Origin of the sequence: Mucilaginibacter gynuensis (assembly GCF_039541195.1) — a bacterium.
GTDB classification, from domain to species: Bacteria; Bacteroidota; Bacteroidia; order Sphingobacteriales; family Sphingobacteriaceae; genus Mucilaginibacter; species Mucilaginibacter gynuensis.
The window spans coordinates 56,420-234,631 of record NZ_BAABFT010000008.1; the positions used below are offsets into that span (position 1 = coordinate 56,420).

The 178,212-nt window shown below is 45.0% G+C and carries 159 protein-coding genes and 1 tRNA gene (1 of these 160 running past the window's edge); 85 read left to right on the plus strand and 75 right to left on the minus strand.

The annotated features are described in order from the left end of the window. Positions 1-211: the 5' end (the start) of a TetR/AcrR family transcriptional regulator gene (locus ABD894_RS16020; RefSeq protein ID WP_345212072.1), read on the minus strand. Its footprint begins 422 nt before the window's first position; only the first 211 of its 633 coding nucleotides appear in the window; its start codon is at positions 209-211; the stop codon falls past the left edge of the window. Between the two features lie 47 nt (positions 212-258). On the opposite strand from ABD894_RS16020, the gene ABD894_RS16025 reads away from it, so the two are divergent. Together ABD894_RS16025 and ABD894_RS16030 are read left to right on the plus strand one after the other, a co-directional pair. Next, positions 259-849: a cupin domain-containing protein gene (locus tag ABD894_RS16025; RefSeq protein WP_345212073.1), complete on the plus strand. Its 591-nt coding sequence runs from the start codon at positions 259-261 to the stop codon at positions 847-849. 104 nt (positions 850-953) lie between these two features. After that, a complete protein-coding gene (locus ABD894_RS16030) occupies positions 954-1,826 on the plus strand; it encodes an inositol oxygenase family protein (protein WP_345212074.1) in 873 nt (290 codons plus the stop codon). A 149-nt stretch (positions 1,827-1,975) separates the two neighbouring features. Here the strand turns inward: ABD894_RS16030 and ABD894_RS16035 are convergent, their stop codons facing one another. Together ABD894_RS16035 and ABD894_RS16040 are read right to left on the minus strand one after the other, a co-directional pair. Beyond that, positions 1,976-2,473, minus strand: a complete 498-nt coding sequence (locus tag ABD894_RS16035; RefSeq protein WP_345212075.1) for a hypothetical protein — start codon at positions 2,471-2,473, stop codon at positions 1,976-1,978. A 1,072-nt stretch (positions 2,474-3,545) separates the two neighbouring features. Further along, the gene (locus ABD894_RS16040; RefSeq protein WP_345212076.1) at positions 3,546-3,734 is read right to left on the minus strand and encodes a hypothetical protein; all 189 of its coding nucleotides are present in this window, start codon (positions 3,732-3,734) and stop codon (positions 3,546-3,548) included. Between the two features lie 181 nt (positions 3,735-3,915). On the opposite strand from ABD894_RS16040, the gene ABD894_RS16045 reads away from it, so the two are divergent. The 8 genes from ABD894_RS16045 (at position 3,916) to ABD894_RS16080 (ending at position 12,192) form a co-directional block, all read left to right on the plus strand. Continuing rightward, entirely contained in the window at positions 3,916-4,602 is a 687-nt protein-coding gene (locus tag ABD894_RS16045) for an NUDIX hydrolase (protein WP_345212077.1), read from the plus strand. A 91-nt stretch (positions 4,603-4,693) separates the two neighbouring features. After that, on the plus strand, positions 4,694-5,593 hold the full coding sequence (locus ABD894_RS16050) for an NUDIX domain-containing protein (RefSeq protein WP_345212078.1): 900 nt from the start codon (positions 4,694-4,696) through the stop codon (positions 5,591-5,593). Positions 5,594-5,595: 2 nt separating this feature from the next. Next, complete coding sequence (locus tag ABD894_RS16055) at positions 5,596-7,011, plus strand: nicotinate phosphoribosyltransferase (protein WP_345212079.1); 1,416 nt, start codon at positions 5,596-5,598, stop codon at positions 7,009-7,011. A 2-nt stretch (positions 7,012-7,013) separates the two neighbouring features. Beyond that, complete coding sequence (locus tag ABD894_RS16060) at positions 7,014-7,919, plus strand: ribose-phosphate diphosphokinase (protein ID WP_345212080.1); 906 nt, start codon at positions 7,014-7,016, stop codon at positions 7,917-7,919. A 121-nt stretch (positions 7,920-8,040) separates the two neighbouring features. Continuing rightward, positions 8,041-9,396 (plus strand): Gfo/Idh/MocA family protein, encoded by a 1,356-nt coding sequence (locus ABD894_RS16065; protein ID WP_345212081.1) that lies wholly within the window; start codon positions 8,041-8,043, stop codon positions 9,394-9,396. 3 nt (positions 9,397-9,399) lie between these two features. Then, the gene (locus tag ABD894_RS16070; RefSeq protein ID WP_345212082.1) at positions 9,400-10,440 is read left to right on the plus strand and encodes a DUF6807 domain-containing protein; all 1,041 of its coding nucleotides are present in this window, start codon (positions 9,400-9,402) and stop codon (positions 10,438-10,440) included. A gap of 339 nt (positions 10,441-10,779) precedes the next feature. Next, positions 10,780-11,310 (plus strand): OmpA family protein, encoded by a 531-nt coding sequence (locus tag ABD894_RS16075; protein ID WP_345212083.1) that lies wholly within the window; start codon positions 10,780-10,782, stop codon positions 11,308-11,310. 270 nt (positions 11,311-11,580) lie between these two features. Continuing rightward, positions 11,581-12,192: a class I SAM-dependent methyltransferase gene (locus ABD894_RS16080; protein WP_345212084.1), complete on the plus strand. Its 612-nt coding sequence runs from the start codon at positions 11,581-11,583 to the stop codon at positions 12,190-12,192. A 2-nt stretch (positions 12,193-12,194) separates the two neighbouring features. Here ABD894_RS16080 and ABD894_RS16085 read toward each other — a convergent pair whose 3' ends face one another. The 3 genes from ABD894_RS16085 to ABD894_RS16095 all read right to left on the minus strand — a co-directional run bounded on the left by ABD894_RS16085 (position 12,195) and on the right by ABD894_RS16095 (position 16,855). Continuing rightward, positions 12,195-13,187: a hypothetical protein gene (locus ABD894_RS16085; protein WP_345212085.1), complete on the minus strand. Its 993-nt coding sequence runs from the start codon at positions 13,185-13,187 to the stop codon at positions 12,195-12,197. Between the two features lie 61 nt (positions 13,188-13,248). Then, positions 13,249-14,481: a DUF3999 family protein gene (locus ABD894_RS16090; protein WP_345212086.1), complete on the minus strand. Its 1,233-nt coding sequence runs from the start codon at positions 14,479-14,481 to the stop codon at positions 13,249-13,251. Next, a complete protein-coding gene (locus tag ABD894_RS16095; RefSeq protein ID WP_345212087.1) occupies positions 14,459-16,855 on the minus strand; it encodes a DUF2339 domain-containing protein in 2,397 nt (798 codons plus the stop codon). The genes ABD894_RS16090 and ABD894_RS16095 overlap by 23 nt, the downstream gene beginning before the upstream one ends. A gap of 482 nt (positions 16,856-17,337) precedes the next feature. Here ABD894_RS16095 and ABD894_RS16100 point away from each other — a divergent pair, with 482 nt between their 5' ends. Continuing rightward, positions 17,338-17,628 carry a hypothetical protein gene (locus ABD894_RS16100; RefSeq protein WP_345212088.1) on the plus strand — a complete coding sequence of 97 codons (291 nt, stop codon included), beginning with the start codon at positions 17,338-17,340 and terminating at the stop codon, positions 17,626-17,628. A 65-nt stretch (positions 17,629-17,693) separates the two neighbouring features. After that, positions 17,694-18,521 carry an MBL fold metallo-hydrolase gene (locus ABD894_RS16105; protein WP_345212089.1) on the plus strand — a complete coding sequence of 276 codons (828 nt, stop codon included), beginning with the start codon at positions 17,694-17,696 and terminating at the stop codon, positions 18,519-18,521. Between the two features lies 1 nt (position 18,522). Here the strand turns inward: ABD894_RS16105 and ABD894_RS16110 are convergent, their stop codons facing one another. Beyond that, positions 18,523-19,419 carry a magnesium transporter CorA family protein gene (locus tag ABD894_RS16110; protein WP_345212090.1) on the minus strand — a complete coding sequence of 299 codons (897 nt, stop codon included), beginning with the start codon at positions 19,417-19,419 and terminating at the stop codon, positions 18,523-18,525. A gap of 209 nt (positions 19,420-19,628) precedes the next feature. Here ABD894_RS16110 and ABD894_RS16115 point away from each other — a divergent pair, with 209 nt between their 5' ends. Continuing rightward, entirely contained in the window at positions 19,629-20,486 is an 858-nt protein-coding gene (locus ABD894_RS16115; RefSeq protein ID WP_345212091.1) for a phosphatidylinositol-specific phospholipase C/glycerophosphodiester phosphodiesterase family protein, read from the plus strand. Between the two features lie 37 nt (positions 20,487-20,523). Here ABD894_RS16115 and ABD894_RS16120 read toward each other — a convergent pair whose 3' ends face one another. The 3 genes from ABD894_RS16120 to ABD894_RS16130 are packed head-to-tail and all read right to left on the minus strand — an operon-like array spanning position 20,524 to position 23,891. Then, complete coding sequence (locus tag ABD894_RS16120; protein WP_345212092.1) at positions 20,524-21,717, minus strand: glycosyltransferase family 4 protein; 1,194 nt, start codon at positions 21,715-21,717, stop codon at positions 20,524-20,526. Then, the gene (locus ABD894_RS16125) at positions 21,717-22,712 is read right to left on the minus strand and encodes a lysylphosphatidylglycerol synthase transmembrane domain-containing protein (protein WP_345212093.1); all 996 of its coding nucleotides are present in this window, start codon (positions 22,710-22,712) and stop codon (positions 21,717-21,719) included. The genes ABD894_RS16120 and ABD894_RS16125 overlap by 1 nt, the downstream gene beginning before the upstream one ends. 3 nt (positions 22,713-22,715) lie before the next feature. Then, the gene (locus tag ABD894_RS16130; protein ID WP_345212094.1) at positions 22,716-23,891 is read right to left on the minus strand and encodes a glycosyltransferase family 4 protein; all 1,176 of its coding nucleotides are present in this window, start codon (positions 23,889-23,891) and stop codon (positions 22,716-22,718) included. 206 nt (positions 23,892-24,097) lie between these two features. Here ABD894_RS16130 and ABD894_RS16135 point away from each other — a divergent pair, with 206 nt between their 5' ends. From ABD894_RS16135 to ABD894_RS16150, 4 genes are all read left to right on the plus strand, one after another. Further along, a complete protein-coding gene (locus ABD894_RS16135) occupies positions 24,098-25,549 on the plus strand; it encodes a 3-keto-disaccharide hydrolase (RefSeq protein WP_345212095.1) in 1,452 nt (483 codons plus the stop codon). A gap of 60 nt (positions 25,550-25,609) precedes the next feature. Continuing rightward, a complete protein-coding gene (locus ABD894_RS16140; protein ID WP_345212096.1) occupies positions 25,610-27,694 on the plus strand; it encodes a plastocyanin/azurin family copper-binding protein in 2,085 nt (694 codons plus the stop codon). A gap of 11 nt (positions 27,695-27,705) precedes the next feature. After that, positions 27,706-30,630 (plus strand): PQQ-dependent sugar dehydrogenase, encoded by a 2,925-nt coding sequence (locus tag ABD894_RS16145; RefSeq protein WP_345212097.1) that lies wholly within the window; start codon positions 27,706-27,708, stop codon positions 30,628-30,630. Positions 30,631-30,917: 287 nt separating this feature from the next. Beyond that, entirely contained in the window at positions 30,918-31,631 is a 714-nt protein-coding gene (locus ABD894_RS16150; RefSeq protein WP_345212098.1) for a GntR family transcriptional regulator, read from the plus strand. 210 nt (positions 31,632-31,841) lie between these two features. Here ABD894_RS16150 and ABD894_RS16155 read toward each other — a convergent pair whose 3' ends face one another. The 4 genes from ABD894_RS16155 to ABD894_RS16170 all read right to left on the minus strand — a co-directional run bounded on the left by ABD894_RS16155 (position 31,842) and on the right by ABD894_RS16170 (position 34,649). Beyond that, positions 31,842-32,180, minus strand: a complete 339-nt coding sequence (locus ABD894_RS16155) for a hypothetical protein (RefSeq protein ID WP_345212099.1) — start codon at positions 32,178-32,180, stop codon at positions 31,842-31,844. Beyond that, positions 32,173-32,673 (minus strand): Panacea domain-containing protein, encoded by a 501-nt coding sequence (locus ABD894_RS16160; RefSeq protein ID WP_345212100.1) that lies wholly within the window; start codon positions 32,671-32,673, stop codon positions 32,173-32,175. Before ABD894_RS16160 ends, ABD894_RS16155 begins: the two co-directional genes overlap by 8 nt. A 173-nt stretch (positions 32,674-32,846) precedes the next feature. Continuing rightward, positions 32,847-33,629, minus strand: a complete 783-nt coding sequence (locus ABD894_RS16165) for a L,D-transpeptidase family protein (RefSeq protein ID WP_345212101.1) — start codon at positions 33,627-33,629, stop codon at positions 32,847-32,849. 78 nt (positions 33,630-33,707) lie between these two features. Next, positions 33,708-34,649, minus strand: coding sequence for a 1-phosphofructokinase family hexose kinase (locus ABD894_RS16170; RefSeq protein WP_345212102.1), 942 nt, complete (start codon positions 34,647-34,649; stop codon positions 33,708-33,710). Between the two features lie 148 nt (positions 34,650-34,797). Between ABD894_RS16170 and ABD894_RS16175 the strand changes: the two genes are divergently transcribed. From ABD894_RS16175 to ABD894_RS16185, 3 genes are read left to right on the plus strand one after another with little or no spacing between them, the layout of a single operon-like run. Then, positions 34,798-35,634 (plus strand): sulfite exporter TauE/SafE family protein, encoded by an 837-nt coding sequence (locus tag ABD894_RS16175; protein ID WP_345212103.1) that lies wholly within the window; start codon positions 34,798-34,800, stop codon positions 35,632-35,634. Positions 35,635-35,640: 6 nt separating this feature from the next. Further along, on the plus strand, positions 35,641-36,021 hold the full coding sequence (locus ABD894_RS16180) for a DUF1634 domain-containing protein (protein ID WP_345212104.1): 381 nt from the start codon (positions 35,641-35,643) through the stop codon (positions 36,019-36,021). A 46-nt stretch (positions 36,022-36,067) separates the two neighbouring features. Then, positions 36,068-36,289: a KTSC domain-containing protein gene (locus tag ABD894_RS16185; protein WP_345212105.1), complete on the plus strand. Its 222-nt coding sequence runs from the start codon at positions 36,068-36,070 to the stop codon at positions 36,287-36,289. Here ABD894_RS16185 and ABD894_RS16190 read toward each other — a convergent pair. Then, positions 36,286-38,724: an outer membrane beta-barrel protein gene (locus ABD894_RS16190; RefSeq protein WP_345212106.1), complete on the minus strand. Its 2,439-nt coding sequence runs from the start codon at positions 38,722-38,724 to the stop codon at positions 36,286-36,288. The genes ABD894_RS16185 and ABD894_RS16190 overlap by 4 nt on opposite strands. Before the next feature lie 286 nt (positions 38,725-39,010). On the opposite strand from ABD894_RS16190, the gene ABD894_RS16195 reads away from it, so the two are divergent. Continuing rightward, positions 39,011-40,309, plus strand: a complete 1,299-nt coding sequence (locus tag ABD894_RS16195; RefSeq protein ID WP_345212107.1) for an alpha/beta hydrolase — start codon at positions 39,011-39,013, stop codon at positions 40,307-40,309. Between the two features lie 144 nt (positions 40,310-40,453). Here ABD894_RS16195 and ABD894_RS16200 read toward each other — a convergent pair whose 3' ends face one another. Continuing rightward, positions 40,454-40,924, minus strand: coding sequence for a DinB family protein (locus tag ABD894_RS16200; RefSeq protein ID WP_345212108.1), 471 nt, complete (start codon positions 40,922-40,924; stop codon positions 40,454-40,456). 122 nt (positions 40,925-41,046) lie between these two features. Here ABD894_RS16200 and ABD894_RS16205 point away from each other — a divergent pair, with 122 nt between their 5' ends. From ABD894_RS16205 to ABD894_RS16220, 4 genes are all read left to right on the plus strand, one after another. Then, positions 41,047-42,927 carry a DUF885 domain-containing protein gene (locus tag ABD894_RS16205; RefSeq protein WP_345212109.1) on the plus strand — a complete coding sequence of 627 codons (1,881 nt, stop codon included), beginning with the start codon at positions 41,047-41,049 and terminating at the stop codon, positions 42,925-42,927. A gap of 207 nt (positions 42,928-43,134) precedes the next feature. Next, complete coding sequence (locus tag ABD894_RS16210) at positions 43,135-43,785, plus strand: autotransporter outer membrane beta-barrel domain-containing protein (RefSeq protein WP_345212110.1); 651 nt, start codon at positions 43,135-43,137, stop codon at positions 43,783-43,785. A gap of 65 nt (positions 43,786-43,850) precedes the next feature. Then, positions 43,851-44,486: a TonB-dependent receptor gene (locus ABD894_RS16215; protein ID WP_345212111.1), complete on the plus strand. Its 636-nt coding sequence runs from the start codon at positions 43,851-43,853 to the stop codon at positions 44,484-44,486. Between the two features lie 299 nt (positions 44,487-44,785). Then, positions 44,786-45,520, plus strand: a complete 735-nt coding sequence (locus tag ABD894_RS16220) for an EcsC family protein (protein WP_345212112.1) — start codon at positions 44,786-44,788, stop codon at positions 45,518-45,520. A gap of 61 nt (positions 45,521-45,581) precedes the next feature. Here the strand turns inward: ABD894_RS16220 and ABD894_RS16225 are convergent, their stop codons facing one another. Further along, the gene (locus ABD894_RS16225; RefSeq protein WP_345212113.1) at positions 45,582-46,043 is read right to left on the minus strand and encodes a hypothetical protein; all 462 of its coding nucleotides are present in this window, start codon (positions 46,041-46,043) and stop codon (positions 45,582-45,584) included. A 268-nt stretch (positions 46,044-46,311) separates the two neighbouring features. On the opposite strand from ABD894_RS16225, the gene ABD894_RS16230 reads away from it, so the two are divergent. The 3 genes from ABD894_RS16230 to dapA all read left to right on the plus strand — a co-directional run bounded on the left by ABD894_RS16230 (position 46,312) and on the right by dapA (position 50,861). Continuing rightward, on the plus strand, positions 46,312-47,691 hold the full coding sequence (locus ABD894_RS16230; RefSeq protein WP_345212114.1) for an NHL repeat-containing protein: 1,380 nt from the start codon (positions 46,312-46,314) through the stop codon (positions 47,689-47,691). A gap of 111 nt (positions 47,692-47,802) precedes the next feature. Continuing rightward, positions 47,803-49,818 carry an NAD-dependent DNA ligase LigA gene (gene ligA / locus ABD894_RS16235; protein ID WP_345212115.1) on the plus strand — a complete coding sequence of 672 codons (2,016 nt, stop codon included), beginning with the start codon at positions 47,803-47,805 and terminating at the stop codon, positions 49,816-49,818. Positions 49,819-49,979: 161 nt separating this feature from the next. Next, on the plus strand, positions 49,980-50,861 hold the full coding sequence (gene dapA / locus ABD894_RS16240; protein ID WP_345212116.1) for a 4-hydroxy-tetrahydrodipicolinate synthase: 882 nt from the start codon (positions 49,980-49,982) through the stop codon (positions 50,859-50,861). Between the two features lie 88 nt (positions 50,862-50,949). On the opposite strand, the gene ABD894_RS16245 is transcribed toward dapA, so the two are convergent. The 16 genes from ABD894_RS16245 to mraZ form a co-directional block, all read right to left on the minus strand. Further along, positions 50,950-51,129 carry a histone H1 gene (locus ABD894_RS16245; RefSeq protein WP_345212117.1) on the minus strand — a complete coding sequence of 60 codons (180 nt, stop codon included), beginning with the start codon at positions 51,127-51,129 and terminating at the stop codon, positions 50,950-50,952. 334 nt (positions 51,130-51,463) lie between these two features. Next, entirely contained in the window at positions 51,464-52,702 is a 1,239-nt protein-coding gene (locus tag ABD894_RS16250) for an aminotransferase class I/II-fold pyridoxal phosphate-dependent enzyme (protein WP_345212118.1), read from the minus strand. Between the two features lie 190 nt (positions 52,703-52,892). After that, entirely contained in the window at positions 52,893-54,488 is a 1,596-nt protein-coding gene (ftsZ, locus tag ABD894_RS16255) for a cell division protein FtsZ (protein WP_345212119.1), read from the minus strand. Between the two features lie 126 nt (positions 54,489-54,614). Next, on the minus strand, positions 54,615-55,961 hold the full coding sequence (gene ftsA, locus ABD894_RS16260) for a cell division protein FtsA (RefSeq protein ID WP_345212120.1): 1,347 nt from the start codon (positions 55,959-55,961) through the stop codon (positions 54,615-54,617). A gap of 1 nt (position 55,962) precedes the next feature. Then, positions 55,963-56,817, minus strand: a complete 855-nt coding sequence (locus ABD894_RS16265) for a cell division protein FtsQ/DivIB (protein ID WP_345212121.1) — start codon at positions 56,815-56,817, stop codon at positions 55,963-55,965. Continuing rightward, complete coding sequence (gene murC, locus ABD894_RS16270) at positions 56,810-58,165, minus strand: UDP-N-acetylmuramate--L-alanine ligase (protein ID WP_345212122.1); 1,356 nt, start codon at positions 58,163-58,165, stop codon at positions 56,810-56,812. The genes ABD894_RS16265 and murC overlap by 8 nt, the downstream gene beginning before the upstream one ends. 54 nt (positions 58,166-58,219) lie before the next feature. After that, a complete protein-coding gene (gene murG / locus ABD894_RS16275) occupies positions 58,220-59,356 on the minus strand; it encodes an undecaprenyldiphospho-muramoylpentapeptide beta-N-acetylglucosaminyltransferase (RefSeq protein ID WP_345212123.1) in 1,137 nt (378 codons plus the stop codon). A gap of 61 nt (positions 59,357-59,417) precedes the next feature. Next, complete coding sequence (locus ABD894_RS16280; protein WP_345212124.1) at positions 59,418-60,569, minus strand: FtsW/RodA/SpoVE family cell cycle protein; 1,152 nt, start codon at positions 60,567-60,569, stop codon at positions 59,418-59,420. 254 nt (positions 60,570-60,823) lie between these two features. Then, complete coding sequence (murD, locus tag ABD894_RS16285; RefSeq protein WP_345212125.1) at positions 60,824-62,209, minus strand: UDP-N-acetylmuramoyl-L-alanine--D-glutamate ligase; 1,386 nt, start codon at positions 62,207-62,209, stop codon at positions 60,824-60,826. 346 nt (positions 62,210-62,555) lie between these two features. Further along, the gene (mraY, locus tag ABD894_RS16290; RefSeq protein ID WP_345212126.1) at positions 62,556-63,797 is read right to left on the minus strand and encodes a phospho-N-acetylmuramoyl-pentapeptide-transferase; all 1,242 of its coding nucleotides are present in this window, start codon (positions 63,795-63,797) and stop codon (positions 62,556-62,558) included. A gap of 137 nt (positions 63,798-63,934) precedes the next feature. Next, positions 63,935-64,276, minus strand: a complete 342-nt coding sequence (locus tag ABD894_RS16295; protein WP_345212127.1) for a four helix bundle protein — start codon at positions 64,274-64,276, stop codon at positions 63,935-63,937. Positions 64,277-64,489: 213 nt separating this feature from the next. Next, complete coding sequence (locus ABD894_RS16300; protein WP_345212128.1) at positions 64,490-65,950, minus strand: UDP-N-acetylmuramoyl-L-alanyl-D-glutamate--2,6-diaminopimelate ligase; 1,461 nt, start codon at positions 65,948-65,950, stop codon at positions 64,490-64,492. Beyond that, entirely contained in the window at positions 65,947-68,046 is a 2,100-nt protein-coding gene (locus ABD894_RS16305; protein ID WP_345212129.1) for a penicillin-binding protein, read from the minus strand. Before ABD894_RS16305 ends, ABD894_RS16300 begins: the two co-directional genes overlap by 4 nt. Beyond that, complete coding sequence (locus ABD894_RS16310) at positions 68,043-68,453, minus strand: FtsL-like putative cell division protein (protein ID WP_345212130.1); 411 nt, start codon at positions 68,451-68,453, stop codon at positions 68,043-68,045. Before ABD894_RS16310 ends, ABD894_RS16305 begins: the two co-directional genes overlap by 4 nt. Then, positions 68,450-69,352: a 16S rRNA (cytosine(1402)-N(4))-methyltransferase RsmH gene (gene rsmH, locus ABD894_RS16315; RefSeq protein WP_345212131.1), complete on the minus strand. Its 903-nt coding sequence runs from the start codon at positions 69,350-69,352 to the stop codon at positions 68,450-68,452. The genes ABD894_RS16310 and rsmH overlap by 4 nt, the downstream gene beginning before the upstream one ends. Then, positions 69,345-69,809 (minus strand): division/cell wall cluster transcriptional repressor MraZ, encoded by a 465-nt coding sequence (mraZ, locus tag ABD894_RS16320; protein WP_345212132.1) that lies wholly within the window; start codon positions 69,807-69,809, stop codon positions 69,345-69,347. Before mraZ ends, rsmH begins: the two co-directional genes overlap by 8 nt. A 345-nt stretch (positions 69,810-70,154) precedes the next feature. Between mraZ and ABD894_RS16325 the strand changes: the two genes are divergently transcribed. Then, a complete protein-coding gene (locus ABD894_RS16325; RefSeq protein ID WP_345212133.1) occupies positions 70,155-71,333 on the plus strand; it encodes a DUF4419 domain-containing protein in 1,179 nt (392 codons plus the stop codon). 23 nt (positions 71,334-71,356) lie between these two features. Here ABD894_RS16325 and ABD894_RS16330 read toward each other — a convergent pair whose 3' ends face one another. Then, the gene (locus ABD894_RS16330; protein WP_345212134.1) at positions 71,357-72,118 is read right to left on the minus strand and encodes a response regulator transcription factor; all 762 of its coding nucleotides are present in this window, start codon (positions 72,116-72,118) and stop codon (positions 71,357-71,359) included. A gap of 88 nt (positions 72,119-72,206) precedes the next feature. Between ABD894_RS16330 and ABD894_RS16335 the strand changes: the two genes are divergently transcribed. After that, entirely contained in the window at positions 72,207-72,473 is a 267-nt protein-coding gene (locus ABD894_RS16335; RefSeq protein ID WP_345212135.1) for a hypothetical protein, read from the plus strand. 18 nt (positions 72,474-72,491) lie between these two features. Continuing rightward, positions 72,492-73,211, plus strand: a complete 720-nt coding sequence (locus ABD894_RS16340; RefSeq protein WP_345212136.1) for a DUF3667 domain-containing protein — start codon at positions 72,492-72,494, stop codon at positions 73,209-73,211. Positions 73,212-73,294: 83 nt separating this feature from the next. Here the strand turns inward: ABD894_RS16340 and ABD894_RS16345 are convergent, their stop codons facing one another. The 6 genes from ABD894_RS16345 to ABD894_RS16370 form a co-directional block, all read right to left on the minus strand. Further along, on the minus strand, positions 73,295-73,612 hold the full coding sequence (locus ABD894_RS16345; protein ID WP_345212137.1) for a hypothetical protein: 318 nt from the start codon (positions 73,610-73,612) through the stop codon (positions 73,295-73,297). 249 nt (positions 73,613-73,861) lie between these two features. Further along, entirely contained in the window at positions 73,862-74,281 is a 420-nt protein-coding gene (locus ABD894_RS16350; RefSeq protein ID WP_345212138.1) for a hypothetical protein, read from the minus strand. Between the two features lie 65 nt (positions 74,282-74,346). Then, positions 74,347-75,510 carry a glycoside hydrolase family 172 protein gene (locus ABD894_RS16355; protein ID WP_345212139.1) on the minus strand — a complete coding sequence of 388 codons (1,164 nt, stop codon included), beginning with the start codon at positions 75,508-75,510 and terminating at the stop codon, positions 74,347-74,349. 381 nt (positions 75,511-75,891) lie between these two features. Beyond that, positions 75,892-76,329 (minus strand): hypothetical protein, encoded by a 438-nt coding sequence (locus ABD894_RS16360; protein ID WP_345212140.1) that lies wholly within the window; start codon positions 76,327-76,329, stop codon positions 75,892-75,894. Positions 76,330-76,429: 100 nt separating this feature from the next. Next, complete coding sequence (locus ABD894_RS16365) at positions 76,430-76,690, minus strand: hypothetical protein (RefSeq protein ID WP_345212141.1); 261 nt, start codon at positions 76,688-76,690, stop codon at positions 76,430-76,432. Between the two features lie 107 nt (positions 76,691-76,797). Continuing rightward, positions 76,798-78,663 (minus strand): CocE/NonD family hydrolase, encoded by a 1,866-nt coding sequence (locus tag ABD894_RS16370; RefSeq protein ID WP_345212142.1) that lies wholly within the window; start codon positions 78,661-78,663, stop codon positions 76,798-76,800. A 336-nt stretch (positions 78,664-78,999) separates the two neighbouring features. Between ABD894_RS16370 and ABD894_RS16375 the strand changes: the two genes are divergently transcribed. Then, positions 79,000-80,250 carry a BamA/TamA family outer membrane protein gene (locus ABD894_RS16375; RefSeq protein ID WP_345212143.1) on the plus strand — a complete coding sequence of 417 codons (1,251 nt, stop codon included), beginning with the start codon at positions 79,000-79,002 and terminating at the stop codon, positions 80,248-80,250. A 209-nt stretch (positions 80,251-80,459) separates the two neighbouring features. Here the strand turns inward: ABD894_RS16375 and ABD894_RS16380 are convergent, their stop codons facing one another. The 5 genes from ABD894_RS16380 to ABD894_RS16400 form a co-directional block, all read right to left on the minus strand. Further along, entirely contained in the window at positions 80,460-81,650 is a 1,191-nt protein-coding gene (locus ABD894_RS16380; RefSeq protein ID WP_345212144.1) for a phosphoglycerate kinase, read from the minus strand. 101 nt (positions 81,651-81,751) lie between these two features. After that, entirely contained in the window at positions 81,752-82,186 is a 435-nt protein-coding gene (locus tag ABD894_RS16385) for a GNAT family N-acetyltransferase (protein ID WP_345212145.1), read from the minus strand. Further along, entirely contained in the window at positions 82,187-83,185 is a 999-nt protein-coding gene (gap, locus tag ABD894_RS16390) for a type I glyceraldehyde-3-phosphate dehydrogenase (protein ID WP_345212146.1), read from the minus strand. It lies immediately after the preceding gene. 74 nt (positions 83,186-83,259) lie between these two features. After that, the gene (locus ABD894_RS16395) at positions 83,260-84,366 is read right to left on the minus strand and encodes an MraY family glycosyltransferase (RefSeq protein WP_345212147.1); all 1,107 of its coding nucleotides are present in this window, start codon (positions 84,364-84,366) and stop codon (positions 83,260-83,262) included. Positions 84,367-84,402: 36 nt separating this feature from the next. Next, a complete protein-coding gene (locus ABD894_RS16400) occupies positions 84,403-85,146 on the minus strand; it encodes a glycosyltransferase family 2 protein (protein ID WP_345212148.1) in 744 nt (247 codons plus the stop codon). Positions 85,147-85,363: 217 nt separating this feature from the next. Here ABD894_RS16400 and ABD894_RS16405 point away from each other — a divergent pair, with 217 nt between their 5' ends. From ABD894_RS16405 to ABD894_RS16500, 20 genes are all read left to right on the plus strand, one after another. Then, a complete protein-coding gene (locus tag ABD894_RS16405) occupies positions 85,364-87,784 on the plus strand; it encodes a GumC family protein (RefSeq protein ID WP_345212149.1) in 2,421 nt (806 codons plus the stop codon). Between the two features lie 12 nt (positions 87,785-87,796). Then, a complete protein-coding gene (locus ABD894_RS16410; RefSeq protein ID WP_345212150.1) occupies positions 87,797-88,303 on the plus strand; it encodes a UpxY family transcription antiterminator in 507 nt (168 codons plus the stop codon). A gap of 138 nt (positions 88,304-88,441) precedes the next feature. Further along, the gene (asnB, locus tag ABD894_RS16415) at positions 88,442-90,223 is read left to right on the plus strand and encodes an asparagine synthase (glutamine-hydrolyzing) (protein WP_345212151.1); all 1,782 of its coding nucleotides are present in this window, start codon (positions 88,442-88,444) and stop codon (positions 90,221-90,223) included. After that, the gene (locus tag ABD894_RS16420) at positions 90,216-91,352 is read left to right on the plus strand and encodes a glycosyltransferase family 4 protein (protein ID WP_345212152.1); all 1,137 of its coding nucleotides are present in this window, start codon (positions 90,216-90,218) and stop codon (positions 91,350-91,352) included. Before asnB ends, ABD894_RS16420 begins: the two co-directional genes overlap by 8 nt. Beyond that, positions 91,345-92,199 carry an ABC transporter permease gene (locus tag ABD894_RS16425; RefSeq protein ID WP_345212153.1) on the plus strand — a complete coding sequence of 285 codons (855 nt, stop codon included), beginning with the start codon at positions 91,345-91,347 and terminating at the stop codon, positions 92,197-92,199. Before ABD894_RS16420 ends, ABD894_RS16425 begins: the two co-directional genes overlap by 8 nt. Further along, entirely contained in the window at positions 92,199-93,449 is a 1,251-nt protein-coding gene (locus ABD894_RS16430) for an ABC transporter ATP-binding protein (RefSeq protein WP_345212154.1), read from the plus strand. The genes ABD894_RS16425 and ABD894_RS16430 overlap by 1 nt, the downstream gene beginning before the upstream one ends. Continuing rightward, positions 93,442-94,428, plus strand: coding sequence for a class I SAM-dependent DNA methyltransferase (locus ABD894_RS16435; RefSeq protein ID WP_345212155.1), 987 nt, complete (start codon positions 93,442-93,444; stop codon positions 94,426-94,428). Before ABD894_RS16430 ends, ABD894_RS16435 begins: the two co-directional genes overlap by 8 nt. Beyond that, positions 94,407-95,750, plus strand: coding sequence for a glycosyltransferase family 4 protein (locus ABD894_RS16440; RefSeq protein WP_345212156.1), 1,344 nt, complete (start codon positions 94,407-94,409; stop codon positions 95,748-95,750). Before ABD894_RS16435 ends, ABD894_RS16440 begins: the two co-directional genes overlap by 22 nt. Next, entirely contained in the window at positions 95,747-96,685 is a 939-nt protein-coding gene (locus ABD894_RS16445; protein ID WP_345212157.1) for a glycosyltransferase family 2 protein, read from the plus strand. The genes ABD894_RS16440 and ABD894_RS16445 overlap by 4 nt, the downstream gene beginning before the upstream one ends. After that, positions 96,675-97,661: a glycosyltransferase family 2 protein gene (locus ABD894_RS16450; protein WP_345212158.1), complete on the plus strand. Its 987-nt coding sequence runs from the start codon at positions 96,675-96,677 to the stop codon at positions 97,659-97,661. Before ABD894_RS16445 ends, ABD894_RS16450 begins: the two co-directional genes overlap by 11 nt. After that, complete coding sequence (locus tag ABD894_RS16455) at positions 97,658-98,353, plus strand: hypothetical protein (protein WP_345212159.1); 696 nt, start codon at positions 97,658-97,660, stop codon at positions 98,351-98,353. Before ABD894_RS16450 ends, ABD894_RS16455 begins: the two co-directional genes overlap by 4 nt. Before the next feature lie 6 nt (positions 98,354-98,359). Further along, on the plus strand, positions 98,360-99,334 hold the full coding sequence (locus ABD894_RS16460; protein ID WP_345212160.1) for a hypothetical protein: 975 nt from the start codon (positions 98,360-98,362) through the stop codon (positions 99,332-99,334). Continuing rightward, positions 99,327-100,556, plus strand: a complete 1,230-nt coding sequence (locus tag ABD894_RS16465) for a glycosyltransferase (protein WP_345212161.1) — start codon at positions 99,327-99,329, stop codon at positions 100,554-100,556. Before ABD894_RS16460 ends, ABD894_RS16465 begins: the two co-directional genes overlap by 8 nt. Then, a complete protein-coding gene (locus ABD894_RS16470; RefSeq protein WP_345212162.1) occupies positions 100,546-101,835 on the plus strand; it encodes a glycosyltransferase in 1,290 nt (429 codons plus the stop codon). The genes ABD894_RS16465 and ABD894_RS16470 overlap by 11 nt, the downstream gene beginning before the upstream one ends. Further along, a complete protein-coding gene (locus tag ABD894_RS16475; protein ID WP_345212163.1) occupies positions 101,822-102,712 on the plus strand; it encodes an FkbM family methyltransferase in 891 nt (296 codons plus the stop codon). Before ABD894_RS16470 ends, ABD894_RS16475 begins: the two co-directional genes overlap by 14 nt. Beyond that, positions 102,712-103,884 (plus strand): glycosyltransferase family 4 protein, encoded by a 1,173-nt coding sequence (locus ABD894_RS16480; RefSeq protein ID WP_345212164.1) that lies wholly within the window; start codon positions 102,712-102,714, stop codon positions 103,882-103,884. The genes ABD894_RS16475 and ABD894_RS16480 overlap by 1 nt, the downstream gene beginning before the upstream one ends. Then, on the plus strand, positions 103,877-105,280 hold the full coding sequence (locus tag ABD894_RS16485; protein WP_345212165.1) for an exosortase Y-associated Wzy-like protein: 1,404 nt from the start codon (positions 103,877-103,879) through the stop codon (positions 105,278-105,280). Before ABD894_RS16480 ends, ABD894_RS16485 begins: the two co-directional genes overlap by 8 nt. 19 nt (positions 105,281-105,299) lie before the next feature. Next, positions 105,300-105,920, plus strand: a complete 621-nt coding sequence (locus tag ABD894_RS16490) for a class I SAM-dependent methyltransferase (protein WP_345212166.1) — start codon at positions 105,300-105,302, stop codon at positions 105,918-105,920. After that, positions 105,917-107,341, plus strand: coding sequence for an exosortase Y (gene xrtY, locus ABD894_RS16495; RefSeq protein ID WP_345212167.1), 1,425 nt, complete (start codon positions 105,917-105,919; stop codon positions 107,339-107,341). Before ABD894_RS16490 ends, xrtY begins: the two co-directional genes overlap by 4 nt. Beyond that, positions 107,298-107,879, plus strand: a complete 582-nt coding sequence (locus ABD894_RS16500; protein WP_345212168.1) for a WcaF family extracellular polysaccharide biosynthesis acetyltransferase — start codon at positions 107,298-107,300, stop codon at positions 107,877-107,879. The genes xrtY and ABD894_RS16500 overlap by 44 nt, the downstream gene beginning before the upstream one ends. 615 nt (positions 107,880-108,494) lie before the next feature. On the opposite strand, the gene obgE is transcribed toward ABD894_RS16500, so the two are convergent. The 4 genes from obgE to ABD894_RS16520 form a co-directional block, all read right to left on the minus strand. Continuing rightward, positions 108,495-109,496: a GTPase ObgE gene (obgE, locus tag ABD894_RS16505; protein ID WP_345212169.1), complete on the minus strand. Its 1,002-nt coding sequence runs from the start codon at positions 109,494-109,496 to the stop codon at positions 108,495-108,497. 101 nt (positions 109,497-109,597) lie between these two features. Continuing rightward, on the minus strand, positions 109,598-110,170 hold the full coding sequence (locus tag ABD894_RS16510) for an adenylate kinase (protein WP_345212170.1): 573 nt from the start codon (positions 110,168-110,170) through the stop codon (positions 109,598-109,600). 56 nt (positions 110,171-110,226) lie between these two features. Next, a tRNA-Arg gene (locus ABD894_RS16515) sits at positions 110,227-110,300 on the minus strand. Positions 110,301-110,384: 84 nt separating this feature from the next. Further along, the gene (locus ABD894_RS16520) at positions 110,385-110,846 is read right to left on the minus strand and encodes a redoxin domain-containing protein (RefSeq protein WP_345212171.1); all 462 of its coding nucleotides are present in this window, start codon (positions 110,844-110,846) and stop codon (positions 110,385-110,387) included. Between the two features lie 106 nt (positions 110,847-110,952). On the opposite strand from ABD894_RS16520, the gene ABD894_RS16525 reads away from it, so the two are divergent. The 15 genes from ABD894_RS16525 (at position 110,953) to ABD894_RS16595 (ending at position 129,033) form a co-directional block, all read left to right on the plus strand. Further along, a complete protein-coding gene (locus ABD894_RS16525; protein WP_345212172.1) occupies positions 110,953-111,933 on the plus strand; it encodes an NAD(P)H-quinone oxidoreductase in 981 nt (326 codons plus the stop codon). Between the two features lie 149 nt (positions 111,934-112,082). Next, positions 112,083-113,588, plus strand: coding sequence for a F0F1 ATP synthase subunit beta (gene atpD / locus ABD894_RS16530; RefSeq protein WP_345212173.1), 1,506 nt, complete (start codon positions 112,083-112,085; stop codon positions 113,586-113,588). A 179-nt stretch (positions 113,589-113,767) separates the two neighbouring features. Beyond that, on the plus strand, positions 113,768-114,016 hold the full coding sequence (gene atpC, locus ABD894_RS16535) for an ATP synthase F1 subunit epsilon (RefSeq protein WP_345212174.1): 249 nt from the start codon (positions 113,768-113,770) through the stop codon (positions 114,014-114,016). Between the two features lie 352 nt (positions 114,017-114,368). Next, the gene (gene ilvD, locus ABD894_RS16540) at positions 114,369-116,075 is read left to right on the plus strand and encodes a dihydroxy-acid dehydratase (protein ID WP_345212175.1); all 1,707 of its coding nucleotides are present in this window, start codon (positions 114,369-114,371) and stop codon (positions 116,073-116,075) included. Between the two features lie 154 nt (positions 116,076-116,229). Then, positions 116,230-117,969 (plus strand): biosynthetic-type acetolactate synthase large subunit, encoded by a 1,740-nt coding sequence (gene ilvB, locus ABD894_RS16545; protein WP_345212176.1) that lies wholly within the window; start codon positions 116,230-116,232, stop codon positions 117,967-117,969. A gap of 102 nt (positions 117,970-118,071) precedes the next feature. Further along, a complete protein-coding gene (gene ilvN / locus ABD894_RS16550; protein ID WP_345212177.1) occupies positions 118,072-118,677 on the plus strand; it encodes an acetolactate synthase small subunit in 606 nt (201 codons plus the stop codon). Between the two features lie 204 nt (positions 118,678-118,881). Further along, positions 118,882-119,940: a ketol-acid reductoisomerase gene (gene ilvC, locus ABD894_RS16555; protein WP_345212178.1), complete on the plus strand. Its 1,059-nt coding sequence runs from the start codon at positions 118,882-118,884 to the stop codon at positions 119,938-119,940. Between the two features lie 237 nt (positions 119,941-120,177). Next, positions 120,178-121,596, plus strand: a complete 1,419-nt coding sequence (gene leuC, locus ABD894_RS16560; protein ID WP_345212179.1) for a 3-isopropylmalate dehydratase large subunit — start codon at positions 120,178-120,180, stop codon at positions 121,594-121,596. Positions 121,597-121,642: 46 nt separating this feature from the next. Further along, the gene (locus ABD894_RS16565) at positions 121,643-122,059 is read left to right on the plus strand and encodes a GxxExxY protein (protein ID WP_345212180.1); all 417 of its coding nucleotides are present in this window, start codon (positions 121,643-121,645) and stop codon (positions 122,057-122,059) included. A gap of 56 nt (positions 122,060-122,115) precedes the next feature. Then, on the plus strand, positions 122,116-122,706 hold the full coding sequence (gene leuD / locus ABD894_RS16570; protein WP_345212181.1) for a 3-isopropylmalate dehydratase small subunit: 591 nt from the start codon (positions 122,116-122,118) through the stop codon (positions 122,704-122,706). Positions 122,707-122,787: 81 nt separating this feature from the next. Then, positions 122,788-123,861, plus strand: a complete 1,074-nt coding sequence (leuB, locus tag ABD894_RS16575; RefSeq protein ID WP_345212229.1) for a 3-isopropylmalate dehydrogenase — start codon at positions 122,788-122,790, stop codon at positions 123,859-123,861. 182 nt (positions 123,862-124,043) lie between these two features. Beyond that, a complete protein-coding gene (locus ABD894_RS16580) occupies positions 124,044-124,802 on the plus strand; it encodes a class I SAM-dependent methyltransferase (protein WP_345212182.1) in 759 nt (252 codons plus the stop codon). A 92-nt stretch (positions 124,803-124,894) separates the two neighbouring features. Further along, a complete protein-coding gene (locus ABD894_RS16585) occupies positions 124,895-126,061 on the plus strand; it encodes a 2-isopropylmalate synthase (RefSeq protein WP_345212183.1) in 1,167 nt (388 codons plus the stop codon). Positions 126,062-126,063: 2 nt separating this feature from the next. Further along, positions 126,064-127,314 carry a threonine ammonia-lyase IlvA gene (gene ilvA / locus ABD894_RS16590; protein WP_345212184.1) on the plus strand — a complete coding sequence of 417 codons (1,251 nt, stop codon included), beginning with the start codon at positions 126,064-126,066 and terminating at the stop codon, positions 127,312-127,314. 309 nt (positions 127,315-127,623) lie between these two features. Beyond that, positions 127,624-129,033 (plus strand): ATP-dependent DNA helicase, encoded by a 1,410-nt coding sequence (locus tag ABD894_RS16595; protein WP_345212185.1) that lies wholly within the window; start codon positions 127,624-127,626, stop codon positions 129,031-129,033. 319 nt (positions 129,034-129,352) lie between these two features. On the opposite strand, the gene ABD894_RS16600 is transcribed toward ABD894_RS16595, so the two are convergent. The 12 genes from ABD894_RS16600 to hemC all read right to left on the minus strand — a co-directional run bounded on the left by ABD894_RS16600 (position 129,353) and on the right by hemC (position 141,144). After that, positions 129,353-130,531, minus strand: a complete 1,179-nt coding sequence (locus tag ABD894_RS16600; RefSeq protein WP_345212186.1) for an ABC transporter ATP-binding protein — start codon at positions 130,529-130,531, stop codon at positions 129,353-129,355. A 191-nt stretch (positions 130,532-130,722) separates the two neighbouring features. Then, a complete protein-coding gene (locus tag ABD894_RS16605; protein ID WP_345212187.1) occupies positions 130,723-131,562 on the minus strand; it encodes an outer membrane beta-barrel protein in 840 nt (279 codons plus the stop codon). Between the two features lie 22 nt (positions 131,563-131,584). After that, positions 131,585-132,379, minus strand: coding sequence for a hypothetical protein (locus ABD894_RS16610; RefSeq protein WP_345212188.1), 795 nt, complete (start codon positions 132,377-132,379; stop codon positions 131,585-131,587). Continuing rightward, entirely contained in the window at positions 132,348-132,917 is a 570-nt protein-coding gene (locus tag ABD894_RS16615) for an RNA polymerase sigma factor (protein WP_345212230.1), read from the minus strand. Before ABD894_RS16615 ends, ABD894_RS16610 begins: the two co-directional genes overlap by 32 nt. A gap of 170 nt (positions 132,918-133,087) precedes the next feature. Then, positions 133,088-133,621, minus strand: coding sequence for a CopD family protein (locus ABD894_RS16620; RefSeq protein WP_345212189.1), 534 nt, complete (start codon positions 133,619-133,621; stop codon positions 133,088-133,090). 80 nt (positions 133,622-133,701) lie between these two features. Continuing rightward, positions 133,702-134,727: a uroporphyrinogen decarboxylase gene (gene hemE, locus ABD894_RS16625; RefSeq protein ID WP_345212190.1), complete on the minus strand. Its 1,026-nt coding sequence runs from the start codon at positions 134,725-134,727 to the stop codon at positions 133,702-133,704. Positions 134,728-134,797: 70 nt separating this feature from the next. Then, a complete protein-coding gene (locus tag ABD894_RS16630) occupies positions 134,798-135,319 on the minus strand; it encodes a tetratricopeptide repeat protein (RefSeq protein ID WP_345212191.1) in 522 nt (173 codons plus the stop codon). Continuing rightward, entirely contained in the window at positions 135,319-136,026 is a 708-nt protein-coding gene (locus ABD894_RS16635) for a response regulator transcription factor (RefSeq protein WP_345212192.1), read from the minus strand. Before ABD894_RS16635 ends, ABD894_RS16630 begins: the two co-directional genes overlap by 1 nt. 11 nt (positions 136,027-136,037) lie before the next feature. After that, positions 136,038-136,913 carry a sensor histidine kinase gene (locus ABD894_RS16640; protein ID WP_345212193.1) on the minus strand — a complete coding sequence of 292 codons (876 nt, stop codon included), beginning with the start codon at positions 136,911-136,913 and terminating at the stop codon, positions 136,038-136,040. 90 nt (positions 136,914-137,003) lie between these two features. Next, positions 137,004-138,371: a glutamate-1-semialdehyde 2,1-aminomutase gene (gene hemL, locus ABD894_RS16645; protein WP_345212194.1), complete on the minus strand. Its 1,368-nt coding sequence runs from the start codon at positions 138,369-138,371 to the stop codon at positions 137,004-137,006. Between the two features lie 121 nt (positions 138,372-138,492). Beyond that, positions 138,493-139,464 (minus strand): porphobilinogen synthase, encoded by a 972-nt coding sequence (gene hemB / locus ABD894_RS16650; RefSeq protein WP_345212195.1) that lies wholly within the window; start codon positions 139,462-139,464, stop codon positions 138,493-138,495. A 96-nt stretch (positions 139,465-139,560) separates the two neighbouring features. Next, positions 139,561-141,144: a hydroxymethylbilane synthase gene (gene hemC / locus ABD894_RS16655; protein ID WP_345212196.1), complete on the minus strand. Its 1,584-nt coding sequence runs from the start codon at positions 141,142-141,144 to the stop codon at positions 139,561-139,563. 254 nt (positions 141,145-141,398) lie between these two features. On the opposite strand from hemC, the gene ABD894_RS16660 reads away from it, so the two are divergent. Beyond that, entirely contained in the window at positions 141,399-141,890 is a 492-nt protein-coding gene (locus ABD894_RS16660) for a hypothetical protein (protein ID WP_345212197.1), read from the plus strand. A gap of 7 nt (positions 141,891-141,897) precedes the next feature. Here the strand turns inward: ABD894_RS16660 and ABD894_RS16665 are convergent, their stop codons facing one another. Beyond that, on the minus strand, positions 141,898-142,449 hold the full coding sequence (locus ABD894_RS16665) for a DUF4269 domain-containing protein (protein WP_345212198.1): 552 nt from the start codon (positions 142,447-142,449) through the stop codon (positions 141,898-141,900). Positions 142,450-143,501: 1,052 nt separating this feature from the next. Next, positions 143,502-144,728, minus strand: coding sequence for a glutamyl-tRNA reductase (gene hemA / locus ABD894_RS16670; protein ID WP_345212199.1), 1,227 nt, complete (start codon positions 144,726-144,728; stop codon positions 143,502-143,504). Between the two features lie 165 nt (positions 144,729-144,893). On the opposite strand from hemA, the gene ABD894_RS16675 reads away from it, so the two are divergent. From ABD894_RS16675 to ABD894_RS16690, 4 genes are read left to right on the plus strand one after another with little or no spacing between them, the layout of a single operon-like run. After that, positions 144,894-145,292, plus strand: coding sequence for a DoxX family protein (locus ABD894_RS16675; RefSeq protein ID WP_345212200.1), 399 nt, complete (start codon positions 144,894-144,896; stop codon positions 145,290-145,292). A gap of 46 nt (positions 145,293-145,338) precedes the next feature. Further along, the gene (locus tag ABD894_RS16680) at positions 145,339-146,865 is read left to right on the plus strand and encodes a GNAT family N-acetyltransferase (RefSeq protein WP_345212201.1); all 1,527 of its coding nucleotides are present in this window, start codon (positions 145,339-145,341) and stop codon (positions 146,863-146,865) included. A 21-nt stretch (positions 146,866-146,886) separates the two neighbouring features. Then, positions 146,887-147,714, plus strand: coding sequence for an alpha/beta hydrolase family protein (locus ABD894_RS16685; protein ID WP_345212202.1), 828 nt, complete (start codon positions 146,887-146,889; stop codon positions 147,712-147,714). 44 nt (positions 147,715-147,758) lie between these two features. Further along, positions 147,759-148,760 carry an MBL fold metallo-hydrolase gene (locus ABD894_RS16690; RefSeq protein WP_345212203.1) on the plus strand — a complete coding sequence of 334 codons (1,002 nt, stop codon included), beginning with the start codon at positions 147,759-147,761 and terminating at the stop codon, positions 148,758-148,760. Between the two features lie 751 nt (positions 148,761-149,511). Here the strand turns inward: ABD894_RS16690 and ABD894_RS16695 are convergent. Continuing rightward, complete coding sequence (locus ABD894_RS16695; RefSeq protein ID WP_345212204.1) at positions 149,512-151,248, minus strand: thiamine pyrophosphate-dependent enzyme; 1,737 nt, start codon at positions 151,246-151,248, stop codon at positions 149,512-149,514. A gap of 92 nt (positions 151,249-151,340) precedes the next feature. Here ABD894_RS16695 and ABD894_RS16700 point away from each other — a divergent pair, with 92 nt between their 5' ends. Next, positions 151,341-151,658, plus strand: a complete 318-nt coding sequence (locus ABD894_RS16700) for a hypothetical protein (protein ID WP_345212205.1) — start codon at positions 151,341-151,343, stop codon at positions 151,656-151,658. 58 nt (positions 151,659-151,716) lie between these two features. Then, positions 151,717-152,379, plus strand: a complete 663-nt coding sequence (locus tag ABD894_RS16705) for an energy transducer TonB (RefSeq protein WP_345212206.1) — start codon at positions 151,717-151,719, stop codon at positions 152,377-152,379. Positions 152,380-152,415: 36 nt separating this feature from the next. On the opposite strand, the gene ispG is transcribed toward ABD894_RS16705, so the two are convergent. After that, positions 152,416-154,512, minus strand: a complete 2,097-nt coding sequence (gene ispG, locus ABD894_RS16710) for a (E)-4-hydroxy-3-methylbut-2-enyl-diphosphate synthase (protein ID WP_345212207.1) — start codon at positions 154,510-154,512, stop codon at positions 152,416-152,418. On the opposite strand from ispG, the gene ABD894_RS16715 reads away from it, so the two are divergent. Next, positions 154,483-154,803, plus strand: a complete 321-nt coding sequence (locus ABD894_RS16715) for a hypothetical protein (protein ID WP_345212208.1) — start codon at positions 154,483-154,485, stop codon at positions 154,801-154,803. The genes ispG and ABD894_RS16715 overlap by 30 nt on opposite strands. Positions 154,804-155,040: 237 nt before the next feature. Here the strand turns inward: ABD894_RS16715 and ABD894_RS16720 are convergent, their stop codons facing one another. The 7 genes from ABD894_RS16720 to ABD894_RS16750 form a co-directional block, all read right to left on the minus strand. Further along, positions 155,041-156,411 (minus strand): TldD/PmbA family protein, encoded by a 1,371-nt coding sequence (locus ABD894_RS16720; RefSeq protein ID WP_345212209.1) that lies wholly within the window; start codon positions 156,409-156,411, stop codon positions 155,041-155,043. After that, entirely contained in the window at positions 156,380-158,020 is a 1,641-nt protein-coding gene (locus ABD894_RS16725; protein ID WP_345212210.1) for a TldD/PmbA family protein, read from the minus strand. The genes ABD894_RS16720 and ABD894_RS16725 overlap by 32 nt, the downstream gene beginning before the upstream one ends. A 29-nt stretch (positions 158,021-158,049) precedes the next feature. Beyond that, positions 158,050-159,831 (minus strand): hypothetical protein, encoded by a 1,782-nt coding sequence (locus ABD894_RS16730; RefSeq protein ID WP_345212211.1) that lies wholly within the window; start codon positions 159,829-159,831, stop codon positions 158,050-158,052. A 4-nt stretch (positions 159,832-159,835) separates the two neighbouring features. After that, entirely contained in the window at positions 159,836-161,968 is a 2,133-nt protein-coding gene (locus tag ABD894_RS16735) for a hypothetical protein (RefSeq protein WP_345212212.1), read from the minus strand. Then, the gene (locus ABD894_RS16740; RefSeq protein WP_345212213.1) at positions 161,961-163,469 is read right to left on the minus strand and encodes a BatA domain-containing protein; all 1,509 of its coding nucleotides are present in this window, start codon (positions 163,467-163,469) and stop codon (positions 161,961-161,963) included. Before ABD894_RS16740 ends, ABD894_RS16735 begins: the two co-directional genes overlap by 8 nt. Before the next feature lie 96 nt (positions 163,470-163,565). Next, the gene (locus ABD894_RS16745) at positions 163,566-164,435 is read right to left on the minus strand and encodes a DUF58 domain-containing protein (protein WP_345212214.1); all 870 of its coding nucleotides are present in this window, start codon (positions 164,433-164,435) and stop codon (positions 163,566-163,568) included. Between the two features lie 458 nt (positions 164,436-164,893). Continuing rightward, the gene (locus ABD894_RS16750) at positions 164,894-165,868 is read right to left on the minus strand and encodes an AAA family ATPase (RefSeq protein ID WP_345212215.1); all 975 of its coding nucleotides are present in this window, start codon (positions 165,866-165,868) and stop codon (positions 164,894-164,896) included. Between the two features lie 164 nt (positions 165,869-166,032). Here ABD894_RS16750 and ABD894_RS16755 point away from each other — a divergent pair, with 164 nt between their 5' ends. From ABD894_RS16755 to ABD894_RS16770, 4 genes are all read left to right on the plus strand, one after another. Next, positions 166,033-166,659, plus strand: coding sequence for a DUF4159 domain-containing protein (locus ABD894_RS16755; protein WP_345212216.1), 627 nt, complete (start codon positions 166,033-166,035; stop codon positions 166,657-166,659). Between the two features lie 42 nt (positions 166,660-166,701). After that, complete coding sequence (locus ABD894_RS16760; RefSeq protein ID WP_345212217.1) at positions 166,702-167,325, plus strand: RDD family protein; 624 nt, start codon at positions 166,702-166,704, stop codon at positions 167,323-167,325. Positions 167,326-167,390: 65 nt separating this feature from the next. Continuing rightward, positions 167,391-169,025: a TldD/PmbA family protein gene (locus tag ABD894_RS16765; RefSeq protein WP_345212218.1), complete on the plus strand. Its 1,635-nt coding sequence runs from the start codon at positions 167,391-167,393 to the stop codon at positions 169,023-169,025. A gap of 1 nt (position 169,026) precedes the next feature. Next, positions 169,027-170,364: a TldD/PmbA family protein gene (locus ABD894_RS16770; protein WP_345212219.1), complete on the plus strand. Its 1,338-nt coding sequence runs from the start codon at positions 169,027-169,029 to the stop codon at positions 170,362-170,364. Between the two features lie 312 nt (positions 170,365-170,676). Here the strand turns inward: ABD894_RS16770 and ABD894_RS16775 are convergent, their stop codons facing one another. The 3 genes from ABD894_RS16775 to ABD894_RS16785 are packed head-to-tail and all read right to left on the minus strand — an operon-like array spanning position 170,677 to position 173,015. Next, positions 170,677-171,678: a LiaI-LiaF-like domain-containing protein gene (locus ABD894_RS16775; RefSeq protein ID WP_345212220.1), complete on the minus strand. Its 1,002-nt coding sequence runs from the start codon at positions 171,676-171,678 to the stop codon at positions 170,677-170,679. Positions 171,679-171,680: 2 nt separating this feature from the next. Further along, on the minus strand, positions 171,681-172,289 hold the full coding sequence (locus ABD894_RS16780) for a PspC domain-containing protein (protein WP_345212221.1): 609 nt from the start codon (positions 172,287-172,289) through the stop codon (positions 171,681-171,683). Positions 172,290-172,310: 21 nt separating this feature from the next. Further along, a complete protein-coding gene (locus ABD894_RS16785) occupies positions 172,311-173,015 on the minus strand; it encodes an SDR family oxidoreductase (RefSeq protein WP_345212222.1) in 705 nt (234 codons plus the stop codon). Between the two features lie 190 nt (positions 173,016-173,205). On the opposite strand from ABD894_RS16785, the gene ABD894_RS16790 reads away from it, so the two are divergent. From ABD894_RS16790 to ABD894_RS16815, 6 genes are all read left to right on the plus strand, one after another. Continuing rightward, entirely contained in the window at positions 173,206-173,418 is a 213-nt protein-coding gene (locus tag ABD894_RS16790; RefSeq protein ID WP_345212223.1) for a hypothetical protein, read from the plus strand. Then, positions 173,408-173,839 (plus strand): putative toxin-antitoxin system toxin component, PIN family, encoded by a 432-nt coding sequence (locus ABD894_RS16795; RefSeq protein ID WP_345212224.1) that lies wholly within the window; start codon positions 173,408-173,410, stop codon positions 173,837-173,839. Before ABD894_RS16790 ends, ABD894_RS16795 begins: the two co-directional genes overlap by 11 nt. A 210-nt stretch (positions 173,840-174,049) precedes the next feature. Then, positions 174,050-174,781 (plus strand): MlaE family ABC transporter permease, encoded by a 732-nt coding sequence (locus ABD894_RS16800; RefSeq protein WP_345212225.1) that lies wholly within the window; start codon positions 174,050-174,052, stop codon positions 174,779-174,781. Then, on the plus strand, positions 174,778-175,530 hold the full coding sequence (locus ABD894_RS16805) for an ABC transporter ATP-binding protein (protein ID WP_345212226.1): 753 nt from the start codon (positions 174,778-174,780) through the stop codon (positions 175,528-175,530). The genes ABD894_RS16800 and ABD894_RS16805 overlap by 4 nt, the downstream gene beginning before the upstream one ends. A 223-nt stretch (positions 175,531-175,753) precedes the next feature. Next, a complete protein-coding gene (locus tag ABD894_RS16810; RefSeq protein WP_345212227.1) occupies positions 175,754-176,641 on the plus strand; it encodes a class I SAM-dependent methyltransferase in 888 nt (295 codons plus the stop codon). An 80-nt stretch (positions 176,642-176,721) separates the two neighbouring features. Further along, a complete protein-coding gene (locus ABD894_RS16815) occupies positions 176,722-177,771 on the plus strand; it encodes a hypothetical protein (RefSeq protein WP_345212228.1) in 1,050 nt (349 codons plus the stop codon). The last annotated feature ends 441 nt before the right edge of the window (positions 177,772-178,212 follow it).

Here is a 178,212-nt window from a genome sequence, read left to right on the forward strand (position 1 = left end):
CCAGTATCTCTGTGTTTGTTATGGTTAGCCTGTTGGAGATCTCACGCAGCAGGTCGTTTTTGGTAGGGAAATAATAGGTGATGTTTCCGCCTTTAATCTCCAGTTCTTTGGCCAGTTCGCGCACGCCCACATATTCTACCCCATAGGCATTATACATTTCTAAAGCCTTAGCAATTATTAATTCCCGGGTTGTGATTTTTTTATTTGACATTGTCAAGTTTATTTTCCTATTTTTGACATTGTCAAAAATAGGAAAATATGCAACAAGATAAAAATCGTGTACAATTACCATTAGAGATTGTTAACGGCCCCGATGATATAGTTACCTTTCACCGCTATTATGTTGACGAACAGGGGCGTGAGGCTGTAGCTGTGGAAAATAGAATACCACCTAAAGGTGGTCCGCCAATGCACGTGCATTACAGGCAAGATGAATCATTAACGGTGGTGGCAGGCACCATGGGCATTAAAGAACCCGGGAAACCCGACCGTCACATTACCATTGGCGAAACAGTGACCTGGAAGACAGGTCAACCCCACAAGTTTTGGAACGCGGGGAATGATATATTGCACTGTACAGGCTGGGTTGCACCCGTTGATAGTTTTATATTCCTGCTATCGGAGATACACAAAGCGGTTAACGCGGGCAATGGTAAGCCAAATATGTTTGATATCGCTTTTCTGATGCGCAGATACAAATCGGAGTTTTACATGTTAGAGATTCCGGCGTTTGTACAGGCAACATTTTTCCCGCTCTTGGTGTTCATCGGTAAATTTGTGGGCAGGTACAAAAAGTATACTGATGCGCCTGAACCTGCTACTCATAGTTTAAGTGTAACCGATATTTAATCAACAAATGATAAATCTTTTTTTGCAATTCTATAGGTTATAGTATCTGAAATACTTAGTAACTTTATATAACCTACAATTTACCAATAATAAACTTAATGAGTATGAAGATTTTAAGCAATGAAGATGCGTCGCCTCTTTCGGGATTAGATCAGTGGGAAGATGATGTATTGCAACGCTATCCTGAGCCCGGCGCAGCGGCAAAAAGCAAAGATGAATTCAGAAATTATGATAGCCCTGAGATTGATGGGGTGCGCGAATTTTATCGCCTCAACCATAAATACCAGACGTATGAAAACGTATTGGCTAAAAAAGCCAATTTCTTAAAATTCGATAAAAAGGAAATGCCCTGGTGGCAAGCCATGGAGTTTTTAAACACACTGGTTGACGATTCCGATCCGGATATTTCACTCGATCAGCTCCAACACTTGCTGCAAACCGCTGAAGCAATCCGCGCGGATGGACACCCGGATTGGTTTATTCTTACCGGCTTTATTCACGATTTGGGCAAGGTGCTATGCCTGTTTGGCGAACCGCAATGGAATGTAGTAGGTGATACCTTCCCGGTGGGCTGCAAATTTTCAAACAAAATAGTTTATCCCGAATTTTTTGCTGATAACCCTGATAGTTATGATGAGCGGTACAATACTAAATATGGTGTTTACTCGCAGCATTGCGGATTAGATAATATCCACATGTCGTGGGGGCACGATGAATATTTATACCACATCACTAAAGATCACCTGCCCGAAGAAGCTTTGTATATGATCCGTTACCACTCGTTTTACTCACAGCACCGCGAGCACGAATACGATCATTTGCTCAACGCGCACGATCATGAGATGTTTAAATGGGTAGATAAGTTTAATCCTTACGATCTTTATTCAAAAAGCCCTAAGCCACCAGTGGTAGCCGAGTTAAAACCTTTTTATGAAGATCTGATAGCGAAATACCTGCCAGGAACTGTGAAACTGTAGCGGCATAATTTAATTCAGGGTACTACCGCATCAATTTAATATTAGCCGGTAGTACCCTGACTTTATTAAATATTCTCTTTGTCCGGAAAAACCGGTATTGCTTTCAAAAAATACAGATAAATTGGTCAATAGCTTTTGGCCAAATGACCCTATTTCTCTTCCACATGCCCACCCCAGTTCATCGTAGCTACGGGGTTATCCTTACTTACCTTTAAATTATTATCGCAAACAAATTTTCCGCGGCTGCCGTCAGAGTATTCGAGCATGAGCGTGGGCTTAAAGATCCAGGTATCATCTCCTTCGGGTATTATTTTGAACGTAATTTTCCCGGACACGAATTCTGATTTGGGTATGAACGGCCTCGTTGCTGTGCGCACGTTGAGCTTCACTTCATTTTTTGAGCCATCGTTAGCAAACTCCTTGTCTTCGTTGTACAAGGTTTCTGAGCTGATAAACCCGTAGGTGCCCTGTATCTTGATGTTGATCTTGGTATCATGGTCTTTATTGTCCGATTCTTCGGCACCTGCCGGTGTTACGAAAACCATCTTTGCAGCTTTCAGATAAGTGTAATGCACCTGCGCTTTTCCGGCCAGTGCAAGCAGCGTTAGCGATATTAAAACAGGGAGAAATTTATGATTTGATGTCATTATATAATGCAGTTTTTAGCCGTTTAAAACTATGAAAAAATATCATCACAGTTAATGGTGATATTAACGTTGAATTGTAAAATTCCGTGTATCAACGACCAAAAAGGCTGTTTTATCCATTATTTGGCTGTTTTGTTTAGTAAAATGGCAGTTTTGTTAAGGTGTAATTGAAGTAGCTTCGCACTCCTTTTAGGAATATTTAAAATATCTACTTAATTATTATTTAAAATGGTTGTTACCCCTGCAAACCAAACAGAAACAAAATTAGTGTGCCCGAGATGCCAAAATCATGATGTTACAAGGATCCCAAGATCACGACTGGTAAGGCTGATACGGTCGGCAAATGTTAAACATTATAAGTGTTTCAAATGCTTTAAAACTTTCTACAGTAAACATGCCGTAAACCAGAATCAATAATGAAGTTCATTATCCTGTTTTTAAGCATTGCCATTGTTTATTTAATACTTACCGATCGTCGCGAGTAATCTGCCAAATTTCAGATGGTTGACAATATTAACCTGTTGTTTAAAATGATGGCACGATTGGCGATATTTTAAGTCGGATAATGACATTAAAAATTGCTAATTATCATATTCTCAATAACAAGCCCGTATTTGGCGCTAAAAATAAAATATTCCTAAAAGGAATATTTGGTATAACCGTTTAAACATTTTATCCGTAAAAGTTACATTATTCAACGCTATTTAAACTACACAAATATGGATACCCCTGATCCTAAAAAAGAACTCAAATGCCCAAGCTGCGAAAACAGGTATGTTGATCGTATTGCAAGAGGCGCTATCGTTAAATTACTTTTGCCCGATAACATAAAACGGTACAAGTGCCAGCGGTGCTATACCAAGTTTTATAGCCGGGCAACGCGCGAAAGCTTTGCTTAAATATGGGCATTGTCGTTTTTATAATTGTTATTATAGTAATATACTCATTGTATAATGATGGTAAAGAGGATAAGAACGAGTATTAATATTATTTATCAACATTTATAATAACGCGGCATAACAAAAAAAGCCCAACCATTTAGAACGATCAGGCTTTTCTTCATTATTTGATGTTAATATAATACGGTAAACACTATCGAAATAATACATACGCTGGCCAGCATCAAACAAACGTTAAAGCGTTGGCGCGATCTTAGTATTTCGGTAATTCTTCCGGTATCTATCAGTCTGAGGTATTTCATTCTGTAATACGCGGAAAATAAAAGCAATACGGCAGGTACCAATAGTATCAGTATCTTCATGGTGTAATAACATTAAGTTTTTAATAGGTTAATAATCGAAGTATTAAACCACATAATTCCTAAAAGGTTTAACGGTAACAATAAATACTTTCTAAAAAGTAAGTAACAGTTTTGTTATACAACAAGCGTGTTTGTTTTGCGGGCAATTGACTAATAACAATAGTAATAATAACTTTGTGCCATGCCTGCCATTCAAAATATAAAAGTTGCTGTTGATGCCGTAGTATTTGGTTACACCTCTAAAGAGGGTTTATCGGTACTGCTTATTAAGCGCGACGTAAAACCTTTTAGAGATGAATGGGCACTTCCCGGGGGCTTGGTTGGCGATGATGAATCGTTAGAGGATGCTATACAGCGCGAACTGAAAGAAGAAACAGGTATCGGCATTAATTACCTGGAGCAGTTGTACAGCTTTGGCCAGCCCGGTCGCGATCCGCGAAACAGGGTGATCTCCATTACCTATTATGGCCTGGTAAAGCCCGATGCCTTTGAACTGCAAGCCAATACCGATGCCAATGACGTGGCCTGGTACAACATAAAGAAAGTACCACAACTGGCGTTTGACCATCAGCAAATTATCGTGGTAGCACGTGAACGCCTAAAAAACAAAATACTGTACCAACCGGTTGGCTTTGAACTGCTGGAAGAGAAATTTCCGTTCTCGGAACTGGAAAAACTGTACATGGCTGTTTTAGATAGACCGATTGATCGTCGTAACTTTAAAAAGAAGGTGCTCAAATTCGGCTTTTTAGAAGAAACCACCGAAAAGCAACTGCTTGACGGCGCCGGGCGACCGGGCAATCTTTTCCGCTTTAACGAGCAAAAGTATTTTCAGCTTAAAAAAGAAGGTATCAGCTTCGAGATATAGCTCACCATAAACTTTATTGAAAAAAAGTAAAAAATAATTTGCGTATTAAAAACGCATATTTATATTTGCGTATAATTAACGCAAATATAAAATGAAAACAGGAGTTATCATTGCACGTTTCCAAACACCTTACCTGCACGAAGGGCATACCCGGCTTATTAACCAGGTAAAAGAGAGTCATTCAAAACTGATCATTATTTTGGGCGTAAGCCCGATAATGGGCAGTCGCAAAAATCCGTACGATTATTATACCCGCGAAAAAATGATCAAGAAAGATCATCCCGAAATAATTGTATTGCCGGTAAGCGATCACCCGAGCGATAAAATATGGTCGGATAATTTGGATAGCCTGTTGCGTGGTGTTTTCCCTGCCGAGCAGTTTTGTTTGTATGGCAGTCGCGATAGCTTTATACCTTACTACAGCGGCAAGTGTGAAACTGTTGAACTGCCCGAGCATGGCGACTACAACGCTACCGAGCTTCGCAAGCAGTTTGCTGATAAGGTATTTGATTCGCAAGATTTCAGGGCGGGCATTTTGTACGCTTACTATAACCAATACACCAAAGTTTACCCTACGGTTGATGTAGCTGTTTTTCGTGATAATAAAACTGCGCTGCTGCTTGGCCGCAAAGCTAACAGCAACAAATGGCGCTTTGTTGGCGGCTTTGCCGATCCGGAAGATGCGGGTTACGAAGCTGCCGCGAAACGGGAGCTTGGTGAAGAATGCGGCGATATTGAAACAGGGGAGATGCAATATGAAACATCGGCACGGATAAACGACTGGCGCTACCGCAACGAGGCCGATAAGATAATTACCCTGCTATTCAGCTGCGAGTATACCGGCGGCACACCTGTAGCCCAGGATGATATTGTTGAGCTTCAATGGTTTAAACTTGCCGATTTGCCCCAAATGATAGCCGCCGAACAAACCAATACCGAGCATAACGGCATGCTTAACTTCATTATTAATAAATACCTTAAAACCTTATAATCATGCAACGCGATAACCTGATACTGATGGCTGATGCTTACAAATACGCTCACCACAAATTGTACTACCCGGGCACTACGCAAATTTACAGCTACCTCGAAAGCCGTGGCGGTATGTTTAATGAGACCATATTTTTCGGTCTGCAATATTTTTTAAAAGAGTACCTGCAAGGCCCTGCCTTTACACAAAATGACATTGATGAGGCCGATGGTTTTTTAAAACAGGTTTTTGGCCGCGATGATGTGTTCGACAAGGCAAAGTTTCAATACATTTTAGATAAGTACGATGGCCGCCTGCCTGTTAAAATAAAAGCGGTAGCCGAGGGCACTGCCGTACCCACAAGCAATGTGCTGATGACCATTGAAAACACCGATGCGGAATGCTATTGGCTTACCAATTTTTTAGAGACCCTGCTGATGCAGCTATGGTACCCATCAACCGTGGCTACGTTGAGTAACCAGATCAGGAAGGTGGTAACACAATATTACAACGAAACCGCCACCGAAGGCAGCGATGCAGGTATCGATTTTGTGCTGAACGATTTTGGTTTTCGTGGTGTAAGCAGTATGGAGAGTGCCAAATTAGGCGGCGCGGCACACTTGCTCAACTTTAAGGGGAGCGATAATTTAGCGGGTTCTGTAATGGCCATGCAGTATTACGATGCCGGGCATGTACATGGCATGAGTATACCGGCTACTGAACACAGCATTTGTACCTTGCTGGGTAAAGAAGGGGAGCAGGAAGTTTTCAGGCATGTGCTCAAAACTTTCCCTACAGGAACTATCGCATGCGTGTCTGACAGTTATAATATCTTCCGCGCATGCGAAGAATATTGGGGCGAAGAGCTTAAGGCAGAAATATTGAACCGTAAAGGTACGCTGGTAATTCGCCCGGATAGCGGCGACCCGGTGATGACCTTGCTGGCCATATTTGAGATCCTGTTTAAAAAGTTCGGCTATACCGTAAATGAAAAAGGTTACAAGGTTTTGCCGCCGCAATTGAGGGTAATACAAGGCGACGGCGTAAATTACGAAGCCATTAAAGGTTTATACCAGACCTTAAAAGAAAACCACATAAGCGCCGAAAACCTGGTACTGGGTATGGGCGGCGCATTACTGCAAAAGGTTGACCGCGATACCCAGCGTTTCGCTATAAAATGCAGCAGCGCGGTGTTGAACGGCAACCAGGTAAATGTAGAAAAAGCACCCACAGAAATGGATGCCGAAGGCAATATTACCGGTAGTTTTAAAAAGAGTAAAGGCGGCCGTTTAAAACTTGTAAAAATAAATGGCATCTTTAAAACCGTTAGGCAACAGCAAAATCCTGAACTGCCCGACCAATTGCAAACTGTTTTTGAAAATGGCGAATTATACAATACGCTAACCTTTGGGCAGGTTATTGAAAATACTAAAGCTTAATAATGAAGAAGATACTATTCTATATAAAAGACTACGAATACCTGGCCGAAAAAATGTTATGCAGCGGCCTGTACGAAAAAGGCGACCTGGAAGTAAGCACCTTTACCGATGGTGAACGCTACCAGCGCATATTATCAGACGTTGAACACCGCGATGTGATAATAATTGGCGGTACGGTTAACGATGTCGCTACGCTCGAACTGTTCGACCTTGCTTGTTCTGTGGTGAGTTACGGTGCTAACTCCCTCACGCTGGTAATTCCTTACTTTGGTTACTCAACTATGGAGCGTGCCGTTTTAAAAGGCGAAATTGTTACCGCCAAAACACGCACCAGGCTTCTCTCGGCCATACCTAAATGTAACCGGGGCAATAAAATGTTTTTGTTTGATTTGCATGCCGAGGGGATACAGTACTATTTTGAGCAAGACCTGTACCCGGTTCATGTTTATTGTAAGGATATAGTTATTGAAGCGGCCCGCCAATACGGCGGCGATAATTTTGTGATGGCCAGTACCGATGCCGGTCGTGCTAAGTGGGTGGAATCATTAGCGAACGATTTAGGCGTTAACGCGGCCTTCATCCTAAAAAGAAGATTAAAAGGCGACCATACCGAAGTAAGCGCCATTAATGCCGATGTAGCAGGCAAAACAGTGATCATTTATGATGATATGATCCGCTCGGGAGGCAGCATTGTTAATGCCGCGCAAACCTATAAAAATGCCGGTGCAGGCGATATTTATGTAATTACCACACACGGCCTGTTTGTAAACGACGGTATTAACAAACTGAAAAATTGCGGCTTTATCAAAAAACTGATCTGTACCGATTCGCATGTTAATACCCAATACATTAATGATGATTTTGTAGAGGTACGCAGCATAGCCGGCTTAATTTGTTCGGTAATATGATCCGGGTATTTTCCTTCACAAAATTGATACACAATTAATAAGCCCGGCCTCTTGCATTGCTCGGGGTAATGAGTGATATTCGTTTTAGCAATCTGCTTATCATCATATAAACCTACGTTCAATGGAAAACTCACGCCGTAATTTTATCAGGCAGGCATCCTTAGCGGCCGCCGGTACCTTAATAGCCAAAACCAGCTGGAGCGCCAAAAGCTATAGCCGCATTATAGGGTCTAACGACCGTGTACGTGTGGGCGTTATCGGCTTTTCCGACAGGCATAAAGGCTCGCACATCCCCAGTTTTATGAACCACTACAAAGAACTCAATTTTGAGGTAGTGGGCGTGTCAGACATCTGGAGCAAACGCCGCGAAGAAGGTGCTGCCATTTGGAAAGAGAAAATGCAGAACGACGTGAAGGCCTACCGCAATAACGAAGAACTGTACGATAGCAAAACGGTTGACGCGGTATTCATCAGCACGGCCGATTTTCAGCATGCCCGCCATGCCATTGAGGCCGTAAAAGCAGGCTGCGATGCTTATGTAGAAAAGCCATTTGCCGAAACTATGGAAGATAACCGTGCTGCACTGAAGGCGGTTAAAGAGTCGGGTAAAATTGTGCAGATAGGTTCGCAACGCCGCAGCGGGGCAAACTACCATGCTGCCAATGAGTTTATCAGTTCGGGCAAATTCGGGCCGATAACCATGGTTGAGCTGAAATGGAATGTGAACCAACCCGGTCGCTGGCGCAGGCCTGACCTGCTTGGGCAGCTAAAGGAGGCCGATACCGATTGGAAACGTTTCCTGCTAAACCGCCCCTACGAGGCATTTGATGTACGTAAATATTTAGAATTCCGCCTGTTTTGGCCGTTCTCGTCGGGTTTACCCGGCCAATGGATGAGCCACCAGATTGATACCGTGCACTGGTTTACCGGCCTCAAACATCCGCGAAGCGTAGTAGCCAACGGCGGTATTTATATGTGGAAAGATGGCCGCCGCAACTGGGATACCATTACCGCCGCGTTTGATTATGGTCCGCTGGATGATCTTACAAAAGGCTTCCAGGTAACGTTTAATTCGCGCATGCACAATGGCGACGATAATCCTTCGGAGATCTATTACTCCAACGGCGGCGAGCTCAACCTGGTAACCAACAAAGTATCGCCTACCGGCGGATTAACCAAGAACATGGCCGCAGCTATGCAAATGCAGCCTAACCAGCTGCCCGACATCGCCCTTAAAAGTACCGAAAAGGTAGTGGCATCGGCCAATACAGGCGGTGATATACTTACCTCAAACCACGTGCGCAACTGGATGGAATGTGTACGCAGCCGCAAGCAACCCAATGCCCCGGTTGAGGCGGGTTACTCGCACTCGATAGCCACCATCATGACCAATGCTGCCGTGCATACCGGTACCAAGGCAACCTTCGACGAAAAGAACCAGGAAGTACTGGCAGGTGGTAAAATATTTAAATATTAAGCCATGATGAAAGCTAAAATTTGGTGTTTTGCTATCGCGATAACAATGGGCTATACCGCACAGGCACAGCAAAAAGAGCAGGTTAAAGTGGTTAAATCTGCCACTTCAAATAAGGTAGATGTTACCATAGGCGGGCAACCTTTTACCAGTTTCCTGTACCCGGATACGCTGGAAAAACCGGTGCTGTACCCGCTGCACGCGGCTAACGGTACTATTGTAACCCGTGGTTACCCGCTGGCGCCGCGCCCCGGTGAGCCTACCGATCACCCGCATCATATAGGCTTGTGGTTCAATTTTGAAAACGTGAACGGGCTTGACTTTTGGAACAACTCATTCGCTATTCCGCAGGATAAAAAGGACAAATACGGCTGGATCCGTACCGACCGCATCCTGGAAACAGCCAGCGGCACTACCGGCAAACTTGCGTACCATGCCAACTGGATCAACCAGAAAAAGGAAGTACTGCTGGAAGAAACCACCCGGTTTGAATTCAGCGGCGATAAGCAGCAGCGCGTCATAGACCGTGTTACTACCTTGAAAGCCGTAATCCCCGTTACCTTTACCGATGCAAAAGACGGTCTGCTGGGCTTACGCTTAGCGCAGGAACTGCAAATACCCACCAATGAGGATAAAAAATTCACTGACGATAAAGGCATAGTAACCGAAGTAAAGGCAGGTACTACACATATCGCCAATGGTAATTACCTTACCAGCCTGGGCAAAAGCGGCGATGCCGCCTGGAGCACTCGCGGCGCATGGTGCAAGGTTTACGGCAAAATGGGTGCTGATTCGGTGAGCATCGCCATTATCGATCATCCTAAAAACCCTAACTATCCCACCTTTTGGCATGCACGCGGTTACGGCTTGTTCGCGGCTAACCCGCTGGGCGAAAAGATATTTACCAATAACGCGTCAGCAAAAAACCTTAGCCTTAAACCCGGCGAATCGGTTACCTTTCGCTACCGCATAGTAATAAACAATGGTAAGCAAGACATTAGCCCTGCTAAACTGAATGATATAGCGTCCGCTTTCGCTAAGCGATAATTTCTTTTTGTTTACCTAAAATTTGATTTCCCAGTGTAAAAAACCAAATTTTAGGTAAACATTTTACTCTCTCTTCTCGGTAAAAATATATATTTGTTAAGCTTCGTATTGCGTGGAATGCAATACTTGTCGGCGTTTGCCGGGTAATATGAACTTTGTTCAAAAACCTCCGGTATTCAGGCAGATAGGTTTATTTTTAGCGCGATCAACGGCGTCTGCATAAAAGGAAAACCCGGTGCAGATGTAATATTGTAATGCCTGCTTTTGAGTTGCAAGAGCCGCGCATTTACAATATGAAGCCCAACAGTACGTTTTAACTTAACCAAAAACAATTACAATATGAAACTATTAAGATCATTAACAATTCCGTTCGTCATTATATTTGCTATTGCTGTATTACCGGCTTGTAAAGCAAAAAAAGTAGTTCAAAAGCCAACGCCTCCGCCTCCGGCCAAACCAGCCCCGGCGCCCGCGCAAGCACCAAAAGCAGAGCCACCGGTTGAAAAAGTAACACCTCCGCCGCCACCTGCAAAACCCGATTATAACTTTAGCAACATACAGTTTGAGTTTAACTCAGGCATCCTGAAAACAGCATCGTTCCCTATTTTAGATAAAGCTGCTACCGAGATGAAGAAAGATCCGTCGGTTAAGTTTGTGCTTGATGGCCACTCATCTGCCGAAGGTACACCGGAGCATAACCTGTCTTTATCAATTGAGCGCGCGAACGCGGTAAAAACATACCTGGCTAACACAGGTGTAAACGCGGCCAACTTAAGCATTAAAGGTTATGGCGAAAGCAAACCAATTGCCGACAACAAAACCGAAGAAGGCCGTGTGTTGAACCGCCGTGTAGAGATCAAAAAACAGTAAGAAAACTCACCCCGACTGCGCTACGCTGGTCGACCCTCCCTGCGCAAGCGCAAAGAGGGTGAAATAAACCCAAACGCTTTCTTTGCGCAGCAGAGAAGGTGGTCGAGCGAAGCTAAGACCGGATGAGTAAAATTATGGCGCTTCCTTTAACTAAGAAGGTAAGCCGATAGAACATCAATGAAAAAGCCCGGGTTTAAACTACTTAAACCCGGGCTTTTTCATTGATGATAATTTTGAATAATTATCTATTTTCAAACCCTACAAATCACCATGCAAAACATTCTTCAACAGCAATTCGGCAATATTGATATTTACCTGTTCGATCAATTACTGAAAGGCACCTACAGCAATTGCCGCAAGGTGCTGGATGCAGGCTGCGGTGGCGGGCGTAACCTTGTTTATTTTTTGAATAACGGGTTTGAGGTATATGGTGTCGATCCTAATGTGGATGCGGTGGCAGCGGTGAAGGGCTTGTCGGCAAATTTGGCGCCTGCTAATCCTGTGGATAATTTCAGGGTGGCAACTGCGGAAAGCTTACCTTTCGGGGATAGTTATTTTGATTTGGTGATCAGCAGCGCGGTACTTCATTTCGCCCAAAACGAGGCTCATTTTGATGTCATGTTGCGCGATATGTGGCGGGTACTTAAACCGGGCGGCTATTTCTTTGCAAGGCTGGCCTCTGATATTGGTATTGAAGAATTGGTTCAACCGCTTGGTAACAGCCGCTATTTGTTGCCCGATGGTTCCGAACGATTTTTGGTGAACCAGCAAACACTGTTGAACTATACTCAACAGCTAAACTCCTACCTGCACGAACCCATTAAAACCACCAACGTACAAAATCTGCGCTGCATGACTACCTGGTGCCTGCAAAAGTTATAGTATTATTGCAGCCTATGGGTATATTCAATATGATCCAGCATTTTTTTGCCATCGGGTTCTTCATTAAATACCGAATAAATGATGTACTTTTTATCTTTATCAATCCCTTTTAAGGTATTGCCTATTACTTTTCTGATGTTTACATTTTCGCGCCTTACCCCAACGGTATCTTTCAGGCTTATCGGCGATAAATAGCAAACCGTAGGGAAATCGCCTTCGGGTAACGTAGTGGTATACAGACGCAGCACGCGCGGTTTGGTTGGCACCCCGGCTATAATTAACGGAAGCTCGTATGTTTCGCGGTTTACCTTTACCACTTCGCCGTAAAAATTCAGCATGGCATCATTGTTTAAATATTTCCACTCATCATTAGGTTTACCCGCGGCATTGGCCAGGGTAATGAGCAGGTAGGCATCTACCAGGTAACCTTTATTAAAGCATTTTTTGGCTTCCTCATAAAGTTCGGGGGCAGTTTTACCATTGTACATGTATGGTTCGGCACTAATTTTTATCAGCTTCCAACCGTAATTAACCTTACAGTATACCAAGCTGATCATCTGCCGGCTTGCACCAGTTTTGGGCGCGAAGTAAGCCATGTACATTTCTTCGGTAGAGCCCTCGTAAACAAGGTTATGGCTATTAATGGTTTTGTTTTTGGTAAGTACGGTATCGTTAGTAGTGTATTTGTTTATTACATAATACTCTTCCAGCATTTCGTATTTATTAGTTTTTAGGTAGTAGCCAATATTTTGAAGCTTCTTTAATTTCTCGCCGCTCTCTATCAGTTCGGCAGTCATTAGTTTTTCAGCTTCGTTGGTATTATTGGCCAGCGCCGCTTTCATAAATTGGTTATTCAGGTCGTGAAATGTTTCGCGCATGTCGGCCGGAATTTCAGCATCTTTCCAACTGCCGGGCGTACCCGGCCCGCAGCCTTGAATAATAAGTATTAACACCAGCAGAACCGGTAGTTTAATTAAAGAGGGGATATATTTCATTAATGTTGATAGCGCAATAAGGCCGGTTAATGCTGTAAAAATATCTGTTTTACAGCATTAATTATTCGCCGGCTTTTCTTTTGTTCACTTCCTGTGTCATTTTTATGGTGAGGGTGATCAGCACAATCAGCACCACTGCTATAGCCACCCAAATAATCCACGACGGAAAGCCTGATGGTTTGGCCTCTCCCGCAATTTTATACAGCGGGTTATTGCCGACTGCCTCATGCCTTAGTTGTGGTAACTGCCTGTGCAAGCTATCGGTAAACGCTTGCAGGTCGTAATTAGGGGCCGATGCCTTTGCATCGCCAAATACGAGGTAATAAGGCTGCCCTTTTTCAAAATAACCTATGAGGTTTTCACTTAGCTGATAGGCTTTTACCCCACTGATAAGCAACGGTGGGTTATCCTCATTGTTGATCTCTATATCCAGTTTAGCAGCTTTGGCCGATAGGTACAGATCCTGCCCCCCGGCAGAACTGATCACGGTATCAAGCACCAACTCGCGGTTGCTGCCCGCTAACTGATAAACCGTAACTGCCCGTTTATAAAATTTGGCACCGCCGATGTTCAGATGCAATTTAGCCAGCGGGTACGGCGCCTTAAGTTGCAAGCTGATGTAACTTATTTTAGCGCTATCCTTTTGCGATACAAGCACAGGCGGCAACTCCACATATATTTGTTTGGCAAATTCCTGTTGATAAATACCTGCCTGTAAAATGTTTATCGGGGCTTTGTGCCGGTCGTTGATCAATATCTTAATATATTTATAAGTGCTCGCCGGGAAATTCAGCACCTGTTCATAAGCGCCATTCCGACTAAAACCGGTTTCCTGCAAGGGCACATCCTCTTCAATAGCAAACCAGTTTTTAAGATCGTCGCTACCCAATAAATTCACCGTGCGGCTTACCGCAGTATTACGTAGTTTGAGCCACAATTCGTTAATGCTTAAACGCTCCGGTATTTGTATCACATAAGCTTTAAGCGAATCGTTAGCAGCGGCATTGCTTACCTGCGCGAAAACGATGTAGCTCTTAACATCCTGCTTTGGTAGTTGGCTACCCAATATGTAGGGTACAAACTTGCTATCGGCGTTCATTAGCCTGATGTCGGCTAAATTACCGTTGCTTTTGGCCAATACATCAGGTTGCAGGTCGATGCTATAAAACCCGGCCGAATCTGCCTGCTGTACCTTGGCGCTGTACCTGAAGTTCTGTTGGGCCAATACACCGGTTACCTGCAAAGCCAGCAGGCTAAAAAGTATCGCTGCTTTATTCCTTCTCTTTAACTTCATCTTCAACAATAATTTTTTTAACCTTTTGATACATAAATGAAATAATGAGCAGTAAAATACCGAGGCAAAAGAACGCCGCTATTTTACCCGCAGGTGGTATATTCTGAATATCGAACAGGAACAGTTTCAGCAGCGTGACAGAGAATAAAGTAAGCGATATGATACGTAACGTACGCGCCTTATGGCGCATACCCAGCATCATCAGCGCGAACGATAACAGTCCCCACAGTATTGGCAGCCCTGTTTTAATATATACGGTACGGATGTGCTCAATGGTGTTAGTAGCCGAATAAAACATGAGGTTGCTGGCCAGGCTAACTTCCAAACTCAAGAACAATACGATAAAACCGGCCAATACCCAACCGGCTGCTTTTTGCATGCCCGACGTAAAATACTTTTGGGCTATCTGCGTCAGTTCAAAAAACAGTAAACCGATGAACACTGCCCCTATCCAATGCGCCGCGAAATGGGCCGACGACAATTTATGCTGAAGCAGGATACTGTATTGCAGATCAAAAAAATCGGGAGTAGATAAAGTATAAACCACAATAGCCGCCGCAATCAACCCGGTATTTAAAGCCCACCTGAAATGATATTTTTTTGATACCAGTGCAAACATGTACACAAATACAGGCACATACAACATCAGATACAGCGTATTAAGCGCGGTGCCGGGGTAACGGTTCAAAAACTGGTGATTGATCTCCAGCAATCCGCTTAAAAACAAAAATACCAATGCCGCAAACCTGAATATTTCCGCAGGTAGCTTGATGCCATACAGATCGAGCACTTCGTCTTTTTTAACCAGCCAATAAAGCAAATAAGTACCAATGGCTGCCACCAAAGTAGTGATGAAGCCTTTATTGGCTATGATGGCTATAGTAACATCCGATTGGCCGTAAATAACCCCTAAATCCATGAGCAGGCTAATCACCATGAGGCACCAAACCGTAAAAGCGGTAAGCTTCATGAGCTTAATGGTCGATTTTTGGTATAGCCAGTACAACAGCACCGCCTCGGCAGCCCAAAACAGGGTAATGTTGTGCCCGTGCAGCTGTATTGGCGCGGTGAGCGATATAAACGTAAGCGTGATACCTATTAGCAGGTAAAGTATATTGGTATCAACCTTTTTGTTTTTAAACATGAGGTATGATAGCAGCAGGTTCACTATTGCCAGCAAGGCCGAAAACAAACCACGATAATGCTCGTAATGCATTTCGGTAAGCAGGTACAGCCCAACCGCGAAGTACAGGGCGGTGTTGATGAGCAGGATAGAAAAATCTGACCCGATGAACTTTTTGTTTTCCTTTAAGTTATTGGCGATGTTAATGGCGAAGAACATGAGGTACAAAATGCTGGCATACATTAAGCCGGTACCATAAGACGGCTTGGTAAGCGTAAATACCACGCCCGCAAACACGATAACCGTTAAGCCAAAGGCCGATGCGTTAAGTATTCGCCACGATTTATTATAGGCGATAACCAGCAAACCGGCATTTAATATCACCATATAAATAAATAGCGCGCTATAATTAGCCTGGCCGCTGCTCACCATAAACGGACTGCCCAGGCCACCCACTAAGGCGATCACGCCGAGTTCCTGCCTGTCGTAAAGCAGGGAAAGCACCACCGCGAAAATGGTGATTACAATTAAAATAATGAACGACGCGGTTTGGTTAAACAAGTGAAACTGGTGATAGGCCAGTGTAATGGTAAAGTACAAAACGGCCAAACCGCCACCCACCAATACCGAACTGAAAGCCGCGTATGATTTGCGTAAGCGGTGTGCTACGCCTATCAGGATACCGCCGCATAATACGCCGATACCTACACGCCCTGCCGGGCCAACCCAATTGTTATCAATAGCGTATTTTACAAAGAAACCAATGGCCAGCACCAATATGGCGATACCTATTTTATTGATCAGGTTTTCGCCGATGAATTTCTCCAGATCGGGATGGCGCTCAAAGAACGACAGCTGCGGCTCGGCCGGTTTACGCGGTGGCGGTAATGGCGGCAAGGGGCGCGCCGGGCGATGCGCATCGGAGATTGGCGTGGTGATCACCTGCTTTTGTTGCTCTACAATTTCTGATGGAAAAGGCTGTGGTTTAATATCACTCTCAACAACAGTCGGCGGAACAACCGGTTTTGGAGGTTGAACTTCCGCAGGCTTTGCGGGCGGTTTAACCGCTGTGTCTGCAGCTGGTTTGGGTGCTTCGGCCGTTGGCCCCGGCGTATTTATATTTTGTTTTATGAGGCGTTGCAGCTCCAGGATCTGCGCTTCCAATTGTGCCAGTTTTGAACTGTTGCTGCTTTTATTAGCGACGATCAGGTAGATGATCAGCAGTAAAAACACCACATATATTGCTTCCATTTATGACGGGTTTAGGCAATAAATATAAAGTTATTTGTTAAACTTTTGGTTTTTATAGGTCGATGAATACTCTCCCGGATTATGCTTTAAGGGATAAATTTCACTTTGGGTAAACGAAAAAAGAGGAAATTTAAAAGCTTTTACAATTTTAAAAAGCTAGCAAAGTTTACATCCGCAATGCAATCAGCACTACCGTGACAGCCCTAAACCCGGGAGTAGCGGATACCGGCCCAAAGCATAAGGCCTGCGGGTGTATGAGCGGATCACGGGGCTATCCGGACCGAAGCACCACAAGCCTTGCTTTTCGAATGATTAAATTTGGCATTGTCTGGAATGACATATACTTCAACTAATTAAAAAAATGCTAAAACTTGAACAAGGACAGCCAACATTCGCTATACATAATTTAAACAATCTCTACCATACACTGTATTTATAAACAGTACATTATCAAGTTAAACTCATACTAACACCTTGTACTTATGATTTTTGAAGAATTAAAAACCACTATAAAAGGGCCAAAAGGTTTTAAAAGAGTGATCCATATAAAGGCGCAGCAGGAAGTAGCCGAGGAGTACCGTCCGGATGATAAACCACATGTTTTTAAGCTGCACGATGTACAGCCCGGTCTGAACGGCGAACCTGTATTTGTGGGCGTTATGGCTTTCGACGAAGCTATATCCGAGTGGACCTATACCGGTGCCGAACTTAAAAAGGAGGTTGAGCAGCAAATTGCCGATGCCATTAAAAGCAATTGCACAGCGGGCGACTAAGCGGAATATTTAATGCTAAAATTTTGTGCAATCATGTTAAATAATCGTTTATTTTTGCATGAAGCATGTTATTTATCACCTCATTAAATTCGGGCAGCAACGGCAACTGTTACTACATTGGTAATCAGCACGAAGCTGTATTGATTGATGTGGGTATCTCCTGTCGCGAGGTTGAAAAACGCATGACCAGGCTTGGTCTGAGCATGGGTAAAGTAAAGGCCATATTTATTTCGCACGAGCATTCCGACCATATCAGCGGGGTAACCGTGCTCTCCAAAAAGCATAGGCTCCCGGTTTATATTACCGGCAAAACCTGTTTACATGGCGGCCTCCGGCTTGATGAGGAGTTAACACGATCTTTCAACGGGCACGAAAAGGTTTATATCGGCAACCTGTGTGTTACCGCTTTCCCTAAAGAACATGATGCCGCCGAACCGCATAGTTTTATTGTGAGCGAAGGTGATGTTACGGTAGGTATATTTACTGATCTGGGGATTCCCTGCGAAAACCTGATCCGCTACTTTAAGCAATGCCATGCCGCTTTCCTGGAAGCTAATTACGATGAGCAAATGCTGGCCAATGGCCGCTATCCGTATTTTTTGAAGCGACGTATCACAGGCGGCAAAGGTCACCTTTCCAACAGCCAGGCGCTGCGCTTACTGCTCGATCATAAGCCCGCCTTTATGAGCCACCTGTTACTGGCCCACCTTTCTAAAGATAATAACTGTCCCGATCTGGTACGCGAGCTGTTTACCCAGCATGCGGGCAATACCCATGTAGTAGTAGCCTCACGATACGAAGAAACTGCCGTATATACCGTAAGCAGCGGAGCCGCTGTTAACCAGGCGCCGCAATACCTTTCGCCATTGGCAATGCAAACCTCCCTGTTTTAATTTACAGCCAGCCCTTTCGCCGGAACCAAAAGTAAATGGCTATAGTAATAACCGCCATCAGCGCCAGCACGGCCGGGTAGCCGAGGTGATGATGCAGCTCGGGCATAAACTCGAAATTCATACCATATATACCCACTATAAAAGTAAGCGGCATAAAAAACACCGAGAACACGGTGAGGATACGCACGGTTTCGTTAGTGCGCTGCGATGATACGTTGAAATAAATATTGAGCAGGTGGTTGGTATTTTCAGATAGCGCGTCGAATATGTTCTGCATACGCACATACAGGTCGCGGGTATCGCGGGTGTTTACGTCGCCTTTTTCAGCATCAATATTATCTACAATATCATACGATAATATCAGCATCCGGCGAAGCAGATCGGTTTTGCGTTTCAAAAAGTACAGGCCTTTCAGCAGCGGTACATTTCTCTTTTTCAGGAAGATCTGGTCTTCGTAATATTCCAATCCGCGCAATAATTCATTCGACGGTATATCGTAGGTAGTAAGGCAGCCTTTAACAATATTATTGAGCAGGTGAAAAGAGCTGGTGCATTTCCCTTTCGCTACATCTTCGGCAAGGCCGTCTAAAAATTTATGTGCCTTGCGGTGAATGGTCACCACAAAATCTTCCGAGTAAAATATGGCTACCTTATGGGTAAGCTGCTGCACGGTATCGGCCTCCCTTATCTTGGCTTCGGTATGAATCCTGAAAATGATGAAAACATAGGTCTCCATACTCTCGTACTTGGGCAGATGGTCTGATTGTAAACTATCCTCCAGCAATGCTTCGTGCAGATGGTATTTTTTGGCCGTGTCGTGTATCTCGTCGTGCTGCGGATCGGTAATATCCACCCAGTCAAACCCATTGGCCTTTTTGGTAGCAAATTGTTTAAGCATATTGCAAGTTATCCAAATTACAACAGTTTACTAATAAATATGTTCGCTGCTTTTAAACAAGCAAAGCCAATGTTAACCCTGCGCAAATACAAGCATTACTTATCAATTACTTAACAAACAACATTGAAAATTAGCCTGTTATTTAACTTAGATTTTAAAATTTAAACATAGGCTATGGATACATTTGAGTAAAGAAATTTGAATTTAATATGCGAACGGCAAGCTTAAATGTAAAATTCCTCCGAACGGCAATCCTGCTGATACTGATATCTCTTCGGCTACCTTGCTACCCCCAAAACATCCCCCTCCCCAACGCATTTGCACACAACGATTACTGGCACAAACATCCGCTTCGCGACGCGCTCGACAATGGGTATACGCATATAGAAGCAGATATTTTCCTGCGTGGGGGTAAGCTGGTGGTCGCGCATTTCTTCCCGTTCTTTAAAAAGAACCGCACGCTCGAAAAACTGTACCTCGAACCACTGTTTGAGCAGGTACAAAAGAACGGGCAGGTATTTGACGGCTACAACACGCCCATTACCCTGATGATCGATATTAAATCGGGAGCGGAATCAACCTACAAAGCCTTAAAAGCAGTGCTCGAAAAATACCGCCCCATGTTATCCAGCTACGAGAACGGACATGTACGCTACGGGCTGGTCACCATTGTGCTATCGGGCCATAAGCCTTATCAAATGGTGAAAAGCGAAAACAGCCGCCTGGTATTTATTGATGAAGACCTCCGCAAAATTGGCCGCGACTCATCACTGATGGATGTATACCCGATGGCCAGCTGCAAATACACCTCCATACTTAACTGGAAAGGCAAAGGCGTATTGCCTGCCGTAGAAAAAGACCGCCTGTGCAAACTCATCAATACCGCGCATAGCATGGGTAAGAAGGTGAGACTGTGGGCTTCGCCCGAAAACAAGGTGGTTTGGGAAGAACTGCTGAACTGCGGTGTAGACCTTATCAACACCGATCAGCTGGTTACCCTCAAAAACTTTCTGAACACCAGCTTTGCCAATAGCAAACTTGCCGAAAGGAAACAATTAAGCCGGTAAAACCTATCCCAAATAAATCACCCGAAAAATGAAAAGGTCAGTCTTTAACAGCAAATGTTTTATGAGGATGATCGAAAGCATGAAAGCACTCGAGGTATTGCTTTACCATTTTATCCCAACTGAAGTGTTTCAGCGTATATGCCTTTATTTCCTCTGGCTGTAAGCATTCCTTACTGTTTTCGTTAGTTAACTTGCTAAGTGCGGTTACCCAGGCATCGGCTTTGCGGGCAGGTAACAAGTAGCCGTTTTGCCCGTGGGTTATCACATCGGTAATACCATCAATAGCCGACGCGAACACCTTGGCACCGCATAAACAAGCTTCCAAACATACCAGTCCAAAACCCTCAATATCGCCCGATACCGGGATGTTAGGCATCACAAAGCCATCGGCTACAATCAGCAATTGCAGCATATCCTCGTAAGGCAGTTTACCCAGGTGTTTTACTTTCTCGCTGATATCGGGCCGGGCAAGCAGTTTTTGTATGTCGGCCGTATCGGTTGGTAAACCTAAAAAGAAGGATACCTGTCTGCGTACCTTGCGGGGCAGCAGATCAAACATCTTATCGGCAAAAGTTCGTTTTTGCGCGTAGGGGCCTACCATCAGCAATATAAAATCGTCGCTCATTTTGGGCATCACGTTATCAATAAACCACGAGAAACCCTTGCGCTTAACCGGGCGGCCAATGCTCATGAGTATGCGCTTGCCATGCAGTTTTATTTCGTAGGTTGATGACAGGTAAGTGAGCAGATCGGGCCGCGGTTTGCAATCGGCAATAGAAGCATCTACCCCATTCTTTATCACCGTTATTTTTTCTGCCGGGATGCCACGTTCAATACAAGCGCGGGCAGTAGCGTTGCTCACGGCGAAGATCTGGTCGAAATTGCGGTAAGCCGGTAATACCGACCGCCGGTAGGTGTTATTAGGAAATACCACATCCAGCCCGTGCAAAGTTACCGTGCGTTTTAAATGCCCGTAGCCTTTATGGTTAAGGCATATTGCAGCCATCAACCCATCATTATAGTGTATCACCGCTATCCCCGGGTGCTCACGGCACATTTTTAATATCCGCCTGTTAAGCGAGGCAAAAAACCTGATCTTACTTTTACCCGTTTGATGGATAATGGTATGCACCTTTACATATTTGCTCATCCCCTTTATCAGTTCAAAGCTTTGCTTTTCCATGCCGCCTATACTTGGCGGGTATTTATGGCTTACAAATAAAACTTCCATCAGGCATGCTCCTGTATCATAACTTTCTTTCTGTCAATAATAAAATAGGCTACCAGGCCAAAGGCTATCCAAAATAACTGGCGCGCACGGCGCAGTATGGTAGCAGTTAACCAAATAGCCACGCTTTGTATGCCCACTGCCGCAAGCATAATTTTGTTGCCATACTCTTCAATACCAATTTGGGCAGGTACAAACGCCCCTGCCGATTTTAGCAATATCACACTCATATCCACAAAAATGGCTTCCATCAGGCTGGCCTTTACACCCAGCAAACGCAGTATCACCCATAACTCGCCCGAGCCAAACACCCAGTGGAGTATAAAGAACACCACCGATAGAAAAAGATATTGGCGATTGTTGTTAAAAAAGGCCGATAGCTCTGTTTGCGCTTCGCTGATTTGCGTGCGGGCTTTAAGCGTACGGTTGTACAGCCACAAGCCGGCGCGGTTCTTTATCGCTATGCGCTTTACCTGCGTACGTAACCTGTATAATATGATAAATACCAGCGGTACACCCGTCATTACGTAAAACAGTTTTAAAATACCGCCGAAACCCGCCGGCAGGCCATGGTACAGGTATAAAAAATAAATAGCTGCCGCAACAAACAGCAATACCTGTGTTAGTATCATTACCACGCGCGATACCAATACCGAAGTAACCACCGTTTTACGTGGAATAGCGTAATTGCGCAGCAGGTAAATCTTTACCGCCTCGCCTGCCACAATACTGGCCGGGTTTACAATGCCGGTGGTTTCGCCAATGTGGCGGATGATGAATAAGCGCAGCAGCGGTAGTTGCCGCCCCTCGCTGCCCATGCAGAAACGCCAGGCTATGGTGCCTAAAAAGTAAGAGCAAAAAGATACCAGTATGATCCAAACGAAGTTATAGCTAACCCGTTTTAGCGAAACAGCCACCTGCTGCATATCCGTAGCCCTTAAAAAAAGACCGATGCATACCAGCATTACCAGTACTAAAAATAGCTTTAAATACTTCATGCTTTAGTACGCCAGTTCCTCGGCCATTTCGTGGCGGGCCAGGCGTTTTATGTCAGTAAAATATACTTCGGCAAGCTGGTTCCAGTCGAATTGCTTACTGTAGTTTAAGCCTTCGCCAATAAATACATCGGCAAGCGAATCATCTGTAAGCAGCATAGCCAGTTTTTCGGTATAAGCATACTCGTTGTAAGGCTCGCATTTAAAACCGTTAACGCCGTTCTCCACAAAATCTGCCGAACCGCCGCCATCAGCTATTACGCATGGCAAGCCCGATGCCATGGCTTCCAGCACTACGTTGCCATAAGTTTCGGTAACCGATGTAAACAGAAAGGCATCTGCCGAGGCATACATTTCGGCCAGTACGCCATGGCTCACTTTGCCTACAAATAAAGCCTTGCTCATACGTGCCTCACAGGCTTTTTTAGCTACGCCATCACCCGCTACTATCAGGTTGAAAGGAATATTCTTCAGTTGCAGGTCATCATAGATCCTGAAAAGCGTTTCGAGGTTCTTTTCCCAAACCAAGCGGCTGGCGAATAATATAGTGGGATAATTATTACCGGTTAAACGCGGCATCAGGTAGGGGTCTTTACGCGAGGGCGAAAACAGTTCGGTATCTATCCCCCGCTTCCACAACTGGATACGCAACGGCGACACACCCCAATCCATCAGCTCATTGGCCATACTTTCTGATGGCACGTAAATAACATCGCACTGGTTATAAAAGGCTTTTTGCCCTTCTATCACCTTGCTTTTTACATAATCAATTAAAAATGGCGCGTTTTTAAGGTAATAATCAATGTATGATACAAAGTGCGTATGGTAAATAGATATCACCGGGAGGCCTGTTTGTTTGGCGTGTTTTACGGCAAATTCGCCCAGTAACGATGGCGTTGCAATGTGCACTACATCAGGCGCAAACTCGTGTAATTTTTCGCGTAAACTGTACTGTACCAGTTTAGGGAAAGCCATTTTGTAGCTTGTATTTACAGGCACTGTAAAGGCGGGCACTTTTATACACTCAAACCCCTGCACCCTATCGGGCCCTACACCGCACACAAAAAGATATTCAAATTTATCGGCATCAATGCGTTTTATGAGCTGGAACATGGTACGGGTTGCACCATCATGCTCATTTTCAAGTATATCGGCAAAAAATACTACTTTAGTTTTTTTCATAAGTGGTTAAGTGATCACTATTTCAAAACTAAAAGCCTAATGTTTTTTGGATATTAATTTAGTGTTGCATCTTTACTACTTAGTAACAATTTTAATAAGGTAATGTAACAATTACTCTACATTTAGTAAACCGATTTATTAATTTAAATCATTTGCATACTGCGTGTTGCAAATTTTCTATATTAGCGACCATCTTAGTAAAAATTATGAGAAAAAATTACTTATTAAAAACAGCAACCGCAGGCTTGCTGTTTGCTATTGTTTCATCTCCAATAATGAGCAGTGCACAAACGGCTGCTTCGGGTCAGGTTCCGCTTGATAACTTATCAGCATTTAAAAGCCCATCTGCAAACTGGTCTATCGCAGGATCAGCCGTTGGCGATTTCAATAAAGCCAATACCATCAACAAAAAAGATGGTACCGGTGTACTGGTAACCATACCCGGCAAAAGCAAAAATGAAGACATTTTCACCAACATGGAGCATGGTGATATTGACCTGAGCTTTGATTTTATGATGCCTAAAGAGTCAAACTCGGGCGTATACCTGCAAGGCCGTTACGAAATACAGCTTACCGATAGCTGGGGTAAAGATGCCCTTACCAACAGTGACCTTGGCGCTGTTTACTCACGTTGGGACGAAAGCCGCCCTAACGGACAGTTTGGTTACGAGGGTATTGCACCACGCTTAAACGTAAGCCGTGCACCGGGCCTTTGGCAAAACCTGCGCATTATTTTTCAGGCGCCTAAATTTGATGGCGGTAAAAAAGTTGCCAACGCGCGTGTAGTAGCTATTATATTAAACGGTGTTACCATTACCGAAAACGCCGAGCTTACCGGCCCAACCCGTGGTTCGGCATTTGCTGAAGAAGCGGCAACCGGTCCGTTAAGGTTACAGGGCGATCATGGCCCGGTGGCTTTCAAAAACATTAAATACAATACCAAGGTTGATCCGAGAATTGTTGACGGATCGCGCCGTGTTTGGGACGATGATGATAAACCTGTTACCATTGATGTAAAAGGCGAGCCTGTAGTATTCAGGAGCTTTGTTGACATCCCGGGCAAAAGGGTTACTCACGCGGCCAGCATCGGTTACCCGCACAACATCAGCTTCGGTTATGATTTAGATAACGGCGCTATTTACCAGGTTTGGAAAGGCGGCTTCCTTGATGCATCGCCAATGTGGCTGTCACGTGGTGATGGTAATTCAAAAGCTTTAGGCAGTGTTATCAACTTAAGCGATGCATCATCATTAGCTGTTTTAGATGACGTTAACGCCGCATGGCCTGATACCCTTGCATCATTGGTATACCGCCCTAAAGGTTACGAGCTTGACGCGCAAGGTTACCCTACTTTCAAATATATTTTTAACGGCGTTCATGTTAATGATAAGGTTACCCCTACCGAGGGCAAATCACTTACCCGCGTTATCAGCACAGACGGCCCCGCGCCTAAAAACGTGTATGCACGTGCTGCTGTAGCCAATGATATTACCGAAGTAAGCGACGGCTTATACAGCATCAATAACTTTGAATACTATGTACAGTTTGATAAAGGCACCAAGCCGGTATTACGTACAACTGCAAAAGGTAAAGAATTACTGTTACCGGTAAAAAATACCGACAAAGGCACCTCTGTTCAATACACACTGATCTGGTAATTCAATTCAAGAAGAGATTAAAAAACTTATCAAATGAAAGCTATTTTTAAAAATATATTCATGACTTTTTCTGTGACAGCGGCTGTGGGCCTTACCACAACGTTTGCGCAAGATAAGTCGGCCAACCAGCTACCTACCGAAAAAGATTACTACCGCATTGTTACCTTACCTACCCCGGAGGGCGTTGAGCTTGAAGTGGGTGGTTTAGCGCTGATGCCTGATGGCAGCATCGCGGCATCAACCCGCCGTGGCGATGTGTACATTATACAAAACCCGTACATGCTTAACGGCAGCCTGCCTTACTACAAAAAATTCGCTTCGGGCTTGCACGAAATTTTGGGTTTAGCTTATAAAGATGGTGCATTATATATGGTGCAGCGCGGCGAGCTTACTAAACTGGTTGATAAAGACGGCGACGGTAAAGCCGACGTTTACGAAACTGTATACGCGTGGCCAATATCAGGTAACTACCACGAGTACTCTTACGGACCGATCATTATGCCTAACGGCAACATGATGGTTAACCTTAACGTAGGTTTCGATAACGAATGGTGGAGAGGTAAGAGTTTGGTAAAATGGAGAGCATGGTCTTTAGAGATCGCTCCTGACGGCACCATGACCCCGTACGCTACCGGTTTACGTTCACCTGCCGGCCAGGGCCTTATTGATGGTAAATACTTTTACAGCGAAAACCAGGGCGACTGGATTGGTTCTGGTTACCTGATGGAACTTAACAAAGGCGATTTCGCGCCGCACCCTGCCGGTTTACGCTGGGCTGCTGATCCGCTATCGCCGGTTAAAGTTCGTACCGAAGATATTTACTCACGTGTTAACCCGCGCTTTAACGACCCTGAAGGAAAAATTGAAGACCGCGACCCTAACCGTCCATACAAAACATTATACGAAGTTGCTGCCGAAGTTAAAGGCATGAAACTGCCTACTGTTTGGTTGCCGCACTCTGTATTGGGTACCTCAACCTCATCAATGGTACAAATACCTAACGATGATAAATTTGGTCCGTTTGCAGGCCAGGTGATCATTGGCGACCAGGGCCAGAGCCGTTTGAACCGTGTATTCCTTGAAAAAGTAAAAGGCGAATATCAAGGTGCAGCGTTCACTTTCCGCGAAGGATTTGAATCGGGCGTATTGAGACTGGCCTGGGGTAATGATGGTTCATTATTCGTAGGGCAAACCAGCCGTGGCTGGGGTTCAAAAGGTCAAAAACTATTCGGATTGGAAAGAGTAGTATGGTCAAAGAAAACTCCTTTCGAAATGAAAGCCGTACGTGCTATGGCCGATGGTTTTGAAATTGAGTTTACCCAACCAGTTAACAAAAAAGCTGCTGCTGATCCGGATGCTTACGGCATCACGGGTTTCATTTACAAATACCACCCGGTATATGGTAGTAACACGGTAAGGGAGAAAACTCATATCGTAAACGCGGCCATTGTATCTGAAGATGGTTTAAAAGTACGTTTGGTGGTTGATAGCCTGCGCGAAAAATTCATCCACGAAATTCGTGTTGATGAAAAAGTAACCGCTGTTGAAGGTAACAACCCATTATTGCACAATGTAGCTTACTACACCCTGAACAACATTCCTGATGGCGCTAAGCTTAACGTGCCTAAAAGGAAAGCTAAACCTGCGCATGACATGAGCTCGATGCCTGGCATGAACATGGGCGGCAAAACTACTCCAGCCAAGGTAAACACACCGGCAGCTGGTTCTAACTTAAAAAAGAACCAAACTACCAAACCTGCCGCATGGACAACTATCGATCAAACGATAGTGATTGGTACCAAACCGGGCTTAAAGTATGATAAAGACGAGCTTACTGTAAAAGCAGGCAGCAAAATCAAATTAACTTTTACCAACAATGATGATATGCCGCACAACTTTGTAGTGGTAGAGCCGGGCCAGGCAGTTGCCGTAGGCGAGCTTGCCATGAAGTTAGGTTTAGCCAGCACCAAGCTGAGCCACATACCTAACACGCCTAAGTTGTTAATCAATACAACATTGGTTGGTCCTGGTTCGTCACAAACCATTTACTTTGTAGCGCCAACAAAACCCGGAAAATACACTTACGTTTGTACAGTACCGGGCCACTTTTACGTTATGCAGGGTATACTAAATGTTGAGAAATAAAATATAACCAAGTGATAAAAAAAAACACCATCCTGGGTGCAGGGGTAGCGGCCGCGGTTTGCTTTACCCTGTACTCATGCGATAAATTAACAGGCAAGCCCATAGGGCTTGCCTTTAACGATATTAAGGGGGTAAGTTTTACCGCCGTATCAAACGTTTTAGCAAGCATAAACCCGTGGGGAGAGCAGCCTGAAAAGAGCAAACAAACCGAAAAGCTGACAGCAGAGCAACGTTACCTGAAACACATTAACGGTGACATACAGCACGCCTTTGCGACTGCTAATAACGGTACTAACGCTGCCGCTGATACCAGCAAGCCCGAGGAAAACCGTTTTGTAAAAACCACCTTAACGCAAGGCGGCTTTTACGAACCTACCGAACTGGCCGTATTGCCTAACCTGGATGTACTGATCACCCAGCGCCGCGGTGAGCTGATGTTATATAATAACACCACTAAAACGCTTACACAGGTGGGTACCTTAAATGTGTACCACAAGGCCAACGTACCCGATGTAAACTCCGAAGAAGGTTTGCTGGGTATTACTGCCGACCCTAACTTTGCTACCAACCATTACATTTACATGTATTACAGCCCTGCCGGGGATAAACCGATTGATCGCCTTTCGCGGTTTGAGTTTAAGAACGGCGCGCTTGATAATGCCAGCGAAAAAGTAATATTGGAAGTTGGAACCCAGCGCGATATTTGCTGCCACACAGGTGGTTCTATCGCTTTTGGTAAAGATAATTTGCTGTTCGTATCGGCAGGTGATAACTCCACGCCGTTTGATGAGCCTAACCAGAAATACCCAAGCCATAGCTTCGGGCCGATGGATGACCGCCCGGGACACCAGCAGTACGACGCCCGCCGTTCGGCAGGTAATACTAATGATCTGCGCGGAAAAATATTGCGCATCAAGATCAATGCAGACGGTACTTACAGCATCCCCGAAGGAAACCTTTTTCCGCAGGGAACACCAAAAACACGTCCCGAAATTTACGTGATGGGTAACCGTAACCCTTACCGTATATCGGTTGATAAAAAAACCGGCTTTTTATACTGGGGCGAAGTTGGCCCCGATGCCAACGTTGATAGCATAGGCACCCGTGGTCCGCGTGGTTATGATGAGGTGAACCAGGCACGCAAGGCCGGTAACTTTGGCTGGCCGTTTTTTGTAGGTAATAACTATGCCTACAACATCCACAATTACGATACTAACGAAAACGCCGCGCCTGCCGATCCGGCGAAGCCGTTGAACAACTCGCGTAACAATACCGGTTTGGTTGATTTGCCACCGGCACAAGCGGCTTACATCTGGTATCCTTATGCCGAATCGCCGGATTTTCCGGAAGTAGGTTCGGGCGGTCGTACCGCTATGACGGGGCCTGTTTACCACACGGCAGATTTCCCGGTCAAAACACGTTACCCGGAGTATTACAATAACAAATTCTTTATTTACGAGTTCATCCGTGGCTGGATAAAGGCGGTAACGCAAAAGCCTAACGGCGATTTTGTAAAGATGGAGCCATTCATCCCGAAAACCAAATTCAACTCGATGATAGATCTGGAAGTTGGTCCGGATGGCCGTTTTTATATACTGGAGTACGGTAGCGGCTGGTTCAACAAAAACCCTGATGCAGGTTTGGTACGTATTGATTACCTGGCAGGCAATCGCCCGCCGGTGATAAGCGATATACAGGTTGATAAAGCAAGTGCTAACCTGCCATTCTTATTACACGCCAAAGTAAAAGCAACCGATCCTGAAAAGGATAAACTTACCTACGTTTGGAACATTGGCGGCGTTAAAAAGACCACCCTTGTGCCCGAGCTAAGATACCCTATAACCAGCGCGGGCGAAAAGGAACTGAGCGTTGAAGTATTTGATAAGGCAAAGGCATCGGCCGAAAGCAATACCATAAGCGTAGTTGCCGGTAACGAGCAGCCGCAGGTAAACATCAGCATACTGGGTAACCAAACTTTCTATTTCCCTAATTCGCCGTTTACCTACCAGGTTAAGGTGACCGATAAAGGCCAGCCTGTTGATTTAACCAACCTGTATGTTGCAGGCAGTTTCATCAAAGGGCAAGATATGGCGGGTGCCAATTTAGGCCACCAGCAGGTATCAGAAGCCATGATGGGTAAAAACCTCATGCTATCGTTAGATTGTAAGGCCTGCCACAAGGTTGACGAAACCTCAATAGGTCCCGCGTTTACCAAGGTAGCCGAAAAGTATAAAGACAATGGTGATGCTGATAATTACCTGTCGAAGAAGATCATTGCAGGCGGCAGCGGTGTTTGGGGCGAGGTATCCATGCCTGCACACCCATCGCTTAAGGAAGCCGACGCCAAGCAGATCGTGCATTGGATCCGCTCGTTAAGCAACGAAGCCAACAAGCAAAAATCAATGCCTGCCAAAGGTACCGTCACTCCTACCGATGGCGACATTAAGGAGCAAAAAACGGTATACAGCCTTAACGCTACTTATACTGATGCAGGTTCGGCCGGTGTAAAACCTTTATCGGGTTCAAAAACGCTGATATTGCGCAACAGTAATATAGAAGCAGGCGAGGCGAAAAACCTTACAGGCGTTACCGCTAAAGATTCGGCAGGTACAAAATACCTGGTGCTACCGGTTACTACCGGTAATTTCAAATTAGGCACTTTCGACCTTACAGGCATCAAAGCCGTTGAGCTTAACGCCATTACTGCTACCGAGGCCACAACGTATGTAGTTGAACTGCATGCCGATAAACCAACAGGGCTAATTGCAGGCAGCGCTACCCTTAACTTTAAGGCAGGCCAGCAGGCAGCAGCCTTTAGCATACCGGTAAAATTATTGCCGGGGGCTAAAACACGCGGCTATTTTGTAGTGCTTAAGCAAACTACCAAAGCGCAGGCAACACCTGCTATTAAGAGCTTTAAGTTTACTTCTTTATAAAGCAAATAAATATTTACGCTAAAAACCCCGATTGCTTGCTGCAATCGGGGTTTTTTGTTTAACTTAGTCATGTTCAGCCTTTACTTTATTTCAGACATCATATCCCCTACTACTCCTCAAAGTGGTAAATGTAGGTTGTCGCAGATATGCTATCTTGAATAAAAAAATGACAAATACCAAACGCTTGGAAAATAGATGTGGAAACATTTTTTTTCAGGAAAACGTATTAGCACACCGTAAATGGCGTTTTATGAGCAATATTTGCATACTATTACTTGACCCAAAAAATGCGCGCCGAAGCCCCATTACCCATATATAAGAAATTGATTGACGATCTGCGGAAGCTGATCGATGAGGGGACTTATAAGAAAGGCGATCTGCTCCCTTCTGAAAACGAACTTTGTAAAACTTACAATACCACCCGCCCTACCGTTAGGCAAGCCCTTACCGAATTAATGAACGCCGGTTATATTACACGCCAGCAGGGTAAAGGCAGCATTGTTAGCGAGCCAAAAACCGGCACCGGTATTATTGTGGTGAACGGCTTCGCTAAGGATGCCGAAAAAATGATCAATACCACTATCATTGAAAAGCCCGAAAAACGCCATTGGGATATCGATTTCTTTTACGAACTGAGCGAAGAGGAACTAATGGCCGGTAACATCTATTTTTCGCGCTTGCGAAGTGTGAACAATTCGCCGGTATTGTTTGAGCGCACCTTTATTACCAATATGTATTTGCCACGTTTTACGGTGCGTAATTTGCAAAACCAGTCGTTATTTAAAACGCTGCAAAAGCATTATAACATTGAAATAAAAGAGGGCGAACAAAAGATTTGGGCCATTGGTGCCGATAAACACATCGCCAAATTGCTTAACCTGCCTGTTGGCAGCCCCATTGTACACATGAAGCGTAAACTGCGTACCAATATCAAAAACCTGAATATTTACTCGTGGTTGTATTGCAATACGGCAGAGTATTATTTGCATGATGAATTTTAGAGATTTCCTGTTTGAAGATTGGGTGATGATTTAACCACAAAGGACACAGAGGTTTTCACGGAGTTACACAGAGGGGAATTGAGTTTCTTTTACTTTATGTCATTCAATATTGCTTATTGCTGTTCGAAGTCTCCTGACTTCGAACCTGTATGCCGGTAGACTCTTGTTTACCCGAACACACTGTAGACAGCAGTCGGGGGAAATAAATGATTATTCTTCTTTCTTATCCATTATACTCGATTTTAAAAACCCAACAACAAGACCACCGATGGACCCGTCGACAAAAAAATCATTTATATTGTCCAATTGCTCTTTTTTTAGCCAACAGTACTGTTGCGGTAGTAGAACATGAAGTATTTTTATAACAATTATTCCACCTACAGAAATCAGGCATACCCAAACAAATATTATAAAACACCAATTTATTGCCCCAAACCGACGAGCTTCTCTGATATGTTTCTTATACAGGGCCCTATTCTCTAAATTTGCTCTATAATCAGGTCTTGGGTGTTGATTTTCTGATATTCTATCTAAATCATTTTCAGCCATTTGATTTACCTGATTTTTTCATATAATAATCAGCTATTAGATCATTAGGTATGATAGCGCCCTGTTTATTCTTGCCTCCCTGCTTATTCCATACTGTATCCCATGGGCTACCATCCTCATGCGTTAATGCAGACAATTCGAGCCCAGTCCAATTTTTATAAACATCCCAAACTTTTAATAATAAAGGTGTTTTTTGTGTATCACTTAATATTGGATAAGTCAATGTTGTAGGATCAAAACCTAAACTCGTAATTTGGCTGTCTTTAAATGATTTAAAGTCATGATAAACAGAATTTATAACTGGGCCAAACTTCCATGCTTGAACAGCCTCTGAAATTAATGGAGTTGCGTTATTAAGGCCAAGATGCCAACCATGAGCCAAGTAAACTAACTTTAACAATTTCATAGGAGTTAATTCAACTCCTTCCGAAATGGCTTTGTTAACAAAAAAATTTGAAATAGAAATGGGACTTATTTGAGTAGATAAATTCATGCTTACTAAATTTATTAGTATTTCCGTGCAAAAATATACTTATTTACAATAATACCAAATAGTTGCTAAAATATTTGCTTTTGTAATAAATAACTTATGAAAGTAATTATGTACAGTAATGAAGAAGATGTCTCACTACGTTCGACATGACAGCTTTTTGAGGCCGTCTCCTATCACTGAAACACATAATCCCCTGCCGTATTAACAGCGTACTTCAGTTCCTGGTGGTTGGTGTTGAATTTGGTGTAGCCGGTTTTGAGGTTGTTCCAAAAGCTGAGCATGGGTTTGTTTGTGGCGTAGGTATTCATGCTGCCTTGCGCGCTTACGCCATCAAACTTAAACGGGAATATATATACAGGTATTTTAAGCTGCCCGTTTTGGCGGGCTTGTATGGCGAGGATGTAAATCTCTTTGATGTAATCATCCGTCATGGGCATGCAGCCAATGGTGAGGCATTTGCCGTGTATAAAGATATCGCCACCCGGTTTGGCGCTGCCGCATTTTATTTTATCGGCAGCGTTAGGGAAGTTCAGTCCCAGCGAGAGGTGATAGGCGCTTGTGGGGTTAAACCTGTCTATATAGTAAAAACCTTCGGGCACCTGCCTGTCGCCGTCTTTACGTTTAGGGCCCAAACTGCCCGACAAAGCGCAGATATCATAGCTGGAAAGCATCTTGTAAGCGCGCTCATCGGGGCGTTTGGCATATATACATAGCTGCCGTTCGTTCTTGTATACCGTTATCAGGATATTGATGTTACCCATATCCAAGTTGAGACGTTTCAGGCGTTCGGTTATTAACGATTGCTTGTCGGCATAGGCCGTTTTAACACGGACATTGCTCTTTTGGGTATCTAAAAAACCTTTATCCTTTTTAAAAGCTACCGATAAAAAGATCAATAAAGGGGCAAGTACCGCTACCGCGGCACGTACATAATTAAGGCGAAACAAGGGCTGCATGCTATGAAATATTTAGGCTACAGCAATATAACTAATAAATTAGTTATAAATTATCCTACCTTAAAAATTTTCCTTTATTTATTTCTTCATTCCCTTTACCAGCCAGTCGTACAATCGCTCTACATCATCTTTTTTGAAGAGCTCTGTACCCGGGTTCATAGTAGCGGCCGAACCACAGGCTATACCCATACGCACGGTATGTTGCAGATCGTATCCTTGCATTAACCCGTAAACCATACCGGCAACCATACTATCGCCCGCACCTACCGTGCTGCGTTTACGTACCGATGGCGCTGTGATCTGCTCCGAAAATTCGTCGGTAACAATTTGCGCGCCCTGCGGGCCCATTGATACCACTATAATTTTACACTTGCCTTTACCGATGATCTGGTGAGCGGCTTCCTCTACCGACTCATTATCTTCCACATCAATCCCCGTTAGTTTGCGCAGTTCGCTTTGGTTGGGTTTTAACAGGTATACGCCTTCGTCCACCGCTTGTTTAAGCGCGTCGCCCGATGTATCAACAATAAGGCGGGCGTCGGCTTTATGGGCAATACGAGCGACCTTGGCTAAAAAATCGGTGCTCATGCCCATTGGCAGGCTGCCGCTGGCAACAATGTAGCTGCATTTGCTGCTAAGGTCTTTAACCACTTTTAATATTTCGGCTTCTTCTTTTTGCAATAATTCGGGCGCGGGCATCCCAAAACGGAACTGCTCGTTAGTAGCACGGTTAACAACAATAAAGTTTTCGCGGGTAAGGTTTTTTGTGCGGATGGCGTGTTGTACAATGTGCTCTTCGTGCAGCAGGTCTTCCAGCATTTCGCCGGTAAGGCCACCCGAAGGGAATATGGCTATGGATGATTGCCCAAGGCGTTTTAAGGCGCGGGACACGTTGATACCGCCGCCTCCGGGCTCAAATTTGGGTAAATCGCAATCCAGTTTATGTTCGGCCATGATCTTATCAACCGTGGTGCTTTTATCAATAGTAGGGCTTAACGTTAGCGTTAGTACTTGTTTCATGGGGGTATTTAATATAGCTAAATCAATTTTGGCGCAAATATACGGCTTGTATATGACGTAAATACTACCGATGCAAATATGAGCAGGTATAGTTGGTGATATTACTAACGGCTAACACCAAACTATTGCTTACTTTTGCCCCTCTGTTATGACGGTACTTGTATTCACGGTTATTTTACTTTTAGGATCGTACGCGGCGGGTTTGCTGGGTTCATTAACCGGATTAGGCGGCGGCTTCGTCATCATTCCGCTGCTTACATTAGTACTGCATGTTGATATCCATTACGCTATCGGCGCGTCGCTGGTGGCCGCCATCGCTACCTCTTCGGGTTCGGCGGCAGCCTATGTAAAAGAGGGCATTACCAATATGCGGCTGGGTATTTTTTTAGAAATAGCCACCACCATTGGCGCATTTACAGGGGCTATTTTAGCTACCTACATCCCAACGCATTACATCGCCATATTATTCGGGGTGATACTTATTTGTTCGGCGCTGATATCCTTACGTAAAAAAGCCATTGAGATCAACCAAAAGAAAAGCGCGCTGGCCGAAAAGCTTAAGCTGAACGGCAGTTATCCCGAAGGCGATAAAATAATAAGCTATAATGTAGCCAACGTGGGCGGCGGCTTTTTTATGATGCTGTTTGCCGGTATCATATCGGGCATTATCGGCATTGGTTCGGGCGCGCTTAAGGTGGTGGCTATGGACGGCATTATGCGGATCCCCTTCAAGGTATCAACCACCACCAGTAATTTTATGATAGGCGTTACCGCCGCGGCCAGTGCCGTGGTGTACCTGCAACGTGGTTATATTGAACCGGGGATATCTATGCCGGTGGTTGTAGGTGTAGTGCTGGGTGCCATCAGCGGATCGAAAATATTGGTAAAGACCACTTCATCGGCCTGGCTGCGTTATCTGTTCGCGGGTATTATACTGATACTGGCGGCGCAAATGATCTATAACGGGGTGTTGGGTAAAATATAATATACCATGGCGAATTTTAAAGACACAGATATGCAGCTCATTATAGGACGGATACTCCGCATCGGGGTATTTGCTTCTATCGCTATCGCTTTTTTGGGGGGCATTGTATACATAGCCCGCCACGGCCAGGAAACTGTTGATTATACCCACTTTAAAGGCGTACCCGATTTTGTAAGCCATATCCCTACCCTTATACACGGTGTTTTTACGCTGCGCGGACGGGCCATTATACAAACCGGTATTATCCTGCTTATTGCCACCCCGGTAATAAGGGTGCTGTTTTCAACCATCGGCTTCGCGATAGAAAAAGATCGCTTGTACACTATCATCAGCGCCATTGTATTGCTCATCATCCTTTTCAGTATGCTGAGCGGGCACGCGGGTTAAATCACGGCAATTCACACTTTGGTATATATTTTGACTTGCATTAGCAATGCAACGCGTACCTGTACAATCATCGGCCTTACAAAGCGTAGGCTACAACCCCGATAATAAAACGCTCGAACTGGAATTTCGGGAGAATGGCGATGTGTGGCAGTACTTTTCGTTCCCGGCATCGGCTTATAGAAGGTTTATGAATGCCGAATCATTAGGGCGATTTTTTGTAAAGAAGATAAAGGGGAAATATGTGGAAGAGCAGGTGCGCTATGCTTAGTTTTCGCTGCTGCTACCGCTGAGGCGGGTTTGCTCATCAACAGCCCCTCCTACCCGTTTACGCGCGCTTTTTACTGATTGGTTACCAAACCTGTAGGTGAATGACAGGGTAACGAAACGTGTCCCCGCCTTTTCACGCCCTTTCAGGTCGAGGTTCATGAAACGGGTGTTGTACCTGTCTACATAAGTATTAAAAATATCGCTCATGGCCAGCTTTACAGAGCCATAAGTATTAATTGCCTGGCTTAAACCCGCGCTAAAGTAATACTGCTCACGGTACGATTTAATACCGAAGTAGGTAGGCGTTTCGTACGAGCCGTTAAACTCGGCCTTAAGCTCGGGGGTGATCACAAAGGTTTGGTTCACCTGCAACAGCATATCGTAAGCGTGTTTGGTTTGCGCGGTTTCGGCATTGTAGGTATATTTTTCAATGGAGCCCGATAAATAATTGCTGATTTGCCACCAGCTGGTTACCTCAACAGGAATATTAAATTCGGCATTGTACTGGTAACGGTTACCAAAATTGTTTTTGGTAGTGGTGTATACGCCGGTGACATCATTTTGCAGATAAACCGTGGTATAGAACGCGTTGATCAGGTTCACTCCTACAGTAGCTTTATACTTACCCAGGTAGGTGTCAGAAAATTCAAAGGCATTGGTATACTGCGGGCGCAGGAAAGGGTTACCTGTGCTGTAGGCATATTTATCAATATAAGCCACAAACGGATTAAGATCCTGGTAATTGGGGCGACCTATACGTCTGTTGTAATTAAACGTAAGTTCGTGTTTATCATTCACCTCATACACCACCTGCGCCGTTGGGAACAGGTTGAAATAGCTGGTATCGGCCACCCTATCCGGATTGAATGATTTGCGGTTGGCATTGGTTTCTTCGGCACGTACGCCTATGGTAATATCGGCCTTGCCAATGGTATTGGTGTAGTTCACATACCCCGCCTTTATGCGTTCCTTATAAGTAAAATGATCAGTAAGCGATGGCACCAGCGTGTATTGGTTATTTACCAGCTCTTCAAAATCTATCTGGTTATCACTGTTTACATCGCTGTATTTTACGCCGGTTTCAAAGCTGCCCTTTTCGCCTATTTTCTTGCTGTAATCTACCTTGAACGATTTAATATTGATATCGGCCGGCGAAGTAACCTCAAAGAATACCGGGTTACGGTACGCGATACGGTTTACATTCAGAAAATCATTCCTCAAATTTTCAAACGAGCGCCTGTCATATTCCGAAAGGTCAAAATCAGCCGAGAGTGTATGGTCTTTATCCTTACCGAAAGTACCCTTGTAATTGAGGTTGTAGTTGATGTTATCAATGCGCCTGTTGATGGTAGACAGCGAGGTTATGGTAGAATCTAATATGCCATTGGCTGTTAAATTGGTAGTGTTTGTTTTATCAACCTTAACAGGGTTAACATAACCGGTAACCAGTACGCCAATGTTGTGGCCGGGCTTTACAATAAAATCGGCACCGATGTTAAAATTATGATTTTTTGCTACTGTGGTGCCTAAGTATTTAACATCATAACCGGAAACAACATCATCCATCAGGATATTGCGGTTGATATCCCAGGTACGCGGAATCTTGTTTTGTGAGAAATTGTAGTTGCCAAAAAGGTTAAACTTTTCGGTACGATAATTCGCGCTGAAACCGGTATTCAGTTTATACTTATCGCCGATGGAAGCGCTCTCGAATACGCTTACCCGCAGCCCCAGTTCTTTATTTTTTTTAAGTACGATATTGATCAACCCGCCACCCGCGGCATCATACTTAGCCGAAGGATTGCTGATGAGTTCTACCTGGCTTACGTTGGCGCTTTGGTAGCTTTTCAGCAGATCGCTTAACTGATCGCCGCTTAGCAGTACCGTTTTACCGTTAATGGCTATCAGGGCTTTTTGTCCGCCTTTAAAAATCACTTCATCATTCATCACCTTTACACCGGGGGCTGTCCGCAATACATCCAATATGGAATTGCCCGATGCCACAATGCTTTTATCAACGTTCAGTACTGTTTTATCGGGCCTAACTTCAACAAACTCGCGCTTATCGGTTATGGTGATCTCTTTTAACTGTTTGGTGATCGGGATCAGGCTGATGTCGGGGGTTTTGATACTATTATCGGCCACTACCTGGTAGCGCAGCGTGTATTGCTTACGGTACCCAACCTTGGTGATCTGTATAAAGTAACTGCCGGGTGTTAATGCCTTAAACTCGAAGTAACCGCTTTTATCGCTGATGGTGGTACGTATAATGGCCGAATCGGGATAACTCAACAGGCGCACGGTGGCTGCATCGGCCGGCACTTCGTTCTCCGATAATACTTTACCCTCAATACCGGTGGCCGTTGTTTGCGCATGCGCATAACAGCTCAATATTCCGAACAAGGCGAAAAGTAAGTATCGGGTCAGTAATTTCATTAACAATTAGTAGGGAAACCGATAAAGTTTCGGTGCAACACGTTTGCAATATAAAAACATTTATTGGCTGTTACAGGTCATTTTACGCAATTTTTTAACGTACAAGCAACAGCAAACCACTTATCTTATCATCTAAAAATAAGCCGATTAAGTATTTAAAAACCGCGTTAAACACATGTCACTAAAACATTTAACGCCCTTTGTAACATGCTTAAGTATCAATATGCACATCACATACAAAACTTAGGTTTTTTTTTATTTTTGGATCAGTAATTTTTGACAAGCAATGATCAGACTGTTTTTTTTAACGATAGCTTTATTATTTACCCTGCCCACTTTTGCGCAAACAGAACCGCCTGCCAATGCCGAAGCGGTAGCCAATTTTAAAAAGTTTTATAACGCCGGGCAGCCCGATAGCTTATTTAAGCGCTTTAGCACCGAAATGAAAACGGCCCTGCCTATCGACCAGTTCAAGGCTACTACCCTGCAACTAAAAAGTCAGCTGGGGAACCTGCAAAAAGCAGAGTTTATAAAAACAGAAGGCCCGTTATCTATTTATAAAGCTGCTTTTGATAAAGGCACTTTTTTACTGAATGTAGCTCTAAACGACCAAAAGCAATACACCGGCTTGCTGCTCAAACCTTATGAAGCCATTGCACCTGCGGTCGCTGCCCAATCATCAGCATTGGATGCAAGCCTGGCAGAAACCCCATACAATTTAAAAACACTCGCAGGTAATATATCAGGCTCTTTGGTGATGCCTAAAAATGCCACGGGCAAAATACCTGTAGTGCTCATTATTGCCGGTTCGGGCCCTACCGATCGTGATGGTAACAGCCCCAAACTGGGCCTTGCCGCCAACGATTACCTGCTGCTGGCTAACGAACTGGGTAAAAACGGTATTGCCAGTGTGCGTTATGATAAACGCCTGATTGGTAAAAGCACCAGTACCACCAAAGAATCGGAGTTAAAGTTTGACGATATGATTGAGGACGCCCTTGGCCTCATCAACCAATTGAACGACGACCAGCACTATTCAAAAATTATTGTGGCCGGCCACAGCGAAGGCTCGTTAGTAGGGATGCTTGCTTCGCAGGATGCCCCGGTGAATGGCTTTATATCGCTTGCCGGTGCCGGTGAACAGGCAGATAAGATACTTACCGAGCAAATGAAAAGTCAGCCCAAGTTTATTGCCGATGGCTTTAAAGCCGTGCTGGATAGTTTGCGCAAAGGTAAACTTACACCGAATGTTGACCCGGGATTGTACGCTGTTGCACGTCCAAGCATCCAGAATTACCTCATGACCTGGTGCCGTTTCGACCCAGCCCGCGAGATCAAGAAATTGAAGATCCCGGTACTCATAGTACAAGGCACTACCGATTTGCAAGTAACTGTTGCCAATGCCGAGAAGTTGAAAAAGGCTAAATCAGATGCCCAACTGCTCATCATCCCCAACATGAACCATGTACTGAAGGATGCCCCGGCAGACCCCGCGCAAAACAAAGCCACTTACACCAATCCCAACCTCCCCCTCAAACCCGAACTGGTAAAAGCGGTGGTTGATTTTGTAGGGAAAGTGAAGTAACCCCCCAGCCCCCTGAAGGGGGAGCTTTTGAAAATCTTAAGTAAAAAAGGATGCTGTGGTTACGGCATGCTTTTTTATTACTCTACCCTTATTTTAAAAGATCGTCATGTACGTCAAAAATTCCCCCTTCAGGGGGTTAGGGGGTTACCATGCCCCCAGCATTCTCCTCACGGCGATGATCTCGCCGGTGTGGTAGGAATTATGATCGGCAATTTGGAGGGCTTCGCGGAGTATGGTTTGGCCGGTGCCGTGTGGGATGGGCGCGTATATATCTACCGTTTGTATCAGTTTTACAAATTCATCCAGGTTTGCCTGTATCTCTTTTACCGTTTTATCCCAGGCGGTATCGTCTTTCGGGGCAGGGTCTTTCGGCCAGTAATCATCGGGCCAGTTAGGCGATTCGTGGCTGCCATCTTTACTGAACTCCAGCATATCCCATTGCGCTATGCGGATGTGCTCAACCAGTTGCCACACACTGTAGGGCATATCGTCGGGCTTTACACCGCGCAGGTTGGCAGGCAAATCTTTAATGGCATCATCAAACGAGGCATGGGCATTGCCGCCCTGCAATAAATGTATCAATTCGTCAATAAGTGTTTTATGCTGATCGCTCATGGTTATTGTTTTTTAGGTAGATAACAAACTGTTGCGGAGTTGGTTTAAGTTAAATGGATTGATGGTTTTTTATTTCCTATAAATGCCTTAAGTTTATCCACATAAAATAAAATTAATACCACGTGTATAAAAAACTATTCTTTCTTACGCTTTGCGGTATGGCCATGCTTATTGGCTGCAAAAAAGAGGGCGAAACCCAGTTAGCCCCCGAAAACAAGAACGACGCGGGTTTTACCACCTACGAAACTCATTTTCTGGATGCCATGTGGAAGCTCAACCCCGATTGGGCCACGGTATCGGGCTACCATAATTACGATAGCGTACTGATCGTCCCGAATGATCAGTACAAGAAAAAGGTGATCGACTTCACCAAGCTTCACCTCGACTCGTTGAGCCACTACCCCGAAAATGAGCTTACGGTAAATAACCGTATGGATTATTACCTGATTGAGAATTACCTGCGCGGCACACAGTGGAGCGTACAGCAGTTAAAGGCAGGCGAGTGGGACCCAACGAGCTACAATATCATCAGCACCTTCGCGCATATATTGAACGAACCTTATGCTCCGTTGAGCAAACGCTTAACCAGCTTTTATTATAAAATGGAAAATATTCCGGCTTATTATAAAGAAGCGCAAAAGCAAATCAAAAACCCTGTACCCCAGCTTACCGCACTTGCTGCCGACCAACTAAACGGCGGTTTAAGTGTATTTGAAGATGACTTTGCCGATTCGTTAAAGAAAACCAGCATCGCTAAAGATCAGCAAAAATTGATGCTCGAAAGGGCTAAACTATCGGTAACGGCTATTAAAGACTTCGCCGAATGGTTAAAGAACCTTAAAAACGATAAAGGCCGCAATTTCAGGCTGGGTAAAGATTTGTATGAGGACAAGTTTAAGAACGAGATAGCATCGGCAGGTTCGGCACAGCAAATTTTTAACGCGGCAGTCGAGCGCAAAAAGTATGTGCACAAGCAAATGATCAAGCTCACCACGCAGCTTTGGAGCAAGTACATGGCTGACAGGGTAATGCCGTCTGACTCGCTGGAGCAGGTTGCATTGCTAATTGACGCGTTATCGGCCAAGCATGTTGAGCCGGAGAACTTTCAATCGGCCATTGAAAAACAATTACCTAAGCTTACCGCTTTTGTGGAGGCTAAAGATCTGCTAACTCTCGACCCAACCAAACCATTGGTGGTACGTAAAGAGCCTGCTTACATGGCGGGCGTAGCCGGTGCATCGGTAACGTCGCCTGGCCCGTACGATAAAAATGGCAAAACCTATTACAACGTAGGCAGCCTCGCCAGCTGGAATAAGGACAAAGCCGAAAGCTACCTGCGCGAATACAATGATTATACGTTGCAAATACTTAACATACACGAGGCTATTCCGGGGCATTACACCCAATTGGTATATGCTAACAAAGCGCCAAGCCTTATCAAGTCTGTTTTAGGTAACGGTGCCATGGTTGAAGGCTGGGCCGTTTATGCCGAAGAAATGATGCTTGATGCAGGCTATGGCGATAACGCGCCCGAAATGCGCCTGATGTGGTACAAATGGAACCTGCGATCGGTGTGTAATACCATTTTAGATTACAGCGTACACGCCGGCAGCATGACCAAAGAGCAGGCTATCGCGCTACTCACCAAAGAGGCCTTTCAGCAGCAAACCGAAGCCGAAAACAAGTGGAAGCGTGTAACCGTAAGCAGTGTACAGCTTACCAGCTATTTCACCGGTTACAAGGAGATAAAAGAACTTCGCGAAGCCTACAAAAAGAAAATGGGCGATAAATACCGCCTGAAAGACTTTAACGAGAAGTTTTTGAGCTACGGCAGCGCCCCTGTTAAATACATTAAGGAGGCTATGCTGGCTAAAGATAAAACGGAAGAAGGCAAATCATCGGGCGATAAAGAAGATAAAGTCAAGGATGAAAAAGCACCGGAAGCGAAACCGGCCAAGGAAAAACCCGCGGCAGCCAAGCCCGGCGAAGCCAAAAAAGAATAAAAGCAAAACGGCTATCCCAAAACGGATAGCCGTTTTGCTTTTTATATAATGGCGGCAAGCATCACCATAAAAAATAAGCAGCTGGATATGAGCCTATTGATTAATAATGTAAAATAAACAGGTAAAACCGTTAAACCAATAGTGCCGTTACGGTGTCATAAAGGCGTTTTTAACAAAAAAAATCAACTTAAACACGCAATTATCTTTATGAACAAGCGCTTCGCTATGCTCGTGCTAGGTTTTATCGCCTTTAAAACCGCCACCGCACAAACTGAAAAAGGAACTCAAAATTTAGGAGCAACCTTTGGTATCACAACAAGCAAAACAACTTATGACTACCCTGATGCTGAAACCGTAAACTACGATTACAAAAGCACCAATTACCAGATCATCCCTAACTACAGCTATTTTATTGCCGACAAGTTGGATTTGAACGTAAACGCGGGCTTTGCCTACACCAAAACAACTAATGATGCACCCAACGCTTCACCGGTAGAGCAAAATGGCAAAACCTGGTCGGCATCAGTTGGCTTGAGGAAATATTTCCTATTTGATAATAAGATTGGTATACGTACAGGGCCTTATCTTGGTTATTCGCATAACAATGCCAACTATTCTGCATTTGCAGGTACAAACAACGAATCAAATACAAAAACCCAAACTTATACAGGAGGTCTTAATCTTGATTTTGTTTTTTACCCGGTAAAAAATATCGGACTGGCCGCCCGCCTGGCAGATCTTTCTTATTCACATCAAAGAATCAATAATTCGTCAAACCCTACCAGTAAGGCAAACACGTTCAACTTCAGCGTTACAAACAATATACTCCTATCAGTTTACTATGTATTTGGTAAGTAAACACGTTCATATTCGCCCTACATCCTATCTCCTAACATCTTAGTCAACTTAATACATATATTAACATGAACAAACATATTGTAGCGATTGTACTCTGTTTTATTGCTTTTAAAAACGCAAGCGCGCAAACGGAAAAAGGCAGTCAAAACCTGGGCGCGTCATTTGGTATCAGTACCACAACATATACTACCGAAGGTTACGACAGCAAAACCAAAGGAACATCGTATAACATCAGCCCTAATTATAGCTATTTTATTGCCGATAAATTAGATATAGGTACATCATTAGGTTTTAATCGTGTAGTTTCAACTGTAAAAAATAGCAACCCTACCAATATTAAGCAAATAAACAGGGAGTTATCAGCATCCGTATTTCTTCGTAAATATTTTTTGTACAATAATAAGATCGGCATACGTACAGGGCCATATTTTACCTACACGCATAATAAAAGCGGAACAACCAATGCTGATGCGATTTACAATTCAAATTATAAATCAAACTATTACAGGGGCGGCGTAAATCTTGATTTTGTTTATTATCCAACTACTAATATTGGCTTAGCTGCCGGCATTGCCGATATCAGCTATATACATGAAAAAGCTGAAGCATCAAACTCATTAGGCGCTGCAAACAGCAATACTTTTAACTTACGTTTTATGGATAACCTTTCGTTATCAATTTTTTACGTATTCGGCAAATAAGCAACCCTCCACCTAAATCTTGTACATATCAACCGGCGGGCTATAAACTTTTATAGCCCGCTGTTGTTTTTGGTTCGAGGTAAAACAGTTAAAATGGCTCCTGTGGCAAGCAAATCGCATAGCTAACTCACCCGGTCTACGCTTCGCTGGACCACCCTCTCTGCTGCGCAAAGAGGGATGAAAAGATAATAAATATACAACCCCTCTTTGCGAAGCAGAGCAGGGGTGACGAGCGAAGCGATGTCGGGGTGAGTCAATATCGATCAGTTATACCTATATTACAAACCAAACAGCAGTAAATGACGGGGTACGAGCAACAGGCTTATATACAGCTACAATTTTGGCAGCATAAAATGCAAAAAAAGCCATCTGCGGACAACCGTATTGCCCGTGCCGTTCAAAATAAGATCAACAGTTTTATACCCGAAAAGGTGCATAATGCCATTACCGTAGCTATCGAAAAGATGGTAAAAGGCGTGTTATTCGGTGCCAAGCACACCACTGCCGAACCACGGGAGGATGCTTCCCTCCAGCTTCGCGAAGCTTATGTAAAAGAAAAAATAAGCTTTTACCAAAACACAGCCACTGTAGAAGGCGCCGTTACAGGCGCGGGCGGTATATTGCTCGGTTTGGCCGATTTCCCGGTGCTGATAGGCATTAAAATAAAACTGCTGTTTGATATTGCCGCGCTTTACGGGTACGATGTGATGGATTATAAAGAGCGCCTGTATATTCTCTATATTTTTCAACTTGCCTTTTCAAGTCAGCAAAACCGTAACGAGGTATATAGGCTGATGGAAGGCTGGCAGGGTTACAGCAAATCATTGCCTGATGATGTGCAGGAGTTTGACTGGCGCACCTTTCAGCAGGAATACCGGGACTATATAGACCTGGCTAAGATGGCGCAGCTAATACCTGTTATAGGTGCCGCTGTGGGCGCCATTGCCAATTACAAGCTGATAGCCCAACTGGGCGAAACCGCCATGAACTGTTACCGCATGCGCAAGATCAGTCCGCTGAAGATAATTACCTGATAAAACGAAAAAGGCCACCCGTTTTGGGCAGCCGATATAGGTTGGTAGATGTAAGGTCGTATTATTTGAAAGTATAGCGTAAGCCAAGGCCAAAGCGGGCAGGCTCAAAATCAGAACCATCGCTTAACTGAATGGCCGGGCGCCAGTCAAAAGTGATGCTTACCGGTGCGGTTTTGATCTTATAATCCAAACCACCTATCGGGCGTAAAAAGAAGGTTGAACCACCATCGTACAAAGCTACCTGCGGACCAACACCTAAATACCATCTTAATTCGCTGGCTTCTTTAAACGATTGATGATACTGGTAAAAACCACCGATCCAGGTAGCGTCACCGCCGAAAAGCACATCGCCTTGTATAACATCGTGCGAGTTGAAAAAATGTTTTACGCTTGGACCCACAAGGGTTGAACCATCGCCAAAATCAATACCTAAACCTAACGCGGTTTTATAGCCCGACTGAGCGAATGTGTTTGTTGTTGATAACGCTACGGTTAAAATTGCTAAGAGAATAAGTTTTTTCATAAAAAGATAAAGTGTATAGATGAATAAATAATCCACAAAAATCAATTATGATGCCATTATTGTCATTACACCGTCACGCACAGTTGCCTTAAGATTAATTTATTTATATTTTAACAATTATTATTTAATCAAATACGAGTGAACAGAATGCACTACACTTTTTTGTATGGCATACTGTACAAAAGTGGGTGCGAATAATTTAACCTTCGAGTTAGGTACCGTATTGGCAATAATTAGTATTTTTAGGGAATAATACACTTTATCACATATGAATTTTAAACTACCAACGCTGGCCATATTATTGGCCTTAGCGGTTTGCGCCTGCAAAAAGAAAACAGACGACGTTGATACACAGCAAGATCTTATTTACACATGGGCAAAAGAGCTAAATGCAGGAGCTTTAACTTCCAGTCAAATGGTTAGAACAGATGTTGAAGGTAACATATATATTGCTGGTCGTTTTGAGGGAACAGCCGATTTTCAACCTGGAGCCTATATACATACTATAACCTGCAACGGCTATGTTGATGGTTTTTTGGCCAAATACGATCCCACAGGCAAATTAATATTTGTAAAAAAAATAGGTGGTACTGGTTATGATTATGTCACTGATATGGTAATTAATGAAAAAGGGAATATATATATAACAGGGGTATTTAACGGAAAAGAAGCTGATATGGACGACGGCTCAGGTACGCATATACTTAATGGACATGGCTACGAAGATATATTTGTTGCTGCTTATACTTCGGCCGGAGATTATATATTCAGTACAGATATTGGAAATACCACTACCGATCTTCCTTATTCTATAGATGCGGATGCGGAAGGTAATACTGTTATTACAGCTCGCAGAACATCTAATCTTTACATTGACCAAACAACCCCGGGTGTAATGCTTAAAGGTATGGGTGGTTACATATTCAAATTAAATGCATCAGGAAATTTTGTATTTGTCAATGAATTAGCATGTGCATCACCTTTTTACCTAAGTTCCAAAATTGATGCTTCCGGTAATATTTATGCCACAGGGCTATTTTATGATGAAACATTACCAACCAATGGTCAAAGTGACAACGATTTTTACACCCTTATTAAATTTAACCCTGAGGGGAAGCAAGTATCAGGTTTAAAAAACGATTTTGGATCGTTTCGTTACGATATGATGGATATGCAAGCAAATGGGGACGCGTTAATATATGTAGTTGGGGAAGATCGGCAAAATATCTTCCTAACAAAATACAATGCAAATGGAAATAAATCGGTTAGTAAAAAGATTACAGCAATGGCTACGCCCGATACCGGAGGAGTAGAACTTAACTATGTTACAACAGATATCGCAGGAAATCTATATCTCACGGGTTATTTTAAAGGCGGTGCAAATTTTGGTAACAACAAAATTTTGACCAGCAAATCTCCTGAGGCTAATGAGTATTATATAGCTAAATACAATACTGATGGACAATGTGTATATGCCAAAAAGATTGATGTGCATGGAGACATTGCCATTGACAAAAATTTCAACGTGCTAATGTCGGGCAATATCAAAGGCACACAAGATGCCGACCCCGGTGAAGAAGTTCACAATTTAGTAACGTGCTGCAATATTAATACCGATCCGTTTATTGCGAAATACGCGCAAAAGTAAATAAGGCAGTTATTATATAACTGAAGCCTCCCCTGCTAATTGATACATTAACAGGGGAGGCTTTTTAATATCCCTTGCGCAGTGATTTGGTAAATTCCTATCTTCGTTGCTATGTCGTCCACCGAAGCTCAAAAACAAATTGCAGACCTTACTGCCGAACTTAAACAGCACAACTACAACTATTATGTGCTGGCCATGCCTACCATTGCCGATTATGATTTCGACCATAAATTAAAGCAATTGGCCGAACTGGAAAAGCAATACCCCGAGTTTGCCGACCCTAATTCGCCCACGCAACAGGTTGGCGGCGAGGTAACCAAGGAGTTTGTGAACGTGAGGCACAAATGGCCCATGCTATCGTTAGGCAATACCTATAACGAGCAGGAACTGATTGATTTTGATCAGCGGATACGCAAGGCCATTGGCGACAATTTTGAATATGTTTGCGAACTCAAGTTCGACGGATTATCGATGAGCCTCACCTACGAGGGCGGCAAGCTGGCACGTGCCGTAACCCGCGGCGATGGCGTGCAGGGCGATGACGTAACCACCAATGTACGAACCATCAACACCATACCTAAGCACCTGCACAAAGGTGATTACCCCGAACTGTTCGAGATACGTGGCGAGGTTTTTATGCACCGCAAGGCTTTTGAACGCCTCAATGACGAGCGCATGGAGAACGGCGAAGTACCTTATGCTAACCCACGCAACTTTGCATCGGGTACTATAAAAATGCAGGATTCGGCAGAAGTGGCCAAGCGCCCGCTGGATTGCTTTTTGTATGGACTTTATACCGATAAAACCCTTTTTAAAACGCATTGGGAAAGCTTACAGGCCGTAAAAAGCTGGGGCTTCCATATAGATAATCACAGCAAATTATGCGGTAATATTACCGAGGTGCTCGAATTTATTAACGAATGGGATAAAGAACGCTTCGGGTTGAGTTACGATATCGACGGTATTGTAATTAAGGTGAACAATTACTCGCAGCAGCAGGAACTTGGCTTTACGGCCAAATCGCCGCGCTGGGCCATATCCTATAAATTTAAGGCCGAACGTGTGGAAACCGAATTGCAGGCGGTAACCTATCAGGTTGGTCGTACGGGCGCGGTTACCCCGGTTGCCAATTTAAAACCTGTGCTGCTGGCCGGCACTACGGTTAAACGCGCCACTTTGCATAATGCCGATGAGATTGAGATTCGCCTGCAATTACACGAACACGATTGGGTGTTTGTTGAAAAAGGCGGCGAGATCATCCCGAAGATCATCAGCGTAAATTTAGATAAACGCAAACCCGATGCGCAGCCTGTAAAATATATAACCCACTGCCCGGCATGTAATACCTTGTTAGAACGCAAGGACGGCGAAGCCGCTTATTACTGCCCAAATGATGAAGGTTGCCCGCCGCAGATTGTAGGTAAAATGCAGCATTTCATTGGTCGCAAAGCGATGGATATTGACGGCTTGGGTGATGAAACTATAGAAACATTGTACCAGCGTGGTTTTATCAGCCACATCAGTGATATATATAAGCTACACGAGCGTGCCGATGAATTGAAACAGCTCGGTCGTTTCGGTGAAAAATCGATCAATAACATGCTGGATGGCATTGAGAAATCAAAACAGATGCCTTTCGAAAAAGTATTGTTTGGTTTGGGCATACGCTACGTGGGCGAAACCGTGGCCAAAAAACTGGCAGCGCATTTTAAAAACATCGACAGGCTGGCTACCGCCCCTTATGATGAATTGATTACGGCCGATGAAATTGGCGATCGTATAGCACTAAGCCTCATAGAATACTTTAGCGGAGAAGTTCACCGCGAAGAAATTGAGAAGCTAAAGGGCTACAGGTTAAACTTTGTTACCGAAGAAAAGGAGCTGCAACTCGCCAGCGATAAACTGGCCGGAAAGAGCTTTATCATATCGGGTGTGTTTGAAACCTACTCGCGCGATGAGCTGAAAGATATTATTGAACAAAACGGCGGCAAAATCCTCAGCAGCATATCGGCTAAGCTCAACTACCTGGTAGCAGGCGACAATATGGGCCCCGCCAAACTCGAAAAAGCCAACAAATTGAATATCCCGATCATTAGTGATGCGGAGCTATTGAATCTTTTGTTGTAAGTTGTGTGTTGTAGGTTGTGCGTACTTAGTTTACGGTAGCTTTGCCCCTACAACTTACAACACACAACCTGCAACTCTCACACAACCTAAAACAAAAAATTACCTTTTACGCATTCGGCAGAATTGTCAAATTACTATCTTAGCAGCTTTTAAAAGTAAACATGAATAAATTTTTCGGAACAGGGGTTGCTTTAGTCACTCCTTTTCAGGCGGACGGGCAGGTTGATTTTGACGGGCTAAAAAACCTGATTGAATATTTGATAGACGGCGGGGTGGAATACCTCGTATCCTTAGGTACAACCGGTGAGAGTGTTACGTTGAATAAGGACGAGAAGAAGAAGATATTTAAGTTTACTGCCGAAACTGTTAACGGCCGCTTGCCATTGGTAGCAGGCATTGGCGGTAATAATACCGCCGAAATAGTTGAACAGGTAAAAGAATTTGATACTACAGGCTACGATGCCATACTATCGGCAAGCCCATACTATAATAAGCCAACCCAGGAAGGTATTTACCAGCACTATAAAGCCATTGCAGAGGCAGCACCCCTACCTGTGTTATTGTACAATGTGCCGGGCCGTACAGGCAGCAACATCAGCCCCGAAACTATCATCAGGCTGGCTAATGATTTTAAGAACATCATCGGCATTAAAGAAGCATCGGGCAACTTTGATCAGTTTAACCAGATACTGCGCGATAAGCCGGAGGATTTTCTGTTTATCTCAGGTGATGATCCGGTTACCTTACCAATGGTAGCTATGGGCGCGGCAGGGGTTATTTCGGTGATCGGTAACGCGTTCCCACGCCAGTTTTCGGATATGGTACGCCAAAGCCTGCAAGGTGATTTTAAAACCGCGCAAAAAGGCCACTTCAGCCTGGTTGATTTTACCCGTTTAATGTTTGCAGAGGGCAACCCGGCAGGTGTTAAAACCGCATTGAAACATTTAGGTGTATGCGGCGATACTGTAAGGTTGCCGCTGGTGCAGGTAAGCAGCAAAACTGCCGACCTCATTATTAAAGAAACCGACAAAATAAAGGGATAAGCATCCCGGTAAATTATAAAAAGAAAACCCGCCCTCTGTGAGAAAGGACGGGTTTTCTTTTTGGTCAGTTTTTAAAAATATCTATGAGTTAAGCTCCGGTATTTTTAGTCTCCTGAACTTCCAAACGGATAGCTTGAGCTAAGTTTTTAAGATCTTGCAAACCTTTACGCAAACGTGTTCCCGCCGCGCTGTTGCCTTTTGTGTAAAACTTGTCGGCATCCGCTTCCAGCGATGCAACAAGCTCTTTTACTTCGTTAAATTTTTTCATTTAGGTTACTCCTTTAAAATTGATGAGTTTAATTGTTTTACTAAAAGCTAATCTAAAATTGTTTTTAATCAAAAAAAAATTTTTATGACACAAAAACAACTTTAAACACCTATTTTTTTCCACAATTAAGCCTATAAGTGGCTTGTATATACTTATAAGTAGATTTTACTTAATAATTCATATAGTTGGCCTATCATCCCAATTATTAAAAGCCACCATAAACACCTCAAATTAAGCAATGTGGAAAACATTTCCATCCGCACAAAAACACACCTTTAAATGTAGATACATCATACATTTAAAAGCCGCTACGTAATTTTTGAGGGGTATTTTGCTATGCTACGTTTTGCTCTTTATACAATCCGGCTTTTAGCTTCTCGCCCATTTCGGTATAGGCATCCAGCGTGCGCTGTACATCCTCCATACTGTGTACCGCGGTAGGTATTAATCGCAGTATGATAAGGCCTTTGGGCACCACCGGGTAGATGACAATGGAGCAGAATATACCGTAGTTTTCGCGCAGGTCGCGGGTTAGGGAGGTGGCCTCGTAAAGGTCGCCTTTAAGATAAACCGGCGTAACCATGCTATTGGTGTTACCAATATCGAAACCGCGCTCTTTAAGCCCCTTTTGCAGCGTTAAAGCTACCTGCCATAGTTGCTCACGTAATTGCGGTTGCGAACGCAGCAGCTCGAAGCGTTTACGCAGGCCCAGCACCATTGGCATAGGCAAGGCCTTGGCAAAAGTTTGCGAGCGCATATTGTAACGCAGGTAATCGATGATCTGCTTATCTGAAGCCACGAACGCGCCTATGCCGGCCATTGATTTGGCAAAGGTGCCAAAGTAAACATCGACCCCGTCAACACAGTTTTGGTGCTCGTGCGTGCCGGCACCGGTTTCACCCATGGTTCCCAGGCCGTGCGCGTCGTCAACCAATAGCCTAAAGGTGTATTTATCTTTTAGTTTTACTATCTCTTTCAGCTTGCCTTGCGTGCCTGTCATCCCGAAAACACCTTCGGTAATTACCAGTATGGCACCGCCGGTTTGGGCCACTATGCGCGATGCGCGTTCCAGTTGCTTTTCGCAGCTGTCGATATCGTTGTGTTGGTAAACAAAGCGTTTGCCTATGTGCAGGCGTACACCATCAATGATGCAGGCATGAGCTTCGGCATCGTACACGATTACGTCGTTACGGTCAACCAGCGCGTCAATTATCGATACCATGCCCTGGTAGCCGTAATTAAGTAAAAAGGCAGCTTTTTTGCCTACAAAAGCGGCCAGGTCATTTTCCAGTTCTTCGTGGTGAATGGTATTGCCCGACATCATGCGGGCGCCCATAGGGTAAGCCATGCCATAATCGGCAGCGGCTTGCGCGTCGGCCTGTCGTACTTCGGGATGATCGGCAAGGCCGAGGTAGTTATTGAGGCTCCAAACAATGTGTGTTTTGCCGTTAAAATTCATGTGAGGACCGATACTGCCCTCCAGTTTAGGGAATGAGAAATAGCCGTGCGACCATTTTTGGTGCTGACCGATTGGCCCGCCCATGCTTTTGGTGATTTTATCGAATAGATCCAACTTAGTGTGTAATTATAATACTTGTAGCAGGCCTGGGGCAACCCGTTAGTGGTATAGCAGGTTAAGCTTACAACAAATTGTTATGTTTAATAATACTATACAAATATAGCTTACTTATGTACGTATAACTAAAAAGCCCCTGCAATGTTTTTTTGCAAGGGCTAAAGGATATAAGTTTTGGGTTTGGATGTTAGTCTACATTATCATGCAGGAACGAGTTGTTGTTCCTGATCTCGGTTTTGCCCTGATCATCAGGCAATAATGAGAAACGCGAGATCTGGCTTTCGTCAGATGCAGGGGTTTGCTGCAACGCTATCTCTTTACGCCTGTATGCCGGTACATTTTCCAACTCCTGTATATTACCAGCCCTAAGCTTCATGCTCAAATCCTTCAAGCGCATAATACGCTCGCGCGATTTGCGCAATTGCTCTTCCATTGATTCATCTGTTTTATTGTCGTCAGCACCAACAATCGGTACTGGCTCCGGTTCAGGCTCGGGCTCCGGTGCACGTGGTGCTACGGGCTCAAATTGCATTACTGATTCTGTTACCTTAAAAGTAAAGTCGGCAGTATCAGGCTCGGCAGATGCTGAAGGCTCTTCGGGGCTAAGCGTATGCCTAACCACACCCTGGCTCTCTTCGGTACGGGTACCAAACAAATCAAACAAACCTGTTTGTTTAGGCTCGGCGTTAGCTTTCATGTAAGGCTCGGCAACAGCATCAGCTTTAACCGGGTTAATAAACTCATTAACCGGTTTTACCAAAGGCTCATTGTCAGGCATCAGCATAGAAACTACTTTCTTGTTGCTGATCTCTTTCTCGCGCTCATCTTTAGTTTGGAAACCTGTAGCTATGATGGTAACCGATAGCTTATCGCCCAAATTATCATCTTTACAGTTACCCCAAATCAGGTCGGCAGCAAGGCCTGCTTCTTCCTGTATGTAATCGGTAATAATACTTACCTCATCCATGGTAACCTCTTTATCGCCCGAGCTGATGTTAAGCAGGATGTAACGTGCGCCTTCAATCTCGTTATCTTTCAATAACGGCGATGCCAACGCGCCTTCCACCGCTTTAAGGGCACGGTTCTCGCCTTCGGCAGAGCAGCTGCCCATTATAGATACGCCACTGTCTTTCATAACAGTCCGCACGTCTTTAAAGTCAACGTTGATATAACCCGGCAGTGTAATAATTTCGGCAATGCCTTTAGCGGCAGTGGTCAAAATATTATCGGCCTGCGCGAATGCTGATCCTAAGGTTAAGTTACCAAAGATCTGGCGAAGCCTGTCGTTTGATATTACCAGGTAAGAGTCAACATATTTTTGCAGTTCGCCCATACCTTCTTCGGCCTGCATTTTACGGCGTTTGCCTTCAAATGAGAACGGGGTGGTAATTATACCTACAGTTAATATATCCAGTTCGCGTGCTGCCTTGGCAATGATAGGGCTTGCACCTGTACCGGTACCGCCACCCATACCTGCCGTAATAAACAGCATTTTGGTGTTTGTACCAAGCATTTGCTTAATATCGTCGATATTTTCGATAGCAGAGTTTTTACCTACTTCGGGTATTGAGCCCGCGCCCATACCTTCGGTTAAACTTGCACCTAATTGTACTTTATTTGGTATAGGGCTTAACTCAAGCGCCTGCGCATCGGTATTGCAAATTATGAAGTCTACACCGGTAATACCCTGCCTGTACATGTGGTTTACCGCGTTTCCCCCGCCGCCGCCAACACCAATTACTTTGATGATAGACGACTTTTCTTTTAACATCTCAAACTGCATATTCCTTGTTTTCAGTTAAATGTGACTTAACGATCAGTTAGATTTCGCTAATGTAATATTATACTTTTTTCAACAATGTTTTTCCACAATTGTCAATATTGTGGAAAAATTATCGTTTGTGAACAATTACTTCAGGAAATCCTCATCCTTGATGTCGTCCTTAATAAACTTCTTACCACTCTCTAATATCTTGCTGAAAAGGCCGTATTTCTTATCCTCTGAAGCAAACTTAACTTTCTCGGGCTTGGCCTCGGGCGCGGTGTGCGTAATGTTATTGTATTCCATTTTCTGGATACCTTTTATCAGCAAACCAATACCTGTTGCAAACGTTGGGCTTTGCAGCTCTTCGTATACATTTTTAGGTAACACCTCGTTTTTGGCCAAATGCTCGTTAGGGTAACCCACGCGGCAATCAAGGCCTGTTACGTACTCCACCAATTGGGTTAAGTGTTTTAACTGCGCGCCACCACCGGTGATCACTATACCTGCAATCAGTTTCTTTTCGTAGCCTGATGATTTTATTTCGTAGTATACGTGCTCAATAATCTCTTCCATACGGGCCTGTATTACGTAGGCCAGGTTTTTAACCGAGATCTCTTTTGGCTCGCGGCCACGTAAGCCCGGTACGCATACAATTTCGTTCTCTTTGTTCTCGTCGGCTAAAGCAGAGCCAAAACGCACTTTCAACTGCTCGGCAATGTTGCGCATTACTGAACAACCTTCCCTGATATCTTCGGTTACACTGTTACCGCCAAATGGAATAACGGCTGTGTGACGGATGATACCTTCGTGGAAGATGGCCACATCTGTAGTACCACCACCAATATCTACCAATACCACACCGGCTTCTTTTTCTTCGTCGCTTAATACCGACTCAGATGATGCCAACGGCTCCAGTATCAGCTCCTGGCTTTCCAGGTGCGCTTTGTTAACGCATTTAACAATATTTTTAATAGCCGTAACCTGGCCCGATATAATATGGAAGTTAGCTTCGAGCCTAACACCTGCCATACCAATAGGGTCTTTTACGCCCGGTTCGTTATCAACCGTAAACTCCTGCGGCAATACGTGGATGATCTCCTCGCCCGGAGGCATTACCAGGTTGTACATATCTTCTATCAGTTTATCGATATCCTTGCGGGATATTTCGCTTTGCAGATCGCGGCGGGTTATCAAACCGCGGTGCTGCAAGCTTTTTATATGCTGACCGGCAATACCTACATTCACAATCCTTATCTCAACATTAGATTGTGTTCCTGCTATATCAACCGCCTGCGTAATACCCTGTACTGTTTTATCAATATTTGAAACCATACCGCGCGTTACACCGGCAGATTCCGCTTTACCCGTACCTAATACCTCAATTTTACCGTTTTTGCTGCGGCGGCCAACAATGGCGCATATTTTAGTAGTCCCGATATCCAATCCTACTACGATTGGCGAACTTTTTTCTTGTGATAAACCTTTGTCCATTTTATTGTTGCTTTATTTGAGATGTATCTTTTTTTACTCTTGTTGTATCAGGTTTAACAGTACCGGCGCTTTTAACTACCGAATCTGTTTTAATGCCTATTACCTGATCGGCATATTTAATGTTGATGGTTTTGTATTTATCCCATCCTACTTTTGGCAGCGCCTGCTTGTAAAATACCAGCAGGTTCTTAAACCTTACTTCCAGCGAATCGGCATCGCCCAGCAATATGCGCTGGTTGCCTACGCGCGGTATCAGTTCAATCTCACGGTCCTGGTTCACGTAGATTTGCGCTATCTGCGCGTCCCACAACGAATCGCGCCTGATGAAATCGGCTGTTTTGTACAACGACATCGCCAGGTTTGTGTGCAGGGTATCAACCCGGTTTGAGAACAGTTCATCGATATAACCATTGGCCGCCAATACCCTCGCGGTAAAATTGCGCGACAGCGGCATTTTTAATCCGTGCTGATCCACATAAAAATCCTGATCGAAACGGTTCAAGATGCGCAATATAGGCTGGCGCTGGCTTATCTCCACCTTTATCAACCCATCCATATCGGTATATACCTTGGCAAACTCAATAAATGGATTTGCCTTCAGTTTGTTTTCCAGATCGTGAATGTTGATATCATCCATTTTACGGCCTACCAGCGCGTGGCTGCTTACCTGCAAAATGTTATCAACTTCCTGCTGATCTATAAAATACTGGCTGCCGGGTATGTACACCTTTACACCGGTGCATACGGTTTCGGCCTTTTTAACTTCAATAAAACCCATAAGTACCACCAGGCCACCGAGGCAAATTACCCAAGCAAAACCCACCAGAATGTGGTTAATTATGCGTTTTTTATCCATGCTGCAATGCTTGTTTTAAGGGTTGCACCAACTGATCTATATCACCTGCCCCTACTGTTAAAAGTAGTTCAGGTTTTTCATTCTTTATTATTTCAATGGCTTCTTCTTTTCCACATTTGCGTTTATTCCACAATTTCATCTTACTGAGTATCAGTTCAGAATCAACACCATCAATAGGCTGCTCGCGTGCCGGGTATATATCCAGCATCAGCAGTTCATCGGCCATATCCAACACTTCGGCAAAGCCATCAGCAAAATCGCGCGTGCGGGTAAACAAATGCGGCTGAAACATCACCGTAAGCTTTTTGGCTGGGTATAGTTTTTTTACCGATGCTATGGCCGCCCGTAACTCTTCGGGGTGATGGGCATAATCGTCTATATAAATGTGCTCGTCGTTCTTTACAATATATTCGAACCTGCGTTTTACTCCGGTGAACGATGCCAGCGCTGTTTTAACCGCATCAGGCGATACGCCTAAGCGAAGTGCTACTTCAGTCGCGGCTACGGCATTTTCTATATTGTGCAGGCCCGCTATCCCCAGCAAAATATCGCTGATCAGGGTGTCGCCGTTCCTGAAATCGAAATAGAAACTGCCATTTTCTATCCGGATGTTTTGCGCTACCGCATCAGCCTCATTAGTGATGGAATATGTACGACCACCCAGTAACGGCAAGCCTTGTTTATGGATCAGTACACCACCCTCCTTTATCTGCGAAGCAAACAGGTTGAATGATTCTGTCAGCTGCGAATGATCGCCGTAGATATCCAAATGATCGGCATCCATTGAGGTGATAATGGCCACATCGGGGTGCAGGGTAAGGAAAGAACGATCATACTCATCGGCCTCCACTACCACGATATTGCTATCGCCAAACAGCACATTGGTTTGGTAGTTGGATGATATGCCACCCAAAAATGCCGAGCAATCAATACCCGAAGCCTTCAGCAAGTGCGCTACCAAACATGAGGTAGTGGTTTTGCCATGTGTACCTGCTACAGCCACCGTAAACCTGCTTTGGCTGATTACCCCCAGCACCTGCGACCGCTTGAACAGTTTAAACCCTTTACGGGTAAAAAAGTTAAGGATAGCCGAATCTTTAGGGATAGCCGGTGTATAAATAATGAGCGTACTGTCATCAGGCTCGTGAAAGTTCAAGGGCACGCAGCCCTCGTTATCATCAAAAGTGATGCGGATGCCCTCATTATGCAGATCGGAAGTAAGATCGGTCGCCGTTTTATCGTAACCGCAAACAATGCAACCCAAATGGCAGAAATAGCGTGCAAGGCCGCTCATGCCTATGCCGCCAATACCTACCAGGTACACACGTTTTATGTTGCTTAATTCCATTTGTTACTCTCTTTTAAAATAAGGCCCCCGCTTTTGGTGGAGAGGGCCTTTGATTTAATTGTTAATTGTTATTTGGATAACTTCTTTAGCTATTACTTCATCGGCATTGGGCATAGCCAGTTTGCCAATGTTGTCGCTTAGTTTCTTTTGTTTTTCTTTATCGTTCAGCAACTCTATTGTTTTATCAACCAGCTTTTCGGCGGCATCACGATCGGCCACAAATTTGGCGGCGTTTTCCTGTACCAATGCCAGCGCGTTTTTGGTTTGATGATCTTCGGCCACGTTTGGCGAAGGCACCAGTATCACGGGTTTCTTCAGCACGCATAGCTCAGCTATAGTGCCTGCCCCTGCCCGGGATATGATCAGGTCGGCAGCGGCATAGGCCAGGTCCATACGATTCAGAAACTCGGTTATTTTTATATTAGGGTGATAATTTTCGCCCAGTTGCTCAATTATACCTTTATAATAAGTTTTACCTGTTTGCCATATCACCTGTATATCGGCAGCAATAAATTTATCTAACCCGGCCTGTATGCTATTGTTAAGCGTACGGGCACCCAGGCTACCGCCCAGTACCAATACCGTTTTTTTATGCGGCGACAGCTTGAACAGTTCCAGCGCCTGCATGTGCTTACCAGCAGTATTCACCGAATCGCGGCGGATAGGGTTACCTGTTTTCAATATCCTGTCGGCAGGGAAAAACTGCTCCATACCATCAAAGGCCACACATATTTTTTTTGCCTTTTTACCCAGCCATTTATTGGTGATACCCGCGTAAGAGTTTTGCTCCTGTATCAGTGTTGGTATCCCTTTTAACGATGCCGCGTACAATAGCGGACCGGAAGCATAACCGCCCACGCCTACTGCGGCGTCGGGTTTAAAATCTTTAATAATTTTAAGCGCGGCACGCACACTGTTAGCCAGCTTAATAGGGAACATGAGGTTTTTCAATATCGACCCACGTTGTATCCCTTGTATGCTTAGCCCAATAATTTTATAACCCGCGGCGGGCACCTTCTCCATCTCCATGCGGCCAAGCGCACCCACAAACAATATTTCGGTAGCAGGATCAAGCTTTTTTAATGCATTAGCAATAGCCACAGCCGGGAATATATGCCCCCCTGTACCACCACCGCTTATGATGATGCGCTTCCCCCTAACCCCCTGAAGGGGGAATTTTTGAGTTGCCATATTTTTATTGTCCTGCATTAATTTACTTTTTTAATTATTCCCCCTTCAGGGGGTTAGGGGGTTAAACAGCTACTTCCCTTATCTCGCCCACTACTACTTTTTGCGGGTCTTCAATATCGCGGCTTACCGATAGTATAATACCAAAGGCTAAGCTGGTGAACAATATTGATGTACCGCCCATACTTACCAGCGGCAAAGGCACACCCGTTACCGGGCCTAAACCTACCGCGACCGCCATATTGGCGAAGGCTTGTATGGTTAAACTAAAACTTAAACCCGCCGCCAGCAAAGCGCCGAACGCCTTGGGTGCCTTGGTTACTATCTTGATGCACCGGTATAGCAAAAACAGGTAAATAAGCGCCAGTGCAAAACCGCCTATAAAACCGTACTCCTCAATAATGGTAGCATATATAAAATCCGAATACGGGTGCGGTAAATAATTACGCTCGGTACTGTTACCTGGTCCTTTGCCAAATACCCCGCCTGTTGCAATGGCAATTTTGGAGTGATCTGCCTGGAATGATTTATCCGGATCGGCCTTTTCGGGGTGCATAAATGCCTCTATACGTGATATGTATGTTTGGCGGCGACCACCAAACATCATTACACCTGCCAATAGTATTATACCGGCCAAACACACCAGTGAAATTTGCTTGATGCTGATACGGCCAATGATCAGTAACAGGATACTCACACCAAACAACATTATAGCGGTAGATAAACCAGCCGGCGCGATCAGCACGAACACAATACATACCGAGCCCATGATAGGGATGAACGATTGCTTTACATCCTTAATATTTTCCTGCTTGCGCGATAGTGTACGTGCCAGGTAAGTGATGAGCGATAACTTAGCCAAATCGGATGTTTGGAAGGTTAATCCCGTACCGGGGATAGCTATCCAACGACTGGCATCATTCACATGGCTACCAAATACCAGCGTATACAATAGCAAAGGAATGGTAATGATCATCAGCAACTTTGAGATACCGGCATAGTAGCGGTAATCGAGCTTATGCGAAATATACATCAGCGCGATACCCGCAAATACCATAGCCATGTGCTTCATCAGGTACGACTCGGCACCGGTATTATGCTTATAAGCAATAGTACCCGTTGAGCTATACACCGCCAGCAACGAAATCATAGACAACACTATGACTATAAGCCATATCCAGCGGTCTCCTTTGGTGTTACTGAGTATTCTGTTCATTACTTCTTTATTTTTTTGTGATTTCACCGATTTGGGGTGATTTCACCGATTTTATTCTTTTGGGGATTTCACCGATTTGGCAGTGATCTCACCGATTATTTTTTTAACTCACCCGGTCATCGCTTCGCTTGACCACCCTCTCTGCTGCGCAAAGTTTTTTGTCATTCGGCATTTTGTCATCAGTTATTAACCTTTCCGACTTTTGCATTTCTGCTTTTACCTTTCAGCTTTAACCTTTATCCTTTCAGCTTCAATTACAGTTCCTTCACCGCATCTTTAAACTGCTGGCCGCGATCTTCGTAATTTTTGAACAGATCGAAGCTGGCACAAGCCGGTGACAGCAAAACAGTATCTCCTTTTTCAGATAAGTGGAAGGCTACCTGAGCGGCTTCCTGGGCCGAACCTGTGTTTACTATTACTTCCACATCGTCTTCAAAGGCATCGTGTATGCGTTTATTGTCTTTACCGAGGCATACAATGGCTTTTACCTTTTGCTTCACCAGGTCTTTAAGCATACTGTAATCGTTGCCTTTGTCTACGCCGCCTAATATCAGTACTACATCGGTAGTCATGCTTTCTAAAGCGTACCAGGTAGAGTTTACATTGGTAGCCTTTGAATCGTTAATAAAGCTGATGCCCGATATTTTGGCCACAAACTCCAAACGGTGCTCAATGTTCTTAAAGTTGCCCATACTCTCCCTCATCGTTTCATTACGTAACTCCAACACCTTGGCAACAATGCCCGATGCCATAGAGTTATAAATGTTGTGCTTCCCTTGTAAGGCCAGTTCTTTAATTGACATTGTAAAATGTGCTAATGTTGTGTTTATGACAATATTGTCGTTTTCGAGATATGCTCCCGGTTGTATTTCTTTTTGGATGGAAAATGGCAGCTGCTGCGCGGCAAAACTGCGGTTCTCCATACCTTTTATGGTTTCGGTATCATCAGCGCAGTAGATAAAATAATCCTCCGCGGTTTGGTTTTGTGTAATGCGGAATTTTGATGCCGCGTAATTCTCCAGTTTATAATCGTACCTGTCTAAATGATCGGGCGTAATATTAAGCAACACGGCTATATCCGCCTTAAACCGGTACATATCATCAAGCATAAAGCTGCTTAACTCCAGCACGTAATGATCAAACTTTTCGGTAGCCACCTGGTAAGCAAAGCTGTTACCTATGTTACCCGCAAGGCCAACGTTCAGGCCCGCGTTTTTAAGGATATGATAGGTAAGGCTTGTAGTGGTAGTTTTACCGTTTGAGCCTGTTATGCATATCATTTTTGCATCGGTATACCTGCCTGCAAATTCTATCTCGGATATTACCGGAACGCCCTGCTCCCTTAGTTTTTTAACAATGGGTGCCTTATCAGGGATCCCCGGACTTTTCACCACTTCGGCCGCTTTCAGTATTTCGGCTTCGGTGTGCTGTGCTTCTTCAAAGCGGATATTCCAATCGAGCAATTGCTTCTTGTACTTATCGGCAATAGCCCCAAAATCCGACACGAAAACATCATACCCCTGTTGTTGGGCAAGGTATGCCGCCCCAACACCGCTTTCGCCGGCGCCAAGTATTACAAACCTCTCCCCGGTTTTAACCGAAGTGCTGTTTGTAGTGGCAGATGTATTGTTTTCGTTCATTTTATTTGTTTGGGATTTCACCGATTTGGGATGATCTCACCGATTATATTCTTTTGCGATTTCACCGATTTGGGATGATTTCACAGATTCTTTCAACTCACCCGGTCATCGCTTCGCTTGACCACCCTCTCTGCTGCGCAAAGAGGGGTTTATATTTTTCGCCTCTGCACTCCCCTCTTTGCGTAGCAGAGAGGGGTTGGGGGTGAGTTAACTTGTTCGCCATTTCAACTCACCCGGTCATCGCTTCGCTTGACCACCCTCTCTGCTGCGCAAAGAGGGGTTTGTATTTTTTCGCCTTCGGCTTTTTGCTTTTACCTTTCAGCTTTCCGTCTTTTACCTTTCCGCCTTACCTCAACTTCAGCGTTATCACTGTTACAATAGCCAGCAGGATACAAATGATCCAGAAGCGGGTTACTATTTTTGATTCGTGATAACCTTTCTTTTGATAGTGGTGATGCAACGGTGCCATCAGGAATACTCGCCTGCCTTCGCCGTATCGCTTTTTAGTATACTTAAACCACGATACCTGCATGATCACTGAAATATTTTCCACCAGGAAAATACCGCACAGCAAGGGCACCATCAGCTCCTTACGTATCATAATGGCGAATACCGCTATAATACCGCCTATCGCTAAACTGCCTGTATCGCCCATGAACACCTGCGCCGGGTACGAGTTATACCACAAGAAACCTACACATGCACCTACAAACGCACCCGCAAAAACCACCAGTTCTCCCGAATTAGGGATGTACATGATATTGAGGTAATCGGCCATTACCGTGTTACCTGATACATAGGCCAACAATGCCAGCGTAATACCTATAATGGCGGATGTACCCGTGGCTAATCCGTCGATACCATCGGTTATGTTAGCGCCGTTTGATACGGCGGTTATAATTACTATTACAAAGAACAGGAATACCACCAATGAGTACTCTTCGTAGCCTGCACCTAAAAACTTCAATACCTTACCGTAATCAAACTCATTGTTCTTATAGAACGGCATGGTGGTTTTGGTAGAGTGGATATCCTGGGTATACACCGGCGCGTTATCGCGCATGTGGAAGGTTACCGGGGCATCATATATTACAGGCAGTTTTACTTCCTGCCGAATCACTATATTATCGTTGAAATACATTGTCCAGCCGATAATAAGTGCCAGGCCAACCTGCCCGGTGATCTTAAACCTTCCGGCTAACCCCTCTTTATTCTTTTTAAATACCTTAATATAATCATCCAAAAAGCCGATAGCTCCCAGCCAAACCGTGGTAATCAGCATCAGGATGATATAAACGTTCGACAACCTTGCAAACAACAGCGTAGGTATTAAAATACCCAGTATAATGATGATACCGCCCATGGTTGGGGTACCCGATTTTTGCATTTGCCCTTCCAGCCCTAAATTTCTTACCGTTTCACCTACCTGTTTGTAACGCAGGTAATCGATCAGCCTGCGGCCGTATACCGTAGTAATTACCAACGAGGTTATTACAGACATAGCCGTACGGAACGTGATGTACTGAAACACCCCCGCCCCGGGTATCTTGTAATGTTCGTTTAAGTATTGAAATAGATAATACAGCATCTTTTTAAATGTGCATATGTGCAAATGTGCGGATGTGCAGATTTACCCTATGCTTTTAATGTTTTTAATTTATTACTATTCATCTATATGTATGTGCAACTGGCTAACCAGATTTACGCTACACTTTAATGTTTTATTTACTTAACTGACGAAATTATCTTTCCTAAAACCTTCAATATTGATTGTATATCTATTAACATATCAGGTTCGTAAGGATAATTTTCAGCACTTGCGCATAACTTCAACCAGTACTCCGTTTCTTCCGCTTCCTTATAAGCTATTTTGCACTTATGTTTAAAATCATTTTTACTTTCCGCGCCTTGCGCCTCTCTTACATTTGCCCCTATTGATGTACCGCTCCTGAATAATTGATTTGCCATGTTATATTTCCTTTTCGCCTCCAACATCTCCGTAAACCGGATTATCTTTAAAGAAAAGCTGAATGTCAGGTCAACAATCAAATTAGGCTTATCATTCATCTAACACTATACATTTTATCAATCATCCAATCCACAATTCGTATATCATTCCAATCATCTGCACATTTGCACATCTACCTATCTCCACATCATTCTAATCATCTGCACATTTGCACATCTACCTATCTGCACATCATTCTAATCATCTGCACATTTGCACATCTACCTATCTGCACATCATTCTAATCATCTGCACATTTGCACATCTGCACATCATTCCATCTCTCTAAACTGCGCCAATAATTCCTCCATATCATCAAAGTGGTTTTTTACGCCTTTAATTTCCTGGTAGGTTTCGTGGCCTTTGCCTGCTAATAATATAATATCGCCGGGTTGAGCCAGTGCGCAGGCCGTTTTAATGGCTTCACGCCTGTCGACAATACTTAACACATGACGTTTAAATGCCGGATCAACACCTTCCTTCATTTCTTCGATGATCTGCGCCGGATCTTCGCTGCGCGGATTATCAGAAGTAAGAATTACCTTATCGCTCCACTCGCAGGCCACCTTAGCCATTATAGGGCGTTTGGTTTTATCCCTATCGCCACCACAACCTATTACGGTGATCACTTTTTCGTTTCCTTTGCGGATATCGTGTACCGTACTCAACACATTTTGCACGGCATCCGGCGTGTGCGCGTAATCAACTATACCGATCACCTTATTAGGTGCAACCACATAATCGAACCGGCCTACCGCGCCCGATAATTTGCTAAGGCTGGTTAACACTTTTGCCTTATCCTGATCGAGCAGCATGGCAGCGGCATATACCGCCAGTATGTTGTAGGCATTGAATGTACCCACCATGCGGAACCACACCTCTTCGTTATCAATATGGAGCAGCAAACCGCCAAACTGATTTTCGATGATGCGTGCACGATAATCGCCCATGCTTTTTAAGGCATAGCTTTTACGGTGCGCTTTGGTATTTTGCAGCATCACGTTGCCGTTCTTATCATCGGCATTGGTGAGCGCGAAAGCGTTTTTAGGCAGGTTATCAAAAAATGCCTTTTTAGCATCGCGATAGCTGTCGAACGTTTTATGGTAATCTAAATGATCGTGCGTTAGGTTGGTAAAAATGCCTCCCGCAAATTTCAAACTACCCACACGGTGCTGCGCTACCGCGTGCGAGCTTACTTCCATAAAGCAGTAATCGCAACCGGTGGCTACCATATCGGCCAGTAGCTCGTTAAGCGCTACGGGATCTGGTGTGGTATGGGTTGATGGGATTACTTTGCCGTTGATTTGATTTTCAACGGTAGACAGCAAGCCACATTTATAGCCCATATCGCGGAACAGCTTATATAAAAGCGTAGCAATGGTAGTTTTTCCGTTTGTACCGGTAACACCAACCAGCTTTAATTGTGCCGATGGGTTATCGTAAAAGTTAGCGGCAACGATACCTAACGCGATGGCCGAATTAGCAACCATCAGAAAATCAACTTCGCCGGTTACGTGTGCTGGTAACTCTTCGCATATTACCGCAATAGCGCCATCTTTAATGGCTTTTTCAATGTAATCGTGCCCGTCAACCACAGTGCCTTTTACGGCCACAAACAGCGAACCCGGCACTACCTTACGCGAATCAAAAACCACTGCCGTGATCTCTACATCAGCACTTCCCTGCAATTCGGTGAATGCAAGGCCTTCCAGTAAATCACTTAAGTACTTCATTGCAGTTCTAATGTTATTTTTGATCCTCTTGGTATAATGCTGCCACCCGTTACCGATTGTGTTTTAACCACTCCGCTACCGTGTACAGTTACCTTATATCCCGCGTTGCCCATTACATACAGGGCATCGCTTAAGCCCATGCCTGTTACCGCAGGCACAGCGCCTTTTTTAACTCTTGTTTCTTCAAACGCTATCCCGTTGCTGGTATCAATGCCATTATCAATAGCGCTGGCCGATGCATACAACGGCTTAACACCTAATTTGGCGTACACCTGTTTTAATGCCTTCGGGTTGCCTTGTTTTACACTTGGCAATATGGTATTACCTACCAGGTGTGTTGGCGGTGTTTGGTTAATATCCAAATCGCTTGAGTAAACCTTATCGGCCACTTCCCTGAAAACCGGACCGGCAACCGCCGCGCCATAGTAGCCGTTCTTAGGGTCGTTAATTACCACGATGAGCGAGTACTTAGGTTTATCTGCCGGAAAATATCCGCAGAAAGAAGCCTGATACTGCCTTTTAGCACGGTAACCTTTATTACCATCTGCCACCTGCGCCGTACCCGATTTACCTGCTATGCTGTAAAGCGGGTTATAGATAATATTTTTACCGGTACCTTCGGTTATTACCCCTTCCAGCATTTTGTGCATTTTGCTGAGCGTAACATCCGAACAGATCTTCTCGTTGATAACACGGGCATTAAAATGCTCTACCGTATTGCCTAACCTTCTTATCTCGCGCACAAAAACCGGCGATATATATTTACCATTGTTAGCTATAGCGTTGTAAAACGACAGCATTTTCAATGGAGTTAACTGCATTTCATAACCATAGGCCATTTGCGGCAGGGTCATGTTTTTGTTCCAGCTCCTGTTTTTAGGATTTTTCACTACAGGCTGCGCTTCACCCGGAATCTGCAATTTAAGCAGCTCGTTCAAGTGCCAGTTATATAGGTGATCGGTAAAGTCCGACTGGTTATTTCGGTAATGGGTATTAACCAAAAACGCAACCGCCGCGTTTGATGACTCCTCAAAAGCTTTTTTAACCGTTACCGTACCAATGCTACCGTGCGAATCCCTGATCATTTTGCCCGGAATTTGATAGTTACCCGTACCCACCATGGTATTGGTATCCACCTTATGATCTTCCAGCAGGGCCATGTATGATGCTACCTTGAAGGTAGAACCCGGATCCTGGTTACCGGCAATGGCGTAGTTAAACTTCTCTTTATATACACCGGTGCTTACCTTGGTAAAATTGGCTACCGCGCGCACCTCGCCGGTGGCCACTTCCATCAGTATTACCGCGCCGTGGTCGGCATCGCTTTTTATCAATTGTTTTTCCAACGCGCTTTGGGCAACATCCTGAAAGTTTACGTCGATGGTTGAAATAATATCGGCACCTTCTTTAGGCGCTACGTCATCATCTTCGTTAACAGGCATCCAGGTGCCACCGGCAATGCGGTGCATCAACCGGCGACCTTTTTCGCCATTAATATATTTCGCGTAAGCGCCCTCTAAACCAACCGCGTTAGCCACGTTATCATTTTTGTAACCTATAGTACGCGATGCCAGTGTTTGGAAAGGCAAAATGCGTTTGTTTTGCTGTATAGCTATCAACCCGCCTTTGTACCTGCCCAAATTAAACATCGGGAACTTGCGGATCTTTTTCAGCTGCTGGTAAGTAACCTTACGCTTAACCAAATAGTAACGCTCTTTATCTTTACGGGCCTCACGCAGCCTGCGGCTATAATCGCGGGCAGATTTATCGCCGAAAAACCCGGCAAGCTTAGCGCCCAGCGAATCTACCTTTTCGTAAAATATCTTATCATCTTCAATACCCCCGGCCAGCATATCCATGCGCAGCTCGTACTCGGGTACCGAAGTAGCCAGCAAACTCCCGTCAACAGAAAAGATGTTGCCGCGACTTGCCTCAACATCTACATAACGGATAGATAAACTATCAGACATGGACCGCCATTTTTTGCCCTGGGCAAACTGAACCCTACAAAGCTGAAAAACCACAGCAGTGGCGAAAAGCAATATCAACCCGAAAGCGATATATACCCTGAGTAATATATTGGTACGTATACTCATTCCTCGGCCTCCTCTTTGATGGTTATTTTTTGCGGCGGTTCTGTAGTAGCCCTTATACCCAGCGTATCGGCCCGTTTTGAAACCTCGGTAACCGTGCTGCGGTAAGCCAGCTCGGCTTTGGCCGATTTATAATCCCATGTAAGTTCTTTTACTTCTTTGCTTATCTTATCAATATCGCGCAGGTTCTTTTCGGCAAGGTGCCTGTTGGCAATATATAGCATACACAAAAAGGCTATGTAAAACACAAAAGGAAGCGCGCTCGTAGCCTCTTCGGTGGTTACAAATCCTTTGCTGAAAAACTGCGTTAAAAAATTGTCGGGAATTTCCTTTGCAGGTTTTTTCTCCTCAACTACCAATTGCTTCTCAGCTTCTTCTTCCTGAATTTCTGTACGTAAACGATTCGTCATTTTTTTACAGCTATCCTTAGTTTAGCGCTCCTTGCCCTGTTATTATTTACTATCTCTTCATCTGTTGCAGTTATAGCCCCGCGACTTACAGCATCAAACGGTTTTTGATCATTACCGTAAAGATCCTTCTCTACCTCACCGCTGAATTTGCCTTTGGCGATGAAATTTTTCACCAGCCTGTCCTCCAGCGAATGGTATGACATTACCACCAGTTTACCACCGGTGCCCAGCACCTCGGCCGATTGCATTAAAAAATCTTTCAATGCTTCCAGTTCCTGGTTAACCTCTATCCTGAGCGCCTGAAAAACCTGCGCCAGGTATTTATTTTCTTTCCCTCGCGGGATAAGGTTCACTATCGCGTTCTTCAGATCGGCCACGGTAACTATCGGCGCATTAAGCCTGTAGGTTACTATGGTTTTGGACAGCGTTTTGGCGTTCTGAATTTCGCCGTAAATACCAAATATGCGGTGCAGATCGGCCTCGCTATACGTATTTACTACTTCCTTCGCGCTCAATGTATCGGCCTGATTCATGCGCATATCCAGCTCGGCATCAAAGCGGATTGAAAAGCCCCGCTCGGCCTGGTCAAACTGGTATGATGAAACCCCCAGATCGGCCAGGATCCCATCAACCGGGATAGCACCATGCAAACGGCAAAAGTTTTTCAGATACCTGAAATTCTGGTCAACAAACGTAAGCCTGTCATCATCCGGGATATTTTGCTGCGCATCAGCATCCTGATCAAAAGCGATCAGCCTGCCATCGCTACCCAAATGCTTCAGTATCTCACGCGAGTGACCGCCGCCGCCAAAGGTTACATCTACATAAGTACCGCCGGGCTTAATATCAAGCGCCTCAATACACTCCTGCAACATAACCGGCACATGGTAATTACTCATTTAGCATTCTCCCGGCACTGCCCATTACTCTCTCTGCCATCGCGGCAAAATCATCAGGAACGCTGTTCATCAACTTATCGTAAGCAACAGGCTCCCATACCTCTATCTTATTCAGCTGACACGACAGGATAACCTCGTTGGAAATACCCGCGTAATCAAGCAGCGATTTTGGCAAAAGCACCCTGCCCGCCCCATCAACTGATAAACCCATAGCCCCGCGGGTAAAAAAGCGCAGGAAATCGCGGTTTATCTTGTCATATTGATTAAGTTTGCTTAAGTCATTCACTGTATTGTCCCACTCTGTTTTGGTATAAATTGTCAACTGTTTTTCAAAGCCGCGTAATATCACAAGGCCCTCATCTTCAACTCCGGGGAGTTGCTTTTTGAGGTCCGAAGGGATCATCATCCGCCCTTTGGCATCCAGTTTACAATCATATTCTCCTAACAAATGGGCCATTATAGTCTATCGGCAATTTTTGTAACGTAAAAGTAATTTACTTTTACCACTTTCTACCACTTTTTCCCACCAAAAAGTTATCAACATTTTTTGGGGTGGTTTGGCGTATCCCTGCAAACGCAAAAACCCGGCTATGGGCCAGGTTTTTAGGGGTGAGAAGTACAGATTTTTACGGGTTATTTATATTGAAGCTATTTATTAAACTACATTGCGCGTTGGTGGCGGCCGATGGCTCAACAGTTTTCCGACTATTAATCAATACACAGAAAAAACGGAGAGCACTAAATATAAAGTCATATTGAATACCTTATATTTAGCCAATTATAAACCTCAACCATTAATTGCATGAATAAGTTAACTTTTGTGCTTTGCCTTATCTTCACCTATTGCGGCACACAGGCTCAAACCTATCAAATAGAAAAACTGACTAAACCGGAAAAGCTTTTACCCACAGTATCCGGCGATATGTTATTTCAAAACATTGATAAAAACATCATTAAACTTTCCGTGACTGATGAAATTGTCGACCTCGGAACGCACGCGCTCATTTTAGGGTATTTAAGGGCCTATCAAAATCACTACCCGGTAACAATTAGCCCGGATATTATGTGGTTGCTCATCTCTAAAGGTTTCGCGAACCATGTAACCAGTAACCCCGAAAAGCTGAGGGCTAAACTTGTAAATTTTGAAGGAAAAAAGACTTTACAAGTAATACGCAACTCAAAAGAGCTTACGAACATGAAAGATTTCAAATGGGAAACCCTATTCCCGGAATTTAGCGAGCAGATAGCCAATTTTACAGGTAAAAAACTGGTGGGAAATTTAACGGCTGATTTTAGCACGACCACTTCAACTACCCGGCTTGCAAGCCAAGTGATGATCATGGAGTCGATGAAAGAATTCTTCAATTATAAAGTTAAGTTTATAGGCTGTGGCATACCTAAAGTAACTATTGAAGGAAGCGTTAAAGACTGGAAAAAAATCCTGACTCGCCTGGACTATTTATCCCGGTATGATTTGACCTGGTGGACATCTGAACTGAAGCCCGTAATTCAAAAGATCATCGATACAAAGAACGGAAAAGTTGACAAGCAGTTTTGGATGAACATGATCAAATACCATAAAGCAGGCATATATGGATCATACGATGGTATTGACGGCTGGCTGTTAAAATTTTATCCTTATTTGAATGCCGGAAATATGCCGGAGGAGAACGCAACAAAAGACAACAAAATTATTGATATACCGGTAGCAAATACAGACGACCCGGCATTCAAAACCAAAACTCTATATTTAGAACGATCTCAGTTTAAAGAAATTAAAAATGTAGACGACTTACCCAAAGAACTGTCTAACGTACCGTTTATAGTTGAAGTAGAAGATGAAGCCGGCAAAATAAAACAATCTTTTAATATGGAACTCTGGGCGGGATTTATGGGTGTCGCACAAAATCCAAACACATTTAATATTAAGCCGGTGATCGGCTGGGCAGTAAATAAGAAATCGGAAAATGAGATTGAATAGGTTTGCTTTCGTAATACAGCCCCTTAAATAATTTTGCTGTTTACCGCATAAGCCAGGGCTTCTACTATATTACTTACATTCAGGCGTTCAAAAATTCGGCGGCGGTAATATTTAACGGTATCGGGGGCTACAAATATTTTTTCGGCAATTTGGTTAATGGTTAGTCCCTGCGCGTGCAGATGCAGTACTTCGATTTCGCGTTTGGTAAGTTTAGGCTTAACCAATCTTAGCCAAACCTGGTTTGTTGTATCCAGCTGCCATATTTTATCGGTACCCTGTTTGGTAATAAAAGCATTACCCGCCTGCTGATGGTGCGATATGGAAACAACGCAGATGGCCTTCCACATTTTGCCTTCGCTTGTTAAAAAAAGGGGCGTAAGTTTATGGTTGATCAGCACCGGCCTGCCATCCTTATTAATAAGGTGAAAATCGTAAGTGATACTGTACTCTTTCTTTTCGTTGCCGGGCACTTTATCAAAAAAGTCGAAACCGGCCTGGTTAATGGCAGTAAGCAATTGCAGGTCTTGTTCGGGCACATTTTTGAAATAGAATTCGTAACCCATAGCCAGCACCTGCGCGGCAGTGAATCCGCTTAAAAACAAGGGATTATCTGATACATACTCAAACCCCATCTTTTCATAATCAATGATGTACACGCTCTTGTAAGTTAAGCGCGCGAATGATCTTACGGCTTCCAGGTAATCGTGCTGTTGCAGGTAATCAGCTTCGGCCACCTGGTTCACCTTGTTACGGGTCAGTAAGCCGTTTGTAGTATCATTTTTCATCGGTTAACGCTAAGTTACAAATCTACACCAAAGTGTAGTTAGCAAGAAAATCCCTTTTTTAATTTTTGTAGCAAAGCATTATCGCATTATGGAACAACTATCGGCATTAAGCTTAACCGAATTAACAGCGCGAAGAACTAAGCTAAAAAGCATTTTGATCACCTCTATTACCCTCGCTGTAGTTTTGCTTTTCGTTTATGCCTACCTGTATTTCTTCAAATCGAAAAATATATCAATAGGCTCGCTGGTTCCATTAATGGTACTGCCCATCACCTGGCTACCTATTTTTAATTCGTTAAAATCAATAAACGGCGAGATCAGCTCACGTAAGCAGGACGTAGCTGCCAATAACTAATCCTTCATTATTGTACTCATGGTAAATTGCGCGCATTGCAACACTGATATAACGCTTAACTACTGCCCGCAATGCGGACAATCGGCTAAACTTAAACGGATAGACGGGCATTACATTCAGCATGAAATATTGCACATCCTGCATTTTGAAAAGGGCATACTTTATACTGTTAAAGAACTTTTGCTGCGCCCCGGCAAAAGCATACGCTTGTTTATTGCCGAAAACCGCGACAGGCTGGTAAAACCCATTGTATTCATCATTATATCATCGCTGCTTTATACCATTGTTAACCATACTTTTCACATTGAAGAAGGTTATTTTCATATAGAAGATATGAAAGGCTCATCAACCAACGCGATGAACGAGTGGGTACAAAGCCATTACGGTTATTCAAACATTATTATAGGCGTATTCATAGCGCTTTGGCTTAAGCTTTTCTTCCGCAACAGCGGTTATAACTTTTTTGAGATACTGATACTGCTATGCTTTGTAATAGGCATGGGCATGCTGATATTTACTGTTTTTGCCGTGGTTGAGGGCTTAACCAAACTTAAAGTATTACCCGTTTCGGGCGTTGTTTACTTTATATATTCAACATGGGCCGTAGGGCAGTTTTTCAACGCCAAAAAAATAGGCGGCTATGCAAAAGCGTTCGCGGCTTACCTATTAGGTTTACTCACCGTTAGCCTGATTACGCTGATCATAGGTATCAGTATCGATCTGCTTATCAAGCATTAACCAAAAACCATACACATAACAACAAAAAGCCTTTGCAACCGCGGAGGCTTTTGTTGTTTTGAATACGTGTTATCAGTTAACCTTTAATTCACCTTTATTTGCTCCGGCCCCGAAATGCGTGCTACGTGGCAGGCACATACGCCGCCGGCAATTTTAACGGTGTCGCGCAGTTGCTTGTTAGTGGCGCTATCTGTAGCGGTAAGTAAAATATCGTCGCCCGCTTCTGATATGCGCTTGAGGTCGCTATCGTCGGCTATGGTAAATGTAGTGGCCGTTATGTTGCGGTTATCGGCATGGGTAATATCTTCTTTAGTGCGCAGGTTTATAACCTTGTAATTTTTTACCGCCGCGGGTTTGCCTGCATTATCAACATAGCTTACAGGTACGCTGGCAAATATCATAGTGCAAATTTTATCTGGGCATTTTTGTGTTTGCAACCTTTTGCTGCACGCAGCAAATACAATAACTAATAACGGGAGGTACAGGAGTTTTTTCATGGTGTTTTTTTGGTAAGATGTAATGCCGGTTAAGCTATACAAAGCTAAGCAGTATTTTTATAAGAAGTTATTGGGGTGACGTTTAAAAAGATAAGACCCGGCAAGCCGGGCCCCATCCTCAATTAAACACTATTATTTTAAGAAGAAGAACCTTTAGTCGAACTTTATTTGATCGGGACCTGATACTTTGGTAATATGGCAGGCGCATTTACCGCCCGATACTTTTAAAATGCCCTTTTTAGTTTGGTTGCCTGTAACCGATGTGGCAGATACCTCAATATCGTCGCCACCGTCTGATAACTTCGTTATGTGGCTATCATCAACTACCGCGAAAGTGCCGGGAACCGTGTTAATACTTACGTTCACCATACTTTTAACGGTATCTTTTGTGCGCAAATTAATGGCGTGGTAATCTTTCACCTCTGTAGGGTTACCATCCTTATCCAAAAAGCTTATCATTATGTAAGCGAAATTGGCCGTGCAAATTTGCTCGCCGCAGGTTGACTTTTTGGTTTTGCTGCATGCCGATGCCAGCAATGCTACAGCTAAAATGGCTAAAATACTTTTACGCATAATCGGGGCTTTTTACCTGATACGGTGATGACTACCAAAACGCAACAGTCTTAATCAACTATTTTTTAGTTTACTTCCAATTCGTCCTTCGAGGGTAGTTTCGGGAATTTGGCATGAGGCTCGCGCTGGTACCAGTAGGCCACCGTTATAATATCCGACTTTTGAGCCAGGTACCGCCCGCCATCGCGCCAGCCCAAATCCTGAATAGTTACTTTCAAATCTTTATCAAACCTCACCGGGTCCATAATATGCCAGCGGTACAGGCCAAACCTTTGCTGTGCCCGGTAAGCGCCATCCGGACGGATCACCTGGTGCAAACCCGCATAGGGTGTACAAAACTCCACATACTTGCCTCCCCTGTCAAAATTGTACGATCCGCAGAAATAATCTTCGGTGCCGGTACCTGCAATGGTGGGATATTCTTTATCGCCATCCATGTAAAACTTGATTTCGCCCTCACCCCACCAGCCATTATTGTTTACACCGATCCCCATGTAGGTACCCACATACTGCCCTTTGCCCTTAACGCCATCTAATATGGTATGTACCGATGTGGTGTTCGGGTTTGAGCGGCGGTATTGGGCATGAAAGTAAGCTTCGTCGTTCCCAACTTCGGTAAGGGTATAATTGATCTGGTAGTAAAGGCGCATTTCGGCAGCCTTGTTTATATTTTCTAAAGTAACCCGGCATTTTTTGCGGAATGGCATTTTCCAATAGCAGTTAAAAGCACTGCCGGGGTTAACAGTTACCGGCAATGAGTTGAGCGGCGCGTACTCGTTCCAGCCCATGCCGAAGAACGCGCCTACAGGGGCTTCTACCGATGGTTCGGTTTCATCATCCCAGTAAAAACGCAGGATGGAGAACTGCCAGTTACCGGTTGGTGTCATCCATATTTGCTGTATAGCGCCGGGGCCCTCCATTTCGGCAATGGTAATGGTTTCGCCGGGATTAACAATAATAAAGGGGTTCACTTTCCAGCCGATACCCAGATCGCGTGCTTCGTTAGCTGCATTGGCCACGTTGCGCTGCCCTTTGTTCTTCACCGGGTCGGCCATGGCTCCTTTTCCTTTGCCACCCGTAAAATTTTCCGGACTGATTGACCGTGTTTGCGCATCCGACAATCGCGAGAGATTGCCCAGGTTCATATCCAGTCCGTTGAATTTAGCAGGTTGCTGGGCGTAGCTGTTGATACCTAAGCATAGCAATAAAAGGGAAAGCAGTTTTTTCATAGCGGTGTGGTTTTATTGGTGACAGTAGTTTGTTGATACAAGCTAACCAAAGTTAATTATTTGAGGCTTGTTTAAGCGTAGATTTTTAACCGCGGAGGAAGCGGAGGTTTGCACGGAGTTACGCGGAGTTTTTTATTGAGGGATTATTTGACTCAAAAAGCGGGGCAAGTGCGATTCCCTCCCTCGGGAGGGTGTAGGGAGGGGTTTCGTAGGTATTTTTCCCAGAAAGGCTGCATAAACACCTCCCTGCCACTACAGTTCCCAACGCACCCCTCCTCAAGGAGGGAGTTTAAAACCTTTCGAATACCTCAAAAAACAAAACCCGGCCTGAACCGGGTTTTACACAACAATTAAACACTAAGAAGAATTAAAAAGCGCTTTTCAATTGTCAAACTTTATTTCGTCGGGACCGGAGATTTTTTTCACGTGGCAACCACATTCGTCTACCCCCACCTTTACAATGGCCGTTTTGGTTTGGTTGTGTAAAGAATCAGTGCCGCTTACTTTCAGGTCGATACCGGCTTCGGTTAGTTTATCTTTGTAGGAATCGTTTATTACGGTATAGTATCCCGGGGCGCGTAACTCGTTGATGCCAATACTCAATGTTCCGGTGTCTTTTATGGTAATGGTATCTTTTGTTTGCTGATTAACTACGCTGTAGTTTTTAACGATGATGCCGCTCCCGTCCTGCTTTAAAAACCGAAAGCCTACCGAAGCGAATATTTCAGTACATACCCGGTTACTGCATTTACCACTGTCCTTTTTATCGCACGAAGCCAATACGGCAACCAGCAATACCATTGTTAATTTCTTCAGCATAATAGTAGTTTATATAAGTATTACGTAAAGCGATACGGATATGTAACAGGGTATAGTATTTTTAATTGAAAGCGGGGGATCATATCGCAGGGAAAATATATTACCCAAAAACCGACCGTAGTTTTATTTTAAACTTTTCAATGTCGAAAAAATGCATGTCTGGTATCGTACCGAAGCCTGCCTCTTCTACAATTGAAAAACCAACAGAGTCCTCTTCTATTTGAACTACATAAAAAAGATCGCCGTACCAAATATCTATCATCCTACATCCGGAGTCAAATATTTGATCATTATACCTGATACTTTTACTATCCAGTTCAGTAAGCAGGTACTCATACATTTCATTAACATTATAAGTCATTTTGTTAAAGTATTATAAAAGCGGGGCGATTATCCTGTAGTAAGCATTCATTAGTACAACCCAACATTAACGCTGTAAGAACTATCACTAACCAACCTCTTACCATCTCACATTACCCTCACCTTCAAATAACTCGGATGCGCTTTTGAGGTATACACCTTATGGGTGGCTTTTTTGAAATCGGTATCCTTAGCTTTCATAATATCCTGAAACTGTTGGGTATTCCTGTCGATAAGCGGGAACCAGGTGCTTTGTACCTGAACCATTATGCGGTGGCCTTTTTTAAAGGTGTGCAGCAGGTCTTGCAGTTCAAAATTCACCGGACTTACCTTACCGGGGACAAACGGCACGGGCTTTTCAAAACTGTTGCGAAACTTACCGCGCATGGCCTCGCTGCGTACCATTTGTTGGTAGCCTGCCGGGCTTACATCTTTACCGGTGAACTTACCTGCCGTAGTGGTGTCGGGGTATACGTCAATTACCTTTACCACCCAGTCGGCATCGGTGCCTGTGGTGGCTACTTTAAGGTTGGCCCAAATGTTACCCGCAATGGTTACATCATCGGTTAATACGTCGGTTTGGTAGGTTAGCACGTCTTTTCTTTTGGCGGCGAAGCGCTGGTCGGCGGTCATGTATTCCCTGTTCATATCCATGCTAATACCGTCTATGAACGGCACCGGATTGGCCGGGTCTGATACGAACTCGTCGAAGCTGTCCTTAGCATCGGCAGGCGCGGTGAACGATAGTTTACCATTGGGTAAAAAGTACAAATTCTTTTCTGTAGCCTCTTTTGGCGGCCATACCTTATAGCTATGCCACTTGTTGGCTCCGGTTTCAAAAGCGGATATTTTAGGCAGATCAAAATCAGTCCCTTTCAGGTAATGGCTAAAAAATTTGAACTCGATATTTTCGCGGTAGAAAGGAGACGTTGCCGCACCGAAATCAACATCGCCTAAATGATCGCCATTGCCACGCGCCCAGCCGCCGTGCACCCACGGCCCCATAGCGAAGTATATGGGCGTTGCAGGATTTTTTTGCGCCAGCGTTTTATAAGTATTGATGGCACCGTAAAGGTCCTCGGCATCGTACCAGCCACCGGTTACCAGTACAGCGGTTTTAATATCGTGCAGGTGCGGCAATACGTTGCGGTCTTTCCAGTGCTGATCGTAATTGGGGTGATCCATCATTTCGTTCCAAAGGCGAATGGTATCCTTATAATATTTCACGTTGGAGTTTCGCATCGATCCCATTTCCATGAAGAATTTATAGCCATCCTCTGTACCCGGGTCAAAGCCCTTTCCCCTGCGCTGGGTGGGTTTATCATCCTGCCTGTTGGTAAAACCGGGGTAAAAGCCGAAGTTAGCCACCAGCATAAATGCTCCGTTGTGGAAGGCATCATCGCGGTACAGATCGGCAATGGGCGCCTGCGGCGATGCGGCCACCAGTGCAGGGTGACGGCTCAATAATGCCGTAGTAGTATAAAACCCGGGATACGATATGCCCCATACGCCTACCTTGCCATTGTTGTTCGGCAGGTTCTTGATCAGCCAGTCGATAGTGTCATAAGTATCGGTACCTTCATCAACATCGTTATTGGTTTTGTGCACTTCTTTTTCGGGCGTCATTTCCTCGTAAATACCTTCACTCATCCAGCGGCCGCGTACATCCTGGTACACAAAAATATAACCGTCTTTCATAAATAATTCCGACGGGCCAAGGCTACCTTTATATTTATCTGTTCCGTAAGGCGCTACGCTGTAGGGCGTGCGGTCCATCATTATGGGGTATTTCTTCGACTGATCTTTAGGAACATATACCGACGTGAACAGCTTTTTGCCATCGCGCATGGGTATCTGGTATTCGTGCTTAACGTAATTGTCTTTTACATAACCGGCATCGGGGGTTTGCGGCTGTGCGAAAGTAACAAACGCCAAAAGCATAAAGCTAAAGGCGAATAGTGTGGCTTTTTTCATTTTTACGAGGAAATTAACGGCTAAATGTAGTGAAAGTTAGGAAAACGGAGTATTGCAATTGAGAAAGGAAAGTTGCTGATACTACTTTATGATGATTGCGGTGACAACACCGGCCATAGGCTGATGCCCTTACTCAGACAATCAAGATTGCCTGAATAATGGTATTTTAGGGTATTATAAAATGCGTATGAATATTTCAAATTATGAGATATAAGCTGGTTTGATTTGCGGTGGTAATCACCAAATGCTTTAACCAGGGGCAGATATTTTTCAAATCGTATATTTGCGAAAACAATTATAGCTCCTATGGTGATATCTTTATTTGTATAAATACGCATGAAAATAGCTTTATTGGTATTGCTTGTTGGGGGTATGTCACTTTTATCGGGAACAGTTAACGCTCAGCATAAAACGTCTATCATTCCGCTTAACCAACACCGTTTAAATGATACACTGGTGGCTTCAAGTGCCGATACGATACAGCAGAAAGATATTTATGATGTTATTCTGGGCATTTTTAAAAAGCACTCTGCTGCCGACAATAAGTCATCGGTAATTGGTATCAAACCAGTTTTTTCGGTTTTGCCTGCTGTGGGCTACACATTGCAAACGCAGCTGGCAGCTACACTTTCGGGTAATGTTGCATTCCGTATGTCACCCGGTGCCCGCATTTCAACAATATCTTCCAATATTGCTTATACACAGCGAAAACAGATTCTGATACCGATCCAGTCAAACATTTGGACCAATAACAACGCATTTAACTACATAGGCGATATTAAATATTATAAATACCCCCAAAGCACTTTCGGATTGGGCAGTAATTCATCAACAGCCAATGATGATCCTATGGACTACACGCTGATCCGTTTTGCTGAAACCATCCTGAAGAAAATCAAGGGCAACTTTTACGCTGGTGCCGGGTTTATTTTTGATCATCATTATGGAATAGAAGAAAAAGGCAATCCGGATGGTAGCCTATCTGATTATGCACGCTATGGTCAACAAAGCAAAACGATATCCTCCGGTATAACACTTAACGCGCTTTTTGATATGCGTAATAGCACAATTACACCTACAAAGGGATTTTATGCGGCAGTAATTTATCGTGATAACAAAAAGTTTTTGGGTAGTACATCATCATGGAAATCTCTTATAGTTGACGTGCGCAAGTATTACAGGCTGCCTTCAGGTTCTAAAAATGTAATTGCCTTCTGGAGTTACGACTGGCTGGTACTGAGCGGAAAGCCGCCCTACCTTGACCTACCCGCCTCTACCTGGGATCAAAACAATGGTACAGGCAGGGGCTATATACAGGGGCGTTTCAGAGGGGCTCAAATGATTTACTTAGAAAGCGAATACAGGTATCAAATAACGACCAATGGTTTATTAGGTGGGGTGGTGTTTGTAAATGGCCAGTCGTTTTCGGCTGCTACAGGCACTGGCTTGCAGGCTTTGCAACCCGGTTACGGAGCAGGATTACGTATCAAACTAAACAAGGTGTCAAGAACCAACATCGCTATTGATTACGGGTTCGGCAATCATGGCTCAAACGGAATCTTCGTAACTGTAGGGGAGATTTTCTAAAGCCATACGATAATTAATACATTATTTGCTATATCGCTTATGTGCAGATTCTCTATAAAGAAAAACTTGATAAGTGATGTGGTAATAACACCGACCATAGACTGCCCAATATAAAGCTTTACGAAGCTTTAAAAACTTCGTAAAGCAGTCAACAACAAAAAAGGCAACCTTATCCAGGTTGCCTTTTTCTTGTATTGTTATGGTAACGATTACTCGTTGATGGCTTTTACGCCAGGTAGTTCTTTACCTTCCATGTACTCTAACAATGCGCCGCCGCCTGTTGATACATAGCTTACTTCGTGGGTAAGGTTAAACTTGGCAACCGCTGCTGCCGAATCACCACCGCCTATCAGCGAGAACGCGCCGTTTTCGGTTGCGGTTACTACTGCATCTGCTACGGCTTTGGTACCTTTTTCAAATTTTTCCATTTCAAAAACGCCCATCGGACCATTCCATAAAACGGTTTTTGATTCGGCTACTACCTTGCTGAATACAGCGATAGAATCCGGACCGATATCTAAACCCATCCAGCCGTCTTTAATGTTATCGTTTGGCGCGATGTCGGTATTGGCATCATTGGCAAAGTTATCGGCAATTACAGAATCGGTAGGTAACAATAGGTTAACGCCTTTTTCTTTAGCTTTTTCAATCAGACTAAGGGCCAGTTCAAGCTTATCAGCCTCAACCAGCGATTTACCAATCTGGCCGCCCTGCGCTTTAGCAAAGGTATAAGCCATACCACCACCGATGATCAGGTTATCAACCTTGCTTAATAATGCTTCGATCAGTTCAATTTTATCAGATACCTTAGCACCACCCATAATAGCGGTGAAAGGTTTGGCAGCACCGTTTAATACCTTTTCGGCATTGGCCAGCTCGCCCGCCATCAGGTAACCAAAGTATTTGGCATCAGGGAAAAACTGCGCGATAACCGCTGTTGAAGCGTGCGCGCGGTGAGCGGTACCAAAGGCATCGTTCACGTATATATCACCTAACTTTGATAATTTTTCGGCAAAGTCTTTATCGCCTTTTTCTTCTTCTTTATAAAAACGAAGGTTCTCTAATAACAACACTTCGCCTTTTTCAAGCTCGCCTGCTTTTTCAACAGCCTGCGCGCCAATGCAATCATCAGCAAATTCAACCTGCTGACCCAACAGATCAGACAAATGTTTTACCACGTGCTTCAATGAGTATTTTTCGGTCGGGCCATCTTTTGGTCGGCCAAGGTGCGACATCAGGATAACCGCGCCGCCATCTTTCAATATTTTTTTGATAGTAGGCAGGGCAGCTGTTATGCGGTTGTCGTCGGTAATATTGTAATCCTTATCAAGAGGTACGTTAAAATCAACCCTAATAAGGGCTTTTTTACCGGCAAAACTTATTTGATCTATTGTTTTCATACTATATCTGTGAGTTATTAACGCTCAGGGGCGCAAAATCAGCATTTTATTCCAAAAAGCGAATGTCAATTGTTAAAAAGATAGTTTTTTTAACTCAAACGTTATCTTATTTTAACATACATAACGTAGTGCGGCCCTATGCCGGCAATTTCAAATTCGGGCGATACTATTTCAAAACCCATGTTTAAATAAAAGCCGCTGGCCAACTTACGGGCATTACACCACATATAGTTGGCCTTTTGGCCGCGCAGGTATACTATGGCAAAGTTAAGCAACTGGTTACCATAACCTTTACCCCTGTATTTTTCAATAGTGGCCATACCGCGCAACTGGTAACCCGTACCATGAAACTCGCCATACCCTTTAGGGTGGAACGATGCCACGCAGGCCAGTTCGTCGCCTATATAATAACCCAGGTGGAAAGCGCCTTCCAGCTCATCACCGGAGAAGATGCATTCTTCGTTAGTCAGTTTGCCTTCGCGTAATACCTCGTTGCGGATGGGCAGCAACTCTTCAACCTTTATAAACTTTACCATTTATTTGAGCAGACTTATTTTTACAACCAGGTCGGCAAGGCGGCTTGAGTAACCCATTTCGTTATCGTACCAGCCAACTACTTTTACCAGGCCCCCTACTATAGAGGTAAGCTGCGCGTCAAATATACAACTGTGCGGATTATCTAAAATGTCGGTTGATACTATCGGATCTTCGGTATACTCCAGAATATCTTTGAACGAGCCTTTCGCGGCGGCATTTTTAAAAGCTTCGTTGATCGCCTCCACCGTGGTATCTATTTTAAGGCTACAGGTAAAATCAGTTAACGAACCATTTAATACCGGTACCCGGATGCCCGCGCCGCCTAAACGACCTTCGAGATGCGGAAATATATTGGTAATGGCCTTGGCCGCGCCGGTTGTTGTAGGGATGATAGATGCCGATGCCGCGCGTGCACGGCGCAGGTCTTTATGCGGGGCATCGTGCAGGTTTTGGTCGCCGGTCATAGAGTGTACGGTGGTAATATAACCATCGATGATACCCCAGTTTTCGTCGAGTATTTTCACCATGGCGGCCACGTTGTTGGTGGTGCATGATGCGTTCGACAGGATGGGCGATGTAAGATCAACGTCCTTATCATTAACCCCCAGCACCACGGTAGGCACACTTTTATCAGTAGGCGGGGCCGATATAATTACTTGTTTGGCACCTGCTATGAGGTGTTGTTCGGCACCTTCCTTAGAGGTAAATTTCCCGGTTGATTCTATCACCAGGTCAATATCCAGCTTTTTCCAGGGCAGTGCCGATGGGTCGCGCTCGGCGAAAACCCTTATTTCGTGATCGTTGATGTACAGGTTATCTCCATCAAAATCAACCTTACCTTTAAAACCCCGGTGAACGGAGTCGTACTTAAAGAGATGGGCAAGCGTTTGTGTATCGGTAAGATCATTTATGGCCACCACATCAATACCCGGCCTGTTTAAAATGCTCCTTAAAAAGATACGGCCGATACGCCCGAACCCGTTAATTGCTATCCTCATTATAATTCAAAGAAATATATGCTGCAAAGCTATAAAATTATAGGAAGCTAATATTCAGCCTTAAGCCATATTGCTTACACAAACAGGTTGCGCAGGGCAATATGCGCACGCTCTTTCGAGCGGATGCAGAAAGTGATGATCCAGTTGAAGGCCAGCATTACCCCGGCCATGGCCAGCAGCAGTGCCGAATTACCAAATTCGCTGAAGGTGAGCACCACTACAATGGCCGTCAGATTTACAAAAGTGAGTATAACGGTAGTTTGGAGGTGATTAAAACCGAGGCGCAACATACGGTGGTGCAGGTGGTTCCTATCTGCCGTAAACGGCGATAAACCCTTTATTATCCGCAGAAAGAATACCCTTAGCGTATCGAATATTGGTCCTATCAGTATAGCTACCCCCAGGGCAGGCGCGGCATTTACCTGCGGCATATTGGCGGCCTCAATAGCCTTGTTTACCTCGATAAATTTAACGGCCATTACTGCCGAGATGAGTCCGATGAGCATGGAGCCGGTATCGCCCATAAAGATGCGGGCGGGGGTAATATTGAACTTTAAAAAGCCGAACAATGCCCCCACAATAGCCAGCGACAAGGCCGCCAGCTCGTAATGCCTGGTATATAAGAACAGGGCGGCAAATAACAAATTGGCTACTACACCGGTGGTAGCCGCCAGTCCGTCGATACCATCGACGAGATTAAAGGCGTTGATGAGCATCATTATAGTGATAACAGAAAGCAGCACGCTGGGAAAATAAGCGAGATCATAAATACCGAAGATGCCGTACATGCTGGTAAGCCTTATATCGCCGGGGATAACCAGGATACCGCAGGCCACAAACTGCGCCAGGAACTTGGTACCCGAACCCACACCCGAAAGATCATCCTTAAGCCCCATACCAAACAGGATGATACATGCGGTAAGCAGATAGTTTAAGGGCAGCAGTTTGCCGGTAGCGCAAAATAGCAGACAGGTAATAGTAAAGCTTAAAAATATGGCTACACCGCCAAGCCGGGGTATCCCATGATCGTGCTGTTTGCGGAAGTGACCCAGATCATCATACAAATGCCGCTTACCGGCTACGTGTATAATGGAGGGCATGGCAAGGAAAGTAATAAAGGCCGAGAAACCCACTATAAACACATAGTATAACGGCTGATACATTTGTAGATAGTGATCCATTATTCAACACCGAATAATTGTTAAACCTAAACAACTTCACAGGTATTGATGAATTTTACGGAGGGGTTTTAAGAGCACGGTAAGCCACGGAAACCTGATGCCATTTTCGCGCATTGCCCGCATATCATTCATCAATGCTTTGATACGACTAAAATAGCTGTTATTGCTTGCGCCTCCCGCGTTCATTATAACCATTATTAGTGGTGTTCGTTCAGTTTTGTGCATGTTGCCGTGCATAAACCGAAGCATCAATTCATAGTCGGCAGCGGTGCCATAATCGAGCCTGTAATTACCCAGTTTTTCGAACAATTTTCGCCTGCAATAAAAGGTGGGATGAGGGGGCATCCAGCCCCAGTTCATGATGCCTTTTTGATACGGTGCCGAACGCCATTTACGTATCACTTTACCCTGCTTATTTACCACATTCAAATCGCCGTAAAGGATATCTAAATCACTATTAAAACACTCATTAACAGTTGATAATATATTATCAGCAGCAAATATATCATCGGCATTCAGCATGCCTATCACCTCGCCGGTGGCCATGGCTATACCCTTGTTCATAGCATCATAAATACCCTTATCGGGCTCACTGATGAGGGTATGAAAATGACCCTCAAACTGCCTGATAATTTCTACCGTTTTATCGGTTGATGCACCGTCAATAATGATGTATTGGAGGTTGCCATAACGCTGGTTTATTACCGACTGAATGCAGGCGCTTATGGTACTTTCGGCGTTATAACAAACCGTTATGAGGGTGATCTTGATACCGTCCAATTTTGGCCTCCTTTTTTATGATCTCAAATTATTTATTTTTGATAACACCGCCTAATTTATACATCAACCGGGCGGTTACCAAACCTAAATTATATATGCGTCATAACCTAATTTACTGCTTTACAAAAACAAGGGCGAGGGTATTAAATTGGGAAAAAAGAAGATTGGCCGGGAAGATAAATGACTTTGAAAAACATACTTACAACAGCTAAAGGTAATGCAGGAAAACGTTAACATACAGCCTAAATTGCCCAACCAGGATATCGACTATTTTAAGATAGGCCGCATACTGCTCAGCCGCTGGTATTGGATAGCTGCCGCTGTTGTGCTGTTTACCGCTGCATCATATATATACTTATGGTATACTCCTAAAACCTACGCCACAACAGGCACCATTAAGCTGGAAGAAAAGAAATCGGAAATATCAGACCTGGTTAGCGTGATCAATAATGCCGACCGCGGGCCATCAAAAATACAGAGTGAAACCTTTGTGATACAAAGCCGCAACCTGCTGCTGAACGCCATAAGGGATATTGATTACCGCATCAGCTTTTTTATAGCAGGCCGGGTACGCACCAGCGAACTTTATCCGCAAAAGCCACTCAACATACAACTGCTTAAGTTTGACAGCACTGCTTATTACCACGACGATATTAATTATAAACCGATAGACAGGCGCTCGTTCACCCTTAACTATATTATTAACGGTAAAGAGGTGAACAAAACCTACGCCTACAACAGCCCCGTTACTATTGGCAACACCACCTTCAGCATTGCTATGGCCGCCGAGATTGACCATGCGGCTTATCGTTTTAAGTTTAACACGCCCGAAGATCTGCTGGGCCGGGTAAAGGGCGGCTTACGCATCAGCGAAGTGATCAAAAACTCCAACATTATATCGTTGCAACAAACCGACTCGAACCCACAATTCGCGGCCGATATACTGAACGCCATCATGAACGAGTACCTCAATTATGATCGCAATCAGAAAACACAGTCGGCTACGCAGATGATCCACTTTATTGATACGCAGCTGATAGACCTCTCGAAAGGTGTACAAGGATCAGAAAACAAGATAGAGCGGTACAAACAGAACGCGCGCATACTGGATGTGGGTTCGGCGGCAGACCAGGCACTGGAGAAAGCCCGCGAGGTAGAATCGCAGCGCTCCTTATTAAAGATAGAACTGATCGCCATTGATCAGCTTAAAAAACACATTAGCAGCGAAAAAGAGAACGTAAGCCTCAACTTTAATTTAGAGGGCAGTGTCGACCCATTATTGAACGGATTGATCACCAGCTTCAATACTTTACTAATCGAAAAAAGCGCCTTGCTGAAAACCTACAACGAGGCATCGCAACCGGTGCAGGATGTAAACAAGCAGCTGCAAATGGTTAAAAAGGCGGCGCTGGATAATGTGTACGCCTCAAGCATCCGCATACAAAAGAACCTCGATTATTTAAGCGGACAACTATCGCAGGTTAACCGCCAGATCTCAGAACTGCCCGCTGCCGAACGCGACCTGGTGAGTATGAAACGTGATTTTGAGATCAACGAAAAGGTATATTCTTTCCTGTCGGAGAAAAAGCTGGAAGCGCAGATCAGCCGGTCGGCTATTTTACCGGGTGCTACCATTATTGAACCCGCGCAAACATCGGCCACGCCAATATCGCCTAACAGTCGCGAAATTCACCGTACCGCGATTATACTGGGACTATTGGTTGGCATTGGGCTTATTGTAGTGATCAGGGTGCTTAACCCTTATATTTATGATAAAGAAACGGTAGAGAGCCTAACTACCATACCTATCATCGGCGTTATACGCAAGTTCCCTGCCGAAATTGACGATTTCAATACCCAGATACTGGCGCTAAGCAAGCCCCGCTCCATTTTTGCAGAATCGGTACGGTCGGTACGCACCAATTTGAGTTTCCTGGCATCTGAAAAAGCCAGTAAGGTGATCTGCATTACTTCTGAAGTGGCGGGCGAAGGCAAATCTTTTGTAGCTGTTAACTTAGCCTGTACGCTGGCGCTGATCAACAAACGGGTAATACTCATAGCCGCCGACCTGCGCCGTTCAAAACTGCATAAAACATTTAAGGCCGCTAACAGCAAAGGCCTAAGCAATTACCTCGCAAACCAGTGCGAAACCGCCGAAATTATTTCCCCATCGGGCTATACCAATGTTGATTTTATTACATCGGGTCCGGTGCCCCCTAACCCATCCGAATTGCTGCACAGCGACAGGATGACCGCTCTTATAGAAAGCCTGCGCAACAGCTACGATATTATTATGATTGATACCGCGCCTATCGGTTTGGTATCCGACGCTATTCCGCTGGTTCGGGTGAGCGATGTCAATGTATTCGTGATCCGTTCGGGCAAGTCAAAATTTTACGCGGCAACGGTGCCGCAGCGCATAGCGCAGGAGTACAGCATCAACAACACGGTGATCGTACTGAATGCCTTTGCCGAAGATATGCTACACTCACGCTATTACACTACCAAGTTTACCGGCGGCAATTATGGCAACAGGTATTACTACTACTCGGATTATAGCGGGTACGAGGGCTCAAACTATTATGCCGAGGGGCAACAAGGCGGTAAGTGGAGTATTAAAAACTGGTTCAGGCGATAAATAACATAACCTATGGCAACTACAGCAACAGCAAAATGGTACCCGGTATACACCCACGCTAAGGCCGAAAAAAAGGCTTGCGAAGCATTGCAAAGCAAGGGCGTTGAGGTTTATTTGCCCCTGCAAAAACAGCTTAAACAGTGGAGCGACCGTAAAAAATGGACGGAAGAACCACTGATTAAATCGTACCTGTTTGTGCGCATACCGCCGCATGAGCAGGCCAATGTGTTAATGACGAAAGGGATAGCACGTTTCATTTACTTTTCGGGCAAGGTAGCCGCCATGCCCGACAGGCAGCTGGAAGACCTGAAACTGTTAATGGCCAGCGCGTACGAGTTGGAGATAACCGAAAGGCACCTGCAACCCGGCGAAAAGATATGTATAAAGGCTGGTCCGCTGAAAGGCATAACCGGCGAGATTATCCAGTACCGTTCGCAGAAGCAACTGGCTTTACGGCTGGATGGGATTGGCTGCTCCATTATTGTCAACGTAGCGGCATCGTTAATTGCAAGGTATTAAAACAACATAAAGGGCATCATTTCGATGCCAAAAACATACAACCATCAGCAAAAACATAATAAATCAACTTGCTGATAAACAATAAGTTACAAACTAAAACTGTGACTTACGGGGCGAAGCCATGAATATACCACAAGTATGTGCCGCATAGCAGGAATAGCATCAAAAAGTATTAAACCGCGCCAATTGGTAAGCATTGTACAAAAAATGTGCGATGTGCAACGCCATGGCGGGCCCGATGATGAAGGCATATTTATCGACGAGCAGATCGGGTTGGCGCTGGGTCATCGCCGTTTATCTATCATCGACCTAAGCAGCAGCGGCCACCAACCCATGACCGACGGAAATCAGCAGGCCTGGATAAGTTTCAACGGCGAGATCTACAATTACCCCGAACTGAAACAGGAACTTATTCAACAAGGCAGCCGCTTTAATACCCATACCGATACCGAGGTAATATTACAGGCCTACCTGCAATGGGGTACCGCGGCTTTCGGCAGGTTGAGGGGCATGTTCGCTTTTGCGCTGTTTGATGTGGCCTTGGGTACCACTTACCTGGTGCGAGATTGCTCGGGTATAAAACCCTTGTATTATCACCTTATTGGCGGGCAGTTAAGTTTCGCGTCAGAGGTGAAGGCATTAAGCAGGTCGGGCATAGCTACCAATCTTGATAGTGAATGGCCTATCCGCTTTTTAGCTTATGGGCACATTCCTGAGCCTTACACTACGCTTAAAAACGTGTACAGTTTGCCCAAAGGCCATTACCTGCAATGGCAGCACAATACGGCGGTATCTGTAATCCGCTCCTTTGCCGATGAACCACCTTTGCACGATTATATTACCGATACCCGTGAGGCGCAGCACGAACTATACAAGGCGGTTAACCATGCCATCAACAGCCAGATGATAGCCGATGCGCCACTCGGTGTATTTTTAAGCGGCGGCACCGACTCCAGCATTGTAGCGCTCATGAGCGGTAAACAAAAAGACGACCAGTTGAAAACCATCTCCATTTATTTTGAGGATAAGGATCATAACGAACATACCTACCAGCAGGCGGTCGCCGATAAGCTGATTGGTAAAAACTACGCCCATTTGGTAAAACAGCAGGATTTTAACCAGCACCTGCTGCACATTATAGCCAGTATGGATATGCCTACTACCGATGGCATTAACAGCTGGTTTATCAGCAAATACGCGCATGAGGACGGTTTGAAAGCCGTGCTATCAGGCATTGGCGCCGATGAGCTTTTCGGCGGGTATCCGTCTTTTAACCGCATAAAATACATTCGCCACTTAAAGCAATTAAGCCCGACGATGTTTGGTTTAGGCAAATCACTACTGGCCGACAAGTATAAAAAGCTGGCTTACCTCGCTTATGATCACCCGGTGGCCGATTACCTGTTTTTGAGAGGCCTGTTTACCCCTGCCGATATAGCCGAGATACTGGATATTGAACCGAGGATAATTGAAGATGTGCTGTTTACCTCACGGCAGGGCTACCCCACAGGTTACGATGAACAGCATGCCTCCTGGCTGGAAACCAACCTGTACATGCAAAACCAGTTGCTGCGCGATACCGATGTAATGAGCATGAGCCACGGGCTGGAAGTAAGGGTGCCTTTTCTGCATGAAGACCTACAACGAGTAGTAGCCAATATTGCGCCTGCCATCAGGTTTAACAAACATCAGCCTAAAAAAATACTGACCGATACTTTTAAAGACCTGCTGCCACCCGAAATTTTGAACCGCCCGAAAATGGGGTTCAGCTTTCCGCTGCAGCAATGGTTGGCCGCGCACGAGGCAATGAACGCCGAACAGTTTAAAGGTAAAAAGGCGCAAAAACTGGTTAAAGAATTTAAGAAAGGCCAGGTGCACTGGTCAAAGCCTTTCGCACTTTATCAAATTCAAAATGTCTAAAAAAGTAATGCTGCTTACCCTGCAAACGTTTAGCTCAACGGGCGGCATACAAAAAATGACGCGTGTACTTGGGCATACACTTAACATTATAGCGCAGCAAAACCAATGGAAGTTCACCATGTTTTCGGCTTACGATGCCGATACCGACCTGCAAACACAATATGTACCGCTTTGCAATTTCAAGGGCTTCAATAAAAACAAAGCCGGTTTTGTAAAACGCTCCATAGCCGAGGGCATACGCGCCGATGTGGTAATTTTGAGTCATGTAAACCTGGCCTTTGTGGGCCTGGCCATTAAGCTGGTTAACCCCAAATGCGATATATGGCTTATAGCACACGGTATCGAAATATGGCGCACACTATCGCCCGTTAAAAAAACACTGCTTACTGCCTGCAACAAGGTACTGTGCGTAAGCAGGTTCACCAAAGAACAATTGATCACCTTGCATAAGATTGATGAGCATAAATGCGTAGTACTTAACAACATTGTTGACCCATTGATGCCGCTGCCCATCACGTTTGAAAAACCGCAGCACCTGCTCGATCAATATAAGCTAAATGCCGATAGCCGCGTGCTGTTCACACTTACCCGGCTGGCCTCTACCGAGCAATATAAAGGCTACGACAGCGTAATACGCAGCATTGCCGAACTAAAGAACGACATCCCCGGGATAAAATACATACTGGCCGGCAAGTACGATGTGTACGAGAAGAAACGTATTGACCAGCTGATAAAAGATACCGGTACCAAACAGCAAATAATTTTAACCGGCTTTATTGATGACGCTACCGTACCCGCGCATTTTTTACTGGCCGATAGCTTCGTGCTGCCGAGTACCAAAGAGGGATTCGGGATAGTATTGGTAGAAGCTATGGCCTGCGGTTTACCGGTAATATGCGGCAATGCCGATGGCGCGGTAGATGCCGTTCGTGATGGTGAACTGGGCGTGGCTATTGATCCGCACGACCAGGAACAATTGACGCGGACCATTGCAAGTCACCTTGCGCACCCTTCAACCATCGCCGAAAGGCAATTACTGCAACAGCATTGCCTGTATTATTTTAGCCAGGAAGGCTATATCAGTCGCCTCGAAAAACTGCTTACCGAAGACGATAACAACAATGGCTAAAGATTGGGATATTGAAATAACGCCCCGCAACAATCTGTTTCAGCTTCGTCTGGCAGATGTTTGGCATTACCGCGACCTGCTGTTTCTACTCGTTCGGCGCGATTTTGTATCCTTTTATAAGCAAACCATACTGGGGCCGGTTTGGTTCTTTATTCAGCCGGTAATTACCATTGCCATTTATACGCTCATATTCGGTAACCTGGCGGGTATACTAACCGACGGCATCCCGAAACCGCTTTTTTACCTGGCGGGCATCATCATCTGGAGTTACTTTGCCGAATGCCTTACCAAAACATCCACCGTGTTTAAAGATAACGCGGCTATGCTGGGCAAGGTGTACTTTCCGCGCATCATTATGCCGTTGAGCATCGTGCTATCAAACCTTGTAAAATTCGGGGTGCAATTACTGTTGTTTATTTTACTCTATGCTTTTTACTGGTTAAAGGCAGACAGCAGTTTCGCGCCAAACGCAGCGGCTTTGCTGTTTCCGCTCATTATATTGCTGATAGCCGCGCAAGGCTTAGGGTTAGGTATGCTGATATCAGCCATTACCACCAAATACCGCGACCTTGCCTTTGTAGTAGCCTTCGGGGTGCCATTGCTAATGTATGTTACCACGGTGGTTTACCCACTGAGCGAGGTGCAAAGCAGGTTTCCGCATTATTACCTTTTCATTCAGCTTAACCCCATTACCGCGCTTATTGAAACCTTCCGTTACGGCTTTTTCGGCAGCGGGAGTTTCAGCTGGGCATGGCTGGGTTACAGCGTCATTACCACCATGCTGATATTACTGGCAGGCACGGTAGTATTTAACAAAGTAGAAAAAAACTTCATCGATACCGTTTAATGGCCATAGCTATAAAAGTAGAAGATCTTTCAAAAGCCTATCAATTGGGCAGCTTCGGCACGGGTACCATCTCGCGCGATGTGGAGCGTTACTGGGCCAAACTGCGCGGCAAGGAAGATCCCTTCCTGAAGATAGGCGAAGCCAATAACCGCGCCGTGGCAGGCAACAGCGATGTGGTTTGGAGCTTAAAGGACATTGATTTTGAGGTACAGCAAGGCGATGCCGTTGGCATTATAGGCCGTAATGGCGCAGGCAAAAGTACGCTGCTTAAAATATTAAGCCGGGTAACCTCCCCTACCACGGGTTCGGTAAAAATAAAAGGACGCATGGCCAGTCTGCTCGAAGTAGGCACCGGCTTTCACCCCGAACTAAGCGGCCGCGAAAACATTTACCTCAACGGCGCCATACTGGGCATGCGCAAAAAGGAGATAGCCCGCAAGTTTGACGAGATTGTAGACTTTGCCGGGGTGGAACGCTACATTGATACGCCGGTGAAACGCTATTCATCGGGCATGTATGTGCGGCTGGCCTTCGCGGTAGCGGCACATCTGGAAGCCGAAATACTGGTAGTTGATGAAGTACTGGCCGTTGGCGATGCCGAGTTTCAGAAAAAATGCCTCGGCAAAATGGGCGATGTAAGCAAGGGCGAAGGCAAAACCATTTTGTTTGTAAGCCACAACTTGGGTGCCATCCGCAGCCTGTGTAATAATGGCTTGGTACTCAACAACGGCAGCCTGGTGAACATTGCGGCCATTGAGCCTGCCATACAATGCTACAACAAACTGCTAAGCAGTAATGATAATATTGCCCGTGTATTTAGCGGCAATATAAAAGATAAGCTATCCTTTCACCAAGTGATGATCAATGATTCGGCTGATAGCGAAATAACCATAAAACCAACTGACCCAATAAAGATCAAGGTTTCCGGGGAAGCCCGGGAACCTTTTACAAGGGCTGTATTTGTGATGGCCGTTTATTGCGCCGGGGTACGTTTGTTTACTTTGAGAGAATACAATAGTGGTCGCCAATTACAGCAAGGCGCTTTTACCGTAGAGTTTAATATTGCCCCCACCGTATTGCGCCCCGGCGATTATACCATTGCTTTAGGGGCATGGGGCAATACTGATGATGAATGGGTTTGGGGAACCGAAGCGGCCATTTTCAACATTGCCGAAATATGGACGAACAACATAAGGCAAAGTGATGCCGGGATTATCAACGCAGAATTTATACGCTTACCTAATGACTAACGCCTACCAATCGCTTACGCCGCTGATACAAAAAAAGGGGATAATAACCGATCCGGAAGAGTTCCACGCGATAGTTAACGTGGTATTTCACGACCAGGAAGCGCAATATTATGATAGCCTTCATACCGAAATGTGGCAAAGCCTGCCACGGCAATACGCCCTGCTGGCCGATGACCTGAAAGCCTATTTTACATCCCGCAAAAACCTCACTTTGCTCGATATTGGCTGCGGCACCGGTTTGGCTACCGAATTATTACTGAACACCATTGCGGGCCAAAGCATTGCCAACGTTCATCTGCTGGATACTTCGGCGGTTATGCTGGGCAAGGCGCGCTATAGGGCAAAGGCATGGCACAAAAACATAGATGTTACTTTTGGTGATATTAAAGCGGTAAATGGCACGTATGATATTATCCTGGTATCGTCAGTAATGCACCACATTCCTGATCTGAAAGCCTTTTTGACCAGCATTAGCGCATTGCAAAAACCGGGCGGACTGCTCATTACCATGCACGACCCCGCGCTGGAAGCCCTGCAAAGCCATACTTACAAAAATCGTTATAAAGCATACCGGCAACATGTAGAATCGGGTGCCGAAAAAGCCGGTCGCTCGTTCATCAGCCGGGTGATCAATAAAATAAAACAGGCATTTGAACCGCAGCATTACATCAATACTATTAACCAGATCCTGCTGAAAAAGAACATCATCAGCGAACCGCTTAGCGAAACGGAATTATGGAGCATTACCGATATCCATGTAGAAGGCCTGCCTTATGCCGCCAACGAGGGCATCTCAAAAGAGATGCTGTTAAAGGCATTGCCCGGTTATAATTTACACCGTTACCGCACTTATGCCTTTTTTGGTACGCTAAGCAGCAATTTAACGGGGGCCTATAAAAAAGAAGAGGAACTTTTAAGCCTGTCGGCCGATCAGTATGGCAGAAATTTCAGTAGTATATGGGTGAAGAAACAGGATTGAAAATATTATTCATTCTTCCCGAATATTACCCGCATTCGGGTGGTGGTATTGCTACCTATTATCAGCATTATCTCGCGGCGCTGCAATCCTATTGCGCGGAAATAAAAGTGATTGTGGGCAGCGGCCACGTACAATCGCAAGATCAGTTTGAGCATGATGGTATATCGGTAGAGTACCTTAATCCTACCATTTACGCGCAATACGTGGCGCAGTTCAGCAGGTTTGACCTGCTGCCCGATTACCGTAACAATTTGGCCGCCGCATGGGCAATGTGGCAGCAGGCTAACTACGGCGAAGGCTTCGATATAATTGAATGTACCGATTTCGGACTGGGTTTTGTACCCTGGGTAATTAACCATACCAAACCGGTAATAACAAGGCTGCATGGCAGCAGCGCGCAAATAGCCCTGCACGAAAATGCCGATGCAAGAGGGCTGCTTTCCCATCTATATAGCCAAACAGAACTATCATTGCTTCCCCTCTGCGATAGCCTAATCACTCATAGCCCGGCAAACCAATGTTTTTGGCAGCAGTTATTGCCGCAATCGCTTATTAACTATGCACTGCCTGTTTACCACCGCGGGCAGCATAATGCAGTACCTTACCGGCAAAGGGATAACAAAGGCCTGGTTACAGCCCGCATACAAAAATGGAAAGGGCCGGAAATATTATGCGCCGCTGTGCCACTGTTGAAAGCCTCTGTTGAGATACAATGGATTGGTCGCGATATGCCTTACGACAACCATACATCCACCGCGGAATATCTCTCTGATCAATTCCCGCAGGTATGGGGGAAGGCGATAACGCCTGATGAACCTAAACCAAATACCGAAATACAATACATACAGCAAAGGGCGAAGTTTGGTTTAATCCCCTCCGTTTGGGATATGTTTAATTTCACCTGCATTGAGTTTATGGCCGCAGGTACCCCGGTTATATGTGCCGATGGCGCGGGTGCCTCTGTATTAATTGAGCATGGTAAAAACGGCTTAACATACGCGGCAAATGATGCGCAAGCGTTGGCCGACTGTATCGACACCCTGACTAATCTTAACGAGAACGACTATCAACAAATGGCGCAGGCAGGTATGGACACGATAGATAACGAACTATCCCCCGATAAATTGATCCCGGTATACCTGCAATATTATACCGATGCGATAGATAACTTTAAGCCTTCAGCAGCCAATGTTTATTTGACCGAGAATTACTCACCTTCGGGAGCGGTATCGTTACAGGCCGATGTGCTGGATAAACTGCCCTTGCGTTCACTTACACGCTATTTGTACCGGCGGGTAACCGCCAAAATTTCATCAAGGTGAATACTTTAGCGCTTTGTATACCGGCTTACAACGCCGCCAAATACCTGCCCGGCTTATTGCAATCGGCAAAAAAACAACTTATTCCGTTTGATGAAATTTGGGTGTATGATGATTGCAGCACCGATGATACCGCCATGGTAGCCGCAAGGTATGATGCCAAAGTAGTACGCGGCGATATCAACCGGGGATGCTCCTTCGGGAAAAACGCGCTGGCCCAGCATACCACTTGCAGTTGGGTGCATTTCCACGATGCCGACGACGATTTGCTACCCAACTTCACTACGCTGGTACATCACTGGATATTGAGATCGGCAGGGCAATATGATGTATTGCTGTTAAATTTTAACTATGTAGATCATAAAACGGGCAAGCTATTAGGTACAGCCAATCATGATGTGGATGCCCTGCAACTTGATCCATTGCGGTACGCCATCAGCAACAAAATAGTAAACTTCGGGGTGTATAATCTTGATCGTTTTATTGCTGCCGGGGGCTTTGATCTGGATGCGGAGGTATTGTACAATGAAGACAATGCCTTTCATCTGCGCTTGGCCAAAGCGGGATTCAGTTTTGATTACCTGCCCGAAGTTACCTGCGTTAATTACCGGTACAGCGAAAGTATGTCTTCATCAAACCGATTAAAATGCGCTATGGCCAATTACCACGTTTTGGCAAAAACAGTTGCAAGCCATGGCGATCAATACCCGCTCGAACTTGCCCGGCAGCTTTGGTATTGCATTGCCAACCTGGCTTCGTGCCAGGCATGGGCTTACGTGCATAAAGCACTTCAACTGTGCAGGCAATTAGGTTATGCGGCCTGTCCGCATGGTAGCCTTACCTTTAAAACGCTTACCCGCGTACACCCATACACCGCCGTATGGGGGCGCGAAAAAATGATCCGTTTGTTTAAACCACAGTTAAGAAATGACTGGTGAATTAATTTCGATCATCATCCCGGTTTATAATGCCGAGAAGCATCTGAAGGCCTGCATAGAAAGCGCCCTTGCGCAAACCTGGCCCTATATAGAGTTGATCATTATTGATGATGGCTCTACCGACGGTTCCTTAACCATCGCTCGTTCTTTTGAAAGCCCGATTGTGAAAATATACAGCACTATTAATAAAGGCGCAAGCGCGGCTCGAAACCTCGGCATACAACACGCCAATGGCAATTACATACAATTTTTAGATGCCGATGACCTGCTTAGCCCCGATAAAATGGAACAGCAGGTTAATTCCTTGCAGCAAAACCCTGATAAGGTAGCCGTGTGCAGCACCATTTATTTTAACAATGGCGATGATCATTTGAATAGCCCGATCCCAACTTATGAAGAAGCCTTTTTGCAGAGCGATGATAGCCCGGCTCATTTTTTGATCAACCTTTGGGGAGGCTACAGCACCAATGGCAGCATGGTACAACCCAATGCCTGGCTGGTACCAAAGGTTATTATCAACCGCGCCGATGTGTGGAATGAGGCCTTAACGGTTGACGATGACGGGGAGTATTTTTGCAGGGTGCTGCTGCAATCGGCAGGTATAATTAAAACCGGGGGATTGAATTATTACCGAAAATACCCGGGTACGGGCGCTAACCTTTCGGCAGCTAAACAAGAGAAACATTTTGCATCGCAATTGCAAGCCTTCAAACTTAAATATCAGTGGATAAGCAAGAACGATGATTCGGCCAATTTAAAAACGGCGTATCTGCGTAGCCTGCACCAGTTAAAATTTAAGGTATACCCTAACTATCCGCAGTTGCTGTTACAAATAGATGAGGCCATCGCTGCCATACCGTACAGCATTACCTATCACTATACTTTCGCTACGCCTGCGGGTAATGCCATCAGTAAACTATTGGGCTGGCGGTTCACCAAAATATTGCAAAACCTGGTACATCAACTCAAAGCATGATCGCGCTGGTTACATCTACCCTGTCACCCAACGGGGCGTACACACATTTTACCCCGCAGCAAAGGCTGGAGCAAACTTTAGTTACCATCAGCAAGCTACAGGGTGTTGGCTTTCAGCAGATCTACCTTTTTGATAATTCGGTAGATGACAGCGTCTATCGGATCAAAACGCATTTCCCGGAAGTGCACATCAGCCATCAGCAGCAATATACTTTTGCCAACAAAGGGCTTAACGAGGCGCTTTTGATTTTGAACAACTTGCATCAGCTACCTGCCGGTGTCCCCATTTTTAAGATCAGCGGGCGCTATTACCCTGTGGCGGGTTTCGATAAAAATATATGGTTAAGCAATGCCGGTAAGGATATTATCGGCTTCGGTACCGATTTTAATAAAGCGGTGGCCAACTTCAGTACAAGGGCATATTTTATAAAAGACAAGGCCTTGCTTGAAGATATTTTGGTTTTGGCTATTGAAGATATGCTGGCCTACTCAAAGGGCGTGTACGGTTTACGCAGTTTCTTAAACATGCTGCAATCTTTATTTAAACCCCATTTGGGCAGCCGCTATCAGCTCTCGCTGGAACAGGCTTTCGCGCGTATCATCAGGCAGAAATATAATTATCATCTTGTAAACCGCCTCTATATTGAGGGCTATGTGGCCGGTGCCCGGCATCTTGATCTGATAACCGAATAACATCCGTTGAAACCACTGAACATTTTTTACGCCGAACCCGATGCCGACCGCTGGTTTAAGTACGACCGCTACCCAAGGCGTTTGATCCGCCGGATATTTCGCGGTCCGCAACGGCCTGGCGGGGTAATGATGGTGGCCATCAACCTGATGAAGGGGCTCGACAGGCTGAACATCCCCTATCGCTTTAATGATTACCGCTACATCAACAAACACCCCGAAGAACTGGCCTGCATCATAGGCAAGCCGCAGGTGCTGTTTAACCGCGAATGGAAAAACCCGGTACTGTTTGGCGCAGGTGTTTTTTCGCACCCTATTGATCACGCGAAACTGTTTGAGCAATACCCCAACCTCGTGAAAATACTGGTAGCCGGTGAGTGGATGCGCGATATGTTTGAGCCATATTATGGCGATAAGGTGCAGGCCTGGCCGGTAGGTATCGATACCCTACACTGGGCACCGCAGGCCATAGAAAAAACGCACGATTTTTTAATTTACGATAAAACCCGCTGGATAAATGAGGGATTGCCGCAGCCTTTCATCGAACCACTTTTGCAAACGCTTAATAAGCGTGGATTAAGCTACCGGATTATCCGCTACGGCAGCTATAATTCTGATGAATTGAAGCAGAAACTACATACATCAAAGGCCGCTATATTTTTATGCGAGCACGAAACGCAGGGCCTCGCCTATCAGCAAATGCTGGCTACCAATACGCCAGTTTTGGCCTGGGATAAGGGCGGTTACTGGCTCGACCCGGAATATTATCCGCATAGGGTGCAATACAGCCCGGTTAGTTCTACCTCCTATTGGGATGCACGCTGCGGACTGAAGTTTTCGGGGCACGATGATTTTGAAGCTACGCTGGATACTTTTATGCAAAACCTTCACAATTACACCCCGCGCGACTTTATTTTAGATGACCTCACGCTCGAAAAATGCGCGCTGAAATACGTGGACATTGTAAAGTCAATCAGTGAATAGCGGCGGCAAACAGGTGGTTATTATTTCGCAATCGCATTTATGCCGAAACCCGAGGGTATACAAGGAAGCGACCGCGCTGGCAACTGCGGGTTATAAGGTGAGCATTATTACTACTATTTACGCCGATGACCTGCTACAACAGGATGTGGAACTGCTCAAAGGCACCGGTATCCAATACCTCTACGCCGCCGATTTGCGCCATAAAAGCTACCGTAACATGCGCTTACGCCTGCTGCGCCGTATCAGCGTAAACCTGGTAAAATGGCTTGGTTGGCAATTGCCTTCGGCCCTGGGTTATGCTATTCGGGGCTATTTCAGCCTGATCAATAAACTCCCGGCCGACATCTATATCGCCCACCAGGAACTGCCTTTGTACATAGGCTGTCAATTGTTAAGGAAAGGCAAAAGGGTGGCCTTTGATATAGAGGACTGGTATTCGGAGGATTTGCTCCCATCCGCGCAAAAACAGCGGCCGATAGCGCTTTTAAAACAACTGGAACGCTTCGCCCTTAAAAACGGCACTACCGTTTATACCACATCGCAGGCTATGGCAAAGGCTTTAGCCGGGGCTTATCAAACACCCCGCCCGGCCGTTATTTATAATACATTTAATGGTAAAGTAGCTAACCCCATACGCTATAAAGACAGGGTTGATCTTAGTCGACCGTCCTTGTTCTGGTTTTCACAAACACTTGGACCGGGGCGTGGTATCGAAATTTTACTGGAAGCGCTTACCCTTGTTCAGCAACCCGTGGAACTGCACTTGCGGGGCAATTGTTCCGAAGCTTACAAAATCCTGTTATTTGCCTTGATGGAGCGATGCACACAGCACCAGCTTTACCTACACGGCCTGGTGGGTGCCGATGAACTAAACGAGCGCATACAGGAACATGATATCGGCCTCGCTTTAGAACCTAATGATCCGCCTAATAAAAACCTGACAGCCAGCAACAAACTGTTTCAATATTTAGTGAACGGGTTGCCCGCTATAATTTCGCCAACGCTGGGCCAATTGGAGGTAGCAAGGTTAGCCGCCGCGAGCGTGTTTATAGCCACCGGTTTCAGCGCCGATGTATTGGCACATACCATTAACGGCATACTGGCATCGCCACAAATATTTGAACAAGCCCGTGAAGCATTACCATGCGTAATAAAATTTATTAACTGGAATGCCGAACAGCACAAATTAGTACAACTGATAGCGCAGGCCATTGAAAAATAAGGTACTCATTATTTCGCCATACTTTGTGCCTACCAACGCGGCCGATATGCATAGGGTGCGCACCAGTTTGCCGTATTTTGAGCAATTGGGCTGGGATGCCGAGGTAGTAACGGTTGATGTGCGATACGCTGATATAGTAAAGGATGATCTGCTGTTGCGATCCGTTCCCGGTAATATAAAAACCCATATCGTAAAGGCCTTACCTAAAAAATGGACCGCAAAATTAGGCTTGGGCAGTTTGGCCTTGCGGTCGCTGTGGTATTATTACAGGTACGTTAATAAGCTTTTAAAACAGGGCAATTACGATCTTATTTACTTTTCAACTACCCAGTTCCCGGTATGTGTGCTGGGGGCTTACTGGAAGAAGCGCTTCAATATCCCCTACGTAATTGATATGCAGGATCCCTGGCATTCCGATTACTACCGTGATAAACCTAAAGATCAGCGTCCTCCAAAATACTGGTTTTCATACCGGCTCAACAAATATCTTGAACCCATAGCAATGAACCATGCTGATGGACTGATCAGCGTATCTGAACTTTATATTAACGATCTGCAACAGCGCTACTTGCGATTAAAAACCAAGCCATCGGCCACTATCACCTTCGGCGCTTACTTGCCAGATGTAGAAATAGCTAAGAGACTGGCAAAACAAGGACAGCAGCGTTTCGATAAACAGTACATCAATATCGTATATGTTGGTCGCGGTGGGGATGATATGGCACCGGCGCTATCGGTACTGTTTGAGAGTTTACAACAGAGTATAATTGCGGATGCCGCTTTGTTTGGGCGATTAAAATTTCACTTCATCGGTACCAGTTACGCGCCAGCAGGCGAAGGCAGACCGACCATACTGCCCATCGCGAAGCAATATAGTGTGAGCGAATATGTAACCGAGCAAATCGACAGGGTGAGCTATTACGAAGCCCTTTCCCTGCTGCAACAAGCCGACGCGCTATTCATCCCCGGTTCTGACGACCCCAAATATACCGCCTCAAAATTGTACCCTTACCTGCTATCGGGCAAGCCGCTGCTTAGTCTGTTCAATTCAAAAAGTTCGGCGGTAGGCATATTAAATGAGTTTGGTCTACGCGATAATTACAGTTATGATAACACGCCCGACATTGGCAAAAAAATTACTTGTTTTTTTAAACGGGTAATTGGCGGTGAGCATTTTAACACTCAATATAACGAGGCCGCACTGCATAAGTACAGCGCTTTAAATACCACCGCCCAACAGTGTAAATTATTTAATGAAGTGATCCATGCAAAAAATTAAACGACTGCTTCATTTTATATTTAATCATCCGCTGGGTAAAAAGCACCCGCTAAAAAGCCTGCGACGGTTTTTACTGTGGCAAGTGCAAAGCAGCGCGCAGCCCGATCGTTTCTTTATCAAACGCTTTATCGGTCCGGTTAAGTTTTTGGCGCGTAAACAGCTTACCGGCATTACGGGCAATATTTACACCGGTCTGCACGAGTTTGATGATATGGCCTTCCTGCTGCATTTTTTACGCCCCGGCGATGGATTTTTTGATATTGGCGCCAATGTGGGCTCATATACCCTGCTGGCATCGGGCATTTGCAGAGCTAAAAGTATAGCCATTGAACCGGTGAAAGCCACATTCGAGATTCTTGGTTTAAACATAGCCCTCAACCTGCTGCATGAAAATGTACAATTGATCAACGCTGCCGTAGGCGCGCAGCAAGGTACGGTAAGTTTTTCGGCAGACGAGGACACCACCAACCACGTTATCGCCCAAGATGAAAGTAAGGCCGATATCGAAGTAATTCAACTCGTAACTATCGACAGCTTGCTTGACCAGTTACAACCTGACCTCATAAAAATTGATGTGGAGGGCTACGAAACCGAAGTATTAAAGGGCATGCAACAAACGCTGGCTAACCCGCGCCTTAAAGCCATTATTATTGAGCTGAACGGCTGCGGCGCACGTTACGGATTTGATGAAAACGCGATACACAGGCAACTGCTTGATAACGGCTTTGCACCCTATACCTATGATGCCTTTACCCGTGAATTGCAGGCTGTTAATAGCTATGGCGATCATAACACTATTTACTGCCGGGAGATCCCGGTAATTAAAGAAAGGTTGTATACCGCGCCGGCTTTTAAAATTATGGGAGAACATATTTAATGCGCCGTTTAGCCATCGTTACTACGCACCCCATACAATATTATGCGCCCATTTTCGACCTGCTTGCCGGAAGGGGAAAGATAGATATTAAGGTGTTTTATACCTGGGGTAAAGATGCCATGCAAAAGCATGATCCCGGTTTTGGCAGGCAGGTGGATTGGGATGTACCACTACTGGATGGTTACCACTTTGAGTGGGCGAATAATACCGCCAAGGATGCCGGTTCGCACCATTTCAGGGGGATTGTTAACCCTGATCTTACCGGGCAGATCAATGCTTATCAACCAGATGCCCTATTGGTGATCGGCTGGTGCTACCATAGCCATTTGATGGTGATGCGGCACTTTAAAGGCAAAATACCTGTGTATTTCCGTGGCGACTCCACCCTGCTGGATGCCGTACCCGGACTGAAAACACTTTTACGTGCTGCCTTTTTACGCTGGGTATACCACCTTACCGATCATGTTTTTTATACCGGTACCAATAATAAAAACTACCTGCTCAAGCACGGCCTCAAAGCCGATCAACTGAGCTTTACCCCACATGCGGTTGATAACGCTTTTTTCGCGGCCTGCCATTGTAATGAGGCTAAGGCCTTGCGGCAATCGTTAAACATAGCCGATGATACCACCCTCATTTTATTTGCCGGGAAGTTTGAAGACAAGAAAGACCCTTTTTTATTACTGGATGCTTTTTTGAAGACCAAACTACCAAATACGGCTTTGCTTTTCACAGGAAATGGCGTATTGGAAGATAGCCTGAAAGCGAAAGCGCAGGGCAGCCCGAATGTGCATTTCCTTGATTTTAAAAATCAATCGGCTATGCCGGTCACCTACCAGGCCTGCGATTTGTTTTGCCTGCCATCAAAAGGACCTGCTGAAACCTGGGGACTTGCCGTTAACGAGGCCATGGCGGCCGGCAAAGCGATTTTAGTTTCTGACAAAGTAGGCTGCGCTACTGACCTTGTAAAACCGGGCTATAATGGCACGGTGTTCCGCGCGGCATCGTTGGATGATCTGCAAGAGCAGCTAAAGGCACTGTTAACAAAAGGCAAGCCTGCATTAAAGCAAATGGGACAAGCATCAAAAGAGATCATCAAACACTGGAACTTCGAGCAAACAGCTAAAGCCATAGAGCGCCAGCTTTTAAACCAATCAACCCCGGATGCGTAACGTATCGTTCGAAAAATATGTTGTTCTTTACCTGCCCTGGTTTATCGCGTGGCTACTGAAAGATAACTCGCAAACCTCCTATTTTATTGCCTGGATAGGTTCGTTCTTTATCTTTTACGTTAGCTTAAGTGGTAAGATCAAGCCCCTGCCTGCCGATATGCCGCTTACCACCCAACTGATGCGCCCCATATTTTTAGCGCAGGTAATTTTCGCGGGTTATATGTGCTGTTCATCCATATTTTACTATTGCAGCGTGCTGGGTTATGAAGATTTCCATGCGCCTAACGAGTATTACCTGGTAGATAACGCCAAACTGATGTTGACCGCGCAATGTCAGCGCTATTACTGCCTTGGCCATGCCGCTTTCGCCACAGGCCTATTAGTGTTTATGCAATACCCTGTGCAGCAAAAGTATTATTTCGACCGATCAGATCCTGCTAATTTCCTGCTGCTTACGGCTATCAGCACTTTGCCTGTGGCCCTATTGTTTAATTACATACCGGGTTTATCGCAGTTTTATTACCAGCTTAACTCGCTCAGCTTTATAGCGGGTACGCTGGCATTAGCCTTTGCCATTCCGCAACAAAAGTTATGGAATACACTGATGTGCGCCACGCTTTACGCTTTCAATTTTTACCATGCCTTTGTTTCGGGCTTTAAAGAACCCATCATTATCAGCGTGTTAGTGCTTGGTGTATTTTTGTATCCTACCTATAAACGCGTTGTAATTATAACTTTTTTACCGTTGCTGCTTACCTTGTTTATGCTGCTGCCGGCTTACAATCGTGCTTTCAGGCAAATGGCGTGGACAGAAGAAATCAATGTTGACGATGCTTCAAAATCGGCACTTGATGCCACCCTTAACAGCCAAAATGATGATGATGGCAACTGGACTTTCTTCACTTATCGCCTCAGCGAAATAGAGATGTTCACCAAGTATGTTCGATCTACCCCTACCAAGATTGATTTTTACGGCACACAGTTGCTGCGGCAATCGGCACAAGCCATAGTGCCACGGGTAATGTGGCCAGCCAAACCTGTAACCGAAAACCTGGTGATGCAGCGTGTTTACGATGCCGGGGTGGTTTACAAAGGCTCCAATGTATCGGCCAAACCGGCCTTTATTGCCGATGCCTATTTATCCGGTGGCGGCATTGCGGTTTTTATAGCCTTGTTTTTATATGGTGCTACGGCACAACTCATCGCGCTTAAAGCCGAAAAACTATTTGGCGGTTACCTGTTAGGCACGGCCTTAATTTTCAGTGGCCTGTTCCAAGTGTTTTGGCGCGGATTGAGTTTCGAGTTTCTCATCAACAGCGTTTTCTGGAGCTATATCACCATGCTGCTGCTTTTTAAGCTGTTCACTACCATTGGTGTATTAAGGCGTGTAGAATAATTGAATAAGCTATCAACAAATGAGTGATTATATAGATTACGGTTTCCCGGATGCCCGGCCAAGTCACACCTTCAGCTACCTTGAAAAGCCGCTGCTGCAATTGCTGAACCCCAACCATAACCGCTGTATACTTGATTTGGGTTGCGGCAACGGCTACCTGGTGAATTACCTGCTTCAACATGGCTTTAACGCCTATGGTACCGATGCATCTGCCGAAGGCATCGCTATTGCCCGAGAAGCACATCCCGGCAGGTTCTTTATCCAAGACCTTGCCTCCGGCGAACTGCCGCAAGCCCTGCAAAACCTACCTATCGATACCATCATCTCTACCGAAGTAATTGAACATTTATATCACCCCAAAGGCCTTACCGATTTTTGCAACAAAGTACTCGGCCCCAATGGCAAACTCATCATTTCTACCCCTTATCACGGGTATCTTAAAAATCTCAGTTTGAGTTTGCTCAATAAGTGGGACGCGCATCACGGGCCATCGTGGCATGGCGGGCACATCAAGTTTTGGTCGAAGGCTGCGTTAAGCCAGTTACTAAGCGAATCGGGTTTTAAAGTAACCCATTTTACAGGCTGCGGCCGTATACCATACCTCTGGAAATCAATGATCATTAAAGCAATAAAAGTATGAACACATCATTTTCGTTCATCATATTAACTTATAACGAGGAAATGCACCTGCCCCGGCTGCTCAACTCCATTGCCCGGCTCAACGCCCCGGTTTACATACTTGATTCGGGCAGTACCGATAATACCGTGGCCATTGGCGAGCAGTTTGGCGCCGAGGTACTTTGTAACCCGTTCGACAATCACCCACGGCAATGGCACTACGCGTTGGGCTGTTTCGATATTAAAACGCCCTGGATAATTTGCCTGGATGCCGACCATGTGGTTACCCCCGAACTGGCCGAAATCCTGCTCAACTTCCGCGATGAAGATTACAGCGATACCAATGGTATTTACTTTAACCGCAAAAACTTTTTTAAAGGGCAGTGGATAAAGCATGGGGGCTATTACCCTTTTTACCTGCTCAAAATGTTCCGGTACGGGCACGGCTTTTCGGATTTGAACGAGAACATGGATCACCATTTTGTGGTAGACGGCAAAACGCAGCTCTGGAAAACAGGTCACCTGCTGGAAGAGAACCTTAAAGAGAACAATATTAGCTTTTGGATAAATAAACATAACCGTTACAGCGATCTGCTGGCGCATGAAGAAGTGGAACGCATGCAAAAGATCCGCTGGCAAACCGTAAAACCCCGCTTTTGGGGCGCGCCCGATGAACGTACGGCCTGGCTTAAGGCGATATGGTGGCAGCTCCCCCGTTACGTACGCCCTATGATCTATTTCTTTTACCGCTTCATTATCAGGCTGGGCTTTATGGATGGCAAGAACGGTATCATCTTCCATTTTTTGCAGGGCTTTTGGTTCAGGCTGGTGGTTGATATCAAGATAGAAGAGATAATGGTACACGCGAGAAGCACTAACCGGAATTGGCGTATAGCATTAACCTTCGCCTTTAAGTTTGTGTTGCTTTTCGCGCTGTTTTATTATTTCAATTTGGGGATGCTTAGCCTTACATCGCATGGCGGGCATTATAATGCGTTCATCGCTAATCACCTCAATTATATTCAGGGCTTACGCGATGTGTTGATCAACAGCACGGCATGGTTACTGCGCGGCCTGGGGCATACGGTTTTAACTAACCATCATCAATTGCTGGTCCCCGGCAGGAGTACCCTTGTACTGGCTTACTCCTGCCTTGGGTTGGGCATATCAAGCTTTCTATCGGCCTTCGCGCTGGCATACCCCGCAAAGTTGGCTACCCGCTTATGGTTTATGCTGGTGGCGATAGTTACGGTGCAGCTACTAAACGTGATACGCTTTGCCTTATTAGCCCTTTACTGGAACAGCCATACCGGGAGCTTTATCGATCATCATACCCTATTCAACATCATCATTTATATAGCCATTGCCACAGCCATTTACTTTTGGACAAAACACTACGATGTTACTAAGCACACTGCAAAAAACCGACCTGTCTACCTATAATAATCACCCTTACCACCCCGGCGGTAACCGGCTGAAGCGTGTGTTATGGTTTTATATTAACGCCATCGTTTTTAAAAACAGCCTGCTACCATTCAGCGGGTTAAAGGTGCTGTTACTGCGTTTATTTGGCGCAAGCATCGGCAAAGGCGTAGTGATAAAACCCTGCGTTAATATCAAATACCCCTGGCATTTGACCATTGGCAACCATACCTGGGTAGGCGAACGTGTTTGGATAGATTGTTTGGTTGACACCCGTATTGGTGCCAATGTATGCCTTTCGCAAGGTGTAATGCTGATTACCGGGAGTCATAATTATAAACAAACTTCATTTAGCCTGCTCACGGCAAGTATTGTACTGGAAGATGGCGTATGGATAGGTGCCGGAGCGATAGTCAATCTCGGAGTAACAGTATATAGTCACGCGGTACTTACCAGCGGCTCCGTTGCCACCAAAGCCCTTCACGCCTACGGCATTTACCAGGGCAACCCGGCAGTATGGATCAGGGAGCGGGTAATAGTTGCAGGTTGTGAGTTGTAAGTTGTGGGTATCAGGTTTCAGGGGCGGGGTTCGGGGTTCGAGTGAACTGGCCTTCCCTGACCTTCCCGCTGTCGCGAGTTTAGCGGAGCGTAACTCGTGACTGGCATGGCGTAAGCTTTCAGCTTACTGATCGAAGAGACACTTACACGGTGCGGCGGGATGCCGCGGGATAGTTGCCACTTGACCGGAGCCAAGCGGCTGCGATAAAGGTAGACATGCAAAAGCACAAACGTAAATAACCGACAAAAATGCGGCATCGTAAGGAACGGGTAGCACAAGCCCTGCCTAAGCACAACCCAAACATAGTTTCTTGCGCAGCCGCGACGTTATTCACTGTTGTTTATTTTTTTTAAAGCGTTCATGAGGTCGCTACGCTCAGTATTTCTTTGGTTACTTTCTTTTTTGAGAGAAAAAAGAAAGTTACATCCACTAACGAAGATATAGCACAACCATTCCTAACGAAGAACTAAACGCGAGTAGATTCTTCGTTCCTCAGAATGACAGGTAGTGAGGATAAACTTTGACAACTTTTTAAAAGCTGTCAAAGTTTATATAAAAAAGCCTCAACTAATTTTAATTAGTCAAGGCTCAATATTATAAAAGGGAGCGGAACCGTTACTCTTTGTTTATCGCTAACCAAAGCATATCCTTCAATTGGGTAATATTTTTTTGCGCTACCGATGAAATGAATACATAGGGAATATCCGCAGGTATTTCCTTGCTCATTTCGTTCATCAGTTCCTCATCCAGCATGTCTGATTTGGTGATGGCCAGTACCCGTGGCTTGTGAATCAGTTCGGGGTTGTACTCTTCCAGTTCGTTCAGCAAAATGCTATACTCTTCAGATATGGTGCGGGCGGTATCGGCTGGTATCATAAATAACAATACCGAATTACGTTCGATATGCCTCAAAAACCTGAAGCCAAGTCCTTTGCCTTTTGATGCGCCCTCAATAATTCCCGGGATATCAGCCATCACGAATGATTTGCTATCACGATAGGATACGATACCCAAATTAGGTACTATGGTAGTAAAGGCGTAATCTGCAATTTCGGGCTTAGCGGCAGATACTACCGATAACAGGGTTGATTTGCCCGCGTTCGGGAAACCTACCAAACCTACATCGGCCAGCAATTTCAGCTCTAATATATTCCACTCTTCTTTACCCTCTTCGCCGGGTTGTGCAAAGCGCGGGGTTTGCTGGGTTGGCGTTTTAAAGTGCCAGTTACCTAAACCACCACGACCGCCATCGGTTAATATCCGGGTTTCGCCGTCCTGGGTTATTTCGAAAAGAATTTCGCCGGTTTCGGCATCTTTGGCTATCGTGCCCAGTGGTACTTCCAGTATCTCATCTCGACCGGTTTTACCTGTACGTAACGAGGTACCACCAGGTTCGCCGTCGCCGGCTATAACGTGTTTACGAAATTTAAGATGAAGCAATGTCCACAATTGGGCGTTACCTTTAACAATAACGTGACCGCCGCGCGCGCCATCGCCGCCATCAGGGCCACCCTTTGCGGTAAGTTTATCACGGTGCAAATGCGAAGAACCCGCCCCTCCGTGACCGGAGCGACAGCAAATCTTTACGTAATCAACAAAATTTGAACCCTGAGACATAGCGAAAGTTTTTGGTCCGAAAGTTAAGAAGTCCGAAAGACGGAAAGCTGATGAAAACTTTCTGACTTTCGGACCTACCGTCTTTCGGACTAATAATATTATTAATACGTTGTTACAACAGTGTTTATGGCATCAAATATTTCGGGTATTGAACCGATGCCGTTTATACTGGTAAATTTGTCCTGATTTTTATAGTAACCTGCAACAGGGGCGGTTTTATCATTGTATTCTTTGATGCGCTTGCGGATAACTTCCGGGTTGGCATCATCCGGGCGACCGGAATCTTTACCCCTTAATAAAAGGCGTTGCTCCAGTTCGTCATCATTAACCTCAAGGGCAACCATGCCTGATATGGCCGAATCTTTACTTTCCAGCAAAGCATCCAGTGCCTCGGCTTGCGCTACCGTGCGCGGAAAACCATCAAAAATGAAACCTTTGGCCTCTTTATTAGCGTCGAGCTTATTGCTGATCATGCCAATAACTACTGCGTCCGGTACAAGCACACCCTCATCCATCAATTTTTTGGCTTCTAAACCAAGCTCGGTGCCCTGTGCAATTTCGCCTCGCAGTAAGTCGCCGGTTGATAAATGAATTAAGCCATATTTTTCGATAAGTTTTTGTGATTGAGTGCCCTTACCTGCGCCGGGAGGACCGAACAAAACTAAGTTTAGCATGCTGATAAAATTTAAATAGCCTTTCAGTTAATTAAACGGAAAGGCTACAGTTAGAGTGAACTTGAAGGGAGTCGAACCCCTAACCTTCTCATCCGTAGTGAGATGCTCTATCCAATTGAGCTACAAGTCCAGTATTTTATTTTTGTTTTCCCGCCTTTGAAACGGGACTGCAAAAATAGAAATCTCTTTTAAAGAACCAAAATCTTTTTTAAAATTACTTTACAATTTCTGCAATCGCTGCAAAATCGGGCAGGTCGCCGGCATCTTCAAGCACCTCCGTATATATCACATTCTGAGCCTCATCTATAACAAAAGCGGCACGTTTTGATACCCCTTTCAAGCCGAAAACAAAATTTTCATAAATAGCTCCGTAAGCGGCAGAAACCTCCTTATTGAAGTCGGATAACAGCTCAAACTGGTAATTATTCTCCTCTTTAAACTTGGCTAAAGTGAAAGGCGAATCAACCGAAATGCCTAAAATCACCGCGTTTTGCCCTTCGTAATAGCCAAAACTATCGCGCATGGTGCATAGCTGCGTGGTGCAAACACCGGTAAATGCCATCGGGAAAAAGTGGATCACTACCTTTTTGCCCTTAAAATCGGCCAGCGAAACTTCTTTCAATGCCGATGATACTAATGTAAACTGTGGTGCCGCCTGGCCAACTGTTATTGCCATAATTGAGTTTTTATTAAATTGAACTTTGGCAAAGCAAAAAAATCAAAAGCAAAAAACAACACAATGCTTACAAATTTTACTTTAGTTAGATGATACCTTTATCCGTATGAAAGCAGTAGTGATAACCCAATCCGGCGGCCCCGATGTTTTGCAGATAGAAGAACGCCCAACGCCAATACCCAATCCGGGCGAGGTGCTGATCAAAGTAGCCGCCGCGGGCTTGAACCGGTTGGATATTTTTCAGCGGAAAGGAAATTACCCCGCCCCGCAAGGCGTACCGCAGGATATACTGGGTCTTGAAGTGGCAGGCATTATCGAAGCGCTTGGCGATGGCGTTACCCGCTGGCAGGTGGGCGACAGGGTGTGTGCCCTGCTGGGCGGTGGCGGTTATGCCGAATATGCAGCCGTTGCCGAAGGTAATTGCCTGCCCATCCCCGCTAACCTTACTTTTGAAGAAGCCGCTTCCCTGCCCGAAACTTATTTCACTGTGTGGAGCAACGTGTTCGATCGTTGCGGGTTCAAGGCAGGCGAAAGCGTTTTGGTACATGGCGGGTCCAGCGGTATAGGTGTAGCTACCATACAAATGGTTACGGCCATGGGCGGCGAAGTGTACGTTACCGCGGGCGATGATGCCAAATGCGCCTTCTGCGAAAAGCTTGGCGCAAGCAGGGCCATCAATTATAAAACCGAAAGCTTTAAAGAAGTTATCCACATAGCCACTAATGGCCGCGGCGTTGATATCATACTGGACAGCATTGGCGACGATTATACGGCCAACAATATTGCCTCACTGGCCGATGATGGCCGACTGGTACATATCAATACCATACACGGTAAAGATGTGCAGATTGACCTGGCGCTCATTATGCATAAACGCCTTACCATAACCGGTTCAAAGCTGCGTACACGCCATACCGGCTTTAAAACGGCCATTGCGCAGCAGCTCGAACAGCATATCTGGCCGCATTTATCATCGGGCAAAATACGGCCTGTTATTTATAAAACTTTCCCGGTAAACAGGGCTGCCGATGCCCACAGGCTGATGGAAAGCAGCGCGCATACAGGCAAAATTGTGCTTACATTTTAATAGCCGTTGCAACAGTTAAAAAAGTATGCGAAAAATCTTACTAACACTATGTAAATATTTAGTTATAAATCATAACTTTGCGCCTCGAAACAGCGTCTTAAAGCAAGACCATTTTGTACAATAAAACTATTTAAATATCAGGTTATAGTATGCCAAACATTGGAAAAATATCACGGATCATTGGTCCGGTAGTTGACGTAAGCTTCGCTAATGACGCCCATCTTCCAAAGATTTACAATGCATTAGAGATCACTAAAGACAACGGCCAAAAGATCGTTCTTGAAGTTCAACAACACTTAGGTGAAGACAGGGTTCGCGCTATCGCGATGGATTCAACTGATGGTTTATTACGCGGTATGCCGGTTCTTGACTTAGAATCAGCTATCAAAATGCCAATTGGTGAAGAAATTAAAGGCCGTGTATTCAATGTTGTAGGTGATGCTATTGATGGTATTCCCAACCTTGATAAAACAGGTGGCCGTACTATACACAACTTACCTCCGCGTTTCGAAGATCTATCTACCGAAAGCGAAGTATTGTTTACAGGTATTAAAGTTATCGACTTATTAGAGCCTTACGCTAAAGGTGGTAAGATCGGTTTGTTTGGTGGTGCGGGTGTAGGTAAAACCGTATTGATCCAGGAACTGATCAACAACATCGCGAAAGCATACTCAGGTTTATCAGTATTTGCCGGTGTAGGCGAGCGTACCCGTGAAGGTAATGACCTTTTGCGTGAGATGCTTGAATCGGGCATTATAAAATATGGTGATGCATTTATGCATTCAATGGAAGAAGGTGGTTGGGACTTAACTAAAGTTGACGCCGAAGCTTTGAAAGATTCAAAAGCAACCTTCGTGTTCGGTCAAATGAACGAGCCTCCCGGTGCACGTGCACGTGTGGCATTATCAGGTTTAACTATCGCCGAGTATTTCCGCGATGGTGGCGAAGATGGTAAAGGCCGTGATATCCTATTCTTCATCGATAACATCTTCCGTTTCACCCAAGCAGGTTCTGAGGTATCAGCGTTGTTAGGCCGTATGCCTTCGGCGGTAGGTTACCAGCCAACCCTTGCTACCGAGATGGGTTTGATGCAAGAACGTATCACTTCAACCAAAAATGGTTCGATCACTTCAGTACAAGCGGTATACGTACCTGCGGATGACTTGACCGACCCGGCGCCGGCTACAACCTTCGCCCACTTAGATGCTACAACCGTACTTTCACGTAAAATTGCCGAGTTGGGTATTTACCCTGCGGTGGATCCGTTGGATTCAACTTCACGTATCCTTAGCGCTGCCGTTTTAGGCGACGAGCACTACAATACTGCACAACGCGTTAAAGAAACTTTACAACGTTACAAAGAGTTACAAGATATCATCGCTATCCTTGGTATGGATGAGTTGAGCGAGGAAGATAAACTGGTTGTATCACGCGCACGTCGTGTACAGCGTTTCCTTTCACAGCCATTCTTTGTTGCTGAGCAGTTCACCGGTTTAAAAGGTGTATTGGTTGACATTAAAGATACCATCAAAGGTTTCAACATGATTATGGATGGTGAAGTGGATGAATATCCTGAAGCAGCATTCAACCTTGTTGGTAACATTGAAGACGCTATTGAAAAAGGCAAAAAATTATTAGCAGAAGCTAATAGTTAGTATCAAGTATTTAGTATCAGGTATCAAGACGATATTGCTACCTGATACTACAACATATTTACTTGATACCTGACAATCATAATAGTAACAAGTATTTAGTATCAGGTATCAAGACATATTGCTACCTGATATTATAAAAGTTACTTGATACTTGATACTCAATACTTGATACTAAAGAAATGACATTAGAAATTCTTACTCCGGATAAAACAGTTTACGAAGGCGAGGCAACATCAGTTACCCTGCCCGGAGCTTTAGGTTCTTTTGAGATACTGAACAATCACGCGCCAATTATTTCAACCTTACAGGATGGAAAACTGATTGTGCGTGGTGGTGGCATTAAAGAGGAAGTCTTTTTTATTAAAGGCGGGGTAGTTGAAGCATTAAACAACAAAATCACCGTACTTGCCGAAGGTATTTCAAACTGATAAGATACAAGCTATTTTGAAAAGGCCCCGGTAACTAACCGGGGCCTTTTTTTTGCGACAATTTTACGGTTGCACCCAATTTCAGGCAGAAAAACGACACTTTACTATGCTTGCATAGAATACATACCGAATACCGATTTTAACTTTGGTCTATTTTGATAAAAATATAATTCTTATTATTTATATATTTACATACTTTAATTCTGAATAAACAATAAAATAACAAATAAAATACTAAATTAAAATTTTTGTTATTGCTATTGCGAAAAATAAGCCGTCTGTCTACCTTAACAATATTGATTTTTAGCGCTAAGCGAAACCTAAAATATAAGATCATAAATATAAATACTATATGAGTTCTTCCACCGATACTTTACAAGCTGTTGAATTAAACAAATACAGCAAAACCTTTACCCAGGACCCTACTCAGCCTGCGGCACAAGCAATGCTTTACGGCATTGGCTTAACCGACGACGATATGAAGAAAGCCCAGGTAGGTGTAGCAAGCATGGGTTATGATGGTAATACCTGCAACATGCACCTTAACGATTTGGCTAAAATTGTTAAACAAGGTATTTGGAACGAAGATCTGGTGGGTTTGATATTCAATACTATTGGCGTAAGCGATGGTATGGGTAACGGTACCCCCGGCATGCGTTACTCTTTAATAAGCCGTGATGTTATTGCCGACTCCATAGAAGCTGTTACCGGCGCGCAATACTACGATGGTTTGATCACCCTGCCGGGTTGTGATAAAAATATGCCCGGATCTATCATTGCGATGGGCCGTTTAAACCGTCCGTCGATAATGGTATATGGTGGCACTATTCATCCGGGGCGCTGGAAAGGCGAAGATCTTAACATCGTATCAGCCTTTGAGGCCTTAGGCAAAAAAATCGCCGGTACTATCAGTCCCGAAGATTTTATTGGTGTAATAAAAAATGCCTGCCCAAGCGCAGGTGCATGCGGTGGTGTTTATACCGCCAATACAATGGCAGCGGCTATCGAAGCTTTAGGAATGAGTTTACCTTACTCATCAAGCAACCCTGCTTTGAGCGATGAAAAGAAGGAAGAGTGCCTGGCAGCGGGCAAAGCCATAAAACTGCTGTTAGAAAAAGATATTAAACCAAGCGACATCATGACCCGCAAGGCATTTGAGAACGCGATGGTAGTGATTATGGTATTAGGCGGGAGTACCAACGCGGTGCTGCACATGATAGCCATGGCAAAAAGCGTGGACGTGAAGCTTACCCAGGATGATTTTCAGGATATAAGCGACCGTATACCGGTACTGGCTGATATGAAACCGAGCGGTAAGTACATGATGACCGATTTGCATGCGGTTGGCGGTATACCGGCAGTAATGAAATATTGCCTGGAACAAGGCTGGCTGCATGGCGATTGCCTTACCGTAACCGGCAAAACGCTGGCCGAAAACCTGGCCGAAGTTCCGGCACTTGATTTTAATAAACAAGATATTATATGGCCTGTTGAAAAACCGGTGAAGGCTACAGGTCACTTACAAATTATTTACGGCAACCTTGCCGAAGGCGGCAGTGTAGCTAAGATAAGCGGTAAAGAGGGCGACTTTTTTGAAGGCCCTGCCCGCGTGTTTGATGGCGAGTTTGAACTTATTGAAGGTATTACCAGCGGCCGAGTCAAAGCCGGTGATGTGGTAGTGATTCGTAACGTGGGCCCTAAAGGCGCGCCGGGCATGCCCGAAATGCTTAAACCAACGTCTGCCATTTTTGGCGCAGGCTTAGGCGCTTCGGTAGCACTCATCACAGATGGGCGTTTCTCGGGCGGTACCCACGGATTTGTAGTTGGCCACATCACCCCCGAAGCATTTGAAGGCGGCTTGATAGCATTTGTAAAAGACGAAGACAGGATAGAAATTGATGCTACCAAAAACACCATGATACTCAAAGTATCTGATGAAGAGATAGCAGCACGTAAGGCAACATGGACACAGCCTAACTATCGTGTAACCAAAGGGCTTTTATACAAATATGCCAAGAGCGTTAGCACAGCCGCAGAAGGCTGTGTAACAGATGAATAATACTGAATAACAGCATTTAACGAATGAACAGAATGTATAAGTACATTAATTACGGTAATCGTTAAATTCAAATCAGTACGGCCACGAACAACAAAATTGCAAACAATACACCGGTGAAATTAAACACATCGGTGAAATCAAAAGAATAAACAGTATGGAAGTTGCACAACAAGAAATACTAACAGCAGCCGCGGAAAAAGAAACCACAGAAGTTTCGGGTTCGGTTGCATTATTAGAAGCATTAATAGCCGAAGGTACCGAAACCATTTTCGGTTACCCGGGTGGTGCCATAATGCCGATATATGACGCGCTGTATGATTACAGCGAAAAGTTAAACCACATTTTGGTACGTCACGAACAGGGCGGCATCCATGCCGGTCAGGGTTATGCACGTACCTCGGGCAAAGTGGGTGTAGTATTCGCCACCAGCGGCCCCGGCGCTACCAACCTGGTAACAGGTTTGGCCGATGCACAAATTGACAGTACGCCATTAGTATGTATCACCGGGCAGGTTTTCGCGCACCTTTTAGGTACCGATGCCTTCCAGGAAACCGACGTAATCAACATCACTACCCCGGTTACCAAATGGAACTACCAGGTTACTGATGCTACCGAAATTCCGGAAGTTATTGCAAAGGCATTCTATATCGCTAAAAGCGGTCGCCCGGGCCCGGTTCTGATCGATATCACCAAAAACGCGCAAATCCAAAAATTTGATTACAGCGGTTATACCCCATGTAAACACATCCGCAGCTACAGGCCAAAACCTATTGTGCGTAAACAATACATTGAGCAGGCTGCCGAACTGATCAACCAGGCTAAAAAGCCTTTCATCCTTTGGGGACAAGGCGTTATTTTAGGCAGTGCCGAGCAGGAGTTCAAAGCTTTTGTTGAAAAAAGCGGTATCCCTGCCGCATGGACCATCCTTGGTGCTGGCGCTATCCCTACAGATCACCCGCTTAACGTAGGTATGCTGGGTATGCACGGTAACTATGGCCCTAACGTATTAACCAACGAGTGCGATGTGCTTATCGCCATCGGTATGCGTTTTGACGACCGCGTAACCGGTCGCCTGGATAAATATGCTAAACAAGCCAAAGTAGTTCACCTGGATATTGACCCGGCTGAGATAGACAAGAACGTAAAATCAACCGTACCTGTTTGGGGCGATTGTAAAGAGACTTTGCCTTTATTAACCGAACTGGTTAACGAAGCGAAACATACCGAATGGGTTGCCAAATTCAACGACTATACCCAAAAAGAAGTTGACGCGGTTATCCACAACGAGCTAAACCCAACCACCGAAGAAATGACCATGGGCGAGGTAATTAAACAACTTAACGAGCTTACCAATGGTGACGCCGTTATCGTTACCGATGTTGGTCAGCACCAAATGGTGGCTTGCCGTTATGCCAAACTGAACAATACCCGCAGTAACGTTACCAGCGGCGGTTTAGGTACCATGGGCTTTGCCTTGCCGGCTGCCATAGGCGCTAAATTTGGCGCGCATGATCGTACCGTTGTCGCCATTATTGGTGATGGTGGTTTCCAGATGACCTTGCAAGAGCTGGGTACCATTATGCAGTCGGGTGTTGATGTAAAGATCATTATTCTTAATAACCGTTTCCTGGGTATGGTACGCCAGTGGCAGGAACTCTTCAACGAGCGCCGTTATTCTTTCGTGGATATACAAAGTCCGGATTTTGTGCGCGTAGCCAGCGGTTACGGCATAGCAGGCCGCTCTATCGACAAACGCGACGACTTGCAGGATGCCCTGAAAGAAATGCTTAATAACAAAGGTTCATTCCTGTTAGAAGTAATTGTTACCAAAGAGAACAACGTATTCCCGATGGTACCACAAGGTTGCAGCGTATCAGAAATAAGGCTTAAATAAGATAAAGGCTGAAAGCTTAAAGGCGAAAGCTGAAAGCTACAGTGAACTTCTAAAAATGCGAAACCGGTACAAAAACCACCGGGGCACTAAAAAGAAAATATTATGAGCACTCCAGAAACAGAGAAACAGGAATTTAACATAACGGTTTATACCGAAAACCAAATTGGTCTTTTAAGCAGAATAGCTATTATATTTACCCGCCGTAAGATCAATATCGAGAGTTTGAACACCTCTCCGTCGGAGATTGAAAGCATCCACAGATTCAACATTCTTATTACCGAATCAGAAGATGTGGTGCGCAAGCTTTGCCGTCAGATAGAGAAACAGGTTGAGGTATTAAAAGTATACTACCACACCAATCAGGATGTGATTTGGCAAGAACTGGCGTTGTACAAGCTATCAACCGATGTAATTGCCGAAAAGGTAAGTGTTGAGCGTTTGCTACGCGAAAACGGCGCACGCGCGGTAGTGATCCGTAAAGATTATACCGTGTTTGAAACTACCGGTCACCGCGAGGAAACCGATAACCTGATCACCATACTGCAACCATACGGACTTATTGAGTTTGTACGCAGCGCAAGGGTAGCTATCATTAAAGACAGCGAAGGCTTCAACTCCAAACTACGAGAATTTGAACGCCTTGAACCAGGTGAAGATGTAATAGAAAACGAATACCTGAACAAAGGACAGAAAGTGTTTACGATGTAGGATCAGAATTTACAGGATTAACGAATTAACAAAATTCTGAAAATTCAATAATCCTGTAAATCCTGATTCAGACAAAAAAATCGGTGAAATCACAAGAAACAAAATCGGTGAAATCCAGAAAAAATTAAATAACAATAACCTAAAAATAAAATCGCTGCTCTCGTCCTCAAAATAGATGAGATCACAAAAAACAAAAACAAAATCATGGCAAAATTAAATTTCGGCGGCACTGAAGAAAATGTAGTAACCCGCGAGGAGTTCCCTTTATCAAAAGCTCAGGAAGTACTTAAAAACGAAGTTGTAGCTGTAATTGGTTACGGTGTTCAAGGTCCGGGCCAGGCGCTAAATCAAAAAGACAATGGCATTAACGTAATTGTTGGTCAGCGTAAAAATTCAAAAACCTGGGATAAAGCTGTTGCTGATGGCTTTGTACCGGGCGAAACCCTTTTTGAAATTGAAGAAGCCCTTGAAAAAGGTACTATCATTTGCTACTTATTAAGTGACGCGGCTCAAATTGAATTATGGCCAACAGTTAAAAAACACCTTACTCCGGGTAAAGCATTATACTTCTCTCACGGTTTCGGTATCACTTTTAACGAGCAAACAGGCATCGTTCCTCCTGCTGATGTTGACGTATTTTTGGTTGCACCTAAAGGTTCAGGTACATCATTACGCCGCATGTTCCTGCAAGGTCGCGGCTTAAACTCAAGCTACGCTATCTTCCAGGATGCTACAGGTAATGCGCAAGACCGTGTTATAGCTTTAGGTATTGCCGTAGGTAGCGGTTACCTGTTCGAAACCAACTTCAAGAAAGAAGTATACAGCGATTTAACCGGCGAGCGTGGTACGCTGATGGGTTGTATCCAGGGTATCTTCGCTGCACAATACGATGTATTACGCAGCAATGGTCACTCACCATCTGAAGCTTTCAACGAAACTGTTGAAGAGTTAACCCAATCATTAATGCCATTAGTTGCCGAAAATGGTATGGACTGGATGTACGCCAATTGCTCAACTACCGCACAACGCGGCGCGTTAGATTGGTGGAAAAAATTCCATGACGCTACTAAACCGGTATTTGAAGAATTATACAAAAGTGTTGCTACAGGTAAAGAATCTCAACGTTCTATCGACCTGAACAGCCAGCCTGACTACCGCGAAAAATTAAACGTGGAACTTGCTGAACTGCGCGACAGCGAAATGTGGCAAGCAGGTAAAACTGTACGCAGCCTTCGCCCTGAAAACCAGGCTGTAGAAGCATAATTTTTAAGGCGAAAGCCGAAAGGTTAAAGCTAAAAGCCGAAAACATCTAAAAACTCCCTCTTTGCGTAGCAGAGAGGGATGTCGAGCAAAGCGACGACAGGGTGAGTTAAGCCGAAAGCCCATAACCGCACGTCATTGCGAGGTACGAAGCAATCTCTGAACTATCAATTATCAGATTTGCTTAAAGAGGTTGCATCGTACCTCACATTGATTTTTATAACTGACACTAAAATAAAAATGGGACAAACATTATTCGATAAAATTTGGGACGCGCATGTTGTGAGCAGCAACGAGGGCTTTCCTGATATTTTATATATTGATACACATTTTATACACGAGGTAACCAGTCCGCAGGCATTTGACGGATTGCGTAAGCGTGGTTTGCCGGTTTTCAGGCCACAACAAACCGTTGCCACTGCCGATCATAACGTACCTACCTGGGATCAGCACCTGCCTATTAAGGAGGAGCTTTCGCGTTACCAGGTTGATATGCTTACCAAAAACACCAAAGAATTTGGTATAGAGCTTTACGGTTTAGGCCACCCTTACCAGGGTATTGTACACGTAATAGGGCCCGAACTGGGCATAACGCGCCCGGGTGGCACTTACGTTTGCGGCGACAGCCATACATCAACCCATGGCGCTTTTGGCGCTATAGCGTTTGGTATTGGTACATCGCAGGTAGAGCAGGTTATGGCAACACAATGTTTGCTGCAATCGCGCCCTAAAAGAATGAAGATAGAAGTTAACGGCAAGCTGCAAAACGGCGTTGGCGCTAAAGATATTATCCTGTACATCATCGCCAAAATTTCGGCGGCGGGCGGTACAGGTTATGCTGTTGAATATGCAGGCGATACCATACGTGCTTTAAGTATGGAAGGCCGCATGACCATTTGTAATATGAGCATCGAAATGGGTGCACGCTGTGGCTTAATTGCTCCGGATGATATTACTATTAACTATGTAAAAGGTCGCGAATTTGCCCCTAAAGGCGAAGAGTGGGACAAGGCAGAAGCTTACTGGAGAACTTTATTCAGCGACGAAGACGCTCAGTTTGACGAAGTATTAAGCTTTAAAGCCGAAGATATTGAACCGATGATCACCTACGGAACTAATCCGGGTATGGGTATCGGGGTTACACAACACGTGCCATCAACTACTGATTTTGAACCTAAAGAACAAGGTTCGTACAAAAAATCACTCGAATATATGGGCCTGCACGACGACGACCAGTTGCTGGGTAAACCTATCGACTATGTTTTCATCGGCAGTTGCACCAACTCCCGTATTGAAGATCTGCGCCAGGTTGCCGCCTTTGTAAAAGGCAAGCACAAGGCCGATAACGTTACCGTTTGGGTAGTACCGGGATCAAAACAGGTAGAACAACAGGCCATAAGCGAAGGCCTCGACAAGATATTTGCAGAAGCAGGTTTCCCGCTCCGCGAACCGGGATGCAGCGCCTGCTTAGGTATGAACGAGGACAAGATACCCGCAGGCAAATACTGCGTATCAACCTCAAACAGAAACTTTGAAGGCAGACAAGGCCCCAACTCACGCACATTCTTAGCCAGCCCCCTAACCGCCGCAGCAGCAGCCATTACCGGGAAGGTTACTGATATAAGGGAATTGTTGGGATCAGGTGAATTGGTAAATTAACATTCATTGTCTAAACCGGAATTAAAGAATTGGTTGAATTAACAGAATGGAGGGCGTTAAAAGATCACCGGAAGAATTTAAAGATTGTACAAGCAGAATTATAGGTTGTGCAATGAGGGTTCACGGAGTATTGGGTAACGGTTTTCAGGAGGTAATATATCAAAGAGCATTAGAGATAGAATTTCAGGATGAAGGCTTGGGGTTTGTGAGAGAAATGGAAATGCCAATATATTACAAACAACAGCAGATAGGTACACGCAGGGTTGATTTTTTTGTTGATGACGAAATTATGGTTGAACTGAAAGCGATTATACAATTGGAAGATGTTCATTTGGCGCAAGCACTTAATTATTTGGAAGCATATAATTTAAAAACCGGTTTACTTATAAACTTTGGCAGTAAAAGCCTCCAGTTTAAACGATTATTTAATAAGAAATATAGTACAAGCAATTTTTCATTTTAAAGAAATTCTGAAAATTATTTAATTCTAAAAATTCAGGTTCAGACAAAATTCAGATCATGGCTACTAAAATATTCAAACATATACAAACCAGCGTGGTGCCGTTGCCGATAGAGAATATCGATACCGACCAGATCATCCCCGCTCGTTTTTTGAAGGCTACTACCCGCGAGGGTTTTGGCAATAACCTGTTTCGCGATTGGCGCTTTGATGAGAACGACAACCCGAAGACAGATTTCGTGCTTAACAACCCTACTTACAGTGGTAAGATATTGGTTGCAGGCAAAAACTTTGGTTGCGGCAGTAGTCGCGAACATGCCGCCTGGGCTATTGACGATTATGGCTTTGATGCCGTAGTAAGCAGCTTTTTTGCCGATATATTTAAAGGCAATGCCCTTAACAATGGCTTGCTGCCGGTACAGGTGAGCGACGAGTTTTTGAAAAAGATATTCGATGCCGTATTTGCCGACCATAACGCGCAGGTAGAAATAAACCTGGTTGATCAGTTCATCAAAATTGTAACCACCGGCGAACAGGAGAACTTCGAGATCAACCCGTACAAAAAAGCCTGCATGACCAACGGTTATGACGATATCGACTATATTTTAAGCAACAAAGAGAAGGTTGTTGAATTTGAGGAAAAGAGATAATTAGTTGAATGTTGCAAGTTGTGTGTTGAAGGGGTTACCCGCAACTCGCAACCGGCAACTCACAACACATATAAAATGGGAATTAAAAAACACATATTAGTAATACCCGGCGACGGGATAGGCCCCGAGGTTACGACCTGGGGCAAAGCTGTTTTAGAGCAAATAGGTAAAGATTTCGGTCATGAGTTTACGTTCGACGAAGCTTTGATGGGCCACGCGGCCATTGAAGTTACCGGCGAGCCGTTGCCCGACGAAACACTTGCCAAAGCAAAAGCCAGCGATGCTATTTTGTTCGGCGCTATCGGTCACATCAAATACGATAACGACCCGTCGGCCAAAGTAAGACCGGAACAAGGCTTGCTGAAGATCCGTAAGGAATTGGGCTTATATGCCAACCTGCGCCCTATCATGCTGTTTGATGAACTGCTTGGCGCATCAAGCCTTAAAGCCGAAATACTAAAAGGAACGGATATCCTCTTCTTCCGCGAACTGACCGGCGATGTATACTTCGGCGAAAAGAAGCGCAGCGAAGACCGCAATACCGCGTCGGATCTGATGATCTATCACCGTTACGAAGTAGAGCGTATTGCTACCAAAGCATTTGAAGCAGCCCGCGTACGCGGTAAAAGATTATGCTCGGTAGATAAAGCCAACGTACTGGAAGCATCACGCCTGTGGCGTGAAGTGGTACAGGAACTGGCCAAGCAATACCCGGATGTAGAAACCGAACACATGTTTATCGATAATGCGGCCATGCAACTGGTTAAAAATCCTAAAAAGTTTGACGTGGTATTAACCGCCAACCTTTTCGGTGATATATTAACTGATGAAGCATCGCAAATTGCAGGTTCAATGGGTATGCTGGCATCAGCATCGGTGGGTGATGGTACAGGTTTCTTTGAGCCTATCCACGGTTCGGCACATGATATTGCCGGTCAGGATAAAGCCAATCCACTCGCATCAATACTATCGGTAGCGTTGATGTTCGAGATCAGTTTCGGCCTCAAAGAAGAAGCCAAGAAGATAACCGACGCTATTGATAAAGCACTGAAAGACGGCTACCGCACCGGCGACATCGCCGACGCTACAACCGACAAAGCAAAAATATTAGGCACCGAAGCCATGGGCCAAAAGGTACTGGAATACTTGAGTTGAGGTTAAAGGGAGAAAGGCGAAAGCTGAAAGGTAAAAGCGAAAAGCAAACCCTAAAAACTCCCTCTTTGCGCAGCAGAGAGGGATGTCGAGCAAAGCGATGACAGGGTGAGTTGATGTGAAAGCGAAAAGCAAATGCCCTAATGACCGCAATGGCCCAATGACTAATAACAAATGACTAAAAAATGAAATGGAACGCTGAATTATATGATCAAAAGCACTCATTCGTATTTCAATACGGCGAGAATGTGCTGGAGTTGCTGGAGGTTAAAGCCGGTGAGCATATCCTTGATCTGGGTTGCGGAACAGGTTATTTAACACAGCAGATACATCAGCTTGGCGCAAGGGTAAAGGGTACCGATAGCTCGGCAGACATGATCAAACAGGCTAAAGGCAACTATCCTGAAATTGATTTCGCGGTTGAGGATGCTACGAAATTCACTACGGATGATCAATACGATGCCGTATTTTCAAACGCGGTATTGCACTGGATAAAAAATACCGATGCCATGATGACCAGTGTTTACAACAGTCTTAAACCCGGCGGCCGCTTTGTGGCCGAAATGGGTGGTAAAGGCAATGTGAAACATTTAATTGCGGCAACACGCGAGGTATTGTTAAACCACGGTTATAAAAAACAAGCCGAAACCAAGGTGTGGTACTTCCCGTCAATGGGCGAGTATACATCAAAGCTGGAGGCACACGGTTTCAGGGTAACTTACGCGGCACATTTCGACCGTAAAACGCCGCTGCAAGATGGCGACCAGGGAGTAGCCAAATGGATCACCATGTTTGGTCCGCTGTTTTTAGCAGGCATCCCGCAGGAAGAAAAACAACAAATGCTGGCCGAAGTAACCGCCCTGCTCGAACCACATTACAACGAAGGCGGCCAATGGTACGCCGATTATAAGAGATTAAGATTTATAGCAATAAAGGAGTTGTAAGTTGAATGTTGTGAGTTGTAAGCCGAATTGCTCCTCTCACACATTACCTACAACATACAACACACAACTTACAACTAAAAAGAAAAAAGCTTATGTTACACGATCCCAACCGAGTCTATGTTTTTGATACTACGCTGCGCGATGGCGAGCAGGTACCGGGTTGCCAGTTAACAACCCCCGAAAAAATTGAGATAGCACGCGAGCTTGAAATACTGGGCGTGGATATTATTGAAGCCGGTTTCCCTATCTCAAGTCCGGGCGATTTTCAGAGCGTGGTAGAAATATCAAAAGCTGTAAAAGAGCCTACCGTTTGCGCCCTTACCAGGGCCAACAAAGGTGATATAGATGCCGCTATCGAATCACTTAAATACGCCAAACACCCGCGTATCCACACCGGTATCGGTTCGTCGGATATGCACATCAAGCATAAATTTAACAGCACCCGCGAGGAAATTTTAGAACGCGCCGTTGAGGCCGTTAAATACGCCAAACGCGCTGTAGAAGATATTGAGTTTTACGCTGAAGATGCCGGCCGTGCCGACGTTGAGTACCTGGCAAAAATGGTGGAAGCCGTTATTGCAGCAGGCGCTACGGTAGTAAACATTCCAGATACTAACGGCTATTGCCTGCCCGACCAATACGGCAGCAAGATCCGTTTTCTGAAAGAGAACGTAAAAAACATCGATAAAGCCATAATATCGGTACATTGCCATAACGACCTTGGCTTAGCTACGGCCAACTCAATTGCGGGTTTGCAAAACGGCGCGAGGCAAATTGAAGGTACCATTAACGGTATCGGCGAGCGTGCCGGTAATACCTCTATAGAGGAAGTGGTAATGGTGTTAAAAACGCACCAAACATTGGGCTTATACACCAACGTAAACTCAAAGAACTTTTACGAAATGAGCCGTATGGTAAGCACCCAAATGCGAATGCCGGTACAGCCTAACAAAGCAATTGTTGGAGCTAATGCCTTCGCGCACAGTTCGGGTATTCACCAGGATGGTTTCCTGAAAAACCGTGAGAACTACGAGATCATTCGTCCGGAAGACGTTGGTTTCCCGAGCGCGAGCATCGTGCTTACAGCACGCAGCGGTCGCCATGCTTTAAAATTCCACTTAGAGCGTTTGGGTCACCAGTTAAGTAAAGAAGAATTGAACGAAGCCTATACACGCTTCCTGGCGCTTGCGGATAGCAAGCTGGATATAAATGACGATGATTTGCAAACCCTACTGGCATATCGTTTGGTAAAACAATAATAATGGGTACAGAAACCGAACATTTGCTTGATTTTGAAGCGGCACACCAGCGCTTAAAGGGTGTAGTTAAACATACGCCATTACAATATAATGCAGGCCTTTCAGCAAAATACGAATGCGATATTTACCTGAAACGTGAGGACCTGCAAATAGTACGCTCTTATAAATTGCGCGGCGCCTACAACATGATCAGCCAGTTAACTGCCGAGCAGTTGGGCCGTGGTGTGGTATGTGCAAGCGCGGGCAACCATGCACAGGGCGTAGCATTTTCATGCAACAGGTTAGGTACTAAAGGCGTAATTTTTATGCCCGAAATTACCCCGAAGCAAAAAGTTAAGCAAACCCTGATGTTTGGCAATGGCAGTGTTGAAACCGTTTTAACCGGTGATACTTTTGACGATTGCCTGCGCGAAGCCCTCATCTACACCGAAACACACGGAATGACCTTTATTCCGCCGTTTGATACCTACCCTGTTATTGAGGGACAAGGTACCGTTGGTGTAGAGATATTGAAAGACCTGCCCGATGTGGAAGCCGTTATTATGCCGGTTGGCGGCGGCGGTTTGGCAGCCGGTACAGGAACTTACCTGCGATCGCAAAACCCGGATATTTTACTGATAGGTATTGAGCCCGAAGGTGCCCCCTCAATGGTTGGCGCTTTTGGAAATGATGGCCCGGTAACTCTTGACCATATCGACCGTTTTGTAGACGGCGCTGCGGTGAAACGCGTGGGCAGCATAACCTACAAAATATGCCGCGAAGTATTGGACGAAATGTTGCTGGTACCCGAAGGTAAGGTTTGTACTACTATACTTAAATTATACAACGAGGATGCCATTGTGGTTGAACCGGCAGGAGCGCTATCAGTAGCGGTGCTTGATTTGGTTAAAGATCAGATAAAAGGCAAAAAAGTAGTATGCGTGATCAGCGGTGGTAATAACGATATCGACCGCATGCAGGAGATTAAAGAAAAATCGCTGCTATATGAAGGATTGAAACATTACTTCATCGTACGTTTCCCGCAACGCCCGGGCGCTTTAAAGTTGTTCGTAAGCAATGTATTAGGCCCGGGCGATGATATTACCCGTTTCGAGTTCATCAAAAAAACAGCTAAAGAGAACGGCCCTGCGCTGGTAGGTATCGAACTAAAATCTGCCGATGACTACCCGGCCCTCATGCAACGCATGGCCGAGCACAGGTTTGACGTAATAGAGATTAACAGAGATCAAACATTGTTTGAATATTTGGTGTAAGCCATATAAATATTCTATTTTTTTACAATCCCTCCTTGGGGAGGGGCGCGTTGGGAGAGCGATGGCAGAGAGGGGTTTATACGGCATTTTAATTAAAATATCCGGTTGATGAAACCCCTCCCTACACCCTCCCAAGGGAGGGAATCGCACATTGCCCCGCATTTCTTATCTCTTCCAAATACCTTCGGTGATAACACCGACCACTGGCATTATTCTCGTCCCCTTCTACCTTGCCTTTCTTAGCATTCAAGCCAAAATCAAATCATACTAATTTATTTAGCAAAATATCCTTATATTTAGCGCCATCTAATGGCGGCGTATACCTTAAACCCTGATCAGCAAGCGGCTTTTGAAACTATACAAGAGTTTTTGAAGCACCCTACTACCAATATACTGGTATTGAGGGGTTATGCAGGTACCGGTAAAACCTTCCTGATGCAGCACCTGTGCAACTGGCTGGAGAAACGCGAACAGAAGTTTTGCATGCTGGCTTCTACCGGCCGCGCGGCGAGCGTATTAAAGGGTAAAACAGGTTTCACTACCAAAACAGTACACAGCGAACTTTATAATTTCAGTAAGATTGACGGTATTGAGGAAAACTCAAAGACCGACAGTAAAATTAACAGCAATGGCCAGATGACGCTGCAATTTTTGCTGCGTGCACCCGATGAAGATAAAAAGCTTTATATAGTTGATGAAGCCTCCATGATGTCGTGCGAAGTATCGAAAGATCAGGCTTTCGCTACATTCGGTTCGGGTATTTTACTTGATGATTTTTTTGAAGTAGCCGGCCAAAACAAGATCATCTTTGTTGGCGATCCGTGTCAGCTGCCCCCGGTCGGGCAGGCTTTTAGTCCGGCTTTGGATGTAAACTGGCTTTCGGCTAAAGGACTTACCGCTATGGTGGTAACGCTGACCAAAATAGAGCGCACCAATGCTGATAACGGCATCCTTACCCTTGCTACCTCTATCCGTAATATGAGCACGCAGGATATCCCGGCGCGTTTTCCTCAATTACCTGCCCGCGATCTGAATAACATCAAACTACATTTTTCGGATAAAGATATCTTTCATCATTACGTACAAAAATATAAAGCCACCGGCGCCAATAAAACGCTTGCCATAGCCCGCAGCAACGCGCTGGTACAAAACATTAACAAAGCCATGCGCAGGGAACTTTACGGCTCGGTCGATGCGCCATTGCAGGAGGGCGATATATTGTTGGTAACGCAAAACAACTATGCCGTAGCTTTAACCAATGGTGATTTTGTGGAGGTGCTGGAACTTGGCGAACTAAAATACCGCTCGCACCTCGTGTTTCAGCAGGTGCGCATTAAGGCGCTGGCATCTGACAAAGAAACTACCATGCTCCTATCCATGGATGCCCTGGAAAGCCCGAAAGGTGGTTTAACTAATGATCAGTCGCAGTTTTTGCTAATGGATTTTAATAAGCGTATGCGGGCTAAGAACATAGCGCAAAACTCCGAAAAATATAAAAAAGCCATGCGCGACGACGAGTACATGAGCAGCCTCAAAGCATCGTACGGTTACGCCGTAACCTGCCACAAAGCACAAGGCGGCGAGTGGGACGACGTATACCTGTTTTTGGAAAGTAAAATGTATGGCATGCCCCATAACGAACTTTGCCGCTGGTGGTACACCGCCGTAACTCGCGCTAAAAAGCAATTAAACCTGGTAAACGGTAGTTGGGTGGCTTAATATTTATCCGCTTTCGGAGACTTTCTTATTCCTCCCTCGGGAGGAGTGTGGTGGGAATAGCGGTGGCAAGGAGGGGTTTGTACGGCAGTGGATGAACCCCTCCCTACACCCTCCCATGGGAGGGAATCGCACATTCCCCTACTCTTTTATTCCTTCCGAATTTATGTATTTTCTTATTCCTCCCTTGGGAGGAGTGTGGTGGGAATCGCGGTGGCAAGGAGGGGTTTGTACGAGCAATGGATTAACCCCTCCCTACGCTCCCATGGGAGGGAATCGCACAAGCCCATTACTCTTTAAATGTTCTTCCGAATGTCTGTATTTAATACTCCAACCACTTCTTCACTTTCAGGTTGGCGGTATCGCCGTCCTTGTATTTGCCTTTTTCCTGGTTTACGGCGCGTAGTTGGGTGTGGCCGTTGTGCAGTATCAGGTCTTCGTAAAAACCTTTGAAAAGCACTTGCTTTACCGTCCAGTCTTTATGGGTTAGGCTGTGGGTAATGGTTACCCATTCGGGATATACTACCACGGTACTTTTATCTGCATTAATTCCACAGGCTTTTGCTTCAGCCGCGTCCATCACATTGCAATTGGTGAGTAGTTGGGCGGTATACAGATATCCCGGATTGGCATACAGCGCTTTCGGAATACCCTTTTCCAAAATCTCGCCATCCTTTAGCACGATCAGCTCATCGGCCATGGAAAGTACTTCGGCAGGATCGTGCGATACCATGATCACTGTAATGCCGGTATCTTTAACAATCTGCCTGATATCCTGCTGCAACCCTTCCCGGAAAGAGGTATCTACCTGATTAAAAGGTTCATCAAGCAATAAAACTTCGGGTTGCATTACCAGCGCGCGGGCTATGGCTACACGCTGCCTCTCGCCGCCGCTAAGGTCTACCACCTGCTTGGTGGCCAGGTGCAGCATATTGAGCTGGGTAAGGACATTTTCAGTTTTTTCTTTTTTGGCTTGCAGGTTGGTATTGGGCAACAGCGAGGCTACGTTATCCCAAACCTTGGCAAAGGTGTTCAGATCGTCGGTATGCTGGGTTACCATCTTCATGGAGTCGTGGCCGGGGATCAGCTTTTCTTCGGGTCCCCAAACACGTTCATCCTTAAAGCGGACTTCCCCTTGTTCCGGACTTATCAAGCCAAACAACATGCGCAGCAAGGTACTTTTACCACTGCCGCTGGCACCTATTATGGCCGTAATTTTTCCCTGCTCAATATCAAGGCTTATATCTTTAACACCCGCCGCGCGTACACCCGGGAAAATTTTACTTATCCCCCGTGCCTGCAAAAAAGAAGTTTCCGTCATCAGCGGCAAATATACGGAGAAAGGTGAAAGGTAAAAGCTTAAAGCCGAAAGCTTAAAGGAGAAAGCGAAAAGGCTAAAGGTAAAAGGAGAAAGCTTAAAGCGGAAAGCCGAAAGCTCTTTAATGCCGACGCTTGGCTGCGGCCAAGTGTCAGCTAACCCGCGGCGTCTCGCCGCAATCATATATCTGTAATACGTAACGGCCGGAGGCCGGGTAATAGTGGACACTTGGCCGGAGCCAAGCGTCTGGACTAATCATTAATAAAGAAAAGGCGGAAAGGTTAAAGGCACAGGCGTATCCAACCAATTCCTTTAACCCTTCCGCCTTTCGGCTTTTAGCTTTAAGCTTTATCCTTTCAGCTTTTACCTCCCAATTAGAATCCTATAGTAGCGCCTATCATAAAGCTCTTAAGGCCTTTTTGGGCGGGACTGTCGTCGAACATATCGTTGAAGTAGTATTTGGCGAACATGCCTATGCCTCCGTAGCCTATACGGGCAAATGCACCGTATTGTACTTTGGCCAGGTTAAAGCTGGCGGTGTATTTCTGCTCGCCGTTCTCGGTGCTTTTTTGCCTGGTGGCTCCGTTCATCAGGAAACCCATCAGCGGACCGCCCGCCAGGTGGAAGCGGTGGCCATGGTTGTCATTATGGCTTCTCCAGTAAAAAGTAAGCGGAATGCGCAGGTAAACTGATGAAAAGCTATTTTTTTCGTAATCAATATCATCTGTAGTGTAAGTTAGCGATGGTTGGAACCTTTTTATCGATACATCTTCGCGCAGGCGGTAGCTTGTCCAGTCGAAACCACCGGAAGCGTATATTTTAAATGAGCTGCTGAAGCGGTAACCGATCTGTACGAGGTCTAACCCGAAGTTGCTGCTCTTCCATGAGCGATATCTTAAAAATTGGTTATCGGCCGATAGCTTAAAGCTTCCGTTATCAATCAGCGTAGCAAAACCAATGTCGATACGTGAAAAAGCGAAGCCATAAGAAAAGCCGGGCTGTTTTGATGGCGTTTTTAATGTATCATGATTATCGGTACTAAAGCTGAATTTAAAGCGACGCTTTTTGGTGCGGGTAGTATCCGAATGTTTAGTGGTATCGGTAGAAACAGTAGTTATAGTGGTGGTAGTAGTAACAACGGTATCTGTTTTGGTTTGCGCGAATATGGTCGCCGTAAAAAGCATTGCAGCGATAGTAAAAATTATACGTTTCATATATGTTGGATATTATAGGTTGTTATTTGTCTTCGTTTTTTATTTTGATGATGCCGAGGTTGATGCCTGTAATAGCGCCGTCGCCATCTTTAAATTCAATCAGTTTATCTTTACGTTTATCAATTTTCGCTATCAGGCTGTTCATAAATCCGCCAAAGCCCCTTTTTTTCTTTTTAACAGGTTCCTGCTCGGTCGCTTGTTTTTCGGTTGCGGGCGGTGTTGTTGAAGCCATTACAACAGGCTTTGTTTTAAAAGGTTCGGTTTCGGCAGAAATTGTTTTTAGCGACAGCGCGATATCCGTATCAGGTACCACCGGGTGTAATGTTTCCTCTGGTTTAGCTGTGTTTGCTGCCAACACAGGTTCCTGCTCTGTAACTACCGGCTGTACAGGTGTATGAGCAAGCGCTTTTTCTGCGTTAACTGTATTGGTTTTCACTTTCGGTTTTACAGTTTTAGTAGCCGCTATGCTTTCAACGGGTACCTGTTGTTTAACCACAGGTTGTACAGGCGCTATTACCTTTGCCTGCACAGGAGTATTGTTTACAGGTTGAGGCTTTCTGCTCACCTTGGTTTTCACAACCTGCTGATTGGTTACTTTTGGTTTACCGGGCATAAATAATATACTGGCGGTTAGTAATACCACTATGGTGGCCGCTATGCTTAGGTAAGGTTTTAAATTCTTCTTTTTGTCGCTATCCAGTTCGGCGGCAATGCCTTTCCACAGATCGTGGGATGGCTCCATTTCAAAATCATCCAATTTCGAATGGAAAAAAGCGTCCAGTTCTTTATCCTGCATATTCATATCTTTTTCCCTCACTTTTTGCAATTAACTCCTTCAATATAGTACGCGCTCTCGACAGCTGCGATTTCGATGCGCCCTCGGTGATGCCCACAATTTCGGCTATCTCCTTGTGCGAATAACCTTCCAGGGCATACAGGTTAAATACCATGCGATATCCCGGGGCCAGTTGTTGTATCATACCCATCAAATCGCGGGCATCCAAATTGGCATTGGCTACAGCGTTAACCGATGGCTCCTGCCCTGTACCTTCCACATCAACCACTTGCAGCATTTTATGGTGCTTGCGGTAGTACTCGATAGAGCTGTGCACCATAATACGCCTGATCCAGCCCTCGAAAGAGCCTTCGCCGCGGTAGTCATCCAGTTTCTTAAAAACCTTTATAAAACCATTCTGTAGCATATCTTCGGCCTCCATCTTATCGGTAGCGTAGCGCATGCATACCCCCAGCATTTTCGAAGCAAATTGTTTGTAAAGCATTTCACATGCTTTACGCTCGCCCGCCTTACAGCGTTTGATCAATTCCTCAATGGTATAAGTTCGCTCCAAAAACATCATTTAAAGGTAAGATGAATGTTTGGGCTAAATGGTTGCATGCGGGTGAAAATAATTTTTAATAAAATTAAGAAGACCGATTTATATGAAAAGGTTGTAAAGGGAACAGCAACCCTACGATCTGAAAATTAGAGATATGGAGATTTTATTGAGGACGGATAAAACTGTAACTATTTCTTCTCCCTGAAATACTTATAGATCTTCACTGCCGACATGATGATGAGCGAGAATACGATAATACCTACTACACCGAAGATCCAGTTCAGCGAGCTTTTCAATACTACCAGAAACACGATAGCGAATAACAAAATGGTAGCCAACTCATTCCATAGGCGAAGCTGGGTGGAAGTCCACTTGAAGATGCCTTTGCGCATCTGTTTCATTTTGCTCTGGCAAATGTGATGGTATACCACCAAACCCAATACAAAGGTGAGTTTAAGGTGCATCCAGCCTTGGTGCAGCCAGGCAGGCACCAATACCAGCATGGTGATACCGGCCGCTATAGTAATGATCATGGAAGGTACGGCTATCACATACCATAGCTTGCGCTCCATATCTTCAAACTGTGCGGATAAGATCTTTTTTTCTACGTCCGACTTATCCTGCGCCTCGGTGTGGTAAATAAAAAGGCGCACAATATAAAACAGCCCCGCCATCCAGCAGACCACAAAAATAATGTGTATGGCTTTTATATAATCGTACATAACCCCCCAGCCCCCTGAAGGGGGAGCTTTTTGATATGCAACACCTCATCTGTTGTTTTAAGAGATGAGGTGCGCAAAATTTAATATCTAAATTCTTTTATTACTTCTACCGCGTATTTCACGTTATCAAACGGAATATCGGGCATAATGCCGTGGCCAAGGTTGAAGATGAAACCGTTTTCGCCACGCATGCGCTCGAAAAGGCGGTGGATCCTGTCTTTGATCACTTTTTTATCGGCATATAAAATGTGCGGATCAAGGTTACCCTGAACGGCTATACCTTGCGGTAAACGCTTCTTGATATCCAGCAGGTCAACATTCCAGTCGATAGAAATTACGTCGGGTTTAGTTTCGGCCATTAAGGGCGCGAAAACCGAACTGCCCTTGCAGAACGATATCACCGGGATATCTTTCCTATTCAGTCCGCTGATGATCTCGTTGATATAGCGGTGCGAAAACTCGGTATAATCATCCCAAGATAAAGCCTGTGCCCAGCTGTCAAATATTTGCACGGCATTTACACCGGCATCTATCTGCATGTTCAAATAGTCAACCGTTACCTTGGCAATTTTAGCTAAAAGCTGATGCGCCAGTTCGGGTTCGTTATGCAGCAATAATTTGGTCAGCTTAAAATCTTTCGACGAACCGCCTTCTACCAGGTAACTCATTACCGTAAACGGCGCACCTGCGAAACCTATTAACGGGATACAACCATTCAGGCGTTGTTGAATCACTTTAATGGCATCGGCTACATATTGCAGCTTATCGCCTACTTCGGTTTGTAAAGCGTCGATATCGGCCTTGGTACGCACCGGGTTGGCAAACTTAGGACCAACACCCTGGGTGAAGCTCAAATCGCCGCCCATGGCCTCGCCGGTTACCAATATATCCGAAAATAAAATGGCGGCATCAATACCCAGCAAATCAACCGGCAGCATGGTAACATCAGCGGCAATCTCGGGGTTTTTGCACATTTCCAAAAACGAGTAATTGTTTTTTATTTCCCAATACTCTTTCATAAAACGACCAGCCTGGCGCATCATCCACACCGGCGGACGCTCTGTTTTATCTGAAAATGCGGCTTTAATAAATAATGAATCTCTCATGCAAATATGTTGAGCGGCTTTAAAAATGCAGGCCGCTGCTTATCTAATTAAATTGAACAGCCCTTTGCTGTTAGTGTTTTTTTATTTCGTAATGAAGTGTTTTAAGCACCTCTTTCATTTTAGCGGTAATATTATCCTTATGCTTATCGGCCAGTTCCATATAGGCTTTGGCCTTTTCAAAGTTACCCGTGCGTATGTTGATATTGGCCACATGCACCAGTGCCGCCACATGATCGTTAACCGTGCGCAGCGGATATAGCGCGGCTATTTCATAATGCTTTTCGGCATGCTCGTAATCGCGGCGTTGCAGGTAAATGCCTCCCAGTATAAACTCATAAAAACCACGGCGCTTTTTACTTAGCAGGTTAGGGTTTTTAATTTGTTGCAGCAGTTTTTCGGCTTTTTCATACTCCTTATGGTGAAAGTGTTTAGCAGCCATAATAATAGTGCCCTCTTTAAAATACCCCCACACCAAAAAGCCTATCATCAAAAACGCGGCAGCGGCCAGCGCATACGTGTGGTAGTATATAAAAACACCTGCCAGCAGTAAGAAAATGATCGAAACTATTATCCTTGCCTGGTTGGTAAACATTAATGCTGCGTATCGGTAAATTTATAACCTACACCACGTATAGAGTGGAAGTAAACCGGGTTTTTAGGATCCGGTTCGAAATACTTACGGAAGGTGAGTATAAAGTTATCAATAGTACGGGTTGACGGGTATACGTCGTAATTCCATACGGTTTCCAAAATCTGCTCGCGTGATACAGCCTCGTTACGACGCTCAATCAGCAACTTCAGCAGCATGGTTTCTTTTTTAGTAAGCGGGGTGATAGAACCATCCTCGTTAACCAGCTCAAATGAGTTGAAGTGAATGGTTTTTTCGCCAATATGGTAGCTGTTAAACTCTTTCAGGTCGTCGCCTTTCAAGCTGCGTTTCACCAGGTTGTTCACCCTTAAAATCAGCTCTTCCAGGTTGAAAGGTTTGGTCAGGTAATCGTCCGCGCCTTTTTTAAGACCGGCTATCTTATCTTCGTTAGTATTTTTAGCGGTAAGGAACATAATAGGCACCTCGGTATTCTCCAGCCTGATGGTTTCGGCAACCACAAAGCCGTCAATTTCGGGCATCATTACGTCCAGTATCACCAGGTTAAAGCGCTCCTCTTTAAATAATTGCAGGGCTTTTTTACCGTTTTTAGCGGTAGATACTTTGTAGCCTTCTAATTCAAGGTTAAGTTTAATGGCTTCAAGCAGGTGCTCTTCGTCTTCAGCTAATAAAATTCGTTTTTTGTTTAGCATTTCTTTTTAATTTAGGTTAATCCAAAAACAACTTCAAATACACTACCTGCCGGCCTGTTATCTCTTACCTTTATAGTTGCTTCGTGTTTATCAAGTACTTGTTTAACAATGTATAAGCCTAAGCCTGTACCTTTGGTATTGCGGGTATCCTCGCTGCCTACGCGGTAAAACCTATCGAAAATACGGCTTTTTTCCTCATCGGGGATACCAATGCCATGATCGGCCACCTGAAAATATATTTTATCGTCCTTTCTGAAAAGTTTTACAGAAAGCGCTTCGCAGGGGCGCGAATATTTTACGGCGTTCTCAATCAGGTTGGTTACTACCGATGTAAGGGCGAATTTATCGCCGGTGATCTCAATTTTAGGTTCTATCTCGGCATCGATGATCTGCTGGTTGCAATCGCACTTGCTGATCTGTAACCTGTTTACAGTAGTATCAACCAGGGTTGATAAGTTGAAACTCGCCTTAGGGAAACTATATGAACGGTTCTCTATTTTTGAGGCCAGCAGCATATTCTCTACCATATCGTCGAGGCGCTCAATATCATTTAATGATTTATCGATAAAATCGAGCGTTTGCGCCTTGGTAAGGTCGCGCTTTTGGATGGTTTGCAGTAATAGTTTGATAGAGGCCAGCGGCGATTTAAGTTCGTGCGTAACAGATAGCAGGAAGTTCTTTTTCTGCTCCTGCAACTTACGTTCCTTATTTACCGATTTGTGCATGTTATAGGCTCCCAGCAAAAAAACCACCACAAACATGGCACCTTCGCCCAGTATCATACCGAAACGGGCAGGCTGTAGCCTTACCAGCATGTAGCCCCACCAAATAAGCTCGGCTACCGCGTAAATAATAATGGCGTAAAATATGATCAGCGATCTTTTCATCTTCTATCGGTGTTGTGGTTCGTGTGGCCGGGTTTCGGCACGGCTATATCAACCGGCAACAGAAACCCTGTAACTCGAACCCCGTAACATTTATTTATCCCTGAAAACTACATCAAGGCTATCAAATATAGCACGTTTTGTTTTCTCTAAGTCTATTTTGGTATGGGCTGCTGATATAAAACCAACTTCGTAACCCGATGGGCCTAAATATACGCCACGGTTAATTAATTCGCGGTGCAGCTTTTTAAATTTTTCCATGCTTGCAGGGTCAATATCTTCGGCCTTGCGAATATCTTTATCAGTAAACGCGAACCAAAATATTGAACCGATGGTAAACACCTTGAATTTATAATTACGTGCCGTAGCAAAACGTTGTACAGCCTCGGTAAATTCTTCGGTTTTGTTGTTAAGATCGCGATAGAAGCCTAAACGCAACAGCTCTGTTAACTGCGCTATACCCGCTGCCATAGCTACCGGATTGCCCGACAACGTACCCGCCTGGTAAACCGGCCCTTCGGGCGATATATTGCTCATTACCTCGGCCGATGAACCGTAAGCGCCAACAGGCATACCGCCGCCGATAATTTTACCGTAAGTAATAATATCCGGCTTAATTTGATAGTAACCCGCAGCTCCCTCAAAACCAACACGGAAACCTGATATTACTTCATCAAATATCAACAGTGTGCCGTTTTGGGTACATACATTGCGCAGGTATTGTAAAAACTCTTTGTGCTGCAGCAGCAAACCGTTGTTGGCCGGTACCGGCTCTATAATTACAGCAGCTATCTGGTCTTTAAAATCTTCAAAGGCTTTTAGCAGCGCTTCTTTGTCATTTAGCGATACCACAATGGTTTCGTCGGCAAAGGCCTTCGGGATGCCTGCCGAAGAAGTTTCGCCGAAAGTAACCAGGCCTGAACCTGCTTTTACCAGCAGCGCGTCAACATGCCCGTGGTAGCAACCTTCGAACTTTAATATTTTGTTACGTTTGGTATAACCGCGGGCCAGCCTGATGGCCGACATTACCGCTTCGGTACCCGAGCTTACAAAACGTATTTTTTCGATGTATTTATTGTGCTTCAGTATCAGTTCGGCCAGCTCGTTCTCCAAAGCTGTAGGCGCGCCGAACGACATGCCGTTCTGCATTACCTCTATCACTTTTTCGCGCACCTTGGCATTGTTGTGCCCTAAAATGAGCGGTCCCCATGAGCAGCAGTAATCAACAAACTGGTTACCATCGGCATCCCATATCTGGCTGCCATCGCCTTTTTGTATAAAAAGCGGGGTACCATATACCGATTTAAATGCCCTTACCGGCGAGTTTACACCACCCGGAAAGTACAGCTTTGCCTTCTCATACAATTCGGCAGATTTTTCACGGCTGATGTCGGGCTTGCCCGTAGTACTTACCGGCTCTTCACCCTCTCCCGAAAATATCTTTTTAAATGAATCGAACATCTTTTTATAAGTAAAAATTCAAAATTCAAAATTCAAAAACCCTGCGCTTACCGCCGGTATTGAATTTAGTATATTCACTGTAAATCAAAACCCTGTAGGTTTTTTTGATTTACAAATTATGCTATAACCATTTATTTTCAAGCACCTCTTTTGCATGATACGTAAGTATCGATGTAGCGCCTGCACGCCTGATGCTTAAAAGCACTTCGGTAATGGCGCGTTGCTCATTTAACCAGCCATTTTGTATAGCCGCTTTAACCATGGCGTACTCGCCGCTTACGTTATACGCAGCTACCGGCAGTTCGGTATCGTCTTTTATCAGTTTTATTACATCTAAATAAGCCAATGCCGGTTTCACCATTAAAAAGTCGGCGCCTTCGGCTTCGTCAAGTCTCGATTCAATAAGGGCTTCGCGCTGATTAGCCGGGTTCATCTGGTAGCCTTTTTTATCGCCAAACTTAGGAGCCGAATTTAAGGCATCCCTAAACGGACCATAAAAAGCGCTGGCATATTTGGCCGAATACGACATGATGGATACGTGTTTAAAGTTGTTCTCGTCCAGCACCTGCCTGATGTAGCCTACCCTGCCGTCCATCATATCCGACGGAGCAATAATATCGGCACCGCTTTGCGCGTGCGCCAGTGCCATTTTGCCCAATACCTCAAGGGTTTCGTCGTTCAGTATCTCACCGTTCTCTACAATACCATCGTGCCCATCGCTGCTATATGGATCCATCGCCACATCGGTAACTACGCATGCCTCCGGGAATTGTTTCTTTACCTCGCGTATAGCACGCAGGTACAGGCTTTCTTCGCGGTGACTTTCGGTTGCATATTTATCTTTCAGCGCCTCCTCAATATTAGGGAACAGATCGAAAGCGTTTAAGCCCAGCTTCATACAGCTCTCAATCTCTCTCAATAAATTATCAATTGAATAACGGAAAATACCGGGCATTGAAGCCACTTCGGTTTTTTTGTTATTGCCTTCAATAATAAACAACGGAAAAATAAGATTAGCCGCGCTCACATGCGTTTCCTGCACCATTTGGCGTATCACTTCACTTTTCCGGTTCCTTCTTGGTCTTTGTAGCATATTTCCCCCCACAACCCCCTAAAGGGGGAGTTTTTGAACGTCTTATTTTATAAATTAATATCCCTTACTAATTCCCCCTTCAGGGGGTTAGGGGGATTATATCCCAAACACAGCCTCTGCCAGCCCTACTTCATCGGGCGAGAAAGGCAGTATGTATTTTACACCCATTTCATCAAACTTGCGACCGGTTGATTTGCCTATCGCAATAATCTTTTGATTTGGCTCCATCAGGTTATCGGCAAAATAAGCCTCCACGTTTGATGGACTGGTGAATATCATTACATCGGCAGATGTTGCCTCTACGTTTTCTTCCAGCACGGTTTCATAAACCGGCAGATCAATGATCTTGGTATCGGCAGATAAACCTTGCTGAATGCTCCGCATTGGGCTTGCCGCACCCGGGAACGCCACTGTTAGGCCATTGGCCAGTTTGGCAAACTCGGCAGCAACATCGGCGGTATCGGTACCCTCGCCGGTATAAGCGGCAAAGTGCCCGTTACGGCGCAGAGTATCTTCCGAACCCGAACCCATTACACCAAATTTTATCTTTTTAGGCAATTGCGGGTTCAGTTTAAAAAAGTATTCTACCGCGTTTTTGCTGGTGAAAAATATCCAGTCGGCATTACGCAGTATAAACGAATCGAGTTTGGTAATAACCGCCACGGTGCGTATCAGCGAACGGGCTTCGATCTCTATCTTATTTTTCTCCAGCGCTTTGCGGAAGTAGCTTGTTTCAGAAATATCGCGTGAGATGAATACCTTACCCGGAAATTTACGGGCGGCATCAAATTTGGCTACCACTTTGGCTGCAAGGCCTTCGGTAGTATCGGCCTCTAAATATAACCTGTCGGGGAAACCATCGCCGGTTTCGGCCTTTGAAGTGAACACCTGGTATTTACCATCGTCTTTACGGCAATAGCAGCCTAAAGGCAGGTGGCAACCACCGCCAAATAGTTTAAGCACAGTACGCTCAACAGCCAGTTCTTCGGCTACATCGTTATGGTGCAAAGCTTGCAGGGTATCAAATAATTCTTTGTTGCTTTCGCGGATCTGTATGGCCAGGGCACCTTGCGCGGGCGCGGGAATCAGTTCGGTTGGGGTAAGTTCTTCTACGTGAAATTCACTCAAATCTAACCCTAAACGACTAACACCGGCTTTGGCCAGCATAATAGCGTCGTAGTTTTCGTCGCGCAGTTTACCTATACGTGTAGGTACGTTGCCGCGCAGATCGTCAATTTCCAGATCGGGGCGAACGGCCAGCAATTGGGCTTTGCGCCTGTTTGATGATGTACCCACCATACCACCGAATTTAACCGACAGCTTTTGGCGTACATCCACACAATCTTTCAATATCAGCAACAATTCCGACGGATCTTCACGTTCAGATACCGCCGCTATGATCAATCCAGGAGGATTTTCTGTAGGCAGATCTTTATGTGAGTGTACGGCTATATCAATAGTGCCGGCTATCAGTTCTTCTTCTAATTCTTTAGTAAAGAAGCCTTTGCCTTCCAGTTTATCAAAACTTAGGTTGAGTATTCGGTCGCCCTGTGTTTTAATGATCTTTAAATCGGCCTTTACGTTGATAGCTGCAAGGCTGTCCTTAACAAAATTTGCCTGCCATAGTGCAAGGTCGCTTCCGCGGGTTCCTATTATGAGTGTTCTGTCCAAAGAGATCATGTATTTTCAACCGCAAATTTAACTTTTTATGGGTATGTATTATGCATTAATTAATGATATGAAGTTTAGCTGACTTTGGCACAGCACCATAGCTCAATGATAGTTAGCAAAAAGCGGCAGGCTAAAACCTGACGGTTTAATGAGCACCCCTAAATTGTTGGGCATAAATATTGCCTGCCGATAATGAGCAATTGAAACACAAATGCACTTAGTGTATACTTTACATTATTAAAAACATTAAGTATATTGCAGTTATGAAAGGTACCGGCTATATATTTATACTTATCCTTTTGTTTGCTGCCTGCACGGGCAACAGGAAACCCGTATTAAAAGCCGACCTGAAAGATAGTGCCCGGCATTATCTTATTAAAACGCTCCCCAACCCGGCAAGCTATAAACCGTTAGCCTATACCGATTTCGACAGTATTTTTTATTCGTACCGTAACGACAAAACCTATATGCGGTTCGACGATTCGATAATGGAGGTAGAAGCCGTACGTTTTAGGGATATGGGCGAAAACTGGAACTTGTTTCTGGAAAGGAAGAATACCGGCTTTTACGATAAAAAGCAAGCGTATTTTAAGAAACTGCGCGATAGCGTGGCCCGTCACGTTCAGCCACGTTTCACAGGTTACAAACTCAAACACCAGTTTAAAATTGCCGATACCACCACCGGCGACACCGTTTTAAACACATACGTTTTTTGCTTTGATACCGATGGCAAGCTGACCAACGTTTTAAAGTAGGCCGACATTAAGTTCGTATCATTTCATCGTACAAATTCAACATCGCTACGTAAGGATCACCGGGCAGATTAAGAAGCTGGGCGAAAGCAGGTTCGGTTTTAATGCCCTGTAATTTAAGATCGATCACTTGCCGGCGGAAAGCTTCGCCATGCTTTTGGAGCAATAAATACTCAACAATCATGTGGCGGTATGCCTCCTGATCTTTTACGGGTCGGCTTTGTCCGAATACCTCTACCTCAAAATCCCGGATAAAGAAATTGCAGATCACCGTTTCAATACCTTTCACTATGGTTTGCTTTATCAAGAATTGCTCTTGCATAGAGAAAACGGCGACCAGCGTATCCATGAACACATTTATATTGTTATAGCAACACACCATATCCAGATCACTGCCGGGCACAGCTATATCAATAGGGATTGTCCCGGTTAATATCGGCGAAAATGATGCGAGTTGTTCCAATATCCGATATTCTGTTAATACCTGCCAGGCTTGCTGTTGAATGGGGCTGCCTGTTTTAAGGTAATCAATAGTATCAAAATGTTGAACAGATGCGGGCATGCCACAAATTTAATTATCCTGTTTGCATTTAATAATTCGGCACCCGTCTAATGCAAAAAGCATAAAAAAAGCAGGTGGGCCTTGCGCTTTACCTGCTCTTATAAATTAATTAACTATTAACTGAACAGTTCTTAAATCTGTTAGTTAGTCCAAATTTACTTAATTATAATTTTAATTTAATTATTATATTATTAATTAATAATGAGATTTATATTGGGATGACAAATGATTCTTTAAAGTTTTAGAAATGAGGGTGTTTGTACTTTAATCAGCGTATGTCTGCTCTTGGGCGCAGGGCCCCCTTACTTTTGTAGCCACAAAAGGGCTTGTCCAGCAAAAGGCTTCTTTGCCGCACGAGGCCTTCCCTGCAAAACGTGCAGAACTTGGGGCTGGAACTTTTGCCCCGCCGCTCGCTTCCCTACGCACATGCAACAAGTTCACTATGCCCGCCTTTACGCTCTTGGCCACCACAGTTCTGCCCGTTTTCGGCCGAAGCTGTTTGCTGACGGAAAGCGTGCTTCAGCTTTGACAACTTTTAAAAAGTTGTCAAAGCTAACCTACCCGCCGTCGCGAGTTTAGCGATAGCATAACTCGTGATACCGCATGGATTAAGCTTTCAGCTTAAAGGATTATAAAGAAAGCGTATTGTATCGAAAGCTGAAAGCTTTCGCCATGCTTAGTCACGAGTTACGGTTCCCTAAACTCGCGACAGTTGAAGATTACTCCTTTTTTTGGTTAAAATCTCCCCGTACTCTGCGAAAAATTCTCCGCATTCCTGCGGTTAAAAAAAAAGGCAATTAGCATAGCAAAGAAGATCTTTCACTACGGTCAAGATGAAAGTGTAGGGGCTATTGCAGGAAATACGTTAGGGATTGAAGCGGATACCGGCCTGTGGTTAAAGCCTCGTGCGCGTATGAGCGTAAAGCCCGGCCCGAAGGGAAACGCCCAAAACAATCTATAGCAATAATAAATATTACCGATGCTTTGCCGCGATGCGCTTATTAAAAAAAATTGATTGTAAAAAAGCAGACTAAAATAGCTAACCCGATCTATCAGTTACCGTTGATCAATATATCTTTCGCCATGATCATGGGTACACTGATATATTTTTTCTCCATATAGTTGATCACCTTTTCCAGTATCTCGCGCGATTGCTCGTCCATGTTTTGTACTTCGTCAACAAACACGGTGTTCAGGGCGCTGTTGCGGATCTCCTTAATTTTTTCGGGAACCTGGCGCATGGCTATTTCCACGCGGCGTTGTCTTAACTGCTGCCAAAACTCGGCTATGTTTTGCTCAATGATTGCTTCGGCATGTACCAGTTCCTGGTAGCGTTCCTGAAGGTTCTTTTTAGCAATTTCGTTAAGTGAGTGCACCTCAATAAAGTTCACCGGGAATTTTTCAAGTACTTCCGGGTCGGTATCGTTTGGTACGGCAAGGTCAACTATGGTTTTACGTCCGGTTTCGCCGTTTAGCAGCGTGGTATAAATTTCGGGCGTAATAATAGGCTGCGTAGCTGATGTACAGGTAATGATCACGTCAAAACCTTTGTCGTAAGTCTTCAAATCATCCAGACTAAAGTATTCGCCGCCCAGGTCAACAGCCAGTTGAATGGCATTTTCAACAGTACGGTTAAATACCGCGAAATTGCTGAACTTATGTTTTTGAAGATATTTTGAAATATTGCGGTTGGTTTCGCCTGCGCCGATGATGAGGATACGGGCATTTGAACACAATTTAAGATCTTTTAATTTACGGTAAGCAAGAGATACTACCGAGATGGGGTTTTTAGAGATATTGGTGTGGGTATAAACCTCTTTGGCTGTTTTTACCACACAGTTCATTACCATTCGCAGGTAATCGCCGGTGAGGCCAGCTTCACGACCTTTTTCGTAGGCCTTTCGCAGTTGTGCCAGTATTTCCTTTTCGCCAACTACCAGGCTTTCCAGCGAGCACGATGTACGTAAAAGGTGGTTAACGGCTTCGCGGTCTTCATAAATAGAAGCACCATCGATAAATGTACCTGTGTGAACCGGGCAAAGGCCCATATCCAGCACATCAATAAATTTTTGAGTGAACGCTTTATCTACAGGTTGCTCGGTAGCCATCACAAATTCTACACGGTTACAAGTAGCCAGGTAGAAAATTTCGGATATGCCGAACTGTGTTCTAACCTGCTCAAGTTTATCGGTCAGATCTTCCTGGCAAATCACCAATTTCCCCAATTCCTTCAGCTCGATCTGTTTATGCGTAAAAGCTATTACCTTTAAATACTTCAAAGCAGTTTAAAATTTAACCCAACAAAAATAACAGGAATATTAGCATGCAATGTCAATACTTTGTCAAACAGCCGTATTTAGAATGTTTATAAATAATCCCGCTAATTATTGCCTTTAAAAAGCACTAATCAAGCTATTTTTTGTTTAATACACAAACATAATTGTATGTACAAACTGAAACTACTGAGCCTTACACTACTTATATTACTTTACCTGGCAGCGGGCATCAATCATTTTATAAATCCGGATGGTTACATCCGCATAATACCCGCCTATTTGCCTGCCCATAGTTTGCTTAATTTACTGGCAGGTGGTTTTGAAATATTGTTTGCTCTGCTGCTTATCTTCAAAAAAACGAGGCAACCTGCTGCCTGGGGAATTATACTGATGCTCATCGCTTTTTTACCGGTACATATCACCATGGTTGCCGATGCGCCTTTGCAGGTGGGCAAACTTATGGTAACGCCGCTTATTGCCTGGCTGCGACTGGTGGTATTGCAGCCATTATTGATTTTATGGGCATGGTGGCATACCAAACCGCTGCATAAGCCCCGCAATTACTAAACAAATTACCCGCAGCGGGGTTAATCCATCATACTTAACACGCTATATGGACCTGCAAAGCATTGAGATACGTAACCTGGACGTACAGGATTACCAGGAACTTAAAAAGTCGATGAAGTCGGCCTATCTGGATATGGATGAGGATTACTGGGATGCCAACTCCATCCGTAAACTCATCAAAATATTCCCCGAAGGGCAAATATGTGTTACCGTAAACAACGAGGTAGTAGGTTGCGCCCTCGCGCTGATTGTTGACTATCAAAAGTTTGGCGACAACCATACCTACAAACAAATTACCGGCGACAGCACATTTAAAACCCATACCGATAAGGGTGATGTGCTGTACGGCATTGATGTTTTCATTCACCCGAAACACCGGGGTTTACGTTTGGCCCGCCGTTTATATGAAGCCCGCAAGGCCCTTTGCGAAAAACTAAACCTCAAAAGTATCATCGCCGGAGGCCGGATACCTAATTACCAGAAATTTCAGAACGATCTTACTCCCCGTCAGTATATTGATAAGGTAAAGTATAAGGAGATCTATGACCCTACCCTATCGTTCCAGCTGGCGAATGATTTTCACGTACGGAAGATATTGAAGAACTATATGCCCGAAGACAACCGCTCAAAGGGATTTGCTACGCTGATTGAGTGGAACAATGTGTATTACGAAGAAATAAGCTCGGTAATTAACCATAAAACCGTAGTACGTATTGGGCTGGTACAGTGGCAAATGCGGGCTTACAGCAATATCAGCGAACTGCTTAAGCATGCCGAGTACTTTATTGACGCGGTGAGCGATTACCAGTCGGACTTTATACTGTTCCCAGAGTTTTTCAACACGCCTTTAATGGCCGACTATAACCACCTCGACGCGGCTAAGGCCATGCGCGAGCTGGCCAAATTTACCCAGCCTATTGTGGATGAATTTGCCAAACTGGCCGTATCATACAACGTTAACATTATAGCGGGCAGCATGCCTAAAATAGATGGCGAATCGCTGTATAATGTATCGTACCTGTTCCGCCGCAATGGTAGTATGGAGGAAAGTTATAAGATACATCCTACCCCGTCAGAAATTAGTTCGTGGGGGATGCGCGGCGGCAGCGATATACGGGTTTTTGATACCGATGCCGGTAAGGTAGGCATACTGATCTGTTATGATGTGGAGTTCCCGGAATTGTCGCGCATTTTGGCCAGTCAGGATATGCAGATACTGTTTGTGCCTTTTATGACGGATACTCAAAACGGCTACAACAGGGTTAAGTTTTGCGCCCAGGCCCGTGCTGTAGAAAACGAATGCTACGTAGCCATTGCAGGTTGCGTAGGTAATTTGCCTAATGTAAACAACATGGATATCTCGTATGCGCAGTCGGCGGTGTTTACCCCTTCCGATTTTGGGTTCCCGACCAACGGCATACAATCTGAAGCTACGCCAAACAGCGAAATGATTGTAATTGCCGATGTCGACCTATCCGTACTGGATGCCCTGCACGAGTATGGCAGCGTACAAAACCTGAAAGACAGGCGTACCGATCTGTACAATATCACTTATAATGGTAAAAAAGTGTAAATATGTACTAATAATAATATCATGATCCAAAAAGAACACTTTGTTACCCCGGGCGCAAAAGGTAAGCCCATCGCGATAGATCTTACTTATGACGATCAGTTCAGTAATGCGCCCCTGATCATTTTCGCTCATGGCTTTAAAGGCTTTAAGGACTGGGGTACGCATAATTTGGTAGCGCAGTTTTTTGCCGAAAAAGGTTATCGCTATCTTAAATTCAATTTTTCGCACAACGGCACCACGCCCGAAAACCTGACCGAGTTTGAAGACCTTACCGCTTTTAGCGAAAACACCTTTACTTACGAGCTCGACGATCTGAAACATGTAATTGACTTTGCTTGCAGCGGTGTATTTCCGTCGGTACGCGAGGTATACCTTATTGGGCACAGCATGGGCGGCGGCATCAGTGTAATTGCTACTGCCGAAGATTCGCGCATTAAAAAGCTGGTGACCATGGCCGCGGTAGCTACCTTTCGTAACCTGTGGCCGCGCCAGGCCGAAAAGCAGTGGAAGCTACAAGGCGTAATGTATTTCCCGAACGCGCGTACCGGCCAGGAGATGCCCATAAAAGCGACATTGCTTGATGATTTGGACAGAAACCCTGAACGGTTGAACATCGTACTCCGCGCCGCCGAAATAACCCAACCCTGGCTAATTGTGCACGGCGATGCCGACCCAACTGTAGCCATTGACCACGCTAAAGAGCTGCATGCTGCCCAACCCGAGGCCGAACTGTACTTTATACCCGGCGCCGACCATGTATTTGGAGGCACGCATCCATATTTTGACAAAACTCTGCCAAATGATCTGCTGAATTTTTGCAATCTTGCCCTTGCGTTCTTCAATAAATAATTGTACCACAAGTTGTAGCGCGCTTATTAACCCCCACCATACCCATGAGCATTGAGCACGCTGCCAGGCAAGGCAAAAAGTTTTTAAATACCATACCCACCCATGAGGCGAGTTTGGATAAAATGTGGCCGATACTAAAGTTATACCTTAGCAACAAAGCCGAAAGTGTACCCAAGAAAACCCTTGGGCCATTCAAAACTGATACTTCGGTTTATAATACAGCACCCGAAAGCGGCCTGCGCATCACCTGGGTAGGACATTCGAGCTTATTGATCGAGATAGATGGCAAACGCATCCTTACCGATCCGGTTTGGAGCGACAGGGTATCGTTTAGCCAACTGATGGGGCCAAAGCGTTTTTTTAAACCGCCGCTGGCCTTAAGCGAACTGCCACCGCTGGATGCCATTATACAATCGCACGATCATTACGATCATCTGGATAAAAGCACCATTAAGTTTTTCGCTCAAAAGGATGTTCCTTTTTATTGCTCCGTTGGCGTAGGCCAATACCTCAAAAAATGGGGTATCGATGGCAAACGCATTACCGAACTTAACTGGGGCGACAGCGCCATGATCGGCGATGATTGCCACCTTACCGCTACCCCTGCAAGACATTTCTCAGGCAGAGGCATTACCGGCCGTAACGAAACGCTGTGGTCGTCGTTTGTGATAAAGGGCACTAAGCATAATATTTTCTTCGGGGCAGATTCCGGTCCGTTCCCGGGCTTTAAAGATATCGGCGATGCCTTTGGTCCGTTTGATTTAACCATGCTGGAAATAGGCGCTTATGGTATTTACTGGCCCGATATCCACATGGGCCCCGACAATGCCACCAACGCGCATCTCGCTTTACAAGGCAAAGTAATGATGCCGATACACTGGGGCACATTCAACCTTTCTACACACGCCTGGTACGAACCCGCCGAATGGCTGCTCGACTTCGCCCGCCACAAAGATATCGACCTGTTTATACCCGAACCAGGTAAACCTACCGAGGTGGTTGCCGGGTATAAGTCGGAGTGGTGGAAGAGGTATATGTCGGTATAGTGGAGGTGAAAGGTAAAAGGTGAAAGGCAAAGGTGTTAATAATCAAAACCCACTGCTCATTAACACCTTTGACAGCTTTTAAAAAGCTGTCAAAGGTTATCCTCACTACCTGTCATTCTGAGGAACGAAGAATCTACTTGCGTTTAGTTCTTCGTTAGGAATGGTTGTACTTTGATTGAGCGTTGGTGGATGTTACTTTCTTTTTTCTCTCAAAAAAGAAAGTAACCAAAGAAATACTGAGCGTAGCGACCTCATGAACGCCGTAAAAAATAAACAACAGTGAATAACGTCGCGGCTGCGCAAGGAACTTTTAAAGGTTTTGCTTAGGCAGGGGCTGTGCTATCCGTTCCTTACGATGCCGCATTTTTTGGGGTATGTTAGGATAGTGCTTTTGCATAATGGTGAGGGCTTGCGCAGGCTTCCCTCGCCCGCAGTTGCTTGGCTCCGGCCAAGTGGCAACTATTACGCGGCCTCCGGCCGCAATACTGCAAATAATTTCTTTACACCGTAAGCTGAAAGCTTACGCCATACACTGTCACGAGTTACGCTTCACTAAACTCGCGACAGCGGTTTTTTCTAAGTCCTCTCCCTTGGAGAGGACTTAGGTGAGGCCTCACGAAACAAAAAAAGCTTTGACAACTTTTAAAAAGTTGTCAAAGCTAAACACCGCAATAGCGAGATCTCCCCACTCAAACCTCAATCCTGAAACCTCATCCCCCTCACAACTTACAACACACAACCTACGACCCACTTACAGCAGATCCTTCAAATGCTTATAGTTCGATTTCATGGTATCGATCACTTCATCCATGCGGCCGTTGAGCATGAGTTTGGTCATGGAGATGGCCATGCCTTTTACTTGTTCAAATTCTACTTTGGGCGGCATGGCAAGGGCGTTGGGATCGGTCATGATGTTGATGAGGGCGGGGCCTTCAAAAGCAAATGCTTCTTTTAATGCTGACTGCACCTGCGCAGGGTCGTCAACTGTATAACCTCTGATTCCCATGGCTTGCGCTACTAAGGCGAAGTCGGGGTTGTACATGTCGGTTTGCCAATCGGGCAGGCCGGCTACTTCCATTTCCAGTTTCACCATGCCTAAAGACCGGTTATTGAATACGATCAGTTTTATTGGCAATTTATACTGAACAATAGTAGCCAGGTCACCGAGCAGCATAGAGATACCACCGTCACCACAAAGGGCGATCACTTGTCTGCCTGGGTTACTTAACGCTGCACCGATAGCCTGCGGCATGGCATTGGCCATTGAGCCATGATTGAACGAGCCTATCATTTTGCGCCTGCCTGTGGCATTGATGTAACGCGCGCCCCACACGCACGACATACCGGTATCTACCGTGAAAATGGTATCATCATCGGCCAGTTCATCAATCAGGTGCGATACATATTCGGGATGGATCTTATCTTTTTCGCCGCTGTCGTATACGTAGGTCTGCATTTTATTTTTTACCTCGGCGTAAAAATCGAGCTGCGTTTTCAGGAAGCTGTCGTCAGTTTTTTGTTCGATGAGGGGCAGCAGATCGGTAAGGGTATCTTTCACAGTTCCGCATAAACCGATATCCACCATTGCACGCCTGCCAATGCGCTCGGGCTTAATATCCAGCTGAATAATAGTACAATCCTTCGGGATGAAATTAGTATAAGGAAAATCGGTACCTAAAAGCAATAACAAGTCCGATTCATGCATGCTATGATACGCAGATGGCAGACCCAGTAAACCCGTCATCCCTACTTCGTTCGGATTATCATACTGAATATCCATTTTGGCTCGGAACGAATAGGCCACTGTAGCATTCAGCTTTTGCGCCAGCGCGACTACCTCGTCGTGCGATCCGGCTGCGCCGATACCGCAAAATATAGTGATCTTTTGATGCTGGTTCAACGCCGATGCCATCAGTTCCAGATCGGCAACCGACGGCTTGATCACCGCGACGGGGTTAAAATTCTGCACGGCAGTCATCCCCTCTTCGGCATCCATCGCGCTTACATCGCCCGGCAAACCTAATACCGCTACCCCTTTGCGGTGCAGGGCGGTTTGAATAGCGTTTTGCAGCATGCGCGGTACCTGTTTAGGCGTGGTAGCTATTTGGTTGTAATGACTGCAATCAGCAAAAAGTTTAATGGTATTGGTTTCCTGAAAGTAATCGGTACCGAATTCAAAAGTAGCGCAGGTAGATGCGATGGCGATAACCGGGGCGCCCGAACGGTGGGCATCATACAAACCATTAATGAGGTGCACATGGCCCGGACCACTACTGCCAGCGCAACAGGCCAGTCCGTTAAGTTCAGCTTCGGCGGCGGCGGCATACGCGCCTACCTCTTCATGCCTTACGTGTACCCACTGTATGCTGCCTTCGCGCCTTACGGCATCATTTACTTCGTTGAGGCTATCGCCTGTAACCGCGTATATTCTTTTTATGCCTGCGTTAACCAGCATTTCCACCAGTTGATCTGCTACTTTTTTTGCCATGGGTACACTAATTTATATTTTACTTATAGGGCTAACCAATTTACAGTTTATGAGTTTTAAAAATTCTATATTGTATTACCTAAATGACACTTATGCGACGATTGGTAATTGTGGCCTACAAACCCAAACCCGGCAAAGCCGATGAACTAAAAGAACTAATGAAAACCCATTTACCCCGCTTACGGGAGCAGAGCCTGGTAACAGATCGCGAATCGGTAATAATGGAGGCGGCTGATGGCACTATTGTAGAAGTATTTGAGTGGCTATCTGAAGAAGTGATTCAACAAGCCCACCTAAACCCTGCCGTACAACAAATGTGGGCCGAATATGCTGCCGTGTGCGATTATGTACCGCTAAACTCATTGAAAGAAGCAGGCGATCTGTTTGCCGGTTTCAGCCCGCTTAATTAAACGTTGAGCGTAATAAACACTACAGTAAAACCGTTATACGAGTACCAATTAATAACCTATGTCGCACGAAATCAACAATGTAAAACTTCATTTTCAATGCACGCAAGACATTAACGCCATGCGCGATATTGAGGGTGGCAAGTTTTGCACGCACTGCGAAAAAACGGTTTACGATTTTACCAATAGCAATGCCGACGTTTTCAGGAAGATATTAGCTGATAACAACCATAACATCTGCGGCAAGTTCAGGCGCGACCAATTGGTTCAGCCTAAAGAAACCGCTAAGCCTTTATGGAAAAAGTGGGTGTCGGCAGCTATGATATTGCTTGGAATAAATTTACTCCAACAAAAGGCCTTTGCACAAACAACCCAAAGCGATACCCTTAAAATGAAGCAAAGCAATAATATAGAGCAGAACAGCAATGAAGTTTTTGGCGGAGTAGGCGATCAACCGGAATATCCCGGTGGACTTGACAAATTTTATGCATTGATTAAAAAGCATTTAAAAGAGGTAGAAGGAGCTTCGGGCAAAAAAGCTATTGTGACTTTTATAGTAGAGAAAAACGGCTCATTATCAGACATTAAAGCACTGCGCGGACCTAATAAAGCCGCAAAGGCAGAAGCTGTAGGTGTGGTTAAACTGTCGCCCAAATGGAAACCCGGCACTCAGGATAATAAGCCTGTGAGGATACAATTTACAATGCCGATCACGTTTAAATAACACCCCCAAACCTGAAACCCCAAACCTCGAACCCGATTAAACCGGCTCTATCCAATTGCCATCTTCCCTGATAATACCGATCAGTTCGTCGAGCGCGTTGGTGGCGTTGATGTTCTTTTTTACGGCTTCCTTACCCCGGTACAGCGTAATTTTATCGGTGCCCGAACCTACATAGCCATAATCGGCATCGGCCATTTCGCCCGGCCCGTTTACAATACAACCCATAATACCGATCTTCAATCCTTTCAGATGACTGGTACGGCTGCGGATCATCTGGGTGGTCACCATCAAATCAAACAAGGTACGGCCACAGCTTGGGCACGATATATATTCTGTTTTTGAGATCCTCGACCGTGTAGCCTGTAAAATACCAAACGCGGTAGAAGTGATCAGCTTAACCGGCAATTCCGGCGCATCTATCCAGACCCCATCCCCAAAACCATCAACCAGCAAAGCACCAAGATCAGTAGCAGCGTAGAGTTGAAGCTTAGTTGCGAGTTGTGAGTTGTGAGTTGTGAGAGCCCCCTCTAAATCTCCCCCGGTCGGGAAGCTTTTCTTTTCTTCCAAAACTCCTGATTCCTGAATCTCAATTCCTGTCTCTCCAAAAGAATAGCTTCTCTTCACTATCACGGGTACATTAAGTTCAAGTTCGGTTAGTTTAAAGAAGAACGCGCGTTGATCGGCCATGCCGTGCTCCCGGGTGGTTTCGAGTATAAATACCAGCGACTCATCAAAAGGCATCGAACCAAAATCATCGGTATCTATATCAGCAGCCAGCACCTTCACTAAATTTAGGGCCGATGAACGATCGGCAGCGGGATCAATATATTCTTTAAGGCTAAATACCGGGTGACAAAGTGTTTTATCGGCCAGTTTAAGCCAGGTATTGTAATTGTATAATTGCTTAAGATTGCCCGGCAGGTTAAACGATGGCAGGCTATCGGCCAGGTAAACAAAATCCACCGATTGCTCGGCCATGTTGTATTTATCCAGCAGTTCCGAATACAGGTAACCGGCATCGTTCAGTATAGCAGGATCTTTAAGGTTCTCTCCAGACAAATCAACCACCACCCTCGGCACCATGTGACCACCTATAAAAGCATTAGCCTCATAAGTGTCGCGCTTTTTGTATTCGTAAGGATTATAGTTGTGAGTTGTAAGTTGTGAGTTGTAAGTATGCTCGTCCTCGTTATTTTTTTGACTTTTGACTTTTGACTTTTGACTTCGCAAGCTGTATCGCTTTACCAGTTCAATAGCCACAGGCGCTTCGTGTTCTGGTTCTTCGGTGAGGGATACGCGTACGGTATCGCCCAGGCCGTCTTCCAGCAGGGTACCAATACCTACGGCAGATTTTATACGACCGTCCTCACCATCACCGGCTTCGGTAACGCCTAAGTGAAGCGGATAGTTCATGCCTTCGGCCACCATGGTTTCTACCAGTAAACGGTAAGCCTGCACCATTACCTGCGGATTGCTCGATTTCATGGAAACCACCAGATTGTAGTAATTCAACGATTCGCACATCCGCATAAACTCCATTGCCGACTCCACCATACCCTGCGGGGTATCGCCGTAACGGCTCATGATCCTATCGCTCAATGAACCATGGTTGGTGCCAATACGCATAGCCGTGCCGTACTCCTTGCAGATATTTACCAGCGGCGTAAACTTTTTAAAGATGCGTTCCAATTCGCCCTGGTACTGGGCATCGGTATAGTCAAGCTGATCGAATTTCTTTTTATCAGCATAGTTACCCGGGTTAACACGTACTTTTTCTACTATGCGGGCCGCTACTTCGGCAGCGTTGGGTGTAAAGTGAATATCGGCTACCAGCGGCGCGGTATAACCACGCTCACGAAGTTGTTTTTTTATTTCAGCCAGGTTTTGCGCTTCTTTAATGCTGGGCGCGGTAATACGTATGTACTCGCATCCGGCCTCAATCATCCTGATAGACTGCTCCACCGTACTAATGGTATCCATGGTGTCGGTAGTGGTCATGCTTTGTATGCGGATAGGGTTGTTACCCCCCATAGGCACATCGCCAATATTTACTTCGCGGGTAACAAAACGGGAGTATTCAGTTAACGAATTACAGTAACGGCCTTGCAGCACCTTAACAGCAGCATCATTCATGCAGGAGTGAAATTATTTTATGCAAAAATACGAAATATGTATTTGCCTTTTAATGGCATTATTTTATTAAATTACAACGTGGCAATTCAATTTATAACAGATAATAAGGGCAAAAGGACAGCAGCAATTATACCGATACACGAGTATGAAAACATGCTACACCGACATCATCTGGATTTAGAATTAATCGACGAATACAAACAGATGATTGATAAATTGCTTGAAGAAGAAGCTAATGGTACCGCAAAACATATATCTGTCGAAAGCATAAAAGAACGATTTCTGAAATAAAATAAATAAACTTCCACGCAGCCGCTCCGGCTCCGGCCGAGTGGCAGCTATTTCACGGCCTCCGGCCGTCATGGTTTAGTATTATATGATTGATAGCGGCGGGACGCCGTGAAATAGTTGCCACTTGGCTGGAGCCAAGCGACTGTGGAATCTTATTAGAAACAAAACGGGCGGTTAAAAGCCCTGCTTATTGCAAAACTGTTAACCGCCCGGTGCAAACTATTTCAATCCCTGAAACTAAACAGCGTCAGATAGTGAAGTAAATGTAAAGTCCCTTATTTTCATTGGCGGGATCATGTAGCTTCTGTACGATTCTACGCTGATGGTGCGCTCTGTTTTACCTAAAGCTTCAAGATTATTGAGCATGATGATCGGGCTCTCGTTAAACCTGAAATTCTTTATCGGGAATTTCACTTTACCGTTCTCTATGTAAAAAGTAGCATCGCGGGTTAACCCGGTTAGCAGCAACGATTGCGGATCAACCATGCGGATATACCATAGCTTGGTAACCAGTATGCCTTTTTCGGTGCTTTTTATCAAGTCTTCCAGCGTGGCATCGCCGCCGTCCATAATAATATTGGCCGGGCCGGGCAAAGGCTGTACACCTTTTTTATCGGCCCAATACCTTGAGTACGATAAGTTTTTCACCACGCCTTTATCAATCCACATCGTTTTTTCGCGCGGTAAACCATCGCCCGACCATGTAGACGATGGCAGTTCCGGATGAAAAGGATCTGAATAAATATTCACTTTAGGGTCAACCAGTTGCTCGCCCAGTTTGGTACCGCCGCCTTTTTTACTCAAAAAGCTGCGACCTTCTTCGGCGCTGCGGGCATCAAAACGGAACATATTTTCCATCATGTAAGCCGCCGCAACGGGCTCCAGTATAACGGTATACTTGCCCGGCTCTATGGCCTTAGCCCCTACCGAACCGGTGGCTTTGGTAGCCGCTCTTTTAGTAGCCGTAAAAGTATCCATCTTGCCCGAATCGGTAAAACCGTTGGCTGCATAGCCCGAACCTGTACCATCCTCGGTACGGGTAGTTACCGAAAATGTGATGTCGGTCCCTTTGTTGTAGGCGAACAAACCTTTAGAGTTCATCATGGCGCTAAAGCCTGTAGAATTTTCAAGGAAACCGGCAGCGGTAAGTTTGGCCTGTTTGGTAACATCCAAACTTTTGGCCACCATATCGGCACGGGTATCGGGCGTTATGGCCGCGGTTGTGGCATTGTAGGTTGCCGATTCTTTAAACTCCCGCGGACCAAGTACCGACATATATTCCGGGTTTTCGGGTGCCAGTTGAGCTACCTCTTCGGCACGGCGCACCACACGCTCTAAGGCGGCATCGTCAAACTCGTTAATAGTTGCCACGCCCGCTTTTTTGCCGTAAACCGACGTTACCGACAAGCTAAGCGTACTGATATCACCCGCTGTTGAAACCGCGTTAAGCGCGTAGCGGATGTTACCGCCCTCGCTGCCGTTAAGGTTCACTTCGCACTCTTCGGCTTTTGAATAACTGAGCACCTTTTTTAATAAAGCCTGTGCTTCTTCTTTACTTAATATAGCCATATCCTTATTACCCGATCTTTCTTTTAGTGTTGATAACATTAACCCCGTTAAAACGTGTTGTTGACGATCCATGCGATACCGCGCTTGACTGGCCCGGCTGCCCTTTACCATCGTTAAACGCGCCGCCTAAACGATAATCGCGTTCGTCGCATATTTGCGCTGTTGAGTTCCAAAACTCCTGTGTATTGGCCTGGTAAGCCACATCGTTCAGCATACCTGCAATTTTACCATTCTTAATTTCGTAGAACAGCTGCCCGCCAAACTGGAAGTTATAGCGTTGCTGATCGATAGAGAATGAGCCGTCGCCGATGATGTAGATACCTTTCTCTACATTTTTGATCATATCGTCGACACTCAATGGTGTTTTGCCCGGCTGTAAGGATACGTTCGGCATGCGCTGAAACTGTACATCGCTCCAATGATCGGAGTAGCAGCAGCCCTGCGATTCTTTAAGGCCGAGGATATGCGCCTGATCACGGATGGCCTGGTAGTTTACCAGGATACCATTTTTGATGATGTCCCATTTTTTACATTTTACACCTTCATCATCGTAACCTACAGCGCCTAATGAGCCCACTTGCAGTTTATCGCCAACAATGTTCACCTTATCGTTACCGAAGTTAAATTTTCCCGATTTCCATTTATCCAGCGTTAAGAAACTGGTACCGGCATAGTTGGCCTCGTAACCCAGCACACGGTCCAACTCAGTTGGGTGCCCTACCGACTCATGAATAGTTAACCACAGGTGCGACGGATCAAGTACCAGATCATACTTGCCCGGCTCTACCGATTTGGCGGTGAGCTTTTCGCCGGCCTGTTTGGTGGCAAATTTTATATCCTCTAAAATATCGTAACGTTTTTTGTAACGGGTAGTAATACCGCCTACCTTTTCGTTCTCCAGCGGGGTAAGATACTCATAGCCCATACCACCCGGCGTACTTAGCGAGCGGCGGGTTTCAAACGAGCCCGCTTTAGGGTCGATACGGGTAACGGTAAAGCTTGGGTAAATACGGTGAATATCCTGATCGATGTATGAACCATCGGTTGAGGCAAAATACTTTTGCTCGTTAACGGCAAAAAGCACCGAGTTTACGTAGTTGGCACCGCCCGCCATTGCAGCGGCATTGGCGCTTAACAGTAGGTCTACCTTTTCTTTTACGGGCACTTCAAAGGCGTTCTTTTCTATCGGCGTTTTCCAGTTTACTTCGCCGTAGCCCTTTTGCGGGGCCAGTTGTACCGGCGCGCCGCCAATTTTAGCATTGGCCTTGGCAACCGCTACCGCACGGATGGCCGTTTTGGCAATAGCATCTTTTGTTACCTCGTTGGTAGCGGCAAAGCCCCAGCAGCCATTAGCCAGCACCCTGATGCCTACCCCGTATGATTCGGTATTGGCAATGTTGAGTACCTTGTTTTCGCGGGTTACCGTAAACTGGTTAAGGTAACGGCCAATGCGCACATCGGCATAACTTGCTCCGTTTGCTTTTGCCGCGTTAAGGGCCACATCGGCCAGTTCCTTTTTTATGCGCACATCCACGGTTTCTAAAGCCCGGGCAGGGTCGATAGGGTTGCCCATGGCAGGCAAATTAGGCAGTATAACAGCACCTGCTGCACCTACCCCCGATAAGTAAAGAAAGTCTCGTCTTTTCAAAATATATATCCTCCGTGCTCCCGGCTAAATTACCGGAAACTGATTTTTTGTTCTATCCATAAAAATGTGCAGGCTGCAAACAGTAGCATATAAAAATATAGCTTAGGCACTTCAATTTGTTGTAAGCTATGTATTTGTTTTGTTACAGTTACCAAATTGTTATGTGTTGCAATATAACTATTAGTAAGCGCTATTTTTTCGGCGGCATGTAAAGCAGGCCAGCTATCTTTTTTGTAAGCATACCACCATTGTGTAACGCCATTTTGTTGGGTTGCCGGTTGCCAGCCTTCGCTTTCCGGATAGTAAGCAAAAACCTGTTCAAAAGGCAAAAGCTCATCCTGCCGGGGTGGGCTTTTTATACCATTTATACTGATGGAATTTTCGGCATTAAACGTACCATTTAAGCGGAGCAGCGCCGGTTTGTTTAACACAGCCAAAGGAGAAACTACCTCCCAATGTTGCGCTACCGGCGCTTTGCGTGCCGCATTGCTGATCAACAGCGACCAGTATGCGGTATAATCCGCAGTGTTACCGGCCAGCATCCAGTTAAAGGTATTGTTGAGCGTGGTATAAACCAACCGCCCTGTTCCGGCTATGGCAGTAGCGGCTACGGGGTGGGCTTGCCCGTCATCGACCAGTATTTGGGTGGATGTTTGGGTGCGTAAAACTGTTCTGTCGAAATTCAGTTTAGCGGTTTTAGCTGTGCTGCCTTGCAGGTTAAATGCCGTGGCTATTTCTTTGCCGGGCAAAATTTCCACCACAAAATTTTGCTGCAACCATGATGATGACCTACCCGCGCTATCCGCACGGATAATAATACCTAAACCATGCTGTGTTACCTCCTGCTTTAGTACAGCACTTTCGACAGGTTTGAGCGTTTTTAAGGTAGCCTGATCTCCGATGACTGCATCGAATTTTTGAAGCAGCGTGGCAGATATGCTACCGAGCGGCAACTGGTCAATATTAATATACTCGCTGTTGAATTTATCCTTACTGATAGCCGAACGGCAGGCCACCGCGTAACCATTTTGCGTAAGCCAATTTTTCAGGAAACGGGTTTCAAAATCGGGTGCCGAAGCCAGCATCAATATTTTTAAAGGTTTAACAGGCTTAATCTCTACCGGGATGGCTTCCTGTTCGAGGGTATCCTTACCAATAGCCAACAACGTGTATGCCGATCTGCCGATGTGTTTTGGTCGCGTTTTCAGGTCAAAGGTGGCTATTGTATTGGGTTGAACAATGCCTGAATCTAAGCCCGTACTCAAACCTTTCAGTACCAATTTTATTTTTTGTGCTGATGTGTTTTTATAGCTGCCTTGCACACGAAGCTCACCACCTTCGTGCAATTGAGCGTTCCAGCTAATGGTTGTAATGCCTTGCGGGGCTGACTGCGGATGAAATTTGAGCGGAACGCCATTCAACTGCTTTAGTTCATCTTCTTCAAGCCCGAAACCTGTGATATGCAACTGGCTGATGCCTGTACCTGCTAAGTCGGCAGGGGTACTGATGAGTTTTGCCTGCGGGTATTTTTTATGTAGGGATGAATCGGCTGTGTAAATCTTCAAGCCATTGAAACGGCTTAAACTATCGGCATCAAAGCCATCCGTTAATAACACCGCGTCGTTCCCGCTGATGGTTTTATCGCCATTATAGCTTATTGGTAACGCGATGCAAGCCAGCGCGGCAATGGCCAACAATACGGAGATCCCCCTCAGCAGTAAGCGTGAACGGTTAGCCCTTGCCAGTTCCCACCATACTGAAAACGCGGCAAGCAATATGCAAATGATAATAATGATGTATTTACTATCCATGCGTTTACCGGTTTAAGTTTTTAAAGTAATCTGCCGATAGTCCCATATCTGCCGGGGCGGCCTCTGCCTTTGGCATCGCCTTTACCGTAACCAGCGTTTTCTGCACCGCGCGCTCCACAATGCCAATATCCGCAGCGTTTATTTTTTCACCTGCCCATAATAACCTGCGCATGGCACTCAAAGCCGGTAAATAAGCAGCAGGCTGCACCGATGCGCGCTGACTTAACTGCAAATTGGCCAGTTGCAGCAAACGCTTTTCACTATCATTTATCTTCGGGTTGTATTTTAGTTTTCCTAAAACTGTTACCGCTTTTTTAAGTGTTTCGTGCTGATCTGCCGCAGGTTTCAAGGTTTCTTTATCTGTGGGCGATATAATTTTGTCCAGTTCGCCGCTCAGGCGTTTTTCCCATTTAAGGGGCGTTGGTTTGTAGCTGGCTTTGGCCACATACGAGCGCGATTTTTGTTGAAGGTCTTTCAGCAAGCGCAAAGCCTTGTAAGCGAATGGCAGCGCTGCCTGTGGTTTAAATAACCGCAATTGCAGTTCGGCCTTCCACATTTCTGTAAGCGTGGCCTTTAGCTGCTCTTTTATGGCAGGCTCAAAATAGGTAGCATCTTCGGCGTTATCGTGCTTGTGCGAATACGGCTCTATCGCCTTTTGGGCATTGCCGAAATCACTCGCCCCGTTATCCTCCGAACCGTCATGATCGTGATCATCCTTATCGAAACGGTCATCGCCGATATTATTCTCTGCTTCCTCACCCAAAAACTTGCCGTAGCGTAAGCGTAACAGTTTTTGGTCGATACCCAGATCATTACTTCGATCTTTAAAACGCTGCGCGCTGATGGTGTCTTTTTCTTTCAACAATTGCTCGGCATCAATAATGATCTGTCGCTCGCTGCGGAAAAATTCAGGTTTGATATTGGCCCCCGTAAGCACGCCATCCATGCTTAACAACTCGGCAGTATCCTGAATGGCTACGGTATACACATCGGTACGGCTTTGCTGGTTATGGGTATCATGCGCCTGCACGTAAAAATACAGTTCGTCGCCCGGTTCCATTTTGAGCGCGTTAAGGTCTATCACCCGCTGAACATCATACTTCGTATTACCCGAAAACACAGTCGGGAATGCCAGCTTGTACTCTTTAAACTTCACCGATTCACCCTTGCCTTTGGCTACAGTAGCGTTGATAAAAGCATTGTTTACTCCATAATCGTCGCTCACCTGCGTGTTAACCGTAACCTTTGGCACCTCGCCGGCATCAATATAGGTGTATGGCTTTGGTGTTTTAATGTGGATGAGCGGCGGGGTATCTTTTATCAGCTGGATCTGGTACAATTCGGACAGTTTACCATCAATACCCACCTGGTAAAAACCCGGTTTGTTAAATACCTTTTGTGCCGACCAGCCTTTATTATCAGCACTTTTCAGCGGTATTACTTCCTTATCATTCAACAACAAATAAGCGTTTTTAATAATGATATTGGTTTTGATATTCCAACTCACCCGTCCGCCATCTTCAACAGTGATGGTAAAGCGATCCTGCTCACGCTGTGGTTTATGTGTATAAGCAGGGGGAGTGATGCTTATGCTCAATGATTCTATCTGCGGCAAAACTTTCTCGGGCGGTAACGCTTTCTTCTGCTGTATTTCGGCAGCTGATAATGGGCTATTATTACTAAGATCAACCCGGCTTAAAATCGCCCCAAAAACCACAGCGACTAATAAAGCGATCAGCGGAAATTTCAGATAACCCGCGTAATGTTTTGGCGTGCCCGGCAGTGTTTGCAGTATCTCGTTTACTTTTTGTACTTGCAGGGTTTCGAGCAGGTTAAGCTCATTGATTGGCTTGATGATGAGTTGGGCACTTTCTTCCAGTTCGGCATAGCTGCTGTTGAGCATGGCGGCAATATTTGCATCGCTTATTTGCCATGACTTGCTGATCGCCAGTAAGATTAACAGCATCACTACAAACACTGCTATACCGCTGTAAACCGGCAGATGAAAAACGATAAACAACACCGCGCCGACAGCGATCCCTAAAGCAGCTGCAAGCAACAAGGCAGCCAGCACCCGGTAAAAAATATACCGCTGCTTTACCTGTTGCAGTTTGTGTATGCCTTGTGTATTAGCCATGGCGCACCTCCGTTCTGTTTTTGTGCGCCAGCCACCTTTCGGCGAAAAACACTAATGCCAGCACGAACCACAGGTAATTGGATAGTTCAACCTGCTTGTTTACTTTGCTGACAGGCGCGTTTTTTACCTGCGGGATGATATGCGGCTGTATTTGCTGATCGGCCATCACACGGCGATCGTAATTTGAATCGTCGCTTTCGGGGTTGGTGTTTGTCAGCCTGAATAACCATTTCGGGAACACATAACTCCAAACCAAATTACTCCATTGCGGGTTAAAGCGGTTATAAAATTGATATTCATTTGTTTTTCCATTTTGCGCCATGCTTAAAACGGGATTGCCAAAGCCATCGTGCCACAATAGCTTACCCTCGCTTTTACCCTCAACACGTTTGTATAAAGCCACTTTTTCCGTTTGCGAGGCGGCGTATAGCGGACCGGCACTTATCCATGAGTTAGCATTAACAGCCCTGCCTGTTTTATAAGTGAACAAGTTCTTAGCATTCTGTACTACTTGTTTGCCGGGAGCTTTGTCCGACAGCCAAAACAACCATTCCTGCTTCCCCGAAATACGATCAGCATTTTGATATTGCCTGATGCTGATCTTCCGCTGTGCAAACCTCGCGGATGCTTTAAGTGCGGCGATTAAGTAAGCCGCGTCGCCGGGATATTTATCGGTATAAATAGCGATGGCATAGGTAACGGTATCTACCCCTACAGCGGTTTGTTTCCTATTTTTCAGACTTACGGATACTTGTCCGCCAGTGATATTCACTACAAAAGGCGAATTAGCATCACCACCCGGCGGGATTGTATATGTTGTAAATGTAGTGCCAGATGGTTGACTATTACCTTGCAATACCTTGATATTGTTATCGGCACCTAACCATGCCTTGGCTACCCAGTTACTCACCGAATCGGCAGGTGTATAGGTTTGCCAGTGCAGGTTTAACGCCACCGATGGCTTGTTCCCCGCGAAATGCGCCATCCTGTTAGGGCTAAATATGTATACCGGGGCATCGGTATTTAACCTGCTGTTTAACTGTGTTACTAATGTCCAGTAGTTTGTTGGAATGGTATCTTTCGCCGTGGTATCCTTTAGCATGGTTGCCGTATCTACTACCGTAAATCCCTTATTAAAATAATGCAGTTCGTAACCGGCTTTCAACAACGAATCTGTTTGCGGTTTAAATTTTTGATAGGTTTCGGCAAATTGCGTCTTCGGTATCAATACCCAACCTTTTGACTTTGCCGGTTTTACCCATTGCTGCCATACCGGCTGTGCCAGTAAAAACGCCAGCAAGACCAATAGCAGGCAACGTAACAACAATAGAGGCACATCGGTCACCTTAAAACTACGGCTGCTTTTGCGGGATGTCTCGCTGATGAGCGAGATGCTCCCCACCTTTAATACTTTGCCCGGCCGTATATTCCACAGGTGTATGAGCACCGGTATGCTTAACGCGGCGAGTGCAAATAACCATATTGGATTGAGGAGGAACAATTTTAGTCAGAAGTTAAATAGTCAGTGGTGAATTGATAGCAGTGAGTTTTATAGTTAGTTGTGAGTAGTCAATTGAGGGTGATTTAATCTTCATGTTTAGCTTTTGGCCCTCCTTACCAGGAAATCCCGCAGGGCTTTGTCGAGCGGTTCGGCGGTGCTGATCATGCTGTAGGAAATGTTTTTGCCCAGCAGTTGCATGCGGGTATCTTCTAAATGCTGCTGTAATTTCTCTTTGTATTGTTTGGCTTGCAAGGTGTCTACCTGTATGGTCTCGCCGGTTTCCAGGTCTTGTAGCGACGAGTATCCTTTAAAGTCAAAATCCAATTCGTTTTGTCCCATCAGGTGAAAAACAATCACCTCATGCCGCAAAGCTGCCAGCGAATCAAGCAGTTGGTTGATCTCGCCATCGGCCTGGTACATATCGGTAATAAATACCAGCAACTCTTTACGGCCGTTGCCATTATACAATTCTTTATAATTTACTGGTTTGGTGAATGTGCCGCCCGGCTCTATGTTTTGCAGGTGATAATACAAACGTTGCAAGTGCTGCGGATCGGGCCTGGAAGCCAGCGAAAACAAACCGCCTTCCTGAAATACATACAAACCTACCGCGTCGCCCTGCCTGTTGGCCAGGTAAGCCAGCGAAGCCGCCAAAAAACGGGCATAAGCTATCTTGCTCACCCCGTTATCGTCATGCGCCATGGAGGCACTCGCATCTACCAAAAACCTTACGGAGATACTCGTTTCCACCTCCGACTCCCGAATGTAATACCTGTCCGATCGGGCAAACATCCGCCAGTCCAGCCAGCGCAGGTCATCCCCCGGCTGGTAGCTTCGGTACTGGCTAAACTCCAGTCCGGGGCCCTTTACCCGGCTTTTGTTAAAGCCGTTCATAAAGCCATCAATAACCGTTTTCGCCAGCAAGGGCAAATCTTTTATGGTTATTAATACTTTAGGATCAAGCATATTTTGATTTCGGATTTCGGATGTTCAATTTCGGATTTACTTTAGTCATTGGGGCCTTGGTCATTCACATTAGTCATTGGCTTTTCGCTTTATCTTTTCGCTTTTTTAACTCTTTTTCAACTCCCCTCTTTGCGCAGCAGAGAAGGATTGGGGGTGAGTCTGTCGTCGAGGTTAACTCACCCTGTCTTCGCTTCGCTCGACATCCCTCTCTGCTGCGCAAAGAGGGAGTTATTTTGATTTAGTTTATTGCATTTCGCTTTAAGCTTATCGCTTCTTTTACCTGTTTTTCAACTCCCCTCTTTGCGCAGCAGAGAGGGGCTGGGGGTGAGTCAGTCGCCGATGTTAACTCACCCTGTCTTCGCTTCGCTCGACATCCCTCTCTGCTGCGCAAAGAGGGAGTTATTTTGATTTAGCTTTTCGCTTTCGGCCTTCACCTTTAAGCTTTAACCTTTCCGCCTTTAACCTCTAATCAGCTCCCCGGTTACTTTATCGGCAGTAATGCCTTCGGCTTCGGCTTTAAAGTTCATGAGGATGCGGTGCCTTAGTACGGGTGTGGCCATGGCTTGTATATCTTCTTTCAGTACGGCATACCGGCCTTTCAGCAGGGCACGGGCTTTGGCGGTTAGTATCAGCGCCTGCCCGGCGCGCGGACCGGCTCCCCAGCGTACCCATTCTTTTACGTAGTTGTTAGTGGTGGTATCGGGTCTGGTAGCGCGGATAATACCGCTTACGTAAGCCACCAGTTCTTCGCTGATGGTTACCTGCCTTACCAGTTGCTGGGCCTGTAAAATTTCTTCGCCGCTTATTACGGGGGTAACGGTGGCTTTTTTTGTGCCTGTGGTTTGGTTCAGTATCGCTAATTCTTCCTGCTCGGTTGGGTAGCCAATTTGTACCAGCAGTAAAAAACGGTCTAACTGTGCTTCGGGCAATGGGTAGGTGCCTGCCTGCTCTATAGGGTTTTGGGTGGCCAGTATAAAAAACGGCCTGTCGAGCGGATAGGTTTGGCCGCCATAAGTTACCTCAAATTCCTGCATGGCCTCTAACAAGGCCGATTGCGTTTTGGGTGGCGTACGGTTTATTTCATCGGCCAAAATAATATTGGCAAACAACGGGCCTTTGTTGAATTTGAAAAAACGTTTGCCGGTGGCATGGTCTTCTTCCAGTATTTCGGTACCTACAATATCGGTAGGCATTAAATCGGGGGTGAACTGTATGCGCCTGAACGACAGGTGCAGCGCCTGCGACATGGTTTTAACGATGAGCGTTTTGGCAAGCCCGGGTACTCCTTCCAGCAGACAATGCCCGCCGGCTAAAAAGGCAACCAGTAATTCGTCGAGTATGTGGTCTTGTCCCACAATTACCTTCTGAATCTCGTTTTTTAACAAAGGCAGTTTGGCCAGCAATGCCTTTACATTGTTTTCCGTGAGTTCCAAATTTTGAGTCAGTTTTTATTGTTTAACCGCTTTGCCGTTAAACACAGGTAATATATTACCCTTTGCGTTAATTTTTGCCATAAGTTAACAAAGTATCTAAAACTTTACAACAACTGCCGCCAAAAGTGATTTTCGCATATTTTTTTCCATTACTTTAGTGCTGCATGATTAACGGATCGAAATTTACTTTTACAAGGCTTACCTACCACTCCGGCGACTGGGATACCGACCAGCGGATGCCATCAAACCTGCTTAATTCATTGCTCGAATACACTACCCTGCCTATTGACGAGCAGGAAAAAGTGATAGCCCTGAGCAGTAACGAAATATTTTCGGCACCGTTCTGTTACATCAGCGGCCATAAGCTGGTACAGTTTGACGCGCAGGAAAGCGCCAACTTTAAAAAGTATATCCAAAACGGCGGCTTTGTTTTTGCCGATGACTGCAATCACGATATCGACGGGTTGTTTGCCAAATCGTTCGAGGCACAGATGGCTAAATTATTCGGCCCAACGGCTTTAAAAAAAATCCCGAACACGCATAAATTATACAGTTCATTTTTCAAGTTTGAGAAAGGGCCGCCCAATACCACTTTCGAACTGAATGGCTGGGGCGACGACCTGGTGCACGATTACCTGAAGGCCATAGAAATAAATGGTCGTATTGGTGTGCTATACAGCAATAAAGATTATGGTTGCGAGTGGGATTATGATTACCGTAACAAACGCTTTCTGGCCGAAGACAATACCAAGTTCGCCGTAAATATTGTAATGTACGCGCTTAATTCCTGACGATCTTTTTTCTTATATTTCCACTAAACTTTATCGCATATAATGATCAACAGCTATTTCATTTTGGTTGACGGGCAGCAAACCGGACCATTTACGCACGACGAGTTAATGGATAACAACCTGCAACCCGATGCCTTTGTGCTATCGCCGCTGGCTACTGAATGGCAACAAGCCATTGATTTGCCCGAGTTTAATGAGTACTTTGTTTCACAAGGCATTTATCAGCCTGCAAAAGGAAACTATGCCAACTTTGGCTGGCGGTTGCTGGCTTATCTTATCGATCAGTTTATTTATTATGGATTTTTCGCAATTATTGGTGGCCTGATAGGCGCCATTATGAGCTTAACAGGAGGCGAATTTGGTTCCATTTTTATCAACATTGAAGATGTATTGCAAGTAGTGATAACTTTTTCAGGTTTCTTTATTAACGCCTTTTTGGAAACCACTACACTACAAGGCAGCCTTGGTAAACTGATATGTAAACTGGCTGTGGTAAACATACATGGAGGCCGCGAAACTTTCTTACAGGCATTGGGGCGTAATTTCGGTAAAATACTATCGAGTTTAATTTGCGGTTTAGGATTTTTGAATGTTGCATGGGATAGTAAACGCCAGGGCTGGCACGATCAGCTGGCCAAAACTTACGTTATTAAAAAGAGAGGTTAAAACGCTGAAGGTTAGCTTTAACTTAATATAATTTTTATATTAGGACAATTAAACCCTGACCAACCTTGAAAAGAAAAGACTTCCTCTATCTGACGGGTATGGGCGTGAGCAGCGCCTTACTCAGTCGCCTGCCTGCCATGGGCCACCCAGTACCACCTGATGCCCATTTACAGCAGGTGGATGTGGCCATAAAAAAACAATTAGCAGATGTAGCCTTGAATGCCGCGCGGGCGAAAGGCGCCACTTATACCGATGTTCGCCTTGGCCGTTACAATAATCAGTACGTTATTACACGTGAGGACAAGGTGGAGAATGTAGTAAACACCGAATCGTACGGGATGGGGATCCGAGTTATAGCCAACGGCTGCTGGGGCTTTTCGGCTACCGATAAGCTGGATAAGGACAGCATTGCCAAAGCTGCTGAACTGGCCGTAGCCATAGCAAAAGAAAACTCGCGCATACAAACCGAACCTGTGCAGCTTGCACCGCAAAAAGGCTACGGTGAGGTAAGCTGGAAAACTCCGATAGAAAAGAATGCCTTTGAGGTGCCCATAAAAGAAAAAGCCGACCTGCTATTGGCCGTTAATGCGGCAGCCATGAAAGGCGGCGCGAGCTATGTTAACTCGTTCCTGTTTTTAGTGAACGAGCAAAAATACTTTGCCTCAACCGATGGTTCATACATTGATCAGGATATTCACAGGATCTGGCCAAGCTTCACCGTAACCAAGGTAGATGCCAAAAGCGGCAAGTTTGAAACCCGCGACGCGTTAGGCTCGCCAAGAGGAATGGGTTACGAATACCTTATACCACGTGCCGAAGATAAGATACAATCTGTAACTACCCTTTACCGCGACAGGTATGATATGATTGAAGATGCCGGGCTTGCGGCCAAGCAGGCTGCCGAAAAGCTCGTCGCGAAATCGGTAGAAGCAGGTAAGTACGACCTGGTGCTCGACCCAACTAACCTATACCTAACCATCCACGAATCATCAGGCCACCCTACCGAACTCGACCGTGTATTGGGTTATGAGGCTAACTTTGCCGGTACCAGTTTCCTTACGCTGGATAAATGGGAAAGCAAGAAATTCAACTACGGCAGCAAACTGGTAAACATTGTGGCCGATAAACTTCAGCCCGGTTCATTAGGTGCTGTTGGGTACGATGACGAAGGCGTTGCCACTAAAGAGTGGGATATTATTAAAGACGGCGTATTGGTAAACTACCAAACCATCCGCGATCAGGCACATATCATTGGCCTTAAAGAATCACAAGGCTGCTGTTATGCCGATAGCTGGAGCGATGTACAGTTTCAGCGCATGCCTAATATTTCGCTTAAGCCGGGTAATGATCCGCTTACGCCAACCGATATGATCAAAAATGTAGAGAAAGGCATTTACATAGTGGGTGATGGTTCGTACTCGATAGATCAGCAACGTTATAACTTCCAGTTTAGCGGGCAGTTGTTTTACGAGATAGTTAACGGCAAAATAGGCTCTATGCTGAAGGATGTTGCCTACCAATCAAACACGCAGGAATTTTGGAACTCGTGCAGCGCGATATGCGATAAGAGCGACTACCGTTTAGGCGGAACATTCTTTGACGGAAAAGGTCAGCCGCCGCAAATCAACTCGGTATCGCACGGCGCGGCAACTACAAGGTTTAATGGTGTAAATGTTATTAACACAGCAAGAAAGATCTGATATGCCTATTTTAACAAAAGACGAAGCCCAGGCTTTACTCAAAAAAATATTATCATACTCCAAAGCTGACGAAGCCGAGGCCAGCATCAGCGGCAGCGATGGCGGCAATATCCGTTACGCCCGTAATTCGGTATCAACAAGCGGGTTCATCAGCCAAACCAATATCGTTATATCATCGGCCTTCGGCAAAAAGCTGGGTATAGTTACCCTTAACGAGTTTGATGATGCCAGTATAGCCAAAGCTGTTCGCCAATCGGAAGATCTGGCACGGCTGGCACCCGAAAACCCGGAGTATATGCCCTTTTTAGGTCCGCAAACTTATGGCCCCGAAGCTAAAACTTATGTAGAAGCCACCGCCGCTATCACGCCGAAACAACGCACCGATATGGTGGCGCAAAGCTTACAGGTATCAAAAGATAATAAGCTTACCGCTGCCGGCTTTGTACAAAACAGCGCGGGCTATTCGGCCAGGTTAAACTCAAAGGGTTTGTTTACCTATAACACCTATACCAACGTTAACTTTTCGGTAACGCTGCGCACGGCAGATAGCACAGGTTCGGGGTATATGGCGAAAGATTTTAATGATGTAGCCAAGATGAACGCTTTGTCGGCATCGCAGATAGCGGCGCAAAAAGCTACCAAATCTGTAGCGGCCAAAGCCATTGAACCCGGCAAGTATACCGTGATACTGGAACCCGCTGCAGGTATTGTATTGCTCGAAAACCTTTGGGGATCGTTAGATGCCCGTAGTGCCGATGAAGGCCGCAGCTTTTTGAGCGCCCCCGGCGGTAAAACCAAAATGGGTGAAAAACTGGTAGACGAACGCATCAATATCTACTCTGATCCGTCGAACATCGAGCTACCAACAGCTAATTATAATGGCGAAGGCCTGCCCCTCGTAAAAACCAACTGGATTGAAAAGGGCGTAGTAAAAAACATGTACTACTCGCGCTATTGGGCGCAAAAGAAAGGTGTAAAACCTGTGCCCTACCCCAATGGTTTTATTATGGATGGCGGAACAGCCAGTTTAGAGGAATTAATAAAAGGTACAGCCAAAGGCATACTGGTTACCCGTTTATGGTACATCCGTTCGGTTGATCCGCAAACCTTACTGTATACCGGCCTTACCCGCGATGGTACTTTTTACATTGAGAACGGACAGATCAAGTTCCCGATAAAGAATTTCAGGTTTAACGAAAGCCCGGTGATCATGCTCAATAATTTAGAAACGCTGGGCAAACCGGAACGTACCGTAAGCGGTGAATCGGGCGCAAGCGCAATGATTCCGCCAATGAAGATCAACGAGTTTACGTTCACTTCATTATCTGACGCTGTTTAGTCAGTTTTTGAGTTCACGCTATGGGCGGTTAGCAGTATTGCTAACCGCCCATTTTTATTTCTACTAATAAAGATCCGACGCAGCCGCTTGGCTCCAGCCAAGTGGCAACTATCCCGCGGCGTCCCGCCGCTGTCAATAATGTAATATTTAAACCACGACGGCCGGAGGCCGTGAAATAGTTGCCACTCGGCTGGAGCCGGAGCGGCTGCGGGGGAATGCGAACTGCAAACAGTATAACTGTAAACAAAAAAGGCAGCCTGCATATAATGCAAACTGCCTAACATAAACTGCAAACTAAAAAACTAATCGTATTTAATATCTTTTTACGTTGAACTCTGATATACCACCGCTCATTTTAATGTGGATCTTGTTTTTAGCGGCTGCATATCCGGGGGTTTCGTAGTAGTTGTCTTTTATTTTTTTGAAGCCATCAAAATGTGTTGACGACAGACCTGATGAACTTGTTATACTGCAAGCCGCGTTTTGCGGTACGCTAATGTTCACTTCAGATACGCCTGTTGAAACTTCCACACTGGTAAGTTCTAAAGGCTGACCTAATTTTACAGTAAGCGAAGCCGCGCCACCGTTTAATGTAACCGAACGTACCTTGAATTTGGTAAGGTCGAAATCTAACTCGGTAGCACCTGTTTTTACGTTGATATCCCAAACAGGGTTAGGGTTTAACCTGAAGGTGGCTACATTGCTGTTATCGCTGCTCCAGTTGATGTGGCCTTTTTTGCTGCGCATCCTGAAATCGAGCACCGCTACCGAATCTTCTTTAGTACTGCTGAACTCATAGCGGCCCATTACCTCTTTAGTATCGGCATGGAACAATTGCGCCGTGGTATCTGATAATTTATATACCGTGCCACCACCGTTAACGTTTAAGCGGGCATAGCGGGTATCGGCAACAAAAGGTTCGTTAAAAGCGCTTTTGCCTTCAACTTTCACAATGCCCTTACCTGCTGTAACGGTATCGTTGTCATCGTCGTCGTCGTCATCATTGTCGTTATCATGGTTGCTATCACTGTAGTCGTAATGGTATTTAAACGGCCCCCAGAAATGGTAGCCCCTGCCCGGGTTAGCAAATATGATGAGGCCGAAACCCAGCAATACTACCAGTACCTTTACTCCTATTGCCCATGGGGCACGGGTGTTTGACAGTACCAGGTTAACACCTGCAATTACTAAAAACACAGGCCATAAGCGGAACAAGTTGCCCCAGTGAAAATCAATATAGCCTAAGTTGTGCAAAAGGAAAGCACCGCCTATTAATACGAGTACTAAACCCGGAATTATTTTATCGCTTCTCATGATTATACAGTTGGAGGGTTAGTGTTATTTTGGTTGTTTATATCAAAGTCTTGCGGCTCTTTAGGCTCGGCAGGCGGCGGAGTCTGGCTCCAGTCTTTCCTATCCCAGGGCTGTTTGCGGGCTCCCGAAAAAATGAAGCCTATACCTGCCAGTACCAGTACTATCGGCCAAAATATGTCAAAGTCAATATCGGGTATCAGATCGAACTCGTTGAACAGGAATGCCCCACCCATCACAATTAATACAGCGCCTGCAATTACCGCAAAGTTTGAATTGCGTTTTGGCAACGGCGGCACAGCAAACGGAGCGCCTTTACCAAACGGGCCAGAACCAAATGGCGGCGGCGTGTTGGTATTAGTGAAAGGGTTGAATGGTTCTTGCGGGGGTACGGTATAATCTACCGTTGGGCCCGGGCCATACAAAAACGGGTTCTTTTTAGGCAATACGATCCAAAGGATGATGTAAGGCAAAAAGCCTACTCCCTTTAATACCAATGCGAAAGCAAAGGCCACCCTGATGATGGTTACATCTACACCAAAGTAATCTGCCAGTCCGGCGCAAACACCACCTATTACCTTGTGTTGTTCGTCGCGATAAAGTTTCTTTTCCATATTATTTACAGTTTAATAGTTTTACAATTGGCCGCCTGCCGGTTTGATCACTATCTCATCAACATTTGCGCCCTTACTCATTTTATATATTGTAATGATGGCTGATGCTACATCTTCGGGCAGTACCATTTGGTTTTTATCTACCTCCATCCCCTTCCATGAATCTGTTAATGTTGATCCGGGAATGATGGCTGTTACCTTAACACCGTGCTGCTGCATTTCGAGCCTCATTACCTTATTAAGACCTAACAAAGCATATTTTGTTACGCTATACACCCCTGCCTCTGCTATAGGGTTTATACCTGCAACCGAGCATATATTGAATATATGCCCTTCACCGACAGAAACCATACTTTTACCGAAGAAACGGTACAGTTCGTAGGCCGGAACGAGGTTTGTATTCACCTGTTTTTCGAAGGAATCATCACTGTCGTTAAGTATAGAAGCATGCTTGTACATACCCACGTTATTCACAATAATTCCGATGAAACCCAGCTTTTTCTCGGTGAATTCGGCAAATTTTTTCAGTTGCTGCTTGTCGCTGGCGTCGGCAACCATGGCGGCAACTTCAATTTGAGGGTTAATTGCTTTTAATTCGGCTTCAAAAGCAGCCAGTTCCTCGGCGTTGCGCGAGCATACGGCAACGTTAATTCCTTCTTTAGCAAGAGCAATGGTAATAGCGCGGCCCATTCCTTTGGTGGCACCGGTAATAATGGCGTTCTTCATGTAAATAATATGGATGTGTAATAGTAATAGTTAAGCTTTAAAGTAAGCAAATTTACAGCAGAGTTGTGAATAATAGTAGAAAATGCTGTGAGGAGGGGACAATAGCTGTCGCGAGTTGAAAAACCTTACTAAAATATATAACCTTATATTAGACTATAATTTAATATTTCCGTTAAATTTGTATACAAGCATGAATACTTTAAAGATTAACATATTAAATCCGAAAGCGGTAAAACTGTTGAAAGACCTTGCTGATCTGGAACTGATATCCATACAGGAGACTTCTAAAAGCGGATTTGAAACTGTTTTAAAGCGTCTTCGTGCAAAATCAAAATCGGCACCCTCACTTGAAGAGATAACCAAAGAGGTAGAAACAGTACGTACTAAACGATATGCCGGATAAACCCATCCGAATTATTTTAGACACCAATATTTGGATAAGTCTTTTAATTACAAAGGACTACGAAAAATTCGACCCCATCCTATTTTCAGGAAAAGTTGTATTGATTTTCAGTGAAGAACTCTTATCTGAATTTGTCACGGTAGCGCAACGGCCAAAGTTCAGGAAATATTTTACGCAGACCGATCTTGAAGAACTTATCGAGGTAATTGATGAATCGGCAGAGTTTATAAAGGTAAGATCTGCGGTTACAGCATGTCGTGATGCAAAAGATAATTTTCTTTTGTCATTGGCTGTGGATGGTAAAGCCGATTATCTGATATCGGGCGATAACGACTTATTAGAATTAAATCCGTTTGGCCAAACACATATAATTACAATTACAGAGTTTCTTTCCATTGTTAACAAAACAGAGTTGCGCTAAACTCTCGACAGCTGGTTACTCCTTGTATAACTTTCCCACAAACCATCCTATTAAGTAAATAACCTGCAACGCTAAAACAATTTGTGCCTTTGTTTATTATTAACGTGAATACGGGCATCTTTTTACAACATATACAGCGTAAGTTAATGTGTACTTGAAAGCGGCATGTAATTTAAAAAATGTATTTTTAACCGAATTTTACGCTTACCAATGTTTTATAGTTTAGGAAAATATATACTCTTACTACGTTTAAGCTTTAAAAAACCCGAGAAATTCAGTGTATACTGGGCCGAGGTAATGCGCGAAATGGTTTCGGTGGGCATAGGCTCGCTGGGTATCATCTCTATCATATCCGTATTTATTGGCGCGGCTACTACCATTCAGGTTGCTTTTCAGTTGAATAGTCCGTTGGTGCCGCTAAGTATTGCCGGTAAAATTGCCCGCGACTCTACCATACTCGAATTTAGTCCTACCATATCGGCACTGGTGCTGGCGGGACGTGTGGGCTCCAGCATCGCATCGCAAATTGGCACCATGCGGGTAACCGAACAGATAGACGCGCTCGAAATAATGGGTGTTAACGCGCCCGGTTACCTCATATCGCCCAAAATTATAGCGGGAATGACCATGGTACCCATATTGGTTACCATATCTATCTTATTGGGTATAACAGGCGGTTACATTGCCTGCTTAGCATCTGGTGATATCAGTCCTGCTGATTATTTGATGGGTGTTACCGATGGCTTTGATGGTTTAACTATAAAAGTTGCCCTTGTTAAGGCTGTAGCGTTTGGTTTCATCATCGCTTCCGTTTGTGCTTACCAGGGTTTTTATACCAGTGGCGGCGCGTTAGAGGTTGGCCAGTCGGCTACACAAGGCGTGGTATACAGTTGCGTAATGATCTTATTTGCTGATCTTGTTATTACCCGTTTAATGCTATGATCGAAATTAAAGACATTTACAAAACTTTTGGCGATAACGATGTACTTAAAGGCATCAGCGCTACTTTTAAAACAGGCAAAAACAATCTTATTATAGGTGGCTCGGGTTCGGGTAAAACAACTTTGCTTAAGTGTATTGTAGGCTTGCACGAGCCAACCAAGGGGCAGGTGTTTTTTGAGGATGAGAACTTTACCGAAATGGATTTTGAGCAACGTGTGCCTATCCGTACGCAAATTGGTATGCTGTTTCAAAACTCGGCATTGTTTGATAGCATGACGGTTGAAGAGAATATCATGTTCCCGCTTAACCTGTTCACCAAGCAATCAAAAGCCGAAAAGCTCGACCGTGCCAACTTTTGCCTTGAAAGGGTAAACTTGGCTGGTAAGAACAAACTATTCCCGGCAGAGCTTTCGGGCGGTATGAAAAAACGTGTAGGTATTGCCCGCGCCATATCCATGCAGCCAAAATATTTATTTGTGGATGAGCCAAACTCCGGTCTCGATCCAAAAACATCCATCCTGATAGATGAACTGATTAACGAACTTACCCAGGAATACCAGATCACTACCGTGATAGTAACCCACGATATGAACTCGGTAATGGGCATAGGCGACCATATCATTTTCTTGCACCAGGGCCAGAAATGGTGGGAAGGCTCAAATAAAGAAATAGCCCATACCGACCTTCAAGAACTCAACGACTTTGTTTTCGCCAGCAAATTTATGCAGGCAGCCAAGGAAAAGTTGTAGTTTTTCAGTTAGTATTGAGTAGTTAGTATCAAGTAGCAAGACATTACCTGATGCTAAATACGATTGTATGAGTACAAACTAATTTGTTCAAGCTATAACGCCTCTGCGCATAACAGTGCACTTTCCATCTTTAAATACATAATAATTAATTTTAGCTACTTTTGCAGAATTGCCGGTTATTAAGAAATCTTGATACCTGATACTAACTACTTGATACTAAAAAATGATCCAACTACTTACACCAACGCACTGGAAAGATTATGAGCTGATTGATTGCGGCGACTTTGAGAAGCTGGAGCGTTTTGGCGAGGTGATATTAATACGCCCTGAACCACAGGCTGTTTGGAACAAGCAATTGCCCGAAAGCGAATGGCAGCGCTTACACCATATAAAATTTAAAGGCCGTTCGGCCACCGCGGGCGACTGGGTAAAAAAGAGCCCGAAAACGCCTGAACGCTGGCATATCGAATACAAGAACAACGAAGTAGCTATCAAATTTCGTTTAGGGTTAACCTCGTTTAAGCACCTAGGTATTTTCCCGGAGCAGGCTGTTAACTGGGATTACATCACCCAAAACGTAAAAAGCTTTACTACGCCCGAACCAAAGGTACTTAACCTGTTTGCTTATACAGGCGGCGCGTCGTTAGTAGCAAGGGCCGCCGGTGCCGATACCACGCACGTGGATTCGATTAAACAGGTGGTTACCTGGGCAAACGAAAATCAGGAATTATCGGGCCTTACCAACATCCGCTGGATGGTAGAAGATGCCCTGAAATTTGTGAAACGTGAAGTTAAACGCGGTAAAAAATATAACGGCATCATCCTCGACCCTCCTGCTTACGGCCATGGTCCCAACGGCGAAAAATGGAAGCTGGAAGACCACATCAACGAGATGATGCACGACGTGATTCAACTGCTTGATCCGGAAGAACATTTCCTGATATTGAACACCTATTCGCTTGGGTTTTCATCGGTAATTATCGAGAACCTGATTCGCAGCGCTTACCCCAAAGTGCAAAATTTAGAAACCGGCGAGCTATACCTGCAAGCCACCGCAGGCCCTAAATTACCGCTGGGCGTATTCGGTAAATTTTATAAAAATAAAAGCTGATTAGCCCCCGCAAAAAATTATATTTACAACAAACAAGTGCCGGTAAATTAGTTAGCCGGCATGCACATCAACCAATATTTATGAAATTAAAACACGTCCTGCTTGCAGGATTATTCACGTTTTCATCGCTAAGTTTATTTTCGAGTTGTTCACAAACCGGCGGCAAAACCACTAAAGCAAATACTGCCGGCGGCGCGGCCGCTACCGCGGATGGTGCCGACACCACTGTAAAAGCTGTACTTACGCCTATTGATACCGCCTTATACGATTCGCTGATGGTGAAACTGGCCAATGGCGATACTACCGGTAAATGGCCCGTTAAAAAAACACCATATCCTTTAGCCGGTGCCATATTGCCGTTTAAACGCGTGGTAGCTTTTTACGGTAATCTCTTCTCTAAAAAAATGGGAATACTTGGCGAATTACCGCCTAAAGAAATGCTGGCCAAACTAAAGGTAGAAGCTAAAAACTGGGAAAAAGCCGATCCTAAAACACCTGTACAACCAGCCCTGCATTATATTGCAGTGGTAGCGCAGGGTGATGGCGGTAAAGATGGTAAATACCGTTACCGCATGCCTTTTAAACAAATTGATACGGTATTATACCTTGCCAAAAAGATAGATGGTATTGTGTTTTTAGATGTACAGGTTTCTTTAAGTACCATTAAAGATGAGCTGCCCCTGCTTGAGAAATACCTGATGATGCCGCAGGTTCATTTCGGTATGGACCCTGAATTTTCTATGAAGGATGGTTCGAAACCGGGTAAACGGATAGGCACCTATGATGCAGCCGATATTAATTATGTATCAGGTTACCTGGCCGATTTGGTTAAGAAATACAACCTGCCTCCAAAAATTTTGATCATACACCGCTTTACCCGTAAAATGGTGACTAATTACCAAAACATCAAATTGCGGCCTGAAGTACAGGTAGTAATGGATATGGATGGCTGGGGCGAACCCGACCTGAAACTGGGCACTTACCGTCACTTCATTTTCTCGGAACCGGTACAGTTCACCGGCTTTAAATTATTCTACAAAAACGACCTTAAGAAAGAGCCGCACCGCATGTTAACCCCTGCCGAGCTGCTGAAATACAAACCTGCCCCTATTTATATACAATATCAGTAAATAGATATTGGCTTAAATAAAAAAGGTGCGGATAATTTTATTATCCGCACCTTTTTTATTTTAAATGTCATCTCGACGAGGAACGAGGAGAGATCTCCTTCATCAAGCAAGTAGCAGGCTTAAGGGCGAAGAAGATCTCTCCCTGCGTTTCGAGATGACAAGCAAATTGAAAGGTTTGACAACTTTTTAAAAGTTGTCAAACCTGCAAAAGCACAACTCCTTCATACCCACAAAAATGCGGCATCGTAAGGAACGGGCAGTACAGGCCCTGCCTAAGTACAAACTTTCATAGTTCCTTGCGCAGCCGCGACTTTTCTTTTTTGGTACTTTTTTCTTTTGAGAGAAAGTGGCTGTTGCACAATATTGGCTGTTGAGGTCAATTATTATTAACTTATCAATATCCGTCCAAATGTTCAAAACGTTGTTGATGGGTGCATACTA

What these genes read in the sequence shown, in the direction of transcription:
- ABD894_RS16025 (WP_345212073.1), top strand. Translation starts at nt 259, where the DNA reads ATGCAACAAGATAAAAATCGTGTACAATTACCATTAGAGATTGTTAAC.
- ABD894_RS16030 (WP_345212074.1), top strand. Translation starts at nt 954, where the DNA reads ATGAAGATTTTAAGCAATGAAGATGCGTCGCCTCTTTCGGGATTAGAT.
- ABD894_RS16035 (WP_345212075.1), bottom strand. Translation starts at nt 2,473, where the DNA reads ATGACATCAAATCATAAATTTCTCCCTGTTTTAATATCGCTAACGCTG.
- ABD894_RS16040 (WP_345212076.1), bottom strand. Translation starts at nt 3,734, where the DNA reads ATGAAGATACTGATACTATTGGTACCTGCCGTATTGCTTTTATTTTCC.
- ABD894_RS16045 (WP_345212077.1), top strand. Translation starts at nt 3,916, where the DNA reads ATGCCTGCCATTCAAAATATAAAAGTTGCTGTTGATGCCGTAGTATTT.
- ABD894_RS16050 (WP_345212078.1), top strand. Translation starts at nt 4,694, where the DNA reads ATGAAAACAGGAGTTATCATTGCACGTTTCCAAACACCTTACCTGCAC.
- ABD894_RS16055 (WP_345212079.1), top strand. Translation starts at nt 5,596, where the DNA reads ATGCAACGCGATAACCTGATACTGATGGCTGATGCTTACAAATACGCT.
- ABD894_RS16060 (WP_345212080.1), top strand. Translation starts at nt 7,014, where the DNA reads ATGAAGAAGATACTATTCTATATAAAAGACTACGAATACCTGGCCGAA.
- ABD894_RS16065 (WP_345212081.1), top strand. Translation starts at nt 8,041, where the DNA reads ATGGAAAACTCACGCCGTAATTTTATCAGGCAGGCATCCTTAGCGGCC.
- ABD894_RS16070 (WP_345212082.1), top strand. Translation starts at nt 9,400, where the DNA reads ATGATGAAAGCTAAAATTTGGTGTTTTGCTATCGCGATAACAATGGGC.
- ABD894_RS16075 (WP_345212083.1), top strand. Translation starts at nt 10,780, where the DNA reads ATGAAACTATTAAGATCATTAACAATTCCGTTCGTCATTATATTTGCT.
- ABD894_RS16080 (WP_345212084.1), top strand. Translation starts at nt 11,581, where the DNA reads ATGCAAAACATTCTTCAACAGCAATTCGGCAATATTGATATTTACCTG.
- ABD894_RS16085 (WP_345212085.1), bottom strand. Translation starts at nt 13,187, where the DNA reads ATGAAATATATCCCCTCTTTAATTAAACTACCGGTTCTGCTGGTGTTA.
- ABD894_RS16090 (WP_345212086.1), bottom strand. Translation starts at nt 14,481, where the DNA reads ATGAAGTTAAAGAGAAGGAATAAAGCAGCGATACTTTTTAGCCTGCTG.
- ABD894_RS16095 (WP_345212087.1), bottom strand. Translation starts at nt 16,855, where the DNA reads ATGGAAGCAATATATGTGGTGTTTTTACTGCTGATCATCTACCTGATC.
- ABD894_RS16100 (WP_345212088.1), top strand. Translation starts at nt 17,338, where the DNA reads ATGATTTTTGAAGAATTAAAAACCACTATAAAAGGGCCAAAAGGTTTT.
- ABD894_RS16105 (WP_345212089.1), top strand. Translation starts at nt 17,694, where the DNA reads ATGTTATTTATCACCTCATTAAATTCGGGCAGCAACGGCAACTGTTAC.
- ABD894_RS16110 (WP_345212090.1), bottom strand. Translation starts at nt 19,419, where the DNA reads ATGCTTAAACAATTTGCTACCAAAAAGGCCAATGGGTTTGACTGGGTG.
- ABD894_RS16115 (WP_345212091.1), top strand. Translation starts at nt 19,629, where the DNA reads ATGCGAACGGCAAGCTTAAATGTAAAATTCCTCCGAACGGCAATCCTG.
- ABD894_RS16120 (WP_345212092.1), bottom strand. Translation starts at nt 21,717, where the DNA reads ATGGAAGTTTTATTTGTAAGCCATAAATACCCGCCAAGTATAGGCGGC.
- ABD894_RS16125 (WP_345212093.1), bottom strand. Translation starts at nt 22,712, where the DNA reads ATGAAGTATTTAAAGCTATTTTTAGTACTGGTAATGCTGGTATGCATC.
- ABD894_RS16130 (WP_345212094.1), bottom strand. Translation starts at nt 23,891, where the DNA reads ATGAAAAAAACTAAAGTAGTATTTTTTGCCGATATACTTGAAAATGAG.
- ABD894_RS16135 (WP_345212095.1), top strand. Translation starts at nt 24,098, where the DNA reads ATGAGAAAAAATTACTTATTAAAAACAGCAACCGCAGGCTTGCTGTTT.
- ABD894_RS16140 (WP_345212096.1), top strand. Translation starts at nt 25,610, where the DNA reads ATGACTTTTTCTGTGACAGCGGCTGTGGGCCTTACCACAACGTTTGCG.
- ABD894_RS16150 (WP_345212098.1), top strand. Translation starts at nt 30,918, where the DNA reads ATGCGCGCCGAAGCCCCATTACCCATATATAAGAAATTGATTGACGAT.
- ABD894_RS16155 (WP_345212099.1), bottom strand. Translation starts at nt 32,180, where the DNA reads ATGGCTGAAAATGATTTAGATAGAATATCAGAAAATCAACACCCAAGA.
- ABD894_RS16160 (WP_345212100.1), bottom strand. Translation starts at nt 32,673, where the DNA reads ATGAATTTATCTACTCAAATAAGTCCCATTTCTATTTCAAATTTTTTT.
- ABD894_RS16165 (WP_345212101.1), bottom strand. Translation starts at nt 33,629, where the DNA reads ATGCAGCCCTTGTTTCGCCTTAATTATGTACGTGCCGCGGTAGCGGTA.
- ABD894_RS16170 (WP_345212102.1), bottom strand. Translation starts at nt 34,649, where the DNA reads ATGAAACAAGTACTAACGCTAACGTTAAGCCCTACTATTGATAAAAGC.
- ABD894_RS16175 (WP_345212103.1), top strand. Translation starts at nt 34,798, where the DNA reads ATGACGGTACTTGTATTCACGGTTATTTTACTTTTAGGATCGTACGCG.
- ABD894_RS16180 (WP_345212104.1), top strand. Translation starts at nt 35,641, where the DNA reads ATGGCGAATTTTAAAGACACAGATATGCAGCTCATTATAGGACGGATA.
- ABD894_RS16185 (WP_345212105.1), top strand. Translation starts at nt 36,068, where the DNA reads ATGCAACGCGTACCTGTACAATCATCGGCCTTACAAAGCGTAGGCTAC.
- ABD894_RS16190 (WP_345212106.1), bottom strand. Translation starts at nt 38,724, where the DNA reads ATGAAATTACTGACCCGATACTTACTTTTCGCCTTGTTCGGAATATTG.
- ABD894_RS16195 (WP_345212107.1), top strand. Translation starts at nt 39,011, where the DNA reads ATGATCAGACTGTTTTTTTTAACGATAGCTTTATTATTTACCCTGCCC.
- ABD894_RS16200 (WP_345212108.1), bottom strand. Translation starts at nt 40,924, where the DNA reads ATGAGCGATCAGCATAAAACACTTATTGACGAATTGATACATTTATTG.
- ABD894_RS16210 (WP_345212110.1), top strand. Translation starts at nt 43,135, where the DNA reads ATGAACAAGCGCTTCGCTATGCTCGTGCTAGGTTTTATCGCCTTTAAA.
- ABD894_RS16215 (WP_345212111.1), top strand. Translation starts at nt 43,851, where the DNA reads ATGAACAAACATATTGTAGCGATTGTACTCTGTTTTATTGCTTTTAAA.
- ABD894_RS16220 (WP_345212112.1), top strand. Translation starts at nt 44,786, where the DNA reads ATGACGGGGTACGAGCAACAGGCTTATATACAGCTACAATTTTGGCAG.
- ABD894_RS16225 (WP_345212113.1), bottom strand. Translation starts at nt 46,043, where the DNA reads ATGAAAAAACTTATTCTCTTAGCAATTTTAACCGTAGCGTTATCAACA.
- ABD894_RS16230 (WP_345212114.1), top strand. Translation starts at nt 46,312, where the DNA reads ATGAATTTTAAACTACCAACGCTGGCCATATTATTGGCCTTAGCGGTT.
- ligA (WP_345212115.1), top strand. Translation starts at nt 47,803, where the DNA reads ATGTCGTCCACCGAAGCTCAAAAACAAATTGCAGACCTTACTGCCGAA.
- dapA (WP_345212116.1), top strand. Translation starts at nt 49,980, where the DNA reads ATGAATAAATTTTTCGGAACAGGGGTTGCTTTAGTCACTCCTTTTCAG.
- ABD894_RS16245 (WP_345212117.1), bottom strand. Translation starts at nt 51,129, where the DNA reads ATGAAAAAATTTAACGAAGTAAAAGAGCTTGTTGCATCGCTGGAAGCG.
- ftsZ (WP_345212119.1), bottom strand. Translation starts at nt 54,488, where the DNA reads ATGCAGTTTGAGATGTTAAAAGAAAAGTCGTCTATCATCAAAGTAATT.
- ftsA (WP_345212120.1), bottom strand. Translation starts at nt 55,961, where the DNA reads ATGGACAAAGGTTTATCACAAGAAAAAAGTTCGCCAATCGTAGTAGGA.
- ABD894_RS16265 (WP_345212121.1), bottom strand. Translation starts at nt 56,817, where the DNA reads ATGGATAAAAAACGCATAATTAACCACATTCTGGTGGGTTTTGCTTGG.
- murC (WP_345212122.1), bottom strand. Translation starts at nt 58,165, where the DNA reads ATGGAATTAAGCAACATAAAACGTGTGTACCTGGTAGGTATTGGCGGC.
- murG (WP_345212123.1), bottom strand. Translation starts at nt 59,356, where the DNA reads ATGGCAACTCAAAAATTCCCCCTTCAGGGGGTTAGGGGGAAGCGCATC.
- ABD894_RS16280 (WP_345212124.1), bottom strand. Translation starts at nt 60,569, where the DNA reads ATGAACAGAATACTCAGTAACACCAAAGGAGACCGCTGGATATGGCTT.
- murD (WP_345212125.1), bottom strand. Translation starts at nt 62,209, where the DNA reads ATGAACGAAAACAATACATCTGCCACTACAAACAGCACTTCGGTTAAA.
- mraY (WP_345212126.1), bottom strand. Translation starts at nt 63,797, where the DNA reads ATGCTGTATTATCTATTTCAATACTTAAACGAACATTACAAGATACCC.
- ABD894_RS16295 (WP_345212127.1), bottom strand. Translation starts at nt 64,276, where the DNA reads ATGAATGATAAGCCTAATTTGATTGTTGACCTGACATTCAGCTTTTCT.
- ABD894_RS16300 (WP_345212128.1), bottom strand. Translation starts at nt 65,950, where the DNA reads ATGAAGTACTTAAGTGATTTACTGGAAGGCCTTGCATTCACCGAATTG.
- ABD894_RS16305 (WP_345212129.1), bottom strand. Translation starts at nt 68,046, where the DNA reads ATGAGTATACGTACCAATATATTACTCAGGGTATATATCGCTTTCGGG.
- ABD894_RS16310 (WP_345212130.1), bottom strand. Translation starts at nt 68,453, where the DNA reads ATGACGAATCGTTTACGTACAGAAATTCAGGAAGAAGAAGCTGAGAAG.
- rsmH (WP_345212131.1), bottom strand. Translation starts at nt 69,352, where the DNA reads ATGAGTAATTACCATGTGCCGGTTATGTTGCAGGAGTGTATTGAGGCG.
- mraZ (WP_345212132.1), bottom strand. Translation starts at nt 69,809, where the DNA reads ATGGCCCATTTGTTAGGAGAATATGATTGTAAACTGGATGCCAAAGGG.
- ABD894_RS16325 (WP_345212133.1), top strand. Translation starts at nt 70,155, where the DNA reads ATGAATAAGTTAACTTTTGTGCTTTGCCTTATCTTCACCTATTGCGGC.
- ABD894_RS16330 (WP_345212134.1), bottom strand. Translation starts at nt 72,118, where the DNA reads ATGAAAAATGATACTACAAACGGCTTACTGACCCGTAACAAGGTGAAC.
- ABD894_RS16335 (WP_345212135.1), top strand. Translation starts at nt 72,207, where the DNA reads ATGGAACAACTATCGGCATTAAGCTTAACCGAATTAACAGCGCGAAGA.
- ABD894_RS16340 (WP_345212136.1), top strand. Translation starts at nt 72,492, where the DNA reads ATGGTAAATTGCGCGCATTGCAACACTGATATAACGCTTAACTACTGC.
- ABD894_RS16345 (WP_345212137.1), bottom strand. Translation starts at nt 73,612, where the DNA reads ATGATATTTGCCAGCGTACCTGTAAGCTATGTTGATAATGCAGGCAAA.
- ABD894_RS16350 (WP_345212138.1), bottom strand. Translation starts at nt 74,281, where the DNA reads ATGCGTAAAAGTATTTTAGCCATTTTAGCTGTAGCATTGCTGGCATCG.
- ABD894_RS16355 (WP_345212139.1), bottom strand. Translation starts at nt 75,510, where the DNA reads ATGAAAAAACTGCTTTCCCTTTTATTGCTATGCTTAGGTATCAACAGC.
- ABD894_RS16360 (WP_345212140.1), bottom strand. Translation starts at nt 76,329, where the DNA reads ATGCTGAAGAAATTAACAATGGTATTGCTGGTTGCCGTATTGGCTTCG.
- ABD894_RS16365 (WP_345212141.1), bottom strand. Translation starts at nt 76,690, where the DNA reads ATGACTTATAATGTTAATGAAATGTATGAGTACCTGCTTACTGAACTG.
- ABD894_RS16370 (WP_345212142.1), bottom strand. Translation starts at nt 78,663, where the DNA reads ATGAAAAAAGCCACACTATTCGCCTTTAGCTTTATGCTTTTGGCGTTT.
- ABD894_RS16375 (WP_345212143.1), top strand. Translation starts at nt 79,000, where the DNA reads ATGAAAATAGCTTTATTGGTATTGCTTGTTGGGGGTATGTCACTTTTA.
- ABD894_RS16380 (WP_345212144.1), bottom strand. Translation starts at nt 81,650, where the DNA reads ATGAAAACAATAGATCAAATAAGTTTTGCCGGTAAAAAAGCCCTTATT.
- ABD894_RS16385 (WP_345212145.1), bottom strand. Translation starts at nt 82,186, where the DNA reads ATGGTAAAGTTTATAAAGGTTGAAGAGTTGCTGCCCATCCGCAACGAG.
- gap (WP_345212146.1), bottom strand. Translation starts at nt 83,185, where the DNA reads ATGAGGATAGCAATTAACGGGTTCGGGCGTATCGGCCGTATCTTTTTA.
- ABD894_RS16395 (WP_345212147.1), bottom strand. Translation starts at nt 84,366, where the DNA reads ATGGATCACTATCTACAAATGTATCAGCCGTTATACTATGTGTTTATA.
- ABD894_RS16405 (WP_345212149.1), top strand. Translation starts at nt 85,364, where the DNA reads ATGCAGGAAAACGTTAACATACAGCCTAAATTGCCCAACCAGGATATC.
- ABD894_RS16410 (WP_345212150.1), top strand. Translation starts at nt 87,797, where the DNA reads ATGGCAACTACAGCAACAGCAAAATGGTACCCGGTATACACCCACGCT.
- asnB (WP_345212151.1), top strand. Translation starts at nt 88,442, where the DNA reads ATGTGCCGCATAGCAGGAATAGCATCAAAAAGTATTAAACCGCGCCAA.
- ABD894_RS16420 (WP_345212152.1), top strand. Translation starts at nt 90,216, where the DNA reads ATGTCTAAAAAAGTAATGCTGCTTACCCTGCAAACGTTTAGCTCAACG.
- ABD894_RS16425 (WP_345212153.1), top strand. Translation starts at nt 91,345, where the DNA reads ATGGCTAAAGATTGGGATATTGAAATAACGCCCCGCAACAATCTGTTT.
- ABD894_RS16430 (WP_345212154.1), top strand. Translation starts at nt 92,199, where the DNA reads ATGGCCATAGCTATAAAAGTAGAAGATCTTTCAAAAGCCTATCAATTG.
- ABD894_RS16435 (WP_345212155.1), top strand. Translation starts at nt 93,442, where the DNA reads ATGACTAACGCCTACCAATCGCTTACGCCGCTGATACAAAAAAAGGGG.
- ABD894_RS16440 (WP_345212156.1), top strand. Translation starts at nt 94,407, where the DNA reads ATGGGTGAAGAAACAGGATTGAAAATATTATTCATTCTTCCCGAATAT.
- ABD894_RS16450 (WP_345212158.1), top strand. Translation starts at nt 96,675, where the DNA reads ATGACTGGTGAATTAATTTCGATCATCATCCCGGTTTATAATGCCGAG.
- ABD894_RS16455 (WP_345212159.1), top strand. Translation starts at nt 97,658, where the DNA reads ATGATCGCGCTGGTTACATCTACCCTGTCACCCAACGGGGCGTACACA.
- ABD894_RS16475 (WP_345212163.1), top strand. Translation starts at nt 101,822, where the DNA reads ATGCAAAAAATTAAACGACTGCTTCATTTTATATTTAATCATCCGCTG.
- ABD894_RS16480 (WP_345212164.1), top strand. Translation starts at nt 102,712, where the DNA reads ATGCGCCGTTTAGCCATCGTTACTACGCACCCCATACAATATTATGCG.
- ABD894_RS16485 (WP_345212165.1), top strand. Translation starts at nt 103,877, where the DNA reads ATGCGTAACGTATCGTTCGAAAAATATGTTGTTCTTTACCTGCCCTGG.
- ABD894_RS16490 (WP_345212166.1), top strand. Translation starts at nt 105,300, where the DNA reads ATGAGTGATTATATAGATTACGGTTTCCCGGATGCCCGGCCAAGTCAC.
- xrtY (WP_345212167.1), top strand. Translation starts at nt 105,917, where the DNA reads ATGAACACATCATTTTCGTTCATCATATTAACTTATAACGAGGAAATG.
- ABD894_RS16500 (WP_345212168.1), top strand. Translation starts at nt 107,298, where the DNA reads ATGTTACTAAGCACACTGCAAAAAACCGACCTGTCTACCTATAATAAT.
- obgE (WP_345212169.1), bottom strand. Translation starts at nt 109,496, where the DNA reads ATGTCTCAGGGTTCAAATTTTGTTGATTACGTAAAGATTTGCTGTCGC.
- ABD894_RS16510 (WP_345212170.1), bottom strand. Translation starts at nt 110,170, where the DNA reads ATGCTAAACTTAGTTTTGTTCGGTCCTCCCGGCGCAGGTAAGGGCACT.
- ABD894_RS16520 (WP_345212171.1), bottom strand. Translation starts at nt 110,846, where the DNA reads ATGGCAATAACAGTTGGCCAGGCGGCACCACAGTTTACATTAGTATCA.
- ABD894_RS16525 (WP_345212172.1), top strand. Translation starts at nt 110,953, where the DNA reads ATGAAAGCAGTAGTGATAACCCAATCCGGCGGCCCCGATGTTTTGCAG.
- atpD (WP_345212173.1), top strand. Translation starts at nt 112,083, where the DNA reads ATGCCAAACATTGGAAAAATATCACGGATCATTGGTCCGGTAGTTGAC.
- atpC (WP_345212174.1), top strand. Translation starts at nt 113,768, where the DNA reads ATGACATTAGAAATTCTTACTCCGGATAAAACAGTTTACGAAGGCGAG.
- ilvD (WP_345212175.1), top strand. Translation starts at nt 114,369, where the DNA reads ATGAGTTCTTCCACCGATACTTTACAAGCTGTTGAATTAAACAAATAC.
- ilvB (WP_345212176.1), top strand. Translation starts at nt 116,230, where the DNA reads ATGGAAGTTGCACAACAAGAAATACTAACAGCAGCCGCGGAAAAAGAA.
- ilvN (WP_345212177.1), top strand. Translation starts at nt 118,072, where the DNA reads ATGAGCACTCCAGAAACAGAGAAACAGGAATTTAACATAACGGTTTAT.
- ilvC (WP_345212178.1), top strand. Translation starts at nt 118,882, where the DNA reads ATGGCAAAATTAAATTTCGGCGGCACTGAAGAAAATGTAGTAACCCGC.
- leuC (WP_345212179.1), top strand. Translation starts at nt 120,178, where the DNA reads ATGGGACAAACATTATTCGATAAAATTTGGGACGCGCATGTTGTGAGC.
- ABD894_RS16565 (WP_345212180.1), top strand. Translation starts at nt 121,643, where the DNA reads ATGGAGGGCGTTAAAAGATCACCGGAAGAATTTAAAGATTGTACAAGC.
- leuD (WP_345212181.1), top strand. Translation starts at nt 122,116, where the DNA reads ATGGCTACTAAAATATTCAAACATATACAAACCAGCGTGGTGCCGTTG.
- ABD894_RS16580 (WP_345212182.1), top strand. Translation starts at nt 124,044, where the DNA reads ATGAAATGGAACGCTGAATTATATGATCAAAAGCACTCATTCGTATTT.
- ABD894_RS16585 (WP_345212183.1), top strand. Translation starts at nt 124,895, where the DNA reads ATGTTACACGATCCCAACCGAGTCTATGTTTTTGATACTACGCTGCGC.
- ilvA (WP_345212184.1), top strand. Translation starts at nt 126,064, where the DNA reads ATGGGTACAGAAACCGAACATTTGCTTGATTTTGAAGCGGCACACCAG.
- ABD894_RS16595 (WP_345212185.1), top strand. Translation starts at nt 127,624, where the DNA reads ATGGCGGCGTATACCTTAAACCCTGATCAGCAAGCGGCTTTTGAAACT.
- ABD894_RS16600 (WP_345212186.1), bottom strand. Translation starts at nt 130,531, where the DNA reads ATGATTGCGGCGAGACGCCGCGGGTTAGCTGACACTTGGCCGCAGCCA.
- ABD894_RS16605 (WP_345212187.1), bottom strand. Translation starts at nt 131,562, where the DNA reads ATGAAACGTATAATTTTTACTATCGCTGCAATGCTTTTTACGGCGACC.
- ABD894_RS16615 (WP_345212230.1), bottom strand. Translation starts at nt 132,917, where the DNA reads ATGTTTTTGGAGCGAACTTATACCATTGAGGAATTGATCAAACGCTGT.
- ABD894_RS16620 (WP_345212189.1), bottom strand. Translation starts at nt 133,621, where the DNA reads ATGTACGATTATATAAAAGCCATACACATTATTTTTGTGGTCTGCTGG.
- hemE (WP_345212190.1), bottom strand. Translation starts at nt 134,727, where the DNA reads ATGAGAGATTCATTATTTATTAAAGCCGCATTTTCAGATAAAACAGAG.
- ABD894_RS16630 (WP_345212191.1), bottom strand. Translation starts at nt 135,319, where the DNA reads ATGTTTACCAACCAGGCAAGGATAATAGTTTCGATCATTTTCTTACTG.
- ABD894_RS16635 (WP_345212192.1), bottom strand. Translation starts at nt 136,026, where the DNA reads ATGCTAAACAAAAAACGAATTTTATTAGCTGAAGACGAAGAGCACCTG.
- ABD894_RS16640 (WP_345212193.1), bottom strand. Translation starts at nt 136,913, where the DNA reads ATGAAAAGATCGCTGATCATATTTTACGCCATTATTATTTACGCGGTA.
- hemL (WP_345212194.1), bottom strand. Translation starts at nt 138,371, where the DNA reads ATGTTCGATTCATTTAAAAAGATATTTTCGGGAGAGGGTGAAGAGCCG.
- hemB (WP_345212195.1), bottom strand. Translation starts at nt 139,464, where the DNA reads ATGCTACAAAGACCAAGAAGGAACCGGAAAAGTGAAGTGATACGCCAA.
- hemC (WP_345212196.1), bottom strand. Translation starts at nt 141,144, where the DNA reads ATGATCTCTTTGGACAGAACACTCATAATAGGAACCCGCGGAAGCGAC.
- ABD894_RS16660 (WP_345212197.1), top strand. Translation starts at nt 141,399, where the DNA reads ATGAAAGGTACCGGCTATATATTTATACTTATCCTTTTGTTTGCTGCC.
- ABD894_RS16665 (WP_345212198.1), bottom strand. Translation starts at nt 142,449, where the DNA reads ATGCCCGCATCTGTTCAACATTTTGATACTATTGATTACCTTAAAACA.
- ABD894_RS16675 (WP_345212200.1), top strand. Translation starts at nt 144,894, where the DNA reads ATGTACAAACTGAAACTACTGAGCCTTACACTACTTATATTACTTTAC.
- ABD894_RS16680 (WP_345212201.1), top strand. Translation starts at nt 145,339, where the DNA reads ATGGACCTGCAAAGCATTGAGATACGTAACCTGGACGTACAGGATTAC.
- ABD894_RS16685 (WP_345212202.1), top strand. Translation starts at nt 146,887, where the DNA reads ATGATCCAAAAAGAACACTTTGTTACCCCGGGCGCAAAAGGTAAGCCC.
- ABD894_RS16690 (WP_345212203.1), top strand. Translation starts at nt 147,759, where the DNA reads ATGAGCATTGAGCACGCTGCCAGGCAAGGCAAAAAGTTTTTAAATACC.
- ABD894_RS16695 (WP_345212204.1), bottom strand. Translation starts at nt 151,248, where the DNA reads ATGGCAAAAAAAGTAGCAGATCAACTGGTGGAAATGCTGGTTAACGCA.
- ABD894_RS16700 (WP_345212205.1), top strand. Translation starts at nt 151,341, where the DNA reads ATGCGACGATTGGTAATTGTGGCCTACAAACCCAAACCCGGCAAAGCC.
- ABD894_RS16705 (WP_345212206.1), top strand. Translation starts at nt 151,717, where the DNA reads ATGTCGCACGAAATCAACAATGTAAAACTTCATTTTCAATGCACGCAA.
- ispG (WP_345212207.1), bottom strand. Translation starts at nt 154,512, where the DNA reads ATGAATGATGCTGCTGTTAAGGTGCTGCAAGGCCGTTACTGTAATTCG.
- ABD894_RS16720 (WP_345212209.1), bottom strand. Translation starts at nt 156,411, where the DNA reads ATGTTATCAACACTAAAAGAAAGATCGGGTAATAAGGATATGGCTATA.
- ABD894_RS16730 (WP_345212211.1), bottom strand. Translation starts at nt 159,831, where the DNA reads ATGGATAGTAAATACATCATTATTATCATTTGCATATTGCTTGCCGCG.
- ABD894_RS16735 (WP_345212212.1), bottom strand. Translation starts at nt 161,968, where the DNA reads ATGGCTAATACACAAGGCATACACAAACTGCAACAGGTAAAGCAGCGG.
- ABD894_RS16745 (WP_345212214.1), bottom strand. Translation starts at nt 164,435, where the DNA reads ATGCTTGATCCTAAAGTATTAATAACCATAAAAGATTTGCCCTTGCTG.
- ABD894_RS16755 (WP_345212216.1), top strand. Translation starts at nt 166,033, where the DNA reads ATGATTAACGGATCGAAATTTACTTTTACAAGGCTTACCTACCACTCC.
- ABD894_RS16760 (WP_345212217.1), top strand. Translation starts at nt 166,702, where the DNA reads ATGATCAACAGCTATTTCATTTTGGTTGACGGGCAGCAAACCGGACCA.
- ABD894_RS16770 (WP_345212219.1), top strand. Translation starts at nt 169,027, where the DNA reads ATGCCTATTTTAACAAAAGACGAAGCCCAGGCTTTACTCAAAAAAATA.
- ABD894_RS16775 (WP_345212220.1), bottom strand. Translation starts at nt 171,678, where the DNA reads ATGAGAAGCGATAAAATAATTCCGGGTTTAGTACTCGTATTAATAGGC.
- ABD894_RS16780 (WP_345212221.1), bottom strand. Translation starts at nt 172,289, where the DNA reads ATGGAAAAGAAACTTTATCGCGACGAACAACACAAGGTAATAGGTGGT.
- ABD894_RS16785 (WP_345212222.1), bottom strand. Translation starts at nt 173,015, where the DNA reads ATGAAGAACGCCATTATTACCGGTGCCACCAAAGGAATGGGCCGCGCT.
- ABD894_RS16790 (WP_345212223.1), top strand. Translation starts at nt 173,206, where the DNA reads ATGAATACTTTAAAGATTAACATATTAAATCCGAAAGCGGTAAAACTG.
- ABD894_RS16795 (WP_345212224.1), top strand. Translation starts at nt 173,408, where the DNA reads ATGCCGGATAAACCCATCCGAATTATTTTAGACACCAATATTTGGATA.
- ABD894_RS16800 (WP_345212225.1), top strand. Translation starts at nt 174,050, where the DNA reads ATGTTTTATAGTTTAGGAAAATATATACTCTTACTACGTTTAAGCTTT.
- ABD894_RS16805 (WP_345212226.1), top strand. Translation starts at nt 174,778, where the DNA reads ATGATCGAAATTAAAGACATTTACAAAACTTTTGGCGATAACGATGTA.
- ABD894_RS16810 (WP_345212227.1), top strand. Translation starts at nt 175,754, where the DNA reads ATGATCCAACTACTTACACCAACGCACTGGAAAGATTATGAGCTGATT.
- ABD894_RS16815 (WP_345212228.1), top strand. Translation starts at nt 176,722, where the DNA reads ATGAAATTAAAACACGTCCTGCTTGCAGGATTATTCACGTTTTCATCG.